Source organism: Pseudomonas sp. SMN11 (assembly GCF_052041945.1).
Classification (GTDB): domain Bacteria; phylum Pseudomonadota; class Gammaproteobacteria; order Pseudomonadales; family Pseudomonadaceae; genus Aquipseudomonas.
In genome coordinates this window covers 1-225,118 of sequence record NZ_JBKGGW010000003.1, presented here as the reverse complement: position 1 = coordinate 225,118, position 225,118 = coordinate 1, and the positions used below count along the sequence as shown (strand labels likewise).

General features: G+C 59.8%; 214 protein-coding genes, 2 tRNA genes, 8 pseudogenes and 2 riboswitches. Of the genes and pseudogenes, 116 read left to right on the top strand and 108 right to left on the bottom strand.

The genetic code is table 11. The annotated features are described in order from the left end of the window. Positions 1-240 precede the first annotated feature (240 nt). Both ACLEJU_RS05170 and ACLEJU_RS05165 read left to right on the top strand, forming a co-directional pair. Positions 241-1,740, top strand: coding sequence for an NCS1 family nucleobase:cation symporter-1 (locus tag ACLEJU_RS05170; RefSeq protein ID WP_435425204.1), 1,500 nt, complete (start codon positions 241-243; stop codon positions 1,738-1,740). A gap of 11 nt (positions 1,741-1,751) precedes the next feature. Next, positions 1,752-3,035, top strand: coding sequence for a Zn-dependent hydrolase (locus tag ACLEJU_RS05165; RefSeq protein WP_435425203.1), 1,284 nt, complete (start codon positions 1,752-1,754; stop codon positions 3,033-3,035). A 74-nt stretch (positions 3,036-3,109) separates the two neighbouring features. Here ACLEJU_RS05165 and glpT read toward each other — a convergent pair. The 5 genes and pseudogenes from glpT to ACLEJU_RS05140 form a co-directional block, all read right to left on the bottom strand. Next, a pseudogene (glpT, locus tag ACLEJU_RS05160) lies at positions 3,110-4,462 on the bottom strand (glycerol-3-phosphate transporter). 108 nt (positions 4,463-4,570) lie between these two features. After that, positions 4,571-5,533 carry an MBL fold metallo-hydrolase gene (locus ACLEJU_RS05155; RefSeq protein WP_435425202.1) on the bottom strand — a complete coding sequence of 321 codons (963 nt, stop codon included), beginning with the start codon at positions 5,531-5,533 and terminating at the stop codon, positions 4,571-4,573. 60 nt (positions 5,534-5,593) lie between these two features. Continuing rightward, positions 5,594-6,157 (bottom strand): lipocalin family protein, encoded by a 564-nt coding sequence (locus ACLEJU_RS05150; RefSeq protein ID WP_435425201.1) that lies wholly within the window; start codon positions 6,155-6,157, stop codon positions 5,594-5,596. Between the two features lie 109 nt (positions 6,158-6,266). Beyond that, entirely contained in the window at positions 6,267-6,902 is a 636-nt protein-coding gene (locus tag ACLEJU_RS05145; protein WP_435425200.1) for a dihydrofolate reductase family protein, read from the bottom strand. Positions 6,903-7,023: 121 nt separating this feature from the next. Continuing rightward, on the bottom strand, positions 7,024-7,698 hold the full coding sequence (locus ACLEJU_RS05140; protein WP_435425199.1) for an RHS repeat-associated core domain-containing protein: 675 nt from the start codon (positions 7,696-7,698) through the stop codon (positions 7,024-7,026). A gap of 222 nt (positions 7,699-7,920) precedes the next feature. Between ACLEJU_RS05140 and ACLEJU_RS05135 the strand changes: the two genes are divergently transcribed. Together ACLEJU_RS05135 and nudC are read left to right on the top strand one after the other, a co-directional pair. Further along, positions 7,921-8,733: a crotonase/enoyl-CoA hydratase family protein gene (locus tag ACLEJU_RS05135; RefSeq protein WP_435425198.1), complete on the top strand. Its 813-nt coding sequence runs from the start codon at positions 7,921-7,923 to the stop codon at positions 8,731-8,733. A 34-nt stretch (positions 8,734-8,767) separates the two neighbouring features. After that, on the top strand, positions 8,768-9,598 hold the full coding sequence (gene nudC, locus ACLEJU_RS05130; RefSeq protein ID WP_435425197.1) for an NAD(+) diphosphatase: 831 nt from the start codon (positions 8,768-8,770) through the stop codon (positions 9,596-9,598). Here nudC and ACLEJU_RS05125 read toward each other — a convergent pair. The 5 genes from ACLEJU_RS05125 to ACLEJU_RS05105 form a co-directional block, all read right to left on the bottom strand. Next, the gene (locus tag ACLEJU_RS05125; protein ID WP_435425196.1) at positions 9,566-10,345 is read right to left on the bottom strand and encodes a TSUP family transporter; all 780 of its coding nucleotides are present in this window, start codon (positions 10,343-10,345) and stop codon (positions 9,566-9,568) included. The genes nudC and ACLEJU_RS05125 overlap by 33 nt on opposite strands. Positions 10,346-10,489: 144 nt before the next feature. Continuing rightward, positions 10,490-11,320: an alpha/beta fold hydrolase gene (locus ACLEJU_RS05120; protein ID WP_435425195.1), complete on the bottom strand. Its 831-nt coding sequence runs from the start codon at positions 11,318-11,320 to the stop codon at positions 10,490-10,492. Between the two features lie 221 nt (positions 11,321-11,541). Then, on the bottom strand, positions 11,542-12,888 hold the full coding sequence (locus ACLEJU_RS05115; RefSeq protein ID WP_435425208.1) for a glutamine synthetase family protein: 1,347 nt from the start codon (positions 12,886-12,888) through the stop codon (positions 11,542-11,544). 15 nt (positions 12,889-12,903) lie between these two features. Further along, positions 12,904-13,455, bottom strand: a complete 552-nt coding sequence (locus ACLEJU_RS05110; protein ID WP_054887258.1) for a helix-turn-helix domain-containing protein — start codon at positions 13,453-13,455, stop codon at positions 12,904-12,906. After that, on the bottom strand, positions 13,448-14,737 hold the full coding sequence (locus ACLEJU_RS05105; protein WP_435425194.1) for an NAD(P)/FAD-dependent oxidoreductase: 1,290 nt from the start codon (positions 14,735-14,737) through the stop codon (positions 13,448-13,450). The genes ACLEJU_RS05110 and ACLEJU_RS05105 overlap by 8 nt, the downstream gene beginning before the upstream one ends. Positions 14,738-14,970: 233 nt before the next feature. On the opposite strand from ACLEJU_RS05105, the gene ACLEJU_RS05100 reads away from it, so the two are divergent. From ACLEJU_RS05100 to ACLEJU_RS05090, 3 genes are all read left to right on the top strand, one after another. After that, a complete protein-coding gene (locus ACLEJU_RS05100; protein ID WP_110631888.1) occupies positions 14,971-15,858 on the top strand; it encodes a LysR substrate-binding domain-containing protein in 888 nt (295 codons plus the stop codon). 93 nt (positions 15,859-15,951) lie between these two features. After that, positions 15,952-17,058 carry an agmatine deiminase gene (gene aguA, locus ACLEJU_RS05095; RefSeq protein WP_435422053.1) on the top strand — a complete coding sequence of 369 codons (1,107 nt, stop codon included), beginning with the start codon at positions 15,952-15,954 and terminating at the stop codon, positions 17,056-17,058. After that, positions 17,058-18,155, top strand: coding sequence for an extracellular solute-binding protein (locus tag ACLEJU_RS05090; protein WP_435422052.1), 1,098 nt, complete (start codon positions 17,058-17,060; stop codon positions 18,153-18,155). Before aguA ends, ACLEJU_RS05090 begins: the two co-directional genes overlap by 1 nt. A 128-nt stretch (positions 18,156-18,283) precedes the next feature. Here ACLEJU_RS05090 and ACLEJU_RS05085 read toward each other — a convergent pair whose 3' ends face one another. The 8 genes from ACLEJU_RS05085 to ACLEJU_RS05050 form a co-directional block, all read right to left on the bottom strand. Then, on the bottom strand, positions 18,284-20,242 hold the full coding sequence (locus tag ACLEJU_RS05085) for a DNA topoisomerase III (protein WP_435422051.1): 1,959 nt from the start codon (positions 20,240-20,242) through the stop codon (positions 18,284-18,286). A 254-nt stretch (positions 20,243-20,496) separates the two neighbouring features. Continuing rightward, a complete protein-coding gene (locus ACLEJU_RS05080; protein WP_435422050.1) occupies positions 20,497-20,925 on the bottom strand; it encodes a GNAT family N-acetyltransferase in 429 nt (142 codons plus the stop codon). Next, positions 20,918-22,084 carry a JmjC domain-containing protein gene (locus ACLEJU_RS05075; RefSeq protein WP_435422049.1) on the bottom strand — a complete coding sequence of 389 codons (1,167 nt, stop codon included), beginning with the start codon at positions 22,082-22,084 and terminating at the stop codon, positions 20,918-20,920. Before ACLEJU_RS05075 ends, ACLEJU_RS05080 begins: the two co-directional genes overlap by 8 nt. A gap of 81 nt (positions 22,085-22,165) precedes the next feature. Then, positions 22,166-23,536: an adenylosuccinate lyase gene (gene purB / locus ACLEJU_RS05070; protein WP_103448071.1), complete on the bottom strand. Its 1,371-nt coding sequence runs from the start codon at positions 23,534-23,536 to the stop codon at positions 22,166-22,168. Positions 23,537-23,725: 189 nt separating this feature from the next. After that, positions 23,726-24,352: a high frequency lysogenization protein HflD gene (gene hflD, locus ACLEJU_RS05065; RefSeq protein ID WP_435422048.1), complete on the bottom strand. Its 627-nt coding sequence runs from the start codon at positions 24,350-24,352 to the stop codon at positions 23,726-23,728. After that, positions 24,349-25,473: a tRNA 2-thiouridine(34) synthase MnmA gene (gene mnmA / locus ACLEJU_RS05060; protein ID WP_435422047.1), complete on the bottom strand. Its 1,125-nt coding sequence runs from the start codon at positions 25,471-25,473 to the stop codon at positions 24,349-24,351. Before mnmA ends, hflD begins: the two co-directional genes overlap by 4 nt. A gap of 59 nt (positions 25,474-25,532) precedes the next feature. After that, positions 25,533-25,973 (bottom strand): NUDIX hydrolase, encoded by a 441-nt coding sequence (locus ACLEJU_RS05055; protein WP_435422046.1) that lies wholly within the window; start codon positions 25,971-25,973, stop codon positions 25,533-25,535. Positions 25,974-26,163: 190 nt separating this feature from the next. Next, positions 26,164-28,389, bottom strand: a complete 2,226-nt coding sequence (locus ACLEJU_RS05050) for an NADP-dependent isocitrate dehydrogenase (RefSeq protein WP_400719214.1) — start codon at positions 28,387-28,389, stop codon at positions 26,164-26,166. A 412-nt stretch (positions 28,390-28,801) separates the two neighbouring features. On the opposite strand from ACLEJU_RS05050, the gene icd reads away from it, so the two are divergent. Beyond that, a complete protein-coding gene (icd, locus tag ACLEJU_RS05045; RefSeq protein ID WP_159409684.1) occupies positions 28,802-30,058 on the top strand; it encodes an NADP-dependent isocitrate dehydrogenase in 1,257 nt (418 codons plus the stop codon). A 72-nt stretch (positions 30,059-30,130) separates the two neighbouring features. Here icd and cspD read toward each other — a convergent pair whose 3' ends face one another. Then, entirely contained in the window at positions 30,131-30,397 is a 267-nt protein-coding gene (gene cspD / locus ACLEJU_RS05040) for a cold shock domain-containing protein CspD (RefSeq protein WP_435422045.1), read from the bottom strand. A 230-nt stretch (positions 30,398-30,627) separates the two neighbouring features. Between cspD and clpS the strand changes: the two genes are divergently transcribed. Next, entirely contained in the window at positions 30,628-30,990 is a 363-nt protein-coding gene (gene clpS, locus ACLEJU_RS05035; RefSeq protein WP_016488124.1) for an ATP-dependent Clp protease adapter ClpS, read from the top strand. A gap of 30 nt (positions 30,991-31,020) precedes the next feature. Further along, positions 31,021-33,291 (top strand): ATP-dependent Clp protease ATP-binding subunit ClpA, encoded by a 2,271-nt coding sequence (gene clpA / locus ACLEJU_RS05030; protein ID WP_152955990.1) that lies wholly within the window; start codon positions 31,021-31,023, stop codon positions 33,289-33,291. A gap of 169 nt (positions 33,292-33,460) precedes the next feature. Here clpA and infA read toward each other — a convergent pair whose 3' ends face one another. The 3 genes from infA to aat all read right to left on the bottom strand — a co-directional run bounded on the left by infA (position 33,461) and on the right by aat (position 35,225). Further along, a complete protein-coding gene (gene infA / locus ACLEJU_RS05025; protein ID WP_002553999.1) occupies positions 33,461-33,679 on the bottom strand; it encodes a translation initiation factor IF-1 in 219 nt (72 codons plus the stop codon). A gap of 101 nt (positions 33,680-33,780) precedes the next feature. Further along, the gene (locus ACLEJU_RS05020; protein ID WP_435422044.1) at positions 33,781-34,488 is read right to left on the bottom strand and encodes an arginyltransferase; all 708 of its coding nucleotides are present in this window, start codon (positions 34,486-34,488) and stop codon (positions 33,781-33,783) included. A 56-nt stretch (positions 34,489-34,544) separates the two neighbouring features. Continuing rightward, a complete protein-coding gene (gene aat, locus ACLEJU_RS05015) occupies positions 34,545-35,225 on the bottom strand; it encodes a leucyl/phenylalanyl-tRNA--protein transferase (RefSeq protein ID WP_435422043.1) in 681 nt (226 codons plus the stop codon). Positions 35,226-35,527: 302 nt separating this feature from the next. On the opposite strand from aat, the gene ACLEJU_RS05010 reads away from it, so the two are divergent. The 6 genes from ACLEJU_RS05010 to cysG all read left to right on the top strand — a co-directional run bounded on the left by ACLEJU_RS05010 (position 35,528) and on the right by cysG (position 43,199). Next, a complete protein-coding gene (locus ACLEJU_RS05010; RefSeq protein ID WP_435422062.1) occupies positions 35,528-38,101 on the top strand; it encodes a DNA translocase FtsK 4TM domain-containing protein in 2,574 nt (857 codons plus the stop codon). A 62-nt stretch (positions 38,102-38,163) separates the two neighbouring features. After that, entirely contained in the window at positions 38,164-38,787 is a 624-nt protein-coding gene (gene lolA, locus ACLEJU_RS05005) for an outer membrane lipoprotein chaperone LolA (RefSeq protein WP_435422042.1), read from the top strand. Between the two features lie 12 nt (positions 38,788-38,799). Continuing rightward, the gene (locus ACLEJU_RS05000) at positions 38,800-40,125 is read left to right on the top strand and encodes a replication-associated recombination protein A (RefSeq protein WP_110631922.1); all 1,326 of its coding nucleotides are present in this window, start codon (positions 38,800-38,802) and stop codon (positions 40,123-40,125) included. Beyond that, on the top strand, positions 40,122-40,496 hold the full coding sequence (crcB, locus tag ACLEJU_RS04995) for a fluoride efflux transporter CrcB (protein WP_159409688.1): 375 nt from the start codon (positions 40,122-40,124) through the stop codon (positions 40,494-40,496). The genes ACLEJU_RS05000 and crcB overlap by 4 nt, the downstream gene beginning before the upstream one ends. A gap of 30 nt (positions 40,497-40,526) precedes the next feature. Then, positions 40,527-41,807, top strand: a complete 1,281-nt coding sequence (serS, locus tag ACLEJU_RS04990) for a serine--tRNA ligase (RefSeq protein ID WP_152955994.1) — start codon at positions 40,527-40,529, stop codon at positions 41,805-41,807. After that, positions 41,808-43,199: a siroheme synthase CysG gene (gene cysG / locus ACLEJU_RS04985; protein ID WP_435422041.1), complete on the top strand. Its 1,392-nt coding sequence runs from the start codon at positions 41,808-41,810 to the stop codon at positions 43,197-43,199. 136 nt (positions 43,200-43,335) lie between these two features. Here the strand turns inward: cysG and ACLEJU_RS04980 are convergent, their stop codons facing one another. The 8 genes from ACLEJU_RS04980 to ACLEJU_RS04945 form a co-directional block, all read right to left on the bottom strand. Continuing rightward, positions 43,336-44,295 (bottom strand): glutathione S-transferase family protein, encoded by a 960-nt coding sequence (locus ACLEJU_RS04980; RefSeq protein ID WP_435422040.1) that lies wholly within the window; start codon positions 44,293-44,295, stop codon positions 43,336-43,338. Between the two features lie 93 nt (positions 44,296-44,388). Then, on the bottom strand, positions 44,389-45,393 hold the full coding sequence (locus ACLEJU_RS04975; protein ID WP_435422039.1) for a glycosyl transferase family protein: 1,005 nt from the start codon (positions 45,391-45,393) through the stop codon (positions 44,389-44,391). After that, positions 45,390-45,725, bottom strand: a complete 336-nt coding sequence (locus ACLEJU_RS04970; RefSeq protein WP_435422038.1) for a TusE/DsrC/DsvC family sulfur relay protein — start codon at positions 45,723-45,725, stop codon at positions 45,390-45,392. Before ACLEJU_RS04970 ends, ACLEJU_RS04975 begins: the two co-directional genes overlap by 4 nt. Then, positions 45,722-46,018 carry a sulfurtransferase complex subunit TusB gene (gene tusB / locus ACLEJU_RS04965; protein WP_435422037.1) on the bottom strand — a complete coding sequence of 99 codons (297 nt, stop codon included), beginning with the start codon at positions 46,016-46,018 and terminating at the stop codon, positions 45,722-45,724. The genes ACLEJU_RS04970 and tusB overlap by 4 nt, the downstream gene beginning before the upstream one ends. Continuing rightward, positions 46,018-46,377 (bottom strand): sulfurtransferase complex subunit TusC, encoded by a 360-nt coding sequence (tusC, locus tag ACLEJU_RS04960; protein ID WP_435422036.1) that lies wholly within the window; start codon positions 46,375-46,377, stop codon positions 46,018-46,020. Before tusC ends, tusB begins: the two co-directional genes overlap by 1 nt. 1 nt (position 46,378) lies before the next feature. Continuing rightward, positions 46,379-46,771 carry a sulfurtransferase complex subunit TusD gene (gene tusD, locus ACLEJU_RS04955; RefSeq protein WP_435422035.1) on the bottom strand — a complete coding sequence of 131 codons (393 nt, stop codon included), beginning with the start codon at positions 46,769-46,771 and terminating at the stop codon, positions 46,379-46,381. Between the two features lie 87 nt (positions 46,772-46,858). Next, complete coding sequence (locus ACLEJU_RS04950) at positions 46,859-48,238, bottom strand: nucleobase:cation symporter-2 family protein (protein WP_103448050.1); 1,380 nt, start codon at positions 48,236-48,238, stop codon at positions 46,859-46,861. A 178-nt stretch (positions 48,239-48,416) separates the two neighbouring features. Then, positions 48,417-49,088 (bottom strand): Bax inhibitor-1/YccA family protein, encoded by a 672-nt coding sequence (locus ACLEJU_RS04945; protein WP_027919754.1) that lies wholly within the window; start codon positions 49,086-49,088, stop codon positions 48,417-48,419. Between the two features lie 132 nt (positions 49,089-49,220). Between ACLEJU_RS04945 and ACLEJU_RS04940 the strand changes: the two genes are divergently transcribed. The 5 genes from ACLEJU_RS04940 (at position 49,221) to ACLEJU_RS04920 (ending at position 55,256) form a co-directional block, all read left to right on the top strand. After that, positions 49,221-49,307, top strand: a tRNA-Ser gene (locus tag ACLEJU_RS04940). Between the two features lie 44 nt (positions 49,308-49,351). Further along, a tRNA-Ser gene (locus ACLEJU_RS04935) sits at positions 49,352-49,441 on the top strand. 226 nt (positions 49,442-49,667) lie between these two features. Continuing rightward, positions 49,668-51,095 (top strand): tyrosine-type recombinase/integrase, encoded by a 1,428-nt coding sequence (locus tag ACLEJU_RS04930; protein WP_435422034.1) that lies wholly within the window; start codon positions 49,668-49,670, stop codon positions 51,093-51,095. An 89-nt stretch (positions 51,096-51,184) separates the two neighbouring features. Beyond that, positions 51,185-54,613, top strand: a complete 3,429-nt coding sequence (locus ACLEJU_RS04925; RefSeq protein WP_435422033.1) for a hypothetical protein — start codon at positions 51,185-51,187, stop codon at positions 54,611-54,613. Then, positions 54,582-55,256 carry a hypothetical protein gene (locus ACLEJU_RS04920; protein ID WP_435422032.1) on the top strand — a complete coding sequence of 225 codons (675 nt, stop codon included), beginning with the start codon at positions 54,582-54,584 and terminating at the stop codon, positions 55,254-55,256. Before ACLEJU_RS04925 ends, ACLEJU_RS04920 begins: the two co-directional genes overlap by 32 nt. 931 nt (positions 55,257-56,187) lie before the next feature. Here ACLEJU_RS04920 and ACLEJU_RS04915 read toward each other — a convergent pair. After that, positions 56,188-56,661, bottom strand: a complete 474-nt coding sequence (locus ACLEJU_RS04915; RefSeq protein ID WP_435422031.1) for a helix-turn-helix domain-containing protein — start codon at positions 56,659-56,661, stop codon at positions 56,188-56,190. A 777-nt stretch (positions 56,662-57,438) separates the two neighbouring features. On the opposite strand from ACLEJU_RS04915, the gene ACLEJU_RS04910 reads away from it, so the two are divergent. The 10 genes from ACLEJU_RS04910 to ACLEJU_RS04865 all read left to right on the top strand — a co-directional run bounded on the left by ACLEJU_RS04910 (position 57,439) and on the right by ACLEJU_RS04865 (position 62,634). Next, on the top strand, positions 57,439-58,002 hold the full coding sequence (locus ACLEJU_RS04910) for a hypothetical protein (RefSeq protein WP_435422030.1): 564 nt from the start codon (positions 57,439-57,441) through the stop codon (positions 58,000-58,002). 79 nt (positions 58,003-58,081) lie between these two features. Continuing rightward, complete coding sequence (locus ACLEJU_RS04905) at positions 58,082-58,810, top strand: metallophosphoesterase family protein (protein ID WP_435422029.1); 729 nt, start codon at positions 58,082-58,084, stop codon at positions 58,808-58,810. A 57-nt stretch (positions 58,811-58,867) separates the two neighbouring features. Beyond that, complete coding sequence (locus ACLEJU_RS04900; RefSeq protein ID WP_435422028.1) at positions 58,868-59,239, top strand: hypothetical protein; 372 nt, start codon at positions 58,868-58,870, stop codon at positions 59,237-59,239. A gap of 81 nt (positions 59,240-59,320) precedes the next feature. After that, positions 59,321-59,587, top strand: a complete 267-nt coding sequence (locus tag ACLEJU_RS04895; RefSeq protein ID WP_440776675.1) for a hypothetical protein — start codon at positions 59,321-59,323, stop codon at positions 59,585-59,587. 108 nt (positions 59,588-59,695) lie between these two features. Then, entirely contained in the window at positions 59,696-60,037 is a 342-nt protein-coding gene (locus ACLEJU_RS04890) for a hypothetical protein (RefSeq protein ID WP_435422026.1), read from the top strand. A 62-nt stretch (positions 60,038-60,099) separates the two neighbouring features. Next, positions 60,100-60,417, top strand: coding sequence for a hypothetical protein (locus ACLEJU_RS04885; RefSeq protein ID WP_435422025.1), 318 nt, complete (start codon positions 60,100-60,102; stop codon positions 60,415-60,417). Between the two features lie 709 nt (positions 60,418-61,126). Beyond that, on the top strand, positions 61,127-61,351 hold the full coding sequence (locus ACLEJU_RS04880; RefSeq protein ID WP_435422024.1) for a DUF2188 domain-containing protein: 225 nt from the start codon (positions 61,127-61,129) through the stop codon (positions 61,349-61,351). Then, on the top strand, positions 61,348-61,788 hold the full coding sequence (locus ACLEJU_RS04875; protein WP_435422023.1) for a DNA methylase: 441 nt from the start codon (positions 61,348-61,350) through the stop codon (positions 61,786-61,788). Before ACLEJU_RS04880 ends, ACLEJU_RS04875 begins: the two co-directional genes overlap by 4 nt. Positions 61,789-61,890: 102 nt before the next feature. Beyond that, positions 61,891-62,121 (top strand): DUF6555 family protein, encoded by a 231-nt coding sequence (locus ACLEJU_RS04870; protein ID WP_435422061.1) that lies wholly within the window; start codon positions 61,891-61,893, stop codon positions 62,119-62,121. An 81-nt stretch (positions 62,122-62,202) separates the two neighbouring features. Then, positions 62,203-62,634, top strand: coding sequence for a response regulator (locus ACLEJU_RS04865; protein WP_435422022.1), 432 nt, complete (start codon positions 62,203-62,205; stop codon positions 62,632-62,634). Here the strand turns inward: ACLEJU_RS04865 and ACLEJU_RS04860 are convergent. Both ACLEJU_RS04860 and ACLEJU_RS04855 read right to left on the bottom strand, forming a co-directional pair. After that, positions 62,600-63,046 (bottom strand): response regulator, encoded by a 447-nt coding sequence (locus ACLEJU_RS04860; protein ID WP_435422021.1) that lies wholly within the window; start codon positions 63,044-63,046, stop codon positions 62,600-62,602. The genes ACLEJU_RS04865 and ACLEJU_RS04860 overlap by 35 nt on opposite strands. Positions 63,047-63,164: 118 nt before the next feature. After that, the gene (locus tag ACLEJU_RS04855) at positions 63,165-63,545 is read right to left on the bottom strand and encodes a response regulator (RefSeq protein WP_435422020.1); all 381 of its coding nucleotides are present in this window, start codon (positions 63,543-63,545) and stop codon (positions 63,165-63,167) included. Between the two features lie 182 nt (positions 63,546-63,727). On the opposite strand from ACLEJU_RS04855, the gene ACLEJU_RS04850 reads away from it, so the two are divergent. Next, complete coding sequence (locus ACLEJU_RS04850) at positions 63,728-65,275, top strand: sensor histidine kinase (RefSeq protein ID WP_435422019.1); 1,548 nt, start codon at positions 63,728-63,730, stop codon at positions 65,273-65,275. Positions 65,276-65,663: 388 nt separating this feature from the next. Further along, entirely contained in the window at positions 65,664-65,921 is a 258-nt protein-coding gene (locus ACLEJU_RS04845) for a hypothetical protein (RefSeq protein ID WP_435422018.1), read from the top strand. Between the two features lie 343 nt (positions 65,922-66,264). On the opposite strand, the pseudogene ACLEJU_RS04840 reads toward ACLEJU_RS04845, so the two are convergent. Continuing rightward, positions 66,265-66,459 (bottom strand): annotated as a pseudogene (locus ACLEJU_RS04840) (general stress protein); the annotation flags it as partial. A 274-nt stretch (positions 66,460-66,733) separates the two neighbouring features. On the opposite strand from ACLEJU_RS04840, the gene ligD reads away from it, so the two are divergent. Beyond that, on the top strand, positions 66,734-69,517 hold the full coding sequence (gene ligD / locus ACLEJU_RS04835; protein WP_435422017.1) for a DNA ligase D: 2,784 nt from the start codon (positions 66,734-66,736) through the stop codon (positions 69,515-69,517). Between the two features lie 62 nt (positions 69,518-69,579). After that, complete coding sequence (locus ACLEJU_RS04830; protein ID WP_435422016.1) at positions 69,580-69,981, top strand: hypothetical protein; 402 nt, start codon at positions 69,580-69,582, stop codon at positions 69,979-69,981. Positions 69,982-70,319: 338 nt separating this feature from the next. On the opposite strand, the gene ACLEJU_RS04825 is transcribed toward ACLEJU_RS04830, so the two are convergent. Genes ACLEJU_RS04825 through ACLEJU_RS04815 form a run of 3 tightly spaced genes read right to left on the bottom strand, consistent with a single transcriptional unit; the run spans position 70,320 to position 73,128 of the window. Beyond that, positions 70,320-71,645, bottom strand: coding sequence for an SDR family oxidoreductase (locus ACLEJU_RS04825; RefSeq protein ID WP_435422015.1), 1,326 nt, complete (start codon positions 71,643-71,645; stop codon positions 70,320-70,322). 33 nt (positions 71,646-71,678) lie between these two features. Then, complete coding sequence (locus ACLEJU_RS04820) at positions 71,679-71,912, bottom strand: PLD nuclease N-terminal domain-containing protein (protein ID WP_435422014.1); 234 nt, start codon at positions 71,910-71,912, stop codon at positions 71,679-71,681. Positions 71,913-71,925: 13 nt separating this feature from the next. After that, complete coding sequence (locus ACLEJU_RS04815; protein ID WP_435422013.1) at positions 71,926-73,128, bottom strand: zinc-dependent alcohol dehydrogenase; 1,203 nt, start codon at positions 73,126-73,128, stop codon at positions 71,926-71,928. Positions 73,129-73,400: 272 nt separating this feature from the next. Between ACLEJU_RS04815 and ACLEJU_RS04810 the strand changes: the two genes are divergently transcribed. The 4 genes from ACLEJU_RS04810 to ACLEJU_RS04795 all read left to right on the top strand — a co-directional run bounded on the left by ACLEJU_RS04810 (position 73,401) and on the right by ACLEJU_RS04795 (position 75,742). Further along, the gene (locus tag ACLEJU_RS04810) at positions 73,401-74,282 is read left to right on the top strand and encodes a manganese catalase family protein (RefSeq protein ID WP_435422012.1); all 882 of its coding nucleotides are present in this window, start codon (positions 73,401-73,403) and stop codon (positions 74,280-74,282) included. A 14-nt stretch (positions 74,283-74,296) separates the two neighbouring features. Then, positions 74,297-74,527, top strand: a complete 231-nt coding sequence (locus tag ACLEJU_RS04805) for a hypothetical protein (RefSeq protein ID WP_435422011.1) — start codon at positions 74,297-74,299, stop codon at positions 74,525-74,527. A 30-nt stretch (positions 74,528-74,557) separates the two neighbouring features. Next, the gene (locus ACLEJU_RS04800; protein WP_172285567.1) at positions 74,558-75,058 is read left to right on the top strand and encodes a YciE/YciF ferroxidase family protein; all 501 of its coding nucleotides are present in this window, start codon (positions 74,558-74,560) and stop codon (positions 75,056-75,058) included. A 393-nt stretch (positions 75,059-75,451) separates the two neighbouring features. Continuing rightward, positions 75,452-75,742 (top strand): hypothetical protein, encoded by a 291-nt coding sequence (locus tag ACLEJU_RS04795; RefSeq protein ID WP_435422010.1) that lies wholly within the window; start codon positions 75,452-75,454, stop codon positions 75,740-75,742. A 625-nt stretch (positions 75,743-76,367) separates the two neighbouring features. Here the strand turns inward: ACLEJU_RS04795 and ACLEJU_RS04790 are convergent. After that, the gene (locus ACLEJU_RS04790; protein WP_435422009.1) at positions 76,368-76,748 is read right to left on the bottom strand and encodes an AraC family transcriptional regulator; all 381 of its coding nucleotides are present in this window, start codon (positions 76,746-76,748) and stop codon (positions 76,368-76,370) included. Positions 76,749-76,913: 165 nt separating this feature from the next. Further along, positions 76,914-77,600 carry a hydrolase gene (locus ACLEJU_RS04785; protein WP_409287287.1) on the bottom strand — a complete coding sequence of 229 codons (687 nt, stop codon included), beginning with the start codon at positions 77,598-77,600 and terminating at the stop codon, positions 76,914-76,916. A 207-nt stretch (positions 77,601-77,807) separates the two neighbouring features. Between ACLEJU_RS04785 and ACLEJU_RS04780 the strand changes: the two genes are divergently transcribed. Next, on the top strand, positions 77,808-78,269 hold the full coding sequence (locus ACLEJU_RS04780) for a RidA family protein (RefSeq protein WP_435422008.1): 462 nt from the start codon (positions 77,808-77,810) through the stop codon (positions 78,267-78,269). Between the two features lie 19 nt (positions 78,270-78,288). Here ACLEJU_RS04780 and ACLEJU_RS04775 read toward each other — a convergent pair whose 3' ends face one another. Then, positions 78,289-79,266 (bottom strand): LysR family transcriptional regulator, encoded by a 978-nt coding sequence (locus ACLEJU_RS04775; protein ID WP_435422007.1) that lies wholly within the window; start codon positions 79,264-79,266, stop codon positions 78,289-78,291. A 578-nt stretch (positions 79,267-79,844) separates the two neighbouring features. Here ACLEJU_RS04775 and ACLEJU_RS04770 point away from each other — a divergent pair. Next, the gene (locus ACLEJU_RS04770; RefSeq protein ID WP_435422060.1) at positions 79,845-80,120 is read left to right on the top strand and encodes an NUDIX domain-containing protein; all 276 of its coding nucleotides are present in this window, start codon (positions 79,845-79,847) and stop codon (positions 80,118-80,120) included. Between the two features lie 763 nt (positions 80,121-80,883). On the opposite strand, the gene ACLEJU_RS04765 is transcribed toward ACLEJU_RS04770, so the two are convergent. The 3 genes from ACLEJU_RS04765 to ACLEJU_RS04755 all read right to left on the bottom strand — a co-directional run bounded on the left by ACLEJU_RS04765 (position 80,884) and on the right by ACLEJU_RS04755 (position 83,513). Continuing rightward, entirely contained in the window at positions 80,884-81,120 is a 237-nt protein-coding gene (locus tag ACLEJU_RS04765) for a hypothetical protein (protein ID WP_435422006.1), read from the bottom strand. Between the two features lie 510 nt (positions 81,121-81,630). Continuing rightward, complete coding sequence (locus ACLEJU_RS04760; RefSeq protein ID WP_435422005.1) at positions 81,631-82,425, bottom strand: OBAP family protein; 795 nt, start codon at positions 82,423-82,425, stop codon at positions 81,631-81,633. Positions 82,426-82,631: 206 nt separating this feature from the next. Beyond that, positions 82,632-83,513 (bottom strand): LysR family transcriptional regulator, encoded by an 882-nt coding sequence (locus ACLEJU_RS04755; RefSeq protein WP_435422059.1) that lies wholly within the window; start codon positions 83,511-83,513, stop codon positions 82,632-82,634. Positions 83,514-83,617: 104 nt separating this feature from the next. On the opposite strand from ACLEJU_RS04755, the gene ACLEJU_RS04750 reads away from it, so the two are divergent. From ACLEJU_RS04750 to ACLEJU_RS04730, 5 genes and pseudogenes are all read left to right on the top strand, one after another. Further along, on the top strand, positions 83,618-84,049 hold the full coding sequence (locus ACLEJU_RS04750; RefSeq protein WP_435422004.1) for a GFA family protein: 432 nt from the start codon (positions 83,618-83,620) through the stop codon (positions 84,047-84,049). A 761-nt stretch (positions 84,050-84,810) separates the two neighbouring features. Continuing rightward, positions 84,811-85,713 (top strand): DUF4747 family protein, encoded by a 903-nt coding sequence (locus ACLEJU_RS04745; RefSeq protein ID WP_435422003.1) that lies wholly within the window; start codon positions 84,811-84,813, stop codon positions 85,711-85,713. Further along, complete coding sequence (locus ACLEJU_RS04740; RefSeq protein ID WP_435422002.1) at positions 85,703-86,305, top strand: hypothetical protein; 603 nt, start codon at positions 85,703-85,705, stop codon at positions 86,303-86,305. The genes ACLEJU_RS04745 and ACLEJU_RS04740 overlap by 11 nt, the downstream gene beginning before the upstream one ends. Before the next feature lie 406 nt (positions 86,306-86,711). Next, complete coding sequence (locus ACLEJU_RS04735) at positions 86,712-88,202, top strand: SIR2 family protein (RefSeq protein ID WP_435422001.1); 1,491 nt, start codon at positions 86,712-86,714, stop codon at positions 88,200-88,202. Positions 88,203-88,257: 55 nt separating this feature from the next. Beyond that, a pseudogene (locus ACLEJU_RS04730) lies at positions 88,258-88,452 on the top strand (hypothetical protein); the annotation flags it as partial. Positions 88,453-89,219: 767 nt separating this feature from the next. Here ACLEJU_RS04730 and tnpC (ACLEJU_RS04725) read toward each other — a convergent pair. Beyond that, positions 89,220-90,752 (bottom strand): annotated as a pseudogene (gene tnpC / locus ACLEJU_RS04725) (IS66 family transposase). A gap of 18 nt (positions 90,753-90,770) precedes the next feature. Beyond that, positions 90,771-91,130 carry an IS66 family insertion sequence element accessory protein TnpB gene (tnpB, locus tag ACLEJU_RS04720; protein ID WP_054913089.1) on the bottom strand — a complete coding sequence of 120 codons (360 nt, stop codon included), beginning with the start codon at positions 91,128-91,130 and terminating at the stop codon, positions 90,771-90,773. A 173-nt stretch (positions 91,131-91,303) separates the two neighbouring features. Here tnpB and ACLEJU_RS04715 point away from each other — a divergent pair, with 173 nt between their 5' ends. Further along, on the top strand, positions 91,304-91,666 hold the full coding sequence (locus ACLEJU_RS04715; RefSeq protein WP_435422000.1) for a histone-like nucleoid-structuring protein, MvaT/MvaU family: 363 nt from the start codon (positions 91,304-91,306) through the stop codon (positions 91,664-91,666). 335 nt (positions 91,667-92,001) lie between these two features. Here the strand turns inward: ACLEJU_RS04715 and ACLEJU_RS04710 are convergent, their stop codons facing one another. After that, positions 92,002-92,793: a hypothetical protein gene (locus tag ACLEJU_RS04710; protein ID WP_435421999.1), complete on the bottom strand. Its 792-nt coding sequence runs from the start codon at positions 92,791-92,793 to the stop codon at positions 92,002-92,004. After that, positions 92,793-93,440 carry an HAD family hydrolase gene (locus tag ACLEJU_RS04705; protein WP_435421998.1) on the bottom strand — a complete coding sequence of 216 codons (648 nt, stop codon included), beginning with the start codon at positions 93,438-93,440 and terminating at the stop codon, positions 92,793-92,795. Before ACLEJU_RS04705 ends, ACLEJU_RS04710 begins: the two co-directional genes overlap by 1 nt. 104 nt (positions 93,441-93,544) lie before the next feature. On the opposite strand from ACLEJU_RS04705, the gene ACLEJU_RS04700 reads away from it, so the two are divergent. The 11 genes from ACLEJU_RS04700 (at position 93,545) to ACLEJU_RS04650 (ending at position 105,536) form a co-directional block, all read left to right on the top strand. After that, positions 93,545-93,733 (top strand): hypothetical protein, encoded by a 189-nt coding sequence (locus ACLEJU_RS04700; RefSeq protein ID WP_435421997.1) that lies wholly within the window; start codon positions 93,545-93,547, stop codon positions 93,731-93,733. A 13-nt stretch (positions 93,734-93,746) separates the two neighbouring features. Further along, entirely contained in the window at positions 93,747-93,929 is a 183-nt protein-coding gene (locus ACLEJU_RS04695; RefSeq protein WP_435421996.1) for a transcriptional regulator, read from the top strand. An 863-nt stretch (positions 93,930-94,792) separates the two neighbouring features. Continuing rightward, positions 94,793-95,785, top strand: coding sequence for a threonine ammonia-lyase (locus ACLEJU_RS04690; RefSeq protein ID WP_435421995.1), 993 nt, complete (start codon positions 94,793-94,795; stop codon positions 95,783-95,785). Between the two features lie 31 nt (positions 95,786-95,816). Beyond that, positions 95,817-96,986 carry a diaminopimelate decarboxylase family protein gene (locus tag ACLEJU_RS04685; protein ID WP_435421994.1) on the top strand — a complete coding sequence of 390 codons (1,170 nt, stop codon included), beginning with the start codon at positions 95,817-95,819 and terminating at the stop codon, positions 96,984-96,986. 4 nt (positions 96,987-96,990) lie between these two features. Further along, positions 96,991-98,238, top strand: a complete 1,248-nt coding sequence (locus ACLEJU_RS04680) for a hypothetical protein (protein WP_440776674.1) — start codon at positions 96,991-96,993, stop codon at positions 98,236-98,238. Between the two features lie 8 nt (positions 98,239-98,246). Then, positions 98,247-99,212, top strand: coding sequence for an ornithine cyclodeaminase family protein (locus ACLEJU_RS04675; RefSeq protein WP_435421992.1), 966 nt, complete (start codon positions 98,247-98,249; stop codon positions 99,210-99,212). Then, positions 99,212-99,958, top strand: a complete 747-nt coding sequence (locus ACLEJU_RS04670) for a YqcI/YcgG family protein (protein ID WP_435421991.1) — start codon at positions 99,212-99,214, stop codon at positions 99,956-99,958. The genes ACLEJU_RS04675 and ACLEJU_RS04670 overlap by 1 nt, the downstream gene beginning before the upstream one ends. Before the next feature lie 23 nt (positions 99,959-99,981). Further along, positions 99,982-100,914, top strand: coding sequence for a DMT family transporter (locus ACLEJU_RS04665; RefSeq protein ID WP_435421990.1), 933 nt, complete (start codon positions 99,982-99,984; stop codon positions 100,912-100,914). Between the two features lie 509 nt (positions 100,915-101,423). Then, positions 101,424-101,633, top strand: a complete 210-nt coding sequence (locus ACLEJU_RS04660; RefSeq protein ID WP_435422058.1) for a hypothetical protein — start codon at positions 101,424-101,426, stop codon at positions 101,631-101,633. 352 nt (positions 101,634-101,985) lie between these two features. Beyond that, entirely contained in the window at positions 101,986-104,739 is a 2,754-nt protein-coding gene (locus ACLEJU_RS04655; RefSeq protein ID WP_435421989.1) for a UvrD-helicase domain-containing protein, read from the top strand. 233 nt (positions 104,740-104,972) lie between these two features. Continuing rightward, the gene (locus ACLEJU_RS04650) at positions 104,973-105,536 is read left to right on the top strand and encodes an isochorismatase family protein (protein WP_435421988.1); all 564 of its coding nucleotides are present in this window, start codon (positions 104,973-104,975) and stop codon (positions 105,534-105,536) included. On the opposite strand, the pseudogene tnpC (ACLEJU_RS04645) reads toward ACLEJU_RS04650, so the two are convergent. Together tnpC (ACLEJU_RS04645) and ACLEJU_RS04640 are read right to left on the bottom strand one after the other, a co-directional pair. Beyond that, positions 105,531-106,407, bottom strand: a pseudogene (gene tnpC / locus ACLEJU_RS04645) (IS66 family transposase); the annotation flags it as partial. The gene ACLEJU_RS04650 and the pseudogene tnpC (ACLEJU_RS04645) overlap by 6 nt on opposite strands. Before the next feature lie 47 nt (positions 106,408-106,454). Beyond that, positions 106,455-107,174, bottom strand: coding sequence for a hypothetical protein (locus ACLEJU_RS04640; protein WP_435421987.1), 720 nt, complete (start codon positions 107,172-107,174; stop codon positions 106,455-106,457). Between the two features lie 159 nt (positions 107,175-107,333). On the opposite strand from ACLEJU_RS04640, the pseudogene ACLEJU_RS04635 reads away from it, so the two are divergent. Beyond that, positions 107,334-107,538 (top strand): annotated as a pseudogene (locus tag ACLEJU_RS04635) (hypothetical protein). A 9-nt stretch (positions 107,539-107,547) separates the two neighbouring features. Here the strand turns inward: ACLEJU_RS04635 and ACLEJU_RS04630 are convergent. Continuing rightward, positions 107,548-108,213 carry an SH3 domain-containing protein gene (locus ACLEJU_RS04630; RefSeq protein WP_435421986.1) on the bottom strand — a complete coding sequence of 222 codons (666 nt, stop codon included), beginning with the start codon at positions 108,211-108,213 and terminating at the stop codon, positions 107,548-107,550. 321 nt (positions 108,214-108,534) lie between these two features. Here ACLEJU_RS04630 and ACLEJU_RS04625 point away from each other — a divergent pair, with 321 nt between their 5' ends. The 9 genes from ACLEJU_RS04625 to ACLEJU_RS04585 all read left to right on the top strand — a co-directional run bounded on the left by ACLEJU_RS04625 (position 108,535) and on the right by ACLEJU_RS04585 (position 115,342). Further along, positions 108,535-108,765: a hypothetical protein gene (locus ACLEJU_RS04625; protein ID WP_435421985.1), complete on the top strand. Its 231-nt coding sequence runs from the start codon at positions 108,535-108,537 to the stop codon at positions 108,763-108,765. Between the two features lie 25 nt (positions 108,766-108,790). Beyond that, positions 108,791-109,474 carry a metallophosphoesterase family protein gene (locus ACLEJU_RS04620; RefSeq protein WP_435421984.1) on the top strand — a complete coding sequence of 228 codons (684 nt, stop codon included), beginning with the start codon at positions 108,791-108,793 and terminating at the stop codon, positions 109,472-109,474. 156 nt (positions 109,475-109,630) lie between these two features. Next, the gene (locus ACLEJU_RS04615; RefSeq protein WP_167276662.1) at positions 109,631-109,882 is read left to right on the top strand and encodes a hypothetical protein; all 252 of its coding nucleotides are present in this window, start codon (positions 109,631-109,633) and stop codon (positions 109,880-109,882) included. Positions 109,883-110,080: 198 nt separating this feature from the next. After that, a complete protein-coding gene (locus ACLEJU_RS04610; RefSeq protein ID WP_435421983.1) occupies positions 110,081-111,031 on the top strand; it encodes a hypothetical protein in 951 nt (316 codons plus the stop codon). A gap of 748 nt (positions 111,032-111,779) precedes the next feature. Further along, complete coding sequence (locus tag ACLEJU_RS04605; RefSeq protein WP_435421982.1) at positions 111,780-112,055, top strand: hypothetical protein; 276 nt, start codon at positions 111,780-111,782, stop codon at positions 112,053-112,055. Between the two features lie 161 nt (positions 112,056-112,216). Then, the gene (locus ACLEJU_RS04600; protein ID WP_435421981.1) at positions 112,217-113,575 is read left to right on the top strand and encodes a DUF4041 domain-containing protein; all 1,359 of its coding nucleotides are present in this window, start codon (positions 112,217-112,219) and stop codon (positions 113,573-113,575) included. A gap of 123 nt (positions 113,576-113,698) precedes the next feature. Continuing rightward, entirely contained in the window at positions 113,699-114,232 is a 534-nt protein-coding gene (locus tag ACLEJU_RS04595; protein ID WP_435421980.1) for a hypothetical protein, read from the top strand. Positions 114,233-114,347: 115 nt separating this feature from the next. Beyond that, positions 114,348-114,536 (top strand): hypothetical protein, encoded by a 189-nt coding sequence (locus ACLEJU_RS04590; RefSeq protein ID WP_435422057.1) that lies wholly within the window; start codon positions 114,348-114,350, stop codon positions 114,534-114,536. Positions 114,537-114,835: 299 nt separating this feature from the next. Then, positions 114,836-115,342: a hypothetical protein gene (locus ACLEJU_RS04585; protein ID WP_435421979.1), complete on the top strand. Its 507-nt coding sequence runs from the start codon at positions 114,836-114,838 to the stop codon at positions 115,340-115,342. A gap of 83 nt (positions 115,343-115,425) precedes the next feature. Here the strand turns inward: ACLEJU_RS04585 and tnpC (ACLEJU_RS04580) are convergent. Beyond that, positions 115,426-116,038 (bottom strand): annotated as a pseudogene (gene tnpC / locus ACLEJU_RS04580) (IS66 family transposase); the annotation flags it as partial. 90 nt (positions 116,039-116,128) lie between these two features. Here tnpC (ACLEJU_RS04580) and ACLEJU_RS04575 point away from each other — a divergent pair. The 9 genes from ACLEJU_RS04575 (at position 116,129) to ACLEJU_RS04535 (ending at position 123,658) form a co-directional block, all read left to right on the top strand. Further along, a complete protein-coding gene (locus tag ACLEJU_RS04575) occupies positions 116,129-116,410 on the top strand; it encodes a c-type cytochrome (RefSeq protein WP_435421978.1) in 282 nt (93 codons plus the stop codon). A gap of 181 nt (positions 116,411-116,591) precedes the next feature. Then, positions 116,592-117,968, top strand: coding sequence for a hypothetical protein (locus ACLEJU_RS04570; protein WP_435421977.1), 1,377 nt, complete (start codon positions 116,592-116,594; stop codon positions 117,966-117,968). A gap of 464 nt (positions 117,969-118,432) precedes the next feature. Further along, positions 118,433-118,651 carry a hypothetical protein gene (locus ACLEJU_RS04565; RefSeq protein ID WP_435421976.1) on the top strand — a complete coding sequence of 73 codons (219 nt, stop codon included), beginning with the start codon at positions 118,433-118,435 and terminating at the stop codon, positions 118,649-118,651. 125 nt (positions 118,652-118,776) lie between these two features. Continuing rightward, positions 118,777-118,989, top strand: coding sequence for a hypothetical protein (locus ACLEJU_RS04560; protein WP_435421975.1), 213 nt, complete (start codon positions 118,777-118,779; stop codon positions 118,987-118,989). Positions 118,990-119,079: 90 nt separating this feature from the next. Continuing rightward, positions 119,080-119,721 (top strand): GIY-YIG nuclease family protein, encoded by a 642-nt coding sequence (locus ACLEJU_RS04555; protein ID WP_435421974.1) that lies wholly within the window; start codon positions 119,080-119,082, stop codon positions 119,719-119,721. Positions 119,722-120,267: 546 nt separating this feature from the next. Beyond that, positions 120,268-120,924, top strand: coding sequence for a metallophosphoesterase family protein (locus tag ACLEJU_RS04550; RefSeq protein WP_435421973.1), 657 nt, complete (start codon positions 120,268-120,270; stop codon positions 120,922-120,924). 124 nt (positions 120,925-121,048) lie between these two features. After that, positions 121,049-121,285, top strand: a complete 237-nt coding sequence (locus ACLEJU_RS04545; protein ID WP_435421972.1) for a hypothetical protein — start codon at positions 121,049-121,051, stop codon at positions 121,283-121,285. 306 nt (positions 121,286-121,591) lie between these two features. Next, positions 121,592-122,743 carry a PIN domain-containing protein gene (locus ACLEJU_RS04540; protein WP_435421971.1) on the top strand — a complete coding sequence of 384 codons (1,152 nt, stop codon included), beginning with the start codon at positions 121,592-121,594 and terminating at the stop codon, positions 122,741-122,743. 579 nt (positions 122,744-123,322) lie between these two features. Beyond that, positions 123,323-123,658 (top strand): hypothetical protein, encoded by a 336-nt coding sequence (locus tag ACLEJU_RS04535; RefSeq protein ID WP_181097936.1) that lies wholly within the window; start codon positions 123,323-123,325, stop codon positions 123,656-123,658. A gap of 221 nt (positions 123,659-123,879) precedes the next feature. Here ACLEJU_RS04535 and ACLEJU_RS04530 read toward each other — a convergent pair whose 3' ends face one another. Then, the gene (locus ACLEJU_RS04530) at positions 123,880-124,212 is read right to left on the bottom strand and encodes a DUF7693 family protein (protein WP_435421970.1); all 333 of its coding nucleotides are present in this window, start codon (positions 124,210-124,212) and stop codon (positions 123,880-123,882) included. A 210-nt stretch (positions 124,213-124,422) separates the two neighbouring features. On the opposite strand from ACLEJU_RS04530, the gene ACLEJU_RS04525 reads away from it, so the two are divergent. Further along, on the top strand, positions 124,423-124,743 hold the full coding sequence (locus ACLEJU_RS04525; RefSeq protein ID WP_435421969.1) for a hypothetical protein: 321 nt from the start codon (positions 124,423-124,425) through the stop codon (positions 124,741-124,743). Between the two features lie 634 nt (positions 124,744-125,377). Beyond that, positions 125,378-126,008, top strand: a pseudogene (locus ACLEJU_RS04520) (LysE family translocator). Positions 126,009-126,171: 163 nt separating this feature from the next. Here ACLEJU_RS04520 and ACLEJU_RS04515 read toward each other — a convergent pair. Both ACLEJU_RS04515 and ACLEJU_RS04510 read right to left on the bottom strand, forming a co-directional pair. After that, positions 126,172-127,587, bottom strand: a complete 1,416-nt coding sequence (locus ACLEJU_RS04515; protein ID WP_435421968.1) for an amino acid permease — start codon at positions 127,585-127,587, stop codon at positions 126,172-126,174. Positions 127,588-127,947: 360 nt separating this feature from the next. Continuing rightward, a complete protein-coding gene (locus tag ACLEJU_RS04510) occupies positions 127,948-128,370 on the bottom strand; it encodes an Lrp/AsnC family transcriptional regulator (protein ID WP_200137194.1) in 423 nt (140 codons plus the stop codon). Between the two features lie 181 nt (positions 128,371-128,551). Here ACLEJU_RS04510 and ACLEJU_RS04505 point away from each other — a divergent pair, with 181 nt between their 5' ends. The 3 genes from ACLEJU_RS04505 to ACLEJU_RS04495 all read left to right on the top strand — a co-directional run bounded on the left by ACLEJU_RS04505 (position 128,552) and on the right by ACLEJU_RS04495 (position 131,275). Next, positions 128,552-129,604, top strand: a complete 1,053-nt coding sequence (locus ACLEJU_RS04505; RefSeq protein WP_435421967.1) for an ornithine cyclodeaminase — start codon at positions 128,552-128,554, stop codon at positions 129,602-129,604. A gap of 34 nt (positions 129,605-129,638) precedes the next feature. Then, positions 129,639-130,577: a citrulline utilization hydrolase CtlX gene (gene ctlX, locus ACLEJU_RS04500; protein ID WP_435421966.1), complete on the top strand. Its 939-nt coding sequence runs from the start codon at positions 129,639-129,641 to the stop codon at positions 130,575-130,577. Positions 130,578-130,765: 188 nt separating this feature from the next. Then, entirely contained in the window at positions 130,766-131,275 is a 510-nt protein-coding gene (locus ACLEJU_RS04495) for a hypothetical protein (protein ID WP_435421965.1), read from the top strand. A gap of 38 nt (positions 131,276-131,313) precedes the next feature. Here the strand turns inward: ACLEJU_RS04495 and ACLEJU_RS04490 are convergent, their stop codons facing one another. Continuing rightward, positions 131,314-131,568: a hypothetical protein gene (locus ACLEJU_RS04490; RefSeq protein ID WP_435421964.1), complete on the bottom strand. Its 255-nt coding sequence runs from the start codon at positions 131,566-131,568 to the stop codon at positions 131,314-131,316. A 132-nt stretch (positions 131,569-131,700) separates the two neighbouring features. Then, on the bottom strand, positions 131,701-131,880 hold the full coding sequence (locus ACLEJU_RS04485; RefSeq protein WP_435421963.1) for a hypothetical protein: 180 nt from the start codon (positions 131,878-131,880) through the stop codon (positions 131,701-131,703). Between the two features lie 142 nt (positions 131,881-132,022). Between ACLEJU_RS04485 and ACLEJU_RS04480 the strand changes: the two genes are divergently transcribed. Further along, positions 132,023-132,901, top strand: a complete 879-nt coding sequence (locus ACLEJU_RS04480; RefSeq protein ID WP_435421962.1) for a LysR substrate-binding domain-containing protein — start codon at positions 132,023-132,025, stop codon at positions 132,899-132,901. A 31-nt stretch (positions 132,902-132,932) separates the two neighbouring features. On the opposite strand, the gene ACLEJU_RS04475 is transcribed toward ACLEJU_RS04480, so the two are convergent. After that, complete coding sequence (locus ACLEJU_RS04475) at positions 132,933-134,150, bottom strand: amidohydrolase family protein (protein WP_435421961.1); 1,218 nt, start codon at positions 134,148-134,150, stop codon at positions 132,933-132,935. Positions 134,151-134,433: 283 nt separating this feature from the next. Here ACLEJU_RS04475 and ACLEJU_RS04470 point away from each other — a divergent pair, with 283 nt between their 5' ends. Continuing rightward, complete coding sequence (locus tag ACLEJU_RS04470) at positions 134,434-135,588, top strand: MFS transporter (protein WP_435421960.1); 1,155 nt, start codon at positions 134,434-134,436, stop codon at positions 135,586-135,588. 117 nt (positions 135,589-135,705) lie between these two features. After that, positions 135,706-136,086, top strand: coding sequence for an NUDIX domain-containing protein (locus ACLEJU_RS04465; RefSeq protein ID WP_435421959.1), 381 nt, complete (start codon positions 135,706-135,708; stop codon positions 136,084-136,086). 48 nt (positions 136,087-136,134) lie between these two features. On the opposite strand, the gene ACLEJU_RS04460 is transcribed toward ACLEJU_RS04465, so the two are convergent. The 3 genes from ACLEJU_RS04460 to ACLEJU_RS04450 all read right to left on the bottom strand — a co-directional run bounded on the left by ACLEJU_RS04460 (position 136,135) and on the right by ACLEJU_RS04450 (position 138,709). Beyond that, the gene (locus tag ACLEJU_RS04460; RefSeq protein ID WP_435421958.1) at positions 136,135-136,320 is read right to left on the bottom strand and encodes a hypothetical protein; all 186 of its coding nucleotides are present in this window, start codon (positions 136,318-136,320) and stop codon (positions 136,135-136,137) included. 345 nt (positions 136,321-136,665) lie between these two features. Continuing rightward, positions 136,666-137,439 carry an AraC family transcriptional regulator gene (locus tag ACLEJU_RS04455; protein ID WP_435421957.1) on the bottom strand — a complete coding sequence of 258 codons (774 nt, stop codon included), beginning with the start codon at positions 137,437-137,439 and terminating at the stop codon, positions 136,666-136,668. A gap of 34 nt (positions 137,440-137,473) precedes the next feature. Continuing rightward, positions 137,474-138,709 carry an MFS transporter gene (locus ACLEJU_RS04450; RefSeq protein WP_435421956.1) on the bottom strand — a complete coding sequence of 412 codons (1,236 nt, stop codon included), beginning with the start codon at positions 138,707-138,709 and terminating at the stop codon, positions 137,474-137,476. Positions 138,710-138,978: 269 nt separating this feature from the next. Here ACLEJU_RS04450 and ACLEJU_RS04445 point away from each other — a divergent pair, with 269 nt between their 5' ends. Beyond that, positions 138,979-139,266 carry a DUF3303 domain-containing protein gene (locus ACLEJU_RS04445; RefSeq protein ID WP_103448041.1) on the top strand — a complete coding sequence of 96 codons (288 nt, stop codon included), beginning with the start codon at positions 138,979-138,981 and terminating at the stop codon, positions 139,264-139,266. Between the two features lie 9 nt (positions 139,267-139,275). On the opposite strand, the gene ACLEJU_RS04440 is transcribed toward ACLEJU_RS04445, so the two are convergent. Both ACLEJU_RS04440 and ACLEJU_RS04435 read right to left on the bottom strand, forming a co-directional pair. Then, the gene (locus tag ACLEJU_RS04440) at positions 139,276-139,512 is read right to left on the bottom strand and encodes a hypothetical protein (RefSeq protein ID WP_435421955.1); all 237 of its coding nucleotides are present in this window, start codon (positions 139,510-139,512) and stop codon (positions 139,276-139,278) included. Further along, a complete protein-coding gene (locus tag ACLEJU_RS04435) occupies positions 139,505-140,284 on the bottom strand; it encodes an MlaA family lipoprotein (RefSeq protein ID WP_435421954.1) in 780 nt (259 codons plus the stop codon). The genes ACLEJU_RS04440 and ACLEJU_RS04435 overlap by 8 nt, the downstream gene beginning before the upstream one ends. 167 nt (positions 140,285-140,451) lie before the next feature. On the opposite strand from ACLEJU_RS04435, the gene ACLEJU_RS04430 reads away from it, so the two are divergent. Both ACLEJU_RS04430 and ACLEJU_RS04425 read left to right on the top strand, forming a co-directional pair. Then, positions 140,452-141,162, top strand: coding sequence for a response regulator (locus ACLEJU_RS04430; RefSeq protein WP_435421953.1), 711 nt, complete (start codon positions 140,452-140,454; stop codon positions 141,160-141,162). Then, a complete protein-coding gene (locus ACLEJU_RS04425; RefSeq protein ID WP_435421952.1) occupies positions 141,159-142,514 on the top strand; it encodes a sensor histidine kinase in 1,356 nt (451 codons plus the stop codon). Before ACLEJU_RS04430 ends, ACLEJU_RS04425 begins: the two co-directional genes overlap by 4 nt. On the opposite strand, the gene ACLEJU_RS04420 is transcribed toward ACLEJU_RS04425, so the two are convergent. Beyond that, a complete protein-coding gene (locus ACLEJU_RS04420; protein ID WP_435421951.1) occupies positions 142,515-142,979 on the bottom strand; it encodes a DUF1348 family protein in 465 nt (154 codons plus the stop codon). A 208-nt stretch (positions 142,980-143,187) separates the two neighbouring features. Continuing rightward, positions 143,188-144,639, bottom strand: coding sequence for an alpha/beta hydrolase (locus tag ACLEJU_RS04415; RefSeq protein WP_435421950.1), 1,452 nt, complete (start codon positions 144,637-144,639; stop codon positions 143,188-143,190). 80 nt (positions 144,640-144,719) lie between these two features. On the opposite strand from ACLEJU_RS04415, the gene ACLEJU_RS04410 reads away from it, so the two are divergent. Beyond that, positions 144,720-145,193, top strand: coding sequence for a sn-glycerol-3-phosphate transporter (locus ACLEJU_RS04410; protein ID WP_435421949.1), 474 nt, complete (start codon positions 144,720-144,722; stop codon positions 145,191-145,193). Positions 145,194-145,236: 43 nt separating this feature from the next. Here ACLEJU_RS04410 and dkgB read toward each other — a convergent pair whose 3' ends face one another. The 4 genes from dkgB to ACLEJU_RS04390 form a co-directional block, all read right to left on the bottom strand. Beyond that, the gene (gene dkgB, locus ACLEJU_RS04405; protein WP_435421948.1) at positions 145,237-146,040 is read right to left on the bottom strand and encodes a 2,5-didehydrogluconate reductase DkgB; all 804 of its coding nucleotides are present in this window, start codon (positions 146,038-146,040) and stop codon (positions 145,237-145,239) included. Positions 146,041-146,225: 185 nt separating this feature from the next. Next, the gene (locus ACLEJU_RS04400) at positions 146,226-147,794 is read right to left on the bottom strand and encodes a hypothetical protein (protein ID WP_435421947.1); all 1,569 of its coding nucleotides are present in this window, start codon (positions 147,792-147,794) and stop codon (positions 146,226-146,228) included. 129 nt (positions 147,795-147,923) lie between these two features. After that, positions 147,924-148,418 carry a DUF934 domain-containing protein gene (locus tag ACLEJU_RS04395; RefSeq protein WP_435421946.1) on the bottom strand — a complete coding sequence of 165 codons (495 nt, stop codon included), beginning with the start codon at positions 148,416-148,418 and terminating at the stop codon, positions 147,924-147,926. Further along, entirely contained in the window at positions 148,402-150,054 is a 1,653-nt protein-coding gene (locus ACLEJU_RS04390) for a nitrite/sulfite reductase (RefSeq protein ID WP_435421945.1), read from the bottom strand. Before ACLEJU_RS04390 ends, ACLEJU_RS04395 begins: the two co-directional genes overlap by 17 nt. Before the next feature lie 214 nt (positions 150,055-150,268). Here ACLEJU_RS04390 and ACLEJU_RS04385 point away from each other — a divergent pair, with 214 nt between their 5' ends. Next, positions 150,269-151,345 carry an ABC transporter substrate-binding protein gene (locus ACLEJU_RS04385; protein WP_435421944.1) on the top strand — a complete coding sequence of 359 codons (1,077 nt, stop codon included), beginning with the start codon at positions 150,269-150,271 and terminating at the stop codon, positions 151,343-151,345. Positions 151,346-151,621: 276 nt separating this feature from the next. Here the strand turns inward: ACLEJU_RS04385 and ACLEJU_RS04380 are convergent, their stop codons facing one another. Continuing rightward, on the bottom strand, positions 151,622-151,840 hold the full coding sequence (locus ACLEJU_RS04380) for a DUF2970 domain-containing protein (RefSeq protein WP_103448030.1): 219 nt from the start codon (positions 151,838-151,840) through the stop codon (positions 151,622-151,624). A gap of 171 nt (positions 151,841-152,011) precedes the next feature. Next, entirely contained in the window at positions 152,012-155,719 is a 3,708-nt protein-coding gene (metH, locus tag ACLEJU_RS04375; RefSeq protein ID WP_435421943.1) for a methionine synthase, read from the bottom strand. Between the two features lie 180 nt (positions 155,720-155,899). Between metH and ACLEJU_RS04370 the strand changes: the two genes are divergently transcribed. The 5 genes from ACLEJU_RS04370 (at position 155,900) to ACLEJU_RS04350 (ending at position 161,451) form a co-directional block, all read left to right on the top strand. Next, a complete protein-coding gene (locus ACLEJU_RS04370) occupies positions 155,900-158,200 on the top strand; it encodes a fatty acid cis/trans isomerase (RefSeq protein ID WP_435422056.1) in 2,301 nt (766 codons plus the stop codon). 105 nt (positions 158,201-158,305) lie between these two features. Continuing rightward, positions 158,306-159,340, top strand: a complete 1,035-nt coding sequence (locus ACLEJU_RS04365) for an acyltransferase family protein (RefSeq protein WP_435421942.1) — start codon at positions 158,306-158,308, stop codon at positions 159,338-159,340. 58 nt (positions 159,341-159,398) lie between these two features. Beyond that, on the top strand, positions 159,399-159,983 hold the full coding sequence (nfuA, locus tag ACLEJU_RS04360) for a Fe-S biogenesis protein NfuA (RefSeq protein ID WP_027919855.1): 585 nt from the start codon (positions 159,399-159,401) through the stop codon (positions 159,981-159,983). A gap of 376 nt (positions 159,984-160,359) precedes the next feature. Next, on the top strand, positions 160,360-160,968 hold the full coding sequence (locus ACLEJU_RS04355; RefSeq protein ID WP_060511040.1) for an SCO family protein: 609 nt from the start codon (positions 160,360-160,362) through the stop codon (positions 160,966-160,968). Continuing rightward, complete coding sequence (locus ACLEJU_RS04350) at positions 160,969-161,451, top strand: copper chaperone PCu(A)C (protein WP_435421941.1); 483 nt, start codon at positions 160,969-160,971, stop codon at positions 161,449-161,451. 48 nt (positions 161,452-161,499) lie between these two features. Here ACLEJU_RS04350 and ACLEJU_RS04345 read toward each other — a convergent pair whose 3' ends face one another. The 8 genes from ACLEJU_RS04345 to ACLEJU_RS04310 all read right to left on the bottom strand — a co-directional run bounded on the left by ACLEJU_RS04345 (position 161,500) and on the right by ACLEJU_RS04310 (position 167,142). After that, positions 161,500-161,727, bottom strand: a complete 228-nt coding sequence (locus ACLEJU_RS04345; RefSeq protein WP_012313790.1) for a hypothetical protein — start codon at positions 161,725-161,727, stop codon at positions 161,500-161,502. A 73-nt stretch (positions 161,728-161,800) separates the two neighbouring features. Continuing rightward, entirely contained in the window at positions 161,801-162,634 is an 834-nt protein-coding gene (locus ACLEJU_RS04340) for an AraC family ligand binding domain-containing protein (protein ID WP_435421940.1), read from the bottom strand. Then, a complete protein-coding gene (locus tag ACLEJU_RS04335) occupies positions 162,631-162,945 on the bottom strand; it encodes an AzlD domain-containing protein (RefSeq protein WP_435421939.1) in 315 nt (104 codons plus the stop codon). The genes ACLEJU_RS04340 and ACLEJU_RS04335 overlap by 4 nt, the downstream gene beginning before the upstream one ends. Then, entirely contained in the window at positions 162,942-163,643 is a 702-nt protein-coding gene (locus ACLEJU_RS04330) for an AzlC family ABC transporter permease (RefSeq protein ID WP_435421938.1), read from the bottom strand. Before ACLEJU_RS04330 ends, ACLEJU_RS04335 begins: the two co-directional genes overlap by 4 nt. A 95-nt stretch (positions 163,644-163,738) precedes the next feature. Further along, positions 163,739-164,383: a sel1 repeat family protein gene (locus ACLEJU_RS04325; protein ID WP_435422055.1), complete on the bottom strand. Its 645-nt coding sequence runs from the start codon at positions 164,381-164,383 to the stop codon at positions 163,739-163,741. Between the two features lie 204 nt (positions 164,384-164,587). Then, positions 164,588-165,682, bottom strand: coding sequence for a hypothetical protein (locus ACLEJU_RS04320; RefSeq protein ID WP_435421937.1), 1,095 nt, complete (start codon positions 165,680-165,682; stop codon positions 164,588-164,590). A gap of 39 nt (positions 165,683-165,721) precedes the next feature. After that, positions 165,722-166,351 (bottom strand): LysE family translocator, encoded by a 630-nt coding sequence (locus tag ACLEJU_RS04315; protein WP_159409804.1) that lies wholly within the window; start codon positions 166,349-166,351, stop codon positions 165,722-165,724. A 2-nt stretch (positions 166,352-166,353) separates the two neighbouring features. Beyond that, positions 166,354-167,142 carry a YqcI/YcgG family protein gene (locus tag ACLEJU_RS04310; protein ID WP_435421936.1) on the bottom strand — a complete coding sequence of 263 codons (789 nt, stop codon included), beginning with the start codon at positions 167,140-167,142 and terminating at the stop codon, positions 166,354-166,356. Between the two features lie 161 nt (positions 167,143-167,303). Between ACLEJU_RS04310 and ACLEJU_RS04305 the strand changes: the two genes are divergently transcribed. After that, positions 167,304-168,224: a LysR substrate-binding domain-containing protein gene (locus ACLEJU_RS04305; RefSeq protein ID WP_435421935.1), complete on the top strand. Its 921-nt coding sequence runs from the start codon at positions 167,304-167,306 to the stop codon at positions 168,222-168,224. Here the strand turns inward: ACLEJU_RS04305 and ACLEJU_RS04300 are convergent. After that, positions 168,205-169,101, bottom strand: coding sequence for a LysR substrate-binding domain-containing protein (locus ACLEJU_RS04300; RefSeq protein ID WP_435421934.1), 897 nt, complete (start codon positions 169,099-169,101; stop codon positions 168,205-168,207). The genes ACLEJU_RS04305 and ACLEJU_RS04300 overlap by 20 nt on opposite strands. 118 nt (positions 169,102-169,219) lie before the next feature. On the opposite strand from ACLEJU_RS04300, the gene ACLEJU_RS04295 reads away from it, so the two are divergent. From ACLEJU_RS04295 to ACLEJU_RS04280, 4 genes are all read left to right on the top strand, one after another. Continuing rightward, positions 169,220-170,404: an MFS transporter gene (locus tag ACLEJU_RS04295; RefSeq protein WP_435421933.1), complete on the top strand. Its 1,185-nt coding sequence runs from the start codon at positions 169,220-169,222 to the stop codon at positions 170,402-170,404. 34 nt (positions 170,405-170,438) lie between these two features. Then, on the top strand, positions 170,439-172,799 hold the full coding sequence (locus tag ACLEJU_RS04290) for a DNA polymerase II (protein WP_435421932.1): 2,361 nt from the start codon (positions 170,439-170,441) through the stop codon (positions 172,797-172,799). Between the two features lie 77 nt (positions 172,800-172,876). Then, positions 172,877-177,355 carry an NEL-type E3 ubiquitin ligase domain-containing protein gene (locus ACLEJU_RS04285; RefSeq protein WP_435421931.1) on the top strand — a complete coding sequence of 1,493 codons (4,479 nt, stop codon included), beginning with the start codon at positions 172,877-172,879 and terminating at the stop codon, positions 177,353-177,355. 281 nt (positions 177,356-177,636) lie between these two features. Then, positions 177,637-178,200, top strand: a complete 564-nt coding sequence (locus ACLEJU_RS04280) for a DUF4174 domain-containing protein (protein WP_435421930.1) — start codon at positions 177,637-177,639, stop codon at positions 178,198-178,200. 242 nt (positions 178,201-178,442) lie between these two features. Here ACLEJU_RS04280 and ACLEJU_RS04275 read toward each other — a convergent pair whose 3' ends face one another. The 4 genes from ACLEJU_RS04275 to ACLEJU_RS04260 all read right to left on the bottom strand — a co-directional run bounded on the left by ACLEJU_RS04275 (position 178,443) and on the right by ACLEJU_RS04260 (position 181,731). Beyond that, positions 178,443-178,931, bottom strand: a complete 489-nt coding sequence (locus ACLEJU_RS04275) for an HvfX family Cu-binding RiPP maturation protein (RefSeq protein WP_435421929.1) — start codon at positions 178,929-178,931, stop codon at positions 178,443-178,445. A 14-nt stretch (positions 178,932-178,945) separates the two neighbouring features. After that, the gene (locus tag ACLEJU_RS04270; RefSeq protein WP_435421928.1) at positions 178,946-179,566 is read right to left on the bottom strand and encodes a ferric reductase-like transmembrane domain-containing protein; all 621 of its coding nucleotides are present in this window, start codon (positions 179,564-179,566) and stop codon (positions 178,946-178,948) included. A gap of 144 nt (positions 179,567-179,710) precedes the next feature. Continuing rightward, positions 179,711-180,994: a sensor histidine kinase gene (locus ACLEJU_RS04265; protein ID WP_435421927.1), complete on the bottom strand. Its 1,284-nt coding sequence runs from the start codon at positions 180,992-180,994 to the stop codon at positions 179,711-179,713. Then, on the bottom strand, positions 180,991-181,731 hold the full coding sequence (locus ACLEJU_RS04260; protein WP_435421926.1) for a response regulator: 741 nt from the start codon (positions 181,729-181,731) through the stop codon (positions 180,991-180,993). The genes ACLEJU_RS04265 and ACLEJU_RS04260 overlap by 4 nt, the downstream gene beginning before the upstream one ends. Before the next feature lie 222 nt (positions 181,732-181,953). On the opposite strand from ACLEJU_RS04260, the gene ACLEJU_RS04255 reads away from it, so the two are divergent. Together ACLEJU_RS04255 and ACLEJU_RS04250 are read left to right on the top strand one after the other, a co-directional pair. Further along, positions 181,954-182,229, top strand: coding sequence for a DUF2790 domain-containing protein (locus ACLEJU_RS04255; protein ID WP_435421925.1), 276 nt, complete (start codon positions 181,954-181,956; stop codon positions 182,227-182,229). Beyond that, complete coding sequence (locus ACLEJU_RS04250; protein ID WP_435421924.1) at positions 182,219-182,758, top strand: thioredoxin family protein; 540 nt, start codon at positions 182,219-182,221, stop codon at positions 182,756-182,758. The genes ACLEJU_RS04255 and ACLEJU_RS04250 overlap by 11 nt, the downstream gene beginning before the upstream one ends. Positions 182,759-182,864: 106 nt before the next feature. Here ACLEJU_RS04250 and ACLEJU_RS04245 read toward each other — a convergent pair whose 3' ends face one another. Together ACLEJU_RS04245 and aroQ are read right to left on the bottom strand one after the other, a co-directional pair. Continuing rightward, positions 182,865-183,713 carry a shikimate dehydrogenase gene (locus tag ACLEJU_RS04245; protein ID WP_435421923.1) on the bottom strand — a complete coding sequence of 283 codons (849 nt, stop codon included), beginning with the start codon at positions 183,711-183,713 and terminating at the stop codon, positions 182,865-182,867. Further along, positions 183,710-184,159: a type II 3-dehydroquinate dehydratase gene (gene aroQ, locus ACLEJU_RS04240; protein WP_435421922.1), complete on the bottom strand. Its 450-nt coding sequence runs from the start codon at positions 184,157-184,159 to the stop codon at positions 183,710-183,712. Before aroQ ends, ACLEJU_RS04245 begins: the two co-directional genes overlap by 4 nt. Before the next feature lie 217 nt (positions 184,160-184,376). Between aroQ and ACLEJU_RS04235 the strand changes: the two genes are divergently transcribed. From ACLEJU_RS04235 to ACLEJU_RS04225, 3 genes are read left to right on the top strand one after another with little or no spacing between them, the layout of a single operon-like run. Then, a complete protein-coding gene (locus tag ACLEJU_RS04235) occupies positions 184,377-185,630 on the top strand; it encodes a TolC family protein (protein WP_435421921.1) in 1,254 nt (417 codons plus the stop codon). Beyond that, entirely contained in the window at positions 185,623-186,819 is a 1,197-nt protein-coding gene (locus ACLEJU_RS04230) for an efflux RND transporter periplasmic adaptor subunit (RefSeq protein ID WP_435421920.1), read from the top strand. The genes ACLEJU_RS04235 and ACLEJU_RS04230 overlap by 8 nt, the downstream gene beginning before the upstream one ends. 16 nt (positions 186,820-186,835) lie before the next feature. Further along, a complete protein-coding gene (locus ACLEJU_RS04225; protein WP_435421919.1) occupies positions 186,836-189,973 on the top strand; it encodes an efflux RND transporter permease subunit in 3,138 nt (1,045 codons plus the stop codon). A 117-nt stretch (positions 189,974-190,090) separates the two neighbouring features. Here ACLEJU_RS04225 and ACLEJU_RS04220 read toward each other — a convergent pair whose 3' ends face one another. The 7 genes from ACLEJU_RS04220 to ACLEJU_RS04190 all read right to left on the bottom strand — a co-directional run bounded on the left by ACLEJU_RS04220 (position 190,091) and on the right by ACLEJU_RS04190 (position 197,702). Continuing rightward, entirely contained in the window at positions 190,091-191,425 is a 1,335-nt protein-coding gene (locus ACLEJU_RS04220; protein WP_435421918.1) for an MFS transporter, read from the bottom strand. A 148-nt stretch (positions 191,426-191,573) separates the two neighbouring features. Then, a complete protein-coding gene (locus tag ACLEJU_RS04215) occupies positions 191,574-192,347 on the bottom strand; it encodes a hypothetical protein (RefSeq protein ID WP_435421917.1) in 774 nt (257 codons plus the stop codon). 153 nt (positions 192,348-192,500) lie between these two features. Further along, positions 192,501-194,651, bottom strand: a complete 2,151-nt coding sequence (locus ACLEJU_RS04210; RefSeq protein WP_435421916.1) for a TonB-dependent receptor — start codon at positions 194,649-194,651, stop codon at positions 192,501-192,503. A gap of 68 nt (positions 194,652-194,719) precedes the next feature. Next, positions 194,720-195,130, bottom strand: a complete 411-nt coding sequence (locus ACLEJU_RS04205; RefSeq protein ID WP_435421915.1) for a DUF2946 family protein — start codon at positions 195,128-195,130, stop codon at positions 194,720-194,722. A gap of 64 nt (positions 195,131-195,194) precedes the next feature. Beyond that, a complete protein-coding gene (locus tag ACLEJU_RS04200; protein WP_435421914.1) occupies positions 195,195-195,971 on the bottom strand; it encodes a ParA family protein in 777 nt (258 codons plus the stop codon). Positions 195,972-196,114: 143 nt separating this feature from the next. Continuing rightward, entirely contained in the window at positions 196,115-197,134 is a 1,020-nt protein-coding gene (gene uvsE, locus ACLEJU_RS04195; protein WP_435421913.1) for a UV DNA damage repair endonuclease UvsE, read from the bottom strand. Positions 197,135-197,222: 88 nt separating this feature from the next. Further along, a complete protein-coding gene (locus tag ACLEJU_RS04190) occupies positions 197,223-197,702 on the bottom strand; it encodes a hypothetical protein (RefSeq protein WP_435421912.1) in 480 nt (159 codons plus the stop codon). Positions 197,703-197,811: 109 nt separating this feature from the next. Between ACLEJU_RS04190 and ACLEJU_RS04185 the strand changes: the two genes are divergently transcribed. Further along, positions 197,812-198,312: a GNAT family N-acetyltransferase gene (locus ACLEJU_RS04185; protein ID WP_435421911.1), complete on the top strand. Its 501-nt coding sequence runs from the start codon at positions 197,812-197,814 to the stop codon at positions 198,310-198,312. Between the two features lie 105 nt (positions 198,313-198,417). Next, positions 198,418-198,729: a hypothetical protein gene (locus ACLEJU_RS04180; protein WP_435421910.1), complete on the top strand. Its 312-nt coding sequence runs from the start codon at positions 198,418-198,420 to the stop codon at positions 198,727-198,729. Here the strand turns inward: ACLEJU_RS04180 and ACLEJU_RS04175 are convergent. From ACLEJU_RS04175 to ACLEJU_RS04150, 6 genes are all read right to left on the bottom strand, one after another. After that, positions 198,715-200,061, bottom strand: coding sequence for an OprD family porin (locus ACLEJU_RS04175; protein ID WP_435421909.1), 1,347 nt, complete (start codon positions 200,059-200,061; stop codon positions 198,715-198,717). The two genes, ACLEJU_RS04180 and ACLEJU_RS04175, sit on opposite strands and share 15 nt — an antisense overlap. Before the next feature lie 18 nt (positions 200,062-200,079). Then, positions 200,080-200,868, bottom strand: a complete 789-nt coding sequence (locus ACLEJU_RS04170) for an ABC transporter ATP-binding protein (protein ID WP_435421908.1) — start codon at positions 200,866-200,868, stop codon at positions 200,080-200,082. Continuing rightward, complete coding sequence (locus ACLEJU_RS04165; RefSeq protein ID WP_435421907.1) at positions 200,865-201,878, bottom strand: FecCD family ABC transporter permease; 1,014 nt, start codon at positions 201,876-201,878, stop codon at positions 200,865-200,867. Before ACLEJU_RS04165 ends, ACLEJU_RS04170 begins: the two co-directional genes overlap by 4 nt. Further along, positions 201,878-202,888 (bottom strand): ABC transporter substrate-binding protein, encoded by a 1,011-nt coding sequence (locus ACLEJU_RS04160; RefSeq protein WP_435421906.1) that lies wholly within the window; start codon positions 202,886-202,888, stop codon positions 201,878-201,880. The genes ACLEJU_RS04165 and ACLEJU_RS04160 overlap by 1 nt, the downstream gene beginning before the upstream one ends. 109 nt (positions 202,889-202,997) lie before the next feature. After that, positions 202,998-203,198: riboswitch (cobalamin riboswitch) on the bottom strand. Between the two features lie 28 nt (positions 203,199-203,226). Further along, positions 203,227-204,393, bottom strand: a complete 1,167-nt coding sequence (locus ACLEJU_RS04155) for a DUF1624 domain-containing protein (RefSeq protein WP_435421905.1) — start codon at positions 204,391-204,393, stop codon at positions 203,227-203,229. Between the two features lie 205 nt (positions 204,394-204,598). Continuing rightward, on the bottom strand, positions 204,599-206,716 hold the full coding sequence (locus ACLEJU_RS04150; protein WP_435421904.1) for a TonB-dependent receptor: 2,118 nt from the start codon (positions 206,714-206,716) through the stop codon (positions 204,599-204,601). A gap of 109 nt (positions 206,717-206,825) precedes the next feature. Continuing rightward, positions 206,826-207,031: riboswitch (cobalamin riboswitch) on the bottom strand. Positions 207,032-207,189: 158 nt separating this feature from the next. Between ACLEJU_RS04150 and ACLEJU_RS04145 the strand changes: the two genes are divergently transcribed. Beyond that, positions 207,190-207,936 carry an outer membrane beta-barrel protein gene (locus tag ACLEJU_RS04145; RefSeq protein WP_435421903.1) on the top strand — a complete coding sequence of 249 codons (747 nt, stop codon included), beginning with the start codon at positions 207,190-207,192 and terminating at the stop codon, positions 207,934-207,936. A gap of 62 nt (positions 207,937-207,998) precedes the next feature. Here the strand turns inward: ACLEJU_RS04145 and ACLEJU_RS04140 are convergent, their stop codons facing one another. From ACLEJU_RS04140 to lpxO, 3 genes are all read right to left on the bottom strand, one after another. After that, positions 207,999-208,568, bottom strand: coding sequence for an N-acetyltransferase family protein (locus ACLEJU_RS04140; protein WP_435421902.1), 570 nt, complete (start codon positions 208,566-208,568; stop codon positions 207,999-208,001). 78 nt (positions 208,569-208,646) lie between these two features. After that, on the bottom strand, positions 208,647-208,991 hold the full coding sequence (locus ACLEJU_RS04135; RefSeq protein ID WP_027919898.1) for a carboxymuconolactone decarboxylase family protein: 345 nt from the start codon (positions 208,989-208,991) through the stop codon (positions 208,647-208,649). 133 nt (positions 208,992-209,124) lie between these two features. Beyond that, complete coding sequence (gene lpxO / locus ACLEJU_RS04130) at positions 209,125-210,024, bottom strand: lipid A hydroxylase LpxO (protein WP_435421901.1); 900 nt, start codon at positions 210,022-210,024, stop codon at positions 209,125-209,127. 157 nt (positions 210,025-210,181) lie between these two features. Here lpxO and thpR point away from each other — a divergent pair, with 157 nt between their 5' ends. Continuing rightward, positions 210,182-210,727, top strand: a complete 546-nt coding sequence (gene thpR / locus ACLEJU_RS04125) for an RNA 2',3'-cyclic phosphodiesterase (protein ID WP_435421900.1) — start codon at positions 210,182-210,184, stop codon at positions 210,725-210,727. Between the two features lie 52 nt (positions 210,728-210,779). Here the strand turns inward: thpR and ACLEJU_RS04120 are convergent, their stop codons facing one another. Continuing rightward, positions 210,780-211,685: an AraC family transcriptional regulator N-terminal domain-containing protein gene (locus tag ACLEJU_RS04120; protein WP_435422054.1), complete on the bottom strand. Its 906-nt coding sequence runs from the start codon at positions 211,683-211,685 to the stop codon at positions 210,780-210,782. Between the two features lie 179 nt (positions 211,686-211,864). Here ACLEJU_RS04120 and calA point away from each other — a divergent pair, with 179 nt between their 5' ends. Beyond that, complete coding sequence (calA, locus tag ACLEJU_RS04115) at positions 211,865-212,917, top strand: vanillin reductase (protein WP_435421899.1); 1,053 nt, start codon at positions 211,865-211,867, stop codon at positions 212,915-212,917. 158 nt (positions 212,918-213,075) lie between these two features. After that, positions 213,076-214,275: a sugar transporter gene (locus ACLEJU_RS04110; protein WP_435421898.1), complete on the top strand. Its 1,200-nt coding sequence runs from the start codon at positions 213,076-213,078 to the stop codon at positions 214,273-214,275. Positions 214,276-214,337: 62 nt separating this feature from the next. On the opposite strand, the gene ACLEJU_RS04105 is transcribed toward ACLEJU_RS04110, so the two are convergent. Genes ACLEJU_RS04105 through ACLEJU_RS04095 form a run of 3 tightly spaced genes read right to left on the bottom strand, consistent with a single transcriptional unit; the run spans position 214,338 to position 216,759 of the window. Next, on the bottom strand, positions 214,338-214,922 hold the full coding sequence (locus ACLEJU_RS04105) for a LysE family translocator (protein WP_435421897.1): 585 nt from the start codon (positions 214,920-214,922) through the stop codon (positions 214,338-214,340). Positions 214,923-214,971: 49 nt separating this feature from the next. Next, positions 214,972-215,802 carry an AraC family ligand binding domain-containing protein gene (locus ACLEJU_RS04100; protein ID WP_435421896.1) on the bottom strand — a complete coding sequence of 277 codons (831 nt, stop codon included), beginning with the start codon at positions 215,800-215,802 and terminating at the stop codon, positions 214,972-214,974. Positions 215,803-215,859: 57 nt separating this feature from the next. Then, entirely contained in the window at positions 215,860-216,759 is a 900-nt protein-coding gene (locus tag ACLEJU_RS04095; RefSeq protein ID WP_435421895.1) for a LysR substrate-binding domain-containing protein, read from the bottom strand. 104 nt (positions 216,760-216,863) lie between these two features. Between ACLEJU_RS04095 and nfsB the strand changes: the two genes are divergently transcribed. Continuing rightward, positions 216,864-217,517, top strand: a complete 654-nt coding sequence (nfsB, locus tag ACLEJU_RS04090) for an oxygen-insensitive NAD(P)H nitroreductase (protein ID WP_435421894.1) — start codon at positions 216,864-216,866, stop codon at positions 217,515-217,517. 181 nt (positions 217,518-217,698) lie between these two features. Then, positions 217,699-218,073 (top strand): DUF1801 domain-containing protein, encoded by a 375-nt coding sequence (locus ACLEJU_RS04085; RefSeq protein WP_435421893.1) that lies wholly within the window; start codon positions 217,699-217,701, stop codon positions 218,071-218,073. Between the two features lie 7 nt (positions 218,074-218,080). Here ACLEJU_RS04085 and ACLEJU_RS04080 read toward each other — a convergent pair whose 3' ends face one another. Further along, the gene (locus ACLEJU_RS04080) at positions 218,081-219,235 is read right to left on the bottom strand and encodes a cysteine desulfurase family protein (RefSeq protein ID WP_435421892.1); all 1,155 of its coding nucleotides are present in this window, start codon (positions 219,233-219,235) and stop codon (positions 218,081-218,083) included. A gap of 191 nt (positions 219,236-219,426) precedes the next feature. Next, complete coding sequence (locus ACLEJU_RS04075) at positions 219,427-220,353, bottom strand: LysR family transcriptional regulator (protein WP_103447975.1); 927 nt, start codon at positions 220,351-220,353, stop codon at positions 219,427-219,429. Positions 220,354-220,491: 138 nt separating this feature from the next. Between ACLEJU_RS04075 and ACLEJU_RS04070 the strand changes: the two genes are divergently transcribed. Beyond that, positions 220,492-221,721 (top strand): acyl-CoA dehydrogenase, encoded by a 1,230-nt coding sequence (locus ACLEJU_RS04070; RefSeq protein WP_435421891.1) that lies wholly within the window; start codon positions 220,492-220,494, stop codon positions 221,719-221,721. A gap of 56 nt (positions 221,722-221,777) precedes the next feature. Here ACLEJU_RS04070 and ACLEJU_RS04065 read toward each other — a convergent pair whose 3' ends face one another. After that, a complete protein-coding gene (locus tag ACLEJU_RS04065; protein WP_435421890.1) occupies positions 221,778-223,130 on the bottom strand; it encodes an SPFH domain-containing protein in 1,353 nt (450 codons plus the stop codon). Positions 223,131-223,370: 240 nt separating this feature from the next. Here ACLEJU_RS04065 and ACLEJU_RS04060 point away from each other — a divergent pair, with 240 nt between their 5' ends. Together ACLEJU_RS04060 and ACLEJU_RS04055 are read left to right on the top strand one after the other, a co-directional pair. After that, positions 223,371-224,750, top strand: a complete 1,380-nt coding sequence (locus tag ACLEJU_RS04060) for a PAAR domain-containing protein (protein ID WP_435421889.1) — start codon at positions 223,371-223,373, stop codon at positions 224,748-224,750. Then, positions 224,743-225,118: hypothetical protein (locus tag ACLEJU_RS04055; RefSeq protein ID WP_440776673.1), on the top strand; the 376-nt coding region annotated here is incomplete at its 3' end. The genes ACLEJU_RS04060 and ACLEJU_RS04055, both read left to right, overlap by 8 nt.

Here is a 225,118-nt window from a genome sequence, read left to right as displayed (position 1 = left end):
TTGGTATTTGAGCAAGAAAATATTCCAGATAAACCTTGTGGTCATTATGTTGCTGATAAATATGAATAAACTTAAAAATCGTAAGGCGCGGGGTGGCTTCCATTCATGCTGTCTGACTTGACAGGATCAAAAAATAGGCAAGATTTTCTACGCGAATCCAGCAGTTTCCAGCGTGCGTTTACTCCGGCCATCGCATTAGCCCGATGAGCATACAAATACAAGAAATCTGGAGAAGGCCCCATGCAACAGAGTAGATCGGAAGTGATCGAGCAGGCAGGCCTGTTCGAGCTGTCCGCGGGCAGTGACGTTCTCGACAGTCCGCGCTACAACCACGATATCGCGCCGACCAAGGTGCACCAGCGCACCTGGAACAAGTGGCACATCACTGCGCTATGGGTAGGCATGTCCATCTGCGTGCCCACCTACACCCTCGGCGGCGTACTCACGGCCTACTTCGGCCTGAGCGTGGGTGAGGCGCTGCTGGCGATTCTGCTGGCCAACCTCATCGTGCTGATCCCGCTGACCCTCAACGCGTTCCCCGGCACCAAGTACGGCATCCCTTTCCCGGTGCTGCTGCGCTCGTCGTTCGGCATCCTCGGCTCCAATGTGCCGTGCCTGATCCGTGCGGTGGTGGCCTGTGGCTGGTTCGGCATCCAGACGATGTTCGGCGGGCTGGCCATCCACCTGTTCCTCGGCTCGATCTTCGACGGCTGGAAGGCGCTGGCCGGTGCCGGCGAGGTGATCGGTTTCATGATCTTCTGGGCGCTGAACCTGTGGGTGGTGCTGCGCGGTGCCGAGTCGATCAAATGGCTGGAAACCCTGTCGGCGCCGCTGCTGGTGGCGGTCGGCTTCGGCCTGCTGTTCTGGGCCCTGCCGCACATGTCGATGACCGAACTGCTGGCCCAGCCACCCAAGCGCCCGGAAGGGGCCAGCGTGGTCGGTTACTTCTGTGCCGGGCTCACCGCCATGGTCGGGTTCTGGGCCACGTTGTCGCTGAACATTCCGGACTTCAGCCGTTATGCGAAAAGCCAGAAGGACCAGATTCTCGGGCAGATTTTCGGCCTGCCGCTGACCATGTTCCTGTTCGCCTCGCTGGGCGTGATCATGACGGCGGCTTCCGCCTCGCTGGTGGGCGAGACGGTGTCCGACCCGGTCAGCCTGATCGGCAAGATCCACAGCCCCGGCTGGGTGGCGCTGGCCATGGCGCTGATCGTGATCGCCACGCTGTCGACCAACACCGCCGCCAACATCGTCTCGCCAACCAATGACTTCCAGAACATCGCCCCGCGCCTGATCGGGCGCAGCCGTGCGGTATGGCTGACCGGTTTCATCGGCCTGGCGCTGATGAGCCACGAACTGCTGAAGAAGCTCGGCTGGATCGTTTCCGACCTGAGCCTGGAGAGCGTCTATTCCAACTGGTTGCTGGGCTACTCGAGCCTGCTCGGGCCGATCGCCGGGATCATGGTGGTGGACTACTTCCTGATCCGCCGCCAACGGCTGGACCTGGCCGGGCTGTACCGCGACGACGTGTACCCGGCCTGGAACTGGGCGGGATTTGCCGCCTTTGCCTTACCAGTGGCCCTGACCGTGCTGGCCATCGGCAACAGCCGTTTCAGCTGGTTCTACGACTACGGCTGGTTCACCGGGTCGCTGCTGGGCGGGGCGCTGTACTACGCCCTGGGTGGCCTGGCGGTGCGCGGGCCGGCGATCGCGCCAGTGCAAACCAATAAAAATGCCTGAGGAGAAACACCATGAGCCCTTCCCAGCATGTGCTGAAACCCAGCGAACGTCATGTCGACAGCGAGCGCCTGTGGCAATCGCTGATGGATCTTGCGCGACTCGGCGCCACGCCCAAGGGGGGCGTATGTCGGCTGGCATTGACCGACCTCGACCGCCAGGCCCGCGACCTGTTCGTACAATGGACCGAGGCCGCCGGTTGCACCGTCAGTGTCGATGCGGTGGGCAACATCTTCGCCCGTCGCCCAGGGCGTAACCCCAAGTTGCCACCGGTGATGACCGGCAGCCACATCGACACCCAGCCAACAGGCGGCAAGTTCGATGGCTGTTTCGGCGTGATGGCCGGGCTGGAAGTACTGCGCACCCTCAACGACCTGGGTATCGAGACCGAGGCACCGCTGGAAGTGGTGGTGTGGACCAACGAAGAAGGCTCGCGCTTCGCGCCCTGCATGATGGGGTCGGGTGTGTTTGCCGGCAAGTTCACCCTGGAAGAAACCCTGGCCAAGCGCGATGCCCAGGGCGTGTCGGTCGGCGAGGCGCTGAACGGCATTGGCTATGCCGGCCAGCGCGCGGTGCTCGGCCACCCCGTTGGTGCGTACTTCGAAGCGCATATCGAACAGGGGCCGATCCTTGAAGACCAGGCCAAGACCATTGGCGTAGTGCTCGGCGCCCTGGGGCAGAAATGGTTCGACCTGACCCTGCGCGGCGTCGAAGCCCACGCCGGGCCGACCCCGATGCACCTGCGCAAGGACGCCCTGGTAGGCGCCGCGGCCGTCGTCGAAGCAGTCAACCGCACCGCCCACGCGCATCAGCCACACGCCTGCGGCACGGTCGGTTGCCTGCAAGCCTACCCCGGCTCGCGCAACGTGATCCCTGGCGAGGTGCGCATGACCCTGGACTTCCGTCACCTGGAGGGCGATCAGTTGAATGCGATGATCGCTGATGCGCGAGCGGTGATCGAGGCGACCTGTGCCAAGCACGGCTTGAGCCATGAACTGGTCCCCACAGCGGATTTCCCTGCGTTGTATTTCGACCGCGGTTGCGTTGATGCTGTACGTCAGTCGGCACAGGCGCTGGGGTTGCCGCACATGGACATCGTCAGCGGGGCAGGGCATGACGCGATCTTCCTCGCCGAACTGGGGCCAGCGGGGATGATCTTCGTGCCTTGCGAGAATGGCATCAGCCATAACGAGATCGAGAACGCCACGCCCGAGGACCTGGCGGCAGGTTGCGCGGTGTTGTTGCGGGCCATGCTGGCGGCGTCGGAGGCGATCGCCAGCGGGCGGCTGGCTGCCTAGGCCAGTTAGCGAGCTCCCACAGGCATGCCACAACCTTTGGCGGTTGTGGTGGCCTGTGGCGCCGGGCTATGTGGTCAGGCCAATGCTTCGCGGCTGTTGCTGGCCACTTTGCTGTGGCGCAGTGTCGGCAGCAGGAAGGCGATTGCCAGCAGGCACGCAGCCACCAGCATCACGAAGCCGCCGTCCCAGCCGAAGTGGTCCACGGTGTAACCCATCGCTGCACTGGCTGCCACCGAACCGCCCAGATACCCAAACAGTCCGGTGAAGCCGGCCGCCGTCCCCGCGGCTTTCTTCGGTGCCAGCTCCAGCGCCTGCAGGCCCACCAGCATCACCGGCCCGTAGATCAGGAAGCCGATGGAGAACAGCGCGATCATGTCGATGGTCGGGTTGCCTGGCGGGTTCAGCCAATACACCAGGGTTGCCACGGTCACCAGTGCCATGAACACGATGCCGGTCAGGCCACGGTTGCCGCGGAAGATCTTGTCCGACATCCAGCCGCACAGCAGGGTGCCGGGGATACCTGCCCATTCATAGAAGAAGTACGCCCACGAGGTGGTATCGACGCTGAAGTGCTTGGCTTCCTTCAGGTAGGTTGGTGCCCAGTCCAGTACGCCGTAACGCAGCAGGTAGACGAACACGTTGGCTAAAGCGATGTACCAGAGCATTTTGTTGCGCAGCACGTACTGCACGAAAATCTGCTTGGCCGAAAACTCCTGCTCGTGGCTTGCGTCGTAGCCTTCCGGGTAGTCGTTCTTGTATTGCTCCACCGGCGGCAGGCCGACCGATTGCGGGGTGTCGCGCATGGCGGCAAAGGCGAACACCGCCACCAGCACGGCCACCGCCGCAGGTACATAGAATGCCGCGTGCCAGTCGTTGGTCCAGCCCAGGCCCAGCAGGAACAACGGGCCGATCAGCCCGCCACCCACGTTGTGCGCCACGTTCCACACCGACACCACGCCACCGCGTTCCTTCTGCGACCACCAGTGCACCATGGTCCTTCCGCTCGGCGGCCAGCCCATGCCCTGTGCCCAGCCGTTGATGAACAGCAGCACGAACATGATCGTTACGCTTTAGGTGGCCCAATGCGCGAATCCGAACACGAACATCACCGCCGCCGAGATCAGCAGGCCGAATGGCAGGAAAAAGCGCGGGTTGGAGCGGTCCGAGACCAGGCCCATGAGGAACTTGGACAGGCCGTAGGCAATTGCGATGGCCGAGATGGCCAGGCCCAGTTGGCCTCGGGTGTAGCCTTGTTCTTCGATGAGATAGGGCATTGCCAGGGAGAAGTTCTTGCGCAGCAGGTAATAGCCGGCGTAGCCGAAGAAAATCCCGGCGAAGATCTGCCAGCGTAGCCGGCGGTAAGTGCTGTCTATGCGGTCCTCGGGCAGGGGCGCCCGGTGCGCGGCAGGGCGGAAGAAAGCGAACATGCAAAGCTCCAGCGTTGTTATAGGTATGCGAAAGCGAATATTACATTTTCATTACAGAAAAAATAACGCTTCGTTGGCTGGAATTTGTTGAATTATGAAGCAGCGATCTCAGGCGATGACGCGAGCCAGGTAGCCATCGCGCCCTATATGGTAACGCTCTAGATCCTGCGCCAGGGTCAGGTGGCCGCTGTAATGAGCAAGTGCCTCGCTGCGCACATCATCGATACACGGGCTGCGCTTGGGGGCGCCCTGGTAGCGCGCACTGAAATGCGTCAGCACCAGATTGCGTACTCCCGCCGCTTCAGCGAATTGCGCCACAGCCGCAGCAGTGCTGTGGCCGAACGCGTTGCCGCTGCGCTCGACGACAGGTTGGGTGTAGGTGGCCTCATGCACCAGTACATCCACGTCCTTGGCGACCTCGGCGAGCAACGCCGGGTTGTCGTTGTCACCGCAGACGATCACCCGCCGTGGTGGCAGCGAAGCTTTAAGAAAATCGCGTGCCTCGAACCGCTGACCGTCGTGCTCGATCGCCTGCCCCTTGGCCAGCTCACCCCATAACGGCCCACGTGGGATCCCTTCGGCCTCCAGAAGCTGAATGTCCAGGCGTGGTTCAGGGTTCAGTTCGGTGAACACGAAGCCAACGCTCGGCACCCGGTGCGACAGCTGCACGGTACTGACCTGGATGTGTTCGCTCTGCCACTGCCCCAGCCCCTCGACCGGCAACAAGCGCAGTTCGAACGGCAGGTAGGTTTCGCTGGCCGCCAGGCTCAGGCGCACCCAGTCCTGCAAGGCAGCGGGCAGGATCAGGTCGAGCGGCTCGCTGCGCCCGCCCATCCCGGCGCTGGCCAGCAGCCCCGGCAGGCCGAAGCAATGGTCGCCATGCACATGGGTGATGAAGATGCCACGCAGGTCGCGTACGGACAGCGAACTGTGCAGTAGCTGGTGCTGGGTGCCTTCGCCGCAATCGACCAGGTACCAGTGTTTGCCGCTGGCCTCGATGACAGCCGTGGCACTGACGTTGCGGGCTTTGGTGGGCACCCCCGAGGAAGTGCCCAGAAACTGCAGGTCCAATGTTTCGCTCCGTGCGTAGGGGAGCCACACCATAGACGGATTGCAGCAGGGCGTCGATGCTCAGGGCACGGCGGGGTCGTCCTTGCGCCAGATCAGTTTGCTGGTGTCGTAGCCCTGCTTCTGGGCAATTGCCACCAGCTGATCACGCGTCTGGTCAGTGATCGCCGGTGTGCGCGACAGCAGCCACAGGTATTCGCGGTTGGGATGCCCGACCAGCGCCACGCGGTAGTCCTTGTCGTGGTACAGCACCCAGTACTCGCCCTTGGTCAGCTCCGGTGCCAGGCGGCTGAACCAGTTGTCGAAGCGTACCCAGAGCTTGTCGGTCCTGCCCGGCACCTGGGCTTCGGCGATGCCGTGGGCTTCGTTCCAGGCGCCGTCCTTTTCCTTGCAGCGATTGGTCACGTCGATCCGGCCATCCTCGCGCAGTCCGTAATGGGCTTCGGATTGCACGCAGTTGCGCTGGAAGAACATCGGCAGGCGCGCCAGTTCGTACCAGGTGCCTTGGTAGCGTTGCAGGTCGACCTGTTCGGTGGTCGGTGGGGAGCGGTGGTCGTCGTTTGAACCGACACAGCCCATCAGGGCCAGGGTCATGCAAGAAAGCATCAGGGCCGTGCGCATCGCCATGGCAAAACTCCTGTCAGCGAGTGGGGGGCTTACTTTTGGTTCGATGCGGGCGCGGGGGAAAAGTTGTATTGGTTGTTCCTGGCTTAAGTTATTTGGCGCCTGTCAGCCCTCACCCATTCTCCGGCGGTAAATCAAACGATCCCGTCTCGACTTCGCCCTTACGCACGTATCGGGCAATGATCACGCCCTTGGGCGTGACCTGCGAATGCTGCAGAAGAAAGGCCCCAGGCGCAGCATCATCACCGAACAGGCGCTTGCCATGGCCCAGCAGCACGGGGTGAGTGAGCAATTGAAGCTCATCTACCAGGCCGGCGGCGAGCAGTTGTTGCACGACATTGGCGCTGCCTTGGGTGAGCAGATCGGCGCCCGCCTGCTGCTTGAGGGCACGCACCGCCGTGACAATATCTGCACCCAGCGCGTGGCTGTTATTCCAGTCGAGGCTGTCCGAGTCATGGGTGGCGACGTGCTTGGCCACGCTGTTGAACAGGTTGGCGATGGAGAATTCCCCGGTGTCGTCTTTCACCTTCGGCCAGTAGCCGGCAAAGATGTCGTAGGTGCGCCGGCCCAGCAGCAGTTCGAAAGGCTGGCTGAACAGCGCCTGCATGGCCTGGCCGAACACTTCCTCGGCATGGGGCACGAGCCAACCGCCAAAGGTGAAACCGCCACTGGTGTCTTCCTGTGGCCCACCGGGGGCCTGCACGACGCCGTCGAGGCTGACGAAGGCGGCTACGATGAGTTTGCGCATGATGATCCCCTGGGCAGCGTTGGATGGATTTTAGACATAGTCGAACGAACGCTGGTGATTTCGACAGCCGACTGCTCCAGGTATCTTGAATCTCAAAATGCAGCCCCTTTGCTGGTGTTGTTCAATCAGTGCGAATGACTCGATTAAGGTCAGCTACCCCAAAACGCTCCTTGCCATCAACGTTGACTTTTTGAAGACTGCGAAGGTTGGCTAGTTCCGTGTGGCCTGATTTTTCCATAGCCTCAAGTCGAGAAATTTTATCGTTGTGTATATTGATGTTCAATGTTTGCGGGGTGCGTACTAATGGGCTTGTCTGTTTCAATTCAGACTTCAGTTGTTGGGATTGATAGGTCTCCCTGGTCTTTTTTGAGAATACGATTTTGTCCATGAGATGGTTTTCAAGTTTTTTAAATTCGGTTTTGCTGAATGTGTTTTGTTTGGAGTGGTTGGCTGGTTTGCTTTCTGCGGCGAGCATTCGCTCAAGCTTTCTTTTCAACGTTGGTGTGCGGTATTTTCCCGCGAGTCGATTAAAGGTTTTCTTCAGTATGTGTCCTGTAGGATCTGTATGATTTATCGGGTCTGCCAAACAATATGCGTAAGCGTTCATTGCTTGCTCGTGAAAAGGACTAAAGCTGTCGGCTGAAAGGAAGCGGTTCAGTGTAGGGCGATAAGGTCTGTAGCCATTTCCTAATAGATATAAATCTACCGGGCTTAGGCGCTCGCCATTGAATTTGAGCTGCACGTGGTCAAATTGCTTTGAGCGCGTATATCCATAAGGTGTGTAGATTTGCTGCATGCTCCACCTCGAGTTGTCAGTGTCATTGAGTTTGTGAAAGGTCTTTTTCATTTGCAGAGGGCCAAGTGACTTTTTCAGCATCGTCTTGGTGGTGAGTTGAAGCAACTGGCAAAACTATCAGGTAAGGTTCTGATGCTTGAGTCCTGGATTTGGCACAAGCGCTGCCTTCATGGTGCGCTATAGTCCCGCGCTGTGAACCCTTTCCCCACCGGAGTGCCGCCCGTGACCGAATACACCGCGTTCAAGGTCGAACTGACCGACAACATCGCCCATGTGCAGATCAACCGCCCGGAAAAGATCAACGCGATGAACGCGGCCTTCTGGGCGGAAATCGTCGACATCTTCCAATGGATCGACGATACCGATGCCGTGCGCGCGGTGGTGATCAGCGGTGCCGGCAAGCATTTCTCCGCCGGCATCGACCTGATGATGCTGGCCTCGCTGGCCGGGCAGATGGGCAAGGATGTCGGCCGCAACGCACGCTTCCTGCGCAAGACCATCCAGCGCCTGCAGGCATCCTTCAATGCCGTGGACAACTGCCGCAAGCCGGTGCTGGCGGCGGTCCAGGGCTACTGCATTGGCGGCGCCATCGACCTGATCTGCGCCTGCGACATGCGCTACTGCAGCCGCGATGCGCAATTCTCGATAAAGGAAATCGACATGGGCATGGCCGCCGATGTCGGCACCTTGCAACGTTTGCCACGTATCATCGGCGACGGCATCATGCGTGAGCTGGCCTTCACCGGGCGCAATGTAGAGGCCGACGAGGCGCTGCGCATCGGCCTGGTCAACCGGGTCTATGATGATCAGGCCGCGTTGCTCGACGGGGTCTTTGCCATGGCCCGCGAGATTGCCGCAAAATCGCCGATCGCCGTGGCCGGCACCAAGGAGATGCTCAGCTACATGCGTGACCATCGCATCGACGATGGCCTGGACTACATCGCCACCTGGAACGCCGCGATGCTGCAGTCCGAAGACCTGCGCGTGGCCGTGGCGGCGCACATGAGCAAACAGAAACCGACGTTCGCCGACTGACCGGGCCGGGGGACGCAGCAAAGGAACCCCCGACATGTCAGCTCGCTGGACTACCGCAGTACTCGACCCACAGATCACCGGGGGGCTGGCCGTGGCCCGCAGCCCGGAAGGGTTCCTGGTGGACGCCAACGGCGCGCTGTTCCCCCGCGACTGGCTCAAGCGCCAGGACCTCGACGTGCTGTGTGAGCACGGCATCGGCCACTTCGACGGCGAGCCGGTGTTCCTGCTGGAGTTGCGCAGCGCGGTCGAGGTGCCTGGCTGCAGCTGGCGCGGGCTGCGCGCGTTCATGCTGGAAGGCGACTTCGACACCTACAAGGTGCTCGGCTATGCCGCGCAGATCGGCACCTGGGCCCGCGAGCACCGCTTCTGCGGCAGCTGCGGCCAGGCGATGACGCAGATCCGCTGGGAGCGGGCGATGTACTGCCAGCCCTGCGACCTGCGCAGCTATCCGCGCATCTCGCCGAGCATGATCGTGCTGGTGACCCGTGACGACGAGATTCTGCTGGCCCGCTCGCCGCGCTTCGTCACGGGCGTGTACAGCACCCTGGCGGGCTTTGCCGAGCCAGGCGAATCCGCCGAGGACTGCCTGGTGCGCGAGGTGCGCGAAGAGGTGGCGGTGGAGGTGCGCAACATCCAGTACGTCGGCAGCCAGTGCTGGCCATTCCCGCACTCGATGATGCTGGGCTTCCATGCCGAGTATGCCGGCGGCGAGATCGTCATGCAGCCGGACGAGATCGAGGACGCCAAATGGTTCAGCGTCCATGACCTGCCGCCGTTGCCGGCCGGGCGGTCGATTGCCCGGTATCTGATCGACCTTTATGTGGCGCGGCGCTTAGGGTTGCCCGAACCAGTGCTGCCACGCTAGGCGCACGGTCAGTGCCAGCACTACGGTGATGAACACCGGGCGGATGAACTTGCTGCCGCCGCTGATCGCCGTGCGTGCGCCGAAGAAGGCGCCGACCATCACCGACAGGCCCATGCACAGCCCGACGATGTAATCCACCTGCCCGGAAATGATGAACACCGTCAGCGCCGCGATGTTGCTGACGAAGTTCATGCTGCGCGCCACGCCGCTGGCGCGGACCAGGTCGATGGGGTAGAGCAGCAGCGTGCTCACGGTCCAGAACGCTCCGGTGCCGGGGCCGGCCACGCCGTCGTAGAAACCCAGGGTGAAGCCTTGGGGGAACTGCCATTTCTTCTTGATCGGCGCATCGGCGTCCAGCGGAGCCTTGGGCGTGCCGCCGAACAGCAGGTAAATGCCACAGGCGAAGACGATCACCGGCAGCATCTTGTTCAGCCACTCGGCTGGCATGTAGTGGGCCACCACCGCACCGATCGAGGCGCCGACCAGCGTTGCGAACAGGGCCGGGCGCCATTGTGCCGGGTGGAACAGCTTGCGCTTGTAGTAGGTGAAGCCGGCGGTGGCCGAGCCGAAGGTCGAGCTGAGCTTGTTGGTGCCGAGGACCAGGTGCGGCGGCATGCCGGCGGTGAGCAGCGCAGGGGTGGTCAGCAGGCCGCCGCCGCCGGCGATGGCATCGATGAAACCGGCGACGAAGGCGACCAGGGCGAGGATCAGCAGGGTGAGCGGTTCTACGGTGAGTTCGAAGGGCATGAGTGTCTGGCAGGCAGAGGGCAGGGCGTGCGGCAAATGGCCGCGCTGGAAGGGAGACATGGTAAGCCCGGGCGCAAACGGTTGCCAGTGCCGGCCTCCGTGGGAGCGGGCTTGCCCGCGAAGAGGCCGGTACAGCAAATCCTTTCAGCTCTGGATGAACGCCAGCAGATCCGCGTTGATCACATCGGCATGGGTAGTCGGCATGCCATGCGGGTAGCCCTTGTAGGTCTTCAAGGTGCCATTGGGCAGCAACTTGGCCGACAGCGGCCCGGAATTCTCGTAGGGGACGATCTGGTCATCATCCCCATGCATCACCAGCACCGGCTGCTTGATGCCCTTGAGATCCTCGGTGAAGTCAGTTTGCGAGAACGCCACGATGCCGTCGAAATGCGCCTTGGCGCTACCGATCATGCCCTGGCGCCACCAGTTGCCGATAATGCCTTCCGAAGCCTCTGCACCCGGCCGGTTGTAGCCATAGAACGGTCCGGTCGGCACATCGCGGTAGAACTGCGCTCGGTTGCTGGCGACCTGAGCCTGGAAGCCATCGAACACCGACTTGGGCAGGCCGCCGGGGTTGGCCGGTGTCTGCACCATCAGCGGTGGCACGGCGGCGATCAGCACGGCCTTGGCGACCGGGTCTCCGGGATGCCGCGCCATGTAGCGCACCACTTCACCGCCACCGGTGGAATGGCCGACATGCACCGCGCCTTGGGTGCCGAGGTGCGCGACCACAGCGGCTACATCGTCGGCATAGTGGTCCATGTCGTGGCCGTCCCACACCTGGCTGGAGCGCCCGTGGCCGCGACGATCATGGGCGACCACGCGAAAGCCCTTGGCCAGGAAGAACAGCATCTGCGCGTCCCAGTCGTCAGCGCTGAGTGGCCAGCCGTGGTGGAAGTGGATGACCGGCGCATCGCGCGGGCCCCAGTCCTTGTAGAAGATCTGAACGCCGTCTTTCGTGGTTACGTAGCTCATGGTCGTGTCTCCTCAGTGCAGGAACCGAAGTGAGCTATTGAGAATAGGAGGGATTTCGTTCGGTGCTGGAATTTGTAGTGGCAATACCGGCCTCTTCGCGGGTAAATCGGATCGCCGCACCGCCGCTCCCACAGGTCCTGCACTTGCCTGAGGCCTGTGCAGTACCTGTGGGAGCGGCGTTGCGGCGATCCGATTTACCCGCGAAGAAGCCAACATCTATGTCACATGAACCAGCGGTACTCCCGCGCACTGACTTCCTGCATGAACGCCAGATGGTCCTGGCGCTTGTTCTCGCAATACACCATCACGAACTCCTCACCCAGCCCCTCGTTCACCGCCGGGTGGCTGCGCATGGCCGCGACCGCGCCGAGCATGTCCTTGGGGAAATCGATGCCGCTACTGCGGTCTTCGTTCAGTGGCGCGATCGGTTCCTGCCCGGCATCCAGCCCATATTCCATACCGCACAGGATCGCCGCTAGCACCAGGTACGGGTTGGCATCCGCCCCCGCCAGCCGATGCTCGATGCGCAAGTTGCGGGCATCCGACTCGGGAATGCGAATGCACGCATCGCGGTCTTCGAAGCCCCAGCTGGCGCGGCTGGCAGCGTTGACCATGGCGCCATAGCGGCGGAATGCATTGTGGTTGGCGGCGAAAATCGGCATGCAGTGCGGCAGCAGTGCCAGGCAGCCGGTCACCGCGTGGCGCAGTGGGCGTTGCTGGTTGGCGGCCAGCAGGTTGTTGCCGACCTGATCGTAGAGGCTCACATGCACATGCATGCCACTGCCGGGCGCCTGCAAGTAAGGCTTGCTCATGAACGAGGCGCGCAGTCCGTGCTTGAGCGCCACACCCCGGGTGCTGCGGCAGAACAGGGCGGCCCAGTCGGCGGCTTGCAGGCCGTCGTCGCAGTGGCCGAAGTTGATCTCGAACTGGCCGGGGCCCAGCTCGGCAGTGATGACGTTGGCATCCACACCTTGCGCGTTGGCGGTGTCGACCATGTCGTGAAGCACCTCGCTGAAGCGCGACAGCCGTTCGATATGCATGTTGGGCTGGTCGTCCGGGTCATCGCTGAGCGGGTCTCGCGGGAACTGCGGCAGGCCCTGCTTGAGCGCCCGGTCGAACAGGTAGAACTCCAGCTCGAATGCCACCACCGGGCGAATGCCGCGTCGTTCCAGGCGCTGCAGCACGCGGGCGAGCACTTCGCGGGGTTCGAACTCGATCGGGGCAGCGGTGCCGTCGGAGCTGATCAGCATCTGCCCCAGCGGCTCGCGTTCCCAGCTCACCGGCTTTAGTGTGCCGGGGATCAGGCGGCGGATGGCATCCGGGTCACCGTCGTTGAAGCAGTAGTCGCCAATGGGGAACAGCCCACCTTGTACGCCCAATAGCACGCAGTTCTGCGGCAGCTTCAGCGGGCTGCCGGCGGCGACTTTTTCCAGCATGTCGATGGGGTAGCGCTTGCCATAGAAGTGCCCGGGTATGTCCAGGCTGAGCAGGTCGATATGGCTGATGTCGGGGTGCTGGGTGCGAAACGCGCGGACTTCACTGAGCAGATCGGGAAAGCCTGTTGTTATAGTCATGCTGTGCTCTCATCGGAAAACCCAGAGGACGCGGGTCGTCTGGTCGGTCAGGTTGGCGTAGCGAAAGTGGCGGTTGGGCGGCAGCTGGAAGCTGTCGTTGGGCGCGAGGGTAACGGCTTGCTCGTCGTCGGCGAGCCAGAGGGTCAGTTCACCTTCGAGGACGAAACCGCCTTGCTCGGAACTGTCGTCCAGGTGCCCCTCGCCACTGCTGGCGCCGGGCGCCAGGTGGCTTTCGAGCATGGCGAAACGGCCGTTGAGGGTGGGCGAGACCAGCACGTCGCTGATGCCTTCGGCGTAATAGATAGTGCGCCGCTCGCCGGGACGGGTGACCCAGTCCAGCGCGGGAGGCTGGCTGGCCTGATAGAAGTAGGTGGTCGGCACTTGCAGGGCTTCGCTGATCGCCGTCAGGTCGGCCACGGTCGGTTGTGACAGGCCTCGCTCGACCTGAGACAGAAAGCCCAGCGAGCGTTTGACCTTGCCCGCCAGCTCATCGAGGGTCAGCCCGCGGTGCTTGCGCAGGTCGCGGATCAGTAGGGCCAGGCCCTGGGCGTCTTCAGACATGATCGCGCATCCTGTACCAGGCCTTGGCCGCGGCCTCCAGCGGTGCGGCCAGCAGGTCGCCGCCCGGGAAGCGGCCGTTGTCGATGCCTTGGTACAAGGCCAGCAGATCGTCGTCGCCGAGGATGGCATCGCTCACTGCCCGCGCGGCGGCCAGGGTCGGCAGCACGCCATGGCCGGAGAAGCCTTGCAGCCAGTAGCGCTGGCCCTCGCAGCCGACGTCCGGGGTGCGCTGGATGCTGCAGTCGATGTGGCCGCCCCAGGCATAGTCGATGGCCACCCCGGCCAGTTGCGGGAACACCCGTTCCAGGTAGGGGCGGGTGGCGCTGGCGACGTCCTTGGGGATGCCGCCCAGGTAAGTGCAGCCCCCGCCGAACAGCAGGCGGTGGTCGGGGGTGAGGCGGAAATAGTCGGGCACGAACTGGTTGTCGATCACGCAGCTGTTGCGCGGCAGCAGCGAGCGGGCAAACTCGGCATCCAGCGGCGCGGTGGCCACCTGGTACGAGCCGACCGGCAGCAGCCGGCGCGACAGGCCGCGGTCGAGGCGGTCGATGTAGGCGTTGCAGGCGAGTACCAGCACCCCGCAGCGGACCTCGCCATGCTCGGTGCGGGCCACGTAGCCGTCGGCGCCGGGCTGATAGTCGAGCACCTGGCTCTGTTCGAAGATGCGCCCGCCATGGGCTTCGATGGTGGCGGCCAGGCCCTGGGCCAGTTTCAGCGGGTTGAGGTGCGCGCCCCTGGCGTCGTACAGCGCGGCCTGGTAACGCGGGCTGTCGATCCATTGCGGCAACTCGTCGCGACCGATCAGGCGCAGGGCGTCGTAGCCCCATTTGTGCTCGGCGTCGTGCAGGACTTCTTCGAGCATCTTTATGCGCCGGGGCAGCACGGCGGTCCACAGGCTGCCAAGCCGGTAATCGATGTCGAAGCCATGGCGCAGGGGCAGCTCGCGCATCTCGTCGGCGGCCCAGCACATGCTGTCCCACAGGCGCCGGGTGCGTTCCACGCCCAGCGCTTTCTCCAGTGGCGGCATGTCGCATGACCAGCCCAGCAGCGCTTGGCCACCGTTGCGCCCGGAGGCGGCCCAGGCGACTCGGCTGGCTTCCAGCAGGGTTACGCGCTTGCCGGCCAAGGTCAGTCGCAGGGCGGTGTGCAGGCCACTGAAGCCGGCGCCGACGATCAGCACATCGGTGTCGTGCGGGCCTTGCAGGGTAGGGCGCAGGGGGATGCTGGCGGGGTAGGTCTGGGCGTAGTAGCTGGCGACGTGCTGGGCGGATTGCTTGAACATGCCTTGGCCTCGTGAAATTTATTGTGGTTATTTTCATGAAAATTTAGCAGTGAATTTTCATAGCGCCAGACCGTTCGTCCTTGGATCTTCGTTGCATATATGATTCGGGGGCCGCTGCGCAGCCCTTTCGCGACACAAGGCCGCTCCTACAGACGAGCGCGGATTCCTGTAGGAGCGGCCTTGTGTCGCGAAAGGGCTGCAAAGCAGCCCCCGAGGCCCCGACAGGAAAAACAATGCGCCGCCTGCCTTCCCTGACCGCCCTGCGTACCTTTGAGTGCGCCGCCCGCCACGGCCATTTCGGCCGCGCTGCCGCCGAGCTGTGCGTCACCGACAGCGCCGTCAGCCACCAGATACGCCAGCTCGAAGAGCAGCTTGGCGTTGCCCTGTTCGAGCGCGTTGGCCGCCAGGTGCGCCCCAGTGCCGAAGCGGAACGCCTGTTGCATCACCTGCAACAGGCCTTCGAACTGATCGGCAAGGCCTGTGACGAGCTGCGCGACCCAGCCTCCCAGGCAGTGCTGCGGGTGGCGGTGACAGCGGAGCTGGCGCAAAAGTGGCTGGTCGCACGCCTGGCCGACTTCAGCAGCCGTTACCCGCACATCACCCTGCACCTGCATGATCAGCCGATCGATGCCGGCGCCCCTGCGCTGGACGTCGATCTGGCCATCACTTACGGCACCAGCGCCCTGGACGCCAGCACCCACTTCGTCCGGCCACTGCCGCTGCTGCAGTTCTTCCCCGTGTGCAGCCCGGGCCTATTCAACCAAGGCGGCCTCAAGCGCCCGCGCGACTTGGTCCGCCACTGCCTGCTGCACGACGACCAGGATGGCCGCACCTGGACTACCTGGCTAGCCACCCATGCCGAGGACGCGTTGCCTACTCGCCAGCTGTACTTCCCCCATGCTGCTCTGGCGCTGGAGGCCGCGTTGCTGGGGCAGGGCGTGGCGATGGGCGACAATCTGACCTGCCAGGCTGACCTGCAGAGCGGCCGCCTGGTGCGCCCGTTCAGTGCCAGCGTGACGGCCCAGGGGCAGTACGCACTGGTGTGTGAACGGCTGCGCCTGGAGCGCGCGCCGGTGGCCGACTTCATCGAATGGTTCATCGAACAGCTGGGCGATAGCTGAATTGAATTCAGCTATCGCTGAGTTTTCATCGTTGGATGGCGCAAGCGGGGCGGCGTAGCGTGCAGCCATCACTCACCGACACGAGGTTGACCCATGGCACGTTCGCTCACCACCACTCCCAAGGCCGATGGTTTCCGCCTGCCCGGCGAATTCGAGCGCAAGGCCGGCTGCTGGCTTGGCTGGCCAGAGCGCCCGGATGTCTGGCGCAATGGTGCCAAGCCTGCGCAGAAGGTCTGGGTCGAGATCGTCAGCGCGATCGCCTCCAGCGAGCCGGTCACGGTCTGCGCCTCCGCTGCCCAGTACGCCAACGCCCGGCGCCTGCTGCCACCGCAGGTGCGAGTGGTGGAAATGACCTGCAACGACACCTGGTTCCGCGACAGCGGTGCCTGCTTCGTGGTCAATGACAACAGCGGTGAGGTGCGAGGCGTCGACTTCGAGTTCAACGCTTACGGCGGGCTCGATGGCGGCCTCTACTACCCGTGGGACAAGGACGACCAGATCGCCCAGAAGATCCTCGAGATCGAAGGCCTGGATCGCTACCGCGCGCCGCTGATCGCTGAGCTGGGCGGCATCCAGAGTGACGGCCAGGGCAGCTTGCTGACCACCGAGCAATGCCTGCTCAACCGCAACCGCAACGCCCACTTGGGCAAGGCCGAGGTGACCCGTCGCCTGGAAGACTACCTGGGTGCCGAGCAGGTGATCTGGCTGCCGCGTGGCTGCAAGTTCGACGAGACCGATGGCCACGTCGATGACCTGGCCTGCTTCGTGCGCCCCGGTGAAGTGGTGCTGCAATGGACCGACAACCGTGACGACCCGCAGTGGGAAATCTACCAGGAGGCGTACGACATCCTGCGCAGCACCCGTGATGCCCGTGGCCGGGAACTGAAGGTGCACAAGCTGCCGCAGCCTGATGTGCTGGAGTGGACTGCCGAAGAAGCGGCGGGGCTGGATCAAGTCGACGGTACCCACCTGCGCGAGGCCGGCACGCGCATCTGCGCCTCGTACATCAACTACTACGCAGGCAACTCGGCCATCGTCATGCCGCTGTTTGGCGACCGCAATGACGCCATTGCCCAGGCGACCCTGGCCGAGCTGTTCCCTGGTCACCGCATCATCGGTATCGAGAACTCCCGCGAGGTCCTGCTCGGTGGCGGCAATGTCGCCTGCATCACCATGCCGCAGTATGCCGGAGGCCGCTGATGAAACGGCGCGCACTGGCAATTGCGGTCGCCCTGAGCTGCGTGGCGTCGGTGGCTCAGGCTGCCGACGCACAACAGCCGACCGTCAACCTGTACATCTGGGGCGAGTACCTTGCCCCCGATACGTTGACCCGATTCGAGAAGGAAACCGGCATCCGCGTAGTCGCCGACCATTTCGATTCGCTGGAAACCGCCGAGACCAAGCTGTTGACCGGTGGCAGTGGCTACGACGTGGTGCTCACCGCCGGCCAGCACCTGAGCCGGGCCATTGCCAGCGGCGCACTGCAGCCACTGGACAAAGCTCAGCTGCCGCACCTGGCAGGGGTGGGTGAGGAGTTTCGCCAGCACATGGCCTTGTTCGACCCAGGCAATCGCTATGCCGGGACTTATGCCTGGGGCACCACCGGGGTGGGTTACCAGCAGCAGGCGGTGACGGCGCGCATGGGCAATGCCCCACTGGACAGCTGGGCGATGCTGTTCGACCCGCAGGTGGTGGCGAAATTCGCCGACTGCGGGGTGAGCCTGCTCAACGACCCCAACGAAGTGTTCGCCGCGGTGATGCGCTACATGGGCCTGGACATCAACCAGCAGCGCCTTGAGGACCTGAAGGCGGCAGAGATGCAACTGCGCAAGGTGCGCCCGTACATTCGCTACTTCGACAATGACCGCAACATCAATGACCTGGCCAATGGTGAAACCTGTGTGGCGATGTCGTGGAACGGCAACGTGGCCATCGCCGAGGGGCAGGCGCAGCAGGCCGGCAAGGCCTTTGTGCTGGACTACAGCATTCCGAAGGAGGGTACGTTGATCTGGTTGGACGCGCTGGTGGTGCCCAAGGATGCGCCGCATCTGGATGCGGCGTGGAAGCTGGTGGATTACCTGATGCGACCGGATGTGATTGCGCCGATTACCGACACCATTCATTACGCTAACGCGATCACGGCAGCGGATGGGCTGGTGGATACGCAGATCAGAAATGCACCGGGGACTTATCCGCCGGCCGAGGTGCGGGCGCGATTGTATGGCAAGAATGACAACGGCAAAGCGTTCAACCGCGAATTGACCCGGGCATTCAGCCGGTTGAAGAGTGGGACTTAGAATTTGTGGTGGCTGTACCGGCCTCTTCGCGGCTAAGAACGCTCCCACAGAGATCGCGCCGCTCTCGGGACCTGCTCAACACCTGTGGGAGCGGCTTTAGCCGCGAAGAGGCCAGCGCAAGCGCTGCATCAGCTAGAGGCCTTGCGCCTTGGCTTTCGAGGCTTGCTGGCCGCTGTTTTGCCATCAGCCGCCTTGCCTTTACTGGTACTGCGCCGCTTCTTCTTCCAAGGCGCCGCCTTGCCCACCGCTGGCCCGGTAATGGTCATGCGCATCCCGCGGCAACGCTCCACCAGCTTGCCCATCCACGCCGACTGCCGGGCAACGAACTCCTCCAGGCTCATCTCGCCGCTCTGCACCATGTCCAGCGCCTGCTCCCAGATGGCCGTGGTGCCGGGGTCGGCAATGGCGCGGGGCACGGCGTCGATCAGGCTGAACGCGGCCGGGGTGGCGGACAGGGCCTTGCCGTTCTTCACCAGATAGCCGCGATCGAGCAAGCCCTGGATGATGCTGGCACGGGTGGCTTCAGTGCCGATGCCGGTGGTTTCCTTAAGCTTCTGTTTCAGCCTTGGGTCGTCCACCAGCTTGGCGACGTTCTTCATCGCCTTGATCAGGTCGCCTTCGGTGAACGGTTTGGGCGGCTGGGTCCACAGGTCCTTCAACTGCATGCCATGCACGTTGCAGTCCTGGCCTTCATGCAAGGCGGGCAGCACCTGGGCGGGCTGGGTCTCGCGGCCCTTGGCCGGGGTCAGCGCCTCGGGCAGGGCGCGGCGCCAGCCGGGCTCGACGATCTGCTTGCCGACGGCGCGCAGGGCATGGCCGGCGCAGTCGAACTCGGCCTGGGTGCGGTCATATTCGTGGTTGGGCAGGAACTGCGCCAGGTAGCGGGCCCGGATCAGCGTGTAGACCGCCTTGTGCTTGGCGGGCAGGCGTGCCGGGTCGCTGGCGGCTGCCGTGGGGATGATGCCGTGGTGGGCGCTGACCTTGCCGTCGTTCCAGGCGCGTGAGCGGCGCTGCGGCTCCAGGTGTGCTTGCAGCGGCGCCAGGCTGGCGTCGGCACGTTGCAGCGCAGCAAGGATGGCTGGCGCTTCGCCGTGCTGGCTGACCGGCATGTAACCGCAGTCGCTGCGCGGGTAGGTGATCAGCTTGTGGGTTTCGTAGAGCGCCTGGGCGATGTCGAGGGTTTCCTGGGCGCCGAGGCCGAACTTTTTCGAGCACAGCTCCTGCAGGGTGCCGAGGTCGAAGGGCAGCGGTGCGGCCTCGCGCACGCGCTCGGTGGCAACCTTGAGTACCCGCGCCGTACCCGCATTGTTCATGTCGGCAGCGGCCTGCTGGGCCAGCGCCTGATTCAGGCAGCGGCCCTGGTCGTCGCAGGTGTCTTCCGGTGCGCGCCACTGGGCGTTGAAAACCTGGCCCGCGCTTTCCAGTTGGACATCGATGGCCCAGAACGGCACCGGCACGAAGTCGGCGATGCTGCGGTCGCGGTCTACCACCAGGCGCAGGGTCGGGGTTTGCACCCGCCCCACCGGCAGCACGCCCTGGTAGCCGGACTGACGGCCGAGCAGGGTGAACAACCGGCTCATGTTCATACCGATCAGCCAGTCGGCACGGGAGCGGCCCAGTGCCGAATGGTACAGGTTGAAGGTTTCCTGGCCCGGCAGCAGCCGCGCCAGGGCCTTGCGGATCGAGGCGTCGTCCAGGGCTGACAGCCACAGGCGCTGGATCGGGCCACGGTAGCGGCAGTGTTCGACCAGCTCACGGGCAATCATTTCGCCTTCGCGGTCGGCGTCGGTGGCGATTACCAGCTCGCGGGCTTCGCCGAGCAGGCGCTTGACGGCCTTGAACTGGCTGGCGGTCTTGGGCTTGACCAGCATCTTCCACTTTTCCGGGATGATCGGCAGGTCGGCGAGATTCCAGCGCTTGTAGCGGTCGTCGTAGCTGTCGGGCGGGGCGGTTTCCAGCAGGTGGCCGATGCACCAGGTCACGCAGACGTCAATACCCTGCCAGCAGCCGTCGGCCTTGCGGTTGGCGCCGAGCACCTTGGCGATGTCTTTGGCCTGGGAGGGTTTTTCGCAGAGGAACAGGCGCATGGCCGGGAACGCTTCATCGGGGAATGATGGGCACTAGGATGCGCAAGCGGGGGCGCGGAGGCAAGTTTTATCTGGATGGATGTACAGGTTATTTGTTGCATGGGATTGACGCGATTCTTGTAGGAGCGGCCTTGCGTCGCGAAAGGGCTGCAAAGCAGCCCCCTACTATTTGCAAGGGCAGAGATCTGGGGGGCGCTACGCGCCCCTTTCGCGACACAAGGCCGCTCCTACAAGGGGCGGTGTGGTGCTGAGGATCAGGCGCGCGAGTCGCGCACCATGTCCACATGCGGTATGCCGGCTTCGAGGAATTCCTCGCTGACTACGTGAAAGCCCAGGCGCTCGTAGAACGGCGTGGCATGCACCTGGGCACTGAGCATCTGCTGCTTCAGGTCACGGTTCTGCGCCTCGACGATCACTGCATTCATCAGCGCATCGCCGACCTTCAGGCCGCGCCAGTCCTTGAGCACCGAGACCCGGCCGATGGTGCCGTCTGGCAGCAGGCGGGCAGTGCCGATCGGGTAGTCGCCTTCCAGCGCCAGGAAGTGCGCGGCGCTCGGATCGTCCGAATCCCACTCCAGCTCCGGCGGTACATGCTGCTCGGCAATGAACACGGCTTCGCGGATACGGCGGATATCGGCGTTGTCCTTGTGCCAGTCGGCAAGGCGCACACGAATCTTATTCATTGGCGAATCCCAGGCTTCCTTGTTTGATCAGCTGCTGTACCAGCATAAGGCCATCTTCGTCCTGCAACCACTGCTCAAGGTTGTCGATGTGTAACGCATCGGCCGAGCATACCAGCTTCAGCAGTTCGCGCAGCTTGGCCGGCAGTGGGCAGCTGCGGCCGCTGGCGAACAGCATCAGGTCGTCGCCGAGTTCTGACCAGGCCATGCGTGCGCTTGGGTTGCGGATCAGGATGGCGCCGTCTTCCAGGGCTTCGACCAGCTCGTCCTCGTCCATTTCTTCACCGACCACCTGCTCCGGGTAGCGCGGCTCGGTCATGAACTGGCCGAACCAGGTCAGCAACAGGTCCTTGTCGTTGGTGTGCTTGTCGATCAGCGCCTTGAGGCGGTCGAGGGCGTCGTGCTGGATCTGGTGCGGGTCGCTGGCGGGTTGCGCGTCGGCATCGCTGTAGCGCTCTTCATCCGGCAGGAACTGGCCGAGGAAATCGGTGAAGTGGGTCAGCACTTCGGCGGCACTCGGGGCGCGGAAGCCGACCGAGTAGGTCAGGCAGTTGTCCACGGCGACGCCGTAGTGGGCCAGGCGCGGTGGCAGGTAGAGCATGTCGCCCGGCTCCAGGGTCCACTCGTCGCTCTGTTCGAATTCGGCGAGGATGCGCAGGTCGGCGTGCTCCAGCAGCGGGCTGTCGCTGTTGCACATCTGGCCGACTTTCCAGTTGCGCTCGCCGTGGCCCTGCAGCAGGAACACGTCGTAGTTGTCGAAGTGTGGGCCGACGCTGCCGCCCGGGGTGGCGAAGCTGATCATCACGTCATCGATACGCCAGCTAGGCAGGAAGCGGAAGTGCTCCAGCAGCTCGGCGACTTCCGGGACGAATTGGTCGACGGCCTGTACCAGCAGGGTCCAGTCCTGTTCCGGCAGCTCGGCGAAAGTGTCTTCGGTGAACGGGCCGCGGCGCAGTTCCCACGGGTGGGCGCCGTGCTCGAGGACGATACGCGACTCGACTTCCTCTTCCAGGGCCAGGCCGGCCAGCTCGTCGGGGTCGATCGGGCTTTCGAAGTCCGGGAAGGCCTGGCGCACCAGCAGTGGCTTCTTCTGCCAGTAGTCGCGCATGAATTCGCGGGCCGAGATGCCGCCGAGCAGCTGCAGTGGAGTATCAGGATTCATGTTCAACCTATTGAAAAAACGTAATTTTCGTCCGGGAATAAAAACGCCCGGCCAGGCCGGGCGTTGAACGCGACGGTCAGCTTAGATGCGTTTGGCCTGGGCTGCCGCGTTACCGATGTAGGTAGCGGGGGTCAGCAGCTTCAGCTCGGCCTTGGCGTCGGCCGGCATGTCGAGGCCGTCGATGAAGGTCAGCAGCGCTTCTGGCGTGATGCCCTTGCCACGGGTCAGCTCTTTGAGCTTCTCGTAAGGGTTCTCGATGTTGAAGCGGCGCATCACGGTCTGGATCGGCTCGGCGAGGACTTCCCAGCAGGCGTCCAGGTCGGCGGCGATGCGGGCTTCGTTGACTTCCAGCTTGCCGATGCCTTTCAGGCTGGCTTCGTAGGCGATGACGCTGTGGGCAAAGCCCACGCCCAGGTTGCGCAGCACAGTGGAGTCGGTCAGGTCACGCTGCCAGCGCGAGATCGGCAGCTTGCTGGCCAGGTGCTGGAACAGGGCGTTGGCGATACCCAGGTTGCCTTCGGAGTTTTCGAAGTCGATCGGGTTGACCTTGTGCGGCATGGTCGACGAGCCGATTTCGCCGGCCACGGTCTTCTGCTTGAAGTAGCCCAGCGAGATGTAGCCCCAGACGTCGCGGTCGAAGTCGATGAGGATGGTGTTGAAGCGGGCGATCGCGTCGAACAGCTCGGCGATGTAGTCGTGCGGCTCGATCTGGGTGGTGTACGGGTTGAACTGCAGGCCCAGTTCGTCTTCGATGAAGGCGCGGGCGTTCTGCTCCCAGTCGATCTGCGAGTAGGCCGACAGGTGGGCGTTGTAGTTGCCCACGGCGCCGTTGATCTTGCCCAGCAGCGGCACGGCAGCGACCTGAGCGATCTGGCGCTCCAGGCGGTACACGACGTTGGCCAGTTCTTTGCCCAGGGTGGTCGGCGAAGCCGGCTGGCCGTGGGTGCGCGACAGCATCGGCACGTCGGCGTGGGCGTGGGCCAGAGCGCGGATGGCGTCGGCGATCTGGCGCATCAGTGGCAGCAGCACGTCGTCACGGCCAGCGCGCAGCATCAGGGCGTGGGACAGGTTGTTGATGTCCTCACTGGTGCAGGCGAAGTGGATGAACTCGCTGACCTTGGCCAGCTCAGGCAGCTTGGCGGCCTGCTCCTTGAGGAGGTATTCGATCGCCTTGACGTCGTGGTTGGTGGTGCGCTCGATTTCCTTGACGCGTTCGGCGTGCTCGAGCTTGAAGTCGGTGGCCAGGCTGTCCAGCAGGGCGTTGGCTTCGGCGGAGAACGCCGGTACTTCGCCGATCTGCGGGTGGGCGGCCAGGCGCTGCAGCCAGCGCACTTCGACCAGGGCGCGGAAACGGATCAGGCCGAATTCGCTGAAAATGGGGCGCAAGGCCTGGGTTTTGCCGGCGTAACGGCCGTCTACAGGGGAAACCGCAGTGAGCGAAGAAAGCTGCATGGGGTGTTCTCGGACAGTCAGGCTTTTGGAAGGGCGCATATCATACATGAAAATTGCCTGTAGGAGCGGCCTTGCGTCGCGAAAGGGCTGCGCAGCAGCCCCGGCAATCTATGCTGGGACGGCGATTCTGGGGCTGCTGCGCAGCCCTTTCGCGACGCAAGGCCGCTCCTACAGGTCCGGCGTTTTTCTTCAGGACGGTGTGCGCATCATGTCGTACAGTTCGTTGAGCAGCTTGCGCCGGCTGAATACCAGCTGCCAGCGATGCCCGCCCAGCTGGCGCCACAGGCGCGCGGCGCGGATGCCAGCGAGCAGCAGGGCGCGGATCTTCGAGGCGTTGCTAGCCTGCTGCAGGAAGCGCATGTCGCCATGCACCTGGATGCGCTGGCGCAGGGTGCTCAGGGTGTCCTGGTACAAGGCTCCGCTGGAAGCGATGACATTTTCGTGAACCAGGCCGAAATGGTCGGCCTGGGACTGGATCTGTGGCAGGCGGTTGCCGATGGTGTCGAGCAGGTCGCCGCGCTTGTTCAGCTGGCGTTCCAGGCCGAGCATCGACAGCGCATAGCGCAGCGGCTCGCGCTGCAGACTGCTGGGGTCGCGCTCCAGGGCGCCGACCAGGGCACGGTAGCCGTCTCGCAGGTTGAGGTCGTCGCCGCCGAACACCTCCAGGGTGTCCTTGGGGTCACGTACCAGCAGGCTGCCAAGCATGCAGCCAATGTTGGCTTCGCTAGCCTGGCCGGTGCGGGCGATGCGGTCGACCAGTACGGCGGCCTGGAACACGCCGCCCAGGGCAATCAGCTGCTCCTGCAGGTTGCTCATGCGCGTGGGCTCCACGGCTCGGCGGTTTCGATCACGCCGCCGCCCAGGCACACCTCGCCGTCATAGAACACCACCGACTGGCCCGGGGTCACGGCGCGCTGCGGTTCGTTGAACACGGCGCGGTAGCCGGTTTCGGTCAGCTCCAGGGTGCATTGCTGGTCGCTCTGGCGGTAGCGCACCTTGGCGGTCAGCTGGCGCGGGCTGCTCAGGTCGATCGGGTTGACCCAGAAGATTTCCGAGGCGAGCAGGGCGCGGGAGAACAGCCACGGGTGTTCGTTGCCCTGGCCGACCACTAGCACATTGCGGGTCAGGTCCTTGTGCAGCACGTACCATGGCTCGTCACCGGCGTCCTTCAGGCCGCCGATACCCAGGCCCTGGCGCTGGCCGATGGTGTGGTACATCAGGCCGTGGTGGCGGCCGATCACTTCACCTTCGGTGGTCTCGATGTTGCCCGGCTGGGCCGGCAGGTACTGTTTGAGGAAGTCGCTGAAGCGGCGCTCGCCGATGAAGCAGATCCCGGTGGAGTCCTTCTTCTTGGCGGTGGCCAGGCCGTGTTTTTCGGCGATGGCACGGACTTCGGGCTTTTCCAGTTCGCCGACCGGGAACAGGGTGCGGGCAATCTCTTTGCCGCCGACGGCGTGCAGGAAGTAGCTCTGGTCCTTGTTCGGGTCCAGGCCCTTGAGCAGTTCGGTCAGTTCGCCAGTGTCGCGGCGGCGCACGTAGTGGCCGGTGGCGATCAGGTCGGCACCCAGCGACAGGGCGTAGTCGAGGAACGCCTTGAACTTGATTTCGCGGTTGCAGAGGATGTCCGGGTTGGGCGTGCGGCCGGCCTTGTATTCCTCGAGGAAGTGCTCGAACACGTTGTCCCAGTACTCGGCGGCGAAGTTGGCGGTGTGCAGCTTGATGCCGATGCGGTCGCACACGGCCTGGGCGTCGGCCAGGTCTTCACGGGCGGTGCAATATTCGGTGCCGTCGTCTTCTTCCCAGTTCTTCATGAACAGCCCTTCCACCTGGTAGCCCTGTTCCATGAGCAGAAGGGCGGAGACGGAAGAGTCCACGCCGCCGGACATGCCGACGATGACGCGGGTCTTGGCGGGATCTTTGAATGCTGGGCTGGTCATGGGTACCGGTGTGTATCAAGGGGGAAAAACGCCGATTCTATCAAAACCGGCGCGGCGCGTCAGTCACGCAGCAAGTCGAGGCTGTGCAGCGGGCCAGCGAGGTAGTCGTCGAGGCAGCGCGGGACGAGTTCGCTGCGCCAGCGGCTGGGGTCGGCCAGCAGTTCTTCGCGGGTCAGCCACACGGCGCGGACGATATCGCTGTCCAGGGCCAGGTCCTGGTGGTGGCGTACGGGGCGGGCGGCGAAGCAGATGCGCTGGTAGGTCACGCCATTGCTCGGGGCGGTATAGAGGTAGATGCCGACCACGCCGGTGAGCTCGACTTCCCAGGCAGTTTCTTCCAGGGTTTCGCGCAGGGCGGCCTGGGGCAGGGTCTCGTTGGGTTCGAGGTGGCCGGCGGGCTGGTTGAAGACGTGCTGGTTGGCTTTGAACTCTTCGACGAAGAGGAACTTGCCCTCGTGTTCCACGATGGTGGCGACGGTGATGTGGGGTTGCCAGTTCATTTGCGGTGTCCTTACAGATCTTGGGACCGCTGCGCGGTCCTTTCGCGACACAAGGCCGCTCCTACAGGTGATCGCGATCCTTTGTAGGAGCGGCCTTGTGTGGCGAAAGGGCTGCAACGCAGCCCCCGGAGGCCAGAAAGCACAAACCCCGGTGCGTGGCCGGGGTTTGTGCTGTTACTTCAAGCGAACCTTACAGGGCGGCAATGGCGCTGTTCAGGGTCTGGCTTGGGCGCATCACCTTGGCGGTCAGCGCGGCATCTGGCGCATAGTAGCCACCGATGTCGGCTGGCTTGCCCTGAACGGCGTTGAGCTCGGCGACGATGGTCTCCTCGTTCTCGGTCAGGGTCTTGGCCAGTGGGGCGAAGCGCGCCTGCAGGGCGGCGTCGTCGCTCTGAGCCGCCAGGGCCTGGGCCCAGTACAGGGTCAGGTAGAAGTGGCTACCGCGGTTGTCGATACCACCGACTTTGCGCGAAGGCGACTTGTTGGTGTCGAGGAACTTGCCGGTAGCCTGGTCCAGGGTGTTGGCCAGAACCTTGGCGCGCGGGTTGTCGTAGGTGTTGCCCAGGTGCTCCAGGGAAGCGGCCAGGGCCAGGAATTCACCCAGCGAGTCCCAACGCAGGAAGTTCTCTTCCACCAGCTGCTGCACGTGCTTCGGTGCCGAACCACCGGCGCCGGTTTCGAACAGGCCACCGCCGTTCATCAGTGGCACGATCGACAGCATCTTGGCGCTGGTGCCCAGTTCCATGATCGGGAACAGGTCGGTCAGGTAGTCGCGCAGCACGTTGCCGGTCACCGAGATGGTGTCCTTGCCTTCGCGGATGCGGGCCAGGGAGAACTTGATCGCGTCGACCGGTGCCAGGACACGGATATCCAGGCCTGCGGTGTCGTGATCCTTCAGGTACTGCTGCACCTTCTCGATCATCACGCCGTCGTGGGCGCGGGCCGGGTCCAGCCAGAACACCGCCGGGGTGTTGCTCAGGCGGGCACGGTTGACGGCCAGCTTGACCCAGTCCTGGATCGGCGCGTCTTTGGTCTGGCACATGCGGAAGATGTCACCGGCTTCGACGTTCTGTTCCAGAACGACCTTGCCCTTGCCATCGACCACACGGACAACGCCGTCGGCCTGGATCTGGAAGGTCTTGTCGTGGGAGCCGTACTCTTCGGCCTTCTGCGCCATCAGGCCGACGTTCGGCACGCTACCCATGGTGGTCGGGTCGAAGGCACCGTTGGCCTTGCAGTCTTCGATGGTGGCCTGGTAGATACCGGCGTAGCAACGATCCGGGATGATCGCCTTGGCATCCTGCAGTTCACCGGCGGTGTTCCACATCTTGCCCGAGTCACGGATCATCGCTGGCATCGAGGCGTCGACGATGACGTCGCTCGGCACGTGCAGGTTGGTGATGCCCTTGTCGGAGTTGACCATGGCCAGCGCTGGGCGCTCGGCGTACAGGGCCTGGATGTCGGCTTCGATCTCGGCCTGCTTGTCAGCTGGCAGGTCCTTGATGCGGGCGTACAGGTCGCCGATACCGTTGTTGGCGTTGAAGCCTACTTCAGCCAGGGCAGCGGCGTGCTTGGCCAGCACGTCGTTGTAGAACTCTTCGACGATGACGCCGAACATGATCGGGTCGGAGACCTTCATCATGGTGGCTTTCAGGTGCACCGACAGCAGCACGCCGGAGGCCTTGGCATCGGCGATCTGCTCGGCGATGAAGGCTTTCAGGGCCTTGCGGCTCATGGTGGCGCAGTCGACGATTTCGGCGGCCTTGACGGCGGTCTTGGCTTTCAGCACGGTGGTGCTGCCATCTTTGCCGACCAGCTCGATGCGCAGGCTGTCGTCAGCCTCGATCAGTGCGGCTTTTTCGCTGCCGTAGAAGTCGCCGTTGTTCATGTGGGCAACGTGCGACTGCGAGTCGGCAGCCCAGGCGCCCATCTTGTGCGGGTGCTTGCGAGCGTAGTTTTTGACCGACAGCGGCGCGCGGCGGTCGGAGTTGCCTTCGCGCAGTACCGGGTTCACGGCCGAGCCCTTGATGCGGTCGTAGCGGGCGCGGGATTCTTTCTCGGCCTCGGTGGACGGCTCGTCGGCGTAGTCAGGGATGTTGAAGCCCTTGCCTTGCAGTTCCTTGATCGCGGCCTTGAGCTGCGGTACCGAGGCGCTGATGTTCGGCAGCTTGATGATGTTGGCTTCAGGGGTGGTAGCCAGCTGGCCCAGTTCCGCCAGGTGATCGCCTACTTGCTTCTCTGCGCCCAGTTGCTCCGGGAAGGCGGCGAGGATACGGCCAGCCAGGGAGATGTCGCGAGTTTCGACGGCGATGTCAGCGGAAGCGGTGAAGGCTTCGACGATCGGCAGCAGCGAGTAGGTGGCGAGGGCGGGGGCTTCGTCGGTGAAGGTATAGATGATCTTGGAACGGGTGGGCATGCGGGTTAACTCTCTGTGTGCTGAGCGTGCTCGAGTCTCGTGTTGCGCAGGGTAGGCGCATCGCCCTGGCAACGCCATGAGCGGAAAGTCGAGAGGCTGCGAGCGGTGATGGTGGATGCATCAGTCGAGCGTCAATGCTGGGCTGCGGTAACAACCCAGACTTAAGGCCATTCATGGCCAAGGGCGGTCCGCATTTTCCTGGGATTCGCCCCGATGACCCTTCGGTCGCGGCGGAGTATACCAAACCATTTGGGCTAATCAGCAAGGCGAAGTGACATCGGCGCCATTTATAAGACCAAAGACGTAGGGGCAATGTGGTGTATTGCCGCACTGCTTGCAGGTCAGCGGATGTGGTTTAGGCTCAGTGGATCGCACGATGTCCAATCACACCCGACAGCGGAGTAGTGCAAGCATGGGATACCAGAAAATCAAGGTTCCGACCGACGGCACCAAGATCACCGTCAATGCAGACCATTCGCTCAACGTTCCTGACAACCCGATCATTCCTTATATCGAAGGCGACGGGATTGGCGTCGATGTCTCGCCGGTGATGATCAAGGTGGTCGATGCCGCCGTGCAGAAGGCCTACGGCGGCAAGCGCAAGATCGCCTGGATGGAGGTGTATGCCGGCGAGAAGGCCACTCAGGTGTATGACCAGGACACCTGGCTGCCCCAGGAGACCTTGGACGCGGTGAAAGACTACGTGGTTTCGATCAAAGGCCCGTTGACCACGCCGGTCGGCGGCGGCATCCGTTCGCTCAATGTAGCGCTGCGCCAGCAGCTCGACCTGTATGTGTGCCTGCGCCCGGTGCTGTGGTTCCAGGGGGTGCCGAGCCCGGTGAAGAAGCCTGGTGACGTCGACATGGTGATCTTCCGCGAGAACTCCGAAGACATCTATGCCGGTATCGAGTGGAAGGCCGGCTCGCCCGAGGCGAACAAGGTGATCAAGTTCCTCAAGGAGGAAATGGGCGTCACCAAGATCCGCTTCGACCAGGACTGCGGCATCGGCGTCAAGCCGGTCTCCCGCGAGGGCACCAAGCGCCTGGTGCGCAAGGCCCTGCAGTACGTGGTGGACAACGACCGCGAGTCGCTGACCCTGGTGCACAAGGGCAACATCATGAAGTTCACCGAAGGGGCCTTCAAGGACTGGGGCTATGAAGTGGCTCGTGACGAGTTCGGTGCCGAGCTGCTCGATGGCGGCCCATGGATGAAGTTCAAGAACCCGAAAACCGGCCGCGAGGTGATCGTCAAGGATGCCATCGCCGACGCCATGCTCCAGCAGATCCTGCTGCGCCCGGCCGAGTATGACGTGATTGCCACCCTCAACCTCAACGGTGACTACCTGTCCGACGCCCTGGCGGCGGAGGTGGGCGGCATCGGTATCGCGCCGGGTGCCAACCTGTCCGATACCGTGGCCATGTTCGAGGCTACCCACGGCACTGCGCCCAAGTATGCCGGGCAGGACAAGGTCAATCCAGGCTCGGTGATTTTGTCGGCGGAGATGATGCTGCGGCACATGGGCTGGACCGAGGCGGCCGACCTGATCATCAAGGGCACCAATGGCGCGATTGCGGCCAAGACTGTGACCTACGACTTCGAGCGTTTGATGGACGGCGCTACGTTAGTGGGCAGCTCGGGCTTTGGTGATGCGATGATCAAGCATATGTGAGGCAATTAAAAACCGGCCGCTTCTGCTGAAGAAGCGGCCGGTTCTTACGTTTACCGGCAGAGAGCAGGGTGGTCAGGCTTGCACGGTCTCGCCCTCGGACTGGCCTACAGCTTTGGCGGCTGCTGCGGCGGCTGCTGCGGTGTCCTTGATATTGACCGCATGCAGACCTTTGGGGCCCTGGATGATGTCGAATTCCACGGACTGGCCGGCCTTGAGCGTCTTGTATCCGTCCATCTGCACCGCTGAATAATGCGCGAACAGATCCTCGGTTTTACCCTCCTCATTGACGAATCCGTAGCCCTTGGCATTGTTGAACCACTTGACTTTACCGCTTGCCATCCCTATGTCCCTCTGCAAAGGACTCCATCACTGGAGTATCATCCACTTCATCCGCATACGAACCATGCGAAAAATCTGGTTGACTGCGCGGATCTTTATCGACCACGGTGGGTTCTTATTGGTTGTAACACCGTTTTGCCGATAGTCAAGGTCAGGTGGCGCGTGCGCCAGCGGCCGCAATTGCAGTCAACCCACAACCTTAACCTGACGCTCATGATGAAATTCTTTCCATGCATGCACCCAGTGAGATTCGACTAACATTCAATCAGGATCGCCCGCAAACGAACGAGGACGACGGCTCAGGTCTTGCCGTTCAGGAAGCCAAGCCGATCCTGCAGGCACCACCGATGTACAAGGTGGTTTTGTTCAACGATGACTACACGCCGATGGATTTCGTCGTCGAAGTGCTCGAAACGTTCTTCAGTCTGAACCGCGAGCTGGCGACCAAGATCATGCTGACCGTCCATACCGAGGGGCGGGCAGTGTGCGGATTGTTTACCCGTGACATCGCCGAAACAAAGGCCATGCAGGTCAACCAATACGCCAGGGAAAGCCAGCATCCGCTACTCTGTGAAATCGAGAAGGACGGTTAATCGCCGACCACTTGGGTATGAGGTGAAGCTATGTTAAACCGCGAGCTCGAAGTCACCCTCAATCTTGCCTTCAAGGAGGCTCGTTCGAAACGTCATGAATTCATGACCGTCGAACATCTGCTGCTGGCACTCCTTGACAATGAGGCTGCTGCGACCGTTCTGCGCGCCTGTGGCGCCAATCTCGACAAACTCAAGCACGACCTGCAAGAGTTCATCGACTCCACTACACCCCTGATCCCCGTCAACGACGAAGACCGCGAAACCCAGCCGACCCTGGGCTTCCAGCGTGTGCTGCAACGTGCCGTGTTCCATGTGCAGAGCTCCGGCAAGCGCGAAGTTACCGGCGCCAATGTGCTGGTGGCGATCTTCAGCGAACAGGAAAGCCAGGCTGTGTTCCTGCTCAAGCAGCAGAGCGTGGCCCGTATCGACGTGGTCAACTACATCGCCCACGGCATCTCTAAGGTGCCGGGCCATGGTTCGCATTCCGAAAGCGACCAGGAAATGCAGGACGAAGAAGGTGGCGAAACCTCCTCTTCGAGCAACCCACTGGACGCCTACGCCAGCAACCTGAACGAGCTGGCCCGTGCCGGCCGTATCGACCCGCTGGTGGGGCGCGAGCAGGAAGTCGAACGCGTGGCGCAGATTCTGGCCCGCCGGCGCAAGAACAACCCGCTGCTGGTCGGTGAGGCCGGCGTCGGCAAGACCGCGATCGCCGAAGGCCTGGCCAAGCGTATCGTCGACGGCCAGGTGCCTGACCTGCTGGCGCAGAGCGTGGTCTATTCGCTGGACCTCGGTGCACTGCTGGCCGGTACCAAGTACCGCGGTGATTTCGAAAAGCGCTTCAAGGCGCTGCTCGGTGAGCTGAAGAAGCGCCCGCAAGCGATTCTGTTCATCGACGAGATCCACACCATCATCGGTGCCGGCGCGGCGTCGGGTGGGGTGATGGATGCGTCCAACCTGCTCAAGCCGCTGCTGTCGTCAGGCGAGATTCGTTGCATCGGTTCAACCACCTTCCAGGAATTCCGCGGCATCTTCGAGAAGGACCGTGCCCTGGCGCGGCGCTTCCAGAAGGTCGATGTCAGCGAGCCATCGGTGGAAGACACCGTCGGTATCCTGCGCGGGCTGAAAGGCCGCTTCGAGAGCCACCACAACATCGAGTACAGCGACGAGGCCCTGCGCGCCGCCGCCGAACTGGCCTCGCGCTACATCAATGACCGGCACATGCCGGACAAGGCCATCGACGTGATCGACGAGGCGGGTGCCTATCAGCGCCTGCAGCCCGAGGCCAATCGTGTCAAGCGCATCGATGTGCCGCAGGTCGAGGACATTGTCGCCAAGATTGCGCGGATTCCGCCGAAGCACGTCACCAGTTCCGACAAGGAGCTGCTGCGTAACCTCGAGCGCGACCTGAAGCTGACCGTGTTCGGCCAGGATCAGGCCATCGACTCGCTGGCCACCGCCATCAAGCTGTCCCGGGCCGGCCTCAAGTCGCCGGACAAGCCGGTCGGTTCGTTCCTGTTCGCCGGCCCGACCGGTGTGGGCAAGACCGAAGCAGCGCGGCAGCTGGCCAAGGCGTTGGGCGTCGAACTGGTGCGCTTCGACATGTCCGAGTACATGGAGCGCCACACCGTGTCGCGCCTGATCGGTGCGCCGCCTGGCTACGTTGGCTTCGACCAGGGCGGTCTGCTGACCGAGGCCATCACCAAGCAACCGCACTGCGTGCTGCTGCTCGACGAAATCGAGAAGGCCCACCCGGAAGTCTTCAACCTGCTGCTGCAGGTGATGGACCACGGCACCCTGACCGACAACAACGGGCGCAAGGCCGACTTCCGTAACGTGATCCTGATCATGACCACCAACGCCGGTGCCGAAACGGCCGCGCGGGCCTCGATCGGCTTCACCCATCAGGACCACGCGTCCGATGCCATGGAAGTCATCCGCAAGAGCTTCACGCCGGAGTTCCGCAACCGTCTGGACACCATCATCCAGTTTGGCCGCCTGAGCACCGAGACGATCAAGAGCATCGTCGACAAGTTCCTCATCGAGCTTCAGGCGCAGCTGGAAGACAAGCGTGTGCTGCTGGAAGTCAGTGATGCCGCTCGCGGCTGGCTGGCGGTTTCCGGCTACGACGTGCAGATGGGCGCACGGCCGATGGCGCGGCTTATCCAGGACAAGATCAAGCGGCCGCTGGCCGAGGAGATCCTGTTTGGCGAACTGGCCGAGCACGGTGGCGTGGTGCACGTCGACCTCCGCGATGGCGAACTGGTGTTCGACTTCGAGACCACGGCTGAGGTTGCGTGACAGTGGGGCCGCTTTGCGGCCCTTTCGGGACACAAGGCCGCTCCTGCAGGGAAATGCGTACCCCCTGTAGGAGCGGCCTTGTGTCGCGAAAGGGCTGCAAAGCAGCCCCCTACAATCTGACAGGCACAAAAAAGCCCGGCACATGGCCGGGCTTTTTCATGGCTAGAGCTTAGCGCGCACGGTAAGTGATGCGGCCCTTGCTCAGGTCGTATGGCGTCAGTTCGACGCGGACCTTGTCGCCAGTGAGAATACGGATGTAGTTCTTGCGCATCTTTCCGGAGATGTGCGCGGTTACGACGTGCCCGTTTTCCAACTCCACGCGGAACATGGTGTTGGGCAGGGTGTCGACGACAGTACCTTCCATTTCGAAGCTGTCTTCTTTCGACATGCAGTAGAGCCCTCGGATCCAGTGTTGGCCCGACGCATAACCGCACCGGGCAAAAAAGTGGCGTGGATTATGCCCGAAAACTGTGTGTCAAGCCAATGCTTTCAGTTGAGGGTGACCCAGCGCTGGTTTATCAACAACTCGATAGGCCGATACTGCGTCTTGTAGTTCATTTTCTTGCAGTTCTTGATCCAGTAACCCAGGTACACCGCCTCCAGGTCCTGGCGCAGGGCTTCGGTGATCTGCCAGAGGATGGCAAAGCGCCCGAGGCTGCGGCGTTCTTCGTCAGGCTCGTAGAAGGTGTACACCGCCGACAGGCCGTTGGGCAGCAGGTCGCAGACGGCGACTGCCAGTAGGCGGCCCTTCAGGCGGAACTCGTAGAACCAGCAGAACGGCAGGTCGCGGACCAGGAAGGTGGAAAACTGGTCGCGGCTCGGCGGGTACATGTCGCCATCGGCGTGGCGGGTTTCGATGTAGCGCCGGTACAGGTCGAAATATTCTTCCTTGAACGCAGGGCGGGCGGCCGTCACGGTCAGGTCGGCGTTGCGCTTGAGGATGCGCCGCTGCTGGCGGTTGGGGATGAAACGCGCGGCGGGGATGCGCGCCGGTACGCAGGCATTGCAGTTCTGGCAGTGCGGGCGGTACAGGTGGTCGCCGCTGCGGCGAAAGCCCATTTCCGACAGGTCGGCATACACATGCACGTCCATCGGCTGGCTGGGGTCGAGGAACAGCGTGGTGGCCTGTTCGTCGGGCAGGTAGCTGCAGGAGTGGGGTTGAGTGGCATAGAACTTCAACCGCGCCAACTCTGTCATGATCAACCCCCTCGGTGAGACTTTGCTTTAAGTGTAAGCCAGCTGGCAGAACTCGCCTAGCAAACCCAGGTGGCGCTGTTGGGCTGGTCGAGGTGGCGTGCCAGGTAGTCGGTGAAGCGGGCGCGGCTGATGGCGCGGGCGCCAAGGCTGTGCAGGTGGTTGGTCGGCATCTGGCAGTCGATCAGCACGAAGCCGGCCTGGCGCAAATGTTCGACCAGCGTCACGAAACCGACCTTGGAGGCATTGTCGGCGCGGCTGAACATCGATTCGCCGAAGAACAGCTGGCCGATGGCCAGGCCATACAGGCCGCCGACCAGCTCGCCGCCCTCGCGTACTTCCACCGAGTGGGCGATGCCGCGTCGGTGCAGCTCGCAGTAGGCATTGCGCATGGTGTCGGTGATCCAGGTGCCGTCGGCGTAGTCGCGTGGTGCCGCGCAGGCTGCAATCACCGCCGGGAAGTCGGTGTCGAAGCTGACCTGGTAGCGGCCCTGGCGCATCAGCTTGGCCAGCGAGCGCGAGACGTGCAGTTCGTCCGGGAACAGCACCGTGCGCGGGTCGGGTGACCACCAGAGGATCGGCTGGCCGTCCTGGTACCAGGGGAAGCAGCCATGCCGGTAGGCGTGCTCCAGGCGCTCGGGGCTCAGGTCGCCCCCAGCGGCGAGCAGGCCGTTGGGGTCGTGCAGGGCCTTTTCCAGGGGCGGGAAGGTCAGCGAGTCGCGGGTTAGCCAGGTGAGCATGGTCTATCGTGCGGTGGGGGAGGGGAGAGGGCAGCATGGCGCGCAGGGCTTGCGGGGTCAATGCTGGCAGGGTCAAGAGTCATTGACGGGCAGCAGAATAGGCAATTTCCTACACATTCATGAAAGCATAGGCACCATCCGCTACATTTGCTGTCACACCTGTGCAAAAACACAGCATAAGCCTTTGTCACAAAAGAAAATGCATGCTCAAATTGCACCTATACGAAAGTCGCCCCCACGCGAGAGCCATACGGCGTGCCGTCATGGCGGCTGGCGGGCAGTAATGTTAAAAGTAGTGGTTCATTGGCCAGACACCGGCCGATCACTACTGGACGCGCAGCACGCGCAGGAATAGACGCGTTTTGAAGAAATCCACCGCAACTCCAGCTCCCTTGCCCGTGCCCCTGTGGCGCCAGCAGCTGCATTACCGCCTCAAGGAAGGTGCGTTGATCGCTGTCGGCGCCCTGTGCCTGTACCTGTGGATGGCACTGCTGACCTACGACACGTCGGACCCGGGCTTCAGCCACACCAGCAACATCGACCAGGTGCAGAATGCCGCCGGGCGTGCCGGTGCGTACTTCGCCGACATCCTGTTCATGGTGCTGGGCTATTTCGCCTACATCTTCCCGCTGCTGCTGGCGATCAAGACCTGGCAGATCTTCCGCGAGCGCCATCAGCCGTGGCAATGGAGCGGCTGGCTGTTCTCCTGGCGGCTGATCGGCCTGGTGTTCCTGGTGCTGTCGGGCGCGGCCCTGGCGCATATCCATTTCCACCCGCCGGCGAGCCTGCCGTTTTCCGCGGGCGGTGCGCTGGGCGAAAGCCTCGGCGACCTGGCGCGCAACCTGCTGAACGTGCAGGGCAGCACGCTGATGTTCATAGCCCTGTTCCTGTTCGGCCTGACCGTGTTCACCGACCTGTCGTGGTTCAAGGTCATGGACATGACCGGCAAGATCACCCTCGACCTGTTCGAGCTGGTGCAGGGCGCGGCCAGCCGCTGGTGGGAGGCGCGCAACGAGCGCAAGCGCCTGGAAGCGCAGCTGCGTGAAGTCGATGACCCTGTGTTTGACCTGGCGCCGAAGGCCAGCGAGAAGCGCGAGCCGGCCAAGCCGGCGCTGCGCGAGCGCATTTTCAAGCGTGAGGAAGCACCAGCCCAGCCCGTTGAACCCCGCGAACCGACCTTGGCCCGTGAACCTGCCGTGCGCAGTGAACCGACACTCGCCCGCGAGCCTGGCGTGCCGCGTGAACCCGTGGTGCCGCGCGAGCAGCCGCCAGCAGCGGCCCCGACCATCGTGCCACCGGCCGCGGCCAGGGCGCCAGAGCCGAGCAAGCGGGTGATGAAGGAGAAACAGGCGCCGCTGTTCGTCGACAGCGCCGTGGAAGGTACCTTGCCGTCGATTTCCATCCTCGACCCGGCCGAGCAGAAGAAGATCGAGTACTCGCCAGAGTCCCTGGCCGGTGTCGGTCAGTTGCTGGAAATCAAGCTCAAGGAATTCGGCGTGGAAGTCTCGGTGGACTCCATCCACCCGGGCCCGGTGATTACCCGTTACGAAATCCAGCCGGCTGCCGGCGTCAAGGTCAGCCGCATCGCCAACCTGGCCAAGGACCTGGCGCGATCGCTGGCGGTGACCAGTGTGCGGGTGGTCGAAGTGATCCCCGGCAAGACCACCGTGGGTATCGAGATCCCTAACGAAAACCGGCAGATGGTGCGCTTCTCGGAAGTGCTCGCGACACCGCAGTACGACGAGCAGAAATCGCCGGTCACCCTGGCCCTGGGCCACGACATCGGCGGCAAGCCGGTGATTACCGACCTGGCCAAGATGCCGCACCTGCTGGTGGCCGGTACCACCGGTTCCGGTAAGTCGGTGGGTGTCAACGCGATGATCCTGTCGATCCTGTTCAAGTCCAGCCCGGAAGACGCGCGGCTGATCATGATCGACCCGAAAATGCTCGAACTGTCGATCTACGAGGGCATTCCGCACCTGCTGTGCCCGGTGGTCACCGACATGAAGGACGCTGCCAACGCCCTGCGCTGGAGCGTGGCCGAGATGGAGCGGCGCTACAAGCTGATGGCGGCCATGGGCGTGCGTAATCTGGCCGGCTTCAACCGCAAGATCAAGGACGCCCAGGAAGCCGGCGAGATCATCCATGACCCGCTGTACCGCCGCGAGAGCATGGACGACGAGCCGCCAGCGCTGAAGACCCTGCCGACCATCGTCGTGGTGGTCGACGAATTCGCCGACATGATGATGATCGTCGGCAAGAAGGTCGAAGAGCTGATCGCCCGTATCGCCCAGAAGGCGCGAGCGGCCGGTATCCACCTGATCCTCGCCACCCAGCGCCCGTCGGTGGACGTGATCACCGGCCTGATCAAGGCCAACATCCCGACCCGCATGGCGTTCCAGGTATCGAGCAAGATCGACTCGCGCACCATCATCGACCAGGGCGGCGCCGAACAGCTGCTCGGCCACGGTGACATGCTGTACATGCCGCCTGGCACCAGCCTGCCGATCCGTGTCCACGGTGCATTCGTCTCGGACGATGAAGTGCACCGCACGGTCGAGGCGTGGAAGCTGCGTGGCGCGCCGGACTACAACGACGACATCCTCAATGGCGTCGAAGAGGCCGGCAGCGGCTTCGACGGCGGCGGCGGCGGTGGCGACGGTGACGATGCCGAAACCGATGCCCTGTATGATGAGGCCGTGCAGTTCGTGCTGGAAAGCCGCCGCGCTTCCATCTCGGCGGTGCAGCGCAAGCTGAAGATCGGCTACAACCGCGCTGCGCGGATGATCGAGTCGATGGAGATGGCCGGCGTGGTCACCCCGATGAACAGCAACGGCTCGCGGGAAGTGATTGCCCCGGGCGGCCCGCGCGACTGATGAACACCTTGCCGGGTGCCAACGGTGGCGCCCGGCCTTTTCAATGCTCAATGAGGATTCCCATGCGCGCGATTCGCATGCTGTTGGTTTCTGCCCTGACCCTGGACTCGGTTACTGCTTATGCCGGTGAGCAAGACGTACAACGCCTGACCCAGCTGCTGGAAAAATCCCAGACCATCGAGGCCAACTTCTCCCAGTTGACCCTGGACGCCGGCGGCACCAGCCTGCAGGAAACATCCGGCAAGATGACCGTGAAGCGCCCGGGCCTGTTCTACTGGCACACCAATGCGCCGCAGGAGCAGGTAGTAGTGTCCGACGGCAAGAACGTCACCCTGTGGGACCCGGACCTGGAACAGGCGACCATCAAGAAGCTCGACCAGCGCCTGAACCAGACCCCGGCACTGCTGCTGTCCGGTGACGTGTCGAAGATCAGCCAGAGCTTCGACATCACCTCCAAGCAGCAGGGCGACGTGATGGACTTCACCCTCAAGCCGAAGACCAAGGACACCTTGTTCGACTCGCTGCGTGTGTCGTTCCGCAAGGGCCTGATCAATGACATGCAGCTGATCGACAGTGTCGGCCAGCGCACCAACATCCTGTTCAATGGCGTCAAGGCCAACCAGGCGGTGCCGGACAGCCAGTTCAGGTTCGACATCCCCAAAGGCGCCGACGTCATCAAGGAGTAAGCAGAGCTCGCCATGGACCTGTTTCGAAGCGAACCCGTCGCCCAGCCTCTGGCAGCCCGCCTGCGCCCGTCCAACCTGGACGAATACGTCGGCCAGGAGCACCTGCTGGCGCGCGGCAAACCGTTGCGCGAGGCGCTGGAGCAGGGTGCGCTGCACTCGATGATCTTCTGGGGCCCGCCCGGGGTGGGCAAGACCACCCTGGCACGGCTGCTGGCGCAGTTCTGCGATGCGCATTTCGAAACAGTGTCGGCGGTATTGGCCGGGGTCAAGGAGATCCGCCAGGCCGTTGAAGTGGCCAAGCAGCAGGCCGGCCAGTATGGCCGGCGCACCATCCTGTTCGTCGACGAAGTGCACCGCTTCAACAAGTCCCAGCAGGATGCCTTCCTGCCCTACGTGGAGGACGGCACGCTGCTGTTCATCGGTGCCACCACCGAGAACCCGTCGTTCGAGCTGAACAACGCCTTGCTGTCGCGGGCGCGGGTGTATGTGCTCAAGAGCCTGGACGAAGCGGCGCTGCGCAAGTTGGTCAACCGTGCGCTGACCGAGGAGCGGGGCTTGGGCAAGCGCAACCTGCGTGTGGGTGACGACGCCTTCAAGATGCTCATGGCCGCCGCTGATGGCGATGGCCGGCGGATGCTCAATTTCCTCGAGAATGCATCGGACCTTGCCGAAGATGGCAGCGAGATCGACGTCGAGATGCTGCAGAGCCTGCTCGGCGACAGCCGTCGGCGCTTCGACAAGGGTGGCGAGGCGTTCTACGACCAGATCTCCGCGCTGCACAAGTCGGTGCGCGGCTCCAATCCCGATGGCGCCCTGTACTGGTTCGCACGCATGCTCGACGGCGGCTGCGACCCGCTGTACATCGCCCGCCGCGTGGTGCGCATGGCCAGCGAAGACATCGGCAATGCCGACCCGCGCGCCCTGAGCCTGTGCCTGGCTGCCTGGGACGTGCAGGAGCGCCTGGGCAGCCCGGAAGGCGAGCTGGCAGTGGCCCAAGCCATCACCTACATCGCCTGTGCGCCGAAAAGCAATGCGGTGTACGTGGGCTTCAAGACCGCGTTGCGCGAGGCCGCCGAACATGGCTCGCTGGAAGTGCCGCTGCACCTGCGCAATGCCCCGACCAAGCTGATGAAGCAACTCGGCTACGGCGAAGAATACCGCTACGCCCACGACGAACCCGATGCCTATGCCGCCGGTGAAGATTACTTCCCTGAAGAGCTCGAGCCGCGCCAGTACTACCAGCCCGTACCGCGAGGCCTGGAGCTGAAGATTGGCGAGAAGCTGCGCCACCTGGCCGACCTCGACCGCAATAGCCCCCGTCAACGGAGAAAACCGTGATTGCACTGATTGCCGCCGTAAGCGCGGGTGGTATTGCCGGTACCTTGTTGCGCTTCGCCACCGCCAACTGGGTCTCCGCCCACTGGCCACGGCATTTCTATCTCGGTACGCTGGCGGTCAACCTGGTCGGCTGCCTGCTGATCGGCCTGCTTTATGGCCTGTTTCTGCACAAGCCGCTGGCGCCGGTCGAACTGCGTGCCGGCCTGATTGTCGGCTTCCTTGGCGGCCTGACGACCTTTTCCTCTTTCTCGCTCGACACCGTGCGCCTGATCGAAAGTGGGCAAGTGCCCCTCGCCTTGGGCTATACCAGTATCAGCGTGGTGGGCGGGCTCCTGGCCACCTGGGCCGGCCTGTCCCTGACCCGATTCTGAACCAACACCTACCTATAACGAGAGAACGATATGCTCGATTCCAAACTGTTACGCGGCCAACTTCAGGAAGTGGCGGATCGCCTGGCCTCCCGTGGCTTCAGCCTGGATGTCGCGCGCATCGAATCACTGGAAGAGCGCCGCAAGGCGGTGCAGACCCGCACCGAGCAGCTGCAGGCCGAGCGTAACGCCCGTTCCAAGTCGATCGGCCAGGCCAAGGCCAAGGGCGAGGACATCGCCCCGCTGATGGCTGACGTCGAGCGCATGGCCAATGAACTGGCTGCCGGCAAGGTTGAACTGGACGGTATCCAGGCCGAACTGGACGGCATCCTGCTGACCATTCCCAACCTGCCGGACGCCAGCGTACCAGTCGGTGCCAGCGAAGACGACAACGTCGAAGTGCGCCGCTGGGGCACGCCAACCGCCTTCGATTTCGAGATCAAGGACCATGTCGCCCTGGGCGAAGTGAGCGGTGGCCTGGACTTCGAAGCCGCGGCCAAGCTGTCCGGCGCGCGCTTTGCCGTGCTGCGTGGGCCGATCGCCCGCCTGCACCGCGCCCTGGCGCAGTTCATGATCAACCTGCACACCGGCGAGCACGGCTACGAGGAGCACTACACCCCTTACCTGGTTCAGGCCCCAGCCCTGCAGGGCACCGGCCAGTTGCCGAAGTTCGAAGAAGACCTGTTCAAGATCACCCGTGAAGGCGAAGCCGACTTCTACCTGATCCCGACGGCCGAAGTGTCGCTGACCAACCTGGTCGCCGACCAGATCCTCGACGCCAAGCAGCTGCCGCTGAAACTGGTCGCCCACACTCCTTGCTTCCGCAGCGAAGCTGGTGCGTCCGGCCGTGACACCCGTGGCATGATCCGTCAGCACCAGTTCGACAAGGTCGAGATGGTCCAGGTGGTCGAGCCGTCCAAGTCGATGGAAGCCCTGGAAGGCCTGACCGCCAACGCCGAGCGCGTGCTGCAGCTGCTGGAGCTGCCATACCGCGTACTGGCCCTGTGCACCGGCGACATGGGCTTCGGCGCCGTGAAGACCTACGACCTGGAAGTGTGGGTGCCGAGCCAGGACAAGTACCGCGAAATCAGCTCCTGCTCCAACTGTGGTGACTTCCAGGCGCGCCGCATGCAGGCCCGCTGGCGCAACCCGGAAACCGGCAAGCCTGAGCTGGTGCACACCCTCAACGGTTCTGGCCTGGCCGTAGGCCGTACCCTGGTGGCCGTGCTGGAAAACTACCAGCAGGCCGACGGTTCGATCCGCGTACCGGATGTGCTGAAGCCGTACATGGGCGGCGTCGAGGTCATCCGCTAAATGGATTACCTGCCGCTGTTCCACAAGCTGCAGGGCGGCCGGGTTCTGGTCGTTGGCGGCGGTGAGATAGCCCTGCGCAAGGCGCGCCTCCTGGCTGATGCCGGCGCCGCGCTGCGCGTGGTGGCGCCGGATGTCGACGGCCAGCTGGCCGCGTTGGCCCGGGAAGGTGGCGGTGAGGTGCTGGTGCGTGGCTATCAGGCGGCCGACCTGGTCGGCTGCCGGCTGGTCATCGCGGCCACCGACGACCCTGGGCTCAACGCCCAGGTGTCGGCCGATGCCCAGGCGCTGAGCCTGCCGGTCAACGTGGTGGATGCGCCGGCCCTGTGCACGGTGATCTTCCCGGCAATCGTCGACCGTTCGCCATTGGTGATCGCGGTATCCAGTGGCGGCGACGCCCCGGTGCTGGCGCGGTTGATCCGCGCCAAGCTGGAGGCCTGGATTCCGTCGGCCTATGGTGAACTGGCCGGGCTGGCTGCGCGGTTCCGGCACAAGGTCAAATCCTTGTACCCGGACGTCAATCAGCGCCGTGGCTTTTGGGAAACCATGTTCCAGGGCCCGATTGCCGAGCGCCAGCTGGCTGGGCAGGGCGCCGAGGCCGAGCGCCTGTTGCAGGCGATGGTCGACGGTGCGCCAGTGCAGCAGGGCGGTGAGGTGTATCTGGTGGGGGCAGGGCCGGGCGATCCGGACTTGCTGACCTTCCGTGCCTTGCGCCTGATGCAGCAGGCTGACGTGGTGCTGTACGACCGCCTGGTGGCACCCGCCATCATCGAGATGTGCCGGCGTGATGCCGAGCGGATCTACGTTGGCAAGCGCCGCGCCGACCATGCCGTGCCGCAGGACCAGATCAACCGCCTGCTGGTCGACCTCGCCCAGCAGGGCAAGCGTGTGTTGCGCCTCAAGGGCGGCGACCCGTTCATCTTCGGCCGCGGTGGCGAAGAGATCGAGGAGCTGGCCGAGCACGGCATTCCGTTCCAGGTGGTACCGGGGATTACCGCGGCCAGTGGTTGCTCCGCCTATGGCGGCATTCCGCTGACTCACCGTGACTATGCCCAGTCGGTGCGTTTCGTCACCGGCCACCTCAAGGATGGCACCAGCAACCTGCCGTGGGATGACCTGGTGGCGCCGGCTCAGACCCTGGTGTTCTACATGGGGCTGGTGGGGTTGCCGACCATCTGTGCCGAGCTGATTCGCCATGGGCGGGCGGCGAGTACGCCGGCGGCACTGGTGCAGCAGGGCACTACGCGTAATCAGCGGGTGTTCACCGGGACCCTGGCAGACTTGCCGGAGCTGGTGGCTCGGCATGAAGTGCATGCGCCGACCCTGGTGATTGTCGGGGAAGTGGTGCAGTTGCGCGACAAGCTGGCCTGGTTCGAAGGTTCGCAGAACAGCTGAAATCGTTGGGGCCGCTTTGCGGCCCTTTCGCGACACAAGGCCGCTCCCACAAGAGCAGCGCAATGCCTGAGGCTTGCGCGATACTTGTGGGAGCGGCCTTGTGTCGCGAAAGGGCTGCAACGCAGCCCCAGCGATCTCAACCCTGGTAAATCCCTTTCCCCACCAACCGCTCCCGATCATGGGGCTGGTTGAAGTCCTGCAACGGCCCCTTGGGCACGATCCCGTTCGGGTTGATGGTCTTGTGGCTCATGTAATAGTGCTTCTGGATATGCTCCATATCCACCGTCCCAGCCACCCCCGGCCACTGGTACAGTTCGCGCAGCCAGTTGGACAGGTTGTGGTAGTCGCTCAACCGCCGCAGGTTGCACTTGAAGTGCCCGTGGTAAACCGCATCGAAACGCACCAGGGTAGTGAACAGGCGCACATCGGCCTCGGTCAGGTACTCGCCAGCCAGGTAGCGATTGCGGCCCAGCAGCGCTTCCAGGTGATCCAGCTCGTTGAATACCTCGTCGAACGCCGCCTCGTAGGCATCCTGCGTGGTGGCGAAGCCTGCGCGGTACACGCCGTTGTTCACTGCCGGGTAGATGCGTTCGTTCAGCGCCTCGATGGTCGGGCGCAGTGGCTCCGGGTACAGGTCCAGGGTATTGCCGGTCAGCTCGTTGAACGCGCTGTTGAAGATGCGGATGATCTCCGACGACTCGTTGTTGACGATGCGCTTCTCTTGCTTGTCCCACAGCACGGGCACGGTCACGCGGCCGGTGTAGTGCGGGTCGTCCTGGGTGTAGCGCTGGTGCAGATACTGCAGGGCATCGAGGTGGTCGCCGGTGGAGCCTTGCTGCTGGTCGAAGGTCCAGCCATGGTCCTGCATCAGCCAGCTCACCACGGATACGTCGATCAGCGGCTCCAGGCCTTTGAGGGCGCGCAAGATCAGGGTGCGGTGGGCCCATGGGCAGGCCAGCGAAACGTACAGGTGATAACGGCCGGCTTCTGGCGCGGGCAGTTGATTGCGGCGCTGGGCGTTTTCCCGTTTGAAGGTGCCGTCCTTGCCGTTTTCATACCACTGGTCATGCCAGCGGCCGTCGATCAAAAGGCCCATGGTGAGCTCCTCGGAAACAAAGTTGTTTGTCGTTGGAGCCCAGTCTAGGGCAAATCGTTCGAATAACTAGCGCAAAGACCGCACCCTTATAATCTATTTATTCGATTGGTTGCGTGCGGCCCAGTAACCACGTGCAGTGGCGAAAGCCAGTTCGCGATCCTGGCCCAGGCCACGCAGCGCCAGGGCCATGGTCGCCACCACGGCCATTTCGCCGTAGCTGTCCTCGGCTTCGCCGCGCCACACCGCCAGTAGCTGCTCAGGCTGCAAGCTCGGTGGTTTTACATGGCGGCGTTCGCTCAGCGCCGGCCATTCCTCGTCCCAGGCTTCGCCTGCGCTGGTGCCGTAGAGGTGGCTGATGACATCGGGGTTGACCTCGATCTCGCCGCCATCGCCCTTGATTACCACGGCATGGTCGCCGAGCAGGCGGCTGGCTTCGCGGTGCACCGCCTGGTAACCGGGGTGGAAGATGCTCTGCAGGCCGCAGCGCGCGGCCAGCGGGTTGAGTACCCGCGCCAGGGAGTGGATGGGCGAACGCAGGCCGAGGGTGTTGCGCAGGTCGATCATCCGTTGCAGCTGCGGTGCCCAGTCGTGCAGTGGGGCGAAGGCTAGGCCTTGCTCGTCCAGTGCCGTGCTTACCGACGTCCAGTCGCGGCACAGCGGAATCTCCAGCAGGGCCAACAGTTGTTCGGTGTACATGCGCCCGGCCGTGTGCGCGCCGCCGCCGTGCATGAGGATGCGCACGCCATTGGCGGCCAGGCACTTGGCGCTCAGCAGGTACCAGGGCAGGTGGCGCTTCTTGCCGGCGTAGGTCGGCCAGTCGATGTCCACGGCGATACGCGGCGCCTGCAGGTGGGCACGCAGGGCTTCGGTGAAGCCAGCAAGCTCTTCGGCGCTTTCTTCCTTGTGCCGCAGCAGCATCAGGAAGGCACCCAGCTGGGTGTCTTCGACCTTGCCTTCGAGCAGCAGGGTCATGGCGGCGCGGGCTTCCTCGCGGGTCAGGCCGCGGGCGCCGCGTTTGCCTTTGCCAAGGATGCGCACGAATTCGGCGAACGGGTGTTCGGCCGGGGTTTCCAGGGTCAGCGGGCGGGGGTCGGTCATATGCAATTGGTCGGCTTGGGCAGGCCCGCCAGCTTGGCGGCGAGTTTGGCGGGGGTGCCGTTGAACAGGCGGTTGAGGTGCGGGCTGTTGCCCTTTTCCGTGCCCAGCTTGAGCGCGGTGTACTTGATCAGCGGGCGGGTGGCCGGCGACAGCTGGTATTCGCCGTAGAACTGGCGCAGCAGCTCGAGGATTTCCCAGTGGTCGGCGGTCAGGGCAATGCTTTCGCGCTCGGCCAGCGCCTCGGCGACGGGGTGCGACCAGTCTTGCAGGTCGACCAGGAAACCGTCCTTGTCCAGGGCGATGGCGCGATCGCCAACGTTCAGCGTACTCATAGCCAGCTGTTGACCTTGTCGTAATGCAGCGACAGCTCGACGAAGGCCTGGTAGTCCACGGACTTGGCCAGCGCGCTGCTGATGCCACGGGCTTGCAGGTCTTCATCGAGGGCGAACAGGCGTTGTGCCAGGTTGGCAGCCTGCAGCTGGCGTTGAGTGTCACTGCCGTCGCGCAGGGCATAGACCGCATCGCCGCACAGCAGCACGCCGTCGTCAGCGCCCAACAGGCGCAGGCAGCTGTCCAGGCGCTCGTCGCCGAACGGGGAGTGGGATAACACGTGCAGGGTTGGCATCAGAGCGTCACCACTTGGTCGAAACGGGCAATCAGGGCTTGCAGGGCAGTGTCGTCCAGCACTTCCACCGGCAGCTCCAGGCCATCGGCGGCCAGGCCGCGGCGCGCCAGGCTGTGCTGGCAGGCAAACAGCTCTTCGACGCCGAACATCGGCAGCGCCTGCAGGTTGGCGGCGAGGTTCTTCTGCTCCACGGCGGCGGGTTGCTGGCCGGGCGCCAACTGGAACACGCCGTCATCAAGGAACAGCATCGCCAGCGGCAGGTCGAAGGCGCCGCCGGCCAAGGCGATATCCAGCGCTTCGCGGGCGGACGGGCCGTTCCACGGTGCCTGGCGGCTGATGATCAACATGGACTTGGCCATTTCAGTCGCCTCCGAAGCAGATCAGGCGGTCGGCCGTTTGTGCAGCTTCATGCAGCTGGCCGAGGCCAGACAGCTCCCATGGTTTGGGCAGGTTCACCGCCGGGCGCTGGTAGCGGCTGGCTTCGGCTTCATCGAGCACGCCACGGCGTAAGGCGGCGGCGATGCACACCACCGCGTCGAGCCGGTTGATTTCGATGAAGGCCCGCCACTGGGCAGCGATGTCCTGTTCATCCTGGGGCGTGACCACGTTGGCCGAGGCGCTGTGCACCCCGTCCTGGTAGAAGAACAGGCGGGCAATCTCATGCCCGCCAGCCAGCACCGCCTCGGCGAAGCGCAAGGCGCGGCGCGAGGAGGGCGCATGGGCTGGGGAAAAAACCGCGATTGCGAATTTCATGGGCAACTCGTGCAAAGGAATGCCGCCATGATAAAGCAAAAAGCCCGCGCAAGTGGACGCGGGCTTTGTCGGCAGGGCAGGCGCGGATCAGGCGTTTTCCTTGCTCTCCGGCAGGAACCAGTTCAGCACCAGGGCGCAGATGCCACCGGTAGCGACGCCCGATTCCAGCACATTGCGGATCGCCGCCGGCATGTGCGCCAGGAACTCCGGCACCTGTGCCACACCTAGGCCCAGCGCCAGCGACACAGCGATGATCAGCAAGGCGCGACGGTCCAGGCGAGTACTGGCCAGAATGTTGATGCCCGAAGCGGCAACCGCCCCGAACATCACCATGGCCGCGCCACCCAGCACCGGCTCAGGCACCGCCTGAATCACGCCGGCCACGCTCGGGAACAGGCCCAGCAGCACCAGCATGACGGCAATCCAGATACCGATATGGCGGCTGGCAATACCGGTCAGCTGAATCACGCCGTTGTTCTGGGCGAAGATCGAGCTCGGGAAGGTGTTGAACAGGCCGGCCAGCAGCGAGTTGGCACCGTTGACCAGCACGCCGCCCTTGATGCGCGACATCCACAGCGGGCCTTCGACCGGCTGGCGGGAAACCTTGCTGGTGGCGGTGACGTCACCGATGGCTTCCAGCGAAGTCACCAGGTAGATCACCAGCATCGGGATGAACAGCGCCCAGGAGAAGCCCAGGCCGAAATGCAGCGGCGTTGGCACCTGGAACAGCGCGGCTTCGTGCATGCCGGTGAAGTCCAGGCGGCCGAGGTAACCCGCGAGGGCGTAGCCGACCGCCAGGGCAATGACGATCGCGCAGCTGCGCATCCACACCACCGGGATGCGGTTGAGGATCACGATCACCGCCAGCACGGCGCCCGACAGCAGCAGGTTTTCGCCGTTGGCAAAGGTGCCATTGGCCATGGCGCCGAAGCCGCCACCCATGCTGATCAGGCCAACCTTGATCAAGGTCAGGCCGATCATCAGCACGACGATACCGGTCACCAATGGGGTGATCAGGCGTTTGACGAACGGCAGGATGCGCGAGACGCCCATCTCGACGAACGAACCCGCAATCACCACACCGAAGATCGCGGCCATCACGCTTTCGACCGGCGTGCCCTGCTTGACCATTAGCGCGCCACCGGCAATCAGCGGCCCGACGAAGTTGAAGCTGGTGCCCTGCACGATCAGCAAACCGGCACCGAACGGGCCGAAGCGCTTGCACTGGACGAAGGTGGCAATACCGGAAATCACCAGCGACATTGAGACGATGAGGTTGGTATCGCGAGCCGAAACGCCCAATGCCTGGCAGATCAGCAGGCCAGGGGTGACGATTGGCACGATGATCGCCAGCAGATGCTGCAGCGCTGCCAGCAGGCCGATCAACAGCCGTGGCTTGTCCTCAAGGCCAAGTACCAGTTCGTTGGCAGGCGCCGTGGCGCCCGGGCTGTGTTCGTGTGAGCTCATCGGTGAAGCTGCCCCGGTAGAAAAAAGGAGCGCATTCTACGGGCAGAAGTACGATTGCGGTAGGGGAATGCATGATACCAGCAAGATCGGCGATCATTTGCACAGTTATCTGACTTTTAAGTCAAAGAATGGGCGCAAAAAAGCCCGCCGAAGCGGGCTCTTCTGTAAAACCAACCAATCAGTCGTCACGGCCCATGATGCCGAACAGCTGCAGCAGGCTGATGAACAGGTTGTAGATCGATACATACAGGCTGATGGTCGCCATGATGTAGTTGCGCTCACCGCCATGAATGATCGCGCTGGTCTGGAACAGGATGCAGACCGACGAGAACAGCACGAAGCCAGCGCTGATCGCCAGTTGCAGGCCGCTGATCTGGAAGAAGAAGCTCGCAACCACGGCGCCCAGCAGCACAAAGAAGCCAGCAGTGATGAAGCCGCTGAGGAAGCTCATGTCCTTGCGGGTGATCAGCACATAGGCCGACAGACCACCGAACACCAGTGCAGTCATGGCGAAGGCCGAGCTGACCACTTCGGCGCCACCGGCCATGCCCAGGTAACGGTTGAGGATCGGTCCCAGGATAAAGCCCATGAAGCCGGTGAGGGCGAAGGTGGACACCAGGCCCCAGACCGAATCACGCAGTTTGGCGGTGAGGAAGAACAGGCCATAGAAGCCGATCAGCACGACGAACACGTTCGGGTAACCGACGCGCATCTGCTGGGCAACGAAGGCCATGACACCGCTGAAGGCGAGGGTGAGTGCCAGCAGGCTGTACGTGTTGCGCAGGACTTTGCTGACCTCCTGCTGCTCGGCTTGCTGGCCGTGGTGTACGGCGTAATCCTGTTCGCGCATGGCGACACTCCTTATGGATCCATGGTTTTGGACGTTCAGATGCAAGCAGTCTAACAGAGGCTCCGCAACCCGCGACACAGAGAGTTTGACAGCGTGTTTCATTACGGTATTATGGCGGCCGCAAAACGAGCTGGAAGCGTGGCCGAGTGGTTTAAGGCAACGGTCTTGAAAACCGTCGATGGGCAACTATCCTAGAGTTCTTATCTAAAGCAGCTTCCAGTTGCATCTTATAGCGTAGGTGTCAACCAGCGCTTTGTATCCCCGGGAAATTGGCAGAGTGGTTGAATGCACCGGTCTTGAAAACCGGCGAACGTGAGAGCGTTCCCAGGGTTCGAATCCCTGGTTTCCCGCCAGACATCAGTAAATTAAGGGCCTAGAGCGATCTAGGCCCTTTTTTTTCGTCTCCATTTTGTGATCTCGCCTGAACCATTTCCACTAGAAACGCCCAATTGTGCAACTTTTGGTTGCATGTTGTTGCGTCTTGTTGCACTATCGCCGCCCGTCGCAACTGTCAGTTGCACCTTATGGAAGGGTTTGCCCCCCTACCAGCAAACCTCTAGACCAGGGTGGTGATGCGTAATGGCTGCAGTGGTAAATACATCGATTAGCATTATGGAAACGTTTCGAGCCGGAAGGCCCACGTACCGCTTGCTGTGTGCTGATGTGGTCACCAGCGAGTTTTTTGATACCTGGATATTCGAGCTTTCAAAGCGCAAAGCTTGGAACACAGTAAAAGCCTATGGGCCAGCGGTGCTGCTGTTCATACGGTACGTCCAAGTGGTCGCCGATCTGCACGGAGAGCTTACGCCTTTGCTCCTAACTGAAGCGATCGAGGGGTACGAGAACTTCCTGGCGTTTGGTTCGGCTAGCAGTGTCGAACTGAGCCGATCCGTTGCGCGGATTATCGGTGACCGAAAATTGGGAGGAAGCTCAATACGTAAACACTTGACTGCCGTCAACAATTTTATTGATGCGAGTGAGCAGTTCAGAAAGGCGATTCTGCAGCTTCAGGAGAGTGGCTACGTGAGTAAGGATCTGGTTTCAGCGCTGCCAGCGATCACATCTCAGTACGTTGCTGCGCCTACGAAGATTAGTATTGCCATTGGTAAGAGTAGCTGGCTGGCAGGATGCATCGCGGGTGGGGCAAAGCGGATCCGGCAGGTGGGACTTGTTGCCATCTCCAAGCCGTCAAATATCGCGCATACAGACATCCATGGCGGTGATGACAAGGTCTTTCCAATAGATCTGTGTGTGAGGCTTATCGAAAGCACAGCTTGTCTTAGGGACAAGACGCTGTGGTCTTTGCTTGCTGCTTGCGGTTGCCGTATCTCTGAAGCACTCACGATGTTCACATCAGATATTTTAATTTTCCCGGACAAATCAGTCGATAACTGCGTCCAGATCATCGAACCGGCTACTCGAAGCAAAGAACTGTCCCGCTTCATGACCGATGAGCAAATTAGCAAGCTTAGTCACAAAGGCCGTTCGCTCTCAGAAACTTTCCTAATTGAACCTTTTGCTTCTCATTTCTGGATCAATCTGGATCTATACATTGTCGAGCAGCGCGCCCTGGAAAAGAAACGTCATCGGCCTGTGTCTCATCGGTTTCTCTTCAGGAATCTCCTAACCGGGGAAGGCATCCCGTCTTCCTATCAAGCGGTATGGGAGCGTTTCAACGCAGCTGCTAAGGCCTTGACGGGTGAAAGCTACGGCTTTCATTCTTTACGCCATATGTATGCGTACTACTTACACAACCACTGTCCTAACCCTTTTAGGCCAGGAGCTTTTGGCTTTGATCTTGGAGTAGTTCAGCAGCTACTTGGCCACTCTTCCGCCAGTTCAGTAGAGCGGTACGCGCGAAAAGACAGCCACATGCTTCGGGCATCTATGGCCGCCATGAATCTTATGAGGATGCGGGATGGGAGCTTTAATGTTGCTAAGGTACAGATCGAGCACCTGAAGCAGCAGATTGCGAATCTTGAACAGTTCGTAAACAACGACTCGTGATACATCCTCAGGTGCCGCTAGGCCCGATATAGACGAAGTCGAATAACGTGCTGAGATGCCTAAGCGTGCCAGATTAATGGTGCGTACTTATGTGTGCTTTATATAAAAATCTCCAGATTGTATCGGTTAAACCACCTATGAAAATGATTTGTAAAAACTCTTTGAAATGGCTAATCCCTACATCTCAAATCGGAGCGGCGGTACAAGACGCTTACAGGATCGTAAGAGAGTTCTATCGCGAGCACTCGACTGGCGTGATACCTAATTCTACGTACCAGATTAATAGCTTCTTTAAGAGGGCGATAATTAAGTTTTCGGGGTGGGGGAGGGGTAACTTTAATGCCCTAGTAAATTGCTGCACCGATGATCCCGATGCTCGCTTTGCAGATGTTCATCAAGATTTGAACTTTGCGACTCCTAGGCAAGAAGAAGCGTTGTCGAATTTCTTTAAGATGGTGTTTGTTCTCATGTGGTCGAGAAGGCAGGTAGTTTTGCCTCTTTCGATGAGATCCGTAACCAATCAAGACGAAATCTTCGAAAAGGTCATCGATTTAGGTGGCGCGCCAGTGCTCAAAGAACTTCGAAGTCTTTTACACTACGACGAGCAGCACGCTACCAAGCACGATCGTGATCTCAATAAACGTGCTTATACGCGATGGACAAAATTATTGTTAAGTGGTCAGGTTTATTCTTCTGCGGACTTAACTCGTGAGTACTGCGTTGCGGTTTATAAAGATAGCCTGGGTCGAAAGAAGCCACTCGCTCAGTACCGTGTACTACAGTTTCTGTATTTCTTGGCGGGTGAGGACTTAGCTGCTCGGCAGATGGTGGAAGAAGCAGTCGCGGAGGTCAGGAGTGACAACGATGCTGTAATTAAGGTGGCTCGGGAGAAACGAAAAAAGCCTAAGGTATTGTCGGCAGCTGAAATTGCATTCAATGCCGGAATTAAATATGGTAATGGCGTCACAACTGTCGAGCTTGACGAGCTCTTCGCTCATTGCGTTAAGCCGTATATGCTGAAGTCCGTGTTTGACATGCAGGATGCCGGTGCAGATTTTTATGTAAAATTGCCTAGAGAAGTAAGAGTATTTTGCGCCGGTATCGACGCTAGTTTTAGATCATTTGTGAAATCCAAGCGGTTGCAAAATGAGAAGAATCATATTCTACTGCTGAATCTGCAGTTGGCATATTTGTCAACCTACCTGCCTAATTTTTTTTTGGCGCGGGATGGGGATTTGAGTGGCTACCCAACTTCTTTTAATGATTACGATTGCGTTCTTTACTTTACTCGAGAAAGTAACTTTGTCGATGGTGTTCTTGCCTATGAAAAGAAGCCGCCTATGACGTTTTTGGGTTTTTTGGAGAAGTACGCTAAATTCAATGATTGGGGAAATGAAACTTGGTATGCAAGAGTGCTTTGCGCAGATGAATTCTGTGAATGGATTCAAGAGCATCGTCACACTCTTGCTAATGCCGATCGCTTTTCAAATAATTTTTCGGCAGCGTGTTATCCCCCAATCAGACGGCGAAACGGTACAGTCAAAAGACCAGTTCCTCGGGCTTACTTCGGTGCATTTGTGAGCATGCTTTACTCTATGGAGTACCTCATCATGCATCTGAATATGATGGCTGAGGGAGAAATGCCAGGAGTGATCCGGGGAGTGCTTTACCAGCCTAGCTTAGCCGAGCTTCAGGAGTCTTCGGATTGGGAGTCGATGTGGGGAAGGGGCGAAGCGCGAGTTACTGTTATCGATCAGAGCAAATTAAACTATTGTCCAATTTTTTATTGTGATGGGAAAATCTATACGTTCAATTTTCTTCCTCGCTTTTATAGAATAATCGATTATCAGATTGGCGATGAGATAGTACCTCGTGCTGTCCCTAATCATGTCCGTCTGACCCTGCTTATGTGTGAGACCGGTCTTCGTCAGAAACATTTGATTTGGCTTGATAAGGATCGATATGACTGCATGCTGGATCGCAGCAGTCGGAGCCAGCTTTCTCCGCTGTTTGTGAGTACTGATAAGTCTCACGGTGAATGGACTGCTATTGTTGCTCGTCATGTGATGTCTATCCTTGATAGACAGCGAAAATGGTACGGGCAGTGCAGCGCGCAAAGTTACAAAGATGCTTTGTGGTACGGTAACAAGGAGAACTCAAAATTTGGAAAGCTGAAGCCGTTGTTCAGGATGCCGCTTCCGGGAGAGGATAGTTGGGCATGTTACCGTTTTTATCCGGTTATGCTGTCGATCCTTCAGTACTTTATTCGCAACCAGTTGAACGATCTGAAAATTTCTGAGCTTGTGTTTGCGAAGGCGGGAAAGGGAGAGGAGTCAATTCCTATTGAGTTCACTAAAGAGTTCTTTGCGGACATTACGGTTGACGCCTTGGTTAGTGATTATACACCTCACGGACTGCGCGCCGGCTTTGTCTCCGAAGCGGTGAGGTTCCTGCCTGCATGGATGGTAGGCCAATATCTAACTGGGCAGTCAGAGCCACATGTATGGTATTATTCTGTCTTTGATGAGGACGACCTTCCTAGTCATCAGAAGTTGCTCGCTCAGTATCTATTGAAAAATACTGAAAAGCTGAACAATGCCGAGGCTCCTGAGCTTGCCGCTGCTGTCATCAAACTTAATGCACGACTGGCTGCTGACATTAAGGCTGATCCCGTTCGGGCCATCAAGGCACATGGACTAATTAGCCTGATAGGGGTAAAAGAGGATCAGAGCGGGATTGAGATTTTGAGAGCTCGTAAAGATACGGCATTTGCTTACAACCCTACTCATATCTGCCCTTTCAACAACAAATGCCCAAAAGAGATTCTAGAGTTGCTCGGAGCGGGCAGACCTTGTGGTTTATGCCCATATGCCATTCGCGGCGTTTGTCACCTGCCTGCGATCAGTGCCGAAAAAGATAAATGCAAGGAATTAATGGCAGAGGTGCTCCGAAAGCTAAAACACTATCGAAGTCTCAGGCACAGCGCCGCAGATAGACAGGTGATCGAGACGTTGAGTCAAGATCACGATACCTATGCTCGTGAGGCATTCGCGTATGAGGCTGTCGAGCAGCAGCTTTATCAAATGGCACTCAATGGCCAGGGGGCGAATCTGTTCGCGCCCAAAAAGGACGAGCTGGTCAGCCATTTCAAGCGGGTTGAGCTCACGCATGGTGAGCATGTGGTCAAGCGTCTCGTTGATGTCCAGAATTTTCCGGACGCGTCCAGCGCCGAACTGGACACAAAATTCGCCTATCTTCGAGCAATGCTCTTGATTAAGGATGGGGATCTCGACAGCATTCTCAATGTCAGCGAGCACCCACCAGGCATAGCGTTGGCTTCGCAAATTAGCAGTATGGTAAATTCACAGGCCCTGGACGTTATGGACGTCTTTAAAATCAGTCAGGCGGCAGCTAAACCGCCAGTGCCCGTGAAACCCGATTTGCTGATATCTAGGAGGATCGGGCACAGCCAAGTGGAGAAACACGATGCTGAACCCGAAAAAGGATACGTTCGATGAGTATCGGGAAAATCATAGACAACAGCGCATAGAGTTTATTACAAAAGCTTTGCTTGTTCTTTCCAATGCTAAATACAGTAACATTACCAGGTTGGCCAAGGATGTGGCCAAGCTGGTAACGGAGTTTGAATTAAAGGCTTTTTTCATGCAGGCTGACGCAGAGCGTGAGGAGGTTTGTAAGCCAGTAAGTCACGTTACTCTGCTTAGAAATCTGAATTATCGAAAAATATTAGAAGACTTCATGGGTTCGGAAGTTAAAAGTGAGGCTGTGTCGGGTGGGGTCATAACTGATATAGAAGCCTTAAAGATACGAAACGCAAGTCTAGAGTCGCAAAATTCATTGCTTAAAGAGAAGATTAGAAGCATTGACTTAGGGGCTTTCTCTTCGCAAAGCATAAGAGATCAGTCGGCAGAAGATGAAGTGGAATGGTTAAAGCATGCGTTGAATACACTTATAAAAATTATTGATGGAATGGTAGGGCAAGCTTCAGATATCTATAGAACAGTTTTAGAGGGAGAGGAGTCAGAGAGATATCCAGAGCCAGGGTTTTATGGGCCGTGGGAAAAAATATCTACATTGGATGAGCTTAGAGAGCTAGATAGAGTGAGAAAGCGATTGTGTTCTAGTAGTCATATTCAATAAATATTTTGGTGTGAGTTCGGAATGGTTCCGAGGCTTGCTGTGCCTATTGTGATAATATTTACTTGTTTTCTGGGAGTGGCATACTACTAGTTTTGCTGCTGTGGTGGATGCTATTCCTTCTGATAGGGGGTACAAGGTCGCAAGTTTCTGGGAAATGGCTTATGTTATTGGGTTGGTCGCCTGTTATTAAGATTTTCCAGTCGGTGAACAATCCTTGGCGGTAGGTGGTGTAAATGTTGAAGCGGTATTTGCTGTGCTTAGCTGAACATTGTGGTGTGTTGTGGCGAAAACTATACGGCTTTGTCAGTCTCGCCGAGCAGTGCCATTTTAGTCAATAAGTTGAAGGTGGAGGGATGCCAGGGTGGATGTCTGGTAGTCCGGAGTTTTATCCGAAATAACCGCTGGCGTCTTAACGAAGAAATTGTTGAAACGTCCTCCCTTGCCCGTTTAGGTTAACTTTAAGGCGGTTCAATGTTTCATTTTTAAGCTGTTGGATGCAGGCTCTGACGGATTTAGCACCACGATCTACTTACTGTTGCGATTGCCACTCCTGCTATTTTTGCGGCCTCCTTCTGGCTGAGACCTTGCGCGCAGCAGTCAAAAAATTGTGCTTAATGTTATGAGAGGTTTGTCTTTTTGTTGGTGCGGAAGCTACGGTCTAGAAATTGGCCATCTAGATCTTGGTTAAAGAGCAGGCAGCCCAAGGATTTTTATCCGGACGATGCATTAATTATTGCATCCACAATGCGAGAGAAACCCTAAAGACCTTGATATCCTTGCAGGACAAGAACGACGGCCAGGTAGCTCTGCGCGCTTAGGTAAGGGGCGACCACCCTGTATCTTTATCTGCGCGAGCAATTGTTGGCTTTCGTTTGCTCAAATGCCAGAGAGCGTAGCGCAAGAAGAAGCCTTTGGCCTTTCGAATCCAGCGTCAGGACTTCGACCAGTAGCGATGCACAGTCGATGTCGGAAGGCCCAGCTCGCGGGCTGCTTCAGCCTGTGTCTTGCCCTGCTGCTTTAGAGTTTGCACGGCACTTACGCGCTCAGCATCAGCCTTGGTGCCGCGTGCTCTTTTCGCGAGAGTGCCATCTGGGAGGTTTGCCTTGATGATCTCCAAAGCTCCCGATGTAACGAGCTCTTTGAGTTCACGTTGAGCCCGCTCAAGCTCCATTTCCGGTGACTTCTGATCTCGTGCCGCAAGGCACAACCCGAGAAGAGTCAACACGCTGATGCCCAGCGATTCCGATAGTTTAAGCAGGGTCGGTATGGTCGCTTGGGCATCGCCTCGCTCGATCATGCTCAGATGCTTCGGGCTTACCGCACCGGAGATAGCTTCGTAACGAGCACCTTTCAGTTGACGGATCACTCGTAGCGTCGCGGCTAGCTCTTCCTTCACGTTATGCATCTCAAAAGGAAGGATAGAGCCATAGACCGCTTATCCCACCAAACATCGTCCGTTGCGGTTGGTGGGACAAATCCTTATGATGGCCATTCGGTGCATGGCGCGCCGGCCATCTTGCGATGGACGCCAAGTAGCCTCTGGTATGGGGCTGCGCGTGAAACCGTCCTGGTGGGCTTGGATAGGGCCAGGTCAGGCTTGGACTAGGGTTTGAAACCGTGTTTGTTACCTATAGCAATGATCTTCAGGGACAGTTCAGAGCCCCGGAGGCTACGCGGATGCTTTGGCGATCCGTAGACATCAGTCGATGTGAGTATTCATTCCTCATCGAAGGAATGGGCATAGAGGATGGATGCATAGGGCCCATCGCGCATCTCGTAACAGATGTCCCCACTGTGCAGATGATGCAAACGGCAGAGCTGGGTAATTTCCTGAGTGTCAGCAAGATCCACCTCATTACACCTTCTGAAAAAAATGGTGGCGGGTCGTATGCAATGGAGCTGCTATCCGAGATCCGCATACAAGCCGGCACGGAGTCCAGGCCGGTGTACGAATTCATCACTCATGGTGGTCAGGTTTACTCGAGTGCAAGGCAAGCAGGATCGCCTATGCATACCTGAGTTCGGAGGTTTCTCTCCACCTGCTCATGGGAATGAGGTAGGGAAGCAGGCTGACCTCAGCACTGTTTTTTCGTTTATCGCGCAGCTGATCCAGCACATCGACGCACACTGCTTTCGAGGCGGTGGGGACGCTTGCGCGCTGTAAAAATTGCAGGAGCAGATTTTGTTCAAGTTTGATTGCAGGCAGGTCACTGGAGTGATCGAAACCCTCCATGTCTCGAGCACGGAGCAGGGCACGGTAACGGCCTACATGGTCATCGATGGGCAGGTGCTTCCCAAGGTGCTGCTACCAGGGAAGATCTATGAAGAGCTCGACAAAGGGCAGCGAGTGACCCTCTACGGCATCTTCACCAAGAAGAAGGACAAGATGGAGAACAAGGCCGTCATCTACGCCATGAAGGGCGAGAACGGCACGCTGGTGGCAGCCCGTGAGTATCAGATCAAGGTGCCGATCCTCATCTTGGTGTCTGCGATTCCTGTGATGATTTTGACCTTCATCATCGGCTGCTTTGCGTCCCCGTATTTTATCTACCTGGTTACGGGTAGCGAGAACCCGGATTACCTGGTACCGACCACCTTCGTCTGGGCGTTTTGGGAAGGCATCATCGCCGGTCTAGTCATGGTTGGTTTTGCGATCAACTTCATCCGGAAGAGCAACGATCCTGAGGGATGGGCGCCGATTGGTATTGCTGAGCTTTCTCAGCGGTTCAGTAAAGCGTTCAAGTAATTGCTGGTAGCCAGGCCTCCACTCCGTTGGAGGCACTGGATGAGCGATTAGCCTGCCGATACGGAGACTAGGCAATACGATGAGAATCACGGTCTACTCAGATCTCCACCTGGAGTTCGTCGACTTCCAACCACCTGCGACAGAGGCTGATTTGGTAATCCTGGCCGGCGATATTTCTGTGCGTGGGCGGGGAGTGACGTGGGCGAGCGACACCTTTGAATGCCCTGTGATCTACGTCTGCGGGAACCATGAGTTCTACAAGGGCCACATCGACCGGACGCTCACCAAAATGCGCGACTCGGCTGCTGAGCACGTGCACATCTTGGATAACCAGATCCTCATCATTGGTAACACGCGCTTTCTGGTTGCAACAGCCTGGACGGATTACACCGCCACGGGTGACTACAAGGCTGCGATGAGGGTATGTGCGGAGTGGATGACCGACTTCAAGAGGATCCGGATCGGGGAGGGGTACAGCAAGCTTCGGCCCGTGGATCTCATCGCTCGGAACATCGCCACTCGAGAGTTCTTGATGACAGAGCTGGCGAAGGATTTCGACGGCAAGACCGTGGTGATCACCCATCACTGCCCCATCCAGGATGTCGCCGGCGACGGTCATGAAGGCCATCTTGGCGCGGCGTATTTCAACCAGTGGCATGACCTGGTAGCTCAGGCTGATGTCTGGGTTTTTGGTCACACGCATCATGCGGTCGACACGGTCATTTCCGGCTGCCGACTCGTATCGAACCCTCGAGGCTATCCGGGCGAGCGCACCGGCTTCTCGCCGGATTTCACCATCGAGATTTAATTTGCCGTGGGGCGTTGCTCGAGCGACGAGCACCAGCGGCAGAAGTAGGAACAACGAATGTCAGACGAAGTCGTCATTGAGTACCACGTCAAAGAGTTCTCGGATTTCCAGCTCAAGCGGATCGCTCGTGCCATGGCTCAGCAGTACCCTGTGCCGATCACTGCCTACCTGAGCGATGTGTTCATATCATCAGAGTGCGCCGCAGGGATCGTCTTTGGCCACAACAATCCAGGGCCCCACGAGCAGCATGCGGATGGGCATATTCTGCAGACCGCGCCGATCTACGAATTGCGGAAGTCTGGACGGTTTTGGGTGGCGCTAACGAAAAGCGGCAACTACGTGCTGGCCACATTCAAGCGAGGCTTCGGGAGGAGAAGTTTAAGTGCGCTTATTGCAGTTGCTGACAAACCAGATTTGCCAGCTACTTGATCAGGGTAGCCAGGCGCCTCCGTGCGCTGAAGCATCGAATCGAGGTGCAGTTCAACTAGTTCTTAAGATCTTGCGCCTCTGATGAACGCTGCTGAGGATTTTGAAATCTCGAAGTCGGTCGGTTGTGAGATGCCCCGCATCCACCAAGCCCTGGATGTAGCCTTCAGCTTTGCCGCGAGCTTCACGCAGGTCAGCTTCCGTACTGCTGAGGTGGATGTCATCAACGATGAGTTGCCAGCGCTGGTTTTGACGAACACCGATCGGATCGTCGGAGAACACTGGGGCGGTGAGGAGAGTTTCGTAGTAGCCAGGAACAGGATTGCTCAAGTAGTGCGCTCCGCAGATTGAACCTGTGTGAAGGCTAACATGCTCGCGTCCAATCGCCTGTTACTGGTGGGTACATTGGTTTGCGTCTCGTGAGTGGTGCTCCGAGATCGTCATACATAGGAGAACAAAATGGTTAAACGACGAGCTCCGCTTTCCACGTCCAAGATCGTCGATGTCTCACCATCAGCCATGCCCAGCACGGTAACCAAGGCGATGCAGATCGATTTCGATTTGGAGGTTACGGCGTACCTGTCCTCGGTTGAGTATGGGCCGCATGAGCTTTTCTTGAGAGGGGTTGTCTTCGGTGACCGCGAGCGCCGTTTTGATGATGGTGATCCCATTCGCACCTCCAACATCGTGACTTACGAAGAACTCAAGGGATACGTAGTCGCGCGCACCCTCAACAGCACATACGTTGTCTGCGACTGGGCGGCAGATGGTGCTAGAGGGGGCTCAAAGGCTCAGCACTAGTGCAGTCTGCTGAGCATCTGATCCGGTGATTCACCACCCGAAAGCGGCGAGGGGAATAGCAGATGAAGGTCGTTAGCGAAACTGATCCAGGTACCGTGACTGATGTCATCTGTGACATGTGTGGTGACTCTGCACGCGTGGAAACCGGGCAGATCCAATTCGGGACGATGCATGCGTCATGGGGAGAAGGTTCATCACATTGCGGTGAGACGTATGAGCTCCACTTGTGCGAGAACTGCTTCTTCGTGCAGGTATCAACCATGCAGCGAACGCGCTGGGTCTCGGTGATGTTCGAAGATGAAGGAGATGCGATTTTAGCTGATGAGGCTTACGGACGGGTCACTAAAGCTGCTCGAGATTCTGATGGCGAAGGTAGCTAACCCTAAGCTGATCTCGGCTTAGGTCAAATTATGGCTAAGCAATAATTATCGCTGCGGGATAACTACTTCTAATTTGTGCCAGGGCCCAGGAGCTCGAGGAACACATTGCGTGACCTGCGGTACGGCTGTCGTGAACCGAGCCCAGGCGAAGCTGGTCTCGGCCCTGCGGGCTTCCATCCTCACGCCTGCGCGCTCCGCTTGCTAGGCCGCTTCGCTGAATATTCGACCCTCTCAACCTGCTGCAGTGTGGTTGTTTGGGACGACGGGCGCTCGTGAAAGCTGTCGGCCATGTTCCTACGCGACTCTACCAACGAACGCCCCGATCGTTATGCTCAGCCTGGTAGCCATGTACTTTCCTCACATCGATGTCGGGAGGAGTGTCGCCCGCGTCAGATATAACCCGCGAGAGATAAATGCCCCTGCATTCTCCCGAGATCTCTCGGATGGCAATGTCTGGCGCGCCCGATTCGGACTCTTACTTTGAACCTTCGGCATCCAATATTCATCGAAAGGGTTGTAGCGGAGGATTGATCATGCAGCCAAAAACCGAAGGACTTTAAGAGCAAGGCCCCAGCGGCGTGCCCTACATCAATGATCCTGAAAAGCCCACCTCGCCGCCCTTGAATGACGCCGATGCCACAGACGCAGCGGAGGCCGAGGAAGACATCCAGGACGACGCAGAGTCGATTTAAACCGGAGGAGCAGCGCCATGGACAATTACCACCTGAGCCCAACCGCTGATGGCTGGGAGCTCAAAAAAACCGGCGCGGAGCGCGCCTCCAAGCGTGCCGCTACGAAGCAGGAGTTGGTTGGTTCGCTGGCCGACTTCTTTGACGGCAAAACTGCGTCGGTGAAGATCCATAAGGCCGATGGCACCATTGAGGAAGAGCGTACCTACCCACGTTCCGCCGACCCGAGACGATCCAAAGGGTGACACCTATTACCGCTGCTGACCTTGGTATCGATCTCAGCGATCCGAGCGGACATGGGTTGTACAAGTGGCTACTCGCGAGCTTTCTGATCGGGAAGAGGATTCGCTCCTCCGTCGCCGTGGAGGCGTACCGGAACTTGGTTGATCGGCATAGCTTGTATACGCCCGAGAAGCTGGCTCACTGCTCACATCGTGATTTGGTCAGGTATCTGGGACAGGCCGGGTATGCCCGCTATGACGAATCTACGGCCAGGCGGTTGCATGCGCTGGGGCTTGGTCTATCGAACGATTTGAAGACTCGCCTGAACGCGTTAAGCCAAGGCTTCATCGACCTCGCCACATTTCAGCGTTGGCTTTTGAGCTTTGAAGGCATAGGCACTAAGACGCTCGAAATTTTCATGCGCGAAGCTAGGCCGATGGTCGCCAGTCAACGGCTGTAATCAAAATTAAGCGCTTCCTGAGCGTTGATTGCGGGTAACGGAATTTTTCTTTAATAAAGCGGCTTCATAGGCTATCTAGAGGAGTCTTAGTCAAAGCCTGCGCTGAAACTGTATGTGATCAACTACCAGCTCCATGGGGAGTCAAAGCAATTCGTGATTCGTCTGGAACTCATGACGGATGCTGAGGCTTGGCACTGGGCTAGCTGTGACGCCGGGATAGGGGTGATCCCTAGGTTCGGAAAACAAAATATCCGCAAGGTGAGCCGACCGATGGCAGAGCGCTGTGGTCTATCCGAAGTGCGGTGGAGACTGTCCAGCGCCCTATCTGCATGATTACCAGGTGATGGCCTTCTGCCTTGGTCGACCCAGCGCCCCTATCGTGGAAGACTGCATCATTCCAGGACAGGAGGTTCCATGAAGCTCGAGGCTGACGGACTATCGCTACGCGGATGCACAGTGCTGGTCGTGGAAGACGATGTGACACTGAGAATGGTGCTCACAGATATTCTGGCTGAGCTCGGCGGCGCTGCGTCTGGTTTCGATAATGCTGAAGACGCCCTCATTCATCTTCTTGAAAACCATGGCGACTGTTCATTGATGATCGCCGACCACGGGGTGCCTGGCACACTCAAGGGTCTAGAGCTCCTGCAAATGGTGGGTGAAAAGTGGCCCGAAATTCCCACCATTCTGACTTCCGGCTTCCAGTTGGAGAGCTTGGGTGAAAGCCTGCTCTTTGAATTCCTTTTCAAACCATGGTCGGTCGACGAGCTGACTGCGGCAATATCCCGGGCGCTGGCTCGTAACCCTGACATCACGCGGCAGGACGTTGATCAACATCCGGCATGAGATGAGCACTTACGCACTCAATGAAGCGTTCCAGCGACCAAGGTTTTTGGAGGAATTGGCTACCCTCGGGTAGCGCCTCATTTATTTCAGGGTGATAGCCGCTGGATACGATGATGGCGGTGTCCGGCATTTCCTTGCTTGCGATCCAAGCCAGGTGTAACCCCGTTGCGATACCGGGAGTCCGGACGTCAGTGATCACCAACGACCAGGGTTGCAGGTTCAGCGCAGCAATGCCTTCGTCGGCCGTTGCCAGGGCGGTCACGGATGCGCCCAAGTCCTCCAGCAGCATGGTGATTAGTTCTCGCAAAGCGGGTTCGTCCTCCACCAAGAGAACGGAGGCAGTCAACTCAGGGAGTCGTGGTTCTATCATCAGGGGGCTCGCGAGATGCGCACGTCCGAAAAAACCATCCATCCTTGATCCGCCCGAGCGGCATGGTGACGTGCGATATCACTACGACATCGTTGCCTTGGGGAAAATTCATTCAGGTATGTTCATGGCCGACTTTTGTAATGCCTGATGGCAACAGTGGTCACCAACCGCCTTGGCGAGGAAGCGTCACTCTCTTGTCGATCATCGTGGCGAGGTCTGAAATTGCCCACGGTTTCGCAAGAAACGTGTGATGAGGAGGAAGCTGTGAGACGTCAATAACCGCATCGCCTGACGTTAAGATCACGGGTAGCGACGGCCATCTGCGCCAGATTTCCTGGGCTAGAGCAAGGCCGTCCAGTTGTCCAGGCATATGGATATCCGAGACCACCAGCGCGGGCGTTTGATAATGAGTCAGACGATGCAACGCCTCGTCAGCGCTTGCACAGACCACTATATTTACGGCGTAGAGTGACGAGAGGCTCTCGGCGGTGAGGTCTCGTAGTAAATCGTCGTCTTCTACAATCAGAATGCTTTTCGGCATAAGCGGTGTACTCGCTTCTCATATGCATTAGGGCACCCCGTGTTTTTTACGTTGCTCTGAAACGATGAGTGGAGCCCTTCGACGCTTGAATGGATTAGCGGCTATCGTAGGAAGGCGGTAAGCGAACCGTCTTCGCTCAGAAGGGAGTAGGGCGCGTTCCTGCAAACTACAAAGGGAACACTATGCAGCAGCTACCTACGGACGAAACCATTCGCACAGCCCTGAAGCGAACCCATGCTCGCTTGCACCGACAACACGAACTGGTGGTTGAATTTGGCGTGATGTCGCTTCAGGCCACCGACCTCGATCAGTTGCTGACGCGAGCCTGCGAAGTTGTTGCCGAGGGGATGAATACTCTGTATGCCAAAGTGCTCCAGCCTGAGCTGGATGGAGACGGCTTCATCCTCTCGCATGGGGTCGGCTGGGACGTTTCGGACATTGGGACGGCGACGGTTGGTGGCGATGAGGCCAGCCCGGCTGGGTATGCGATGGCGACCTACAGGCCTGTGCTGTCCAACCATTTGGGGATGGAGAACCGCTTTCGGACACCGGAACTGCTGAAAAAGTACGGAATCGAGCGGGCGATCAACGTACCGATTCGCGGCGTGCTTGGCCCGTTCGGTGTCCTTGAAGCAGACAGTAGCAACGGTGATGATTTCGTTGAAAGTGACCTGGTGTTCCTCGAAGGCATAGCCACAGTTATCTCGCTCGCGGTCGAAAGAATCTCTACAGGGGCTGAGACGTCTCATCCCGACCCGTATTCCGAAACTATATTGAACGCCAGCCCTGACTGGGTGGAAATCATGTCCCCTGGCGGTGAGATCGAGTTCATGAACGAAGCAGGGTTGACCTTCATGAATGCTCAGGCCTCAAAGGTCGTCGGGCAGCGATGGCATGACCTATGGCCGGAGGAATCCAGATCGCTCGTCTGGGAGGCTCTGGGCAGAGTGGGAGCCGGTGAGACCATGCGGTTCGAAGCCTACTGCCCTGTTTCACCTGACGAACCCAAATGGTGGGATGTGACGGTCGCGCCGATCATGGGCGTAAACGGCCAGGTTGATCGAGTAATTGCCGTTTCGCGAGATATCACCGAGCGACATCAGTACGAAGCCCAACTACTTTCACTAATTGAGGCACAGAATTCCAGGCAAAGCCGAAGCGACCTGTATCTCGAAGAAATCCATCATCGGGTCAAAAACAGCCTGCATCTGGTGAACACGCTATTGCTGTTGCAGGCAAACCTCGCACCAGACGCAGCCGTTAAACTGCAGCTTGAAACAGCAGCTGGCCGGGTAGTGACCATCGCCAGTGTCCACGAGCGCCTCTACCAGACTGCTGAAGAGCAAGGCGTGCGTGCTCCAGATTATCTCCATGCACTGCTGGGGGATTTGGGCAAGGCGTTGGCTGACCGAAGAATCCTGCTGGAGGCAGATGATTTCGTCCTGCCGCCGGAGCGGATGGCGCCATTGGGCTTGGTCATTTCTGAACTGATCACCAATGCGCTCAAGTACGGAAAGGGCACGATTGAGGTGCTCGTTAAACATGCCGGCGACCATGCGCTACTTACGGTGCGGGATGAAGGCGATGGCTTCCCCGATAATTATCCTAAGCCAACAGGTACAGGCCTGGGTATGCGCCTGGTCAAAAGCTACTCCGGCTATGGTGGCGCGGCAGTGAGCATTGATCGCCAAGACAGCAAAAGCTGCATTCATGTCCGTTTCAGGCTCTAGCCATCTCTAACTTTCCCTCTTTGCCGATAGCACTTTGCCCTGCGGCCAGGGTCTCGTTAATCAAGCCGTGTTGAACGGCATTGATTCGATAGCGCCTGGGGCGGGGGAGGGATGCGTGAAAATCGGCTGTCTGGGGTGGGGTTCACTGATTTGGAAGCCAGGCCAACTGCGCCTAGGCGGTGATTGGTCGGATGAAGGCCCAAGAGTACCTGTCGAGTTTTCAAGGGTGTCAGATAGTGGCGAGCTTGCTACTGCAATTTGCCTTGGAGCTGAGCCGGTACGGGTATTCTGGGCAGCGCTGGCCACTCATTCGCTGGAACACGCCTATAACGATTTAGCTCAACGAGAGGGTGTCCCTACGCATCGCACGGATGGAATCGGTGTCCTGATGGTTCACGACGATGACGGATATGACAGTCTCAATCGATGGGCGCTTAGCCAAGGGCTGGACGCGTTGATCTGGACGGCACTTCCGCCTCGCTTCATGAATCTGGAGAATCGCATACCCAATGCGCGTGAGGCGCTGATGTACCTGGAGTCGCTGGACACAATCACCCAAGAGCATGCCAGGCAATACATAGAGAATGTGCCCGCGCAGATCGGCACCGCTTACCGACGGATGTTCGCAGAGCGTCTCGGATGGTAGGTCGACCCCTCCCTAAGGCGACGGGGAAGGGTGGAACTTCAGTTTTAGCTTTAACCGAGGAGTAACGAGCGATGCGTGTCTGGGGATGGCTGATGACTGCGGTGGGCTGCACAGGACTTCTCGTATCACTCATCTTGTTCGGTGCTGCAGTGTTAGGCGTACTAGACCAGCCTGGCCAAGCGGGTGTTTTAAGTCTGGTAGGCGGGGCCATATCGGCATTGTTGATTTTGGCCGGTGGACGCGTCCGGTTTAAAAGCAAACCGCTTCTGCCAATCGCGCTCTAGCAATCAGACGAGTAGGGAGCTGCCAAGGTGTGATTCACCCTGGCAGCGCACATACCGGCTCAGCGATTTTCGCTGTTACGGCCTCCACCATGACTGTTTTGCCCGCCTTTGCGCCCAGCCTCGGAAGCCCGCTCCCGGTCATTGGCGAAATTGCCGCCCGACGACTGACCCCCTTTACGACCTGCTTCGGACGCCTTCTCGCGGTCATTGGCAAAATTGCCGGAGTTGGTTTGCGAAGTCCCACCTTGATTGCCGCGATTACCTTGATTGTTAGCCATGATCTTTCACCTCATGTGGCACACAGGAAAGTCTGTGTTCAAATCGGAGGGGTGAAAGCGGCTAGTTCGCTCAGCTGAGTTTCGCTTTGCCCGACGGGCTGCACTAAGAAAAGGGCTCCCCTGTTAGTGGCGCGCCGACTCTTGGAATCCTAAGCGAACGCTTCTAGGCCGTGTCATTCGGCTGTTCCACTGAACTGCCGCCTGTTTGTCTACCTCGTAATTGAACACCGTCATAACCGGAATCCGGCGCATGGACGACACGAGTTTGGCATTCATGATTTTCGCGGCTGATCATCCAGAGGCACTCGCCCAAGTGCGGGCCTTGAGCGAAGCGGAAGCGTTGGAAGCCGGAGAGCCGTTGTCGGCATTGCGTGACACCATGGTCGTCCAAGCCCTTACTGCTGAAGCCAACAAGCGAGGCGTTTCCCTCGATGGGCTGGTTCAGGCGCTTATCGGCAGGAGCGACCGTGACGAGGTAGACCCGAGCGTCCCAAGCTTGGAAAAGTACAACCGGATGCGGGATTTCAACGCCTCACCCGAACCATCGGGTGCGGAGAAATCCACTAAACGTTCGAAGCGCGCGACTGCTCACGCCTTGCAATTTTGCGTTCAAAAACACGATGCCACTCGACTGCACTACGACTTCCGCCTGGAGCTCGATGGCACGCTAAAGAGCTGGGCGATACCCAAGGGCCCATGCCTGGATCCGAAGGTGAAGCGGCTCTCGGTGCATGTCGAAGATCACCCGCTCGATTACGCCTCATTCGAAGGCACGATCCCGGAAGGGCACTATGGTGCGGGAGATGTCATTGTCTGGGATCGTGGAATATGGCTTCCCCAAGGCGACCCGGCTGAGGCCTACAAGAAAGGCCGCATGAAGTTCGAGCTGCAGGGTGAAAAACTCTCGGGCCTATGGAACCTTGTTCGGACGAACATTGAGGGTAAGCAGGAGCAATGGTTTCTGATCAAGCATCAAGACGAGGCCGCCAAGCCCCTTGCTGATTTCGACGTGGTGGTCGAGATGCCTAACAGCGTGCTCAGCGACCGCACCATCATCCCCAAGAAGCGCGGTCGAGCGAAGGCAACGTCATCCAAGGCGAACCCTCCCACAACCCTCAGCGGGCCGAGCACAGAAGGCGCTGTGGCTGCAGCACTGCCAGAGAAGCTCTCTCCGCAGCTAGCGACTCTGGTCGACTCCAGCCCTCGCTCTGAAGAATGGCGCTACGAAATCAAGTTCGATGGTTATCGCATGCTGTGCCGCGTCGATGGGGATGACGTCCGGCTGTTCACCCGCAATGGTCATGACTGGACTGCGAAGTTGCCTAAGCAGGTGGCTGCAATCGCCTCGCTCGGCCTGAAAACGGGCTGGCTGGATGGCGAGATCGTTATACCGGATGAAAACGGCGTGCCGAATTTCCAGCTGCTACAGAATGCATTCGACGCCGGTAAGAGCCAGGGCATCGTCTACTACCTGTTCGACCTGCCATACCTCAATGGCGCCGATCTTCGGCAGGTGCCGGTTGAGAGCCGTCGTGGACTGCTGAAGCAGCTTCTCGCTGACTCGACCGACCCGCTGCTGAGGTTCTCCGAAGACTTTACCGAAGACGTCGATGCATTGATGAACAGTGCCTGCCAGATGCGCATGGAAGGACTGATTGGCAAGCGCTTGGGCAGTCCCTACATATCCCGGCGCAGCGATACGTGGATCAAGCTCAAGTGTAAGCATCGCCAGGAGTTCGTCATCGTCGGCTACACCGACCCGAAAGGCGCGAGGAGCGGCTTCGGGGCCCTCGTCCTGGCCCTCAATGATGAAGACAGTGGAAAGTTGCGGTACGCCGGCAAGGTCGGCACTGGATTTACCGAGTCGACCCTTGCCACCATCCTAGAAAGGCTATTGCCGCTGGAGCAGAAACAGGTGCCGGTGATGAACCCACCGAAAGGTGTCGACGGCAAAGGTATTCATTGGCTTCAGCCGACGCTGCTGGCCGAGGTCACCTTCGTTGAGATCACCCTGGACGGTGTGGTCAGGCACGCGGTGTTCCAGGGTATCCGAACGGACAAGCCTGTTCAGGATATTACGGAGGAGAAGCCGGCGCCTGCGCCGAAGGAGCGAAGGTCAGCCAAAGCGAAATCGGACGACAAGGCCTCCGCCACCAAAGTGCGGATCACCCACCCGGAGCGTGTGATTGATCCCAGCAGCGGCCTCACCAAACGAGACCTGGCCGAATACTACGCGCAGGTCTCACCTTGGCTTCTGCCTCACCTGAAAAACCGGCCCATCGCTCTAGTCAGGGCGCCCGAAGGGATTACCGGAGAGCTGTTTTTCCAGAAGAACGCTGACCGTCTGGCCATCCCGAACATCACCATGGTGCCCAAGGCCGAGGCCGGCAAAGCGGGCATGGTCATCAACAGCGTCGAGGCCCTAGTCGGTGCGGTGCAGATGAGCACCATCGAACTGCACTCCTGGAACGGCACGACCGAACATATCGAGCAGCCAGACCGCTTCGTGCTGGATCTCGATCCGGATCCGGCACTGCCTTGGAAGGCTATGGTCGAAGCCACTCAGCTGACGTTGGTTGTTCTCGATGAATTGGGCCTGCATTCGTTTCTTAAAACCAGTGGCGGCAAGGGCATCCACATCATGGTGCCGCTCACCCCTAAAGCTTCTTGGGAAGAAGTGAAGGACTTCAGCCAAGCCATCGTGAAGTACATCGCCAAGCTGATCCCGGATCGGTTCTCCGCCGTGTTAGGCCCAAAGAATCGTATCGGCAAGATCTTCATCGACTACCTGCGCAACGGGAAAGGGGCGACTACCGCCAACGTTTTCTCTGCACGGACAAGGGAGGGGCTGCCGGTATCGGTGCCAATCTTCAGGGAGGAGATCGGCGAACTGCGATCGGCGGCCAAGTGGAATATCAAGAATGTTCAGGAGCGGTTGGATGAACTGGGCGGTGATGATCCCTGGGGAGGTATGGACAACGCTTCGCAGCTGATCACGCTGGAGATGAAACGCAGAATCGGAATGAAATCTTAGCCCCCGACAAGGCTCAGTGTAATGCAGGGCCCGGAGGCTTATAAAAATCGTAAGGGAGCACCATGCCAGGACAGAACAAAGACCAAGCCGAGCTCCTCATAGCCGAGGTACTGGCAGCAGCATGCCTGGTGGCTGAGGGAAATGCTGCCTCTAAGCAAGACCGGCACCTCGTAAGGCGGCTGAGACAACAGGCCGATGAGGCTTTGTGTCTACAGCAGATATCTGTCTATGCACAGGTGGGCGCAATCCAAGAAATGCAGTTCACGAGTGCCGATGATCATGATTTCGATCTCGTTGACCTTCGAAAAATAGTGATGAGAAAACGTGGACGACAGGTGGTGCTTGATCTGACCCGGCTCCGCTCCTTCGCAGGGATTCTTCGCGTAGATAAGTGGGCCAGTTCGGCGCTCAGAACCAATCTTTCGAAGGCCTTCAAACTCCTTGGTCAGCCTGAGCTGTGTTAAGGCCACCCTCTGTCAATTTGCGACTCGTCACATCCCGTCATAATGGCAATCATCTACGCCATCTCCTTGGTGTTGTTTTGGCGGGCGAAGGGTAGCGTAAATATGGACAGGTACAAAATGCATGAGCCGCTCTAGAACGGTAACTTCAGCAATCTTTTGCACCCCTATGGTGCGTGGATTTTTTGATTCATCACCATGAGTCAGTATTTGCTCACTCTGGGCTTGCTTTGCCTCTGTGCTGAGCTAATGTTCACGCCCCCGTATATAAGATAAAAGTCTAGGGAGTCCGGGATGCCGAGCGAGACGCTCCGTCAATGCCCAGCTGCAAACGATATCTTCTAGTTTTTCCTGCGTCGTGAACTGGCGATTGTTAAACCTGTGATGATTCCAAGCGCAACTGCGCCGATTAGCAGAGGCGTTTTATCTTTAGGCTTCCTCCAGCCTCCGTCGATACTTCTTCTGTCACTTGGAGGCTCAAACAGGTTGCCTGATGATGTTTCGGCTAAGGGGCTGCGATTTATCCCCCACCGCGTCACCCACCCAGACAACAAAGACAATCTTGGTACTAGGTAGCTGGCTAAGTGTGCCAGACGAGCAGCAGTGCCAACCGTTGTATGAGCTTGAGGGGAGGCTGCACAGGACACCATTGACTTGGCTACCCGTTCGGGATCGTAGATGGGGCCTGGCGGTGTCAGCGCATGTCCAGTGTAGTTGCCACCGTCTCGGAAGCCGGGTGTGTCCATGACTGCTGGATAGATGTCGCACACATGGATGTCTGGAAACTGAGTCAGCTCTCCTCGCAGCGCCTCGGTCAGTCCACGCAAGCCGAACTTGCTCGCCGAATAAGCCGCTGCATAGGGCTGGGCTACCCAGCTGCCCAACGACAGGGTGTTGATCAGAATGCCGCTACCTTGCGCTTTGAAGAAGGGGAGGGCGACGTAGGCACCTCGTAGGTATCCGATCAGATCGGTCTGGATAACCTGTTCGTGAGCTTCCAATGGGGTATCCTCGAAGTTCCCGACCGCCCCAACTCCAGCGTTGTTGACCCAGATGTCGATCCGTCCATGGCCAAACAATGCGGCCTGCGCGGCCAGCGCTTGAACCTGATCGCTGTGCGTGACGTCGGTCGTAATCGCTATGGCATCCGTACCACAAACAGTGCATTCATCCAGGACGTCAAATAGCGCTTCTTCATCGCGGGCAGCGAGTACCAAGCGTGCGCCTTTGCAGGCAAAGGCGTGTGCGGCGGCGCGGCCTATGCCGCTGGATGCCCCTGTGATCACCACAACTTTGCCGCGCAGCGGCCCCCTGACGGGATATCCTCCGCGGGGAGCTTCTTGTTTTGTGCCAATGCTACGGTGATCGAGCGGAGCGATGATTTCGTCGGCCTCGACCGGAGAGAGCTCAAGGGCGGTACCGTCGACCAGAGTCAACGTCAGGCCGTCGACCGTACCTGCCTCTTTGTTTGGAAATACGGGTTCGCCTTCAGCATCCAGGCTGTCGTAGATGAAGCGTGTACCTTCGAGCCATCCCACGGCGGTGAGAAGCTCAGGGCCTAGATAATACTTCCCGTCTTGAAAGAAACCCGGAAACTGATGCGCTCGCTCCACGTTTTCCACACGGTAGCGCTCACCTGATTTCACACCTGCCGCTTGATCGACCATTTTGGAAACCCCTGTAGGTGCAGCCCAGAAATGTCAGCCTTTGCTGTGCTCGTCGGAAGTCGGCCCAGTACCCCGTTTGATGCCTCGTGGGCCAGCAACCCCCCATATGCCCAGACCAACGAGGGGTAGTGCCACGATCAGGAGGGCCCAGGCCGCTTTGACGGCATCCGTTTTGTCGCTCCGGAACACGCTGACAATGGCCCACAGGTCGATGAGTAGAAGAATTGCCGCTACGGCAATCCAGAAATAGTTGGCGAGACCGTTCATGACCATTACCCCTCTATACGTAGTCAGGGCCCAGCGTCCCTGATGCCGCCCCTGGAACAAGGATCACCTTGCGACAGTTGTCCTCTTTCTGATCGAACATCTTATAGCCCATGGCTGCCTCCTCTAAGGCAAGGCGGTGGGTCACGATCAGCTCGGGCTGGAGGCGTCCGGCTTCGATGTGTTCGAGTAGCTCGGGGAGGTACTTTTGGACATGGGTTTGCCCCATCTTGAAGGTCAGCCCTTTGTCAAAGGCATCGCCGAACATGAAGCCGTGAATGAACCCCGCATAGACCCCGGGCACGCTGACGACGCCGCCACGTCGCACAGCTGCGATGCTCTGGCGCAGGGCTTTGCCGCTGCTGCCTTCCAGTTTCAGGGCTGTCATCACGGTTTCTGTGGTGCTGCCTTTGGCTTCAAACCCGACCGCATCGATGACCGCGTCCACGCCGCGCATACCGGGTGTCTGGCGAATGATGCTGTCGGCCGGATCATCATCTTGTTCAAAGTTGATCGGGATGGCGCCGTAGGCTTCCTGGGCGTATGCCAGCCGGTAGTCATTGTCATCCACCATGAAGATGGTATGAGCGCCCAGCATCCGTGCGCAGGCGGCACTGAGCAGGCCCACTGGGCCTGCGCCGTAGATTGCTACCGATGAACCTTGGCCGATCTCGGCATTGATGACCGCTTGCCAGGCGGTAGGAAGGATGTCAGAGAGGAACAACACTTTGTCGTCAGCGAGGGTAGTCGGCACTTTGAACGGCCCGACGTTACCTTTGGGTACTCTGACATAGTCGGCCTGGCCTCCAGGGATGCCGCCATACAGATGGCTGTACCCAAACAGCGCTGCGCCTGGTGGAATGCCTTTTTTGTTGATAATCGATCCGCGACCAGTGTTTGTGGTTTCGCAGGCCGCAAACAGATCGTGCTGGCAGAAGAAGCAACTACCGCAGGCGATCACAAACGGGATCACTACACGGTCGCCAACCTGCAGGTTCGTCACGTCTCTGCCGACGTCTTCGACGATGCCCATGAACTCGTGGCCGAAGATGTCGCCGTGTTCGGTTTCAGGGATTTTGCCGCGATACAGATGAAGGTCAGAACCGCAGATCGCGGTGGCGGTCACCCTCAGGATAATGTCGTCTGCGTCTTGGAGAATGGGGTCAGGGACAGTGTCAACCCTGACATCGTTAGCGCCGTGGTAGGTCAGTGCTCGCATTGTGCTTTCTCCTGCATCAGGTTCAGAGGTTATGCAGGGGAAGCCATGGACAGTTACAAAGTTCAGACAAACTGATTCAGTGGTTAACGTAGGCGCTAACTGTTGGCGTGCGGTTATTTTTATAAATTTATAAAACTTCGTTTGAACCTTTTTAAATTTTCCTTTCGTCCTGAAAGCTCGCGGTGCGTTAGCACGTATCGAGTGTAACTTGCTCCCATCCATAGACGGCGCGCATTTTATTTGAGCGCTTGATCAGCCACGAGGAGAGAAACATGTTTATTCACAATAAGCGCTTGCAATATACGGTTCGCGTCGCTCAGCCCAATCCAGGCCTTGCAAACTTACTTTTGGAGCAGTTCGGCGGCGCTCAGGGTGAGCTGGCCGCTGCCAGTCGATACTTCACCCAGGCCCTCGCCGAGGATGACCCAGGCCGCAAAGACCTACTGATGGACATCGCCACTGAAGAGCTGAGCCACCTGGAGATTGTGGGCTCGATCATCGTGATGCTTAACAAGGGAGCCAAGGGCCGACTTGCCGAGGGCGTCGAAGAGGAAGGAGAACTCTACCGAGCCATCAATGGGGCCGGTAACGATTCCCACATCACCAGTATTCTCTATGGGGCCGGCGCTCCGCTTACCAACTCGGCAGGAGTGCCGTGGAGCGCGGCCTATGTGGACACCATCGGCGAACCGACGGCTGATTTCCGCTCCAACATCGCTGCCGAAGCGCGGGCGAAAATCGTGTACGAGCGTTTGATGAATGTGACGGACGACCCGGGCGTGAAAGAAGCGCTGGGCTTCCTGATGACTCGGGAAATCGCACACCAGCTTTCTTTCGAAAAAGCACTGCACGCCATCCAGCCTAACTTCCCTCAAGGCAAGCTCCCTGGCATGCCGGAGTTCACCAACAAGTATTTCAACATGTCGGGTGAGCCGAATGTGCGCGGCCCTTGGAATGAAGGCGAGGAGTGGGAGTACGTCGAGAATCCCTCGGCTGCCGTTGATGGCGGAGATGGCACCGCTTCGGTGGAACTGACCGCTCCTGATCTGGCTGTTCTGGAAGCCATGAAACTGCGGACGATGTCCGATCCAGCCAGCAACCCGGTCACCGCGGCGGATCTCGGCTCGGGCTTCGTCAACGGTAAAGATGACTGACTGAAGGTGGCCTTATGAGCACGTCGAGAAGAAGAGAAAAGGCTCAGGCCGGCATCGGCTTCGAGCATTTGATGAGCGCGGCGGTGGCAGAGTTTGAGGCCGATTCGCGCCTGGCTTGCCGAGCGCTGCGAGTAAAGATGGCCCTGGGCACGTTCGGCGTTGGCTCCCTGCTACCCAACGATCTGCCCCCGAAGCGTCCTGTTGAGTCCTTACACGAGAGTCTGGTTAGCCACACCCTGCAGTGAATCGATTTTGAAAATCTAAGGAGAATGACGATGGTTGCTCGCAAAACAGTTGAAGACCTGTTCATCCATGAGCTATCGGACGTGTACAGCGCTGAGAAGCAGATCACCAAAGCATTGCCGCGCCTAGCTCGCGCATCTACCAACCCGCTGTTGGCTGATGCGTTTACCTCACACTTGGCGGAAACCCAGGGCCAGATAGAGCGCATTGACCAGTTGGTGGAATCGGCTGGATTGAAACTCAAGCGGATGAAGTGTGTAGCCATGGAGGGTCTGGTTGAGGAAAGCAAAGAGCTGCTGGATGAAATCGAGAAGGGGGCAGTGCTCGATGCGGCGCTCATCGGGGCATGCCAGAAGGTTGAGCACTACGAAATTGCCAGCTACGGCACTCTGATTGCGATGGCCAAGCACCTAGGCATGAAAGAGGCCGCTTCGCTATTGGCCGACACGCTTGCAGAAGAAAAAGCAGCGGACGAGAAGCTATCAGCGATTGCCGAGGAAGGCGGCAATCAAGCAGCGACACTCGAGAAGTGAGTCTGTGGAGCCCGGCGTTCGCCGGGCTGCCCGACAGGCGCTGTGCGCGTGAATGTGGTGTCTGATTCTGGGCTTGTAGACATGCGTTCCATGAGCCTCTCCCGGGCTTGGGGCAACACTGAGTCATACGCTGGGCTCATGTATAGCCAGATGAGTCAAACTCCGCCACGTAGTTCAGATGTTCAATTAAAATGACAGTTAGGGGCAAACAGGCGCGGTGATATCCAACACCTTCTCCGATGGAGAAGGAAAGTTGTACAAGAAAACTAATTTGTAGCGGAAATCAGGCCAGTTGTCCGATACCCATTTTTTTCCCCGCCACAGTCATTGAAGCGCTGTCGTGTTTTGCTATGGTTGGGTTTCCGTATAAGACTAAAGTCGTAGGAGGACGGCATGCGTATTCGTGGTGATGTTTTTTGGGATTGGGCGGATCCAGCGCTTCATCATCGCAGCCACGACGAGGAGCTCGATGACGGCACGACTATTGACGTTCAGGTCAGGCTCTCGCGCACAGGTCAGACGCAAATGTTCATCGGCGTGTACGCAGGATGTGGAATGGCGCTCCATGAGGAAGCTTTCGAATCCCGCCCCGGCGAGTCAATGACCCGGGCATTAGCCTGGGGGGTTGGTCGAGCGAGGCGTCTGGCGACAGATCAGCGCCCTAACGTAAAACAAGTGGCCTAGCGGCAGCCAGTATCCAGTGGCCGTTGACTCAAGGAGCAGCGGCCACAACCGTCCCTCTCAACCCCATCCCATTCGCCAGCGTTAGGGTCAGTCATTTGATGCTCGTCCCGTAAGGCCTCCAACGCCGTGTACTGAAAGTCAGCTCTCATCCGGAGATGTGCGCAGTCATAGGATAAGCCATCTATGGCTCCAAAGCTCTGAGCGACCTCAGTACCTCTCCACAAGCATTGAGTTGAGCCATGATTTGGATCGATGCGTTCTCAGTCATGCCTGACTTTTTCCGGAGCAGTAGGACATCTGTTAGCGGCTGTCTAGAAGCTATACGGACAGCTAATCACTCATAAGCGAGGAAAGATATCAAACTCCCCACCGGGCTTCGCCCCGCTCAACGCGGCCACAATGCAAGCGGAGCGCGCCCGCCCATCAAGGGCCAAGGGCCTGAGGTTGGAAGCCCGTAGGGCGCCAGGATATGGTTCACGACAGCCGTCCCCGCAGGGGCAGGCGCGCAGGTGTGCGTACTTCAAACTGACACCCAGATACTCTCTTGGACAGCTGAAGGAAATGATGGTGTCGATCTAGCACGAGGGTGCTTGGTTAGTAGTACGGGATAGCACACCCGACCCTGCTAAATTGGCTGTTGCTGCCATGCCTGGGGCGTCATCCCTACAGATCTCATAAACGTCCGACAGAAATGCGGCTGGTCGTAGAAGCCGCACTCCAAGGCGATCTCGGCGAGCATCATCGTCGAAGCCTCCAGCAATTCTTTGCTCTTCCTGAGCCGCTGCTCACGCAACCACTGCTGTGGGGATACCTGCGTGGATTCTTTGAACATTCGCGAGAAATGGCTGCGTGACAAGCCGCAGGCTTCGGCAAGGTCAGTGACCGATATACCGGTATCCAGATGATCCAACATCATTCGCTTGGCCGTTTTGACCTGCCAGGGTTTGAGCCGTCCCGTCGACTGAGTCGCGACGGTGGCTATAACGATGCCGTTAGCACTGTTCATGGGGATCAATTCATCCTGAAAAATCTGAAGATGGTTGATCCGGGCAGCACGGATTGCTGAAGCCTGTTCCGAGACCTCAGGGCAATCCGTCTCTATTCGCTAGCCCCGATCAATTCGTGCCAGCCCCCGCCTGTTGATCAGAAACCGAGGCTTGGTTGACAAGCCCTAGATCGATGCGGCCACGGGCGCCAGGGTAGGGCCGTGCTGAACGCGCTCTGGCGCTTTGTGCACCATGGTGTAGGCGTAGTCGACGCCCATGCCGTAGGCGCCCGAATGCTCTTTGACCAGTTCCATGACGGCATCGTAGGTGTCGCGGTTTTTCCAATCGCGCTGCCACTCCAGAAGCACCTGTTGCCAGGTTACAGGCACCACCCCTGCCTGGATCATTCGCTGCATGGCGTAGTCGTGTGCTTCCTTGGTGGTGCCACCGGAAGCGTCGGCAACCATGTAGATCTCGTAGCCTGCATCGTGCATGGCCGACAGTGCGAAGGTGGTGTTGCAGACCTCAGTCCATAGGCCCGAAACGATGATCTTGTTTCGACCGTTCTTCTTCAGCGCGTCGCGAACCTTCTGGTCGTCCCAGGAGTTCATCGACGTGCGCTCAAGCAACGGAGCATCAGGGAATACCGCGAGCAGTTCGGGATAGGTATGCCCGGAGAAACTCTCGGTTTCTACGGTGGTGAACACGGTGGGCACATTGAAGATCTTGGCTGCTTTGGCCAGGCCTACGGTGTTGTTCTTCAGCGTCTGCCGGTCAATGCTCTGCACGCCAAAAGCCATTTGTGGTTGCTGATCAATGAAAATCAGTTGGCTGTTGAGCGGGGTCAGGACTTCAGTGTGTGGATTGCTCATTGTTCTTCCCTTTTGCTGAACGGTGGCGAGAGTTTTTCGGCGGTTTGTCGCCGAGTGCCAGCACAAGATAGCGAAACACTCAGTGAAACGGTGTCGCATCTTTGCGCTCTTAAGGACGCATTATTGCGCCATAGGTAGCGTCCAGTCCGGTGCTAGGATCTCGGCCAGTCGGATCACCTCGATCCATTTTTCGCCAAGGAGAATCCAATGGCCGCTTCACGACCCTTCAACGACGACACCGCCTACTGGGGCGTTTCATGGGAAGAGGGCTACGGCTATCCGCAAGCGCGGCGAGTCGGGAACGAGATCTTCATCTCGGGACAGTTCAACCATGACGAAGAAGGCAACTTGGTAGCTCCGGCGCCACTGGATGCTGAGGGTCGTCCGAGCGATTTCTCATCGATGGGCGAACAGATGCGGGTTTCTTACGACAACATTGCCAAGTTGCTCGCGCTGTATGGCGCCACGATGCAGGACGTCGTGGAGGAGACGCTGTATGTGTTGGACATGGACGCGGCCTTTGCCGTGGTTGGCAAGGTGCGCAAGGCGGCCTATGGCACCGAGCGCCCGCAGGCGGCCAGCAACATCATCGGTGTATCTCGGCTCGCCCAGCGACCTCAACTGATCGAGATCGTGTGCCGTGCTGTGATTGGCGCCCAGGCCAAATGAACGGCGCTCCCGGTTTCCGCTATGAGGCCGGGATGGCCTGCTGACCTTCGACCAGCGGTTTGAGGTCGGCCACGGCAGCCGCGCAGAACGTCATGAATGCTTTCACCCGCCAGGACTTTCTGATGTCTTGGTGGGTAAGCAGCCACAGCTCATCCTGAAGTTCCGGCACCACCGGGCCGGCCCGAACCAATCCTGGGGTAATGTCACCCAGCATGCAGGGGAGGAAGCCAAAACCCAGGCCCGCCGCAATGGCGGCACTTGCTGCCGCAACTGAATCGGTGCGGTAGGAAATGTGCTCCGGGTGCACCCGACATTCGACGTAACTCGTTGCCTTCAAACCGCACAGCCCTCCCGAGTAGGACACCCACGATTGTCCGACAGCGAAGGGGTCGGCAATTCCCGCGTGCTTGTCGCTGCGAAAGGGTGCCCAAGCGATGTTGGCGAGCTTGCGACCCACCAGGGTATCTGCCGGTTTTCGCGTTGCTCGCACCGCGATGTCCGACTCGTCCCTCGCCAGGCTCAACGTCTGGTTGCCAACCAACACTTCAATGCTGATCCCTTCATTGAGAGCCTTGAAGTCCGCGATGATCGGTGTGAGGAAGTACAGCAGCAGCGAGTCGCTGGTGGTGATTCGCAGTTTCCCCAGCGGGCCCTGGCCAGCACGAGACACCCTGCGAGTGACACTGACAATGTCCAGTTCAACGCGCTCGGCCAGTGCACGGAGCTCTGCACCTTCGGCAGTTAACAGATACCCCGCCTTGCGATGATCGAAAAGAGCGACTCCGAGCGTCTTCTCAACCTGCACGACCCGGCGCGTGACGGTGGAGACATTGATGCCAAGCTTTTTGGCCGTGGCGGCGCGATTGCTACAGTCACTCAGCGTTTTGATGATCCGCAAATCGTCCCAGGACAGCTGGCTGACAGCTTCACCGACATCCCACTTCGGGCCGTTCGCTTTTGCAGGGATAGATTGGGCACTTCCAGGTGACGGCTTCACTGAAAATCATTCCGGGTAGAGAGGGCTGATGAAACGAGAAGGTACATAGCCAACCAAGGTGTGGTTTGGGACATGCCATGGGTGGGGCAAAAGAAAGCCCGCTGCTAGGCGGGCTAATGGGAGTTTCTATCACACGTAGGGATAACTCAAGTGTCGCCGGTGAGTCGTGAAAATTGAGTGAAAGGGAAGTCCTCATTCTGTGATCCGAACTGCCCATGGTTCATGGAGCCTGCGCTGACCCAGAGGCTTCTCCGAGCGGAGAGAGCCAGCGAGTCTCTCTGATCGTCATGCACAGCCCAGTCAATCGCAAACCTAGTAAAGCGAGTTATGGTTTGTTAGCTGCAACTGTGCCTATCGGGTTGAACGACTTGTCACAGAGGTGAGTATTTAGGGAATAAGTCTTTCTTCGCTAAACGAGACGGATATGAACCTAATGCCTAGCTGAGTGTGTGCAAGCGGGAAAAAAGAAGAGCGAAAAGCCCAGATCTAGGCCAGAGCAACGATAATCTGCCTTCGAAGCGGCAGTGTTCTTCTAGTCCGGAAAAAAGTGCGGGAGGTGGAATTTTCCTGACGGTGCTATCGAGCCAGGTGAGCCACCTGCCGCAGCAGCTGCACGGGAGCTTCAAGAGGAAACGTCCATCGAAGGCCACGGCTTGTTTCCCCTATGCACTATTCAGGTGGGTCTGACCGTCCGCCACGTGTTCATCACGCATTTCGATGATGAAGACAGGCCTGTTGCTCGCAATGAAATTGTGGCCTGCAAATGGGTGCTCAGGGACAAGCACATTCCCGCGATGCTGAATGCAGCAGCAGCTGGGTTGTTATCAAGTCAGTTGCCGGCGCTGACCTCATAGAGGTAATAGTGCTGCAACAACCGGCCTGACGTGCCGGTCACCACAACATTGGGCATCCATGTCGATTGCATATCCAGCCCGTATTTATATGTTCTGCGCTTCTGCGGACACAACTGTTGCTACTTATCAAGGCGCGAGCGATGCAATCCATTTATAAGTGACTCAATCTCTTCTTTAATTGACCCTAACCTGGCATGTAGCTGTGATAGGGTACTGGCAATAAAATTGAAGTTCGTGTGATTGCCTCGCTCTAGCACGAGACTATCGTCTGCCAAGCTTTCGCTGCTTAAGCTATCACAGTCAATTCTTGAGATGCATATCAATCTCTTCATTTCTTGATAAGAAGGGCGATCTCGCGTTGTGCAGAACTCACTGAGGGATTTTCCTGAAATCCAAAATTCTCCTATAAGTTTTACACGCGCATCATCGCTGTATTGATTCGACTTCTCGGTGATTAGCCGCTTGGTGGGCATATCAGGCCTCCGGTGCTGCAGCGGAATGGCGGGGGTAGCAGAAGTTGCCCCATGCTTGGGATGCTAGACGATCCAATGGAGCAGGACAGCGGCCAGGCCTACACCAATCAATGACCCTGTCAAAATAAGAAGGCATTCTAGTAGTGACGTATGATTGTCCATATTAGCTGCGCTTCCGAAAATTCACAGGCCATGCAAATAAATACTAAGGCAGCTGCGATTGAAATGGCGCCATAATATATATATGTCTTGTCTGTGGATGGAACCATGCAGGCAATCTCCTTTGAAATTCATTCCGTTCGCGGTATTGGAAATTGCTCAGACGGGCTTCGCGACTCTGAGATCATCTTCTCGCACGCTGCCATAGCTAGCGATTTATTTGGAAAATTTCGTTTTATTCTACTTTTTTCCTGATTGTCGTAGATATCGAAACCTCCTGAGCTGGTAGCTGCGTAAAAACGATTTCCAATCTGGAATGATTCGTTTTCTATGGGGACTGCAGGAACGATAACGAATCTTGGTTGCATTTTGCCATCCCTCCCCTTGGAGTGATAAGTAATAGCTAGCTTCATGACTGGGTGCAAGGAAATTTATGATTCATTTTTTATTGACTAAGTGCATTACTTGGTGATGCAAGTATTTGCTCTAATTAGCCCTCATTCGTAATTGACTCGCGCAAGTACGCATAGCCTAATGAAAATCGTTAGCACTACGTTTAGAGGCAGATCGCTCAGCGAACTTTCGATAATTATTCCGGTTTCCCAAACTGCAGTCAGCTCATCGGGAGCCGGTGATGTATGTCCATGTGCGGCCCCTGCCAGCGGTACGTACTTCGCGACCTTGAGCCCCTGTCGTCGCCAGTGAGATTTAGTGGGAAAGAGGCAAGCGGAGCGCGCGGGCCCTCGGATGGGCCAGAGGCATGAGGATGGAAGCCCGGAGGGCCGCAACCTGGCGAAGGCGGGTTGCGGTTTACGACAGCCGTCCCCGATAGGGGCACGTCCACTTTATGCCCTGCGTTTGTGCGACGAACCTAAGCTCTACTGGCTTGATCGACTGTTCGCTTTCTCGGGTGTCGGTGCGGCGGGCCGATGCAGATGGGCACCGGTTGGATCGGTGATCTGAATAACGTTGCCGTGCTGCCAACCATCCGCACGGGGATCAGCCGCAGGAATTTGAATGTCGGCTCGCTGAGTTTTAGATTTTGCTGCATCCACTCCCAGCCGCTGATTCCGCTGCTCGACCATTTCAGGGTCAGCCTGTCCATCCGCAGTGAATCCCATCATCAATTGCGGAACACCCACAGGTAGCGCTTTGTCCTGGTCGGTGTGCCACGTGTGCCATGTCTTTCCATAAGTACGGGCAAGCCGCTTCATCAATGCATGTTCAGCAGGTGCAGGAATCCCAGGTGCGATCAACTGACCGGACGAAACCTCATAGCCATGGCTGTGCCACATCGCCTTCTCCTTGGCTGGCAGACCAGCAAACAGCTTCTCGTCGATGATGTACTCGATACCCATGATCTTCGCTTCCTTGGTACTACCATCGAAGATGACGCACTGGATGACATCCTCATTCAGGATGGAGCAGTAGTGATGCGCCTCCATCTGCACGTCAGGATGCCCGTTGTAGAAGTGGAAGCCATCAAGGTAGGCGTTGATAGCCTCAATGGGCGGCTTGGCCTGCAAGGTCGCGGCCCCGGCTTCCAGCAGCTGAGTCTTAGCTGATTCTGGCCTGCCGGGTGTGTCCACTGGTGAACTCGTCTCGGGAGCAGAGCAAGCCCACAGGAAGCCGCAGGCCAGCGGGATGGACAAAGACGGTAGGAAAAGTCGCATGATATTGGCTCTGGCTGATGTCCAGAGTGGACAGCATTGGCCAATCAAGCGGACAGCTCAACGGACGAATGGCCGAATCCTATGAAGGCTCCCAGAAAGATAAGTTAAGGATGAAAGCGATCTGGCGAGTCAGTTACTCCTACTCAAACGCGCCCGGTGAGTAGCTCCCAAAGGCCTGTTTGGCGGGGGATGAGATCAAGTCGATTCTAGTTCAGATAATGGTACAGCTGCTCACCTAGTTCTTCGAACGCCTGAGCGATTCGTTTGATATTGCGAAGATCACGGTGCATTGCGATCCAGACCTCAACCTCGAATCCTAAGCTGTCCGCCAACACTGGTATCAACCCATGATCCATCGCGATTTGCGTAGGGCAGAGACCGAAGCCAAGGCCGGCTTTCAGCGCAGCAAGCTGGGCAAGATGGTTATCGGAGGAAATCGCGAAAAGCTGGTCGGCATCGCACAGTCCGACCTCTACCATCCGACGTAAGTCAGCTGAACGTCTGTCAGGCCCAATCAGCGGTAACTGCCTCAGCGACGCTAAGCTGCTGGGGATGCCGTACCTTTGCAAACACCCAGTGCTGGCGTGGATACCAACGTGTAAAGTGCCGACCCGTCGAACGGCGACATCCGCTTCTTTAGGGCGCACTAGTCGCACGGCGATATCCGATTGCAGTCTTGCGATGTCCTCCAGTGCGTCACTAATGCTCAGTTCGAGCTTCAATCCTGGGTGGCAGTAATGGAAGCTACGCAACAAGTCCGGCAGAACCTCTACGCCTAGCAATTCACCACATGTCAGTCGCACTGTTCCCCTATCCAACGAAATCTCGGCCGTGGCCATTCGATTGAAGGCTTGCGCAGAGATGTCCATGGCCTCGGCATGCTCGATCAAGCGCTCAGCGCCACTGGTCGGTGTTAGGCCTGTGGGCGTGCGAGTGAAGAGGTTGATACCGAGAGCCCTCTCAAGATTATCCAGGCGCCTACGTGCCGTGGCCTGCGCAATCCCCAATAGCTTCGCGGCCCCGCTCAGGCTGCCAGAGCGCAGCACAGCGAGGAACACCCGCTGGCTTTCCCATTCGAGACCGTTCATAAAATCTTGACCAACCGTTGATCCATTTTTTGCACTTCTTCCATAGCTCATGACGGGGGATCATGCGCCCCGTACTTTTCTAGGCCATTGTAAGGAGTCAACCCATGAGATTCACCGGTCAGTGCCGATGTGGCCAAGTCTGCATCGAAATCGAAGCGGGTCGGTTACCTCCGCTTTATGCCTGTCATTGCCTGAACTGCCAGCGCTTTAGCGGCAGTGCATTCGGCTTGCATCTGTTGTGTGAGGCTTCGGCGGTGCAGGTGGCGGGCAATACCGTAACCTACCTTCATGAGCACCAAGGACACGCCTCCACGCACTATGCCTGCAGCGCTTGCCACACGCGGCTATTCAACGACACCACCGCCGCCGCTGGTATGCGAGTGGTGCGTGCCGGTGTCTTGGAGGGCGCGGAGCATTTCGAACCGGTCGCGCATATATGGACTCGACGCAAGCAACCTTGGCTGGTAATACCGCAAACCGTTGCGCAATGGGAGGGAAGTCCAACGCCTGAGGCCTTCGCCACCGCGTTGAGGTAAACGCCGAACAGAGAGGCAGCTGTTGTCCATCCCTGTTGACGTAACGCGTGCATCCCCAGGGCAGATTTCATGAGGATCCTGTAGCAAACGCAGGCAAAAGAAAGCCCGCTGCTAGGCGGGCTAATGGGAGCTTCTATCACACGTAGGGATAGGAAGAGTGTCGGCTAGGGGCTGTGAAAATTGGGTGAAAGAAAAGTCCCGAGCATGGCGTCGCTGATATTTCATAGCTCATGGCTCATTGGGAATATGCGACTGGCCTAGCATTGTGAAATACGACGGGGTCTATCCGGGTAGATTTTGTGGGAAGAGCAGCAAGCGGAGCACGCAGGCCAGGATGGGCCAGAGGCGTGAGGATGGAAGCCCGGAGGGCCGTAACCTGGCGCCGCCAGGGTGCGGTTCACGACAGCAGTGCCCCGAAGGGGTCACGCTCAAGGTGCCGGCCATCAAATTCGACCTGCGGTGGATTGACCGAGTGATGCCAAAACGCTTAACTGTACGAATATACAGTATAGGCGTTTTCGTCATGGCCACCATCCTGGGCGAATAGTGCGAAAACGGAGAACAGAGTGAACGGCTTCGTCATCACTGTTGGCGTCTCGTGGTTGATGTGTATCAAATCGCCGCCATTCTCCAAAAATTTCGTCCAAATTACTCGCTGATTGACGTAGCCTGCAATGACATACTCTGATTGAGGGCGTCCTTGGCCAGTCTAAAGAGCTCTGGTAAGATGGCACTATGAAATCATCGTCAGGGACGAGAGTATGGCTTCTTTCATTGTCTATAATATTCAGTTACTGCCTGCTAACACCAAAAACATTCAAGAAGTTGGTGTTGAAGGGTACAGGAAACTCTTTGAGGCGCTGCATGATAGAACCGTTCAGGCCTTCAAAAAGAAGAGTCTCACTGACATGTCCTATGTCTTGGCGTCTGACACTTACTTTGCACCGCGCAGCACAATATGTGATGATGAGATTGCATATGGTGAGTGGATTAAATACCACAAAAGCGACTCTGTAGAAGATTTGTATTCTAATACGACCCTTTTCCAAGCCGCCAAAGGCACATTCCCTGTCGCCAACAGGGTTTCATTCGATTACGTTTTTGACTACCACAGTCACAGGATGGCAATTTCGGAGTCAAGTGGACGTCTACCTAAGCCCTCCGTCTGCAATGAAGCACTAGAGGAGATATTTTCAAAATTTGCTCTCGAAGTTTTTCCAAGGCATGTTTTGAAAATAAACTTGGTGTCCGACCCTACAGAGCTTGAGAGCGTACTTAGAAATGCAGAAGGCTTCAAGGCAGTTAGTACGACTTTAACTTTCCCTAATGGTCACCGCTTAGGTAAGCAGCTTCAAGAACTAAAAGATAAAAACGTGCATCACCTAAAGTTTGATGCGTCAACTGAATCTAAAGACTCCGCAATGCCCTCGTTACCAGACTTCTTGAGGGAAATGGTAGAGGCTTCGGTTCATTACGGCAGAACATCCTTATCCTACATTTTAGAGGCCGGAGGGCGGTTGCATCGATATACCTCATCCAAGTATCCTTTGAAGATTCGGGTTAGAGCGAAGAGGAATGAGCAGCCTGCCCAAATTAGATTGCGCATTTTGCAGGCATTGCGTCAGCTTGGTGGGGCTGCTGAAGGAGAAAAGGATGATTTATAGGTTCCTAGTTAAGATACCTGTCATCGGTGTGGTCATTAAGATAATGAATGCCTATGCCTATCATGGCGATTTTTATGCAGACAGCCGGTTCGCAAGTGCTTGGGCTTGGCTTAAGGCATATTTCGCAGGTGTGTTCGTTTCTGTGGTGTTGGCAGCTTGCTTAACGCCTAGTATTCCTAATATGTTTCTGCCGTACTGTTTGCGCCTTGACTATACGGTTAACGTGATGCCAGGAGATCTTGCGACCGGTATCCTGCCAAATCTTCTGGGTTTTGGTATCGGTGTTTATGCGTTGGTTTTTGCACTGGATAGGTCGTTGGTTAAGGATCTGCAAGCAACATTTCAGGGTGATGGGAAGCCCAGTATTCCAGGGTCAGTATTACTGTTAAATGCTGAAATGGCGCTGCCACTAATTATTTTGATTGCTGCAATTGTGGTCGGCGTTATGCAGAAGGTATTCCCAAATGGAGTTTGGCTGGTTGCAGGCTCTTGGTTTGCTTTCTGGCTATCAATATATTTCATATTGGGATTGGTTCATTCCCTATTTATGATGGTGGATGTCCATTTATCCCAACGCCTTAAAGATGATTGAGCTAGGCAAAGCGGAGAGGGGATGAAGAAAGATTTCAGCAAGGTTTTGCTGCCTGATGACCCTCTGTACAGCCAGGCCATTGAGTCGCTGAAGCGGTATCACTAAGTCCAGGCTGAAGGAGTCATGGGGTGACCTGGAGCGTATCAGGCTGCTGGCAGAGCATGGCTTTCACGGATTCCCATGCCTGCTGGCAGGACTCTTGATGTTTGCGGATAAAAAAGTTTATTCACCAGGCGTACGGTAAGCACTTTGCCTAAGGAGGCCGTTGCCTCCTTAGCTTTGGAAAGCTTACTGCAAAACTTGCCTCATTCCTGATGCGTCCGCTGTCTAGCTGAAGGCAGTATGTTGTGGTAGCTTGCTGGCGGCACCCTCAAGCTTTTTGAACCGTTTATTCGTCGGAGAATACATGTACTTCGAAGCATTAGAAGAGCGCTTGTCAAGCTATGGTTCAGGTGGTTATTACTTCTTAGAAGCTTTCATAATCAAGCTTCTTGAGCTTGAAGCGGAGTCTTTGGGGCAACAGATTGATCATCATGGCGGGCAGGGCGTTGCTTTTGATGTGACTGCTCCTAAAGGTATTGGCGATATTCACGAGCCGGTCGCTATTGAAGTTGTTTTTGCTATAAGCAAAAAGAAAGTCGAATCAATATTGAGTCATTACTCCAAGTGGGCTAAGCCTGGGTATCGGCTGCTGATTGTTGCACCCAAGGTCACAATTGATAAGCTGCCGGCTCTATTTGCTGAGGCTACTAGTTTCCCGTTTTATTTCTGGGGTAAGGATCAACTTGATAGTCTGCTGTTAAAACACGCCGCGGCTGCGGAAACGCTTGCTGAAAATATGTTCTCAGTGCGACTGAAAATGGCAGCTTCGCGTTCATCCAGTGCTTGGAGGGAGGAACGAGAAGAAACAATTAAAGTAATTTCTGAGCAGTATCGCAACGGAAGTTTCTCTTTGGCACTGGGCGCGGGCGTGTCGAGCAGTGCCGGCCTTCCGGATTGGAATACCTTGCTGAGCTCTTTGTTCGTTTCAATGCTTTCCGAAGAAAATATCGGTGAGGGTGAAAGCAATAATGATCAAGTGGCCCAAATTGTAGGACGCCTCATGGAAGTTGATGGGCCGTCTGCGTTGATGCTCGCCAGATATATTCGAAAAGGGTTGGCTGCCGGGTCGCAGACAGAGCAGCAAGTTTTTACTGAGGAAATCACTAGTCAACTTTATGAGCTTCGGGATAGTAGTTACCCAATCGAGTCAGATTTGATAAAGGCGATCGCTGATATGTGCACTCCGACGCGAACGGGTGCAAGGGTTAAGTCTATCATGACTTATAATTTTGACGATTTACTTGAGCGCGCGTTGAAAAATAAATCGCTCGTACATAAAAGTGTGTTTGAAGAGTTTGAAACTGCCTCGGCAGAAGAGCTGCCAATCTATCATGTCCATGGTTTTTTGCCGCAGGACAGGTCGGAGTATGCGAATTTGGATCGCTGCACCTTGGTGTTTTCGGAGGAGGGGTATCATCAGATTTATCGTGATGCCTACCACTGGTCTAACCTAATCCAGCTAAGCATTCTAAAAGAGACCTCCTGCCTCATGATAGGCCTGTCTCTCACAGATCCTAACCTTCGCAGGCTGCTTGAGATTGCTGCAAAGTCTATAGAGAAACCCAAGCATTATGCTTTTATGCGTCGTTTAAATTCTGCGAAGTTCAAGAAGGGCAATGCAAACATTCCTCTCAAAATCCCCAATACTATCATCGAACGTTTCTTGGATCGCCATCATAGTACGAATGAGGAGCTCATGAGGGAGTTGGGTGTTACGGTAATCTGGTATGAGGGCTATGACGATATACCCAAAATTCTAGATCGAATCAGATTGGGGCAGCGCAACGGTCATTAAAGCTGTCAATTGTCAGACAATGCTAAGACATCCATGTCGAGTCGCGACATGCAGCCCTCTCGAAGATAGTCGGCATCGAGAATGGGAGCGCTTGAAGGCTCAGGCGCTCCTCTCTTTGAGGGAGTTCTTCCGCGATGGTGGCGACGGTGATGCTGTACCTGAAGTGTTCGCAGTGAGGCCTAATCCCTACGGTGGGGGCTTAAACAATTTCAGCTGCATTCTTTGGCAGCCCGAGAGGCCAGCCTTGTAAATTCAAGCAAGCACCAGCTTCGGTTGCTAGGGCTGGAGAACACGACCGTCCGATCAGCCATTATGTGCGGACGTTCCCACGCATTGTGTACCGCACACCATCACGATGACGCCGGGGGCTGCGTTGATCTGCGTTCAGAGCGTTGGTCGTAGCTGGGCGATGCCAATGGTCATTTCAGGAGTGGATGATGGACAAGGAACAATCGGCTATCAGAATAACTGCTCCCAAGCCGCAAGACTTTCTGCGAGTGAGACGTCCTGAGCAGTTCTCGGACTCTTGTAATGCTACAGGAGTCGACTATCGATCGCTCCATGCTGGAGTACCACTTCGAGACCCTGAGCAATCGAAGCCAAGAGCTTGAGTTCGCAGCAGCGGTGCTTGGGGACTTCGATGGCGAGGTAGCCCCTTCCCATCATTAGTGCGTCCTTCGTAACGTTTGGCCTGAGTAACTTGCGTTAGACAGGCCAGCACCCACTGGATCGAACTCATGATGGCCGCACCCCGATTACCGCCGCGCAGCGAGCCGGCAAACAACCAGCTCTAGTCACTGAGTGCGCACGTACGTGGTTCTCAACCTGATTGCTGTCGATGGGCAAAGACGCCCGGCGCTTTGATGGTGTATGCGCATGGAATCATACGACCTAGCTGATCTTAGGGTTAGAGTCGCCAAGTGCTGCTGCGTATTGCATACGTGTTGAAATGACTCCCGAGCTAATTTGGCAGTAAGCGCTCCATGAACCCCACCTAACCAACGATGGGCAGAGCACTCAGCTATGTATTTGAGGTGTGCAATTCCACGGCAGCAGCGCTTCGTAGTCTTCCACTGAGGCCGCATGCGGCAAGCGTTCCTATGCGTGGCGCAGCCACGCATAGGGTTCTTGGCCGTTGGCTTTGGCCGTTTCTACCAAGCTGTAAAGTTGTGCGCTGGCAGTGGCACCTTTGGGCGTGTCACTGAACAACCAGTTCTTTCTGCCGATGACAAACGGGCGGATCGCTCGCTCGGCTGCGTTGTTGTCGATCGGTAAGCAGCCTTGCTCGACGTAACGTTCCAACTTGCTCCAGTTGCTGGCCAAGTAGCCGATGGCCTTGCCCAAGGCATTCTGCGTCGTGACCTGAGGTTGCGTTTTCTCTACCCAGCTATTCAGTTGAGCCAGCAATGGCAGGCTGCGCTCCATGCGGGCAGCCTTACGATCTTCATCGCTGCCGTCCTTAAGGTCGCGCTCGATGCCATACAGCTTGTTGATCAAATTCAGGGCGATGTCTGCGCGCCCGGTTTTACCCTTGGGCTGCACTTTCTGCGCTTCGACGAACTTGCGGCGTGCGTGCGCCCAACAGCCCAATCGCTCCACGCCGTCCTGCGCGGCCAGCGCGTTGTAACCGGCGTAGTCGTCGGTCATGACATAGCCGCGATAGCCATCCAACAGGCGCGTCGGCACCTCCTGCGCTCGGCTGGTGGCGTAGTCGAAAAGGATCACCGGGCGATCAGGTGGGCCGCCGGTTTGTACCCACATCCAGGATTGGCTGCTGGGCTCACGACCCGGCTCTTTCAACACCTGCACACGTGTTTCGTCACAGTGGATGATCCGACTGCTCAACAGGCTTTCGCGCATCAGATTCAGCAGCGGTTGGAAGTGCTCGCTGCATTGAATCACCCAGCGTGCCAGGGTTTGGCGCGGGATATCGACACCGTGGCGCCCCAACACTTTTTCGAAGCGATGAAGCGGCAAGCCGTCTACGTATTTGGTGGTGAGCAGCATGGCCAGCACACTCGGGCTAGCCATGCTCTTCTCGATCACCTGGGCAGGCTTGTCCGCCGTTACGGGCGCTGACTCGCAGTTGCGGCAGCCATACACCTTGCGAACATGTTTGATGACGCGAATCTGCATCGGGACGATTTCAAGCTGTTCGCTGACCTCTTCACCAATGGCATGTTTGCGGCAGCCACAAGCGCACGTCAGCTCATGCTCGGGCAGTTCGTGGACAACCTCGATACGCGGCAAATCAGCCGGCAGTGGTTTGCGTTTACCACGGCGCTTGGTCGGCGCAACGACTTCTCCATCGCCAGCCTCATCCAAGGGTTCTGCCAGGCTTTCCGCTTCGTCGAAGAGCGGCAACTGTGGCGTCGCCGCATCGCTTGTCTGCTCGGTCTTGCGCCCGAACAGGCGCTGGCGCAACAGCGCAACTTCCTCTTCGAGATGAACGATCTTGCCCTTGTCGGACGCGCGCTCGTTGATCATCTGCTCAAGCAGTTGCTTGAGCAGAACAGGATCGTCAGGGAGGTCTTCGGGCATGGAAATCATGCCGCGGATTATACCGAATCAGGCGACGTATCGAGGCGTCAAAACCTGATGCGGACGGTTGCGCCAGAGGTCGAAGCCGTCGAGTAGCCAGTTCAGTTCCTGAACGGTCAGTACGATGGCCACGTCAGTCGGATCGGGTGAGGTTTTGAACCGTTCGGAGTCCAGGCGTTTGAGCCAGAGGCAGAAGCCGTTGCGTTCCCAGTACAAGATCTTCACGCGGTTGCGCGGCTTGTTGAGAAAGACGAAAAGCACCGGGTCGAACACCGCCACTTTGATATCGAGTTCGACCAGCGCAGCCAGGCCATCGATGGACTTTCGGAAGTCGACGGGCTTGGGGTAGAGGTACACTTTTTCGACTTTGGCGTCGGGTCGCATCATGGTCGGCGAACTCCAGAAAGAAATCGGGAGCACAGCATCGGAGATCAGGTAAGCGCTTTGAATGTGGGGTTCATGGAGCGCTTACATTTGGCATTGCGTTATCGAATTCATTAGGATCGCTTCCCCCCGTTGGGGTACGCTATGAGTACTTTTCGAACACCTGAGGATCATCCATGTCTCGCTTAGCAGAATTTCGTAAATTAGAGCAAACCTTGGCTGCTCAGCTCGCTGAGCTCGAGGCAATGAAGGGCAGTTCCGAGCTCAAGAAAGAAATCGAGTTTGAGGAAAAGCTGCGTGATTTGCTGAACAAATACGGTTTCAGCCTGCGTGACATCATTAACCTGCTAGATCCGCAGGCTGGTCGCCGCGGAGCACCTGCTGCCTTAGAGAAAGCACCGCGTCGTGCTCGCCAGGTGAAACAGTACAAGAACCCGCATAACGGTGAAATCATCGAGACCAAAGGCGGCAATCACAAGCTGCTCAAAGAGTGGAAAGCTCAGTACGGCGCCGATGAAGTTGAGTCCTGGCTGGCCTGAGAAGATCGCTCTGAACACGTGCCAAAACCGCCCTTGTGGCGGTTTTTGCTTTTAAGCTTGGCAAGCCGACGACGCTAATGGGTGACTCAGAATGCCGGACGACTACAAAGCGCAGTTGAGAGAAGCCACGAAGGGATTTCACTACTGCGATTTGATAATGACCCCAGAAGAGGCAGCAGCCTTGAAGGCGCTTGTGCTAGAACTGCAAGAGGCAGGGCAGCATCCATCTCTTGCGGGCGTGTTCAGGAGCGTTTTAGAGGATACGTGGTGTGGTGATGAGCCAACAACATGACCTGCCTCTGCGGATAGCATCCGCAATTGACCGCTTGAGATGTCTAGAGCCCTAAAATGCCTTCAGCGACCCATGAGGGCAGGCCTGGCTCAACCCAATCAGTTCTGCTTGAAGACGTCATCACCATCCCAAGCTCTTTCAGTCGCGCTAATTCTGCGACAGCCTCTGCTGGTGCAAGCCCGGTGAAGGTTTGAAATTCGCAATTGGGCAGTGAACCCAGAATCATCAGATTCAGTAACGCTGGCCCCGTACTTGAGCTTACTCCAGCATCCTTCATGAGCTTGCTGCTACCGAAGAATTGGAGAACTCGCTCGCGAAGATTTTTGCGGTTGAACGCATCAAGGATGTGATCGACCTCTTCGATACAAGTCATGAGCTTGAATTCCAACAGCTCTGTTTCACCTTCGTGCATCTGGCTCCAGCGGCTGATTGCTCTGGGCAGGCGCCACAAACGGGGATGAAGGCCAAGCTGTTCGAAGCTGTGCCTGATGTACACCCACGCAGCGCTGCGCCCCTCTGGCACGCTGATGAGCAACTGATCGTGATGGCCTAGTACCGCAACGATGCGACGGCGAGGATCGATAGATGGATCAGGACGAAATTTCTTTTGGTCAGATCCGTGTTCCGTGGCATCCCATACCTGCGTCAGCGGCGCATCTGCAGCCTCAATGAGCTGCGCCAGTCGGGTAGCGGTTTGGGGCGCAATGAGGCCATTCAATTCTGCTGCCTTTCTTGCCAGCTCCTCGGCACTGGCCAAGATGGAAGGCGAGATGAACATAGAAGTCGTTGCTCCACAGTAGATGCCGGTCGTGCTCGGAGATGGATGCTGCTTCATCAGCCCAGCTCCTTGGTGAACTGCTCGACGACCAGATCTGCGAATTGCACGAGATCTCGTATAGCGCCGGCACCCGATCGATCAAGATGAAAGCCTTTGATGCCAAAAGCTCGAGGCCCATCTCGATCACAGCGCGGCGAATCGCCAATCATTGCTACTTGAGCCGAACCGCCGAACAGGTGGCCAGGCGCAACCCCAAGATCATGGCACACGGCGCGGTAGATCGCTGGGTCGGGCTTGGTCACGCTGAGCTCGTAGCTGAACGAATAGGTGTTGAGATCTGGCAGTAGCTTCTTCACTGCCGGCCCGTAGGGTGCAGCGAGGTTGCTGCAGATGGCGGTAGCTACACCGTGCTCATGGAGGAGGGCGATCGCATCGCGTGCATCCGGGAACACCTCGATCGACTCGATCTCGCGTTGAAGGTCAGACTCGATCTCAGCCCTGCGCGTCGCTGCGACCTGGATGCCGAGGATGTCAGCAGCTTCTCGAAACCCGGCATCAATAGTCATCAGTTTATGGAGGTCGCCTGGGCTAGGGCGCCGGCCATTCTTAGCGCCTTCTCGCAGCAGCCGGCGATACGGGTGTATGGGTGTCCCGATCCGCAGGGTTGTGCCGAACGCATCGAAGATCACTGCTGTGATTGCCATCCGTATCTCCGTGGTCGACCTGGCGGCACCGAGAGTACACTAAGCCCTCAGATGAAGGATGCCAAATCATTGAGGCTCAAGAAGTGAAGAGAACAGTGTTGGGTATGGCCGAAGCCGGCGAGCCGCTGCTCAGGCAGGCTCTTGAGGCAATTCGAGCTTATAACAACGCCCTGGCTGATGGACTACCCGCAGAGGAAATCGAACGCCTTCGACTGGAGGCTGATCATCTCTACCAGACAGTGATCGACTACCAGTTACACAGCGCCGGCACCCTGGGTGAGTCAGTTCATTGAAGGAGCCCCAACCGTGACGATTCGCCTGATTCGCAATGAAAATGAGTACCGAGCTGCCCTCAGAGAGGTCTCGCCGCTGTTCGACAATGAGCCTGCACCTGGTACCGAAGAGGCTGAGGTTTTCGAAGCGATGGTTTTGCTGATCGAAGCATACGAGGCCGAGCATTATCCAGTCGGCTCTCCTACTTCTCCCTGAGCAATCGTCTCGCTATGCGAAGAGTTGAGCAGGGGTGACATTTAGTCGGCGAAAGCTAGTTCTGCCTGCCTAGACTCCCAGACCCCTGCTTGAATTGTCTTTGGCGCATTCAAACGAGGACGGCGAACAGCATCAGGTGCTTCCACCTTGATACGAAGGCCTGGTGGCCCGCCATCACGCTGCAATTCGACAAATTCTTCCGTTAGCTTGGACATCAGATCTGCGGGCGTTCGACCTGTGTCCTCACTGAGTGTCGAGGTGAGGTGTGTCAGCGGGCTCAGCTCGAGCCGGCTACTAATCTGCCCTAGCTTGTCTAGAGCGATGCTGGATTTGACCGAGTTTCGAGAGGTACGTACGACTTGGGTAAGACACATGTAACCCATCGCAACAGCGAAGCACTTATGCAGGGCTGAAGGATTTATGAGCCGTTGGCTCAGAAGATCGGCGCAGACCTGATCTAATCAAATGAGTGGGCTCAGTCGTTGGTCGAGAAAATACCAACATGGTTGAGGCTATCCAGCGGCGCTGTCGGTTCTAAGTATCCAAACGCGTGCATCGTACTGACTACCGACTCCAAATGAATCAAAGTCAGAAGCTCAATCACGAACTATGTAAATCTTCAATAGCCAATTTTGAAGTGACCTTCTCACCAGTACTCAATATTAAAATTTCAGTGGGTGCTAAAAGATTTCTAAGGGAAGGTAACCTACTGAAAACCATGGGGTTTTAAGTGGTGAATGCGTTCGATTTCTCCCCGTGATGCCCTTCGCAACGGCTTCGAACCATAATTTATGAAATTTTTTTCATTTTCAGAAACCGCATCGCTTGATAAGTTCCTGCCCCGAAAGATATGGAGATCAAAGATGAAGAATCAGTTCATAGAAAGTGAGCGGCTCGATCTATCTACTGCTTGGAGCGAGATGGGTAAAGGCCTGGGGTCGACATTAATTGTCAACACTCCGATATTCTCAGTACCTACGCTTGCCAAAGCCGCGGGCATATCAAAAGTATATGTGAAAGCTGAATACCTTCAGGCCGGAGGGAGTTTCAAAGTACGCGGAGCTATGCTAAAACTGAAATACTTGATGGCCAATGGGCGAAAGCCTATCGTATATGCTGCTTCTGCTGGAAATCATGGCATTGGCCTAGCTTTAGCTGCGCGTGAGTTAGGGTTCACTGCAATCATCTACGTACCTACATCAACGCCCGAGGTAAAGCGTCAAAAGATTCGTAGTGCGGGGGCGATCCTTGAAGTCACTGGAAGTCACTACGACGAAAGCGAAGATCTAGCAATAGCTGCATGTCGCGAAGCAAATGGAGAATACATTTCCAGTTTTGACGATGAATTCATCATTTGCGGGAATGGTGGCTCCCTCGCATTAGAGATTGAATCATGTCTTCAAAATCAACTGATCGAGTTTGATGTCCTTGTCCCTATCGGAGGAGGGGGGCTCGCATCTGGGATTGGAGCTTATCTAAAGGGTAAAGTTAAGAATATATACGGTGTGGAGCCCGCTAATAATTGCGCCATGGCTAAGTCGCTGGCAAAAGGGCAATTCGATACCGAATACAGTGGGACATCAAGTATAGCGGATGGGCTTGCAGGAGCAATCTCAAAAAACACTTACGCGCTCTGCTCAAAAAACTTGACCGGTGTTCTAACAGTCAGTGAGTCTAATATCAGCAACGCCATCGCTTGGGCATATCAAAACCTCGGTATTGTGGTCGAGGGATCAGCGGCAGTGACTATTGCTGCACTTCTGAGTGGCAAGCAGGAGTTCTCAGAAAAAGTATGCCTCGTACTGACTGGCTCCAATATTGACCAGGCCAGCCTAAAACAGGCGCTCCAAGTGTAATTCTTCAGCAATCAAAAGATGGAACTTATAAATGCAGTCGATGGAAATAGTTTTTAGCGAAGTTAAAACCCCAGCATTCGTGTACTGCCTGGAAACGCTATCGCGCTCAAAGACCTTAATCCAAAATACAATCGATCAGTTTGGGAGAAATAATTGGATCGCCTACTCCTACAAAACTAACCCACTTCTTGCAGAGCCACTAGTCAGAATGGGTTGCGCGATGCAAGTGACATCACCTATGCACTTGCGCGAAATTCAAAGGTTCACCAGTCCAGAGATTTTAGCAAAAAGTTTTTATTGTTCAGGCTCTCTGACTGTTGAAGATGCTGTAGAGGTGCTCCAAGCGGGCCTTTATGTAGTCGTGGACTCAGAAACTCAATTGCTTCGTGTTGAGGAGGCAGCAAGCAAGATTCGTGTGTCAGCCAAAGTTTTGATTAGAGTTGACGCAGGTCAAAGTGCAAGTGAGTCTCCCTTTGGAACATCCGGCATGTTACAAGGTATAGATCTGCAAAAACTTCCTCAGGTTCTGGCTGTCGAGCATGAATGGGTGAAGGTTGTAGGTATTCATAACCACTTTGGCAGTCAAGTTACTTCATTCTCTGCTTGGAAGCAGAACATTGAAAATCTGGCCGCGGTACTTCGCGATCTGGCTTTTCCCATCGAGATTTTAAACCTAGGTGGTGGTACACCTATTTCATATGATGGCGTGAATGCGCCATCCATCGAGGAAATTTACGCTAAGAGCATGGCGTCATCGATACGATCAATTCAAGAGATTCATCCAAGTCTCAGAATCGTAGTAGAGCCTGGTCGTTATATCGTCGGCCCCTGCGGTTACTTGGTCGCAACTGTAACGAATCTCCATCGCTCAAACGACCGCGATGGTGTAAACCTAGATGTCTCACTTTTCGCTGGATTCCAAGATAGATTCCTTTCAAATTTGACATTCCAGTTCCCCGTATCCCAGCCTCTCTCCGGGACAGCTCGTACAGAAACGATCTTGCGTGGAAGCTCCCCTGCATCAATCGATTACTTCGGAATCTACAGTTCCCTGCCTAAGCTTCAACTAGGTGATCGAGTTGTATTTGGTATGGCTGGTGCTTATGCATCGTCTATGGGAAGCAATTTCTCAGGCGTAGTGCGTCCTTCAGAGTACACTTTCGCCGAAGGCATTGTGGAGAAAATCTGCGATGCACGATGAAATAATGTTGGCCCTGAAACAAGAAGAGGACGTATGCGCAAATTTTTTGCACATGACATCCTATGAAAATCGCATGTCTCGAACTGCACGGCAATTTTTAAGTGCAGACTTAGGCAATCGCTACCATTTGAGCACGCCCGAAGCGTACAACGGACTTGATACCAGCGTGTTGATAGGGGGGTTTAGTTGCAGAGCACTTCCTGCAATTCATAATCTCGAACTCCAGGCCACTGCAGCAGCATGTGAAATGTTCGATGCTTCCCATGCCGAGCTACGTCTGGTGTCTGGAGTGCACGCAACTTTGTCGACGATCGCCGCGTTAACTCAAGCAGGTGATGCCGTCTACTCCATCGCTCCTGAGGATGGTGGGCACTTCGCAACTAAGCAAGTCGCGGAGTCTCTGGGCCGAACCTCACACTACATTGCTTGGGATAATGAGAGACTGAATATAGATCTGGGCGGGTGCGCCAAAAAGTTCCAGGACATCTCTCCCTCTATGGTGTTCTTGGATCACGGCACTCCCTTATTCAATCTCCCCGTGCGTGAATTGAAGGCGTTGCTCCCCAAAAATTGTATTCTAGTTTATGACGCATCGCACACGCTGGGGCTGATTGCGGGACGAGCGTTTCAGCGCCCTCTTCTTGAAGGCGCTGACGTGCTCCAAGGAAATACCCATAAAACCTTCCCGGGCCCTCAGAAAGCCATGGTGCTTTTCAAAGATCGGGAGGTAGGGAGAAAATACTCCAATACTGTGTCCATGGGCTTGGTATCAAGCCAGCATACACATCATACAATTGCTTTGTGCATCACCATTTTAGAGATGCAGCGCTATGGTAAAGAGTATGTGCAGCAAATGCTTACAAATGCACGGTCACTCGGTACTGAGTTAGTAAAGTCCGGAATCGGTTTAGTGACTTACCAAGGAGTGTTCACAACTTCGCACGAGTTACTAATCAGCTCAGGCTGGGAAGACTCTCATTTGGCAGCAGCAGATCGGCTTTTTCGGAGTAATATCAGTGTTAATGGACGAATTGCATTTTCTCGCCCAACCTTACGCGTTGGTGTTCAAGAGCTAACACGAAGAGGAATGGGGATGGTCGAAATGAAGCAAATCGCATCACTACTTGCAACCGTCATCACAAATCCCTCTAAAACAGGACAAGTAGCAGACCAAGTCAAAAGCTTAGCTGCCGACTTCCCAGACGTGCATTTCTCCTTCGACACACCCAGTTATGATGCTGGGCAGCGCTGAGAGCCCACATGCGTTTAATCAACAAAGCCGAAATCCTGAAGATTCTTCCGGAAATTGATCTGCTGAAAATCATTAGAGATGGATTTATCGCATACTCAGCAAATGAAGCGATTATTCCTCCGGTTGGAGGGATGGAGTTCGAATCTCCTCCAGGAGATGTCCATATTAAATATGGGTATATTCACCGGCAAGACAAGTATGTCATTAAAATTGCTTCGGGCTTTTATGATAATCCCAAACTTGGCATTCCTTCGAGTAATGGCTTAATGCTGGTATTCTCTAAATTAACCGGAGAACTCGAGTGCATACTGCATGATGAGGGTTATTTGACAGATGTGAGAACAGCTATCGCAGGTGCGCTAGCCGCCCAGCTCCTAGCTCCTCGCAAAGTTGATCAGATCGGAATTATTGGAACTGGCACGCAAGCGAGGTTGCAGCTCAGCTACCTCAAACTTGTAACGCATTGCAGAAAAGTTTCATTGTACGGGCGCAATAAGGAGTCAGCTCTCGATTTTCAACGTCAAATGTCAATGCAAGGCTTCGATGTCCGGATATGCGACAGCGCGAGTGAAGTGGTTGAGGGTTCCAAGTTGATTGTTACAACAACAACAGCAAGAAAACCGTTATTTCAAAGCTCTGATGTCCGCCCCGGTACTCATATTAATGCGGTGGGTGCCGACACCCCTGGAAAACAGGAATTGGACACTGCGCTACTCCACCGCTCCGATTGGCTAGTGGCCGACAGCATCAGTCAATGTATTGATCGCGGCGAGTGCGCCAATGCGATAGCAGACGGTAGCATTAGTCCAAGTAAACTTACCGAGCTCGGGTATCTTCTTACGCTGCCGGACATCGAGCGCTCTGAGGAAGCCATCTCAGTCGTCGACTTGACCGGCGTTGCGGTGCAGGATATTCAAATTGCAACGGCTGTGTATAACCAAGCGAAGCTTATTTCCACTCAAGGATTGCAGTGATGGCACATGGATTAATTTCGTTTAAGAAGGCGGAGCAGCATCTTAAACATCGGGATCTCCTAGAATGGCAGTCTCGCGCAGTTCAAGATATCCGAGAGCATATACTTCGTAAAGACTATCCGTGTGTATTCACACGTTCCGGGTATGATAAAGACCATCTCATGATGTGCTTTATCCAAGACCCGTTCCGCCCCTCGGACATTGCAAAGGGTTTCGATGCCATCCGCGACTTCGTTCAAGTCGTAGATAAAGCACCAAATCAACAAGCAGCGGCTCTCAAAACGCTCATGCTGTGCGTTGACTGCTCGAAACTCGACGAAACAAAGCAGGAGCAAGCGGTATGGGCCTTGTTGAACGGGTTCCTGGCTCTTGACAAAAGTTTATGGCCTGCAAATATTCCTTCGGATCCTGATGATCCAGACTGGGCTTACTGTTTGTTTGGTAAGCGCGCTTTCATCACAGCTTTGGCTCCAAGCCATAAAGTCAGGCATAGCCGAAATATTGGCTCACATATGGTTTTGCTTTACCAGTTGCGCGATGGCATTGAACATGTCGCGCCTTACAATTCCAAAGGGGATGATGTCAGAGAAATCATCCGTAAGCGGATTGAAGCGTATGATGATGTGCCTCTCGCTCCTGACATGACTACTCATGGAGAAGGTGGAAATAAAGACTGGACTCAATACTGGCTGGGTGATGGAATGGGTCGTTTTCAAGGGAAGTGCCCTCTGCATCACAAAACCTGAGACTATAAAGGAATAAAGACTCAATGAGATTATACAAATGCCGGGACACATCTGCCAGAATCAATATGGCGGACGCAGCATTGCTGTTGGTTGCAATGGTGTGGGGTTCAAGTTATCCAGCTGTAAAACTGGCTTTGGCCTATACAACTGTCCTGGCATTTGTGTTTATCAGATTCTCGCTGGCCGGAATATTTATGCTGCCCATCTTGTTGCGAGGGATGAAGGGTCGCAGCACAAAAACTTTATGGTGCGGGGCGATTCAGGGAGTTCTTCTGTTTCTGATTTTTGTTTTTGAAACTGCCGGTGTTCAGAAAACATCTGCCGCTAATGCGGCCTTCTTCATAAGTACGTGCGTACTAATGACGCCTATACTTGAGTTCCTGATATTTAAAAAGCCTTTGTCTGGCGAAACCTTGTTGGCATGTTTGCTGTCGTGCATAGGAGCAGCCATGATTGGCCTAAATAGCAGTTTCAGCTTGCGTCTAAATGAAGGCGACTTCATCATCCTCGCAGCTGCATTACTACGTTCCGCTGGCATCATTGTTACTAAATATTGGGTCGGAGACAAAGACCTTGATTCAGGGGCCTTAACCGCCATACAGATGCTAACAGTTGCTTTGCTAGCAGGTGTTGGCTTAATTGCATTTGATCAAGGTGGTCATGTGTCAAGCATTACAACAAATCCAACATTTTGGTTGACTACTTTATACCTGGTGATATTTTGTACTCTTATCGCTTTTTATATCCAGACACACATGGTACGCAAGACTTCCCCTACGCGTGTAATTTTGATCATGGGGATGGAACCGGTGTTCGGAGCCGCATTTGCCATCCTACTGCTATCAGAAAGCCTGACAGTCTGGCAGTATGCTGGTGGCTTACTAATCATTGCTTCCACTTACATTGCGGTCGTTAGAAAGCCACCTGCCACTGCGCTTGGTTCCCCTAATAGCTAAATTAGCATTTTGAGGTATGCATCCACTGTGGTGTCGTTGCTTCCTCGTCCATGTAACTACATACGGCAGTTCGTTACTCCAGAAATTTCGATAATCGCATAACGTTATCGCAAAAGATTATTCCGGTTCTGGACACATGAGCAGGCGCTGTAGGCAATTCTACCCATAGCGAATCGCAGGTAAATTCGATGCCAGCAGCAGATATTGAAAGACATCACCTTGAGGCTGACCACCTGTGCCAGGTGGTCATCGACTAGATACCTTAAGTGAACCGATTCATTAGAATAAGAGGGCCGCAGTGTGGAGATCCGCGAAATCCGTAATGAAGATGAGTACCGAGCGGCCCTTAGACAGGTCTCGCCACTGTTCGACAATGAGCCAGAACCTGGTACTGAAGAGGCCAAGGTGTTCGAAGCGATGGTTTTGTTGATCGAAGTATACGAGGCCGAGCATTATCCTCTTCAAATGAACACCGAGCTGCCTACCCACAGAGTATGGGAGTAGAGATGATGCAGAGGGATCTCAGCAAGGTTTTGCTTCCAGACCATCCGATGTACACCGATGCAGTGGATGCTTTGAAACGGTACCACCAGGCTCAAGCAAACGGTGTGACGGAGGCTGAGCTGGAGCGCCTTCGTCTCATTACGGAGCATCAGTTTCAAGCAGTCACCGACTACCAGTTGCGCGAGCTCGGTGGGCCAGGAAAGCCCAGTCACTAGAAGCTCCTGCTACACGGCGTACCGCTTATTTTCTCCAGAAGTGATGCAGTAGCGACCGCCCCTTGGCCTATATAGATTCGTCCTAAGAGCAGGGGCACGAAAACCATAGTCGGGTATGTTGATGCGCTCTGGCTGCGGAGCCGGGCGGTCTCTTTTCGGCTGCGGGGTAGCAAAGCAGTTGGAGCCGCTGCAGAGATTTTTGTAAGAGACCCATCGTTGCGGTTGGCCGTCGAGGCAGATGCGCGCCCATTCCTCTTTAGCAATGACAGGCCACCTGCTGATGCAGGCCCGATATGCAAATGTCTGTGTTTGCTAGACTCTCGTCCTTTTGCAACTTGATTGAGCGATGACGATGGAATGGCACCCCTCAGGATGGGCCCGGTTCTTCAGAAAATCCAGATCCTGGAAATTGAAGATCGACAAAGAGCAACTGGTTGTCTCAGTGGATGGCCAAGTCCATTCTGTTCATCCAGAATCCTTCTCTACGCTCAAATTTGATCGCCGTCTGCTCTGGACGAACGTGAAGCTGTGGGTGGGCTATGAGCTTAACCTCGTGGGGCTTTCGCATACTGCGCGTTCGGCACTCGATCAACAGCTAAGCGCTGCCGCCAGCAGGCACCAGTTCCGTGAGCTCTACGGGCAGATTATTACCTGGCTGAAAGAGGTCGAACAGGTCGTGGCAGCCGCTGATAGTCAGCATCAATGGCTCACCTACGACATGCAGCATGAGCTGCTCATAAAGAGAGCTGCGCTGGGCATTGATCCTGCAAAGCTCAAAGCACTGTTTGATTCGCCAGTCATCCAAACTGCTATGGGTGACAACAAGCCGCGTGTGCACGCACGGCTAAGCCACTGGTCACAAGACTGGCTAGAGCAGTGGGAGGCTCGCAATGAAGCGCACTTGTTGCGGGAGCTGCAATCGTGCGAAGACCTTCTGAGCAAAGTCGAGACCCGCCCGCTGAATCATGAGCAAGCTCAGGCTGCCGTCTGCTTTGATAATCGGGTTCAGCTCATCGCGTCGGCAGGCTCGGGTAAGACCTCCACGATGGTGGCTAAAGCCATCTATGCCGTTCACCGTGCGTTGGTAGCTCCTTCTGAAATCATCATGCTTGCCTTTAACAAAGACGCGGCAGAGGAACTGCAAGTCAGAGCCGCTCAGTCCTTGGAACGTTTGGAGATGCCAGGCATCACCATTCAGGCAATGACGTTCCACTCATTGGGGTTGGACATTATCGGCGGCGCGACCGGCAAAAAGCCAAGTGTGCCGAAGTGGGCCACTCGAACCGATCTCGGCTTGGAAAAGCTCGGGGAAATCGTTGACGGCTTGAAGGACAGCTCGGATGCGTATCGTACCAAGTGGGACATGTTTCGATTGGTGTTTGGCCGAGATCATTCCCATGCAGTGTTGCGCGATATCGCTGAGGCCTTCGATCAGGATGGCGATGCGAAGCTGATTACCCTGAACGGCGAACATGTCGAAAGTCAGCAGGAAAGACTGATTGCGAATTGGCTTTTCTACAACGGCGTGGAGTATGCCTACGAGCGGCCTTACGAGCATGACACCGCCACTGAAAGTCGACGCCAATACCAGCCTGATTTCTATTACCCCACCATCAATCTTTACCACGAGCATTTCGCTTTTGACGCCGACGGCCAGGCCCCTGAACATCTCCAAAACTATGCGGAGGATGCGCAGTGGAAGCGCGATACCCATGCCGCTTACGGAACCACTCTCATCGAGACCACCTCGCACCAGGTCAATACCGGCGAAATTTTCGCGCACCTGACCCAAGAGCTGAAGTCGCGCGGAGTGGAGCTTGATCCAAACCCTGATCGGCCTGTACCTAAGTCAGGCCTCGTTCCCCTGGAGCACCTCGATTTGCTCAAGGTGCTTCGCTCGTTCATTTCGCACTACAAGAGCAACAGCCTCACGGCTCAAAAACTTCATGAGCGCTACGACGCGCTGCCCAAGCGTGTCTTCAAATACCGTTACAAGATGTTCTTAGAGCTCGCTGTGCCCGTTATCGAGGGTTGGGATGAAGCCCTGAAAGCTGATCGAGGAATCGATTTCGAGGACATGATCAACTTGGCTGCCGATCATCTGGAGCGCGGCTATCCATCTCCGTACAAGTTGGTTATGGCTGATGAATACCAGGATGCGTCTCGTGCACGAGCGCGCTTGTGCAGGGCTTTGGTACAGACGCCACACAGCTATTTATTTGCGGTTGGTGATGATTGGCAATCAATCAATCGCTTTGCCGGCGCCGACGTGTCCGTAATGACTGGTTTTAGAGAATGGTACGGTCATGGTCAAGTATTCCACCTTGAGAACACCTATCGTTGCCCACAAGCTATCTGCGATGCTTCCAGCCGGTTCGTGACCAAGAATCCTGTGCAGCTCCGCAAAACTGTTATCTCTGTCACCGAGCCGATAGGCCCGGCGTTCCAAGCGTTTCAAGTGACAGGCAAAGGCGAGATCAAGGACGGTATTCGTCAGTACCTCGATGACCTCTATGGAGGACTTTCAAACGACTCTATTCCCTCACCAGATGGTCGCCTTGTGTCAGTATTCATCCTAGGGCGTTATAAGGTCGACGAATTCTTCATGCCAGCAGGATGGCGGCAGCGCTACGGCGACCGCCTAGAGATTCGCTTCAAGACCATGCACACCTCGAAAGGTGACCAGGCTGACTATGTGATTCTGCCGGGCATGATGGTACGGGGCTTTCCAAGCCTAAAGGGTGACGATCCTGTTTTTGGATTGGTGATGCCCGAGGGCGATGGATATCTGCATGCGGAGGAGAGGCGATTGTTCTACGTTGCGCTCACTCGCGCACGACGCTCGGTGGTCATGTACACCGTAACTGCCCGCAATTCACCATTCCTTACAGAGCTCGTTACTGATGGGGTCGTTGCCCTCACCGATATTAAGGGAGAGCCGATCCGAGAGGAGCGATGCCCGGTCTGCAAGCATGGTGTTCTCATTCAGCGAACGGGCAAGTTTGGGGATTTCACATCGTGCTCGGGTTTCCCTCGCTGTAAGTACAAGCCCAAAAAATCAAAAGCCAAGGAAGCTCGCGCACATGCACCGAAACCGCGCCGGTGACCAAGGTGAACGCGTTAAGCCAGGATGTTCAGCGGTATGTTTGGTTGGGGATCTTAGAAAGTAAGCGTCCGCCCAACTCACCTTGCGTGAGCTGGGCCGGAATCCACTGACGGGGTAGCAGCCCGTCCTTAGTAGCCTCTTTGTCAGCACCGGCACCCTAGCGAGACTGCGTTGCTTGTTGACTGGAAGACGTTGCAGCACACTAAGCGTCCATCGTAAGGAGACGACCCCACATGAAGGATACGCCCAACACCCCCCTGATTATCCTCGATGTTCAGGATGCTATCGATCAGCCTATTTGGAATGGTAAAAGCCACCCTGGCTATTTGTCCGTAATCCAACGCCTTCTGCGGCACTGGCGAACAAATGGCTGGCCTGTCCTTCATGTGAAGCATGATGAAGCTAATCCCACTTCCAGCTATCACGTTCATGGAGCTTGGAATGGGATTAAGAAAGAAGTGGCTCCGGTACAGGGCGAGATTGTCATCATCAAGCATGAGAACTGCGCATTCATAGGAACCCAATTGGATGCCATTCTCAAAAGCATGCAAGTAAAACGCATTGTTTTGACCGGCGTTGTGGTTCATAACAGCATGGATGCCACTATTCGAGCCGGGAAAGCGCTTGGGTACGAAATTATTCTTCCTGCGGATGCCACGACTGCTGTACCCGTAATCGGGCCGCAAGGAACGTGTTGGGACGCCTCAACCGTTTATGAGCTGACCTTGGCCATACTGGGCACCGAGTATGCCCAAGTCATGTCATCAGATGATGTGGTCGCACAGCTCTGCCTATGAAGCAGCGGCAGGCCCCCACTGATGCGGTAGCAAGTGCCCGATTTTACTGGCCCGCTGCGTCGGCAGCCGCATCAGAACGTCCTTGAGATAGGCGTACGGATCGTGCCCATTCATGCGCGCTGACTGGATCAGGCTCATGATTGCAGCCGCCCGCTTACCGCTGCGCAGCGACCCGGCAAACAACCAGTTCGAGCGGCCCAGCGCCCAAGGCCGGATCTGGTTTTCCATTTGGTTGTTGTCGATGGGCACAGCCCCATTGTCCAGGTAGCGCGTCAGCGCTACCCAGCGTTTCAGGCTGTAATCGAGGGCTTTAAGTGTGGCTGATCCGTTGGGCACCAAGTCGAGCTGGGCCAACATCCAGTCATGCAGTGTTTTGAGGATCGGCACCGCCATTTCCTGACGTATTCGCCAACGATCTTCATAACTCATGTACCGCGATTCGCGCTCGACCGCGTACAAGCCGCTGATCGAGTGCAGCGCTTATTTCGGCCAGCTGACTTTTGTTCGCCACGTGCAGATCGAAAAACTTGCGACGCGCGTGAGCCATGCAGCCTATTTCAGTGATGCCTTGCTAAAAGCCAGCTTTGTAGCCAGCGAAGTCATCGCAAACCAGCTTGCCGCTCCAGTCGCCCAAAAAGTTGCGCGCATGATCGCCATCACTGCGAGGGCTGAAGTCGTAGACCTGCACTGAGCGCCGGACACGGCGTCGTGCTGTAGGCCCAGTGGGTTTTGTTCTCGCCGGACGCAAGCATCTGCATCGGTGTCTCGTCGGCGTAGATCACGCCAGGGTCAGCACTGCTTCACGCAGTGCATTGACCAGTGGCTGAAGCCGCGCGCCGGTTTGTCCGACCCGCTGCGCCAGGGGCGAGCGGACAAGAGAGATTGAGTCGTTTTTTGCTTGAGCTTGCCCGGACAGCCCTAATCGCAGGCGAAAACGTCCCAGTAATTTAGCCAGTAATATTCCTGCCTAAAGCCGCCGGGTCTGAGTCCTGGAGCGTTAATTATGGAAGCGCTCTCTACGAACACTTTGATCTTATCGCCGGCAATCTGCTCGACGGTGCCTCGGTAACGAATGCTTCCTTGATCTTGGCAAACACGTTCACCCACAGTTTTCGTCTTGTTCAAGGCCGAACGTAGGAGGTCTTGGCGCTCCCTGGCTGCTTTCTCCTGCGCCTGACGGATCATTTGTGCACGTTGCTCATAAGATACATAGCCCCAGTCGAGCACAGTTTGATCAAATGAGTCGTCTCCCCGGGAGCGTCGCTCTAAAACCAGCAGATTCGAGCCTCTGGCTGAAAACGCAAACGTCAACAGGTTCTGGGATTTGGAATGGCAGACGAAGCCCTCACTGTTTGTATAGAGGGCTTCGTTACCAGCTTTGAAGGGAATAGCGTAGCCGCGCGTACTAACACAATATCGCTGCAGGTTTTCCGAAATGTCGTTGCGAGCGGCCTTGTCAAAAACAGTTGCTGCGATACCCAGGCCGGGTGGATAAAACTGCACACTGGTCTGCGGGGAAGACGCTTTTATGATCTCAGTCGCAGCCTTCTCTGGTGAGAGGTCTGAATACGGGGAAGTGAATGAACACCCCGCCACGGCACTTATCACTAACCCGAAAAGTCCATTTTTTAGCTGCAAAACAAGTCCTTAGATAATTTTGATGGCTTTTGGCTATCTTAGCGCGTCTCCGATAGGTCATCTAGGGGCTTCGGGCTTGCATCGCAAAATCCGCGACGGCATTCAGCGGTACACCGTCTTAGGTGCCGGCTAGGAACGAAGATAGCGGATGCGTCGAGGTTGATACATGTCGCTAGACTAGTACCTAGATGCCATCCGATCTACAACGATGCGGTAGAGGCTTTGAAACGCTATCACCCGCCTCAAGCAAACGGTGTGACAGGATTGAGCTGGAGCGCCTGCGTCTGATGGCGGAGCATCAGTTTCAAGCAGTCACGACTACCAGTTGCGTGCACTCGGTGGGCCAGCAAAGCCCACTCACTAGATGCTCCTGCTACACGCCGTACCGCTTGTTCCCGCCAGAGGTGATGCAGTAGCGACCGCCTCTGGGGCCTATGCAGATTCGACCAGAAGAGCAGGGGCACGATGATCCGTATTCGGGTGTTGTGCTGAGAGCTGGCTGTGGAGCGGGGCGCGTTCTCTTCGGTGGTGAGGTGGCAAAGCAGTTCGAGCCGCTGCAGAGGTTTTTGAACGAGATCCATCGTTGCGGCTGGCCATCGAGGCTGATACGCGCCCATTCGTTTTTCTGCTCATAGACCTGAACCTTCTCACCGCGCTTGAGTGTGGAGATAACTTTTCCTCCCGGTTGGGCGCGCAGGTTCAGCTTGTCCGCGTTGACGAAATGTTCAGGTGCCGAGGCTTGCGTAGGTTGTGGTGCCTGTGAAGAAGTTGATGCCATAGTGCTCACCGGCGCTTGGCTGAGTGGAGGCTCAGTCTTGGGTGAATCCTTCTTCCCCACAGCCCAGCCCACCAGGAAGAGAATCAGCAGCGGCAGAAACCATGATTGACCTTTCTTGCTCATATCCTTTGCACCCTCGAAGTGAGATCTGTCCTTATCAAAAAGTACCCGGCTGGGTCGCCGCAGCAGCGAATAGCTCGGATCGGTGATGCGATCCCGGTGAGCAATTTTCCATCTGCCATCGCTGAAGATAATCAGCATAGTCGAGTGGCTCGGAGGGGAAGGGCAGCTGCCCTAGCGCTCACAAGCCGTCTTCGAGAGATCACAAAATGAGAGAAAGCAAGCGGAGCGCGCCGGCGTGACGGATGGACGCCCGAAGGGGCGAGACGTCGTCGTTCGACGATGGCTCGATTCACGACAGCCGGGCCCGTGAGGGTACGCCCTACGTGAAGCTAAATCGAACTTGTCCTTCTCCGCAGAGGGCTACGTGTCGTTGTAAGATCCTGGGAACCGACGTTCTGGTCGTATTTATCGGCGGCACATGAAGCATTTTAAGGAGCAACACCTGTGTGCAGGACGTTCATGGATTTGATCTATGTGATGAGCGTGGCTTTCACTGTGCTCGCGTTCGTTTCTATACCGTGCGTGATCCTGTGCCTCGGAGTGCTGCTCGTGCTCGGCATCGATGACAGTTTTGTGAGTCCGGTTGTGGCCTATATTGCGTTCCCAGAGGCCGTGGGCATCAGCGGGTATTTGCTGCTCCACTACTGGAGGCAAATCACTGAAATGATCAAGTCGATTACACCGTGGTGATGTAGGAATACGTGGGGGGAAGCGAGTGATTTGGTTTCTGGGCGACGTACATGGGCGCTTTGATCATGTCATCAGATTGGTGAAGCTTCATCGTCCCGAGGCAGTGGTCTTCCTGGGTGACCTTGAATGCAGTTTGCCCTTGGATATGATCCTGCGCCCGATCTTAGAGCTGACAGAGATCTGGTTCATCCATGGCAACCACGATTCCGATCGCCCGGCTTACTGGCATAACCTCCATGGCTGCGACCTCGCTGAACGCAGCCTTCATGGCCGAGTTGTAGATATTGCGGGCCATCGCATAGCAGGGCTGGGTGGCACCTTCGAGTCACAAGTCTGGCTACCAGGTAGCCCTGATACTGGCATCCAAAATTACGGAGGCTTCCTCGAGCATCTAGCGCTCCGGCCACAGCAGGCAGACATACTCGCGACGAAAAGACAGCACGCGCTGTCAGCAATTTACCCGGATGACTACTTCTCGCTCGCAATGGAAAAGGCGGATATTTTGGTCTGTCATGAGGCCCCTAGCTGTCATCCCTACGGCTACTCAGAAATCGATGAACTCGCCCAGGCAATGGGTGCAAAAATGGTTGTGCATGGGCATCACCATGACTCTCTCGACTATAGGTCTGAATGGTCAAAGCTGGAATTCGAGGCTCATGGCGTGGCGTTTCGATCCATCATGGCCATTGATGGCTCGGTCATCAGCTGAGGTTTAGTGTCGCGCACATACCAAGAAGCGCTCGATCATTTCTGTCGAAACTTTGGGCAGAGGCCGGCTGCACCGTCCTGAGGTCTGCAAGCCTGAGCTGGCAGAGGAGGGCGCGAACAGTTGCATTTAGTGATCGCCGTGGAGTGGAGTGAGAGCATGAAGGTCGGTGAGTTGATTCAGTTGCTGCAAGCCTTCGATCCTGAAATGAAGGTCGTGATGTCTCGCAGCGACTCAGGCCTTGAGGACGTTATGGCGTGCTATGAGGATTTGATTTGCGAAGGGCTAGTGTTCGGGTATGACCAGTTGGACGACTTTGTCCTGTCAAAGGGTGCTGACGCCAGCACTGCTGAGAAAGTGGTAGTCATCGACATGTGCGAGCGCTTGGAGGATTGGCAGATCCAGCAGTGAGTGTCGGCAGTCCGACCGATGTGGCGAATGGTCGGCCAGCCGTTAGGCGATCTCTCTCAATCGGGGATACTCCAACGAGCGCCGGGGCTATTCCTGGGCGACCTCGAGTTCAGGACGGTCATGGCTGTAAACGGCCAGGTCATCATCTAATCGCTAAAACGTAGCCGTTTTCGCAAGCGGAGCGCGCCGGCGTGACGGATGGACGCCCGAAGGGTCGAGACGTCGGCGTACGACGATGGCTCGATTCACGACAGCCGGGCCCGGAAGGGCACGCCCTCAATGTTCTACAGGGCTTTCGGCATCAGCGCCCTGCGGCGCTTTTTTTTAAGGGACAGGGACATGTGGGAATTTTTGAAGGACAGGTCGGAAAGGAAGCTCTGCATTTGGGCGGTCGTGGCTCTGCTGTGCCTGTGCGCGGTCAAGGTGAAATTTCCGACAATCGATTACATGCTTATCAAGTGGCCCAGGGTCGTACTGTTCTTCCAGTCGAAAGCGTTTGAGGACATCGTGGGAGACCTCCTGACAGGTTTAATAGCGGCGTACTTTTTCTACGTAGTTATTGATGTAATTCCTCGAATTCGGAAGGAGAAGCAGACCATGGAGGTCTTGAACTGTCTGGTCGCCTCGGTAGTAGATTCCTATGCCAAAGCCCACTGGTTCGGTCACACAATGGCGATCACCCATGTGAGTCTCGACTACCTGAAGCTCGTACGTCTCGACAAGATGATCGAAGAGGTGAAGCAGGGTAAGCCGAGTTTCGGCAAACTCAAATGCGCTCTATTCACTGCTCATTCAAGGTATTCGGATTTTTCCTCGACCCTGGGTCTTGCGGCCTCCATGGGCCCCGAGCGAGCGCTGCAGTGGCTCGTACTCACTGACAAGGTTCGCCTGCTAGTGGACAACTACGAAGCCCATCCGGAGAGCGATGACTATGATTCGAGCCACGTCTTCGGCAGCGCCCGATCTGAAATCGACGACACCGCAGTGGACTTCCTCGAATACGAATCAGCACTGTGGGGCTTCATCGAAAGCCTACAGTTTTGCGTGCTGGAGTACCTGGAGCAAGCCAGAAACTGGGTCAGTCCAGTCCCCGCGGGCGATCACTCAAACGCGCCTACCGTCTTGGACGTCTATGACACTCTCGCGTAGTCGTGGCGGACGAATAGCCAATTGAGTGTGCCTGTTGGATCAAGCACTGCGTTAACAGGTTGTTCCCAGAGGTTACTTCCTCAGAAACCTTTCAGCTCGCATGCTTGGTGCACGCTTTGATGGAGGCACGGCGAGCCGTGAAGGAAGCCAAAGCACTGGATGACGATGACAAACTACATGCTGCTCGAGCAGCGTGGATGCGGCGGAAGTGGCATTTGTGGAAAGGGGGCAGATATGGTGAAGCGACGGGAGCACAGACTACAACCGCAAGAGGGCAATCGATACGTCCCATGCTGAGTGGTATGTCTCTCTCCGCGATTCCCCTGAGGTCGACTGCGGATTTGCCGGACTCCTGGCTCAAGGTGAGAGCAAGCAACGTCAAGGGGCTCAACTCAAGACGCTGGCTCACCTGTTCGAGCTTGTCCAACGTGAGGCTTGATCGAGCGCCTTCCAATTTGGAAAGGAAAGTCCGACTTGTATCACCAAAATCGCGCTGCGACAGGTTGCGCTTACATCGAAGCGCCCGAAGGACGATGGCGAATGATGACTTCATTGACATGTAAGGCTCCTCTGTATGACTTTCCTCAGTGATCTCGACACTGCAACCGCTGTTCACCTCGTAAGCTTCGCTGTCAGTTGGGCTAGGTGGGAGAGTGGGCCCCATTCCGTCGAAATACTGTTGATGCGTACAGTATAGCTCGCTAAGCTCGGCGGGAGAACATTTGTACTCTTGATGGTGCCGAGCGCTATGAATCACTCAGATGAGACCGTCGACGACCGCTTCGCTTTCTTTTCGCGGGAGGAACTGCTGGAGCAGCAGTGTGTTTTGCTTGAAAACGAGCTAGGCGTGATGGGGGAGGAGTTGAAGGCATCTCGCGAAAAAATCGCGACATTGGTTTTGATGTGGACGGGCATCAGAAACGAGCTTCACCAGGCAGAGGAAGAGCTGAGGCAGGCAAGGCATCAGCTTGATACCAGCACCACCGGACGCTTGTTAACCCCTTCACCCTTGCTGCCTTCGTGATGGCTTTCTGATTTCACTCCGGTTACGCTCATTCGCAGCAGGGAAGAGGTGCAATGAGCTAGAGCCGTTTAGGTCTTGCACGGCGAATCGCTGTAGAGCGGTCAGATATCTACCTCGTGCTCTCCGGTCTATGCATTCGACTCATACCGAGGAAGGAACCCATGTCGTTTAGTGACTATCTGAAAGGCCCAGCTCACCGGCAGCGCGCTGAAGCTCTTGAAGCACAGCTTGCGGAGCTTCAGCTGCAGCATTCGCAACTGCAAGAGCTCGTTACGAAGATCGGCGCCATGGACGTAGTGAATATCCAGCAGCTAATTGCGCAAGAGCAAGCGAGGCTGACGGGGGTACGCGAGCAAACCCAACGTGCTGAGAGGGAGTTGGCTGCTCTCGCCCAGCGCTCCACAGATCTGCAGGGGCAGATACTCGTCTGGGAAGAGACGTTGCTCCTGGAAAGCTTCGCCCTCTATGAGCCCAAGTTCAAGCTAACCAGCAGCCAGGAGTACAAGGCTCGACTGGATTACGTTCGTGAACGTCAGAAAGTCCTGATCAAGAATGGGCAGGCAGCCACCGGCAACATGAACTGGACGGTGAACAACAGCCAGGCCCAGGGCCGTAAGTTGGTCAACGACATGATCAAGCTGGTGATCCGCTCGTTCAACAACGAGGCCGATGCGTGCGTAGCCAACGTGAAATTCGACAACGTCGAGCTCGGCGAGAAACGAATCCTCAAATCGTATGAAGCCTGCAATCGACTGGGCAAGATCATGAGCGTAGAGATATCCGGCATCTATCTCGATCTCAAGCTTGATGAGCTTCACCTTGCTCATGAATTCCAGATCAAGAAGCAAGAGGAAAAGGAAGAGGCGAAACGCGCCCGGGAAGAGCTGCGGGAGCAGCAAAAGCTCGAGCAGGAAATTCGTGCGGCGCGGGAGAAAATTGCCAAAGAGCGGAAACACTTCACGACCGCTATGCGTGATCTCCAGGCTCGCCTTGAGCAAGTGCAATCTGATGAGGAGCGATCGGCGCTGTTGGTGAAGCTAGCCGAAGTTGAGGCAGGTCGAGCCGAGCTCGAGAGCGAAGAAAAGCTCATTGATTACCGCGAGCAGAACGCCAAAGCCGGGTATGTGTATGTGATCTCGAACCTGGGGGCGTTCGGAGAAGGCATTTACAAGATCGGCATGACTCGTCGCCTTGAGCCTATGGATCGAGTTGATGAGCTTGGTGACGCCTCGGTACCTTTCTGGTTCGACGTGCATGCGATGGTTTTCTCGAACAACGCTCCAGCATTGGAAGCAAAGCTCCACGAGCATTTTGCAGCTGGTCGGCTCAACAAGGTCAACGGGCGGAAAGAGTTCTTCCGAGCCGAGATTGCTGAGATCGAGAAGGTCATTCGAGAAAATTACGATGCTGTCGTCGAGGTCATGCATGAGGCGCCGGCGGAGCAGTATCGTGAAAGCCTTCGCATGGCATTGCCCAAACCGGCGATCCAGCAATCAGAGCGCATGGCTGCGCAAAGCTGATTCGTGACCGAAGGCGTTTGAAGTCTAGAGGCACAGGGACAATATGCAGTGTGGATCGGCTGCAGCACGCCTATGCACAGGGGAGGCCTAGCTTTCCAGCTTCGGGGATAGCGAGGGGTGAGGATGAATAGCGACTTGGATCGATGGTGCCGTGATATACACCGTGTGGTTGAAGGCTTGGTCGAAGAGGTGGAGCAGATGAGGCAAGAGCAGGCAGTCGAGAAACAGATCAGCGCTCTCATACAGTTGAACGAAAAGCTTATGAGCAACGCCACTGCTTACACGAATCTGATCATGGTGGCTGGATACGCTGGTTATTTTGCCTTCTGGTCAACTTTGGCCGGGAAAATCCCAACCTGGCTGTTCAACGCCTGTGGCCTCGCGATCACAGTCTCCCTGACTCTGTTCATCAGCTGGGAGATTGTCAAAATGTTTTGGGGCGCCAAGCATATGCGAAAGACCCAGGCCATTCTTGGTAAGCGGGCGCATCCCAACGTTCTGGTGGAGTTCGAGAAAGCTTTCCAAGACTTCAATTCACGCACCCAGAGGGTTTGGCTGGTGTTTCTCGTACCCACCGTGGTTTCCGGCATCGCTGCTGCTTGCCTGCTGATTGGGTATTTTTGCCTTAGCCTGGCTGGAGTGATCTCGACGACGTAGCAGAAAAGTGAATTCCTTCGGCATGGACGCGTGCTCTCGGTCTGACAGAGGTTACCTAGCGAGGACAGATGCTCACCGCTCATCGGAATGGGTAAACGTGAAAGACATCAGCAAGATGCTTCCCCCTGACCATCCCCTGTACACCCAGGCAGTCGAGGCGCTGAGGGAGTTTCACCAGGCTCAGGCCACAGGTGTGTCCGGCGCCGAACTCGAGCGTCTGCGACTTATTGCTGAGGATCGTTTCCAGGCGGTGACTGACTACCAACTCATAGCGGCGGGCGGCTCGCCTGGGCCCAGCCATTAACTGAGATAGAATCAGGCCAGGCCACCCTATACGGTAACCGTCTGGCCAATACATCTTCCCAAGCCGCATCCTCAGGAAACCATCAGGAAGTTATGTTACCCGGATGTCTACTCTTGGACTCGTCTTTTAGCGGCCTGATCGACAGGACGACGTATATCGGAATGGAGCAGGTTGCCCCCCCCGACCTACCAGTTGGTGCGGTTCCTAGAATATCTACCACCTGCTTTTCTCAGAGCAGACAACAAGGTTTCATCGCTGAATTAGGATAGAGTTGCCGGTAGGAAAATCGCGAAAACAGCATGACAAGGAACATCTACAGCCCCAGCTTTGATGATCAGATCGCTTACCTAAGAGAAGCCTTAGAGCTACGCGTCCTTGAGGTCTCGGACATTGTGCAATGGGCAGATGATCAGATCATTGCACGAGTAAATCCAGCTTACGAACTGATAGAGCTTGCTCTTATGAGAGACTTGAATCGATACGACGTTGCAAATCAGTTACTTCGAATCGGAACGCCCTCATTGAGCTGCGCGGAGGTATTGCCCTATGTGCTCGCTAAGGCACATGAACAACTCCTTGGAGATCCTGATTTTGGAAAAGTCTTAGCAGAAGGCTTGTACCAATCCTGGTCTCGGTCGAATCACAACTTCCCTGACGCTCTTAGCCTTTGCGGCTATTTCGAAGATGCCTATTCATTGGCTGAGAGCGGGGTAGATGGAACGGTTGACCAGGTCAACCGAGAACTACTTGAGTTTACTGCCCAGTTTCAAGACTGTAATTGGTTCGAGAGCGTTCTTGGCCGATAGCGTTCTAGTTTTGAGGTTGGCTCCGAGATTGTGGGGCAAGATGACATTGGTGATAAGCGCTCGCGGAAGTCACCTTGTGTAACTCAGACGGGTATCCATTGACGCGGTAGGAGTTGGCCGATCTCTCTGGCACGCTGCGTCGGCAGCCGCGTCAGGACATGTTTGAGATAGGCATACGGATCATGCCCATTTATGCGTGCCGACTGGATCAAGCTCATGATGGCCGCAGCCCGCTTACCGCTGCGCAGTGATCCAGCAAACAACCAGTTCGAGCGCCCGAGTGCCCATGGCCGTATTTGGTTCTCAACCTGGTTGTTGTCGAAGGGCACAGCCCCATCGTCCAGGTAGCGTCAGCGATACCCAGCGTTTCAGGCCGTAATCGAGGGCTTTAACTGTGGCTGATCCGTTGGGCACCAAGTCACGCTGGGCCAACATTTAGTCAGGCAGTGTTTTGAGGATTGGCACCGCCATTTCCTGACGTATTCGCCAACGATCTTCATCACTCATGTCTTACGCTTGGCGTTCGACCTCGTACAAACCGCTGATCGAGTGCAGGGCCTGTTCAGTGAGCTGGCTTTTATTTGCTACGTGCGGATCAAAGAACTTGCGACGGGCGTGGGTAATGCAGCCGAGTTCAGTGATGCCTAGCTCGAAACCATCTTTGTAGCCAGCTAAGTCGTCACAGACCAGCTTGCCGTAGTATCTTTACAACACGGAGCGAAAACTCGTGAAGAAGACCTCATCCTGTTCTGTAAGGATAACCTAGCTGCTTATAAATACCCGCGCGTGCTGGAAGTGATTGATGATCTTCCTAATCGGCTTCTGGAAAATTTCTGCGAAGCGGTGTTCGAAGGACTGGAAACTAGGTCTAAAAACCCGCTGCTTTTCAAGCAGACTCCCGCGGCAGGCTTGCGGTTGCTTGCCATGCCGAACATCGTAAGTTCAAACCATGAAGGCGCCGCGCAGACCGTGGCCGTCGGCGCTGCGCTGTACGACGGCAACTGCTCGCAGTGCCACGGCATCCAAGCGCTCAGCGGCCGCGTCTCGTCAGTTTGGCTGACAAAATAGCTACCATTGGGGATGGAGATCTATTTTTTCATCGTGCTCTGGATTATAGTTCTCCAGCGCTAGGCGCATATGGATTACTAACGACAATTTTAAATCATACTTCGTTATAAATTGCGCGGCCAGAGCCGAGCCGCATGGCGATTGATTACGTTTTACAAACATTAATGGTGCGGCCTCAATTATGAGTAGGTTGTTTGCGACATCAAATGAGCAGGGCTCATTCGACTTTTTCACCAATCTTATCGAGATCATGAACTATACGGTCTCTGCGAAAAGCGTGCTAGAGCAAGGGTTGAGAGAAACCCCGCCTAAAGAGTGGGATATTTATTGGCCGGTGCGGGTGAACTTTCGATCGTTGGTGGTACATGAGGCCACCCATTTTAATGATTGCCTGACCACTTCTTGGGGTTTGGAGTTTTTATACAGAAAACTGAGACTTATGGAAGCTGTGTCTGAAGGGAAAGATATCGAACAACCCCTTTCAGTATTCTATCTCAACGTCTCAGAGCTGCGTTCTCATAAGGAGTTGCTTGTTGAGGGAAGTTATCCCCTTTCCCAAGCGACGTCTATGTCGCATGAGGTTATTGTAGATGACAGGTTCGGGCCACTGATCATGATCAAATACAATATTCATGATCAGGTGATTCAGGCAGTGCCGTTAAGCATGTTGTCGCTTTTAGAGGCTAACGCTCTTGCTAATGAAACGCTGGTGAAGATAGTTGCCGCTGAGGCTCTCGACGCATGCCCTGAGAAAGACGAGTACATGGATGGGGTTGAAAAAGATTTTATTAAAATGCTCGACCGCTGTGATCGATCGGAGTATACGGTTTTAGTTACTTTGGCAAGGCTTCATTTTAAGGAGTTGACGCTAAAGGAGCTACTGGTATTTACTGCGACCCTGTGTCGCTTTACATTAGACTTGAACATGATGGGGTGCTCTGCGGTCAGCTACTACATTGAACGATCGTTCCGTGCTCAGAACGCAGGCAAGACGATTTCTCAAGACTTGAGAAGAGAGTCATCCAGAGCGGTAATCTTTTTTAAAACAGTGCTTTTTATATATGGTTGGATGCACACATCTAATTACTCTACCCGCACCCACGTACTGAAGCTTTTGAAAACAGATCCGCTGGCTGCCATAGTTAAATTTTGGACTTCAAGGGATGATGACTTTTCCATGTATTACAAAATGACTGAGGATTTCACTTTTGCGGGTTCCTTGGGGCACATCTCTGAGCTGATGGGCACGATTGATGGAGAAATCATCAGGTCTTGTACTTTGCACAATCGCAAGATTTTGAATGACCGCCCGCTAGGGCTTTGCAAGCTGTCGGAGGTACGACTCTTGGATGTCTTCCTTTCGGATGAAACTGAGATTGCAGTTCCTAATCGAGTTGACTTGAGTATTTCCGACTATTTTATCGATAACATGGAGCTATTCAATGATGTGCAAGCGCTTTGCAAAAGGAAAGTATCTAAATTTTTCATGCGCCCAGAGGACGAAATATTTCACATCAACCCTTTTGAAGGCATTGAGTCAGAAACTGAAGATCGGTAATTGCTTCAAGCATTTTCAAGGTTAATGCGGCGCATGCTTGTGCATGCCCGGTGTGCGGCTCAAAGTCTGACTTTTTGATAATGGCTAAATAAGACTTTCAGTATGTTAATGGCGCAACTTTATAAGTTGTCGCAATTTGCAGCGGGAACAGCAAGAGTTAGCGTCACTTAACGCTTTTGATCGGGCTAAGCGGTGTCGAGCTCAGAGTCAGCGGGTATAGGCGGCAACCACACCTACAGGCCTCCTAGGTGGGGCTGCATTGGCTTAGTACGTCGCGTTCCCAGAGGCCGTTGTCATCAGCGGGCATCTGCTGCTTCGCTACTGGAGTTAAATCACCGAGTTCGTGAGGTCGATATCACCGTGACGGCACTCGTGCTGATCCATCGATTGCTCGCGCCGAGACTCCCTCTGCGTCGAGGCTCAGCGGTGTCTCTTGCATTGGAACTCTCGGAGGAGTACCTAAGATGACTGGATCGAAGCGAACGTTTTTGGGCATGGCAGAAGCAGGTGAGCCGCTGCTAACGCAAGCTCTCGAAGCGATTCGAGCCTACAACGACGCGTTGGAGCGCAAGCGACCTGCAGCTGAGATTGAACGCCTGCGTGTTGAGGCAGACCATCTCTATCACACAGTCTTCGACTACCAGGTTTATAAGGCCGGGGCCTTAGGTGAGTGGGTACATTAAATGAAAGATAGGTAATCGGACGACGTTGAGCTGGTACCCAGCTGACCTCCATGCTCGCGACTTCCAAGATAATCGAGCGTAGTCATCGACACCGAACACCCCATACACGGCCCCTCGGACTGAACATGGTGGAGAAGGATCTCAGCAGCGTATTGCCTCCTGATCATCCGATGTATGCCGATGCCGTGGAGGCTATGAAGAGGTATCACCAAGCCCAAGCCGGCGGTGTCAGTGGCGCTGAGCTTGAGCGCCTACGGCAGCTAGCTGAACACAGCTTTCAGGCACTTACTGACTACCAACTGCACGCGCTTGGCGGGCCAACAAAACCTAGCCACTAGGAATGCAAAACAAGCCCGCAGTAGATCTACGAAGAGGGTTGCGGGGGCGCTGCCGTCAGCCAAGAACCACTCGAAATCGCCAAGGTTAAGATGCAGAACGAACTCAGCTTCACAGATGTTATTCGCCAGATTCTCCGCCAAAATCCTGAGGGGCTGACACCCCAGCAGATCCGAGACGTTGTCAAAGTGGAGTACCCCCAGTACGTTGGCACACCTAGCCATTTGAGAAACGTCGCAGCTGGCAACTACAAGGATCTGGATCATGCCGTGCTGGCACGTATCTACCTAGCTTGCAGAAGTGCTTCGGACATTTCTGCAGACAAGAGCAGGAAGCCTCACCTGATGACGCTTTTGTCCGACGCAAACGACGTCGAGATTAAGGCTGACGATTTCATTGAAGGGGAAGACCTCGCCAAGCTCGAGGCCGATGTCGGCACCCTGTACGTGCTCTCCACAGGGCTCTACACGGCTGACCAGGTCGAGATAGTCAAGATTGGGATTACCACCGGTTCAGTCGACAAGCGAATCACCCAGCTGTACACGACAGGGGTGCCATTTCGCTTCACGATCGTAAGTCAGCTGGAAACGACCAACTACTCGAAGCTCGAGCAGGCTCTGCATTGCCTGTTCGACAGATATCGGATCAACAAATCACGGGAGTTTTTCACGGCCCATTGCCTGGAATTCATGCCAGAGCTAATCGCCATCCATCGTAAGATTGAGGACGCGTGAGAAGCGGATTTCACCTTTAGTAGTCTTGAAGTCTCCTCAATTCCAGTCCAAGGGCACTGACGTATTCGATTCTCTATAGTCGTGCTAGGCTCAAATGTTCTGCAGAGCAGGGCAAGCACGTACGAACGTGTTTCACCATTCGTGAACCCAATATGAGCAGAAGCCGACGCAAAACTCCGATACGCGGCATTACCTCAGCCACAAGCGAGCGTTCCGACAAGCAAGCATGGCACTGTAGTTACCGTACAGCTGTACGCCGGCAGCTCGCGAGTGACCCTGACTCTGAGCTCCCTCTCCCTCGTCAGTTTTCTGATCCTTGGCGCATGGCAAAGGACGGTAAATCCTATTACGGGGTGAGTCGACGTGACGAGAAGGCTCTGAGGAAATGATCCTCAGTACTGGCCTAGCTGCGCTGTGATGATTGGCGGAACCAAAAACGGATTGGTGCACAGGGAGGGTGGGATGCACTAAAAGGGCAGTTCGTCGCAAACCAACCGCAGTATCGCAGCAGGGTCTAAGGGATGATTTGGTTTCTTGGCGACGTCCATGGACTTAGATCACATCATCAGGCTGGTGAAGGTTCATCGTCCTGAGGCTGTGGTCTTCCTTGGCGACCTTGAGTGCAGCTTGCCACTCGACACGATCCTGCGTCCAATCCTTGGCCTTACCGAGATCTGGTACATACATGGCAATCACGACACGGATCAATGGAGCTACTGGCACAATCTGCATGGCAGCAGCTTCGCCGACCGCAGCCTGCATGGTCGGGTAGTGGAGATTGCAGGTCATCGCATAGCTGGTCTGGGTGGTACCTTCGAACGGCAAGTCTGGCTTCCTGGAAGCCCTGGCACTGGCATCCAGAATTATGAGGACTTTCTCGAGCGCCTCGCTCTTAGGCCGCAGCATGCAGTCATCGTCGCCACCAAAAAGCAGAACGCGCTTTCGGCAATTTTTCCGGACGACTATTTTACGCTCGCAATGGAGAGGGCAGACATTCTAGTCTGCCATGAGGCCCCTAGCTGTCACCCATACGGCTACTCAGAGATCGATGATCTCGCCCAGGCAATGGGCGTGAAAATGGTCGTGCATGGGCATCATCATGACTCTCTCGACTACAGGCCTGAATGGTCGAGACTGGGATTTGAGGCTCACGGAGTAGCATTCAGATCCGTGATGGCCGTCGATGGCTCGGTAATCAGCTAAGGTATGGTGCCGCGAAGACCCCAGCGACTGCTCGACCATATGTATCGAAGCTTCGGGCTCGAAGAGGCCGGCTGAATCGTCGCTAGGTCTTCTATCCTGAACTTGTAGGGTAAGGGGCGAGCAGTTGCGTCAGGTGATCGTCGCGGAGCGGGGTGAGAGCATGAAGGTCGGTGAGTTGATTCAGTTGCTGCAAGCGTTCGACCCTGAGATGAAAGTGCTGATGACACGCTCGGATACGGGCCTGGAGGACGTTGTCGCTTGCTATGACGATCTGGTTTGCCAAGGGCGCGTGGCCGGGTATGACCGGCTCGATGAGTACGTTCTGTCAAAGGGCGCTGACGCTCCACTGCTGAGAAAGTGATCGTGATCGACATGTGCCAGCGTCTAGAGGACTGGCTAAACAGGCAGTAAGCGTCGACAAACCGAGGGATATATATCGTCGGCCAGCGGTGGAGGGCTCTCTTGACCAGGGGATACCAGCGAGCATCGTGTGTGCCAAGCGAAGGTGATGTCGCTGGGACGGATTGTCAACGATGATGGCGTTACGCTATTCTCGGCCATTAACTTATCAAACGCGCTGATGAAGATGGAAACATCGAAAGTGAGAGCCTCGATCGTTTTGCATTCTGAGTTAGCCTTGCCTTAGTCTTCAACTAGGAAGAAGTCTGTGAGAGTGTCGCTTGATACGAACGTGCTGCATCAGGAGGGGTTTAAGTCTCAGTCGATGCGCATATTGCAGCGGCTCATTTCAGCAGGCTTTGTAAAGCTATTTATCAGTAGAATAGTGCTTCGTGAGTACGACACAAAGCGACAGGCCGAAACGTGCTCGAAATTGCAGAGCGCTCGTGACAACCTTCTAGAGATTAATAAAGCATTTTCCAAGTCTGGCGTTCAGATGAATGAGCTTTCCAAGCTGGAGGGGGAAATTGCAAAGTTGGCCCCCGATTTAGACGCAAATCGGGAAGCCTCTGCCGAGGCCTGGTTACGTGATTTTCAGGTCGAAATCGTAGAGGCGGACGGACAAGTTCATGAGTCGGCCTGGGACGACTATTTCTCAGGGGGCGGCGCATTCAAGCGTGCTAAGAATCGTGAAGACATTCCCGATGCAGTGATAGCGAGATCATTGGAGCGCCTGGCTAGCGACGGTGAACAGCTAACGTTCATTTGTAAAGATGGACAGCTGAAAAAATTTATGGGTGAAGCTCCTGGAGTTCAAGTCTTTAGTGAGTTGTCCGAATTCATTTCTAGCCCTGATGTCGTGAAGAAACTCGATGAGCTAGATTCTCATGATAAAGCTATTGAGGCATACAAGGCTGCTATAGGGTCTGAAGAATTTCTGGTCGGTGTAGTAAAATATTTTTCTGCTGCTGACTCTGATTTCCAGTATGCGACCTGGCAGGGTGAAGAGATCGAAAACAAAAGTGGGCTGCCACTTGTGGCTTATGGAGATCCAGTCGTAAAGGGGGTGGTTCCCCAATCGGTAAGAAATCTGAGGTTCGGGCCCGTAGCTTCTATTGCCTCGAGGCACTATGTTGTACCTATATCCTTTTCGGCAAATGCACGTTTTATATTTCTTGCTGATTATAACGAATGGCTTCAAGCTCCCGACGATATAAAAGAGTGGGTGGATGTCATCTCTTCCGATCGAGCAGGGCTATGTAAGTTCTCAGTGCTACAAAACTGTGATATCACTGGTCAAGTTGACGTCCATTTCTCGGCAGGCGTTACGCCCGAAGGAATGCTGATACACGCTAATTATATCGGCACAGATGATTCGCCTTTGGATATTGAATTTATCCCCGGGAAAGTAGTTGTTTGATTTCATGGTTTTGTGATTTGCGCAACGTTAAAATGTAGGGATTTTGAAAGTGAATAACGCAGCTAAAGCCAGATATATGATTCGCCATTTTAAGTCTTCAGTTGAGCTTCTGGTCTGGCTGGTAATACCGGCCGCTCTGGTGCTACGCCTGCAGTATTTGTCGATATATGATTACGAGGCGACTAGGGATCTGGTAAGAGATTATTACTGGGATATGATCATCGCCACACTGATGGTTATATTTCCGATATTCTTCAAGCAGATATTTGGAGGCTTCCCGTTAGAGTATCTTTTGAAGGGTAGATCTGCTAGTCATTCCGTAGTTAATGTGGGGCGGGACTATATTGCTCCTTCGAATATGCAGAACGAAACGGCAAGCATGAGGGTGAAGGAGTCGCAGATTACGAGTGGAGCAGAACTGATATTTAGCCATGCTGAAAGCTCTCGGAGCTTAGCCAAAAACATTTATGGAAGGTCTGGGGTATACCTGCTGCTTGGGGTGTTGGTTGCATTTTCTGGTTTAGTGTTTTTTATACTCAGACGGTTGCGCTCAATGTTCCAACTGAAATTGGATCTCTTTTGCTTCTGCTGGTGCCTAAATTTGGTATATTATTTTTTATTGAATTCGTTGCCTTCTTTTTTTTGCGGCAGTATAGGTCGGCTATGGATGAGTTTAGATACTATGAGTCGATCGCAAGAAGACGTGAAGAGGTCAGCGCGCTGCTCATGCTTTCAGCGGAATCTGAACCGAAGATCAATTTAATGGAGCTTCTAAAAAGCGACTCCTACTTCTCGAGAGTTTCTGTGCTTGAGAAAGATCAGACCACAGAGATCATTGAGGCTAGAAAGCTGGAGAAGGGCGAGCTTGAGCTTTTGGGGAAAGTTGTAGAATCGGTTGTCAAAGCTAAGGGCTAGGTAGAGACGCTAGTGGTAAGAAGTGGAGCTATGCGCGCAGCTTCGGGCGAGCCGCTGCAAGCCTTTCACTCTCTGCTGTTACAACCATCCTCCAGTCTTTCGAGGTCGCCCTGGCGCTCCTGAATACCATGGGGGCACCGCGAAAAGCTTGGCGCACCCGGACAATCTGGTATAGATCGGCAGAGCGACAGCCGGGCCTGACAGGGCACGCCCTGATCGGCCTACAGGGCTTTCAACATCCGCTCCAGGTTCTGATGTTCCCACGTCGATAGCAGAGCAATCGGATCTGTCCGATCACCTGGATTGAAATCCCAGCAGTTCCCCTCCGGACTCACGCACCGCTCGCAGTAGTCCAGCTCATCACAGTCGTTGTAGATCGTGATCCGCCATCCCTCTACATCGACTTCGAAATGGCAGGCGTACAGCTGCGCCCAGGACTGATTGCCAACCTTGGTCATCGTCCGCCGTCCGAGCACCACCTCTCGCAGCACCTGGCAGACTTCACGAGCCGTCAGCGTGCTTAATGGTGCGTCGTGGTGGTCATGTTGAATCATAAACAGCCCAAGCCTGTCGGTTATCAAGCTGGAGATATTACCCGTGCAAAAGGTGGCACAGGAATCGCGTCGCTCTGGAGCGAAAGTTGGCAGAAGAGTGGAGGGAAAAAAGATTGAGTACAGATGTGCTCCATTGGGCTCCTAAGCCTCCGATGCAGACATTTAATCGTATTCAGTGTCCCTGATGTATCAACCCACGAGATCTACGCAATGCCTTTAACAACACCAGACGGACGCTACTTCGTAGTCAAAGGTCAGCTCTGGCGCTGCAGCAATCCCGCGCTGCCTGCTGAGGAGCGTCAGCACCTGGTGCACGATCTAATGAAGGCACGGCGAGCCGTAAAAGAAGCCAAAGCGCTGGATGATGAAGGCAAGCTTCATGCCGCTCGAGCAGCGGTAGATGAGGCGAAAGTGGCGTTAGGGGAGAGGGGCCCGGTGTGGTGGGATGACGGGAGCCCTGACTACAACCGGCACAAGGCAATTAACACGCCCTATGCCGGATGGTACCGGTCACTGATTGAGCAGCAGTGATGCTTTAGCAAGGATCATTGGAAGCGCTGACCATTCGCTCGAAGCGGAGATAGAATTCATACTCAAGATCTTCAATGAGGTCTTCACAGAAGCTTTGCAAGACCATGGCCAGCGCTGGGGTAGTTAACGTGAATGAATTGCTATTTGTGGACGACAGCATCGGTGTTATGAATTATGGGATTGAGAAGCTGGGGAGCGAGCTTGAACCATAGGTATTGGAATGAGTGATCATTTCGCTAACGGCCCTAATGACGCTACCGTATGACGAAGCGCTGCTGTCTGTGAGTTCGCGCGCAGCACTGATTCAGGGGAGCTGTTCATTTCAGTCAAGATTAAGGCCGGGGGCTGCATGATCGAAACGTGCTCACGTAAGCTACAATCCAATAAGATGCAACAAGTTGCACCTTATTGGATGAAAAGCGGAAAAGGGTTGAGAGGCCCAGTTTCATTGGGTTAGGCTGGTTCTGCAGGTGAGTAGTCACAGGGTCATACTAGGGGTATAGGGTGGCCCTCCTTAGAGAACGGTTCGAATCTCTACGCTTCCGCCATATTCAAAGCCCTGATTATTCAGGGCTTTTTGCGTTTCTGGGGCATGGAAAAACCTCCCGTCTGAACAGAATTGGGAATGACTGTGATGATCGACCTCTCACTGCTCCTTGCCTTCATCGCCGCTGCCTCGGTACTCGCTTTAACGCCGGGTGTAGATATCGCCATGGTACTCCGGGCTGCGGCGGTAGATGGGCGTCGTACGGCACTTCCTGGCAGCCGTGGGTATCGCGCTCGGCTGCCTGGCCTGGGGCGGCGCGGTCTCGTTGGGCCTGGGTGTGCTGCTGCAACGCTCCGAGGTTGCCTACACCGTGTTGAAGTCAGCCGGTGCCGCGTACCTCCTGTGGGTTGGGATCAAGCTCCTGCTCAAACCCCGTCAGTCATTCCAGAGCAAGGAGGAGGGCGGTAACACCGCGTCAGGCTGGAGCGCCTTTGCCCGTGGCCTTCTGACCAATCTCCTGAACACCAAGGTCGGTATCTTCTACGTGACCTTTCTACCCCAATTCATCCCGGTCGGTGTTGCACTGTCGACATACTCGTTCTTCCTCATGTCCATTCACGTGCTTCTGACCGTCGTCTGGTTCGGCCTGCTGATCGCGGCCACGATGCCGCTGAAGAACCTGCTGAGTCAGCCGTCAACGGTGAAAGCGCTGGATAGGGTCACTGGGGGTATCTTCCTCGCATTCGGGCTGAAAATCGCGGCCTCGTCTGCTCGATAGTCAAGGCCAATATCGGCCTCAATCCATAGCGGGCGTTCTTCCCTGAGATCTGATGGCAAGTGGGTGAACTGCAGTCACCCACATGCGCAGGGCCGCGCTAGTTGTTCTAATGCGTGTAGCGATTACCTCCTGCAACGGCGCGCTATTGCCCGAGCGTGCTATCTCACGAAGCGGTAACCGCTACCCTGGTTGAAGCCTTCACGCTTCGGCGATAGGCGAGCAGCAGGCCGATGTACCAGAACGGCATCACGTACAGCGCTGTTCGTGTATCAGCCTCCAATGCCAGCAAGCACAGCACGAACATGAGGAACACCAGCGAGAGCACAGCGGTGAACCTGCCTCCAGGAAGCTTGAAGGTGGAGCACTGGTGGGCCTCTGGAGAAGTGCGTCGGTAGGCAAGGTAAGAGAGCAGGATCAACGACCAGGTCACCACCACCATGACCGCCGAGATGGTCGAGACCAAGGTGAAGATGCCCATGACATCCGGGATGACAAACAACAGCGTCAGGGCGATGGTCATGCACAGGCCGGAAAACATCAGTGCACGAATGGGCGTACCGGCCCGCGACAAGATGCCGAATGCGTGGGGCGCCTGTTTGTTGTGAGACAGGCCGAACAGCATGCGCGAGCCGGAGTAGATGCCGCTGTTGGCTGACGAGGCAGCGGACGTCATCACCACGAAGTTGATCATGCCGGCCGCTGCAGGCAGGCCACCCAGCAGGAACAGTTCAACGAAGGGGCTTCGGTTTGCCGGGACGTTGGCCCAGGATATGACGCTGATGATGCAAGCCAGCGCGGCCACATAGAACAGCAGGATGCGCAGCGGGATGGTGTTGATCGCTTTGGGCAGTGTTCTTTCAGGGTTGTGGGCCTCGGCTGCAGCGGTGCCGATGAGCTCGGTGCCCACGAACGAGAAGATGGCGATCTGGAATCCGGCCAGGAAGCCCAGCACACCGTGGGGCATCATCACACCAGGCTCCACCAGGTGGCTGAAGGAAGCCGTGATCCCGTCTGGAGAGGTGTAGGAGGTGGCCACCATGTACAGCCCTGTGAGCACCAACGCCACGATGGCGAGAATCTTGATCAGCCCGAACCAGAACTCCACTTCACCAAATGCCTTGACCGCCAGCATGTTGAGCCCCATCAGCAGGAACATCGTGCCGAACGCGGGTATCCAGGTAGGCAGGTCAGGGAACCAGAATTGGAGGAAGCCTGCGACGACTACGACATCGCCGACGGCAACAACGACCCAACTGAGCCAATAGGACCAGGCGAGGGTAAAGCCAGCCCGAGGGCCCAGGTGATGGTGGACGAGCTCTGCAAAGGAGCCCATTTCCAGGTTGGCGAGGAGCATTTCGCCCATGGCTCGCATGATGCAAAAAACAAAGAAACCGATGATGGCGTAGACGAGAAGAATTGATGAACCAGACAAGGCGATCATTTTTCCAGACCCCATGAACAGGCCTGTCCCGATAGCACCACTGATGGCAATAAGCTGAATGTGGCGATTCTCAAGCCGGCGTTTCAACGCTTGGCCGTCGCCACTTTTCGCGTCTTGCAAGTTGCACGCTTGATGCATAGTTGACCTCTTATTCTTTTTTTATGAAGAAAACCGCTCCCCGCCTTCAAAAGGAAGGTGAAGTCTTTGATACGGGGTTTTAAATGTTAAGCCCACTCATCAGGTCGAATGTTGAGTGGTAGATGTGCAGACGATAAAAGCGAAATCAGGGTTATAAAGTTGTCGGGAATCTCACCACGCTAAATGTTGCCGCTCTGCACGAAAGCATCCTGGTGGGCTGGAGTGGCCATTCTGCCAGCCATAGTTGCCAATCGGAACGCTACAAACTGCTACCCCTGCGGGATGGGTTTGGCAAAGTGAATAGCGCCTGTAGCAATGTGCCAAGTGGCACTGGCAGGGCGAAAAGTTGACCCGTCCAGGCTACATCTTGAAGGTCGATAGCAGGATGCTGGTCTCGGTATTCTCGATGTGCTGAATGGAGCGGATGGTGTTCAGGGCCTTGTCGAACGCCTCCAGGGTGTCTGCCCTGAGCTCAGCCATGAGGTCCCATCGACCGTTGGTGGTGTGGATCGCCACGACGTTCGGGTGCCCCCGCAGCGCGTGCTTTACCTCGGCAGCGTGATGACCACTGATGCTGATGCTGGTGATCGCCCGCACCCCCCGCTCTATGGCATCGGACTGCAGGCGGATCGTATAGCCCATGATGATGCCTTGCTCCTCGAGCTTGGCGATGCGGTTCTGCACCGTGGCACGCGCAACCTTCAGCTTCTTGGCCAGGGTCATCACAGGTGTACGTGCGTTGTCTCGGAGCAGCGCGATCAGCTCGCGATCGGTGTTATCCATTTACCTCGTCCTACCATATTGTTGTTTTGAGTGAGCAGATTGTCTAGAAAGCAGTTAAATCTGGCAACCTGTAGGCTTCTAATTGCTTCATTTCTCCATCAGAATTTTGCAGGCAAAACAATTTACAATAAGCGTCCCTTCGCATGCCGTGAGAGCGGACGCACTTGCAAGGTGCATAATAATGACGCATTTCATCGACGTGCCTACTATGTCCGATCTCGTGAGTGATATCGGTGTAGTTGATTTTCTGGGTGAACTTTCGGACGTGATACGCGACGACTTCAAACGCTGGCCTGAGTTTGACAAGTCCGCGCGAGTGGCGAGCCACTCCGATGTTGGGGTGATCGAGTTGATGCCAGTGGCAGACGCCCGCCAGTACGCATTCAAGTATGTGAATGGGCACCCCTCCAATACCTTCAAGGACCTCCACACGGTGATGGCCTTTGGTGTCTTGGCTGACGTTGACACCGGTTACCCGGTGCTGCTGTCCGAGCTGACTATCGCCACTGCGCTGCGTACCGCTGCGACCTCACTGATGGCCGCCCAGACGTTGGCCCGTCCGGATTCCCGGAAAATGGCGCTCATCGGCAACGGTGCTCAAAGCGAGTTTCAGGCACTGGCATTCCACAAGCATCTTGGTATCCAGGAGATCATGGCCTATGACGTCGATCCCCTGGCAACCGCCAAGCTGATCTGCAACCTGCAGGAATACACCGACCTCAAGATCACCCGTGCCCAGGGCGTCGCCGAGGCGGTTCGTGGTGCCGATATCGTGACCACTGTCACTGCCGACAAGGCTTACGCCACCATCATCACTCCGGAAATGCTCGAGCCAGGCATGCACCTGAATGCCGTGGGCGGCGACTGCCCAGGCAAGACCGAACTGCACGCTGATGTGCTGCGTAACGCTCGGGTGTTCGTGGAGTACGAGCCACAAACTCGTGTCGAAGGTGACATTCAGCAGCTCGAAGCCGACTCCCCTGTTGTTGACTTGTGGCGCGTGCTGACCGGTGAGCAGGAAGGGCGTCAGAGTGATGAGCAAGTTACCGTCTTTGACTCGGTCGGTTTCGCCCTGGAGGACTACTCGGTGCTGCGCTATGTCCTGGAGCAGGCCCAGAAACGAGGGGTAGGCAGCAAGATCGACCTTGTGCCGTGGGTTGAGGACGATCCGAAAGATCTGTTCAGCCATACCCGTGGCCGTTCTGCCAAGAAAGGCATCCGACGCGTTGCATGACGCCAAGACCCGCATCCAACATCGGTATACCTGAATGGCATTTCCTACGCGTTCGATTCAAGCCCCTGCGGCCGTGGTCATGGTCAAGCCCCACGCCTTCACCCCTAACCCGCAAACCGCTGCGGACAACGCTTTCCAAAGCTCAAACCCCGACATAGCGGCGCAAACGCTGGCCGAGGTGGCTCGGGATGAGGTTGCCCAAGCTGCCGAAAGGCTGGAGGCCGAGGGCGTTCGTGTGCATCTGTTCGAAGACTTCGGCGAGCACAACACGCCAGACTCCGTTTTCCCGAACAACTGGTTCTCCACCCACCCGGGTGGCCACGTCGCCATCTACTCGATGTACTCGCTCAACCGTCGGCGTGAGCGTCGTGCCGACGTGATTGAAATGCTCAAGCAGCAATACAGAGTTCAAGATGTCATCGATTACTCTGGCCTTGAGCAAGACGAACTGTTCCTGGAGGGCACCGGCGCGATGGTGTTCGACCACATGTCCCGTGTGGCCTACGTCGCCCGTTCCAACCGGGCTGACCCGATTGCCCTGGAGCGGTTCAGTACGCACTTCAATTTCGAGCCAATGGTGTTCGACACGGCAGACGAGAAGGGCAGGCCGATCTATCACACCAACGTCCTGATGTGCGTGGCCACCGAGTTTGCCCTTGTCGGTTTCGGCACCTTCACCAATCAGGCGCGTGCGCATGAGGTGCGCATGCGGCTGAAGGAGTCGGGCCGGGATGTCATTGACCTGACCAATCAGCAGATCGGCGAATTTGCCGGCAATGCCATCGAGCTGTCCGGGCGTGACGGCCGGGTCCTGGCCCTCTCTCGCCGGGCGTTCGACAGCCTGACCCAGGAACAGAAGCAGCGCATCGAGCGCTCCGCCAGGCTCGTGCCACTGGATGTGCCTACCATCGAGATGGCCGGGGGCTCGGTGCGATGCATGATCGCCGGGATTCACCTTTCTCCTCGTAACTAGCTCGGTAACATCCCCACCCTTCGAGGTGGGGATTTTTCGTCACCGTGCCAGGCTGTCGAAGCCATGAAGCCTGTTCACCGCTGATCGGATCGCACGTCGTGGGCAAGCTGCAACAAGGCGAAAAATCTGGTTTTCTGACACGCTCAAGCAAACCGTTTTTCGGATGCTGAATAGCCACCAGGAATGAAATGAGAAAGTACCTCACCGTAGCAATCGCACTGCTGGCCCCGCTGGTGCTCTCTGCCTGCTCCACAACGGGCACAGCAAAGACGCCCGGCGAAACGGCAATCACAACGCCCAAATACCTGAAAAGTGACCTGTACGGAGTCTGGTACTCCAATGCCGATGACGGCACCTCCCAGGCGCTGGCGTTGTTGCTGCTCAAGGCTGACGGTTCAGCCACCGATTTCCTGATCCTCAGCGAAAAAGACTCGATGCAGAAAATCGTGCAGCAGTCGTCATGGTCGTATGACGCTGAGCGTAATGTCTTCGAGCAAACAATCAGCGAAGTAACCATCCAGAAGGGCAAGGCGCCCGCGCAGGTCACACATCCGCATGAAGTCATCCGGGCGTCTGTAGAGCTCGTGAAACTGGATAACAAAGTGATGGGTATCAAGTTCAAGCGGGAAGATGGTGAGGTCACCGGTTATCTCAAAGGCAGCGCCGCCATGCTCGAAAAACTCAAACGTATCCAGTAAGCGCAAATCGCAAGCCCGCCGAAGCGGGCTGATTGCTTTCACGGTTCCATGACTGGGCATTCCACCCGCAAGAAGGGGAAAAGCTCGTCTGGATTTCGGCACTCATCGTTCAGCTTCAAGCGCGCCGCTTCTGCCAGCGACCGGGTCGCGTAGCTCGGTTTCAAGCGCAGTTTTTCTTGATTGTCGTAAATGTCGAAACCACCTGAAATGGTTGCGGCGTAGAAGCGGGACCCTGATTGAAAGGATTCTTTTTCGATGGGTACAGCTGGAACGATAACAAATCTTGTCTGCATGATTCGCGCCTCCCCAGGCAATAACCTTAGTATTAGCCTGAGGTGTGAAGGCATCAATATGACTCATCGAGACGATTCAATGGCGCGTCGTGTCACCGCTGTCAGGCAAGCGTTTGCGAGCTGGGCAGTTGTTCAACGTTGAGCTTTCTGCCGTTGCGAGCGCTGGATACGGCTGACCGCGATCTGCACGCAGGCGGCCACGACGCAGAGCAAACCGACTTTCCAGCTACCCTCCAGGCCAAAATGCTCGGCCAGTTTCCCCGTGATGATCACGCACACGAAGATGGCCACAGGTAGGATCAGTTTGTTCATCAGGTCTTCCAGGGAGGGGCAAAGAAAGGCCTCAGTCTACTTCACTGGGCTTGCCCCGTGACAACGGACGCAATAAGCGCTTCCCCGTGGCCCAGCTTCAGGCATCATGCTCCCAGCCCCACTGGAAAACCGACCACCGCCAATGACTGACAGCACCAAACCCAACCGCGCCATCTACGACCTGGACATGCTCCGCGCCGTGGTCATGGTGGCCGACTGTGGCAGCTTCACCACCGCCGCCGCACGCCTGCATTCCACCCAGTCCACGGTCAGCCAGAAGGTGCGCCGGCTGGAGGAAATGGTCGGCCACCAACTGCTCGACCGCAGCAACCGTGAGGTGCACCCGACCGATGCCGGGGAAACCCTGTTGCGCTACGCACGGCATCTGTTATCAGTCAGCAACCAGCTGAGCGAAGCCATGTCGGGCGGGGTTTCGGTCACGGTGCGCATTGGCCTGCCGGACGATTTTGTCGCGGGCAAGACGATGCAGGCCCTGGCAGCCTTCAACCGGCTCAACCCGACGGTCAAGCTGGAGATCACCGGCGGCCTGAGCCGTGACCTGATGAGCACCTACGACCGCGGTGAGCTGGACCTGGTGCTGGTCAAGCAGCGGCGCCACAGCCGCGAGGCCAATGCCTGCCAGCCGGAGCGTATCGAGTGGATCGACAGCGCGCAGTATCCCAGCTTCGCCCAGGACCCGATCCCGCTGGTGACCTTTCCGCCACGGGGCTTGTACCGCGATGACATGATCAGCGCGGTCGAGGCCATGGGCCGCAGTTGGCGCATCGGTTTTACCAGTTCGAGCCTGGCGGGTATCCAGGCGGCGGTGGCCAATGGGTTGGGTGTCAGCCTGTTGCCCTCGCGGGTGGTGACGCCCGGGCATCGGGTGCTTGGGGCGGAGGAGGGGTTCAAGCCGATCCGAGTGTTCGAGGCGGCGATCTTCCATCGGCCCACGGCGGACCCAATGGTCAAGGAGCTGGCCGAGATTTTGATCGGCATTCTGCGGGCTGAGGCTGAGTGAGAGGGGCCGCAGAGCGGCCCCAGCGAGCGTTCTAGCGACGCAGTTCTCCAGCAAACTGCGCGGCCTTCAACTGCAACTGCGCAGGCCCGCCCCAGAACGTGCCGTGGCGCACGATCACCCGCTCATGGATGGCCGCCGCCACGGCTGCCGCCGCATTCGGCGCCTTGAACAGGATGAAGCTGGCTTCATTGCCCACCTTCAACCCGTAATCCTGCTTGCCCATCACCCCGGCACTGGCCACGGTCGCCATTTCCAGCGCGACCCGCAGTTCCTCGTCGGTGTTGAACCCGGAGCGGTAGCTGACCAGCATCGCCCGTTGCAGCATGTCGCCGTTGCCGTACGGCCACCAGGCATCCTGGATGTTGTCGTTGCCGGTGAACACCCGCACGCCACCGGCGCGCAGGCGCAATACGGGCGGGAAGGCGTGTTCGCCGGGGGCGTTGGTCATGATCGACACGCCGGCACGGGCCAGCACTTCGGCGGTGCGGTCGACCACCGCGTCGCTGACGTCACCCAGGCCATAGGCGTGGCTGACCGCTACCAGACCTTGCATGCCCAGTGCCTGGGTGCGGGCGGAGATGCGTTCGAGCTGGGCGATGCAGATGTCGCCTGGTTCGTGCAGGTGGATGTCGGCCTTCACGCCATGCCGCTCGGCAATGCCGAAAACGATGTCGAGTTGGGCGTCGGCGTCGCCGTCCAGGGTGGTCGGGTCGATGCCGCCGACCACCTGCACGCCTTCACGCACGGCGGCTTCCATCACCTCGGCAGTGCCAGGGCAAGTCACCACGCCGGCCTGGGGGAAGGCCACCAGTTCGATGTCGATCAGCTCCTTCCACTTGTCGCGGGCTTCGAGGATGGCGCGCAGGTTGGTCAGGCCGGTGGTGGCGTCGACGTCCACATGGCAGCGCATGGCCAGGGTGCCGTACGAGGCGGCCTGGCGGATTAGCGCGTCGGCGCGCTCGATGATCGGCGGTGCGCTGGCAAGCTCGCGTTTCTCTGCGGCCAGCCGTTCGCGCAGGCTGGCGACCGGCTGGTGCGGGCGCCAGCGGTCGCCGACGAAGCTCTTGTCCAGGTGGATGTGGCCGTCGACGAAGCCGGGCAGCACCAGCAAGCCTTCCAGGTCGATGGTTTCGGCGGCGGCGATGTTGGCGCGTTGCGGGCCGATGTGGCTGATGCGGCCGTTGCGCACGGCGATGTTGAGGGGCTGGCCATCGGCGTCGATGGCATTGATGAACTCACGGTCGTTCATGAAGGGGGCCCTTTTTCCGAGGCTTGGGTAGCGTCATACGGTAGGGAGGATCCGGCCCCCTCACAAATTAATTATCAGGATCGACCACAGTGCATTTCTTGATGCAGGCACGGCAGCGGGCCTGTATTAAAAAGTCCACTGAAGTCGATTCCGATAATTAACTTTCAAAGCCTTCGCTCTCGGCCCAGGATGGCCAGCGTGACCGGCCCGGCCGCCTGCTACGGCGCTTTCCGGGTGGGTCGACACCCACAATAAAAACAAATGCCGTGTCGGAGTCCTCCCCATGATCAATGATTCCAAGCTGCTGCGTGCCGCCTTGATTTTCATTGCCTGTACTTCATTCATCGTCTGTGGCGTACAACCCATCTTCATGGGTTTGGTCACCGAGCAACTGAGCCTGTCGCTCGACCAGCAGGGCTGGGTGGTGTCGGTCGAGATGATCGGCATGACCCTGGGTACCTTGCTGTGCCCGATCCTGATGAAGCGCCACGGTGGGCGCAGCCTGTGCCTGTCGGTCGGCGCACTGTGCGTGGCCCTGAGTGTCGCCACTGCCTTCGCCAGCACCAACACGGTGTTGCTGATCGTGCGCCTGGCGGCCGGCACCTGCGCCGGGTTGGTGTATGCCTATGCAGTGTCGACACTGGGTCGCCTGCCCAACCAGGACCGTTCGTTCGGGCTGATGCTGTTGCTGCAGACACCTGAGTACTCGCTGTTTTCCGCAGCCTTGCCGTTGCTTGCCGCACAGAGCGGGACGGTGACCGCCTTGTGCGCGTTCGGCCTGTGGTACCTGCTGATCTGCGGCGCCAGCCTGGTGTTGCCGCGTCGCCCGGCAGTATCGCTGGCAAGCGGCGAAGGCTCGCCCGCCCAGGGTGGTTCCGCACGCACGGGGCACACGGCACTGGTGGGCATGCTGTTCATGCAGATCGCCATCTATTGCGTGTGGGGCTTCATCGACCAGCTGGCGCGTGACCAGGGCATCGACGCTGTCGATATCGGCTGGGCGTTCGGCCTGTCGGCCATCGGCGGCCTGCCAGGGGCAGGGCTGCCTAGCCTGCTGGGGGCGCGGGTCAACCGTCAGCTGATGATCGCTGTGGGGCTGGTAGCGGTATTCATCTCCATTGCCATGCTCACCGGCCACACCCGCACGCCGATGCAGCTGTTCGTCGCGCTGCTGCTGATCAACTTTGGCTGGGTATTGTCGCTGTCGTATTACATGGCGCTGATCACCACCAATGACCCGACCGGCAAACTCACGCCGCTGGTCAGCATTACCTTGATGGGCGCTGCGGCGGTGACCCCGGCGTTGATCGCCCTGCTGGTGGAGGGCTCCAACCAGCAACTGATCTTCCTGCTGGGCACTGCGGCGTTGGTGGTTGCCTTCGCCGTCACCTGCCTGGGGGCGGGGACCCGGGCGGTCCGCAGCAAGGCAGCCATCTGAACCATCGCGCGTTAGTAATGGTCATTCAATCGACACATTACCCCCCTACAGTCGGGACAGGAGCCTTGCACGGCTCCTGACCGATCAACCGAATGGGATCGCGCGCGCATGAAGGCAATGGACACGGCTACAGCCAGACGCAAGGGCATCAAGCTTCGCGCCACGGTGATCTACCGCAAGGATGGCGAGGTGCTGTTCGTACGCAAACGTAACGCCAAATGGAACCTGCCTGGCGGCACCGTGGAACATGATGAAACGCCATTGCAGGCGGCGCATCGCGAGATGGTCGAAGAGACCGGCCTGGCCTTCGACGAGTTGCGCTACATCGCCGAGTTCAGGGAGGACAAGGTCATCCACTATCTGTTCGAGGCCCGCAAGAACGCGTCCAAACCGCGCCCTTGCAACGAGATCGAGGCCTGCCGCTGGATCAAGCCAAAGGCGGTATCGAAGCGCCGGGTGAGGCGCCCGATCAAGACCATTCTCAAGCGCTGCGCTTGAGCTTGCGCACACGCAAAAACGCCCCGTATTGACGGGGCGTTTGTTTTTCTACTGCAGCGTCGGCGGTTTGGCCGCCTCAGGCAACGCAGCCACCACGGCTTCGATCCGCGAAATTTCCTGCCCAAGCCGTTCAGCTTCCTGGTGCTTGCCCTCGGCTTTCAAGCGATCCCGCTCTCGGCGCAGGTTGAGTAAGTTCTTCTGCAAGGCCAGGCCAGATTTATTGTATTGATCCATGTTTCTCTCATGCCATTGGCGTCCGTGCCGTTGTAGGAAAAATGGACCGTAGCAGTCATAAAATCCTGCGGAAACTGAGGTTTCATACAGGAAAATCCAGAAGTCATTATTCTTCCTACATGGTCTGGAAGAAACTTCCTACAAATAGGCTTGTAACCTGTTTCAAGTCATTTAAATCAGATATCCACCGGATATCCGAATTTGTCGGGCATTGCGGCACAGTTCCAGTTTCAGGCGCAGGCGTGAGGCGGCAAGGCGATTCAGCCTTGGCTGAAATGTTATGTAGTAATTGTCAGGCCTATGACCATCATCCAAGCTGCATGGCCGAGCGCTGTTGCGCCCTGGCTACTTGAAGAACTGGCTCGGCGTGATGCCGAACTGGCGCTTGAACATGCTGGCAAAGGCGCTGGGGCTGTCATAGCCCAGCGTGCCCGCCACATCGATGATGCGTTCGCCCAGGGCGATGCGCTCCAGTGCCTGCATCAGCCGCGCCTGCTGGCGCCACTGGCCGAAGGTCATGCCGGTTTCCTTGCGGAACAGGCGCTGGATGGTCTTCTCGTCGATGCCCAGGTGGGCGCCCCAGTCGGCCACGGTCGAGGTGTCGTGGGGCCGCTCGTGCAGGGCCGAGCAGATGGCCCGCAGGCGTTTGTCGCTGGGGTGCAGCAATTTCAGCGGCAGGGTCGGCAGCACGCAGATCTCGTCGAGGATCAGGCGCATGATCCGCGCCTCTCGCGAATCCTCGACAAACGGCCCGGCAAAGTCGACCGAGGCCTTGATCAGTTCACTGAGCAGCGGCGAGATGCTGATGGCCTTGCTTTCCAGCGGCAGCCCGCACGCCGCATCGGGGCGCACGAACACGCTGCGCATCTTTACATCACCGACGCAGCGAATGGCATGCACCTGCCCGCAGGGCATCCAGATACCGCGGCTGGGTGGCACGGTCCAGCGCTCGGCCTCTGACTCGACCAGCATCAGGCCCTTGATGGCATAGATCAGCTGGTGCTTGGCATGCGAGTGGGGGGCGATGTGCCAGTCCGACGGGTAGTCGGTTGCCCGGCTACCCACCTCCCAGGTCCAGTCATCGACCTCCGTCAGCAGTTCGTGCTGTGGTTTGACCATGATGCTCTCGTTCAGTCCAACAAGCGCGGCCATCTTAGCAGCAGCGGGTAGGCCGCGCCTTAGAACGGGTTGCCGGCAGCAGTGCGGTGGCCAGGCCCAGCAGCGGCAGGAACGAGATCACCCGGTACACCCACTCGATGCCATGCAGGTCGGCCAGCTCGCCAAGGCCCGCAGCGCCGATGCCGCTGATGCCGAACATCAGGCCGAACATCACCCCCGACACCATGCCGACGCGACCAGGCACGGCTTCCTGGGCGTACACCACCAGTGCGGCGAAGGCCGACGACATCACCAGGCCGATGGCCACCGCCAGTACCGCGGTCCAGGCCAGGCTGGCGTAGGGCAGGGCGAGGGCGAACGGGGCAACGCCAAGGAACGAGATCCAGATCACCGCCTTGCGCCCGATACGGTCACCGACCGGCCCGCCGGCAAAGGTGCCCAGGGCCACGGCGGCGAGGAACACGAACAGGTACAGCTGGCTTTGCTGCACGCTCAGGCCGAAGTGCTCGATCAGATAGAAGGTGAAGTAGTTGGTGAATGACGCGATGTAGACGAACTTGGCGAACATCAGCACGGCGATCACCCCAACGGCGCGCCACATGGCACCTTTCGAAAGACCGGGCGCCTGTTGCCCGGCAAGGCCCTTGAGCTGAGTCTGGCCGTGGCGGATGGTCCAGCCGGTGACCCGCAGCAGCACGAAGATCGCCAGGCCTGCCGCCAGCATGAACCAGGCGATGGCGGGCTGGCCATGGGGGATGACGATGGCGGCGGTCAGCAGCGGGCCGATCGCCGAGCCGGTGTTGCCACCGACCTGGAAGGTCGACTGCGCGGTGCCGAAGCGCCCGCCGGAGGCCATGCGCGCGACCCGTGAGGCTTCGGGGTGGAAGGTCGCCGAACCGACACCCACCACCGCAGCGGCGAACAGCAGCATTTCGTAGCTGTTGGCGAAAGCGAGCAGGGCGATGCCGACCAAGGTGAACAGCATGCCGGTGGGCAGCAGGTACGGCATGGGGCGCTTGTCGGTGTACATGCCGACCCAGGGCTGCAGCAGTGAGGCGGTAACCTGGTAGATCAGGGCGATCCAGCCGATCTGGGCGAAGCTCAGCGAAAAGTCGCTCTTGAGCATCGGATAGATCGACGGCAGCACGGCCTGGATCAGGTCGTTGAGCAGGTGAGCGAAGGCGGCGGCACCGACAATCCGGACCAGGAAGCCCTGGGGTTGGTCGGCGGCTGTGGCGGGCGGGGCCATGGAGGCGGCAGGAGTCGTCATGGGCGAGGCTCTTTTTCGAGTGGTGGCAAGGCATTGCCCGACGGAGGTTATCCAGCCGGGCAATGCCTGTCTCACGCCGAACAGGCACTCACTGTAGCGATTCGGACATTTCGGGCTTTGGCCTGCACTGGCGTCCAGATTCCGACAACCAGTCAGGCAACCGGCTGTCCATCCTGCTATGCCTAAACATGGCGCATTCACCCGCCCCAGGCCCCGGCGCCCCCGGGGAGGGTGTCTGGCACAGGTGCCGAGCAACTGGGAGGTGCCATATGCTTTTCATCATTCAATGGAGCATTGCCCCGGAAAACCGTAACGCCGTGATGGCCCGCTTCGCCGAGACCGGCGGCAAGCCGCCCGCCGAGCTGAAGGTCCATGGCCGTTGGCATGCGGTAGGCGAGCTGCAGGGTTTTGCCGTGGTCGAAAGCAATGACCTGCAGCCGGTACTGCACTGGACGATGGACTGGAGTGACCTGGCGCACATGCAGGTCAGCCCGGCGATGACCGATGCAGAACTGGCTCCGATACTGGTGGCCGCAGTGAGCAAGATGACCCGCTGAGCAACGTCATCAGGATGGCTGGGGAGTCGTGCCTTCTCTGGCCATCCACTTCAACAGCGTGGCGATCGGTACGCGGCGATGCACCTCGTGACGCTGGGTATCGCCACCGTCGGCATATCGTTCCCGATAACGGCTGACAATCAGTTCGCGCCCATCCTCCGAGACGCGGGCTTCAAGCTCGTGCAACAACACCGACTGCTCGATCCCGCACTCCACGCGGCGGAACAGTGACACCGCATCATTCACCGGCAGGCCCTCCCTGGCACTGGTCCGCGCGCCTGCCTGGCGCGCCGAGCTGGCCCTCGACCACCCGGTTGGCGCGCTGTTGCGCGATGAAGTCGCGCACGGCCTGGTAGTAATCCGGTTGAGTGCGCAGTTTGTCGGTCAGCGGTAACGCCTGCGCCCGGCCATCCACCATGCCACCGGCCGTGGCCACGGTGCCCAGGGTCTCGACTGTATCGCTGTTGTCGCCGAACGGGTCCAGTGCCAGGCCCAGTACCCGGCCAGTCGCATCGCGCAGGTTGTGCGAGCCCAGCAGCGGCAGCTCGACGATCGGGCCATCGGCGATGTTCCACACGCCGAAGGTCTGGCCGAAGTCCGACTCATGGCGGGCAAGCCCCATCTTGCTCGACACATCGATCAGGCCGGCCACGCCAAGGGTGGTGTTGAAAATGAAGCGGCTCAGGCTGGTCATCGCCCGCTCGCCGTTGCCTTGCAGCAGGTCGTTGACGAACACCTTTGGCTCACCGAAGTTGGCGGCAAAGTTGTGTACGCCTTGCTGGGCGAAGTTCGGCAAGGCGGTATAGCCGCGGGCGACCGGCGCCAGCAGGTAATCGTCGACGCTGCGGTTGAAGGCGAACACGGCGCGGTTGGCAGGTTCGGCAGGGTCGCTGAGTTGATAGGCGACCGGGCCGCAGGTAGTGGCCGGCGGGCGCTGGCTGCAGCCGCTGGCGGCGAGCAGTGACAAGGCCAGGACCGTGTTGCGGGCAGACAACCAGGCAGTGGAAGGGGTAGGCATGGGCACATTCCTGTGAAGAAGTGGCGCCGATGCTGCGGGGGATTGATTGCCTGGGAATGTCCGGATTATCTCGCGCCTGACACTTTGTTTCCGGGTTGAAATATATGACGACAGCCTGGTGATGGCCTTACAGTACGCAGTAATTGCCTTTGTTTTCGGTGCCTGTTTTGAGCCATTTGCTGATTGTCGACGATGATGTCGAAGTACTCGATCTGCTGCAGAAGTTTCTCCGCCAGCATGGCTACGAGGTCGACGTGGCCCGCGATGGCAAAGGGCTGTGGCAAGCCCTGGAGCGGCGGGTGCCGGACCTGGTCATTCTCGATGTGATGCTGCCGGGTGACAGTGGCCTGGTGCTGTGCCAACGGCTGCGTACTGAGCACAAGGTGGCGGTGATCATGCTCACGGCCATGGCCGAGCTGAGCGATCGCGTGGTCGGCCTGGAGCTGGGTGCCGACGATTACCTGACCAAGCCATTTGCCGCCCGCGAGCTGCTGGCGCGAGTGCGGGCGGTTTTGCGCCGGGCAGGCGAAGCGGCGGGCGGCGCGGCTGACAACCCGCGGACGCTGCTGGAGTTTTCCGGCTGGCAACTGGATGTGGTACGGCGTGAGCTGCGTTCGCCGGAGCAGGTGATGATCCCTCTGTCCAACGGTGAATTCGAGCTGCTGCTGGTGTTCGCCGAACATCCCCGGCGAGTGCTCAGCCGCCAGCAGTTGCTCGACCTGGCCCGGGGTGAGTCCTACGAGGCGTACGACCGCAGTATCGATGTGCAGGTCAGTCGGCTGCGGCGCAAGCTCGAGAGCGAGGCGGGCGCCGAACCGCTGATCCGCACCCTGCGCAATGTCGGTTACCTGTTCACTGCCACCGTGGTCAGGCGATGAACCTGTTGGCCAAGCTGCGAAAGGCCCTGCCGCGGCCACGCATCACCATCGCCCGCTGGATTGCCCTGACCACCCTGACGGCGATGTTCATCCTGCTGCTGCTCAAGGGGCTGTTCAGCCTGTTGCTGAGCGTGTGGGCGCAGCCGCCATTGCTGGAAAGCGGTGTGATCGAAAAGGTCGCCACCGTCACCCGCATCCTCGATGCCGCACCCGAGGTGCAGCGCGCCAACATTGCCAGTGCGGCAGGGGATGGCTCTTACTCCGTGCAATGGTTGCGCAGCCATGACGAAGCCGGAATGCCTGATCTGGTTGATGCCGAGTTTCGCAAGGGCACGCCAACCCTGCGTGCCTTGTTGAAGCGGCCTGATGCACGGATCGAGGCCTTCGAGCCGTTTGACCTGCTGGAGTATGAACCGGCGCGCGGCTATGCGCTGATGATCGAACTCAGTGACAAGAGCTGGGTGCTGTATCGCGCCACGGACCGCAGCTGGGGCCTGGACGAACTGCCACGCAACCTGATCATCGTCACCTTGATGCTGCTTTCCAGCCTGGTGGTCGCGCTGTTCGCCACACGCTATCTGGCCCATCCACTGGAGCGCTTCGCTGAAGGCGCACGGCGTTTCGGCAAGGACTTCAACGCGCCGCCGATCCCGGTGGTCGGCCCCCATGACCTGCGCCAGGCCATCCTCGCCTTCAATGCCACCCAGGCGCAGCTCAAGCACTTCGTGAATGATCGCACGCAGATGCTGGCGGCGATTTCCCATGACCTGCGCGCGCCCTTGACGCGCATGCGCCTGCGCGGCGAGTTCATCGAGGACGCTGAACTGCAGGCCAAGCTGTTCAAGGATGTCGACGAAATGCAGGCCATGGTCGATGCCGCACTGGAGTTCTTCCGCGACGATGCGCGGCTTGAACAGACCACGCCCTTCGACTTGGCCGAGATGCTGCAGACGGTGGTGGACGACTTCAAGGACGCGGGTATCAAGGTTGCGCTCGATGCGCCGCGGCGCTGCGTCTACGTCGGGCGGCCGGCGGGAATCAAGCGGGTGCTGGTGAACCTGGTCGATAACGCCGTCAAGTATGGCCTGGCGCCTGAAATGCGGCTGCTGGTCACTGCCGAGCAACTGGAAATCACCGTACTGGATCGCGGGCCGGGTATCGCGCCTGAATTGCAGGAGAGCGTATTCGCGCCGTTTTTCCGCATCGAGGGGTCGCGCAATCGCGACACCGGTGGCGTTGGGCTGGGCTTGCCGGCGGTGCGCGCGATCGTGCTGGAGCAAGGCGGCAGCGTGACCCTGGCCAATCGCCCGGGGGGCGGGCTGGAGGTCAAGGTCAGCTTGCCAGTCGGTTGATCAGAGCCCCAAGTCGCTCAGGCCCGGATGATCATCCGGGCGCCGGCCCAGCGGCCAGTGGAACTTGCGCTCTGCTTCGCTGATAGGCTGTTCATTGATGCTGGAAAAGCGGTTTTGCATCAGGCCATCTTCGGCGAATTCCCAGTTCTCGTTGCCATAGGCACGGAACCACTGGCCGCTGTCGTCGTGGTACTCGTAGGCATAGCGCACGGCGATGCGGTTACCGGTGAAGGCCCACAGCTCCTTGATCAGGCGATATTCCAGTTCGTGGTTCCACTTGCGGGTCAGAAACGCCTCGACCTCGGCGCGACCACGGGGGAATTCGACGCGGTTGCGCCAGGCAGTATCGACGGTGTAGGCCAGTGCCACTTTGGCAGCGTCGCGGCTGTTCCAGCCGTCTTCGGCGAGGCGGACTTTCTGGATGGCGGTTTCGTGGGTGAACGGGGGCAGTGGAGGGCGGGACATCGGGTGGCTCCTGGGGAGTGGTTGGCAGGGAGTAGCGTAGTACTCGCTGGCTTGGCCGAGAATCCGTGCGATTGGCATTTCATTGTTGCGCTTGGTGGAATAGTGGGTGGAGTGGCTTCGAACGCGTGTGTAGGAGCGGATTTATCCGGGATGCGCCGCGCGGGCGGCGCGCGATCTCACAGGCGCAAAAAGCCTCGAGTCAGGTGCCTCAGCGCAACCGCAATTCCTCATCCAGCCCGTCGAGCATCACCTTGAAAAACGGATTCGAAGTCGCCCGCGAAAAGCTCCCCGCATCCACGATCAGCGCCCCACGTTCCCCGCGCATGTTCAAGTTGCCCAGCTTCACCCCGTAATTCTCCTGGCCATCAGGCTGCTGCCCATACAGCGAATCGTCGATGGGGAAGGGCAGTGCCACATGGGACAGCGAGATCAGGCTGGGCGGATACACCGCATCCAGCATCTGTTCGTCAGCCGTGGTTGCCAGGGCCGCGAAGCGTGTCGACTTGAGCTGCGCATTGCCCGGGCCTCGGGTCGCAATCAAGGTGCGCGCATAGGGGCGGGCCTGGGGGGCGAACATCCTGTCGCGCAGGGCCGCCACCGACGGCCTGAGCATGTCGTCGATACCCAGCGAGGCATTGGTGTCGAACACCACCAGTGCACTGCCGTTGGCGGGCAGGCGGTCGTACAGGTCGGTCTGGATGGCTTCGGTGCTGACCGTGCCATCAACCAGTGACTGGTAGGTGAGAACCGGTGGCAGCGTGGCCAGGCGCTGCGGTTCGCGGGCTTGCGCGACCAGCTGTTGGCGCACGGCTTCGGTCAGCTCGTAGGACTGGCGCGCGGCATTGACCGGAAACGAGTTGTACTTGAAGGGGTTGAACTCAGGTAGCACGCTCAGCCACGCGGCCTTGGCGAACGCCGGGAACAAGGCTGGCAGGCCGGCGATGCCGGCAAAGCGGGCAAAGCGGCTGACGCCGATCATGGGCGAGATCAGCACCAGATGGGCGGGCCTGGCCAGGTGCGGGTCCTCCAGCGCGTCGAGGCTGTATTTGACGGCCAGTGCGCCGCCATTGGAGAAACCGACGATGTACAGCGGGCTGTCTGCAGGGGCGCGGCGGGTCGCTTCGCGCACGGCCAGGCGAGTGGCGGCCATCCAGTCTTCCCAGTGGGCAGCGGTGAGGCCGGCCGGGACCGTGCCATGCCCGGGCAGGCGTGGGGCGACCACCACATAGCCCAGGTCCTGAAAGTGCCGGGCGAAGTGGCGCAGGCTGTACGGCGAGTCGGTCAGACCGTGCAACAGCACCACCGCGCCCTTGGCGGTCTGCCTAGGCTCGGCGATATAGGAGCGGTTCCAGTCATGGCTGAGATTGCCCGGGAACACCCGGCTGCTGGCCACGAAGCGGTTATAGGCGGACGGCTGCTCGCTGGCCAGCTGCTCGCGCATTTCACGGTTTACCTGGTTGAGCACGCGCTGCTCGGCAGCGAGGTAGTCGCCCCAGCTGGCGTGGTCGATGTCGCTGGCCGGCATCTCGTCTGGCACGTAGGTGTGCCACGGCTCCAGCTGGAAATCGGCAATTGCGGTGATACGCAAGGCAAACAGCGCAGTGACCAGCAAGGCCAGTACCACGAGTACCACAGCCACCAGCAAACGGCGTATCGGCATCATTCCTCCCTGGACGTGTCCTATGGCGCAATCGGGCCAGCCCGGCTAGTGTCACTGGATTGTCCAGCGAGGCATCGAGCATGAACGGGACGTCGATTGCAGCGATCGGGCTGCTGGCAGTGAGTCTGGCCGCAATTGCCGAAGAAGGCGAGCGCGAGGGGGATTATTGGTACATACAGACCAGCGCCTATACCAAGCACTGGACCCACGACCCGGAGCACAACAACCACCAGGAGCTGATCGGCATCGAGCGCATCTACACCGACGGCCTGTTGTGGGGCGCGGCGACCTTCAAGAACTCGTTTTCCCAGCGCTCCTACTACGCCTACCTGGGTAAGGTCTGGGAGCACGAGCGCTATCCCGTCTATGCCAAGCTGAGCGCCGGGTTGATCGAAGGTTACAAGGGCGAATATGACGACAAGATCCCGTTGAACCATTTCGGCGTTGCGCCGGTGATCATTCCGTCGTTCGGCCTGCACTGGGGGCCGGTGGGGGCCGAGTTCGTGGTGCTGGGAGGGGCAGCAGGGATGATCAACGTAGGGCTGAGGTTCTGAAGGGGAGCATGGGGACTGCAAGGCAGCCCCCGCTGCCAAAGCCTCAGTCCCAGGCCGGTGCCAGGTTTGCAGGGCTGACTTCGCGGCCATTGCGTTCGAGTGTGGCAATGCGCGCCATGTCGTCGGCATCCAGGCGCAGGCTCTGGGCAAGCAGGTTGCTGGCAAGGTTCTCGCGCTTGGTCGAAGACGGGATCACTGCGTAACCCAGTTGCAGGGCCCAGGCCAGGGCAACCTGGGCGACCGTGGCCTTGTGCTTGTGGGCGATCTCGGCCAGTACCGGGTCTTTCAGGACCTTGCCGTAGGCCAGGGTCATGTAGGAGGTGACGGTGATGCCCTGCTCCTTGAGGAACGCCGTCAGCTTGCTGTTCTGCAGGTACGGGCTGAGTTCGATCTGGTTGGTGGCGATTTCGCCTTTGCCAACCACGGCGATGGCTTGCTTGGTCAGCTCGATGTTGAAGTTGGACACGCCAATCTGGCGGGTCAGGCCCAGCTTCTTGGCCTCAGCCAGGGCTGTCATGTATTCGGCCAGTTCGACGCCGTTGCCCGGGGCCGGCCAATGGATCAGCAGCAGGTCGACATGGTCGGTGCGCAGTTTCTGCAGGCTCTCGCGCAGGCTGGGGATGAGCTTGTCCGTGGCGTAGTTGTCCACCCAGATCTTGGTGGTGATGAACACTTCGCTGCGCGGTACACCGCTTTCGGCGATGGCCAGGCCAACCTCGGCTTCGTTCTTGTAGATCTGTGCGGTGTCGATGACCCGGTAACCCAGCTCCAGGGCCGACTTGACCGAATCGATGACGGTTTGGCCGGTCAGGCGGAAAGTGCCGAGGCCAAAGGATGGAATGCTCATGAATCTGCTCCTGGTGAGTGAAAGGTGGACCGGACTGAGCGTAGTCGCTCAGTTGCGGTCGATCTTCGAATGGGAGCAGTGTGCGGGTTTCAGCGTGTTTGATTAAGGCAGGACACGGCCAAGGTCATTTGACGGGAAGTCACGAATGGACCGTTGGCTCGTGCAAGTCCGGCAAGGCGATGCCATCAATCCTTGATCAGCGTCGGGTTGGACTGCAGCAACCACAGCTGGCTCAGGCCCAGCACCTGTTGCTCCAGCCTGGACTGTGCACCGATGCGCTGTGCTTCACGGTCCTGGCGTAGCAATGTGTCGAGGGAGCCAAGCAGGTCACGGTTCTTGCTGCTGGAAGCATTGTTGACTACGTCCGAAAGCTCGATGCCTTTCTGGTAGGTGCGAACCCGCTCTTTCTGGGTCGCCTGCTGCGACACACTGGCGTCGGTCAGCACGCCATTGCGCAAGCCCAGGCGGGTAGTGCTGTTGGACTGGTCGTTGACTTCGTGGTAGCGGTAGTTCTGCGATTCGTTGTCACGGGTCAGTTGCAGGGCCACCAATGGGTTGAGCCCTTCGTGCCAGGCGGCCTTGAGGTTGGCCTCTTGTTGCTGCTCTACGCTCGTGTTGGCGCCATTCTTGATCTTGGTCGACTGCGAAACCTGGTAGTTGAAGCTATCTGCCTCTTCCGGCTTCGCCGGGTTGGGCTGCTGCATGGTCTGGCTGATCGATGCGTTGAAGTCGGCCAAGCCGCTGAGCAGCAGGCGGCTGTTCTTGTCCAAGGTCGTTGCCGAGTTGGCCGGGTGGTTGTTGTCATCGACGCTGTTGAGCTGGCTGAACGCATCCTTGAACAGGCTCATCAGCTGTACGTCGCCGTGGCCGCGGGCTTGTGCGGCGTCAAATTGCGTCAGGTAGTTGGCCACCGCAGCCTGACGCATGGCCTGGTTGCCAAGCAGCGCGCCGCCCTGGGTGTCGAAGTTCATCTTCACCTCACCACCAGGCCCCTGCAGTTTCAGGCTACGGGTCTGGTCGTTCAGGCGCAGTTCGAAGGTTTGCTGTTCGCCGCTGCTGGTTACCAGTTGCGCATCCAGTTGCAGGCCGGTGAACAGGCTCGGGTCGGGCTTGACCAGTCCACCCAGCTGGAGGCTCGGCGGCTCCTGGGTCAGGCCATTGATGGCCGACTGGAAGCTGCTGGCCAACCCGGCCAGGCCATCGAGTTCCTTGGCGCTGAGCGTGCCGCCCTGCACCTGTGCATCCACGGCCAGGCCTTGCTCGCTGCTGTACAAGCCCAGGGACACGGTCGCCCCGGAAGCCGTGGTGAGGTTGAAGGTGATGCTGTTGCTGGCGAATTCGCGCAGGCGCGACTGCTGCAGACCCAGGATCAGCTGATTTGGAGCGGATGCGTCGTTCACCAGCAAGCCGGATTGGCTGATGGTCTCACCGCCATTGGCGGCCAGTTGCGCCAGCAGCGCCGCCCCCAGGCCCTGGAAGCGCGTGCTGGTCGAATTCGATTGCACGGCGCTGGCCATGTACTGGCTGAGCTTGTCGACCCCTGGCGTTTCCCAGACGTAGCGGCTGGATGTGCTCTCCAGGGTGCCTTTGGCAGAGTAGATGTCGCTGCCCATGCTGATCGATTGCTGGCCGAGGACCACCTGCGTACTGGCACTGGTCAACGTGCCTGCGGCCTGGCTGGTTGCGTTCAGCTGGGCAGTCGCTGCAGGCGCGATCTGGGCGGGGAGGGTGCGAACGGCAGCAATCGGGTTCATCTTCGGCGCTCCATGCAGATTTTACGGGTACCCATGCTATCGGCGTGCCATCAGGAAACCTGAGCGTGTATTGCGTACAAACGAAACGGCCCGCCAAAAGGCGGGCCGTGGGGGCATTGCAGGTGACGATCAGCGGCGGCGGAACAGCGGCAGCGGCTCGTCGGTGGCGCCCTGGTAGGTCACCGAGAAGTCCTTCAGGCTCTGCAGCGCGTCTTCCGGGTCCTTGTCGGCACGGATGGCGAATGCGTCGAAGCCGCAGCGGGCCATGAAGAACAGCTGGTCGCGCAGCACGTCGCCGATGGCGCGCAGCTCGCCCTTGTAGCCGTAGCGGTCACGCAGCAGGCGCGCATTCGAGTAACTGCGCCCGTCGGTGAAGGCCGGGAAGTTCAGGGCGATGACCTGGAAGTGCTGCACGTCGTCACCGATTTCTTCTGCTTCCTGGTCGCTGTCCAGCCACACGCCCAGGCCGCCGTCGCGGGCTTTGAGCACGTGGGCATGGTCGCGCCACATCTGCAGCGGGACGATGTAGTCGTCGCAGTTGGTCAGCTCGTCGAACGAGAAGTCCTTGGGCAGCAGGTGCCAGGTTTCGTCGACGATCTGGTTGTTCTTAATGATTCGCTGCATAGACGCGTTCCTTGAAGGGGTCGATGCCGATACGCTGGTAGGTGTCGATGAAACGCTCTTCCTCGGTACGTCGTTCGACGTACACGGCGATCAGCTTCTCGATCACATCGGCCATGTCATCCTGGGCGAAGGACGGGCCGAGGATCTTGCCCAGGCTTGCGTCGCGCGCGGCATTGCCGCCCAGCGATACCTGGTAGAACTCTTCGCCCTTCTTGTCCACCCCGAGAATGCCGATGTGGCCGACGTGGTGGTGGCCGCAGGCGTTCATGCAGCCAGAGATGTTCAGGTCGATCTCGCCGATGTCGAACAGGTAGTCCAGGTCGTCGAAACGGCGCTGGATGGATTCGGCGATCGGGATCGACTTGGCGTTGGCCAGCGAGCAGTAGTCACCGCCCGGGCAGCAGATGATGTCGGTCAGCAGGCCGATGTTCGGCGTGGCGAAGCCGACCTCGCGCAGTTCCATCCACAGCGCGTGCAGCTGGCGCTGCTCGACGTCGGCGAGGATGATGTTCTGCTCGTGGGAGGTGCGCAGGAAACCGAAGCTGTAGCGCTCGGCGAGGTCCGCCACGGCGTCCAGCTGCTTGTCGGTCAGGTCGCCTGGGGCAACGCCGGTCGGCTTGAGCGACAGGGTCACAGCCACGTAGCCAGGGCGCTTGTGGGCGCGGGTGTTGCGCGAGCGCCAGCGGGCGAAGCCTGGGAATTCGGCGTCCTGGGTGCTGTAGTCGACGTTGTCGAGGGCCAGGTACTCAGGGTCGACGAAGTGGCGCGAGACGCGCTGGACTTCTTCTTCCGTGAGGGTGGTGCTGCCACCGCGCAGGTGGGCCATTTCGGCCTCGACCTTCTCGGCGAACACTTCCGGGGTCAGTGCCTTGACCAGGATCTTGATCCGCGCCTTGTACTTGTTGTCACGGCGACCGTAACGGTTGTACACGCGCAGGATGGCGTCGAGGTAGCTGATCAGGTCCTGCCATGGCAGGAACTCGTTGATGAACGAGCCGACCACCGGGGTACGCCCCAGACCACCACCGACCAGCACACGGAAGCCCAGCTCGCCAGCGGCGTTGCGCACCGGCTCCAGGCCGATGTCGTGGACTTCGATGGCGGCGCGGTCTTCCTTCGAGCCGTTGATGGCAATCTTGAACTTGCGCGGCAGGTAGGCGAATTCCGGGTGGAAGGTGGTCCACTGGCGGACGATTTCGCACCAGGGGCGCGGGTCGACCAGTTCATCTGCGGCAACACCGGCGAACTGGTCGGTGGTGGTGTTGCGCAGGCAGTTGCCGCTGGTCTGGATCGCGTGCATCTGCACGGTGGCCAGCTCGGCGAGGATATCCGGGATGTCTTCCAGCGCCGGCCAGTTGTACTGCACGTTCTGGCGGGTGGAAATGTGGGCATAGCCCTTGTCGTAGTCGCGGGCGATCTTGGCCAGGGTGCGAACCTGGTTGGCGTTCAGCTGGCCGTACGGCACGGCGACACGCAGCATCGGCGCGAAACGTTGGATATAGAGGCCGTTCTGCAGGCGCAGAGGGCGGAATTCTTCTTCGCTCAGCTCACCGGCCAGGTAGCGGCGGGTCTGATCCCGGAACTGCTTGACGCGGTCCTCGATGATCCGCTGATCGTACTCGTCGTATACGTACATAAAAGTCCTGTCTCAGGCTGCATGCAGCTATTCGCGCGCACGGCCGCGCACTCCGGTTCGGAGCCGGGGAACGATAGCAGGTTGGGTTTATGCGCTAAAGTGATGTTTTTGCATATGAAAAGAACCAAAAGAACTAAGTGAGACTGACTGCCATTTGTTAGCCCTGCATACGACAGGTTTATACTCGGCGGTTTGTTTCAAGGGGTGTATCCGCATGCTCAAGGCACTTTGCCAAAGCTTGTGCCTGGGCCTGCCACTGGCAGCCTCCGCTCAGGCCGCCTCGGTGGTCTTTCTCAATCCTGGCCTGTCGGACGAGACGTTCTGGACCAGCTACTCGCGTTTCATGCAGGCCGCCGCAGATGAACTTGGCATGTCGCTGCGGGTGGAGTACAGCGAGCGCGATGCAGCGCTGGCGATGAGCCAGGCGCGGGCCATTCTCAAGGGCCCGCAGCGGCCGGACTACCTGGTACTGGTCAATGAACAGTACGTCGCACCGGAGATCATCCGCCTGTCACAGGGCACCGGGGTCAAGCTGTTCCTGGTCAATAACGGCCTGACAGCCACCCAGGCCAGAAGCATCCAGGCCCAGCCCGACAGATACGGTCAGGTGCTTGGTACCTTGACTGCCAACGACCAGCAGGCGGGCTTTCGCATGCTGCACGAGATGGTCGCCTTGCTGCCGCGTGACAATGAGCCGATCGACCTGGTGGCCTTTGCCGGGGTCAAGACCACCCCGGCTTCGCAGCTACGCGAGCAGGGCATGCGCCAGGCATTGGCAGACTTCCCCCAGGTGCGTCTGCGCCAGGTGGTGTACGGTGGCTGGAACCGTGAGCGCGCCTACGAGCAGGCGCAGCAATTGCTGCAGCGCTACCCGAAGACCCGGCTGGTGTGGGCAGCCAACGACCAGATGGCCCTTGGCGCCATGCAGGCGTTCGAGGAGGCCGGGCGCAAGCCAGGGCGCGATGTGGTGTTCGGCGCCGTCAACAGTTCGCCGGAAGCCTTGCGCGCCCGTATCGATGGCCGCCTGGGTGTGCTGATGGGCGGGCACACCACGCTGGGTGGCTGGGCCATGGTGCTCCTGCACGACGATGCCCAAGGCCTGGAGGTGAATCGTGACGGCAAACGTGAACACGTGCTGCCGGTGCTGCAGTCGATCGACCAGGCCAAGGCGCGGCGATGGCTGAAGCTGCTGGAACGGGACGACTATGGCGTCGATTTCCAGCATTACAGCGCCGAAGGACGTCCGCCGAGCTACCAGTACCCGTTTCTGACGTCACCTGTCGACTATTGAAAGACCTTGCTTGAGAGAAGGGCATTGCTCGTCTTAACTGCTGGTGGTGAAGTGCATTCCCATAACCACTACAAGAGGCAATGCAATGGGAAACTCTACCAAGGTCCGCAAAGCTGACAGCAGTGTCGATGCCTGGGCGATCCTTTGCCTGATCGTCCTGGTGGTGGTCACTGCCGTGTATTGGGTCAGCCACCAGTGACTTGAAACTCAAGACCGTGATGCCATCAGAGCGCCTGCGGGAGGGATACCCGCAGGCGTTTTCGTTTTGTAGAGCGCTCAGTGGGCAGTGAGGTGCAGCGCCAGTTGCACCAGGCCGATCAGCACCGCGATGAACACCAGGGTGAACAAGGTGCCCATCACGATGAAATGGCTGGCCTTGCCGTGGGTGAAGTCGCGGGCGCGGTTCTTGCCGCTCTGCACGCCGAAGGCGGCGGCGAGGATGCTGTGCAGCATCTGCCAGAAGGTTGGGGGTTTGCCCTGGCTGGAATCGTCCATGGTGGCTCCTTGGGGAATCGGAGGCAATCAGGGACAGTGTAGGCAATGGGTGAGAGGTTGCTTGTGCCGGCCCCTTCGCGGGCACGCCCGCTCCCACAGGTGCTGCGCAAGCCGTGAGTTCGGTGCGGTCCCTGTGGGAGCGGGCGAGCCCGCGAAGAAGCCAGTGCGGTCTTAGCTGTCGTAACCCAGGTTAGGCGCCAACCAGCGTTCGCTCACGCTGACGTCCTGGCCCTTGCGCGCGCTGTAACGCTCGATCTGGTCCTTGTCGACCTTGCCCACGGCAAAATACTGCGCCTGCGGGTGGGCGAAGTACCAGCCGCTGACCGCCGCCGCCGGGAACATCGCGAAGTGCTCGGTCAGGAACACCCCGCTCGGCCCGGTTTCGCCGATGGCGGTGCCGTCTAGCAGATGGAACAGGGTTTCCTTCTCGGTGTGGTCCGGGCAGGCAGGGTAGCCCGGGGCAGGACGGATGCCGCTGTACTGCTCCTTGATCAGCGCCTCGTTGTCCAGCTGCTCGTCGCGGGCATAGCCCCAGTGCTTCTTGCGCACCTGCTCGTGCAGCCACTCGGCACAGGCTTCTGCCAGGCGGTCGGCCAGGGCCTTGACCATGATCGAGCTGTAGTCGTCGCCCTTGTCCTGGTAAGCCTTGGCCACTTCCTCGGCACCGATGCCGGCGGTGGTGATGAAGCCGCCGACGTAGTCGGTGACGCCGCTGGCCTTCGGCGCGACGAAGTCGGCCAGGGACAGGTTCGGCTTGCCATCGGGCTTGATGGTCTGCTGGCGCAGGTGGTGCAGGGTGGCAAGGGCATGGCCGTTCTCACCGTAGACTTCGATGTCGTCATCGGCGACCTGGTTGGCCGGCCAGAAGCCGAACACCGCGCGGGCGCTGATCAGCTGCTCGTCGATCAGCTTGTCGAGCATCTCGCGGGCATCCTTGTACAGCGCGGTGGCGGCTTCGCCGACCACCTCGTCGGTGAGGATGCGCGGGAACTTGCCGGCCAGGTCCCAGGAGATGAAGAACGGGGTCCAGTCGATGTATTCGGCCAGGGTCCGCAGATCGATGTCTTCCAGCACCTTGACGCCGGTGAAGGAGGGCACTGCTGGCTGGTAGCCGGCCCAGTCGTACTGTGGCTTGGCGGCGATGGCCTGGGCATAGCTCAGGCGTTCGGTGCGGGCGCTGCGGTTGGCGGTGCGCTCGCGCACTTCCACGTAGTCCTGGCGGGTCTTCTCGACGAAGCCGGGCTTGAGTTCCTTGGACAGCAGCTGGGTAGCCACGCCCACCGCACGCGAGGCGTCGGTGACGTAGACCACGGCGTCGTTGCTGTACTTGGGCTCGATCTTGACTGCGGTGTGTGCCTTGGAGGTGGTGGCACCACCGATCATCAGCGGCAGGTGGAAATCCTGGCGCTGCATTTCGCGGGCGACGTGGACCATCTCGTCCAGCGACGGGGTGATCAGGCCGGACAGGCCGATGATGTCGCACTTCTGTTCGCGGGCGGTCTGCAGGATCTTCTCGGCCGGCACCATCACGCCAAGGTCGACGATGTCGTAGCCGTTGCAGCCCAGTACCACGCCGACAATGTTCTTGCCGATGTCGTGCACGTCACCCTTGACCGTGGCCATGAGGATCTTGCCCTTGGCTTCCGGCTTGTCGCCTTTCTCGGCTTCGATGAACGGGATCAGGTGAGCCACGGCCTGCTTCATCACCCGGGCCGACTTGACCACCTGTGGCAGGAACATCTTGCCGGCGCCGAACAGGTCGCCGACCACGTTCATGCCGTTCATCAGTGGGCCTTCGATGACCTCGATCGGGCGTGCACACTGCTGGCGGCATTCTTCGGTGTCTTCGACGATGAAGGCGGTGATGCCCTTGACCAGCGCGTGCTCCAGGCGCTTTTCAACGGGCAGCGAACGCCACTCTTCGTTTTCCACTTCCTTGGTTGCGCCGCCGCCCTTGTAGTCGTCGGCAATCGCCAGCAGGGCATCGGTACCGTGCGGGGTGCGGTTGAGCACCACGTCCTCGACTTTCTCGCGCAGCGCGGCCGGGATCTCGTCGTAGATCTCCAGCTGGCCGGCGTTGACGATGCCCATGGTCAGGCCGTTCTGGATCGCGTGGTAGAGGAACACCGAGTGGATCGCCTCGCGCACCGGATTGTTGCCGCGGAACGAGAACGATACGTTGGACACGCCGCCCGAGCTCAGCGCGTGGGGCAGGTGATCGCGGATGTAGGCACAGGCCTCGATGAAATCGACGGCGTAATTGTTGTGCTCTTCGATGCCGGTGGCGACGGCAAAGATGTTCGGGTCGAAGATGATGTCTTCCGGCGGGAAGCCCACTTCATTGACCAGGATGTCGTAGCTGCGCTGGCAGATTTCCTTCTTGCGCGCGGCGGTGTCGGCCTGGCCGACCTCGTCGAAGGCCATCACCACCACGGCGGCGCCATAGCGCTTGCAGAGGCGGGCGTGGTGCTTGAACTGCTCGACGCCTTCCTTCATGGAGATCGAGTTGACGATGCCCTTGCCCTGGATGCACTTCAGGCCCGCTTCGATCACTTCCCACTTGGAGGAGTCGATCATGATCGGCACGCGGGAGATGTCTGGCTCACCGGCGATCAGGTTGAGGAAGCGGACCATGGCGGCCTGGGAATCGAGCATCCCTTCGTCCATGTTGATGTCGATCACCTGGGCGCCGGCCTCGACCTGCTGCAGGGCGACTTCCAGGGCCTCGGTGTAGTTCTCTTCACGAATCAGCCGGGCGAACTTGGCGGAGCCGGTAATGTTGGTGCGCTCGCCGACGTTGACGAACAGCGACTGGCGGTCGATGGTGAATGGCTCCAGGCCCGACAGGCGGCACGCCTTGGCGATTTCCGGGATCTCGCGCGGCTTGTACTTGGCCACGGCCTCGGCGATGGCCTGGATGTGGCCCGGGGTGGTGCCGCAGCAACCGCCGATGATGTTGAGGAAGCCGCTGGCGGCAAATTCCTCGACCACCGCCGCCATCTCGGCCGGGGTTTCGTCGTATTCACCGAAGGCATTCGGCAGGCCGGCGTTAGGGTGGGCGGAGACGTGGGTGTCGGCCTTGGTCGCCAGCTCTTCCAGGTATGGGCGCAGGTCCTTGGCGCCGAGGGCGCAGTTCAGGCCCACGGAAATCGGCTTGGCGTGGCGCACCGAGTTCCAGAATGCTTCGGTGGTCTGGCCCGACAGGGTCCGGCCGGAGGCATCGGTGATGGTGCCGGAGATCATGATCGGCAGTTCGACGTTGTCGTTCTCGAACACCTGCTGCACCGCGAAGATCGCCGCCTTGGCGTTGAGGGTGTCGAAGATGGTCTCGATCAGGATCAGGTCGGCGCCGCCTTCGATCAGGCCGCGGGTGGCCTCGATGTAGTTTTCCACCAGCTCGTCGAAGGTGACGTTGCGGTAGCCGGGGTCGTTGACGTCCGGGGAGATCGAGCAGGTGCGGCTGGTCGGGCCGAGCACGCCGGCGACGAAGCGCGGTTTGTCCGGGGTTTCCAGGGTTTTGGCATCGGCCACCTGACGGGCGACGCGGGCACCTTCGACGTTCAGCTCGTAGACCAGCGATTCCATGCCGTAGTCGGCCTGGGAGATCTGCGTGGCGTTGAAGGTGTTGGTTTCGAGGATATCGGCTCCAGCATCCAGGTAGGCTTTCTCGATGGCGGCGATCACGTCCGGGCGGCTGAGCAGCAGCAGGTCGTTGTTGCCTTTCACGTCGCTTGGCCAATCGGCGAAGCGCGTGCCACGATAGTCGTGTTCCTCGAGGCGATAGCTTTGGATCATAGTACCCATGCCGCCGTCGAGGATCAGGATGCGCTCTTTGAGTGCGTGCTGGAGTGCTTGGAGACGAGCGCTGCGGTCGGACATAGGAACTACCTGGTCGGGCAAATATCAGAAGGTGCCGAATCATAACAAAGCTGCAAGGTTTTTAGGTGCACTGCCCATTTGCATGAATTATGTTCATGTTGGGCGGCTGTCATGAAAACAGAGCACCCAAGGACGACCAGGCAAATCGTGATGGCTTTCAATACCCAGGACTTTCCGCACATGGTGCATCGTATCCTTGTCAGCGTCTTCGCCCTGCTCATCAGCAGCGTGGCGTTCGGACAGGCCCCCCAATCGAGCCCGGCCATTTCCTACACCCGGGACATCCAGCCGATCTTCACCGAGAAATGCGTGGCCTGCCACGCCTGCAACGACGCCGCCTGCCAGCTCAAGCTGGAAAGCCCCGAAGGCGCGGTGCGCGGTGCCACCAAGGTGCCGGTCTATCAGGGCGAACGGAGCAAGGCCGTGCCGCCCACGCGGTTGTTCTACGACGCCCACAGTGAAGATGCATGGCGCAAGAAGGGCTTCTATTCGGTGCTCGACAACCAGGGCAGCCAGGCGGCGCTGATGGCGCGCATGCTCGAGCTGGGCCACAAGACCCCGCTCACGCCCAACGCCAAGCTGCCCGAGGAGATTGTCCTGGGGCTCAACCGCAACAACATGTGCCCGCTGCCCGAAGAGTTCGACGCCTATGCCGGCGCCCACCCCAAGGAGGGCATGCCGCTGGCGGTGACCGGCCTGACCGACAAGGAATACGACACCATGCGCCGTTGGCTGGACGCTGGCGCCCCGGTCGAGTACCAGCCGATCCAGCCAAGTGCGGCCGAGGCCAGGCAGATTACCGACTGGGAAGAGCTGCTCAACCGCCCCGGTTCCACCGAGGCGCTGGTCGGCCGCTGGCTGTACGAGCACCTGTTCCTCGCGCACATCTACTTCGTTGGCGGCGAGCAGGGCCACTTCTTCCAGTGGGTACGCTCGCGCACGCCAAGCGGCAAGCCGGTCGACATCATCGCCACGCGCCGCCCCAACGACCCACCAGGCACCGACTTTTATTACCGGCTGATCCCGGTGCAGGGCGTGATCGTGCACAAGACCCACATCACCTACCCGATGGGGCCGCAAAAGCTCAAGCGCGTGAAGCAGCTGTTTTACGCCGGCGACTGGCATGCCAGTGCGCTGCCGGGCTACGGTCCACGCCACCGGGCCAACCCGTTCGAAACCTTCGAGGCGATCCCGGCGGTGGCGCGCTACCAGTTCATGCTGGATAACGCCGAGTATTTCGTGCGCACCTTCATTCGTGGGCCGGTGTGCCGCGGGCAGATCGCCACCGATGTGATCCGCGACAATTTCTGGGCGCTGTTCCAGGAGCCGGCCCATGACCGATACATCACTGATGCCAAGTATCGCGGCGAAGCCACGCCGCTGCTCGCCATGCCAGGCCAGATCGATGACGTCGGCAGCGTGCTGAACCTGTGGCATGCCTACCGCGACAAGCGTAACGAGTACGAAAAGCTGCGCCGCGAGGCCTATGCCGAAATGCCGGCGCCGGGCTGGGCAACCCTTTGGGCCGGCAACGACAACGCACTGCTGAGCATTTTCCGCCACTTCGACAGCGCCTCGGTGACCAAGGGGCTGATCGGCGACGTGCCGTTGACCGTATGGTTGTTCGACTACCCGCTGTTCGAACGCACCTATTACCAGCTGGCGGTCAACTTCGATGTGTACGGCAACGTCTCGCACCAGCTGCAGACGCGCCTGTACTTCGACCTGATCCGCAACGGCGCCGAGGTCAACTTCCTGCGCCTGATGCCGGCCGACCAGCGTGGCAAGATCCTCGGCAGCTGGTACCAGAACAGCGGCAAGGTGAAGATGTGGCTGGACTACGAGGACATCGACACCGACACGCCAAGCGGCATCAAGCTCGACCCGCGCGACCCCAAACGCGACTTCGGCCTGAAACTGCTGCAACGCACCGGCAGCCTGAACGCCGCGCCGGACCCGATCAATCGTTGCACCGGCGCCTATTGCTCGCGGCCGCAGATGAACGAGGAGTTCCGCAACGTCGAGCAGTCGCTCAGCCGCCTGGTGTCGCGCCCGGCCGCCGGCCTGAAAGTGATCAGCCAGCTGCCCGAGGCGACCATGCTGCGCATCGAAGGCGAGGGCGGCCAGCGCCAGGTCTACAGCCTGCTGCGCAACCGCGCGCACAGCAATGTGGCGTTCCTGCTCGGCGAGGCGTATCGCTACCAGCCAGGGTTGGACACCCTGACCCTGTACCCGGGCGTACTCAGCAGCTACCCGAACTTCATCTTCAACATCCCGGCCAAGGATGTGCCTGAGTTCGTCGAGGACATGGAATACGCCAAGGATGACCCGGCGAAGTTCGAGCGCATCGTCATGCGCTGGGGCGTGCGTCGCAGTCATCCGCAGTTCTGGCGCTACTTCCATGACCTCAGCACCTACATCAAGGAAACCGAGCCGGTGGAGGACGGGGTGCTGGACATGAACCGCTACGAGAACCTCTGATCGGGTCAGTTGACCTTTGCGAATACGCTACGGTCGGAACTGGTGGGTGGTCCGGAGGCTATTACAGCCTCCGGGCCTCAATGCACCGGCAATCGCAGGTATTCCATGCTGTATTCGCTTCAGGCACTGCGGGCGTTCGCCGCCTGGGTGGTGGTCTGCCACCACTTCATGCAGATCTTCTTCGACTTCCATGCCACCGGCCCCATTGGCCAGCTACTCACCGACCGCGGCGCCGTAGGCGTCGACATCTTCTTCGTCATCAGCGGGCTGGTGATCTACCTGTCGACCCGCGACAAACCCATCGAACCGCGTCAGTTCCTGCTCAACCGGGCCTTGCGCATCGTCCCCGCCTACTGGTTCTACACTGCGTTGATGGCGGCGCTGCTGCTGGCGTTCAGCCAGTGGATGCCGCACCAGGCCTTCAACTGGCATCACCTGCTACTGTCGCTGCTGTTCATCCCGGCGGAAAACCCCGGCGGTTACGGTTTGTACCCGACTCTGAATGTGGGCTGGACGTTGAATTTCGAGATGTTCTTCTACCTGTTGTTCGGCCTTGCCTTCCTGGTGCGCCAGCGCCACCACCTGCTGCTGGTGACCGCTGCGTTGTTGCTGGTCAGTGAAGTGCTCGGCCGGATGGGCGTGCTCAGCCGTTTCTACAGCAACGACATCATCTACGAGTTCCTGCTGGGTATCGGCCTGGGCGTGATCCAGCGCCGCGGCCTGATCCGCGAAGGCCTGTGGCTGCCACTGGCGGTGCTGGGCGTGGCGGGCTATGCGATCTATCACCTGGACGCTTCGCAGCGCCTGCTGCACTGGGGCGTGCCAAGCGCCATGATCGTGCTGGCGTTCATTGCTCTGGAGCCGTATTTCAAAGGCAACCGCCTGCTCAAGGCGCTGGGTGACTGTTCCTATTCGGTGTACCTGATCCACGTGCTGGTGCTGTATGCCGGCTGGTTCGCCGCCCAGCGCCTGCACCTGAACCCGTACCTGGTGTTCGCCGTGTGCGTGCCGTCCATTGGACTAATGTCGTGGTTCAGCTACCAGTGGCTGGAGCGCGGCCTGTACCAGCGGATGCAGGCCTGGCTGGCGGCGCCACGGGAGCAAACTCAGGACTTTGCGCTTTCCCGAGTCAAATACTAGGACTTTGTACAAAGGCCAGGTTGGCGTACACTTGGCCGCAAGTCTGTGAGGAACTTCCATGAGCGCTATAACCATTACTGACGCCGCCCATGATTACCTGGCCGATCTGCTCTCCAAGCAGAACACGCCTGGCATTGGCATCCGTATTTTCATCACCCAGCCGGGCACCCAGTACGCCGAGACCTGCATCGCCTACTGCAAGCCGGGCGAAGAGAAGCCCGACGACGAGCCGGTCGGCCTGAAGAGTTTCACCGCCTACCTTGACGCAGTCAGCGTGCCGTTTCTGGAAGACGCGCTGGTCGACTACGCCACCGACCGCATGGGTGGCCAGCTGACTATCAAAGCGCCGAACGCCAAGGTGCCGATGGTCAACGAAGACAGCCCGATCAACGAGCGTATCAACTATTACCTGCAAACCGAGATCAATCCGGGCCTGGCCAGCCACGGCGGCCAGGTTAGCCTGGTAGACGTGGTCGACGACGGTATCGCCGTGCTGCAGTTCGGTGGCGGCTGCCAAGGCTGCGGCCAGGCCGACGTGACCCTCAAGGAAGGTATCGAGCGCACCCTGCTCGAGCGCATTCCAGAGCTCAAGGGCGTGCGTGACGTGACTGACCACACCCAGAAAGAGAACGCGTACTACTGATCCAGCTATCGGTGCGGCTTTGTTGTGGGAGCGGCCTTGCGTCGCGAAAGGGCTGCGCAGCAGCCCCAGGATTTCAGCGTCGAAGCTAATATCGCTGGGGCCGCTTTGCGGCCCTTTCGCGACACAAGGCCGCTCCCACACTGACCGCGCAGTGCTGCAAGAGTTGTGACAGGCAGTTGTTCTTCAGGGTCAATGCCTAGCAACAAAGTGTTACGGTTTCAACCCCTGCGACAACAGGCCGCAGCCCGTATTCAAAGGGCTGCGGGCCATCACCGCCTTGGTCGGGTAGAAGCCCACCGGGTGTCGTGCCAGAATGCCCCGGTTTTTCGGCCGGCCCGTCCCGAGGGCCGGCACCTTCCCTGTAAAGGATGGTTCAATGAATGATCAGTTTACCCGGCGCGCTGTTGTCGCCGGGATGGGCGTTCTCGGGCTCGGCCTGCTGGCAGGCTGCAACCCGGCCCGGGGGCTCGAGTTCAAGTACGGCAAGAACATGAGCAACGAGATCCTTGGGCGCAAGTTCAGCCTCAAGGACCCCCAGGGCAATGTCCGCACCCTGTCGAGCTTCTACGGCAGCATGCCGATGATCTTCTTCGGTTTCACCCAGTGCCCGGCCGTCTGCCCGACCACCCTGGCGCGTGCGGCACAGATCAAGAAGCTGCTCAGGGGCCGCGACCGCGAGATCTTCCAGGTGGTGTTCATCACCCTAGACCCGGAACGCGACACCCCGGAGGTGCTCGACGCCTACGTCAAGGCCTTCGACCCGTCGTTCACCGCCCTGACCGGCACCCCGGAAGAAATCGCTGCGGTGGCCAAGGAGTTCAAGGTGTTCTACGAAAAGGTCCCGGCCGGTGACACCTACACCATCTCTCACTCGTCCACCAGCTACGTCTACGATACACGTGGCACCCTGCGCCTGAGCCTGGGCCATTCGCTGAATGCCAAGGAATGCGCTGAAGACCTGGCTACCCTCATGGAGATCTGCTGAATGTCGATGCAACCAATCAAGCGCGGCCTAGCCGCCCTGGTACTGATGGGCCTGGCCCTGCCGGCCTTGGCGCAGACCGCCGTGAGCGACGCCTGGGTACGCGCCAGCGTGCCGCACCAGCCGTCCACTGGCGCCTTCATGACCCTGACCGCCAGCACCGACAGCAAGCTGGTCGGCGTGGCCTCGCCAGTGGCCAAGACCGTGCAGGTGCACGAAATGACCATGAACGGCGACGTGATGGGCATGAAGGAAGTGAAGGCCGTGGAGCTGCCTGCGGGCAAGCCGGTGAGCCTGGACCCCAATGGCTACCACGTGATGCTGATGGGCCTGACCCAGCAAGTGAAGGAAGGCGAGAAGGTACCGCTGACCCTGACCATCGAAGATGCCAAGGGCACCAAGGAAACCGTCGAGGTGCAGGCAGAAGTGCGCCCACTCAACGCCGAGGCCGGCGGTGGGCATGACCACATGCACATGAACCACTGACCGACGAAAGGGCCGCGTAAGCGGCCCTTCTTCATTGTGCCGCGCGCTTCAGCTACGGAAGCGTGGCAGCGGCCTTTCGAGGGTCAGCGAGGTCAGGGTCTTGCGAACCTGGGCCTCATCGGCCTCCAACGCCTTGAGGCTGGCGCGGATCTTGCCCGCAGCGGGCACATCGCCCTGGCGGTCGATCCAGTCGGCAATTTCCTTGCAGGCACTGCTCAGGCAGGCTTGGCGCTGGTTCATCAGCGATATCAGGGTGGTGAGCTCTCTTTCGGACATGACAGATCCTCCGTTCTGCACTGTCAGTGTAGCAGTGGCTGGCCAGCTTGCCTGAGGCCTGGCGTCGCAGGCGCTAGTTGTGCAGGCAGGCGCTGCGGTAGGCGCCCGGCGTGACGCCAAAGGCCTGTTTGAACTGCCGGCTCAAGTGGCTCTGGTCGGCAAAACCCAGGGTAAAGGCAACGTCAGAGGCTGCCAGGCCGCTTTTCAGAAATTCCCGTGCCCGTGCCAGGCGCCTTTGCTTCAGCCAGGCATGGGGCGGCAGGCCGGTGGCCTGGCGGAACACCCGGGCAAAGTGGAACGGCGAAAGATTGACCGCAGCTGCCAGGGCCTCCAGTGACGGCGGGTCCGCCAACTGGCTTTCCAGCAGCTCCCGCGCACGCGCTACCGCCAGCGGTTCGTTGCCGGGGGCCGTGGGTTCCGGGCAGTGGCCATGGCGCTGCACCAGCGCCAGCACCGCCTGGCGCCAGGCGGTCTGTTGCTCCAGGGCGCTGGCGCCGGCTTCCGACAGCTGATGCAGCTGGCTGAAGGCCCGGGCCAGGGCCGGGTCCTGGATCACGCTGTCCTTGAAGCGCGGCATGCCGTGCCGGCCCAGTTCCAGTTCGTCGAGCACGCCGGTAACCCGTTCATGCTCCGGATAGAAACCGCGGTAGCGCCAGCCGGCTTCGTGGGCGGTGGCGCCGGTGTGCAGTTCGTCCGGGTTGATCAGCACCATGCTGCCGACCGGCGCCAGGTGCTCGCTGCCGCGGTGCCAGAAGCGTTGCGCGCCCGACTCGATCACGGTGAACACATAGCCTTCATGCACATGCGGGGCGAAACGCTGCTGGAAGTAGCGCGCGTGCAGCATCTCGACGTCGCCGAGGGCCGGCGCCTGCCAGAGGTGGGTCTGTTCGCGCAGGGGCGTGCTCATGCCAGCCAGCTGCGCAGCAGGAAGAAGATCAACATGCTCACCAGCATGCTCAGCAATACGCTGCGGGTCAACAACACCAGCACAACGGCCACCAGCGCACCGAGCAGGTAGGGGTTGAGCGGGCTCAGGTCGAGCTGGTGGCCGGGCAGAAAGATGATCGGCCCACAGATCGCCGTGAGCATGCCGGGCACGGCAAAGCCGAGGAACTGCCGGGCGTTCGAGCTCAGGCGCAAGGGCAGGCGCGGCTCCAGAAAGGCGTAGCGGTTGAGGAATACCACGGCGCCCATGGCGAAGATCAGCAGCCAGATCATGGCCGGCCTCCGGTGAATTTCTGGCAGACGAAGCCGGCAGCCATGCCCAGCAGGCCGGCGGCGACCAAGGCGGTTTCCCAGTGCCAGTAACTGAACAGCACCGAGCAGAACAGCGACACCGCCACGCACACCACGGTGGCCACGTTGCGCACCAGGGGCGCGATCAGCGCGACGAAGGTGGCGACGATGGAGAAGTCCAGGCCGAGCTGGTCGAGGTGCGGGATGTTCTGGCCCAGCACGATGCCGGCCAGGGTGAACAGGTTCCACGCGACGTAGAAAGTCAGGCCCACGCCCAAGGCGTACCAGCGGTTGAACTGTTGCTGGTCGTAGTGGCTGGTGAGGGCGAAGAATTCGTCGGTGAGCAGGAAACCCAGGCCCAGCCGCCAGCGCAACGGCTGGCTGGACAGCACCGGGCGCATGGACAACCCATAGAGCAGGTGCTGGGACGTCAGCAGCAGGGTCGTGAGCAGGATCGACAGCAGGTTGGCACCGCCCTTGAGCATGCCGATGGCAACCAGTTGCGCGGCACCGGCGAAGACGATCGCCGACAGACCCTGGCCTTGCCAGGCGCTGAGGTTGGCCTCGATGGCCATGGAACCGGCGAGCAAGCCCCAGGGGGCGACGGCCAGGGACAGCGGCAGGATGGCGATGGCGCCGTGCAGGAAAGCTTGGCGGGCGATGGGGGGACTGCTGGACATGATGGCTGCGACACATTCTGCGAGGTAGGGCAGCATGACAGAGCCGTGGCGGGGATGGCTTGAACGATCTTGCTTGTTTGCGGCCTGTGCCTTGCTCAGCGGAGACTGGTCAGCCGCTGCTGCGCCGCCACGCAACCATTGATGTCCACGGCCTTCTGCAGCAGTGCCTGGCGACGCTGTGGGTCGAGGTCGCCCAGCAGCCGGTAGACCTCGGCCTGGTAGTCGCGCTGGCGCCCCCATTGCATCTCCAGCCCCTGCGGGTGGCTGCGGCTGCAGGCCAGGCGGGTGGCTGGCTGCGGGTAGTAGGGCGCATACAGGGTGGCCATGCTCGGGATCGCTTCCAGCGCTTCGCGGTAGGCCGGGCTGGCATTGTAGTCTGGGCACCAGGTCGCAATCGCAGTCGCCGGGGGTGCAAAACCTTGGCTTAGGCTGGCTTCCAGCAGCGGGCAGGCCGCATCTGCTATCTGTGCTGCAGGCAGGTAGGTGGTGTAGTACAGCGCCAGGCGATACTGCGCGACTGGGTGGCCAAGTTCCACCGACTTTTTCAGTAGGGCCACTGCCGTTGGCAGGGTGTGTGCCAGCGCCCGGCCCTGGCGGTTGAGCTCAGGGTCGACGCCCATGGCGGTGCGCAGGGGGCCGTTGTCATCCGGCGTGTCGGCCTGCTCCAGCAGCGGCAGCGCCTGGCGGTAGAGCAGGTCGGCGTGCGGGTCGATACGGACTTCGAGCGCGTTAGCGGCCATCGGGGCCAGCGCGATGAACAGTGCCGATCCCAGAGCGACGCGGCTCACAGGCGTGCCTCGCGCAATGAACGGCGCCGGCAGGCTGCCGGGTACGGGAGGGCGGCTTGATGATTGATCACAACTTCGCGTACGCCTCGGGCGAATCGGAACGACGGGGTATTCTAGCCAAGCGTGGGCCGAAACCGAAACCCCGTCGCTCGTCTGTCAGACGAGCTTGATCGGTGTGACCTTGCGCTGGGCGTGTCGTTCCTGGGCCAGCCCCAGCTTGGCGGTGATCACCTTGGCCAGGGCATTGTTGCCCAGGTCGTTCAGGTGCAGGCGGTCGACGAACAGATCGGCACCGAATACCAGCGAGCTGCTGAGCATGCAGTTCATGTCGTAGCAGGGCACGGGGTCTGCCTGGCTCTTGATGCGACGGAAGAAAGCCATGTGCAGTTCGCTGTCGAACGCGCCGTCGAGCAGGCGATCGAAATTCCCCGGTTGTTGCTTGAGGGCGGCCAGCATCGCCTGTTCACCCGCTGGCAGGGTTTCCCGGCACCAGGGCAGCAGGGGCTGGAGAATGAAGGTCAGGGTGGCGTGGCTGTCAGCCAGCATGCGTTCCCATTGGCGCAAGGTGCGGCCGATGCTGTCGGCCGCCCGTGCCAGGCGTTCTTTTGGGGCGGACAGCGACCAGCTGGGGACAGGTTCGTGACGCCGTGGTGCCAGTGCCTGACCCAGGCGCTGCCACAACGACTCGCGGCGAGCCGGGCCAACTGGCGGCATGCCCTCGTTGAAACTGTTCAGGTAAGCCTGGTGAGCCTTGGCCTGTTGTGGGTCGTGCGGGCCGGCCAGGACTTCGCCGAGGGCTTCATGGGCCAAGGTGTTGAGGCCGCTGAGCAGTACCACATGGCCCACTTCGCCCAGGCGGTGCTGGTGGGTCAGGAACAGCAGCAGTTCCTGGCTGGCATTGAGCCCGCAGCCGGCCAGGCTCAGCCATACCTCACCGGTCAGCATCGACAGGTGCGAGGCCACCGTATGTTCATCGGAGCTGGCGCCGATACCCAGGGCGGTCGAACCGCCGACCAGCAGGTTGATGCGCGGTGCACTGCCGCGTTCGGCGGCCGAGAAGCGCTTGCCGGCGCAATGGCTGTAGCGCAGGCCAAAGGCATCGGTGTTGATGGTGCCGGAGCGGTAGCCGCTTTCATGCACATGCAGAGTGTGGGGGGCGCGGCGGTTGCCCAGCAGCAGAAAACGCTGGTAGTCATGATGAAGTGGCGAAGCGAGGCCCAGGGCGTGCGTGGCGGTTAGGGACCGTGTCATGGGCGCTCCTTCTCGGCTGGCGTGCGGCGGTGCAGGGCTTCAGCCCGCCAGTTCCTTGAGGTTATAGGCCAGGCCACCGGCGGCGATCAGCAGCAGGACGACCCCCGAGGCCAGGGAAATCAGGCGGTTGCTGCGCTGCGAGGTGATCTTGCCGATGGCGAAGATGTACAGGCTGAGCACGGCGAAATCGATCAGCACCCACAGCAGCGAGAGCACCACCATGCTCTTGCCGAACGACTCGGTGATCTGGATGAACTGCGGAAAGAAAGCGATGAAGAAGATGATGTCCTTCGGGTTGGAAATGCCCACCATGAAGCCTTGCCACAAACCGCCGCGGCCGGGCTTGGCTGGCTGAAGTTCGGCCTCGTCGGCGACAGGCGCCTGCAGGCACTCGCGCAAGGTACCCACGGCGATATAGCCGATGAACAGGCAGCCCAGCAGGCTCATGCCGCTGAGCCAGGCCTTGTCGATGGCTGCGCTGGTGAGGATGACCCAGGCGGCGGCACCGATCAGCACCAGTGACGCCCAGTTGGTGCCGACGGCGGTGAACATTGCCTTGCGCGAGCCGGAGGCCGCAGCGGTGTTGACGATCAGTGCCACCACCGGGCCGGGGGTGGCGATCAGCAGCAGGACGGTGAGTGCATAAGTCAGAGTCAGGGCGGTATTCACGGTCAGTTCTCGATCAGAGTGTCGGGTGTCGCGTGGGCGTGTGCATGGGCATGAAAGGGGCAGCGCGACGGATTGAGCGAGCCTGCTTCCTGCAGTTGGTACTGCTTCCATTCGTAGTTGTCGTCCTGGCCAAAGAAGCCCAGGGTTTCGGGCATGACCCCGTCGTTGTAATGGCGTACGCGATCACGAATGCGGGCACGAATGCGTTGCCCGCTTTCGGTGCTGGCGTTGGCCACTTCGTCGAAGTTCTCCCGCGGGTTGATGACGAAGGTGATGTGCGGGCCGAGATTGCGGCTTTTCATCTGCTGATGGCCGGGGAAGTTCATGTTGATGAACAGCGGCATGCCGGCGTAGCAGAACGACCAGGCATTGTCGTGGGGGTCGGTCGGGATCGCCTGCGGCCACGGATGCGGGTCACGGGCATGGACCCCGCGCAGGACTTTCCAGGCCAGTGCCTGTTGCTCGGCCAGGCTGCTGTCGGCGGCCGTTTCGAGAAACACCACCAGCGGGCTGCCGATGCGTTGCTTGATCGGCACAGGCGTTATGGTACGGATATAGTCGGCCAGGCCCTGAGCGATATCATCGGCCAGTTGTTCGGCACGGGCGAACAGGATGTGGCAGGATGCGCCAGCTACCGCCTTGCGCCCGAACAGGCACGGAAAGTCGGGGTTGGCGAGTACGCTGCGAAAATGTTGTAGGGTTTGTCGCGTCCAGTGCTGAGTGTTCCGTACATGTTCATCGGCCAGCTCTAGCGCATCCAGGCGATAGCAGTTTCCATAAACCGTAAACATGATTTCCCCAGGAGATTAAAGTAAGTGAGAGTTCCACTCATATGCAGGCAGGTTGGTTACTTATCTTTGTTATTTACCTGCATTTTCTGAGACGCTCTTCACGTTGTAAAACGCGTGGAACTATGACCTACTATTAGTCTCACTCATGCTTCGAGGGCATCATGTCGGAACGGATTCAAGCACTGCACGCCTTGCGTGCCTTCGAGGTTGCCTCACGCTACGGCTCGTTCACCCGGGCCGCCGAAGAGCTGGCCCTGACCCAGGGCGCGGTCAGCCATCACATCAAGACGCTCGAATCCATGTTCGGCTGCGACCTGTTCGAACGCCGCGGCCCCAAGTTGAGCCTCACCGAGCATGGTCGGCTGCTGGCCCAGGAGCTCAAGGTCGGTTTCAAGATCATCGAGAACGCCTGTGCGCTGCTGCGTCAGGACCGCTATGGGCTGCGTCTGAAAGCTCCCTCGACGCTGACCGTGCGCTGGCTGCTGCGGGCGCTGGACGGTTTCAAGAAGCTCGAAGACAACTGCAGCGTGCAGCTGTCGAGCGTATGGATGGACATCGACTCGGTGGACTTCTACTCCGAGCCCTACGACTGCGCCATCCTCCTGGCCAACGGCCGTTTCCCGGCCGACGTCGAGAGCGTGAAGCTGTTCGATGAGTGGCTGATCCCGGTGTGCGCCCCGGACTACATGGCGCAGGCGCAGCCGGAGCTGGCCGACCTGCGCCAATGTGAATTCCTCCACCCGTCACCGGACCGCCGTGACTGGCGGCGCTGGCTGGCGCGCATGGATGCGCTGGACATCAGCATCGACCAGGGCCAGGTGTTCGACACCCTCGACCAGGGCATCTCGGCCGCGCAGCAGGGCCTCGGTATTTCCGTGGTCGACCTGGTGCTGGCCAGTGCCGACCTCGCGGCCGGGCGCCTGGTGACGCCGTTCAAGCACGCAGTGTCGACCGGTGACGGCTACTACATGACCTGGCTCAAGAGCAGCCCCAAGGCACGCCAGATGCACAAGCTGCGCGACTACCTGCTCGGCCAGGTGCCGCCGCTAAGCTACAAGGACATCAACTACCTGTACGGCTGAACACGCGCTCCAGCATGAAGTCGATGAACACTCGCAGCTTGGGTGGCATATGGCGCCCGGACGGCCACAGCAGGTAGAAGCTGCCACGCCGTTCGATGAAATCGTCGAGCACGCTGACCAGTGACCCCGCGGCCAGTTCGCGGCGCACGCTGAAGTCCGGCAGGCAGGTGATGCCACGGTGGTTGAGGGCGAAGCAGATACGCGTCTCGACATGGTTGCAGACCATCGAGATGGGGATGTCGTAACCCTGTTCCGGGTGCTCCTGGCGCAGCGGCCAGATTTCCAGCTTGCCGTTGCTGGGAAAACGGTAGTGCAGGCAGGTATGTGCACTGAGTTCGCGCGGGTGCTGCGGCGTGCCACGGGCGTGCAGGTACTCGGGCGAGGCCACCAGGCAATGCTGGAAGTGCCCGAGAAACTTGGCATTGAGCCGCGAGTCCAACGGCTGACCGCCGCGCATCACCACATCGAAACCTTCACCGACGATATCGACCATGCGGTCGGTGAACTCCAGGTCCAGCTCCACCTGCGGGTAGCGCTCCATGAACTCGGCCAGGGCTGGCATCACCAGCCCGGTCACCTGCGGCAGGCTCACGCGCAGGCGGCCGCGCGGTGTTTCGCTGGCCTGCGACAGTGCCTGTTCGGTGGCTTCGATCTCGGCCAGGATGCGCCGGCTGCGCTCGAGAAACAGCGTGCCCTCGGCGGTCAGGGTAATGCTGCGGGTACTGCGGTGGAACAGGCGCACACCGAGGCGGCTCTCCAGGCGCGCCACACGCTTGCCAACGGCCGAGGCGCTGATGCCCAGCGACTGGCCGGCGGTGACGAAGCTGCGGGTTTCGGCAACCCGGTTGAAGACCACGAAGCCGCTGAGGCTGTCCATCCTATGCTCCTGATTACGGACATCCACGTCCTGGGTGAGTGGCATTGTAACCGTCTTTTTCCGTAATGGCGGGTCTTGCAGACTGTCGGCCTTGATCGAAACCACAAGGCATCCTGCAATGTCCCAGACATCGACTGTTCCCCTGACCCACGCCGAGCGCCTGCCCATGAGCGGCCTGCTGGCACTGGCCATGACCGGCTTCATCGCCATCCTCAGCGAAACCTTGCCAGCGGGCCTGCTCGACCAGATCGCCGATGGCATGCACATCAGCCAGGCCATGGCCGGGCAATGGGTGACGGCCTACGCACTCGGCTCCTTGCTGACGGCTATCCCGTTGGTGACCCTGACCCAGGGCTGGTACCGGCGCCGGGCACTGCTGCTGGCGATCGTCGGTTTCGTGCTGTTCAACGGCCTGACTGCTGTGTCGCCCTCCAACACCCTGACCCTGTTGCTGCGCTTTCTCACTGGCGCCGCTGCGGGGCTGGCCTGGGGCCTGATCGCCGGGCATGCCCGGCGCATGGTGCCGGCGGCCCTGCAGGGGCGGGCGATGGCGGTGGCCATGCTCGGCCAGCCGATTGCCTTGTCGCTGGGTTTGCCGATCGCGACCTGGCTGGGCGCCGGGCTGGGTTGGCGCGCCACCTTTGCCGTGGTCACGCTGGCGGCGCTGCTGCTGGTGCTCTGGGTGCTGAGGGCGGTGCCGGACTATGCGGGGCAGGCGAGCGGCCAGCGCCCGTCGGCGGCGCAGGTGCTGCGCACGCCGGGGGTAACCCTGGTGCTGCTGGTGATCCTCGCCTGGGTCCTGGGCCACAACATCCTCTACACCTACATCGTGCCGCTGTTGGCGGCGGCGGGGATGACGGCCGAAGTCGGCCAGGTGCTGATGCTGTTCGGTCTCTCGGCGCTGGCCGGCATCGGCCTGGTCGGGCTGATGGTCGATCGGCACCTGCGCAAGCTGGTCGTGCTGAGCCTGGCAGGGTTTGCCCTGGCCACCCTGTTGCTGGGGCAGGCTGCGCCCTGGGCCATCTACCTGAGCGTCGCGCTGTGGGGCCTGACCTATGGCGGTGCGCCGACCCTGTTGCAGACCGCCTGCGCTGATGCGGCGGGTGAGGGCGGCGATGTCGCGCAGTCGATGCTGGTGACGGTATGGAACAGCGCCATTGCCCTGGGCGGGATCGTTGGTGGCATGTTGCTCGCCGGCGTGGGCGTCGAGGCATTTGGCAGCGTGGTGCTGGCGCTGATCGCAATGGCGGTGCTGGCGGTGCTGGCAGCCCGCACAAGCGGCTTCGTGGCAGGACCACGCTAGCGTAGAATCGTCCTTTTAAGCAGAGGTCGACGCGGTGGAGTTGCAGCAGGGTTTTGTCCTCACCCGGCATTGGCATGACACGCCCGAGGGCACCTGCGTGGAATTCTGGCTGGCCACCGAAGCCGGGCCACGGCTGTTGCGCCTGGGTCCCCAGGAATCGGTTGCCTTCATCCCGCAGGCGCAGGCCGAGCACGCCCGGGTGTTGTTGGCCAAGGAGCAGGGCGTGCAACTCAAGCCGCTGCACCTGAAGGACTTCGACCAGCGCCCCATGCTCGGCCTCTACACCCGCCAGCACCGTCAGCTGATGCAACTGGAGCAACGCCTGCGCACGGCCGGTATCGACGTCTTTGAAGCCGATATCCGCCCGCCGGAGCGCTATCTGATGGAGCGTTTCATTACCGCCCCGGTGCAGTTCACCGGCCAGCGCGACGAGCAGGGCGTGTACTGCGAGGCCCAGCTCAAGCCATTGCAGGGTTACCGCCCGACGTTGCGCCTGGCATCGCTGGACATCGAGACCAGCGAGCGCGGCGAGCTGTACAGCATCGCCCTGGAAGGCTGCGGCCAGCGCCAGGTGTACATGCTGGGGCCGGCCAATGGTGATGACGATGGCGTCGATTTCGACCTGCACTACTGCGATGACCGCGCCGAGTTGCTGACCTGCCTCAACCAGTGGATGGCCGAACATGACCCGGACGCAATCATCGGCTGGAACCTGATCCAGTTCGACCTGCGCCTGCTGCACGAGCACGCCAAGGTGCTGCAGGTGCCGCTGGCGCTGGGGCGCAACGGGGCGCCGATGACCTTGCGCAGCCATGCCGGAGGTGGCCACGTTTTCGCCGATGCCCCGGGGCGCCTGCTGATCGACGGCATCGAAGCATTGCGTTCGGCGACCTGGAGCTTCCCCTCCTTCAGCCTCGAAAATGTCGCTCAGACTCTGCTCGGCGAGGGCAAGGCCATCGACACGCCCTACCAACGCATGGACGAAATCAACCGTCGCTTTGCCGAAGACAAACCGGCGCTCGCCCGCTACAACCTCAAGGATTGCGAGCTGGTCACCCGCATCTTTGCCCATACCCGGTTGCTCGACTTCCTGCTGGAGCGCTCGTCGGTCACCGGCCTGGCGGTAGATCGCAGTGGCGGCTCGGTCGCCGCATTCTGCCACCTGTATATCCCGCACATGCACCGCCTGGGCTTTGTCGCGCCCAGCCTCGGCAGCCGCCCGGACGAGGCCAGCCCCGGCGGCTTCGTCATGGATTCTCGCCCGGGGCTGTACGACTCGGTGCTGGTGCTGGACTACAAGAGCCTGTACCCGTCGATCATCCGCACCTTCCTGATCGATCCGGTGGGCCTGGTGGAGGGCTTGCGCCTGCCCGATGATGAGCACTCGGTGGAAGGCTTTCGCGGTGGGCGGTTTTCGCGCACCGAACACTGCCTGCCGGCCATCGTCGAGCGCGTATGGCAGGGCCGGGAGGCGGCAAAGCGTGAGGGCAACGCACCGCTGTCGCAAGCGCTGAAAATCATCATGAATGCCTTCTACGGCGTGCTTGGCTCCAGCGGTTGCCGCTTTTTCGACCCGCGGCTGGCCTCGTCGATCACCATGCGTGGCCACCAGATCATGCGCCAGACTCGCGCCCTGATCGAGGCGCAGGGCTATGAGGTGATCTACGGGGACACCGACTCCACCTTCGTCTGGCTCAAGGGCGCCCATGGCGAAGAGGCCGCGGCCCGGATTGGCGGTAATCTGGTGGCGCAGGTCAACGCGTGGTGGCGCGAGCACCTGCAGGCTACCCTGAAGCTGGACAGTGCGCTGGAGCTGCAGTTCGAGGTGCACTACCGGCGTTTCCTGATGCCGACCATCCGCGGCACCGACGAGGGCAGCAAGAAGCGCTATGCCGGCCTGGTACAGCGAGCCGATGGCCGCGAAGACATGGTCTACAAGGGCCTGGAGTCGGTGCGCACCGACTGGTCGCCACTGGCCCAGCGTTTTCAGCAGGAGTTGTACGGGCGGATCTTCCGCGGCCAGCCGTATCGTGATTACCTGCGCGAGTACGTGCGACAGACCCTGGCGGGCGAGCTCGATGAGCTGCTGGTGTACCGCAAGCGCCTGCGTCGGCCACTGGCCGATTACCAGCGCAACGTTCCGCCTCACGTGCGCGCCGCACGCCTGGCGGACGACTACAACAGCCGTGTCGGACGCCCCAGGCAGTACCAGCGCGGCGGCTGGATCAGCTACCTGATCACCACCGCTGGCCCCGAGCCATTGGAGAACCTGCAGGCCCCGATCGACTACGAGCACTACCTGAGCCGCCAGCTGCAGCCAGTGGCGGATGCCATCCTGCCCTTCGTCGGCGATGATTTCGCTGCCTTGACTGATCGCCAGCTGCTGTTGTTCTGACAGCGGGGTAGCTATCTAGTACTTGGCGGCCACCGCCGACGATTAGCGTCTCACCTCCAGACATTCGGAGGTGTGCCATGCACAGCAGTGATTACCAGACATCCATGCGCTCGGCCAACCTGGCGCTGGAGCAAGGCTTTCAGGATGGCTTGATTGCCGCTCGCCTGCCGGCCTGGATCCGCGACTTGCGCGTCGCCAGCAACACGCCTGGGCAGCCACCTGCAGCTCCGTCACTGACTGCCGAGCAACTCAGGACTGTGCTTGATGCGCTCGCAACCAGTTACGCCTGTCGTCAGCGTCTGAGCCACGAGATTGGACGGATACAGGACATACGCCAGTATTGCGGGCAGTTGTTGCAGCGCGAGCTGAGCAACAGCCTGTATGCGTCGGTCGACAGTGAGGCATTGTTCCTGCGCCACTTCTATTACAGCATTGCGCCCGAGCCAGAGTTTGCAACCGGCCACCAGCCACAACAGGAAAAGAACAGCTACGACATCCCTTTGCTCGACGCGGCAATGGCCAACTTCACCGAGGACGAGGCCCGGGAGGGTGGCCTGCCGCGCAGCGACCGCGTGGTGGCGGGTGATGGCATTACGTTCAAGCAGATGAGCGCTTCTGCTTTTGCCAAATGCTGTCGCAAGCTTGATCTGGGCCAGCGCTATCAGCAGCATCTGGACGCCATCCTGTTTGCGCCAGCCGTTGATGGCCACAGTTTCATGTCTTCGATCAAGGATATGCAGGCTGCCTCGATGTTGCTGGATGCCTGCAAGGCCAAGACGGAGGGGATATTGACGGCCGATGAGCTGGCTGTAGTGATCGCAATCTGTCAGGGCGCGAATGCTGCCACGTTGCAAGGCAAGCCGGTGATTGCCAGGCAACTGAGTGTCTACGGGTGCAAGATCGAGCAGTTGGTGGTGTTCGAGCAGACCACGACATTGCTGGGTTTCAGCGCCAGTGAGCGCGTGCTGGTGTACATCCCAGGTGATCCGGTCAGCCCCTGGAGTGCCGCCCGGAATCTGGATACGTTCATCCGGCGAATTCTGGGTAAACGGTTGGCAGATAACGCCTATCAGCGCTTTTTCAGCCGGTTCATCCGCCGTCGAGATAAAGCAGCGTTTTTTGCCAAGGTTGCCAGTGAGCTGATGGATGTCGCCAGTTGGGCGTCGCGGGACATGGACCAGCACATGGCTGCCTACCCATTGCCGTTGTTCGACCATCTGGCGCAGGCCTGCATAGACCGGATCAAGGATGATGCGGCGTTCATTGCGGTGCCCGTGAAGGTCATCGACGACAGTCAGCGCCAGGCCGAGCACGACCGCCTGATCGCGGCCGCCTGGGCCGTGGCCAACCTCGCAGGTCTGTTCGTTCCCGGCATTGGCGCCTTGCTCAGCGCGGTGATGGTCTGGGACATGCTCAAAGATGTTTTTCATGCCGTCGAGGACTGGCGCGAGGGCGATACCCAGGCGGCGCTGGAACACCTGGTGAAGATTGCCGAAACGGTGGCCATGGTCGGTGTCACTGCAGCGGTCGCAGGTGCAGTAGCGCGGGAGTGGCATCTGGTTGATGGCTTGACAACGGCCCGCCTTGAGGACGGCAGCGAGAAACTGTGGCACTTCGACCTGACACCTTTTCGCAGCGCGGCACCGCCCCTGCAAGCCCTTGCCGATGCCACTGGGGTCTACCGCCTGAAAGGGCGTTGCTGGGTGAAGATGGATGGCTATTTTTATGAAGTGATGGCGCAGGGCGACGAACAGTGGCAGATCGTGCCGAAGCAAGGGCATGGCCCGCAACTACGACACAACGGCGCTGGGGCCTGGCGCGTCTGGTGCGAGCAACCTGTCGAGTGGGACGAGCCCCGGCGTCTGTTTCGTCGCCTGGGCAATGAATTCAGCCATCTTGAGGATGAACAGATCGATCAGGTGCTGGCCATTCATGGCCTGGACGCCAGCCATTTACGGGGGCTGCATATCTGTGGCCAGGCGCCGGAGGCCTGCGTGGTCGATTCAGTCAGCCGCGTCGCGCTGGTGGCCCGGGTCCAGGCGCTGGTCAGGCAGCTGCGCACGGGCAGCCAGGTGGCGGACTCCGTGTTGCTTGCCAGAGTGCGCCGATGGCAGGGAGCCGAGTCGATGCCCGATGCCCGCTTGGCCGAGCTGGTTGAATCCAGACAGCGGTCATTGGTGGGCCAGCTTTACTATGAAAAGTATCCCGTGACGGCTGCCACCCAGGAACTGCAAAGGGATTTTGTCAGCCTGCATCGGCTTGGGGCCGAGGCGCTACTGGACACGGTCGACCAGGATGGCATGGGCCTGGCGGCCGCAGCGCTGGTCAGGCGTATTCGCTGCATACGGGTGCATGAGGCATTGCTGTTCGATACGCCGCAGAACCTGGACCTTGCCCGAGTGGTGCTGAAGTTGCTCGAGACAATGCCGGGTGCCGTAAAAGGGCCGCATTGGCAGCTGTTCGAAGGCGACCTGGCGGCGCCCTTGTTGGGCAATAACGGCCAGGGACGCACCTTGCGTCTTCGCTATCGGGCCGGGGCGTATCAACTGTTTGATGAACGGGAGCAGGCGCTGGGGGAGCCAGGAGAGTTATTTGAGCAGTTGGCTGCCGGGTATACCTATGAGCAACGCGCTGCACTGGCTATGGGGGAGCCCTTTGTCCGGCAGCTCCGATCGCAAATGGCAAGCCGGGTTGCTCAGCGGCGGGAAGTGATCGCAGAGTTGCTCGACATCGTCCAGGACACTGCTGCTTTCAACGCGCCGCAGCGTCTGGCCAACGGCCGGGTCGGCTACCCGTTGAGTGGCTGGCGGCAGCGGTTTCATCGCGGGCGGGGCGCGGTGAGAAACCTCGCTGCAGAATTGCGCGATCTGTACCCCGGCTTCGATGACGAGGACGTCGAGCTATGGCTGACCCATTTGCGCCAAGCGCAGCGTGATCCGGGGGCCGAGTTGGTCGCTCTGAAGCGTCAGCTCAACACCCTGCGCAAGGCCCTTGGCGTCTGGCGTATTTCGACGCTCAAGGGCTGGAACTGGAAAGCGCGTCGGGAATTTGCGCGAGGGCTGATCGCGTGCTGGCGGTATCTGATACCTAAGCAGTTAGTAGCGGCAGAAGAGAGTGCGGAATATCTCTTGAGCACCTACCACAGTAACCTGGACGAGTTGCCCGATATTCCGCAGGGGGTTCGTTTTTCACATGTATCGGACCTGGCGCTGCGATCAGTGCAGATACGCCGTGTGCCTGACAGCTTCCTGCGCGCATTCGATGCGTTGGAATCCCTGAGCATTACCAATTGCCGGCTGACCCATTTGCCGATAACAGCGCAGATGACACAGCGCCTGCGCATCCTCGACCTGTCGGGTAACCAGATGAGCCTGGACGACGATGGGGCTGAGCTGCTCGCCAGCTGTCAGCGTCTGATCTACCTGAATCTATCCCACAATCCGTTGCAACGGGTGATTTCCATCGCCCGGATGTCCAGCCTCAATGCCTTGATGCTGCGCAATACGCGATTGACTGCGATCCCCGTTGGCGTGATGGAGGCTAGGAGCTTGCACACACTTGATGTAGGAGACAACGCGATCCGTTCGCTGCCATTCGGTTTCTATCGTTCTGCGCTGTGGCGTTTCGGCCGGGTCAGATTGGCCGACAACCCGCTGCAGGGGGTGGAGGATGCCTGGAGTGAAATGCTCGATAGCCAGGTACCCGTGAAGCAGCGCTGGCTGGACCTGGTGTTAGACAACGAGCGAGATCACCTGGCCAATCTCTGGGGCAAGTTGTATGGCAATCCCGCCTCTCGGGATTTCTTTCATTTGTTGGAACGTTTGACGACTTCGGCGGATTTTCAGAGTGAATTTCTTTCTCGGTACCTGGCAATGCGCGTGCTGCGCATGCTCGACTATATGAGCGAACGACCTGCGTTACGAACCGAACTCTATGAGAATGCACTGACTGAGCACTGTCAGGACAACGCCACACTGCGCTTCAGCGACCTTGAAGTGCGCGTCCGTGTCTGGAAGGCCCTCAACCGCGACATACCCGACAATCAGGTGCGGGAACTGCTGCGCCTGGGTGGGCAATGCTGGCGGCTGGACATGCTCGATGAAGTGGCAGGGCTGCATGCCATTCGAGTGGGCAGGCCTGAGGAATCGCTGGAGTTCGCCCTGTCTTATCGCCTGGGGCTGGCTGACCAGCTGGATTTGCCCATCGAGCACGACGAGATGCTCAACCCTGGTGTGGCCAACCTGTCGCGCACGGACCTGCGCGCGGGCGCAAATTTCGTCAGAAGTGCGCAGTCCAGGGATGCGTTGGTCGATTACCTGGCGACGACGCGTTTCTGGCGCGATTACCTGGCGCAAACCTATCCCGGGCGCTTGCAGGTGCCGCAGGTCTTTCACGAAGAACGAGAAGCACTGGAGGCACGCCAGGCGACAGCCCAAGCATTCAATCTTCTGCAGGATCGCGTGCAGCAGCGGGAGCTCAACATCTACAAGCAGCTTACCCGGGAAGCCTTGAGCCAGCACTTGACGGCGGTCATGGTTGCGCCGGCAACCCCGTGACAGTAAGGCCGGACGTTCTGGATGACGGCAGCGGTGGCCTCGCGTTTTCGTTCTCGTGCAGGCTTGTGCAGGCACGGCGAGAGCGCTGCAGGGAATACGAAGGTGCATTGATGAACTATGCTCAGGTCGAGTACCGGCATTTGCGTTTGGCAGCGACTTGGGGGACATGCGAAGTTACTTATGTGTCAGAGATCCGCCGGGTCAGTTGGTTTAGTCTCGCACGTCGGATCTTTCTCCATGATCTGTAGTCTTTGGTTTATCGAGAGAATAAGGAGATTTGCATGCTCGTCCGCTCACTGACCCTCGCCATCTTGCTCGCTGTTGCCGGTCCGCTGCTAGCGGCCGACAGTGATGCGCCGCTGGCCAAGGAACTGGGCAAGGCCAGGCCATTGGTCGTCATCGCTCCAAGCAGTGCCGACCCCACACTGCGAGGTTTGAACGAGGCCCTCAAGGACCCGGCGACCCAGGCGGGATTCAAGGAGCGCAACCTGGTGCTGTTCAGCGTTGCCCAGATGATGGGCAAGCGTGAGGACAAGAACCTCGAGCAACAGACCACGATGGCCTTGATTCGCGAACTCAAGCTGGGCGCGAGCAAGGGCACCAAGGTGATCCTGGTGGGCCTGGACGGTGAGCGTCATGTGCTCAAGGATGATGAGTCAGGCGATAAGATCGACCCGCAAGTGATCTTCAAGGCGGTCGACGAGCTGCCCGCAAGCGAAAAAGCAGCGACTGCACCAGAGCCTGTAGCGGCTGCTGTAGCCGAACCCAAGGCAAAGGACAGCAAATCCGCGAAACCTGCGAAACCGGCCAAACCAGCGGCACCTCCAAAGCCGTTGGATGATTGAGTGGCGCCAACCGTTGCCAATGGTTGGTGAGGTCGTAAATGAGTAGCCGAATCCGGCGTTATGGGCCGAGCCTTGAGCACGGTTGAATAGCTCCTCTTCCTGACCAGAGTGGAGCTTTACCATGACTCATACCCATAACAGACTTGGATTGTCCGGCGCTGCGTTGAGAATCTGCGTGAGCAGGGCGTCGTCATCTGTACGCGATGACGGCTGGAGGGGGCTGCCAGGCAGCCCCCTGGTCCTTACCCCAATACGCGGTTCCTGATCCAGTGGTCCAGGCTCAAGCGCCCCGAGCCTTTGAGCAGCAGCGGCAGCAGGGCGATCAGATAGATTAGCGGCAGCTTGAAGTTGCCGAAGCCCTGGTCGGTGATGGCATAGCCCTGGGCCAGTTCTGCCAGGCTCGACCAGTGGCTTGGCCAGTGCACGGCCGCAATCGCCACCACGGTCACCACCATCAGCCCGGCCGATGCCAGCCGTGTGCCCAGACCAAGCAACAGCAGCAGGGGGAGCAGCAGCTCCGCCCACATCGACAACTGCCAGTTGAGCTCCGCTGGCAGCACATTGAACGGGAACGGAAAATTCGACTGCAGATCGCCGAACCAGTTGCTACCGTTGAATTTCTCCATGCCGGACTCGAAGAATTCCCAGGCCAGGAACAGCCGCAACGGCAGGTCGGCACTCCAGCTGCCAAAGCGATCGAAGGTGGAGAAGGTACGTGTCAGCGTGGTCATGGTGATCATCTCGTTCAGGAAAGGGCAGAGGCGGTACGGCGTTGCTGTTGGGCCAGCTTGGCGGTGAGCTTGAAAGCGATGGCGCTGAAGATCAGGGCGAAGGCCAGCGGGTACCAGCCGCCCATGGGGATGCGCTTGTAGAACGACAGGCAGAACACCCCGGCCAGCACCCACATGCCGCTACTGTGCAGGACCTTCCAGGCGCGGCCGCCGAGCAGGCGCACCGGTGCCTTGAACGAGGTCAGGGTGAGCAGTAGCAGGAACAAGTAGCCAATGCTTCCCGGCAGACTCGAGGTGACCGTCCGCCCTGCCCAGAACAGCTCCGGGAATTGCTGGGCGTAGCGGTAGATCAACAGCCCATGCACGGTATGCGAGAAGGCGAAGGCCAGACCCAGGTAGCGTCGCTCGCGGAGCAAGCGACGGCTGCCGTTGCCGGGCAGGAACGTGACGAGCGACGAGGCCAGGAAGGCCAGCAGGAACAATGCGAAAGAGCTGCGTGCGGTGGCGCGGATGGCGCTGCGCAAGCCATCCGCACCGGGCGGGTAGCTGAGCAGTACAGCGGCGGTCATGAGCAAGGTCAGGGCAGCAAGGGCGGCGAACAGCTTCCAGCCGGAGGGCAGGGTGAGCGGCTTCATGGGTGAGGTCTCCCGGGGTGTCGTTGTGTGACCGGGAGTGTGCGGGGGATGGGTATCTGCAGTGTGTCGGTGAAAGCAGTTATATGTATCGGACTGTAGCTCTCTAGGCAATACGGTGGCCCGAGCGGGCCACCGTTGAGGGCGTTACAGCTCGATCTGGGCGCACAAGCCGCCGCTTTTGCGGTTGCTCAAGGTCAGCCTGCCGCCCATGGCCTGGGTCAGTTGCTGGGCGATGGCCAGCCCCAGGCCAGTGCCTCCGGTGCTGCGATTGCGCGAACTCTCTACCCGGTAGAACGGCTTGAGTACTTCGTCCAGTTCTTCGGCAGGGATCCCAGGGCCTTCATCGAGGACGCGAATCAAAGTCCTGCCCTGCTCGCGGCTGACTTCAAGTTGAGCTTTGCCTGCAAACTTCAGGGCATTGTCCACCAGGTTCACCAGCACTCGGCGCAACGCATGCGGACGTGTTTCCAACAGGCTCCCCGTATTGCCGTGGCGCTCCACCTGGGCACCACTGTCCTGGTAGTCGAACACCACGCTGTCGAGGAAGGCGTCGAGGTTGATCCGGCACGGCGCCTCAGTGTTGATGTCCATGCTGCGGGCGTAGGCCACACCTTCGCGGACCAGGTGCTCCATGGCGTCCAGGTCATGCCAGAGCTTGTCCTTCTCGACGCCATCGTCCATGACCTCGACCCGCAGTTTCATGCGAGTGATCGGTGTTTGCAGATCGTGGGAGATGGCAGCCAGCAATTGCATGCGTTCTTTCAGGTAGGCAGCGATGCGTGCCTGCAGGGCATTGAACGCCACGGCGGCGTACTTGACCTCGCGCGGGCCGCTTTCATCCAGCTGTACGCCGGGTTTGTCCGGGTCGAGGTCGTCCACGGCCTGGGCGAGGCGGGTGAGAGGCCCGATGGCCAGGCGCACCGCCAGCCAGGTGCAGAACAGCAGCACGGCCAGCTGGATCAGCAGCACCAGCGGCAGCCAGCGCGCTACCGGGACGGGGGATGGCGTGACATCGATGGTCAGCGGCGCACCATCGGCCAGGCGCAAGTGGGCTTGGAAGTGAGCATTGGGCCCCGGGATGTCCAGGAAGGTCAGCGGGTACTGGGCGCCGATGGCCTTGACGATCGACTCGGCGGCCATGGGTGGGTCGTTGCTTGGCATGGCTGAGCCCGGCAAGCCTTCGTCCAGCCGGTAACGGTAGGTGCGCCGTTCCAGCCGCGGCAGCCAGGCAGCACGTTCGGCAGCGGGCAGGCGTTCGAGGATGGCCACAGAGGTGATCACGTCCTGTTCCAGGTTGCTGAGCATCATCGAGCGGCTGCTGATGTAGCGCTCGTAGGCTTGCAGGCTGAACGACAGCCCATAGGCCAGTACCAGCCCGGTGAAGAAGATCAAGGCCAGGCGCGAGGCGAGGGTGCGGGGCCATTTCATGAGGGTGACTCAAGAAGCTGGACTGCCAGCGAGAACACATATCCCTCACTGCGCACGGTCTTGATGCAGCTCGGTTCACGGGCATCGTCGCCCAGGCGCTGACGCAGACGGCTGACCAGTAGGTCGATGGAGCGGTCGAAGATGTCTGCCTCGCGCCCCTGGGTCAGGTTCAGCAGCTGCTCGCGGCTGAGTACCCGTTGCGGATGGTCGAGGAACACCCGTAACAACCGGTACTCGGCACCGCTGAGGGCCACCAGGGTGCCTTCACTGTCGAGCAGGTGACGGGCAGTGGTGTCCAGGCGCCACTGGCCGAAGGCGAGCAGGCGGCTGCTTTCGCTGATGGTCAGGTTCGGTGGCAGCATGCGCGTGCGGCGCAGCACGGCATTGATGCGGGCCAGCAGTTCGCGGGCAGAGAACGGCTTGGTCAGGTAGTCGTCGGCGCCCATTTCCAGGCCGATGATACGGTCGGTTTCGTCATTGCGTGCCGTCAGCATCAATACCGGCGTGTTGCGGTGCTTGCCGGCACGCAGTTCGCGGCACAGCAGCAGGCCGTCGTCGCCGGGCATCATGATGTCGAGGACGATCAGGTCGACGCTGTTGGCTTCGAGGAAGGTGCGCATCTGCCGGCCGTCGGCGACGATGCTGGTGCGCAGGCCGTTCTTTTTCAGGTAGTTGCCGACCAGTTCGCGGATCTCACGGTCGTCGTCGACGATCAGGATGTGATCGACATGTTCCATTCGCGGCGTTCCTGTTCAAGGGGGAGTGGGCGCAGTGTACCGAGCACTTGGGGGCTTGCCTGCGGGGTTTTGTATTGCAGTGTATCTGGCCTCGGTACAGATACAGGAGGAAGCAGATCACAGCCTGCGGCGACACATGCGAGATACCTGGCGGACGTGAAATGGCTCTCGACCGGGGAGCACAGATCCCCACCCCTGAAAGTGTTGCCAAGGAGAGATGCCATGAACTTCAAGACTATCGCCAGCGCCAGCCTGTTCGCCGTGCTCAGCCTCGGTGCCGTTGCCGCCAATGCCAGCTCCACCTCGATGAACGACGCCAGCGTCATGCAGTATCGCTATGGTGATCATCTGGATGTGAAGAAAGTGCTGTCGGTGAAGGATGACCAGAGCAATGCCTGCGGCCCGGTCAAGACTCGCATGGACTACCTCGACTCCAAAGGCCAGCATGAGAGCGTCGAATACCGCACCTACGCCACGAGCGGTTGCCATGACAACTGATCGCCGGCTGCTGTTGAAAGTGGGGGGCGTAGCCCTGGCGCTGGTTGGCTTGGGCCTTGCTGGCGGGCAACTGATGGCTCGCGATAACTACGGCGCCATGCCGCCACTGGCTGGCGCCAGCCAATGGCTCAATTCACCGCCATTGGACGCCCCGGCGCTCAAGGGCAAGGTGGTGCTGGTGGACTTCTGGACCTGGGACTGCATCAACTGCCAGCGCAGCCTGCCGCACGTCAACGACTGGGCGCGGCGCTATGCCGACCAGGGCTTGGTGGTGGTCGGGGTACATACGCCGGAGTACGACTACGAGCATGATGTGGGGCAGCTGAAGAGCAAGGTGGCCAGCCTGGATATCGCGTATCCGGTGGCGGTGGATAACGACTATCAGGTGTGGAATGCCTGGGGTAACCAGTTCTGGCCGGCGCATTACTTTGTCGATCGGCAAGGGCAGGTGCGGCATGTGCACTTTGGTGAAGGTGATTATGCCGGGCAGGAGAAAGTCATACAGGCGCTGCTGGATGAGAAAGGGTAAACCTGTGCTGGCCTCTTCGCGGGCACGCCCGCTCCCACCACAGCTCTTGAGTGCTGTGAAGGCCCTGTGGGAGCGGGTTTACCCGCGAAGAAGGCGCTGCGGTCTGTCAGGAGAAGCTGGCAAAATGCGCCTGCATCCGCTCGGCATCTGCCTGTTTGCCACTGAACAGCTCGAATGCCTTCACCGCCTGGAACACCGCCATGTTGCTGCCATCCAGCGTGCGGCAACCCAGCGCCCGTGCCGCTTTCAGCAGTTCGGTCTCCAGCGGGAAATAGATGATTTCAGCCACCCACAAGCGCGGGTGCAGCAGCGCCACGGGTAGAGGTGTGCCGGGCAGCTTGGCCATGCCCACCGGCGTGGTATTTACCAGGCCATCGGCCTCGGCCACCTCGACCGCAAGGTCCGTTCCCAGCACCGCCCGGCCTGCGCCGAAATGGCCATTGAGGTTATCGACCAGCGCCTGGGCACGCGCCGCATCCACCTCGAACAGCACCAGTTGCTCGATCCCCTCGCTCAGCAGCGCATGGGCCACCGCCGAGCCGGCACCGCCAGCGCCCATCTGCACCACACGCCGACGCGACACATCCGGCAAGCCACGGCGCAGGCCTTCGGCGAAGCCCAGGCAGTCGGTATTGTGGCCGACCCGCTTGCCATCCTTGAGTACCACGGTATTCACCGCGCCAATGCCGCGCGCCTCGTCTGACAGCTCATCGAGCAGTGGCAGGATTGCCTGCTTGAACGGGTAGGTGATGTTGAGCCCGGTAAAGCCGGTGTGCTGCGCGGCATCGAGCAGTTGCGCCAGGGCGCTGTCCTCAAGCTGGAGCTGGTCGGCATCGATCAGGCGATAGAGGTAGCGCAGGTGTTGGGCGTCACCTTCATGCTCGTGCAGGGCAGGGGTACGCGACAGCTGGATGCCACGCCCGATCAGGCCGGCAAGGATGGCGGGCTGGTTCATGCGCGCGGCTCCTGGCACAGCTCGGCAAAGTGGCTCAGGGCCATGCGATAGCCGTGGCTGCCCAGGCCGCAGATCACGCCCACGGCAATCGACGAGACGAACGACAGGTGGCGGAATGGCTCGCGCTTGTGCACGTTGGACAGGTGCACTTCGATGACCGGGAGTTCGCTGGCCACCAGTGCGTCACGAATGGCCACGGAGGTGTGGGTCCAGGCGCCGGGGTTGATCACGATCCCGGCGCAGCGACCGCGGGCGGCGTGGATCCAGTCGATCAGTTCGCCTTCGTGGTTGGTCTGGCGGAATTCGATTTCCAGGCCGTGGGCATGGGCAGTGTCGGCGCAACCCTGGGCCAGGTCGGCGAGGGTTTCATGGCCATACTGGGTAGGCTCACGGGTCCCCAACATGTTCAGGTTGGGGCCGTTGAGCACGAGAATAAGGGGCTTCATGGCGAGCATCGCTTTGTTGTTGTTGAATGCCTCTATGTTTGTACCGGGTGGTTAATTTCGTCAATTGGATCAGGTGTCGCAGGTCGGCAAAGTGGGCGATTATCGAACTTGTCCTGGCAGCTCACCGGATTACGCAATTGTAATGTTCGCGCCACCGCCTCGATAACCAGCCCTCCTTACAGTCCCTCGCCAATGCTCGCCGACGAGGACTTCCGAAGTGCCCACCCCCCGCAAGATCGCCTTGCTCAGCCTGTTGCTGGTGGCCGCCGCCAGCGCCCAGGCCGGGCCCGGCATGAGCCTGCCCGAGGCGCTGAGCGCCGCCTTTGCCAACAACCCTGAACTGGCCGCCGCCGGTCGCGAAATCGGTATCGCCGAGGGTGAGCGGCGCCAGGCCGGGTTGATCCCCAACCCTGAACTGGCCTGGGAAATGGAGGACACCCGCCGCGATACCAGCACCAGCACCGTCACCCTCAGCCAGCCACTGGAGCTGGGCGGCAAGCGCGGTGCACGCATCGCGGTTGCCGGTGCCGGCCAGGCCATTGCCCAACTGGACCTCGAACGCCTGCGCAACGGCCTGCGTGCCGATGTGGTCCAGGCGTACCACGCCGCCCTGCGCGCGCAAACTGGCATGGAACTGGCGCAGCAGTCGCAGGCGCTCACCGAACGTGGTTTGCGGGTGGTACAGGGCCGGGTCACGGCCGGCCAGTCGTCACCGGTGGAAGCCACCCGTGCTCAGGTGCAACTGGCCCAGGCCCAGGCCGAGGTGCGTCGCGCCGAAACCCAGCGCACGGTGGCCTACCAGGCCCTGGCGCGGTTGACCGGCAGCCCGCTGGCAACCTTCGACACGCTGTCGGCGGCCAGCCTGTCACCTGGCACTGCACCTTCAGCCGATGCCTTGCTCGACCAGGTCGAGCGCACCGCCGAATGGCGCCTGGCAGCCGCCCAGGTCGAGCGCGGCGAAGCATCGCTGGGCTCGGAAAAGGCCCTGCGCATTCCCAACCTCACCGTCAGCGTCGGCAGCCAGTACAGCCGCGAGGACCGCGAGCGGGTCAACGTGGTCGGGCTGTCGATGCCCTTGCCGTTGTTCGACCGCAACCAGGGCAACGTGCTGGCCGCCGCCCGCCGTGCCGACCAGGCCCGCGACCTACGCAATGCGGTCGAACTGCGCCTGCGCAGCGAAACCCGTAGCGCCGTCGATCAGTGGCGCACGGCGATGCAGGAGGTGCAGGCCTACGACCGGACCATCCTGCCGTCGGCGCAGCAGGCTGTGGACACCGCCACCCGTGGCTTCGAGATGGGCAAGTTCGCCTTCCTCGACGTGCTCGATGCCCAGCGTACCTTGATCGACGCGCGCGGGCTGTACCTCGAGGCCCTGGCGGCGGCAACCGATGCCCGGGCGCAGGTCGAGCGGATCTACGGCGACCTTGATGGTTTGAGCAAAAATTCGAGCAGCAGGAGCAACAATGACTAACCCCCGCAAACTCGCTCTCCTGATCGCTGCCCTTGCCGTTCTCGGCGCGGGTGGTCTGGTCTGGACCGGTAACCTGGGCCAGGCCAGTACAGGAGAAGCCCGCCACGACGATCATGGCGAAGACAGCCACGGCCATGCCGAGGAGGCTGGAGAAGAGCATCAGGAAAAGGAAGGTGCACTGCACATGTCGATCGCCCAGATCGAGTCGGCCGGCATCCAGCTTGCCGCCGCCGCACCTCGCGAACTCGGCACCGCCATCAGCTTCCCCGGCGAGATCCGTTTCGATGAAGACCGTACAGCCCATGTGGTGCCAAGGGTGCCGGGGGTGGTCGAGGCAGTGCAGGCCGAGCTTGGCCAGTCGGTCAAGCGCGGCCAGGTGCTGGCGGTGATCGCCAGCCAGCAGATCTCCGACCTGCGCAGCGAGCAGCAGGCCGCTCAGCGCCGCCTTGAACTGGCGCGCCTGACCTTCCAGCGCGAGCAGCAACTGTGGCAGGAGCGCATCAGCGCCGAGCAGGACTACCTGCAGGCGCGCCAGGCCTTGCAAGAGGCTGAAATCGCGTTGGCCAATGCCCGGCAGAAGGTGGCGGCGGTCGGCCCGGCCGGTGCTGGTAACCGCTACGAACTGCGCGCCCCCTTCGATGCCGTGGTGGTGGAAAAGCACCTGACCGTGGGCGAAGTGGTCGACGAGACCAGCAATGCCTTCACCTTGTCTGACTTGAGCCGGGTCTGGGCCACCTTCGCCGTCGCACCCCGCGACCTGGCCCGGGTCACCAGCGGGCGCAGCGTGACCGTCAGCGCACCGGACCTCGGCGCCGAAGTCCAGGGCAAGGTCAACTACGTCGGCAGCCTGCTCGGCGAGCAGAACCGCGCCGCCACCGTGCGCGCCACCCTGGCCAACCCCAACGGTGCCTGGCGCCCCGGGCTGTTCGTCAACATCGCGGTCAATGTCGAGCGCTTCACTGCAGCCGTCGTCGTGCCCGAGAGCGCGCTGCAGAGCTGGGAGGAGCAGACCGTGGTGTTCGCCCGCACCGATGAAGGCTTCGAGGCCCGCCCGGTGAAGACCGGCCGCCGCGACGCTGGCCAGGTGGAGATCACCGCAGGCCTGGCCGCCGGCACCCAGGTGGCTGCCGCCGGCAGCTTCGTCCTCAAGTCCGAGCTCGGCAAGGCTTCTGCCGAGCATAGCCATTGATCGCGGGGACGCTTGCATGTTCGAACGCCTGATCCAATTCGCTATCGAGCAGCGCCTGGTGGTGATGCTCGCCGTGGTGCTGATGGCTGCCGTGGGCATCCACAGCTACCAGAAACTGCCGATCGATGCGGTGCCGGATATCACCAACGTCCAGGTGCAGATCAACACCGCCGCGCCCGGCTATACGCCGCTGGAGACCGAGCAACGCACCACCTTCGCCATCGAGACCGCCATGGCTGGTCTGCCGGGCCTCAAGCAGACCCGTTCGCTGTCGCGCTCGGGGCTGTCGCAGGTGACGGTGATCTTCGACGATGGCACCGATATCTTCTTCGCCCGGCAATTGGTCAACGAGCGCCTGCAGGTGGCCCGCGAGCAGTTGCCCGAAGGCATCGAGGCCGGCATGGGGCCGATCTCCACGGGCCTGGGGGAAATCTTTCTGTGGACCGTGGAGGCCGAGCAGGGCGCGCTCAAGGACGACGGTACGCCTTACACGGCTACCGACCTGCGGGTGATCCAGGACTGGATCATCAAGCCGCAGTTGCGCAATGTGCCCGGCGTCGCCGAGGTCAACAGCATCGGCGGCCACGCCAAGCAGTACCTGATCGCCCCCGAGCCCAAGCGCCTGGCGGCCTACAAGCTCACCCTCAACGACCTGATCGCGGCGCTGGAGCGCAACAACGCCAACGTCGGCGCCGGCTACATCGAGCGCAACGGCGAACAGTTGCTGATCCGCGCGCCGGGGCAGGTAGCCTCGGCCGAGGACATCGCCAACATCGTCATCTCCAGCGTCGACGGCACGCCGATCCGCGTCAGCCATGTCGCCCAGGTCGGCCTGGGCGAAGAGCTGCGCTCCGGCGCGGCCACCGAGAATGGGCGTGAAGTGGTGCTGGGCACGGTGTTCATGCTGATTGGCGAGAACAGCCGCACGGTGTCCCAGGCCGTGGCGGCCAAGCTCGCCGAGATCAACCGCAACCTGCCCGAGGGCGTGGTCGCCGTGACGGTTTACGACCGCACCCACCTGGTGGAAAAAGCCATTGCCACGGTGAAGAAGAACCTGGTCGAAGGCGCAATCCTGGTGATTGCCGTGCTGTTCCTGTTCCTCGGCAACATCCGCGCCGCGCTGATCACGGCCATGGTCATCCCGCTGTCGATGCTGTTCACCTTCACCGGCATGTTCAGCAACAAGGTCAGTGCCAACCTGATGAGCCTCGGCGCCCTGGACTTCGGCATCATCGTCGATGGCGCGGTGGTAATCGTCGAGAACGCCATCCGCCGCCTGGCCCATGCCCAGCAGCGCCATGGCCGCATGCTGACCCGTGCCGAACGCTTCCACGAGGTGTTCGCCGCTGCCCGCGAGGCGCGTCGGCCGCTGATCTACGGGCAACTGATCATCATGGTGGTGTACCTGCCGATCTTTGCCTTGACCGGGGTCGAGGGCAAGATGTTCCACCCGATGGCCTTCACCGTGGTGATGGCACTGCTGGGCGCGATGATCCTTTCGGTGACCTTCGTGCCGGCAGCCATCGCGCTGTTCGTCACCGGCAAGGTCAAGGAAGAAGAGGGCGTGGTCATGCGCACGGCTCGCCAGCGTTATGCGCCGGTGCTCGACTGGGTGCTGGGCCGGCGCAAGCTGGCGTTTGCCGCCGCCGCGGGGCTGGTGTTGCTGTCCGGGGTGGTGGCCAGCCGCATGGGCAGCGAGTTCATCCCCAGCCTCAGCGAAGGCGACTTTGCCTTGCAGGCGCTGCGCGTGCCTGGTACCAGCCTGTCGCAGTCGGTGGACATGCAACAGCGCCTGGAGCAGGCGATCATCGCCCAGGTGCCGGAGGTGGAGCGGGTGTTTGCCCGCACCGGCACCGCCGAGATCGCCTCCGACCCGATGCCACCGAACATCTCCGATGCCTACGTGATGCTGCGCCCGCGCGAGCAATGGGTCGACCCCGGCAAGCCTCGCGAGGAGCTGATTGCCGAAGTCCAGCGCGCTGCTGCCAGCGTGCCAGGCAACAACTACGAGCTGTCGCAGCCGATCCAGTTGCGTTTCAACGAGCTGATTTCCGGCGTGCGCAGCGACGTGGCGGTGAAGGTGTTCGGTGATGACATGGACGTGCTCAACCGCACCGCCGCGCAGATCGCCAGCAGCTTGCAACAGGTGCCAGGCGCCTCGGAAGTGAAAGTCGAGCAGACCACCGGCCTGCCGGTGCTGACCATCGACATTGACCGCGACAAGGCCGCGCGCCATGGCTTGAATGTGGGGGACGTGCAGGACGCCATTGCCATTGCCGTTGGCGGGCGCACGGCGGGCACGTTGTATGAGGGCGATCGTCGCTTCGACATGGTGGTGCGCCTGCCCGAAACCCTGCGCACCGATGTCGATGGCCTGGGCAGCCTGCTGATTCCGGTACCCGCCAGCGCTGCAGCCGGCGTGGCACAGATCGGCTTCATCCCGCTGTCGCAGGTGGCCACGTTGAACCTGCAGCTGGGGCCGAACCAGGTCAGCCGCGAGGATGGCAAGCGCGTGGTGGTGGTCAGTGCCAACGTGCGTGGGCGTGATCTGGGGTCGTTCGTCGAGCAGGCCGAGCTGGCCTTGCGCGAGCAGGTGCAGATCCCGGCGGGTTACTGGACCCGCTGGGGCGGCCAGTTCGAGCAGTTGCAGTCGGCGGCCGAGCGCCTGCGGGTGGTGGTGCCGGTGGCGTTGTTGCTGGTGATGGCGTTGCTGCTGATGATGTTCAACAACCTCAAGGACGGCCTGCTGGTGTTCACCGGGATTCCGTTTGCCTTGACCGGCGGGGTGCTGGCGCTGTGGCTGCGGGATATTCCGCTGTCGATTTCCGCAGGGGTGGGCTTCATTGCCTTGTCGGGTGTAGCGGTGCTCAATGGCCTGGTGATGATTGCCTTCATACGTAGCCTGCGTGAAGAGGGGCGTGGTTTGCGTGCGGCGGTCGAGGAGGGGGCGCTGACGCGCTTGCGGCCGGTGCTGATGACCGCGTTGGTGGCGTCGTTGGGGTTCATTCCGATGGCCCTGGCTACAGGGACCGGGGCCGAGGTGCAGCGGCCGCTGGCGACGGTGGTGATTGGCGGGATTTTGTCGTCGACGGCGCTGACCTTGCTGGTGTTGCCGGCCTTGTATCAATGGGCATACAGGCGTGAAGAGGATTGAGATCCCCGGGGCCGCTTTGCGGCCCTTTAGCGACACAAGGCCGCTCCCACAGGAAACGCGGTCTCTTGTAGGAGCGGCCTTGTGTCGCGAAAGGGCTGCATAGCAGCCCCAGGGGCCTCAGCTCGAAGCGCGGGCTGCCGGGCTCACATCAACCCCAGCTTCATCATGCAACGATATCCGCGATGTCTCCGGCAACGCCAACCCGCCCACCAAGGCCACCAGCGCAATCACCACCAGGTAGAACGCCGGGGCAAGGCTGCTGCCGGTCTGCCCGATCAGCCAGGTCGCCACCAGCGGCGCGGTACCGCCAAACAAGGTGTAGGCCACGTTGTAGGTAATCGCCGAAGCGGTGTAGCGGGTCCGGGTCGGGAAGCTCTCCGACAGCAACGCCGCCGTGACCACGCCACTGCACAGCGCTCCCACCGCCAGCAGTATCACCCCCAGCAACGCCCCCGACATCGACCCGGAGCTGGCCAGCCAGTAAGCGGGGAACACGCAAACCATCACCCACAGGCAGGTAAAACCAATGGTCTTGCGCCGCCCGACCCGGTCCGAAAAGGCCCCTGCCAGCGGGCAGCCAACGGCCGCGAACAGCAACGCCACGGTGGTTACCAGCAGCGACTGGGCCCGGGTCAGATTGCCGACCAGTTGCAGGTAGGTGGCGAAGTAGGTTGTGAACATGTAGAACGACAATGCCGTCAGCGAGATGAACATGCCCAGGTTGCGAATCGCCCGGCCGTGGTGTCGCAAGGTCTCCTTGAGCGGCGAATGTTCATGTTCCTTGCCCTGGGCGACGGCCTTGCGAAATGCCGGGGTTTCCTCCATGCGCCAGCGCAGGTACAAGCCCACCAGCCCCAGCGGCGCGGCCACCAGGAACGGGATGCGCCAGCCCCAGGCGGTCATGGCCTCGGTCGACAGGCTGGCCTCCAGGCTATAGGCGATCACCGCCGCACAGGCAAAGGCGGAGAAGGTCGACACCGGCACGAAGCTGCCATAGAACGCACGTTTGTTTTGTGGCGCATGCTCCATCAGGTAGGCGCAGGCTCCGGCGTATTCACCCCCGGCAGAAAAACCCTGCAGGCAGCGCGCCAAGGTCAGCAACGCCGGTGCCGCAAGGCCGATGCTGGCATAGGTCGGCAGCAGGCCGATCAAGGTGGTGGAGCCGGCCATCAGCAGAATGGTCAGCGACAGGATGCGCTTGCGCCCCAGGCGATCGCCGAGTGCGCCGAACACGATGCCGCCGAGCGGGCGCAAGGCGAAGGCCACGGCAAACACGGCGAAGGTCTTGAGCAGGGCGACGCTGGCATCTTCGCTGGCGAAGAACTGGCTGGCGATCAGCGTGGCGAGAAAGCCATAGACGGCGAAGTCGAACCATTCGACGAAGTTGCCAATGGCCGAGGCGGCGATGACCCTGCGCAGGGTGCCAGGGGATACCTCATGCGATGCAGACATACGGAAGCTCTCCGGTTTCCATAGGCAGCCTGGATGAATGTGGCGCGCTCAGGCGCGCCATCGTTGTTATCAGGGCCAGTAGACCGAGGAGCGTGGTGGGGCGCTTCGTTCAGGGCGACATCGGGATATCTGTTTCGACCGCAGGCGGTTATTGCCGGCCGACCCGCCACGGCGCGTATTCCAGCTCGCTGTAGCCCTTGGCCACGCCGTGCATGTCTGGCGAAAAGCCTGGCAAACGGCTCAGGTCCATGGCCAGGCAGCGGCTGTTGAGCTGGGCCTGCAGCTTGCCGTCGAGGCGAAAATCGTTCGGCCGCAGCGGGTGCGGGTAGATTTGCACCAGGCAATCTTCGACCTTGCCTTGTGCATTGGCCTGGTAAAACACCGAGACCCTGCCGATGCTGTTCACCGGCTGGTCGCGCAGCAGGTGCTGCCAGAAGTACTCGCGTTGCGCGATGACCTGGCGCCGCGGCGTACCGGATGCCTGTGCGGCGGCGGGCAGCAGCACGAACATCGGCGCGCGTACCTCCAGGGTACCGTCCACTTCGCGCATCCCCTCTGGTGCCACAGGGTAGATGGTCTTCCAGCACTGCGCCTCGACCATGCTGGCCAGAGCCTTGTAGTCCGAGCGCTTCACGTCGGCAGGCAGTTGCATTTCGTACTTGATCGGGGCCTTGCTGGCCTTGCAACTGGTAGGGCTGGAATGCCGGTCGAGGATGACAGTCAGCATGACCACGCCGACCTGCTCGTCGGTGTCTGCCGTGGCGATGCCGAGTTTCAGGGCTTGCTGCATGTCGCTTATGAAGGTTTGCTGGGCCTGTGGATCCACTTCGGCAGTGACTCGGCTCTGGCAGCCAGGCAACAGGAGCAATGCAGCAGCGATAAGAGAGGGAGACAGCGATTTCAGTACGGGAGCTTTCAACACGGGAACGTCCTTGAATTGCCTGAGCCGGTGCTTCATGTCCCGGCGCGGGTGGGGTGCACATTATCACTGATGGCGAGATAGGAATTGAGAGGTTGGCGGGTAGGAGATTTCTTAAAGTCTGTGCCGGTTCGATAACCGGCACAGACTTGAGCGTCAGAAGCGCAAGTCCAGCGCCACTTCGAACGTGCGCGGTGCCCCCATGTAGTACTGCAGCCCGTAGGCCTGCTTGGCATACACCTCATCGGTCAGGTTGCGCACCCGCCCGGTGATCGTGGTGTGTTCATCCAGCCGGTAGCGGGCAAAGGTGCCGAACAAGGTATAAGCCGGCGCCTTGAGGGTGTTGGCGTTGTCGGCGTACACCGAGCCGACATAGCGCGCATCCACCCCCGCCGCCCAGGCCGAGGTGAAGCTGTAGGTCAGCCACAGGTTGGCGACATTGGCCGGTACGTTGACCGGGGCATTGCCCTTGCGCGATACCGACACGCCGTTGACCGCTTCATTGAACTCATCGTATTGCGCATCGACATAGGCGTAGTTGCCCTCGGCCAGCAGCTTGGGCGTGACCTGCAGCCGCCCGGACAACTCGATACCACGTGAAGTCTGCTGCCCGGCCTGGACAGTCAGGTTGGGGTTGCTCGAATCGCGCACGGCAAAGTCCTTGCGCACGATCTGGTACAAGGCCACGGTTGCCGCGCCTCGCCCTTCGAGGAAGTCGAACTTGCTGCCCACTTCCCATTGCTCGCCCTTGGACAGGTCGAAGGTGCCGACGTTGGCGTAGGTGGCCGCCGCCAGCGAACCGGCTGGCAGGTCGGCGGCGGTGCTGTACTGGGCGTAAAGGCTGGCCGCTGGCGTCAGTTCGTAGGTCAGGCCGACGCGACCGGACAGCGGTTCCCAGCGCCGCTCGAAGAACGCTGGCGAAGTCGGCGTGACCGCGCCGTAGTTGGTCACCTCCATGTCCAGATAGTCGTAACGCAGGGCCGTGAGCAAGGCCAGGCGCTCGGTCAGTTGCAGGCGGTTCTCGGCGAACACGGCGCGGTTGCTGGTGACATGCCGGCGCTGCTTGGTCAGCCCGGCGTTCACCCCGGGGATGTCGTAGAAACTGCCCGGGTCGAAGCGGTCCGGGTCGACCACATCGGTCCAGCTCCCGGAGGTCGGGTACACGGTCTGGCGCATGTGCGAATAGTCCAGGCCCAGCGACCACTGGCTGGCCAGGCCGAACAGCTGGTTGTCGTGGCGCAGTTCGATGCGGTCGCCCAGCACGCTCTGTTCGTGGCGCTGCAGGTAAGGGCTGCCACGCTGCACATCGCCGTCGCCGGTGTAGCTGTAGCGCTCGACGTTGCGGTAGTCGCGCTGCGCGCTGTAGTGGTACAGGGTGTTGTGCACGCTGGTGCTGTCGTTGACCTGGTAATCGAGCATCGAGCGCAGCCAGCGCACCCGCTGCTCGTAGCGGCCGTCGGCGACGTTGTAGTTCTCGAAGCGGCGGCTGTTGTCGATCTTCATGGTGCTGCGCCCCGGCAGGATCGGCGCGCCCCAGTAGGGGCTGTCTTCGCGATCCTCCTGGTACTCCAGCGCCAGGGTGTGGGTCAGGTCGGGCGTCACATCACTGAGCAGGGAAAACGCCAGGCTGTCGGTCTTGCGCTGGTTACGGTCGATGTAGCCATTGCTGCCGGTATGGCTGAAGTCCAGACGCATGAAATGGTGGGCATCGGCCGGGTTGCTGGCCAGGGCCTGGTTGATCCCGAAGGCCACTTCCGAGTCGTCGTAGCTGCCATAGCGCACGCGGCCATCGATGATCTGCTGGTCGCGGCTGGCGGTCTTGGTGATGTAGTTGATCGAGCCGCCCACGGCACCTGCGCCATGCAGGAAGGACGACGGCCCGCCAAGCAGCTCGACGCGGTCCAGCACCCAGGCGTCCACCGGCCGGGTGGCGCTGCTGTAACCGAGGTTGATGCCGTTGTAGAGCTGGGTCACCTGGTTCTGGGTGAAGCCGCGGTAGCTGACGAAGCCGCCATAGCCGGGGTTGGCCGATGCGTTCACGCCGGTCATGGCGTTGATTACATCCTGGCTGTCCTTGGCGCCGCGTTCTTCGATGATGCGGCGGTCCGATACGCTGATCGATGCAGGGGTTTCCCGTGCGCTGAGGCCCAGGCGCGAGCCGGTGCTGATCGGCACGTCCAGTTGCACGCCGGAGGGCGCATCGCGCTCACCGTCGATGGTGGTGGCGTTGAGTTCGACGGCGGCATTGTCCGCCCAGGCAAAGGTGCAGGTGCCCATGAGGAGCACCAGGGAGGTATTGCGGAGCATGTTGTTATGTCTTCCACGCAAAGGTCATGGCTGACGGCGAGCGCGCAGGCAGGCGCGCCCGGCTGAAGTCAGGCGATGTGAGTAACGGCTGCGGGGAAGATGGCAGGGGGAGCGCGGGGAGTGAGGGCAGGGCGTTGGTAACGGGGCGGCGGTTGCGCCCAGCTGCGCACGACGATGGGCGAGGTGGCAGTGGCGTGTGCAGGGCTGAACGACCAGCCGCTGCTTGCGAGCGGCACGGCGAGGCCGAACGAGGAGCACACCGGGCAGTCGAGCTGGGCCATGTGCTGGTCGCCACCGGCGCCGTCGAGGTCGATGGCCACGCCGTGCTCGCTGTTGATCGAGCAGAAACCGCCTTCCAGGCCGGCCAGGCGCAGGCCGCCCATCTGGCCATGGTGCAGGCCACACAGCAACAGGCTGAACAGGACGCTGGCATAGAGCGTCCAGGCAGTCAGCGTGCGAGTGTGCCGGGTGATTTTCATGGCGGCGAATCTATCACCCGGACGAACGGCAGAATAGTGCCTGGCTGTGGCGTGTTGTCGCAGTTCAGGCGGCGCGTTCGAGCACGTCCAGCAGCTCGACGAACTCCTGCGCCAGCTTGTGGCGGGGCGCCATGTGCACCAGCGGCACCGAAACCTGGTGCGATTCGCGCATCTTGATCGAACTGCTGAGGTACACCGGCAGCACCGGCATGCCTTGGTCGCGCAACTGCTCGACCAAGGTCTGGTGCAACGCGGTGCGCCCGGCGAACTGGTTGACCACCACGCCTTCCACCTGCAGCGCCGGGTTGTGGTCCTGGCGCAGTTCCTCGACTTCGGCCATGACGCTGAGCAGCGCCTGGCGCGAGAAGCTGTCGCAGTCGAACGGGATCAGCAGGCGCTCGGCGGCCACCAGGGCGCTGAAGGTGTAGAAGTTCAGCGCCGGCGGGGTGTCGATGTAGATGCGCTCGTAGTCCTCGCCCAGCTCCACCAGCAGCTTGCGCAGCTTGTTGATCTTGTACTTGCTCTCCAGCTTGCTCTGCAGATCGCTGAGGTCGGGGCTGGCCGTCACCAGGTGCAGGTTGTCGTAGCGGGTTTCGGTGATCGCCACGCGGTGCTTCTTGCCGGAGGCGGTGACCGGCGACAGGGTCTGGCGGAAGAAGTCGGCGATGCCGGCGGGGATGTCGTCGTCAGTCAGCCCGGTGAGGTAGTAGGTGGCGTTGGCCTGGGGATCGAGGTCGACCAGTAACGTACGATAGCCTTCGGCGGCGCTGGCCGCGGCGAGGTTGCAGGCGATACTCGATTTGCCTACGCCACCTTTCTGATTGAAAACCACACGACGCATGAGACGTTCATCCATGAAGAGAGAAAATGTCAGGTTGGGGTCAATCCTATGACTGAAACACGACAGATTTATGACAACTCTTGAAACAATAGTTAAGTTCATCTCTTTCGAAGCGCAAGCGGTCTGTTGCGGTGTTTTTGCGGTCATGGCCGCTCGACGTATCGGCGGTAGAAATCCAGGGTCGCCAGGTTCTTGTCCTTGGCCTCGAACATGATGTCGAAGCGATCGCTGAATTGCAGGGCGTAGCGGTTGGTCCAGTCGTTCCACATCTGCGCGCTGTGCTGATACAAGTCACGCTTGTTCACCTTCTCCAGCAACGCCGGGATGGTCAGCTTGCTATCAGCGTCGAAGCCCAGTGCCTGCAAGCTCTCCGGCGGCTGCGAGTAGTGCATGGTTGGCCGCACCCCGCGCCAGCTGTCGATGATCCGGGCCACGCGCGGGTCGTGCGGGTCGATGTAGTCGCCCTCATGGATCCAGCAGTGGTGAATGTCGAGCACCACCGGCGCAAGGTCGGCCAGTGCCAGGCAGTCGTCTACGCCGTAGGTCTTCTCGTCGTTCTCGAAGGTGATCACGTTGCGCGCCTCCTGCGACAACCTTGGCCACACCTGGCGTACCCCGGCTGCGCCGAGACGCCCGGCGATATGCACATTGCACTTGAAGTCCTGAAAGCGCTGACCGAAGCCCATCATGCGGATCATGTCGGCGTGGTATTCGAATTCGGCCAGGCTGTTCTCCACCACCTCGGGGCGGTCCGAGCCGAGCACGCAGTACTGGCCGGGGTGGAATGACAGGCGGATATCCAGGTCGCGGGCCAGCTTGCCGATAGCCGCGAAGCGTTCGGCCATCAGGGCCTGGAACTCGGTGTCGCGATAAATTGGCCCTACGCCGGGGTGGCTGTAGAGCGGCAGCAGGTCGCTGCTCAGGCGCACCATGCGCAGTAGCGGCGGCAGTTCACTGACGTAGGCCAGCAGGCGCAATTGCGCGTCGAGGTTGTGCTGTACCAGTTCCAGTAGCTTGAGCCGGGCCGCTTCCTGGCTGGCACTGGACAGCCAGCGCAGCGTGGTGGTGCGCGGGTTGAAGGCGCGTTCGATGGCCTCAAGCTCTTTCACCGACAGGCTGCGGTGAGGGTGGCGGTACATGCAGGCGAAGCCCAGGCGGGGCATGGTTGGTCTCCAGGTCTTGAATGATCATTGGACACGTCAGCCGAGTGAACGATCAGTTCAGCCTGTGCCGGCCTCTTCGCGGGACAAATCAGGAGCCCGGCTTCTCCAGCTCTTCCAGTTCATCCTCCACCTGCTGCATCCGCTGCTCGGCCAGCGCCTGCACCTTCTCATCCCGCGCCGTCTCGCGCATCAGCCCGGTAAGCTTGTCGCTCAGGCGCTTGCCTTCCTCGGTCTGTTCCAGCGCCTTGGCCTTGGCCGGATCCTGTGTGGCGGCGACGATGGTGGCGAACTCGGCGTCGCTGAAGTTCTTCTCGCTGTAGAGCTTGAACAGGTCCTGGCGCTGGTCCTCGACGGTGAGGTGCTTGCGCAGGACCTGGCTGATCGTGGCTGCATCCAGCTGCGGGTGAGTGCGGGTGAGCAGCGCGGCCATACGCTCGATGTTGTGGTCGTAGGCTTCCTGCAGCGGCAGGTTGGCCAGGATCTGCTCTTCGCGGGTGGGCTTCTGGTCGCACGCGGCGAGGGCGGTAATGAACAGCAAGGGCAACAGCAACTTCTGGATGCAGGGCATGGGGTGGCCTTGGGCGCGTTTTGCAGAGGGGAGATTATAGCGGTGTCGGGTTGCCAGCCATCAGTCCCTGAGGTAGAAAGCCCCTCATTCAGACCACGTTTCCTTGCTCATGACCCACTGGATCATCCAACCGCCCACTCACGAGTGCATCAGCGAAGTCGTGACCTTCATCGACAACGCCCGCCGTGGGCTATTCCCGATGCTAGCTGATTCGCCGTTGCCCAAGGACCTTGCCCGTTTCGCCGAGACGTACCTGGAAGGCCAAGGCCATTTCCTCGAAGCCCGCGATCAAGGTCGGCTGATCGCAGGCATCGGCTATCTGCCCTACGACCATCGCTTCGCCCAGTTCGACTACCACGGCAAGCGCGTGGTCGAGGTGGTGCGCCTGTTCGTGCTGCCCCAGTACCGCCGTCATGGCCTGGCGGCGGCATTGTTCGCGGCTTTGCGCGAGCACGCCCGCGCCGCTGCTGTCGAATGTCTCTACCTGCATACCCACCCGTTTTTGCCCGGTGCAATACATTTCTGGGAGCGGCAAGGCTTTGCGTTGACGGACGTGGAAGACGACCCGCTGTGGCGCACGACGCACATGGAGCACTGGCTCGCCACGTAGGACCATTCCTACTTCATGCGGCTGACCGTCACCACCACGTTCATTTCAATTGCCGTGCGATTTGCATACCGTCGTCTCCTTCACGATGAAAGAGGAAGGATGCCCATGGCACATCTCGCACTGTACAAACTCGACCTGCTCGACGCGTTCGAGAACCGCAGGGACGACTGGACCTATGTCGATTTCGAGAAACTGCTGACCAAGGTCAGGCCGTCAGCCAATTACCAGGATGCCAAGGGCATCATCATCGCGGCGCACAAGGATGGCAGCTGGCCCAAGACCGTGAAGCGCTACCTGCTGAGCAACTATCGCGCGCACCAGAATGTCAGCTCCGAGTTCAACGAGGTGTTCGCCGCCGTCGTGGCGACGCTCACCGAACTGGAGAAGCAGGTCTGGGGGCTATCAGAAACCGCCTGACAACGGCCATTCCACCGCCAGGCGGATCTGGTCGCCATCGAGCTCCGCCTGCGCCGTGTTGCCCCGGTGCACGTTGTGCCGCAGCGAGAACGTGGTGCCTTTGGCCTTGCCGCTCTGCACCACGTAGCGTGCTTCGAGGTCCCGTTCCCAATGCTTGCCACCCTTGCCATAACCCAGGTACGCATAGCCGCCGCTGGGGTCGACGTGGGTACCGTCGATATCGAAGCCGCGTACATACAGGGCGGTCAGGTTCAGCCCCGGAATGCCATAACCGCCCATGTCCAGGTCATAGCGCGCCTGCCATGATTTTTCGTTCGGTGCGTTGAAGTCGGACATCTGCACGGCGTTGGCGATGTAGATCGCCCCACGGGTGACGTAGTCGAAGGGCGTGTTGCCATCCACCTGCTGCCAGCCGAGGCTGACGCTGTGCGGGCCTTGGCTGTAGCGCGAGACCAGGCTCCAAGTGGTGTTGTCGATGCGCCCGGACAGCGCCTTGCCGGTGTCGGTGGTGCGGTACAGGTTGAGGTCCAGGCTCAGGCTGCGGCGGTCATCCAGGGCGTGGGTGAGGGTGTTGCCGAGGTAGTGCTGGTTCCAGGTGTCTTCGTAACGCGACGTGTACAGGCTGGCGCTGAAGGCGGCGCCGGGGTTCCACACCAGGCCGGCGAGGTCAAAGCTGTTGCCCTGGCGGCCGTCGGAGTAGTTAACCACAAAGCCCTGGTCGTGGCTGGACGCGTTGCGATCGGTGCTTTCGTTGAAGTGGCCGGCGACCAGCTTGAGGGTGTCGATCTCGCTGCTGGTCAGGAACAAGCCCGTGGCCGTTTCGGGCAACAGGCGGCTGTCCGAGGAGCTGAACACAGGTGTCTTCACCCGCTGTTCGCCCCAGGACAGCACGGTATTGGACACCCGCAGCTTCAGCGCCGCGCCGCCTCGGCTGTATGCGTTCTTCGGATGGCCGTCGTTGTCCACGCTCAGCAGGCGCGCCTTGCCCGCACGGCCGCCGCCGCTGTCGAGCTGCACGCCCTGATAGGCGTGGGCATCGACACCGACGCCGATCAAGCCCTGAGTGAAACCGGACTGGAACGTGCCCATCAGGCCGTAGGCCCATTCCTCTGCCAGGCCGTTGCGTTCGTTGCGTGGCTTGTAGGCATTGCGTGCGCCGCTGTTGCGTCCGCCGTGTTTGTAGTCACGCTGGTCGTAGACAATGCGGTTGAGGATGTTCCAGTTGCTGTCTTCGATAAAGCCGCTGCTTTGCGACTGCGCCGAATCTGCCTGGGCGAACGGGGCGAGGATTGCCAGAGGCAAGGCGAGTACAGCGGCGGGGCGCAACAACATGCGGCAACTTCCTGTCATTCAAGGGGCGCGAAAACGCAGGATGCGCGCGCCGTCGAAAGGGTCGGTGAGGTAGTGGGCGTGCACACCGAAGGTGCTCAGCAGGCGCTCCGGGGTGAGCACCTCCAGCGGCTTGCCGAGGGCCACGAGGTGGCCTTTGTCGAGCACCGCCACGCGGTCGCAGGTCAGCGCCTGGTTGAGGTCGTGTAGGGCCACCAAGGTGGTCACCGGCAGTGCCTGCACCTGTTGCAGCAGGCTCAGCTGGTGCTGGATATCGAGGTGGTTGGTTGGCTCGTCGAGCAGCAGCACCTGCGGGCGCTGGGCCAGGGCGCGGGCGATGTGCACGCGCTGGCGCTCGCCGCCGGACAGCGAGCTCCAGACGCGTTCACGCAGGTGCGTGGCGTCGAGGTCGGCCAGGGCCTGCTCGACGATGGCACGGTCCTCCCGGGAAAACGGTGCCAGCGCCGACAGCCAGGGCGTGCGCCCCAGGGCGACGGCATCGAACACGCTGATTGCATCGAGGGTGTCGGCCTGCTGTTCGACCAGCGCCAGCGCCTGGGCGACCCGCCGTCGCGGCAGGCGCGCCAGGGGTTCGCCGAGCAACTGCACACTGCCGGTGCCCGGCGTGCGCAGCCCGGCCAGCAACTTGAGCAGGGACGACTTGCCCGAGCCGTTGGGGCCGACGATGCCCAGGGTTTCACCGGCCACCACGTTGAGGTCGATGTTGCACAGCACGGTGTTGCCCGACAGTTGCAGGCCCAGCCCCCGGCAGGCGAGTGGCGCGACGTGCACGGCATTCATGACGGTCATGGGCGCCCCCGGCGGCTGACCAGAATCAGCGCGAACACCGGCGCGCCGATCAGGGCGGTGACCACGCCGACCGGAATCACCTGGCCAGTTATCAGCGTGCGCGAAAGCACATCGGCGGCAATCAGGAATAGCGCGCCGCCCAGGGCGCTGGCCGGCAGCAGGCGGCCATGGCCGGGGCCGAGCAGCAGGCGCAGGGCGTGGGGGATGACCAGGCCGACGAAACCGATGGCACCGACGATCGACACCATCACGGCCGTTACCAGTGCCGCGCAACTGATCAGCAGCAACTGCGTGCGGCGCACGGCGATGCCCAGCGAGGCCGCCGAGTCGGCGCCGAAGGTGAAGGCATCCAGCGCCCGGCGGTGCCACAGGCACATCGCCAGCCCGAACAGCGCCACCGGCAACGCCATCCACACTGACGGCCAGCGCACGCCGCTGAGGTTCCCCAGCAACCAGAACAGGATGCCGCGCGCCTGCTCGGCGGTGGCCGACTTGGTGATGAGGAAGGCGGTGAGGGCCGTGAACAGCTGCGAGCCGGCGATGCCGGCGAGGATCACCTGGGCGTTGTTGCGGCTCGGCCCGGCCGCACGGGCCAGCACCAGTACCAGGGCAAAGGCCGCGAGGGCACCGATGAAGGCGCCGCCGGACATGCTCAGGGCGACACTGCCCAGGCCCACCAGGCCGACCAGCACAGCACCGGTCGAAGCGCCGGCGGACAGCCCGAGCAGGTAGGGCTCGGCCAATGGGTTACGCAGCAGCGCCTGCAGGATCACCCCGCAGGTCGCCAGCCCTGCACCGCAAGCCGCGGCGACCAGTGAGCGGGTCAGGCGGTAGTTCCAGACGATGCCGGCATCGATCGGGTCGACCGGGTAACCGGCCTGCCACAGGTGGTTGGCCAGCACCTGGCAGACCACGTTTGGTGACAGGTTGGTCTCGCCGATGGCGGTGCCGGCCAGCACGGCTGCGAGCAGGGCCAGAACGGCCAGGGCACTGAAGGGCAGGGCTTTCATCACTGCGCCGCTTTACCGCTGGCAAAGGCCGTAGACAAGGTTTGCAAACCACGGAACAGGCGGATGCCGGCCTGCATGGCGTCGGCGTCGAGGATGATGATGCGGTTGTTCTTTACCGCGTCCATGTTCTTCGTGACCGGGTCGCTGCGCAGGAATTCGAGCTTCTTCTGGTAGTCGTCTGCAGGGAAGCGGCGGCGGTCCATGCGCGCGATGATCAGCCAGGTCGGGTTGGCCTTGGCCAGGGTTTCCCAGCCCACGGTCGGCCATTCCTCGGTCGATTCGACCACGTTGCGCACGCCCAGGGTGCGCAGCATGAAGTCGGCCACGCCCTGGCGGCCGGCGACGTAGGGGTCGATGTCGAGGTCGGCGCTGGAGAACCAGAACAGTGCCGAAGTCTGCGACAGGTCCTTGCCTGCCAGCTGCTGCTTCGCGCTATCCAGGCGTGCCTTGAGGTCGCTGTTCAGCGCCGCGCCACGGTCCTGCACGTCGAAGATCTCGGCCAGCTGGCTGACACTCTTGTAGATGCTCTGGACCTGGAACGCCTGCAGGCGGGTGCCGTCGGCGCCGACCAGGTTGTCCTTGCCTTCGCAGTCCGAGGGCAGCAGGTAGGTTGGAATGTTCAGCTCGCTGAACTGTTCACGGGTAGCGACCGCGCCCTGGGCGCCGACCATCCACTCGAACTGCACCGCCACCAGTTGCGGGCGCTTGCCGAGCACGGCCTCAAAGCTGGGTTCGTTGTCGGCCAGGCGCGGCACCTTGTCGTTCAGTGCCTTGTATTCCGGGAGTACGTTGTTGAACCACAACGACGTGCCGGCCAGCTTGTCGCCCAGGCCCAGGGCGTAGAGCACTTCGGTGCCGGCCTGGCCGATGGTGACCGCGCGCTCGGGCGCCTGGGTGAAGGTCTGCGGCGCGCCGCAGTTGTCGAGCGTCAGCGGGTAGTGGGTGGCGGCGGCCTGAGCCAGGCCGGTGAGGCTCAGGCCGGCGAGCAGGGCGGTGATACGGGGCAGCATGCTGGGCGATCTCCTGTCGGACAGTTCTGGTGAGGAACGCACGGACAGGCATCGCCGAGCCCCTGCACGCACAGGGGCAACACGGATGGCCATCCCGGACACCCCGCCGGTTGGTGAATATTTGCCGGCAGGTCTCCTGACTGGTGCGTCCTCGCCCGGCTCCAGCCTTCCCGGATCATGATCCAGTGGCATCAATGGAGCAGGCTCGGCACCTACAGTTGCGGGGGCAGTTCCGATCGGCACGCCTGGTTGGGCGGGCCTGGGATTCCCTATTAATTCCGTGGTGGAAACCGGCGGCCGGCATGGTAGACCATCCGGCCGCCGGGTGAAACGCATAATCAGAAGTACTTCAGCCAGCTGATGTCGCGCCGGCGCGCCTTGAGTCGGGCAAACCAGCGCACTGGAACGTACAGCGCCGCCGCCAATAGCAGCGCGGCCAGCCACACCGCGCCGATGCCGTCGAAACCGAAGTAGTCGCCGTGGTTGAGGCCCAGCAGCGCCACGCAGGCCAGGTACAGCAGCTTGAGCACGTACAGGTGCAGCAGGTAGAAGAACATCGGCGCTGCGCCGAACACCGCCAGGGCGCTGATCCAGCGGGCCAGTCCGGCGCGCTCGAAGGCGCGCAACAACAGCAGGCCGCAACCCAGGGTCAGGGCCAGGAACAGCAGCGAGGGTGGGTACTTGGTGATGTTGAAGAAGCTCATCAGGGTCTGGGTGACGGTCGGGTAGCCGCTCCACGGCGCCTCGCCGTAGCCGTTGTAGATGCGCAGCACCATGAAGCCGAGCAGGGCGATGATGCCGGCCATCAGCAGGCGGTGCTGGCGCTCGCCGGCGTCGCTGCCACGGGCGAACCACGGGCCGAGGCCGTAGCCCAAGGCGATCACGCCGATCCACGGCAGCACCGGGTAGGAGGTGCGCAGGCGCAGGTTCTCCGAGACCTCCAGCCAGCCACGGTCGTGCAAGATCGCCCACGGCACATGCAGGGCCGATTCCACGCCGAAGTGCAGGCCATCGAGCAGGTTGTGCCCGGCGATGATCAGCGCGCCCAGGGCGAGCAGGGCAGGACGCGGCAGCCACACCAGCAGCGACAGGGCGATCATGCTGACGCCGATGGCCCAGATCACCTGCATGTAGACCACGCTCGGCGGCAGCTGGAAGGTCCAGGCGAAGTTGACCAGGGTGAACTCCAGCACCACCAGGAACAGCCCGCGCTTGAACAGGAACGCCGACACATCGCTGCGGCCCTGGTATTTCTCGCCATACAGCCAGGCCGACAGGCCGGTGAGCAGGACGAACACTGGGGCGCACAGGTGGGCCAGGGTGCGGCTGGCGAACAGCGATGGGTCGGTGGTGTCGATGGTCATCGGGTCGCTGACCTGGCGGTGCAGGAAGAAAGTTTCACGCACGTGGTCGAGCAGCATGAACAGGATCACCAGGCCACGCAGGGCATCGATGCTCTGCAGGCGCTGGGTGAGCTGGGTTGGGAGGGCTGAGGCGCTGGTCATGGAAAGAAGTCGCAGGCAGGAATGAATGTCAAATGAAACGTTATCTTATAACTATTTAATTCGCTTCTCCTAGAGATTTTTGTGTTGCCTGTGCTGGCCTTTTCGCGGGTAAACCCGCTCCCACAGGTCCACCACCCTTTTCAAGTGAGTAGAAATCCTGTGGGAGCGGGCTTGCCCGCGAAGAGGCCGGGACAGGCGGTTCAAGTCAGAAGGTGTAATCCACGGTAGCGAAGTACGACCGCGGCGCGCCCATCAACCACTGCTCGCCACTGAACATCGACGCCACATATTCCCGGTCGAACAGGTTGTTCACCTGCAACCCCAGGCGCACATCCGGCAGCACCTGCCAGCCAATGTTGGCATCGATCACGGTATACCCCGGCGCACTCTGGCTATTGGCCGTGTCGGCGTAACGCTCATCCACATACCGCGCGCCAATCCCGGCCTCCACCTGCTGGCCGAAGCCCTTGCTCAGCCATAGGTTGGCCGTGCGCCGCGGCACATTGGCCGGGCGGTTGCCGGCTCGATCCTGGGCCACGCCATCGACCATCTCGTCGAAATCATCGTATTTCGCCCGCGCCAGCGCGGCATTGGCCGACACCTGCCACTGCTGCCCCAGGGCCAGTTCCAGCGACGCCTCCAGGCCATCGGAGGTTTGTTGCCCGGCCTGCTGCGCCTCGTGGGTGATCGGGTCATCCACCAGCAGCTTCTTCTTGACGATATGGAACGCCGCCAGCGTCCACTCCCCACGGCCCTCCCAGAAGCGCTGCTTGAGGCCCAGCTCGGTCTGCTTCGCTTCGGTCAGGTCGTAGTGCATCTGCGACGGGCTGAGGCTGACCAGGTTGTCCACGCCGTCCTCGCTGGTGGAGTACTGGCCGTAGAGCGACAGATTGTCGTTGACTGCGAACACCAGCCCGGCGCGCCAGTTGCCGCCCTCCAGGCCGCGGTCGCTGCGGCTGCCGTCGACCAGGTTGTCGCGGTCGATGTGGTTCTGGTCGCGGCGCACGCCGGTCACCAGCGACAGGCGCTCGGTGAGCTGCAGGCGGTTCTCGGCGAACAGGGCGAAGGTGTGGGTGGTGGACAGCGTCTGCGGGCGGGTTGGCGAGTCGCTGTGGAACCAGCCCGGGGTCGGCTGCCAAGGGTCGATGTAGTCGCCGCCCACGTCGTTGTACGGCCGGTTGCTGTCGACGTTGAAACGCACCTTGTTGTACTCGACACCGACCAGCGTCTTGCTGGCCAGGCCGAACAGGCTGTGGTCGAAGCTGAAGGTCTGACGGTCGCCGATCTGCTCCTGATTGTGCTTGATCTCCAGGTAGCTCTGGCGCTCCAGCAGCGCGCGATCGGCGTCCCAGCTGTAGTTCTCGGCATTGCGCCAGTGGCGGCGGCTCTTGATGTAGTACAGCTGGTTGCTGGCGCTGAGCTGGTCGTTGATCGTCCAGTCGGTGGTGAAGCGGGTCCACTCGTCGTGGTAGCGCTGCTCGTCGTTCTGAACGTTGTAGTTCTTCTTGCGCAGGCTGCTGCGGTAATGGCCGTCGATCAGCGGCTTGCCGTAGTAGTTGGCGGGCTGGGCGTCGCCGCGCTCGTGGGCGAGGGTGAAACTCAGGTCGTCGCTGGCATCGAAGCGCAGCGCGGCACTGAGTGCCAGGCTGCGCGAGTCGGTGCGGTCGACCCAGCCGTTGCCAGCCTGCTGGTTAAGGGTCAGGCGATAGCTCAGACGTTCGCTGAGGCTGCCGCCGCTGTCCAGGCCCAGTTGCTGGCGGTCCCAGGAACCGTAGCCCAGGCGCAAGCGGTTGTGGATGTCGCCAGCGAACGGCTTTTTCGGGATCACGTTGATCACCGCGCCGGTCGCGCCTTCGCCATACAGCACCGAAGCCGGGCCGCGAATGACGTCGATCTGCTCGACCATCCACGGGTCGACCGGGAAGGTCTGGGTGCCGGCCCCGGTGTACAGGCGCGCGCCGTCGAACAGGGTCATCACCGAGCCATGGCCAGTGAAGCCGCGCGCCGACAGGCCAGTGCCGCCATCGCCCGGGTTGCCGATGAAGGTGATGCCGGGCGAGCGGGTCACGGCGTCCTGCACGGTGAGGTTGTTGCGCTGCTCGATCTGTTCGGCAGTGATGCTGCTGGTGCTGGCCGGGGTTTCCAGGGCAGTGAGGTTCAGCCGTGAACCGGCCTCGGTCGGCGTGGCCAGGTCGACGTGTTGCGGGTCACGGCTATCGGTGATGGCCGTGGAGGGGAGGTTCAGCACGGGTTCTTCGGCCAGGGCTGGCAGCGTGACGGCCAGGCAGGCCGCCAGGGGGTGAAGCTTGATGAATCGGGACATGTCGTTCCACTGCTGCAGGAATGAATGGATCCCGGTGGAAAACACGCAAAGGCACACCACGCATGCAGGGGCGCACGCGGATACCGGCCTGCGCCCGCCCACCGCGGGTTGCCAAGTGAGGCTTCAGGCCGGTCTCCGGGCTTGCGAGGGGCGTGAGGCCTTCACCTTCCCATGCTGGCGCACAGTGGTGTGTCGAAGGCATCGCTCGCTTACCGTTGCGGGGGCAGCGCCGGACTTGTCGTGAATCACGACGCACCGGCTTCCCGTTTCACCCTGCGCACGGCGGCGCAGGACACCTGAAACTGGCGCGCATCTGACCATCGAAGCGTGGGTACGTCAAATCTGCGCTCCAATAAGTCTCGATTAATCACAGGCTTGTGCGTTTTTTCTGACATTTCTTCGAACTTTTCCAACCCCCCCCTGCCTCGAACCGTTCGTCAATCACTCGTCTTACTGTCATGGAGACTGTACCGATGTTCGCTCGCAACCTGCTGCGTCACTCCTGCTTGCTCGCTCTGCTTGGTAGCTCGTTTGTGGCCACCGCAGCGCCCAATACCGACCCATTGTTCAGCGTCGGCCTGCTCGGTGCGTACGATAAATTCAAGTTCGAAGGCGGCAGTGACTCCGACAAGGAGCACATGGGCCAGGGCGGGGTCTTTGCCACGTTCGGCAACAAGCTGACCGCCGAGTCCGGGTTCATCTACCAGATCGGTGCTGAAGCCACGTACGGCAAGAAGAACGACAACAAGCTCAAGGAGGCCCAGGCCGACCTCGACCTTGGCTGGCGTGCGGCACTGGATGCGCGCAACTTCGTCGACGTGATCGTTGGCGGTGGCTACAGCTGGACCCGGTTCGAGCCAGAGATCAACGACCTCGATACCCGGCTCACCTACAAGTCACCGTTCGCCAAGGCGGCGTTGGGCTACAACCATCAGTTCGACGCATCGACGTTGCGCGTGGAAGTGGGCGCGCGCCATACCATCGACGGTCGCGCACGCTTGAAGGTCGATGACTTTGGTAGCGACAGCGTGGACATGAAGGACCGCACCAATCCCTATGCCGAGGTCACGCTGCTGATGAACCAGCAGGGCGGAATGCCGGTGCAGGCGGGCGTTTACTACACCCGCACCGAGTACAAGCTGGACGAGGATTCCCCGGTGGCCGACAACACCAAGCTCAAGCGTGACGAGTTCGGCTTCAAGGTGGGGCTGGCGTTCTGAGGTTGACCTGTTGACTGCACCGGCCTCTTCGCGTCGAACCGCCGCGAAAGGGGCCTCACTGGCTAACGCCCGCGGCGGCGCGACACCCGTGCTTCGATGTTCTTGCGCCCGATCAGCAGGGGCGGCTTCTCCACCACCGGCTCATCGGCCAGCCACTTGTACATCACCAGGCAGTCGACCAACCCCAGGCGAGCATGGCGATAGGCTTTGGGCAGGCGGCCAACGGTCTCGAAGCCGAGCTTGGTCCATAGCGCCACCGCCACTTCGTTGCTCGCCACGACCGAATTGAACTTCAACGCCAGAAAGCCTTCCTGGCGCGCCAGCTTCTGCGAGTGCTCGCACATCAGCCGGGCCACACCACGGCCACGGGCGGCGTCGCAGACCATGTAGCCGCAGTTGCCGACATGGGCGCCAGGGCCGGCGGCGTTGGCCTTGAGGTAGTAGGAGCCGAGCAGTTCGCCATCGGCTTCGGCCACCAGGGTGTGCAGCGGCAGTTGCAACCACAGCTGGCGTGCCTGCTCGACGTCCAGTTCGGGGTCGAAGGCGTAGGTTTCGCGGGCCTGGACGATGGCCTGGAAGGTCGGCCAGAAACGCTCGAAGTCGTCGGGCGTCATGGGGCGGATGTGGATCATGGCGGTTCCTGCAGTGGCTAGGCCGCCAAGTCTGGGTGGCGCGGCGCCGTCGCGCAAGGGCGGCGACGCCGTCGGGCTTCAGCCGTTGGCCTTGCCCACCGCATCCATGGCACGGGCCGAGTAGACCAGCGCGGCCCCGGCATTCATCGCCACGGCCACACCCAGTGCCTCGGCGATCTCCTCACGGGTGGCGCCATGCTTGACGGCTTGCTGTGAGTGTACAGCGATGCAGCCGTCGCAGCGGGTGGTGACAGCCACGGCCAGGGAGATCAGCTCGCGGGTCTTGGCGTCCAGGTGGTTGGTCTTGGCACCCGCGCCGCTGGCGGTCATGTAGCCGGCCACGGTGTCGGGGGACAGTTGCTTGAGATCGCCGATGCCGGCCATCAACTGCTTACGGTAGGCGTCCCAGTCCATCATGCTCATCGTCTTCACCTTGGTAAGGTTGCGAGTGGAGCTTTGATGCTAGTCGAAGCGCGGGAAGTCAGACTTGTACTTTAGTGCTGGCCGGCTTTGAAACGGCCAAACAAGGCCGTTTCTGCAATTGCCAACGTGCCGGTCAGATGTAGACGAACACCAGCACCAGAGCGGCGACCACCAGCCACTTTTCCAGGTAGTAGCGCATGCGGTTGCGTTTCTTCAGCGCCTTGCCACGCTCGCGGATCTTGTAGATGCGGGTGAACAGGCGGTTGATGCCGCCGGTCTTGTCGCCGGCGTCGTTCGGCGCGGCGGCGGCGGCCATGACGTTGCGGCTGAACCAGCGGTTGAACGCGGTGGCCCAGCGGTACTTCAGCGGGCGTTCGATGTCGCAGAACAGGATGATGCGGTTGTGCTCGGTGGTGTTGGCGGCGTAGTGGATGTAGGTCTCGTCGAAGACCACGCCCTCGCCATCGCGCCAGGAATACTTCTCGCCGTCCACGTCGATGTAGCAACCGTCATCGTTCGGCGTGTCCAGGCCGAGGTGGAAGCGGTACGAACCGGCATACGGGTCACGGTGGCGGACCAGTTTGGCACCCGGTGGCAGGGTGGCGAACATCGCCGCCTTGACCGTGCCGATGCCTTGCAGCAGCTCGGTGGTACGTGGGCACAGGGTCATGGCCGACGGGTGGCTTTCGCCGTACCACTTCAGGTAGAAGCGCTTCCAGCCGGTCTTGAAGAACGAATTGAAACCGACGTCGTCATAATTGTCGGACTTCTTGATCTCGCCCACGTGCAGCAGCTGCTGGCCTTCGGCACGAATCTCCTGCCAGTGCTCCATGAGCGGCTTCAGCTCTGGGAACGCCTCGACCGGCAGGTAGGGCTTGGCGGGGTGCTTGGAAAACAGGTACAGGAAGCTGTTGACCGGGGCCAGAAAGCTGGAGTGGTCGCCCAGCTGGCGGGTCAGCTTGTGGCGTACCCGACCGCGCAGGTGAACATAGGCGATCGAGAGGACGAAGATCAGTACGAGTGCAATTTTCATGGACGGTTACTTGTCGAAAAATGGCCATGCGCCATGGCATAAGCTCGCCAGCATAAACAATCATGGGGGCAGTTTGTACTTATTGTTACGTTAATGCGGGGCGACATTGGTGTAATGCCCTATAGCGTGCAAAAACGTTTCACGTGATGGAGTTCACATGATTCAGGACATCCGCCCGAGTGGCACCCCGTTCAAAAGGTTATTCTTCGCCTTGCCTGTCAGCGACGCCCAGCGCCGTGCGATCAGCCAGTGGCGGCGCGGCCTGGAGCTGCGCAGCGGCAAGCCGGTACCGAGCGAAAATTTCCACCTGACCTTGCTGTTTCTGGGGGATGTGGATGCGGCGCAGGTGCCGGCCATCTGCGCGGCGGTAGACAACCTGGCGCGGCCCGGCGCGCCGTTGCGCCTGCTGCTGGACCAGCTGAAAACCTGGCAGCGTGCCAATGTGCTGGTGCTCGAGCCGCATGAAGCGCCCGCCGCCTTGCGTCAGCTGGTCTATGGCCTGCAGCAGGCGTTGCTGCCGATGGGGTTCGAAGAGCAGGCCCGTGACTACCGCCCACACCTGACCCTCTCACGGGATTTTCGCGGCCAAACCCCGGAGGCGGCTGCGGCGCCCGAGTTCCATCTTAGCGCCAGGCATTTCACCTTGTACGAATCGCGCAAGGGCCGTTACTGGCCGCTGGCGCAGTGGTCGTTGGCGCAATAGTACGGCTCGTTTCCAGGAGCTGACGCGATCTCTGCGGGAGCGGGTTTGCACGTCAGACCGGCAGGCTCTGGTAGGGCAGTTCATCCCCCGGGCTGCGGGCAAACTGGCGCTTGTACTCGCGGCTGAACTGCGAGGTGCTCTGGTAGCCCACCCGATGCGCCGCCTGGGCTACCCCCAGCCCTTCACCGATCAGCATCTGCTGCGCCTTGAGCAGGCGCAGGCGCTTGAGGTACTGCATCGGCGCCATGTCGGTGCAGCGTTTGAAGTGTTCGTGGAAGGTCGACACGCTCATGTTGGCGCAGGCGGCCAGCACCTCGACACTCAGCGGCTCTGTGTAGTGCTCGCGCAAGTGCATGAGCGCCGCGCCGATGCGGGCGAAGTGGCCCTGTTGCTCCACCAGCGCCCGCAGCACCCCGGCCTGGGGGCCGCGCAGGGCGGTATACAACACCTCGCGAATGCGCGCCGGGCCCAGCACCTTGGCGTCGACTGGGTCCTGCAGGCAGCGCAGCAGACGTTCCACGGACTCACGCATCGGTGCATCGAGTGCCGCCGAGGTCATCAACTGTGGCGTCTGCGCCTGTACAGCCGGGTCGGGCGCCAGGCCCATGCTCTGCACCAGTTCGCCCAGCACACCGCGGTCGATGTCCACCGCCACGCCCAGAAGGGGCTCGTCGGCGGTGGCAAAGGTTTCGCACATGAATGGCACCGACAACGCCTGCACCAGGTAATGGCCGGCCCCGTACTCCAGGGTGCGTGGGCCCAGGCGCGCCAGTTTGCTGCCCTGGGCCAGGATCATCAGGCTCGGCTCGTAGATCTGCGGGCTGCTGGCCACGTAGTGGTCCCAGCTCAGTACCTGCACCTGGGGCAGGTGCGTGGGCACGAAACCCGGGCGGGTGGCCAGGGTGCGGATCAGCGAACACAGCGGGGCGTTGGCGTCGACGTGGCGGGTCAGTTGCATGATGAACCAGGGCAGAGAATCAGACAGTTCCATGATCGCAGATTGGCTGGCCAGCGCCAGATGGCCGCTGGCAGGTTCGGAGAATCAGGCATGGATGCCGGAGAATCAGCCGTGGGCCGGGAGGACGATGGCGAGCAGAATGCGCGCCCTGAATCGTTTCACTTCCCCTGAGGTCCCGCATGTACACCGCCATCGGTTACGCCGCCCAAACCCCGACCAGCCCCTTGGCCCCCATGACCTTCGAGCGCCGCGCGCCGCGCCCGGACGATGTCGCCATCGAGATCCTCTACTGTGGCGTGTGCCACTCCGACATCCACCAGGCGCGCAACGAGTGGGGCATTGCCGTCTACCCGCTGATGCCCGGTCACGAGATCATCGGCCGAGTCACCGCCGTGGGTGACCAGGTCACCTCGCACAAGGTTGGCGACCTGGTCGGCGTCGGTTGCATGGTCGACTCTTGCCGCCATTGCGACGCGTGTGCCAAGGACCTGGAGCAATACTGCCTGGAAGGCCCGACCATGACCTACGCCACCCCAGACCGGGTCGATGGCAGCAACACCATGGGTGGTTACTCCAGCAGCATCGTGGTCAACGAGCACTTCGTGGTGCGCATCCCGGCCGGCATGGACCTGCCCAGCGCGGCGCCGATCCTCTGCGCGGGCATCACCACCTACTCGCCGCTCAAGCACCATGGCGTCGGCCCGGGTCACAAGATCGGCATCCTCGGCATGGGAGGCTTGGGCCACATGGGCATCAAGCTGGCCAAGGCCCTGGGCGCCGAAGTGACCCTGTTCACCCGCTCCCAGGCCAAAGCCGAGGAAGCCCGCCGTCAGGGCGCCGACCACGTGATCGTGTCCACCGATGCCGAGCAGATGCGTGCCGCCGCCGGCCGTTTCGACTTCCTGCTCGATACCATCCCGGTGCAGCACGACCTCAACCCGTACCTGGAGACCCTGAAGTTCGACGGTGTACACATCCTGGTTGGCCTGATCGAGCCGATCGACCCGGCCGTGCATGCCGCCAACCTGGTGATGAAGCGTCGGGTGCTGGCCGGTTCGCTGATTGGCGGCATCGCCGAAACCCAGGAAGTGCTGGACTTCTGTGCCGCCCATGACATCCGTTGCGACATCGAGATGCTCGACATCCGCAATATCAACCAGGCCTATGAGCGCATGATCGCGGGTGATGTGAAGTACCGCTTCGTGATCGACATGGCGACCCTGCAGGGCTGAACCTGACGATAGCCTGGCCCTTCGTGGTTGTGAGGGCCAGGCGTGACGCGTACCATGCGGGCAATCCTTCCAATAACAAACCCGTGCCTCAGCGCGGCCGATACTTGGCCCCTGACGCGCGTCCTTTCGCCTTGCCTGCGGAGAACAGATTCCTGCCCATGAACGGACCCATCCCCACCGACCTGCCGCCGACCGCAGGTGGCGGCAGCTGGCTGAGCGTGATCGCCCTGGCCCTGGCGGCCTTCATCTTCAACACCACCGAGTTCGTCCCGGTGGCGCTGCTCAGTGACATCGGCAGCAGCTTCGACATGACCACCGCGCAGGTCGGCCTGATGCTGACCATCTATGCCTGGGTGGTGGCGCTGGCATCGCTGCCGATGATGTTGCTCACCCGCAACATCGAGCGTCGGCGGTTGCTGCTGTTCGTGTTCCTGGTGTTCATCCTCAGCCACCTGCTGTCGTGGTTGTCGCAGAGCTTTGCCATGCTGCTGGTCAGCCGCATCGGTATCGCCCTGGCCCACGCCGTGTTCTGGGCCATCACCGCGTCGCTGGCCGTGCGCGTGGCACCGCCGGGGCAGCAGGCCAAGGCACTGGGGTTGCTGGCGACCGGCACGACCCTGGCGATGGTACTGGGCATACCGTTGGGCCGCGTGGTAGGCGAAGCACTGGGCTGGCGCATCACCTTCCTCAGCATTGCCGGGGTAGCGCTGGTGACCATGCTGTGCCTGATGAAGTCGCTGCCGTTGCTGCCGAGCCAGAACTCCGGCTCGCTGCGTAGCCTGCCGATCCTGTTCAAGCGCCCGGCACTGGTGATTACCTACCTGCTGGTGACCCTGGTGATCACCGCGCAATTCACCGCCTACAGCTACATCGAGCCATTCGCCCTGCACGTGGCGCAGATCGGCGGCGAGCGCACCACGCTGTTGCTGCTGTTGTTCGGTGGCGCCGGCGTGTTCGGCTCGCTGCTGTTCAGCCGTTACAGCGAGCGCTTCCCCCATGGCTTCCTGGCGGGCTCGATCGGCGTGCTGGCGGCTTGCCTGCTGTTGCTGCTGCCGTTGTCGGGCAACTTCTATGTGTTTGCGGCCTTGAGCATGTTCTGGGGCGTGGCGATCCTCAGTTTCAGCCTGTCGCTGCAGTCCAAGACCTTGAAGCTGGCTTCCGATGCCACCGACGTGGCCATGGCGCTGTTCTCCGGCATCTACAACATCGGCATTGGTGGCGGGGCATTGCTGGGCAGTATTGTCAGCAGCCAGATGGGTGTGGCGGACATCGGCATGGTTGGCGGTAGCGTGGCGGTAGTCGGGCTGATCCTGGCATTGGCCAGTACCCGGCGGTTCCGTGAGGCACTGAGCCACTGAATACCTGTACCGGCCTCATCGCGGGTAAACCCGCGAAGAGGCCGTACAGGAAACTTCGAGATTCAGCTCAATACCGCAGCCCAGGCCGATATCACCAGCAATCCGGCCAAACCCCGGTTGAACCACAGCAACCGCCCCGGCGCCTGAAACCAGCGCGCACTGCCTGCCCCCAACACTGCCCACACCGCCATGCACGGCACGGCAATCAGCAGAAACACCAATGCCAGCTGCCACACCGGCAGCGTCGGTGCGGCAAACACGCCAATGACGGCCACCGCCATCATCCACACCTTCGGGTTGACCACCTGCAACGACGCCGCGCTGACCACGCCAAACGGCTTGCCGCCTGCGCTATCCAGCGGCTCGCCGGCACTTCGCAGCATGCGCCAGGCCAGCCAGCTCAACCACAGCACCCCGGCCCAGCTCATCGCCTGCTGGGCCAATGGATGGCGCACCAGCGCTTCACCCAGTCCCAGGCCGACCAGCCACACGATTGCCGCCGCTGCACCGCAGGCTGCCAGCACCGGCGCCAGGCTCGCGCGTAGACCTTGCCGGGCGCCATGGGCGAGGATCAGTAGGTTGGTCGGCCCCGGGCTGATGCTTGAGACCAGGGCGAAGAGAATGAAGGGCAACAAAGATTGCGACATGGGAACGGCTCCGAATGTTCAGGGCCCCATGGTCGCCATTGGCAGGCTGTCAGTCTGGAAGGTTTGAGCAGCGGCGACGGTAGTCGGCCGGGGTCAGCTGATAAGCACGCCGGAACCAGCGCCCCAGGTGACTCTGGTCGGCAAAACCCAGGGCCATGGCAACCTCGGCCGGGGTCTGGCCGAGCGCGAGCAGGCGACGTGCGCGGGCCAGCCGCAGCTGGATCAGATAAGCATGGGGCGCCAGGCCGAAGGCGGCCTTGAAGGCCCGGGTCAGGCGGAAACGGTCGACCCCGCAGGCTTGGGCAATCTGCTCCAGGCCGATGTCCTGGTCGAAGTGGGCATCCAGAAAGTCACGCGCCCGCTGTGCCGTCAGTGGCAGGCGCGGGTCGGGGTCGAGGCGCTTGCGCCAGTGCAGGTGGCTGGTCAGGGTGGTCAGCAATGTGTCCATGGCCGTCTGGCGGACGATGCGCAGCTCCTGGCCATGCACCGCCTGGAACGCCAGGGCGGTGGCGTGGGCCAGGCGTTCGTCGTGGCACAAGGTGTCGGCGAAGCGCGGCAGGCTGTCGCCGGGTGCCTGTTCGAACAGCGCCCGCAGCTCGGTCTCCAGCCAGTTCGGTTCCAGGTACAGGGTCGAATAGGTGAAGCCTTCGGCCGTCGGCGCGTGGCCGTCGTGCAGGTCGCCAGGTTCGAGCAGGAAAACCTGGCCTGCGGTGCTCTGGTGACGCACCCGACGGCAGTTGAACTGCTGCACACCCTGCTCGGTGAAGCCGACCAGGAAGCTGTCGTGCCAGTGCGGGTCGTAGGCGTGGCCGACAAAATGCGCGCGGACCGACTCGATGCCGGTGTCGGCGTCTTGCTTGAGGTCGATCCAGTTGCTCATGGCGCTGCGCTGCTGACGGGTAGGGCAGTTCACCATACTCCAGATGCGTCAGCCGGTTTAGAACAATTGTGCAGGCTGCAGCGCGGCAAAACGCTCGCGTAGCCACAGGTGCAGTTGCGTCACAGCGGGCGACAACTGCTTGCGGTGCGGGCACACCAGCGTCACAGGCGTGGCTTCGCCCTGATGCTCCGGCAGCAGGATTTCCAGTTCACCGGCGGCGATGTTGGCGCTGACGTCCAGCCATGACTTGTAGACGATGCCTTCGCCCTCCAGCGCCCAGCGCCGCACCACGTCGGCATCGTCACTGACCAGCGGCCCGCGTACCTGCACGGTGCGGTTGCCAAGCTGCCACTTGTCGTACACGCGGTTGTGCTGCAGGTACAGCAGGCAGTCGTGCTGCTGCAGGTCATCAGGTGTGCGGGGGCGGCCGTGGCGGGCCAGGTAGCCGGGCGAGGCCACCACCACGCGGCGGTTCCAGGGGGCCAGCGGCAGGGCGATGTAGTTGGCGTCCTGGTTGAGGCCATAGCGGATGGCGATGTCTACCGGGTCACGGCTGAAGTCGGCCATCTGATCGGAGAGGAAGAAGCGCAGGCTCAATGCCGGGTGCTCGCGGCGAAAGGCGCTGATCCACGGCAGCAAAAGGTTGCGGCCAATGTCGGAAGGTGCGGACACCTGCAACACCCCGCGCAACGTGCTGTGGCTGGCGTGAAGCTGTTCCTGGCCCTGGCGCAAAGTGTCCAGCACACGCTGGGCGGTGGGCAGGTACAGCTCGCCCTCGGCGGTCAGGCGCAGGCTGCGGGTGGTGCGGGCGAACAGGCGCACGTCGAGGTCGCGCTCCAGGCGCTTGATCGCCGCGGCCACTTGCCCCGGCAGCAGGTCGGCTTCATGGGCGGCAGCGGTGAAACTGCCTAGGGCGCTGCTGCGCACGAACAGTTCGAGGTCGGTGAAACGGAGCATTTTCACTCCAAGGGTGAAAGTGTTGCTGCATTCTGCCGCTTTTTCCGGTTTGCAGGAAAGATAAGATGCGCGACAGATCCCGTTTCGTTGATTGGAGTTGCAGCATGGATACCGTCTCCCTGGCCAAGCGCCGTTACACCACCAAGGCCTACGATGCCACCCGCAAGATTCCCCAGGCTACGGTCGATGCGCTGCTCGAACAGCTGCGCCACAGCCCGTCCTCGGTCAACTCACAGCCTTGGCGTTTCGTTGTCGCCGACAGCGTCGAAGGCAAGGCCCGCCTGGCCAAGGCCACCGACGGCCGTTTTGCCTACAACTCGCCGAAGATCCTCGATGCTTCGCATGTGATCGTATTCTGCACCCGCACCGAGATGACCGAAGCGCACCTGAATGCGGTGCTTGACCAGGAACAGGCCGATGGCCGCTTCCGCGACGAGCAGGCGCGGGCAGGGCAGAACCAGAGCCGTCGCGGCTATGTGGACCTGCACCGTTTCGATCAGAAAGACCTGCAGCACTGGATGGAGAAACAGACCTATCTGGCCTTGGGTACCGCGCTGCTCGGTGCCGCGGCCCATGGCCTGGATGCCACGCCGATCGAAGGGTTCGACAGCAAGGTGCTGGATGCTGAATTGGGGCTGCGTGAGCAGGGCTTTACCAGTGTAGTGGTCTTGAGCCTGGGCTATCGCAGCGAGGCGGACTTCAATGCCGGGCTGAGCAAGTCACGTCTGCCAGCTTCGACGGTATTCACCTTCCTGTAAGTGCGTTGCTGGCAGTGCCGGCCTCTTCGCGGGTAAACCCGCTCCCACAGGGATTTCACCGATCTTGAAGGCAGTGGAGAACTTGTGGGAGCGGGTTTACCCGCGAAGAGGCCAGCACTGCCAACACAAACCTCAAGCATGAACGATACTGAGTGGCCCACACCGTCTCCAGGATCTTGCCATGCCTGATTCAACCCCCAGCGAACAGATCGACGCCCGCATCGCCAATCTGGACGACTGGCGCGGCCCGGCCCTTGCACGCCTGCGAGCCCTGATCCACCAGGCCGATCACGAAGTGCTGGAGGAAGTGAAATGGCGTGGCGTCCCGGTGTGGTCCCACGCCGGCATCCTGTGCACCGGTGAGAGCTACAAGGACAAGCTCAAGCTGACGTTCGCCAAAGGCGCGCATCTGGCCGACCCGACAGGCCTGTTCAATGCCAGTCTCGATGGCAATACGCGCCGCGCCATCGACGTGTTCGAAGGGGATGATATCGACGATCAGGCGTTCATCAGCCTGATCCGGGCAGCCGTGGCGCTCAACGTTAACAAGGGCTGAGCGCGCGTTACCAAAGCGCAGCCGAAGCCGCAGTCAAGGCCCGCTCGAACACCGCAATCGCCGTGTCCACTTCGGCTTCGCTGGTAAACCGCCCAATACTCACGCGCACGCTCTTGCGTGCCCGCGCTTCATCCAGCCCCAGCGCCAACAGCACAAGCGAAGCGGCGTTGCTCGCCGAGTTGCAGGCCGAGGTGGTCGACAGCGCCAGTTCACTGGCCAAGGCCATGCTGTTGAAACCGTTGGCTTCGATGCACAGGTTCAGGGTGTGAGGTACCCGCTGCAGGGCACAGCCATTGAGGCTGACCCCCGGCAATGCCAGCAACCCTTCACGCAGACGCTTGGCCATGTGCTCGATACGCTGGTGCTCGCTGTCGCCCGGCTCACCGGCCAGGGCGAAGGCACTGCCCATGCCGACGATCTGGTGCGTCGGCAAGGTACCTGAGCGCAGCCCTTGCTCATGCCCGCCACCGTGGATCTGCGCGCACATCAGCTCACGGGCACGAGGCCCGACATACAATGCGCCGATACCTTTAGGCCCATACACCTTGTGCGCCGAGAACGACATCAGGTCCACCGCCATCGCCTGCAGATCGATGGCCAGCTTGCCGATCGCCTGGGCCGCATCCACATGCAGCAGGGCGCCATGGGCGCGAACCCGTTCGCCGATGGCAGCGAAATCGGTGACGGTGCCCAGTTCATTGTTGACGGCCATCAGCGACACCAGGCGAGTGTCTTCACGTAGCGCTGCCTGCACGGCGTAGGGCTGGATCAGGCCGCTGGCGTCCGGCGCCAGGCGGGTGATGGCCCAGCCCTGGCGTTCCAGTTCCTTCACCGTGTCGAGCACGGCCTTGTGCTCCAGCTGGCTGGTGATCAGGTGGCCCGGCTTGGCCATGCCCTGGGCGATGCCCTTGAGTGCCAGGTTGTTGGACTCGGTGGCGCCCGATGTCCAGACGATGTCGTCGGCGCAGGCACCGACCCGCTCGGCCACTTGCCGGCGGGCCTGTTCGACCACTTCGCGTGCAGCTTGGCCGTAGGCATGACCGCTGGACGCTGGATTGCCGAAGTTAACCTGGCGACCGAGGCAGGTGAGCATGGTTTCGATGACCCGGTCATCGACCGGAGTGGTGGCGGCGTAGTCGAAATAGAGCGGGGCGCTGGGCATGGGGCGGGTCCGTGCAATGATGCCGTGGTGTCGGCAATCGTTGCATCAAGCCTAAGCGCTGGGTAGAAAATGATTTTGCTTTTTATGCTGCAATTAGCCGGCTAATGGGGGATATTTTTCTCTATTTATAGATCAGTTGGAAATGGTTTTTCTCTCTGTGGGCCCGGGGAGCCCACAGTGCCATGAACGCATCAGGCAGGCTCCAGCGCACGTTCTTCTTCGGCCACCACGCGCTCGCATAATTCGATGATTTGCTCGCGCATCCAGCGGTTGGCCGGGTCCTGGTCAGTGCTCTCATGCCAGTACAGGTGAGTCTCCAGCGCTGGCACCTCCACTGGCAGCGGCTGGAAGCGCAGCTGGTGACGGCGGGCGAAGCGCTCGGGTACGGTCATGGCCATGTCGGTCTGCTGCAACACCTGCGAGGCCATCAGGTAATGCTGGGAGCGCAGCGCGACTTTGCGTTGCACGCCCATCTTGCCCAGTGCCAGGTCGACATAGCCCAGGCCGTTGCGGCGGCTGGAGATATGGATGTGGGTCATGCCCAGGTAGTTGTCGAGGGTCAGCTTGGCATCCGCCAGCGGGTGGCCCTGGCGCAGCGCGCAGACATAGCGATCCTGCATCAGCTTGACATGGCGCACCTGCGGGTCGGTGTTGAGCGGAGCATCGACGGCGAAGTCCAGGCGCCCGGCGGCCAGTTCCTTGGTGGTTTCGCGGCGTTTGCACAGGAAGCTCTCGATCAGCACTGCCGGCGCCAGGCGGCGCAGGCGCTGGAACAGCGGCGGCAGGATCACCGCCTCGGTGAGGTCGGTCATGCTGATGCGGAAGGTCTTGTTGGCCTGCTGCGGGTTGAAGATGCGGCTTTCCTGCACAGAGGTGCGCAGCAGCGCCAGGGCATTGCGCACCGGGCCGATGATGTTCTGGGCCATGGGCGTGGGCACCATGCCTTGGGCGGTACGTACGAACAGCGGATCGTTGAAGGTTTCGCGCAGCCGTGACAGGGCATTGGACACCGCCGGCTGGGTGATGCCGACGATCTGCCCGGCTCGGGTCAGGTTGGCTTCGGTGTAGATCGCGTCGAAGACGATGAACAGGTTGAGGTCGACCTTGCTGAGGTTCATGGCGCCGCTCTTTGTTGGAATTATTGGCCGATCATATATCGGTTATGAATGTTTATACACGCGGAAAATAGACTAGGTAGATCGAGGCTGGCTGCTCTAGGCTCTGCCCATGTACTTTGAACCGTGAAGGTAACCCCGATGGATTTCGCCTATTCGCCCAAGGTCCAGGCACTGCGAGAGCGCGTCAGCGCCTTCATGGATGCTTATGTCTATCCCGCCGAACCGGTGTTCGAGCGCCAGGTCGCCGAGGGCGACCGCTGGCAACCCACCGCGATCATGGAAGAGCTCAAGGCCAAGGCCCGGGCCGAGGGTTTGTGGAACCTGTTCCTTCCGGAATCCGAGTACGGCGCCGGCCTGAGCAACCTGGAGTACGCGCCGTTGGCCGAAATCATGGGCCGTTCGCTGCTGGGCCCGGAGCCGTTCAACTGCTCGGCACCGGACACCGGCAACATGGAAGTGCTGGTGCGCTATGGCAGCGAGGCGCAGAAGCGCCAATGGCTGGAACCGCTGCTGCGCGGCCAGATCCGCTCGGCATTCGCGATGACCGAACCGGACGTGGCCTCTTCGGATGCCACCAACATGGCTGCCACGGCCGTGCGTGATGGTGACGAATGGGTGATCAACGGCCGCAAATGGTGGACGTCCGGAGCCTGCGACCCACGCTGCAAGGTGATGATCTTCATGGGCCTGTCGAATCCCGACGGTCCGCGCCATCAGCAGCATTCGATGGTGCTGGTGCCGACCGATGCGCCGGGGGTGAAGATCGTTCGCCCATTGCCGGTGTTCGGTTATGACGATGCGCCCCATGGCCATGCCGAAGTGCTGTTCGAGAACGTGCGGGTGCCTTATGAGAATGTGGTCCTTGGTGAAGGGCGTGGTTTCGAGATCGCCCAAGGCCGCCTTGGCCCAGGCCGCATTCACCATTGCATGCGTTCGATCGGCATGGCCGAGCGGGCGCTGGAGCTGATGTGCAAGCGCTCGGTCGAACGCACGGCCTTCGGCCGGCCATTGGCGCGTCTGGGCGGCAACGTCGACAAGATCGCCGATTCGCGCATGGAGATCGACATGGCGCGCCTGCTCACACTGAAGGCGGCGTACATGATGGACACCGTCGGCAACAAGGTCGCGCGCAGCGAGATCGCGCAGATCAAGGTGGTGGCGCCGAACGTGGCATTGAAGGTGATCGACCGGGCGATCCAGATGCACGGCGGGGCAGGGGTGAGCGGCGATTTCCCGCTGGCCTACATGTACGCCATGCAGCGCACCCTGCGCTTGGCCGATGGGCCGGATGAGGTGCACCGGGCGGCGATCGGCAAGTACGAGATCGGCAAGTATGTGCCGGTGGAGATGCTGCGCGGCGGAAGATGAGGCAAGCCGGTACCGGCCTCTTCGCGCCGAGACGCCGCGAAGAGGCTGAAGCAGGATCACTGCGTCTTGAGGTCTACCATCAGATCCTTGGCCGCCTTGGTGGCCAGTACACTCATCAGCTTGCTCATCTCATCTTGGCGCCCCACGCCAGTGTCTGCCCCCCCCATCATCACGCTGGGCACGGGCGCCCGTGCCGCAGCTTCGGCCCAGACGCGATTGATCTGCACCAGTGCGTCCAGCTTGTTCTGCAAGGCCCCGTCCGCCTTCAGGGAAGCCTCACGGGCATGGGCCTCGGCATCGGCCGTGATCCGAGTGGCTTCGGCAGTGACCCGGGCCTTGTCGCGCAGCAACTCGGCGGTCTGCTTGTCGATCTCGGCGCGGCGTTTTTCCCGCTCGGCGTTGATCAGGGTGAGCTGTTTCTCTGTTTCGGCCTGAGTGGTGCGCTCGATCTGCTGGCGCAGGCTTTCCTGGCGCTTGGCCTCGACATCCTTGGCGCCGCGGGCGGACACCAGCTCCTTTTCTTCCTCTTCCTTGAGCCGGTTCTGCCGCGCCACTGCCAGTTCCGCCAGCGCCTGTTGCACCCGCACCATGCGCTGCTGGTATTGGGGGTTCGGGTCGATATGGGTCACCCGTGCATCGACCACCTCGACGCCGAACAGGCGAAATTGCTGCTGCTTGCGTAATTCCTGGCCGTCCTTGTCGAGCTTTTTTTCGATGACGAAGCGGGTTGCGCTGTTGTCGCCGAAACTGCCTTGCTCGGTGCCGGACTGCAGGATCGCCGTCTGTGCCGGGTAGTTGTCGCGCTGTACGCGGATTTCCTTGCGACTGGTCAGGTACAGACCGTTGCGCAGCTGATTTTCGAACTCTGCGCCAAAGTGGCTGCGATTACCGGCGTAGTAATCGTCTGCGCTCATCAGCGATGCCGTGGCCTGCAAGGTTTCCTTGATCGCCGGCAACAAGGCGCGTTGCAGGAAGTTGTCCGGCGAGCGGTACTCCTGGGCGATCTTCAGGAAGGCATCGCCCGAAGGCAGGCGGAACTGGGTACTGAATTCGGCCTTGGCGTCGACGTTGCCCAGAAACACGATGGGCAGGTTCTGGATGGTCACCGCGGGCTGCCCGCTGCGCCTGTCGTCCTGGCTGTCCACCTGCAGGGCCGACTGAACCCCGATGGTGCGCCGCCAGGCGGTACTGCGGCCGAACCACTTGGTGGCGTAGCCCACTTCCTCGACCACTTTTTCCTCGCCGAAGATTGTGCGCACGTGGGTCATCTGGCCCGCTTCGTTGTAGAACAACACGGCGTTGAACAGCACAGCGAAAGCGCCTCCTGTGATTACCGGTATTGCAACTGTGGCGATCAGCTTACGACTCACGCGGAATTGGGGGAGGTCAGGTATCGGAAGTTTTTGCATGGGGCACTCCTTCAGGGGGAGTGTACATGCTGGCCAAGTGTGGCCACACCATAAAGTCGGGAAAGCCAACTATTACTGTAGGAAGTTTCAATAATTATGATGCGGAAAATTCTTCAGGTACTTGCTGAAAGATAAGTTCACTAACTTTGTAGGAAACGTCTAATTTTCCACTTCAGGCACTAAAGGCCTCTGGGCAGCTGTTAGGTTTCAAACCTGATAAATGCACAGGGAGTATTGCCGATGCGGGTCAATCTGGATGGCAGAGGCCAGGCGGTCGATGGTGACAGCACGACCACCGGGGCCGTTTGCATCGCCACCGGTACCGGGTACACGTCCGAAGGGCGCGAGGTGCTCAGGGAAGGTGACCCCACTACGGAGTGTCCGCTTTGTGGGCAGGAGGGGATGGTCGCCGAAGGGGTAGAGTTCTTCATCTCTTCCGGCAGGCGGGTGGCAATGGATGGCGCGCTGGTCGTCTGTGCCTGTTCGCCTGGCAGCAACCGGGTGGTTGCACCGTTGAATCAGCCACCGCCATCGAGGCAGGGCAGGCCAGTCGTACAAGTGTCTGAGGCTCACACTGAGCACTTTGCGCAATCTGCTATGACATCCATGCCCGGTTCGTTGGAACCGGGGTTCTATGTGGTGCCCCGGCACATGTCGTTCCCGCAGGTGCTGCTGCAGTTGCAGGCGCACGACAGCACCCTGCCGATCTCGCGTTTGCAGCGACTTAACCCCACCTTCGAGCAAGGGTTCAAGGCCGGGGAGATTTTCGTTATCGGTGATCCGGACAATGGCAATGCCTGCACCCGCGAAGAAGCCCAGTTGATGGCAGCTGCAGAGCACGCGCGGCGTGCGTTGGTGGCGCTGGATTTTGCCGAGTCGGATTTCATGATGCAGCACCAGGCCGAGATAGCGGGATTGCTCGGCGACGCCAGCCAATCCATGGGAGTGGGCAAGGACATGCTCGACCGAGGGCTGAAGCAAGTCAGCGGGACATTGACCAAGATTGAGCAATTGCATCAACGTGAATTCTTGCGCCATGGCCATCTGAACAGCCCGGGTTTCTTCGCTGAGCGGCGGCAGCTGCTGCAGCAACTGGACGGGCAGTTGAAAGCGGCGTTTCTCAACAAAAAGCTCAATCTCGGGAGCTACGAGAAACTGAAGAAGAGTTTGAATATCTCAACCAAAAGCCTTGTGCATCACTGGTCGAAAGCGGGAGGGCCGGGGCAGATACCGGGGTATGCGACGCATCTGGATAAGGTGGCGAAGATTGGCAAGTATCTCAAGCACGGGGGGAACGCCGCTATCGGGTTAGGTGGGGTTTCGTCTTATTTGAAAGTTGATGAGGTGTGTCGTGCTGGTGAAGCTGAAGCCTGTAGGAAGATCCGTTTTACTGAAACAGGCAGCTTCTCTGGTGGTTTGGGAGGCGGCATGGTAGGGGCCTTGGGAGCGGGGGCGGCAGTACCTGCGCTGTGCGCTGTTTTCGCGGCTGGTACTGCAGGGCTAGGTCTCCCGGTGTGCGGAATTGTTGTGGTAGGCGCTGGCTCTGCTGCAGGTTCTTTGAGCTTTGGAGCATTTGGAGAGTTTTTGGGAGAAGTGCTTTATGAGGTGACTGATGATTGACTTCGAAAACTGGTCGCCTTTTTTAAAGCTCTCATTTTTGATCGCGCCATTTGTTCTTGGACTTTTGGGAATGGCCATTAACGTGCAAATTGCGCTTTCGCGGGACTTTCATGTCGCTATATCAGCTATCACGAGTAATCCCTATTTGGAACAGATGAAACCTGTCTGGGGTGGAGGAAGCTTAAGGTCGCGCTGCCTCCTGCTGAGTACAGTTAGCGGGTTAGTTACATTTCCGGGGTTACATTTGCGCATGGGGTGGCTGGATGAAGTGGAGTTAAAAAATTTCCCACCTAAAATAAAGCGTAAGTTGGGAGTGGCACTATGGTTGATCATGATTAGCTCAGTATGGGTGGGCGTTGGCTATTTCG

Excerpts from the sequence above, each read along its gene's own strand:
- ACLEJU_RS04335 (WP_435421939.1), bottom strand. The coding sequence starts at position 162,945 with ATGATCTGGCTGCTGATCTTCGCCATGGGCGCCGTGGTATTCCTCAAC.
- ACLEJU_RS04250 (WP_435421924.1), top strand. The coding sequence starts at position 182,219 with ATGACAACTGATCGCCGGCTGCTGTTGAAAGTGGGGGGCGTAGCCCTG.
- ACLEJU_RS04320 (WP_435421937.1), bottom strand. The coding sequence starts at position 165,682 with ATGACACGGTCCCTAACCGCCACGCACGCCCTGGGCCTCGCTTCGCCA.
- ACLEJU_RS04485 (WP_435421963.1), bottom strand. The coding sequence starts at position 131,880 with ATGAACAAACTGATCCTACCTGTGGCCATCTTCGTGTGCGTGATCATC.
- lolA (WP_435422042.1), top strand. The coding sequence starts at position 38,164 with ATGCGCGCGATTCGCATGCTGTTGGTTTCTGCCCTGACCCTGGACTCG.
- ACLEJU_RS04420 (WP_435421951.1), bottom strand. The coding sequence starts at position 142,979 with ATGTCCCGCCCTCCACTGCCCCCGTTCACCCACGAAACCGCCATCCAG.
- ACLEJU_RS04785 (WP_409287287.1), bottom strand. The coding sequence starts at position 77,600 with ATGAGCAATCCACACACTGAAGTCCTGACCCCGCTCAACAGCCAACTG.
- ACLEJU_RS04300 (WP_435421934.1), bottom strand. The coding sequence starts at position 169,101 with ATGGACAGCCTCAGCGGCTTCGTGGTCTTCAACCGGGTTGCCGAAACC.
- ACLEJU_RS04820 (WP_435422014.1), bottom strand. The coding sequence starts at position 71,912 with ATGAACGGTCTCGCCAACTATTTCTGGATTGCCGTAGCGGCAATTCTT.
- ACLEJU_RS04975 (WP_435422039.1), bottom strand. The coding sequence starts at position 45,393 with ATGACCGACCCCCGCCCGCTGACCCTGGAAACCCCGGCCGAACACCCG.
- ACLEJU_RS04790 (WP_435422009.1), bottom strand. The coding sequence starts at position 76,748 with ATGAACAGTGCTAACGGCATCGTTATAGCCACCGTCGCGACTCAGTCG.
- icd (WP_159409684.1), top strand. The coding sequence starts at position 28,802 with ATGGGATACCAGAAAATCAAGGTTCCGACCGACGGCACCAAGATCACC.
- ACLEJU_RS04625 (WP_435421985.1), top strand. The coding sequence starts at position 108,535 with ATGGATTTGATCTATGTGATGAGCGTGGCTTTCACTGTGCTCGCGTTC.
- ACLEJU_RS04920 (WP_435422032.1), top strand. The coding sequence starts at position 54,582 with ATGCTGAACCCGAAAAAGGATACGTTCGATGAGTATCGGGAAAATCAT.
- ACLEJU_RS04630 (WP_435421986.1), bottom strand. The coding sequence starts at position 108,213 with ATGCTGATTATCTTCAGCGATGGCAGATGGAAAATTGCTCACCGGGAT.
- nudC (WP_435425197.1), top strand. The coding sequence starts at position 8,768 with ATGTCAGCTCGCTGGACTACCGCAGTACTCGACCCACAGATCACCGGG.
- ACLEJU_RS05055 (WP_435422046.1), bottom strand. The coding sequence starts at position 25,973 with ATGAACTGGCAACCCCACATCACCGTCGCCACCATCGTGGAACACGAG.
- ACLEJU_RS04060 (WP_435421889.1), top strand. The coding sequence starts at position 223,371 with ATGCGGGTCAATCTGGATGGCAGAGGCCAGGCGGTCGATGGTGACAGC.
- tusD (WP_435422035.1), bottom strand. The coding sequence starts at position 46,771 with ATGAAATTCGCAATCGCGGTTTTTTCCCCAGCCCATGCGCCCTCCTCG.
- ACLEJU_RS04460 (WP_435421958.1), bottom strand. The coding sequence starts at position 136,320 with ATGGATCAATACAATAAATCTGGCCTGGCCTTGCAGAAGAACTTACTC.
- ACLEJU_RS05105 (WP_435425194.1), bottom strand. The coding sequence starts at position 14,737 with ATGTTCAAGCAATCCGCCCAGCACGTCGCCAGCTACTACGCCCAGACC.
- ACLEJU_RS04755 (WP_435422059.1), bottom strand. The coding sequence starts at position 83,513 with ATGAACGGTCTCGAATGGGAAAGCCAGCGGGTGTTCCTCGCTGTGCTG.
- ACLEJU_RS04455 (WP_435421957.1), bottom strand. The coding sequence starts at position 137,439 with ATGGTCAAACCACAGCACGAACTGCTGACGGAGGTCGATGACTGGACC.
- ACLEJU_RS04885 (WP_435422025.1), top strand. The coding sequence starts at position 60,100 with ATGAAGGTCGTTAGCGAAACTGATCCAGGTACCGTGACTGATGTCATC.
- ACLEJU_RS04255 (WP_435421925.1), top strand. The coding sequence starts at position 181,954 with ATGAACTTCAAGACTATCGCCAGCGCCAGCCTGTTCGCCGTGCTCAGC.
- ACLEJU_RS05150 (WP_435425201.1), bottom strand. The coding sequence starts at position 6,157 with ATGGCGATGCGCACGGCCCTGATGCTTTCTTGCATGACCCTGGCCCTG.
- ACLEJU_RS04110 (WP_435421898.1), top strand. The coding sequence starts at position 213,076 with ATGAACGGACCCATCCCCACCGACCTGCCGCCGACCGCAGGTGGCGGC.
- ACLEJU_RS04600 (WP_435421981.1), top strand. The coding sequence starts at position 112,217 with ATGTCGTTTAGTGACTATCTGAAAGGCCCAGCTCACCGGCAGCGCGCT.
- ACLEJU_RS05020 (WP_435422044.1), bottom strand. The coding sequence starts at position 34,488 with ATGACAGAGTTGGCGCGGTTGAAGTTCTATGCCACTCAACCCCACTCC.
- aguA (WP_435422053.1), top strand. The coding sequence starts at position 15,952 with ATGGCACGTTCGCTCACCACCACTCCCAAGGCCGATGGTTTCCGCCTG.
- ACLEJU_RS05145 (WP_435425200.1), bottom strand. The coding sequence starts at position 6,902 with ATGCGCAAACTCATCGTAGCCGCCTTCGTCAGCCTCGACGGCGTCGTG.
- ACLEJU_RS05170 (WP_435425204.1), top strand. The coding sequence starts at position 241 with ATGCAACAGAGTAGATCGGAAGTGATCGAGCAGGCAGGCCTGTTCGAG.
- ACLEJU_RS04085 (WP_435421893.1), top strand. The coding sequence starts at position 217,699 with ATGCCTGATTCAACCCCCAGCGAACAGATCGACGCCCGCATCGCCAAT.
- ACLEJU_RS04745 (WP_435422003.1), top strand. The coding sequence starts at position 84,811 with ATGGCTTCTTTCATTGTCTATAATATTCAGTTACTGCCTGCTAACACC.
- ACLEJU_RS04450 (WP_435421956.1), bottom strand. The coding sequence starts at position 138,709 with ATGACGACTCCTGCCGCCTCCATGGCCCCGCCCGCCACAGCCGCCGAC.
- ACLEJU_RS04350 (WP_435421941.1), top strand. The coding sequence starts at position 160,969 with ATGTCGATGCAACCAATCAAGCGCGGCCTAGCCGCCCTGGTACTGATG.
- ACLEJU_RS04765 (WP_435422006.1), bottom strand. The coding sequence starts at position 81,120 with ATGCAACCAAGATTCGTTATCGTTCCTGCAGTCCCCATAGAAAACGAA.
- ACLEJU_RS04150 (WP_435421904.1), bottom strand. The coding sequence starts at position 206,716 with ATGTCCCGATTCATCAAGCTTCACCCCCTGGCGGCCTGCCTGGCCGTC.
- ACLEJU_RS04180 (WP_435421910.1), top strand. The coding sequence starts at position 198,418 with ATGGCACATCTCGCACTGTACAAACTCGACCTGCTCGACGCGTTCGAG.
- ACLEJU_RS04210 (WP_435421916.1), bottom strand. The coding sequence starts at position 194,651 with ATGCTCCGCAATACCTCCCTGGTGCTCCTCATGGGCACCTGCACCTTT.
- ACLEJU_RS04810 (WP_435422012.1), top strand. The coding sequence starts at position 73,401 with ATGTTTATTCACAATAAGCGCTTGCAATATACGGTTCGCGTCGCTCAG.
- ACLEJU_RS04400 (WP_435421947.1), bottom strand. The coding sequence starts at position 147,794 with ATGAACCCGATTGCTGCCGTTCGCACCCTCCCCGCCCAGATCGCGCCT.
- ACLEJU_RS04225 (WP_435421919.1), top strand. The coding sequence starts at position 186,836 with ATGTTCGAACGCCTGATCCAATTCGCTATCGAGCAGCGCCTGGTGGTG.
- ACLEJU_RS04390 (WP_435421945.1), bottom strand. The coding sequence starts at position 150,054 with ATGTACGTATACGACGAGTACGATCAGCGGATCATCGAGGACCGCGTC.
- ACLEJU_RS04165 (WP_435421907.1), bottom strand. The coding sequence starts at position 201,878 with ATGAAAGCCCTGCCCTTCAGTGCCCTGGCCGTTCTGGCCCTGCTCGCA.
- ACLEJU_RS04135 (WP_027919898.1), bottom strand. The coding sequence starts at position 208,991 with ATGAGCATGATGGACTGGGACGCCTACCGTAAGCAGTTGATGGCCGGC.
- ACLEJU_RS04805 (WP_435422011.1), top strand. The coding sequence starts at position 74,297 with ATGAGCACGTCGAGAAGAAGAGAAAAGGCTCAGGCCGGCATCGGCTTC.
- ACLEJU_RS04280 (WP_435421930.1), top strand. The coding sequence starts at position 177,637 with ATGCTCGTCCGCTCACTGACCCTCGCCATCTTGCTCGCTGTTGCCGGT.
- ACLEJU_RS04510 (WP_200137194.1), bottom strand. The coding sequence starts at position 128,370 with ATGGATAACACCGATCGCGAGCTGATCGCGCTGCTCCGAGACAACGCA.
- ACLEJU_RS04815 (WP_435422013.1), bottom strand. The coding sequence starts at position 73,128 with ATGCGAGCACTGACCTACCACGGCGCTAACGATGTCAGGGTTGACACT.
- ACLEJU_RS04175 (WP_435421909.1), bottom strand. The coding sequence starts at position 200,061 with ATGTTGTTGCGCCCCGCCGCTGTACTCGCCTTGCCTCTGGCAATCCTC.
- tnpB (WP_054913089.1), bottom strand. The coding sequence starts at position 91,130 with ATGATGCGACCCGACGCCAAAGTCGAAAAAGTGTACCTCTACCCCAAG.
- ACLEJU_RS04230 (WP_435421920.1), top strand. The coding sequence starts at position 185,623 with ATGACTAACCCCCGCAAACTCGCTCTCCTGATCGCTGCCCTTGCCGTT.
- ACLEJU_RS04065 (WP_435421890.1), bottom strand. The coding sequence starts at position 223,130 with ATGCAAAAACTTCCGATACCTGACCTCCCCCAATTCCGCGTGAGTCGT.
- ACLEJU_RS05000 (WP_110631922.1), top strand. The coding sequence starts at position 38,800 with ATGGACCTGTTTCGAAGCGAACCCGTCGCCCAGCCTCTGGCAGCCCGC.
- ACLEJU_RS04890 (WP_435422026.1), top strand. The coding sequence starts at position 59,696 with ATGGTTAAACGACGAGCTCCGCTTTCCACGTCCAAGATCGTCGATGTC.
- ACLEJU_RS04220 (WP_435421918.1), bottom strand. The coding sequence starts at position 191,425 with ATGTCTGCATCGCATGAGGTATCCCCTGGCACCCTGCGCAGGGTCATC.
- ACLEJU_RS04330 (WP_435421938.1), bottom strand. The coding sequence starts at position 163,643 with ATGTCCAGCAGTCCCCCCATCGCCCGCCAAGCTTTCCTGCACGGCGCC.
- ACLEJU_RS04845 (WP_435422018.1), top strand. The coding sequence starts at position 65,664 with ATGGTTCACGACGATGACGGATATGACAGTCTCAATCGATGGGCGCTT.
- ACLEJU_RS04140 (WP_435421902.1), bottom strand. The coding sequence starts at position 208,568 with ATGATCCACATCCGCCCCATGACGCCCGACGACTTCGAGCGTTTCTGG.
- purB (WP_103448071.1), bottom strand. The coding sequence starts at position 23,536 with ATGCAGCTTTCTTCGCTCACTGCGGTTTCCCCTGTAGACGGCCGTTAC.
- uvsE (WP_435421913.1), bottom strand. The coding sequence starts at position 197,134 with ATGCCCCGCCTGGGCTTCGCCTGCATGTACCGCCACCCTCACCGCAGC.
- ACLEJU_RS04155 (WP_435421905.1), bottom strand. The coding sequence starts at position 204,393 with ATGACCAGCGCCTCAGCCCTCCCAACCCAGCTCACCCAGCGCCTGCAG.
- ctlX (WP_435421966.1), top strand. The coding sequence starts at position 129,639 with ATGGCATTTCCTACGCGTTCGATTCAAGCCCCTGCGGCCGTGGTCATG.
- ACLEJU_RS04675 (WP_435421992.1), top strand. The coding sequence starts at position 98,247 with ATGCGTTTAATCAACAAAGCCGAAATCCTGAAGATTCTTCCGGAAATT.
- ACLEJU_RS04275 (WP_435421929.1), bottom strand. The coding sequence starts at position 178,931 with ATGACCACGCTGACACGTACCTTCTCCACCTTCGATCGCTTTGGCAGC.
- clpS (WP_016488124.1), top strand. The coding sequence starts at position 30,628 with ATGCATGCACCCAGTGAGATTCGACTAACATTCAATCAGGATCGCCCG.
- ACLEJU_RS04080 (WP_435421892.1), bottom strand. The coding sequence starts at position 219,235 with ATGCCCAGCGCCCCGCTCTATTTCGACTACGCCGCCACCACTCCGGTC.
- ACLEJU_RS04665 (WP_435421990.1), top strand. The coding sequence starts at position 99,982 with ATGAGATTATACAAATGCCGGGACACATCTGCCAGAATCAATATGGCG.
- ACLEJU_RS05140 (WP_435425199.1), bottom strand. The coding sequence starts at position 7,698 with ATGCAGCAAATCTACACACCTTATGGATATACGCGCTCAAAGCAATTT.
- ACLEJU_RS05090 (WP_435422052.1), top strand. The coding sequence starts at position 17,058 with ATGAAACGGCGCGCACTGGCAATTGCGGTCGCCCTGAGCTGCGTGGCG.
- cysG (WP_435422041.1), top strand. The coding sequence starts at position 41,808 with ATGGATTACCTGCCGCTGTTCCACAAGCTGCAGGGCGGCCGGGTTCTG.
- ACLEJU_RS04690 (WP_435421995.1), top strand. The coding sequence starts at position 94,793 with ATGAAGAATCAGTTCATAGAAAGTGAGCGGCTCGATCTATCTACTGCT.
- ACLEJU_RS04205 (WP_435421915.1), bottom strand. The coding sequence starts at position 195,130 with ATGAAAATCACCCGGCACACTCGCACGCTGACTGCCTGGACGCTCTAT.
- ACLEJU_RS04980 (WP_435422040.1), bottom strand. The coding sequence starts at position 44,295 with ATGGGCCTTTTGATCGACGGCCGCTGGCATGACCAGTGGTATGAAAAC.
- nfuA (WP_027919855.1), top strand. The coding sequence starts at position 159,399 with ATGAGCGCTATAACCATTACTGACGCCGCCCATGATTACCTGGCCGAT.
- ACLEJU_RS04760 (WP_435422005.1), bottom strand. The coding sequence starts at position 82,425 with ATGCGACTTTTCCTACCGTCTTTGTCCATCCCGCTGGCCTGCGGCTTC.
- ACLEJU_RS04945 (WP_027919754.1), bottom strand. The coding sequence starts at position 49,088 with ATGCGCGAACAGGATTACGCCGTACACCACGGCCAGCAAGCCGAGCAG.
- nfsB (WP_435421894.1), top strand. The coding sequence starts at position 216,864 with ATGGATACCGTCTCCCTGGCCAAGCGCCGTTACACCACCAAGGCCTAC.
- ligD (WP_435422017.1), top strand. The coding sequence starts at position 66,734 with ATGGACGACACGAGTTTGGCATTCATGATTTTCGCGGCTGATCATCCA.
- ACLEJU_RS04480 (WP_435421962.1), top strand. The coding sequence starts at position 132,023 with ATGACTGACAGCACCAAACCCAACCGCGCCATCTACGACCTGGACATG.
- ACLEJU_RS04310 (WP_435421936.1), bottom strand. The coding sequence starts at position 167,142 with ATGTTTACGGTTTATGGAAACTGCTATCGCCTGGATGCGCTAGAGCTG.
- ACLEJU_RS04160 (WP_435421906.1), bottom strand. The coding sequence starts at position 202,888 with ATGCTGCCCCGTATCACCGCCCTGCTCGCCGGCCTGAGCCTCACCGGC.
- ACLEJU_RS04505 (WP_435421967.1), top strand. The coding sequence starts at position 128,552 with ATGACGCATTTCATCGACGTGCCTACTATGTCCGATCTCGTGAGTGAT.
- ACLEJU_RS05100 (WP_110631888.1), top strand. The coding sequence starts at position 14,971 with ATGCGCCGCCTGCCTTCCCTGACCGCCCTGCGTACCTTTGAGTGCGCC.
- ACLEJU_RS04865 (WP_435422022.1), top strand. The coding sequence starts at position 62,203 with ATGAAGCTCGAGGCTGACGGACTATCGCTACGCGGATGCACAGTGCTG.
- ACLEJU_RS04860 (WP_435422021.1), bottom strand. The coding sequence starts at position 63,046 with ATGGATGGTTTTTTCGGACGTGCGCATCTCGCGAGCCCCCTGATGATA.
- ACLEJU_RS04565 (WP_435421976.1), top strand. The coding sequence starts at position 118,433 with ATGACTGGATCGAAGCGAACGTTTTTGGGCATGGCAGAAGCAGGTGAG.
- ACLEJU_RS04750 (WP_435422004.1), top strand. The coding sequence starts at position 83,618 with ATGAGATTCACCGGTCAGTGCCGATGTGGCCAAGTCTGCATCGAAATC.
- ACLEJU_RS04380 (WP_103448030.1), bottom strand. The coding sequence starts at position 151,840 with ATGGACGATTCCAGCCAGGGCAAACCCCCAACCTTCTGGCAGATGCTG.
- ACLEJU_RS04550 (WP_435421973.1), top strand. The coding sequence starts at position 120,268 with ATGGACTTAGATCACATCATCAGGCTGGTGAAGGTTCATCGTCCTGAG.
- ACLEJU_RS04385 (WP_435421944.1), top strand. The coding sequence starts at position 150,269 with ATGCTCAAGGCACTTTGCCAAAGCTTGTGCCTGGGCCTGCCACTGGCA.
- metH (WP_435421943.1), bottom strand. The coding sequence starts at position 155,719 with ATGTCCGACCGCAGCGCTCGTCTCCAAGCACTCCAGCACGCACTCAAA.
- ACLEJU_RS04470 (WP_435421960.1), top strand. The coding sequence starts at position 134,434 with ATGATCAATGATTCCAAGCTGCTGCGTGCCGCCTTGATTTTCATTGCC.
- tusB (WP_435422037.1), bottom strand. The coding sequence starts at position 46,018 with ATGCCAACCCTGCACGTGTTATCCCACTCCCCGTTCGGCGACGAGCGC.
- ACLEJU_RS04560 (WP_435421975.1), top strand. The coding sequence starts at position 118,777 with ATGGTGGAGAAGGATCTCAGCAGCGTATTGCCTCCTGATCATCCGATG.
- ACLEJU_RS04145 (WP_435421903.1), top strand. The coding sequence starts at position 207,190 with ATGTTCGCTCGCAACCTGCTGCGTCACTCCTGCTTGCTCGCTCTGCTT.
- ACLEJU_RS04265 (WP_435421927.1), bottom strand. The coding sequence starts at position 180,994 with ATGAAATGGCCCCGCACCCTCGCCTCGCGCCTGGCCTTGATCTTCTTC.
- ACLEJU_RS04490 (WP_435421964.1), bottom strand. The coding sequence starts at position 131,568 with ATGCAGACAAGATTTGTTATCGTTCCAGCTGTACCCATCGAAAAAGAA.
- ACLEJU_RS04670 (WP_435421991.1), top strand. The coding sequence starts at position 99,212 with ATGGCACATGGATTAATTTCGTTTAAGAAGGCGGAGCAGCATCTTAAA.
- mnmA (WP_435422047.1), bottom strand. The coding sequence starts at position 25,473 with ATGACCAGCCCAGCATTCAAAGATCCCGCCAAGACCCGCGTCATCGTC.
- ACLEJU_RS04425 (WP_435421952.1), top strand. The coding sequence starts at position 141,159 with ATGAACCTGTTGGCCAAGCTGCGAAAGGCCCTGCCGCGGCCACGCATC.
- ACLEJU_RS04170 (WP_435421908.1), bottom strand. The coding sequence starts at position 200,868 with ATGACCGTCATGAATGCCGTGCACGTCGCGCCACTCGCCTGCCGGGGG.
- ACLEJU_RS04930 (WP_435422034.1), top strand. The coding sequence starts at position 49,668 with ATGGCTGCAGTGGTAAATACATCGATTAGCATTATGGAAACGTTTCGA.
- ACLEJU_RS04345 (WP_012313790.1), bottom strand. The coding sequence starts at position 161,727 with ATGTCCGAAAGAGAGCTCACCACCCTGATATCGCTGATGAACCAGCGC.
- ACLEJU_RS04100 (WP_435421896.1), bottom strand. The coding sequence starts at position 215,802 with ATGAGCAACTGGATCGACCTCAAGCAAGACGCCGACACCGGCATCGAG.
- ACLEJU_RS04415 (WP_435421950.1), bottom strand. The coding sequence starts at position 144,639 with ATGCCGATACGCCGTTTGCTGGTGGCTGTGGTACTCGTGGTACTGGCC.
- ACLEJU_RS05120 (WP_435425195.1), bottom strand. The coding sequence starts at position 11,320 with ATGAGCTACGTAACCACGAAAGACGGCGTTCAGATCTTCTACAAGGAC.
- ACLEJU_RS04270 (WP_435421928.1), bottom strand. The coding sequence starts at position 179,566 with ATGAAGCCGCTCACCCTGCCCTCCGGCTGGAAGCTGTTCGCCGCCCTT.
- ACLEJU_RS04095 (WP_435421895.1), bottom strand. The coding sequence starts at position 216,759 with ATGCTCCGTTTCACCGACCTCGAACTGTTCGTGCGCAGCAGCGCCCTA.
- ACLEJU_RS04070 (WP_435421891.1), top strand. The coding sequence starts at position 220,492 with ATGGATTTCGCCTATTCGCCCAAGGTCCAGGCACTGCGAGAGCGCGTC.
- calA (WP_435421899.1), top strand. The coding sequence starts at position 211,865 with ATGTACACCGCCATCGGTTACGCCGCCCAAACCCCGACCAGCCCCTTG.
- ACLEJU_RS05085 (WP_435422051.1), bottom strand. The coding sequence starts at position 20,242 with ATGCGCCTGTTCCTCTGCGAAAAACCCTCCCAGGCCAAAGACATCGCC.
- dkgB (WP_435421948.1), bottom strand. The coding sequence starts at position 146,040 with ATGAGCATTCCATCCTTTGGCCTCGGCACTTTCCGCCTGACCGGCCAA.
- ACLEJU_RS04660 (WP_435422058.1), top strand. The coding sequence starts at position 101,424 with ATGCAGAGGGATCTCAGCAAGGTTTTGCTTCCAGACCATCCGATGTAC.
- ACLEJU_RS04260 (WP_435421926.1), bottom strand. The coding sequence starts at position 181,731 with ATGGAACATGTCGATCACATCCTGATCGTCGACGACGACCGTGAGATC.
- ACLEJU_RS04850 (WP_435422019.1), top strand. The coding sequence starts at position 63,728 with ATGCAGCAGCTACCTACGGACGAAACCATTCGCACAGCCCTGAAGCGA.
- ACLEJU_RS04610 (WP_435421983.1), top strand. The coding sequence starts at position 110,081 with ATGGACGCCCGAAGGGTCGAGACGTCGGCGTACGACGATGGCTCGATT.
- ACLEJU_RS04895 (WP_440776675.1), top strand. The coding sequence starts at position 59,321 with ATGAACGCTGCTGAGGATTTTGAAATCTCGAAGTCGGTCGGTTGTGAG.
- ACLEJU_RS04615 (WP_167276662.1), top strand. The coding sequence starts at position 109,631 with ATGAAGGTCGGTGAGTTGATTCAGTTGCTGCAAGCCTTCGATCCTGAA.
- ACLEJU_RS04780 (WP_435422008.1), top strand. The coding sequence starts at position 77,808 with ATGGCCGCTTCACGACCCTTCAACGACGACACCGCCTACTGGGGCGTT.
- aat (WP_435422043.1), bottom strand. The coding sequence starts at position 35,225 with ATGCTCACCTGGCTAACCCGCGACTCGCTGACCTTCCCGCCCCTGGAA.
- aroQ (WP_435421922.1), bottom strand. The coding sequence starts at position 184,159 with ATGAAGCCCCTTATTCTCGTGCTCAACGGCCCCAACCTGAACATGTTG.
- ACLEJU_RS05125 (WP_435425196.1), bottom strand. The coding sequence starts at position 10,345 with ATGCCCTTCGAACTCACCGTAGAACCGCTCACCCTGCTGATCCTCGCC.
- ACLEJU_RS04795 (WP_435422010.1), top strand. The coding sequence starts at position 75,452 with ATGCGTATTCGTGGTGATGTTTTTTGGGATTGGGCGGATCCAGCGCTT.
- ACLEJU_RS04185 (WP_435421911.1), top strand. The coding sequence starts at position 197,812 with ATGACCCACTGGATCATCCAACCGCCCACTCACGAGTGCATCAGCGAA.
- ACLEJU_RS04655 (WP_435421989.1), top strand. The coding sequence starts at position 101,986 with ATGGAATGGCACCCCTCAGGATGGGCCCGGTTCTTCAGAAAATCCAGA.
- ACLEJU_RS04245 (WP_435421923.1), bottom strand. The coding sequence starts at position 183,713 with ATGAACCAGCCCGCCATCCTTGCCGGCCTGATCGGGCGTGGCATCCAG.
- ACLEJU_RS04830 (WP_435422016.1), top strand. The coding sequence starts at position 69,580 with ATGCCAGGACAGAACAAAGACCAAGCCGAGCTCCTCATAGCCGAGGTA.
- ACLEJU_RS04915 (WP_435422031.1), bottom strand. The coding sequence starts at position 56,661 with ATGCATAACGTGAAGGAAGAGCTAGCCGCGACGCTACGAGTGATCCGT.
- ACLEJU_RS04605 (WP_435421982.1), top strand. The coding sequence starts at position 111,780 with ATGAATCACTCAGATGAGACCGTCGACGACCGCTTCGCTTTCTTTTCG.
- ACLEJU_RS04570 (WP_435421977.1), top strand. The coding sequence starts at position 116,592 with ATGAGTAGGTTGTTTGCGACATCAAATGAGCAGGGCTCATTCGACTTT.
- ACLEJU_RS04685 (WP_435421994.1), top strand. The coding sequence starts at position 95,817 with ATGCAGTCGATGGAAATAGTTTTTAGCGAAGTTAAAACCCCAGCATTC.
- ACLEJU_RS04530 (WP_435421970.1), bottom strand. The coding sequence starts at position 124,212 with ATGATTCAACATGACCACCACGACGCACCATTAAGCACGCTGACGGCT.
- ACLEJU_RS04410 (WP_435421949.1), top strand. The coding sequence starts at position 144,720 with ATGAACGGGACGTCGATTGCAGCGATCGGGCTGCTGGCAGTGAGTCTG.
- ACLEJU_RS04355 (WP_060511040.1), top strand. The coding sequence starts at position 160,360 with ATGAATGATCAGTTTACCCGGCGCGCTGTTGTCGCCGGGATGGGCGTT.
- ACLEJU_RS04595 (WP_435421980.1), top strand. The coding sequence starts at position 113,699 with ATGAATAGCGACTTGGATCGATGGTGCCGTGATATACACCGTGTGGTT.
- ACLEJU_RS04925 (WP_435422033.1), top strand. The coding sequence starts at position 51,185 with ATGTGTGCTTTATATAAAAATCTCCAGATTGTATCGGTTAAACCACCT.
- hflD (WP_435422048.1), bottom strand. The coding sequence starts at position 24,352 with ATGAGCAACCTGCAGGAGCAGCTGATTGCCCTGGGCGGCGTGTTCCAG.
- ACLEJU_RS05075 (WP_435422049.1), bottom strand. The coding sequence starts at position 22,084 with ATGAATCCTGATACTCCACTGCAGCTGCTCGGCGGCATCTCGGCCCGC.
- ACLEJU_RS04800 (WP_172285567.1), top strand. The coding sequence starts at position 74,558 with ATGGTTGCTCGCAAAACAGTTGAAGACCTGTTCATCCATGAGCTATCG.
- ACLEJU_RS04340 (WP_435421940.1), bottom strand. The coding sequence starts at position 162,634 with ATGAGCACGCCCCTGCGCGAACAGACCCACCTCTGGCAGGCGCCGGCC.
- ACLEJU_RS04700 (WP_435421997.1), top strand. The coding sequence starts at position 93,545 with ATGGCCGAAGCCGGCGAGCCGCTGCTCAGGCAGGCTCTTGAGGCAATT.
- ACLEJU_RS04515 (WP_435421968.1), bottom strand. The coding sequence starts at position 127,587 with ATGCATCAAGCGTGCAACTTGCAAGACGCGAAAAGTGGCGACGGCCAA.
- ACLEJU_RS04190 (WP_435421912.1), bottom strand. The coding sequence starts at position 197,702 with ATGCCCTGCATCCAGAAGTTGCTGTTGCCCTTGCTGTTCATTACCGCC.
- ACLEJU_RS04680 (WP_440776674.1), top strand. The coding sequence starts at position 96,991 with ATGTTGGCCCTGAAACAAGAAGAGGACGTATGCGCAAATTTTTTGCAC.
- ACLEJU_RS04950 (WP_103448050.1), bottom strand. The coding sequence starts at position 48,238 with ATGAGCTCACACGAACACAGCCCGGGCGCCACGGCGCCTGCCAACGAA.
- ACLEJU_RS04735 (WP_435422001.1), top strand. The coding sequence starts at position 86,712 with ATGTACTTCGAAGCATTAGAAGAGCGCTTGTCAAGCTATGGTTCAGGT.
- clpA (WP_152955990.1), top strand. The coding sequence starts at position 31,021 with ATGTTAAACCGCGAGCTCGAAGTCACCCTCAATCTTGCCTTCAAGGAG.
- ACLEJU_RS04585 (WP_435421979.1), top strand. The coding sequence starts at position 114,836 with ATGACAAGGAACATCTACAGCCCCAGCTTTGATGATCAGATCGCTTAC.
- ACLEJU_RS04555 (WP_435421974.1), top strand. The coding sequence starts at position 119,080 with ATGCAGAACGAACTCAGCTTCACAGATGTTATTCGCCAGATTCTCCGC.
- serS (WP_152955994.1), top strand. The coding sequence starts at position 40,527 with ATGCTCGATTCCAAACTGTTACGCGGCCAACTTCAGGAAGTGGCGGAT.
- ACLEJU_RS04325 (WP_435422055.1), bottom strand. The coding sequence starts at position 164,383 with ATGGCCGCTAACGCGCTCGAAGTCCGTATCGACCCGCACGCCGACCTG.
- ACLEJU_RS04715 (WP_435422000.1), top strand. The coding sequence starts at position 91,304 with ATGTCTCGCTTAGCAGAATTTCGTAAATTAGAGCAAACCTTGGCTGCT.
- ACLEJU_RS04075 (WP_103447975.1), bottom strand. The coding sequence starts at position 220,353 with ATGAACCTCAGCAAGGTCGACCTCAACCTGTTCATCGTCTTCGACGCG.
- ACLEJU_RS04825 (WP_435422015.1), bottom strand. The coding sequence starts at position 71,645 with ATGGTCGATCAAGCGGCAGGTGTGAAATCAGGTGAGCGCTACCGTGTG.
- ACLEJU_RS04295 (WP_435421933.1), top strand. The coding sequence starts at position 169,220 with ATGTCCCAGACATCGACTGTTCCCCTGACCCACGCCGAGCGCCTGCCC.
- ACLEJU_RS04445 (WP_103448041.1), top strand. The coding sequence starts at position 138,979 with ATGCTTTTCATCATTCAATGGAGCATTGCCCCGGAAAACCGTAACGCC.
- ACLEJU_RS04395 (WP_435421946.1), bottom strand. The coding sequence starts at position 148,418 with ATGCAGCGAATCATTAAGAACAACCAGATCGTCGACGAAACCTGGCAC.
- tusC (WP_435422036.1), bottom strand. The coding sequence starts at position 46,377 with ATGGCCAAGTCCATGTTGATCATCAGCCGCCAGGCACCGTGGAACGGC.
- ACLEJU_RS04285 (WP_435421931.1), top strand. The coding sequence starts at position 172,877 with ATGCACAGCAGTGATTACCAGACATCCATGCGCTCGGCCAACCTGGCG.
- ACLEJU_RS04365 (WP_435421942.1), top strand. The coding sequence starts at position 158,306 with ATGCTGTATTCGCTTCAGGCACTGCGGGCGTTCGCCGCCTGGGTGGTG.
- ACLEJU_RS04305 (WP_435421935.1), top strand. The coding sequence starts at position 167,304 with ATGTCGGAACGGATTCAAGCACTGCACGCCTTGCGTGCCTTCGAGGTT.
- ACLEJU_RS05165 (WP_435425203.1), top strand. The coding sequence starts at position 1,752 with ATGAGCCCTTCCCAGCATGTGCTGAAACCCAGCGAACGTCATGTCGAC.
- ACLEJU_RS04905 (WP_435422029.1), top strand. The coding sequence starts at position 58,082 with ATGAGAATCACGGTCTACTCAGATCTCCACCTGGAGTTCGTCGACTTC.
- ACLEJU_RS04120 (WP_435422054.1), bottom strand. The coding sequence starts at position 211,685 with ATGCAACTGACCCGCCACGTCGACGCCAACGCCCCGCTGTGTTCGCTG.
- ACLEJU_RS04880 (WP_435422024.1), top strand. The coding sequence starts at position 61,127 with ATGGACAATTACCACCTGAGCCCAACCGCTGATGGCTGGGAGCTCAAA.
- ACLEJU_RS04105 (WP_435421897.1), bottom strand. The coding sequence starts at position 214,922 with ATGTCGCAATCTTTGTTGCCCTTCATTCTCTTCGCCCTGGTCTCAAGC.
- ACLEJU_RS04370 (WP_435422056.1), top strand. The coding sequence starts at position 155,900 with ATGGTGCATCGTATCCTTGTCAGCGTCTTCGCCCTGCTCATCAGCAGC.
- thpR (WP_435421900.1), top strand. The coding sequence starts at position 210,182 with ATGATTCAGGACATCCGCCCGAGTGGCACCCCGTTCAAAAGGTTATTC.
- ACLEJU_RS04495 (WP_435421965.1), top strand. The coding sequence starts at position 130,766 with ATGAGAAAGTACCTCACCGTAGCAATCGCACTGCTGGCCCCGCTGGTG.
- ACLEJU_RS04465 (WP_435421959.1), top strand. The coding sequence starts at position 135,706 with ATGGACACGGCTACAGCCAGACGCAAGGGCATCAAGCTTCGCGCCACG.
- ACLEJU_RS04900 (WP_435422028.1), top strand. The coding sequence starts at position 58,868 with ATGTCAGACGAAGTCGTCATTGAGTACCACGTCAAAGAGTTCTCGGAT.
- cspD (WP_435422045.1), bottom strand. The coding sequence starts at position 30,397 with ATGGCAAGCGGTAAAGTCAAGTGGTTCAACAATGCCAAGGGCTACGGA.
- ACLEJU_RS05080 (WP_435422050.1), bottom strand. The coding sequence starts at position 20,925 with ATGAATAAGATTCGTGTGCGCCTTGCCGACTGGCACAAGGACAACGCC.
- ACLEJU_RS04650 (WP_435421988.1), top strand. The coding sequence starts at position 104,973 with ATGAAGGATACGCCCAACACCCCCCTGATTATCCTCGATGTTCAGGAT.
- ACLEJU_RS04435 (WP_435421954.1), bottom strand. The coding sequence starts at position 140,284 with ATGCCTACCCCTTCCACTGCCTGGTTGTCTGCCCGCAACACGGTCCTG.
- ACLEJU_RS05110 (WP_054887258.1), bottom strand. The coding sequence starts at position 13,455 with ATGTCTGAAGACGCCCAGGGCCTGGCCCTACTGATCCGCGACCTGCGC.
- ACLEJU_RS04475 (WP_435421961.1), bottom strand. The coding sequence starts at position 134,150 with ATGAACGACCGTGAGTTCATCAATGCCATCGACGCCGATGGCCAGCCC.
- ACLEJU_RS04525 (WP_435421969.1), top strand. The coding sequence starts at position 124,423 with ATGCCTTTAACAACACCAGACGGACGCTACTTCGTAGTCAAAGGTCAG.
- ACLEJU_RS04705 (WP_435421998.1), bottom strand. The coding sequence starts at position 93,440 with ATGGCAATCACAGCAGTGATCTTCGATGCGTTCGGCACAACCCTGCGG.
- ACLEJU_RS04855 (WP_435422020.1), bottom strand. The coding sequence starts at position 63,545 with ATGCCGAAAAGCATTCTGATTGTAGAAGACGACGATTTACTACGAGAC.
- ACLEJU_RS04740 (WP_435422002.1), top strand. The coding sequence starts at position 85,703 with ATGATTTATAGGTTCCTAGTTAAGATACCTGTCATCGGTGTGGTCATT.
- lpxO (WP_435421901.1), bottom strand. The coding sequence starts at position 210,024 with ATGAAAATTGCACTCGTACTGATCTTCGTCCTCTCGATCGCCTATGTT.
- infA (WP_002553999.1), bottom strand. The coding sequence starts at position 33,679 with ATGTCGAAAGAAGACAGCTTCGAAATGGAAGGTACTGTCGTCGACACC.
- ACLEJU_RS04200 (WP_435421914.1), bottom strand. The coding sequence starts at position 195,971 with ATGCGTCGTGTGGTTTTCAATCAGAAAGGTGGCGTAGGCAAATCGAGT.
- ACLEJU_RS04590 (WP_435422057.1), top strand. The coding sequence starts at position 114,348 with ATGCTTCCCCCTGACCATCCCCTGTACACCCAGGCAGTCGAGGCGCTG.
- ACLEJU_RS04970 (WP_435422038.1), bottom strand. The coding sequence starts at position 45,725 with ATGAGTACGCTGAACGTTGGCGATCGCGCCATCGCCCTGGACAAGGAC.
- ACLEJU_RS05050 (WP_400719214.1), bottom strand. The coding sequence starts at position 28,389 with ATGCCCACCCGTTCCAAGATCATCTATACCTTCACCGACGAAGCCCCC.
- ACLEJU_RS04710 (WP_435421999.1), bottom strand. The coding sequence starts at position 92,793 with ATGAAGCAGCATCCATCTCCGAGCACGACCGGCATCTACTGTGGAGCA.